This window comes from Laedolimicola intestinihominis (assembly GCF_040096155.1).
GTDB lineage: Bacteria > Bacillota > Clostridia > Lachnospirales > Lachnospiraceae > Laedolimicola > Laedolimicola intestinihominis.
Genome location: NZ_JBBMFE010000001.1, coordinates 173,015 through 403,700, shown reverse-complemented (window position 1 = coordinate 403,700; position 230,686 = coordinate 173,015). Strand labels below are relative to the sequence as shown.

General features: G+C 49.1%; 196 protein-coding genes, 7 tRNA genes, 6 pseudogenes, 4 riboswitches and 1 other annotated feature (2 of these 214 cut by a window edge). Of the genes and pseudogenes, 28 read left to right on the top strand and 181 right to left on the bottom strand.

The genetic code is table 11. The annotated features are described in order from the left end of the window. The 26 genes and pseudogenes from tet(O) to WMO29_RS01615 all read right to left on the bottom strand — a co-directional run. Positions 1-1,377, bottom strand: the 5' portion of a protein-coding gene (gene tet(O), locus WMO29_RS01740; RefSeq protein WP_002596250.1) for a tetracycline resistance ribosomal protection protein Tet(O). 543 nt of this gene lie to the left of the window's left edge; the window shows 1,377 of its 1,920 coding nt (coding positions 1-1,377); the start codon lies at positions 1,375-1,377; its stop codon lies off the left edge, out of view. A 366-nt stretch (positions 1,378-1,743) separates the two neighbouring features. Beyond that, positions 1,744-2,118, bottom strand: coding sequence for a TnpV protein (locus WMO29_RS01735; protein ID WP_001129922.1), 375 nt, complete (start codon positions 2,116-2,118; stop codon positions 1,744-1,746). Continuing rightward, a pseudogene (locus WMO29_RS01730) lies at positions 2,099-6,190 on the bottom strand (helicase-like domain-containing protein); the annotation flags it as partial. The gene WMO29_RS01735 and the pseudogene WMO29_RS01730, both read right to left, overlap by 20 nt. Beyond that, on the bottom strand, positions 6,151-6,507 hold the full coding sequence (locus WMO29_RS01725; RefSeq protein WP_349163486.1) for a TnpV protein: 357 nt from the start codon (positions 6,505-6,507) through the stop codon (positions 6,151-6,153). The pseudogene WMO29_RS01730 and the gene WMO29_RS01725, both read right to left, overlap by 40 nt. Before the next feature lie 743 nt (positions 6,508-7,250). Then, a complete protein-coding gene (locus WMO29_RS01720; protein WP_349163485.1) occupies positions 7,251-7,616 on the bottom strand; it encodes a hypothetical protein in 366 nt (121 codons plus the stop codon). A gap of 18 nt (positions 7,617-7,634) precedes the next feature. Continuing rightward, on the bottom strand, positions 7,635-9,374 hold the full coding sequence (locus WMO29_RS01715; RefSeq protein WP_349163484.1) for a C40 family peptidase: 1,740 nt from the start codon (positions 9,372-9,374) through the stop codon (positions 7,635-7,637). Continuing rightward, complete coding sequence (locus tag WMO29_RS01710) at positions 9,337-11,751, bottom strand: VirB4-like conjugal transfer ATPase, CD1110 family (protein ID WP_349163483.1); 2,415 nt, start codon at positions 11,749-11,751, stop codon at positions 9,337-9,339. Before WMO29_RS01710 ends, WMO29_RS01715 begins: the two co-directional genes overlap by 38 nt. Beyond that, positions 11,748-12,107 carry a PrgI family protein gene (locus tag WMO29_RS01705; RefSeq protein WP_349163482.1) on the bottom strand — a complete coding sequence of 120 codons (360 nt, stop codon included), beginning with the start codon at positions 12,105-12,107 and terminating at the stop codon, positions 11,748-11,750. The genes WMO29_RS01710 and WMO29_RS01705 overlap by 4 nt, the downstream gene beginning before the upstream one ends. A 24-nt stretch (positions 12,108-12,131) precedes the next feature. After that, entirely contained in the window at positions 12,132-12,974 is an 843-nt protein-coding gene (locus WMO29_RS01700; RefSeq protein WP_349163481.1) for a hypothetical protein, read from the bottom strand. 49 nt (positions 12,975-13,023) lie between these two features. Then, positions 13,024-13,326 (bottom strand): hypothetical protein, encoded by a 303-nt coding sequence (locus tag WMO29_RS01695; protein WP_178038024.1) that lies wholly within the window; start codon positions 13,324-13,326, stop codon positions 13,024-13,026. 20 nt (positions 13,327-13,346) lie between these two features. After that, on the bottom strand, positions 13,347-15,440 hold the full coding sequence (locus WMO29_RS01690) for a VirD4-like conjugal transfer protein, CD1115 family (protein ID WP_349163480.1): 2,094 nt from the start codon (positions 15,438-15,440) through the stop codon (positions 13,347-13,349). Between the two features lie 9 nt (positions 15,441-15,449). After that, positions 15,450-16,403, bottom strand: a complete 954-nt coding sequence (locus tag WMO29_RS01685) for a PcfB family protein (RefSeq protein ID WP_349163479.1) — start codon at positions 16,401-16,403, stop codon at positions 15,450-15,452. A gap of 2 nt (positions 16,404-16,405) precedes the next feature. Continuing rightward, positions 16,406-17,374: a hypothetical protein gene (locus tag WMO29_RS01680; protein WP_349163478.1), complete on the bottom strand. Its 969-nt coding sequence runs from the start codon at positions 17,372-17,374 to the stop codon at positions 16,406-16,408. Then, a complete protein-coding gene (locus tag WMO29_RS01675) occupies positions 17,289-18,755 on the bottom strand; it encodes a relaxase/mobilization nuclease domain-containing protein (protein ID WP_349163584.1) in 1,467 nt (488 codons plus the stop codon). The genes WMO29_RS01680 and WMO29_RS01675 overlap by 86 nt, the downstream gene beginning before the upstream one ends. 10 nt (positions 18,756-18,765) lie before the next feature. Beyond that, positions 18,766-19,092, bottom strand: coding sequence for a plasmid mobilization protein (locus WMO29_RS01670; RefSeq protein ID WP_349163477.1), 327 nt, complete (start codon positions 19,090-19,092; stop codon positions 18,766-18,768). Further along, positions 19,082-19,498 carry a hypothetical protein gene (locus tag WMO29_RS01665; RefSeq protein ID WP_349163476.1) on the bottom strand — a complete coding sequence of 139 codons (417 nt, stop codon included), beginning with the start codon at positions 19,496-19,498 and terminating at the stop codon, positions 19,082-19,084. The genes WMO29_RS01670 and WMO29_RS01665 overlap by 11 nt, the downstream gene beginning before the upstream one ends. Positions 19,499-19,872: 374 nt before the next feature. Beyond that, positions 19,873-20,844 (bottom strand): toprim domain-containing protein, encoded by a 972-nt coding sequence (locus tag WMO29_RS01660; protein WP_349163475.1) that lies wholly within the window; start codon positions 20,842-20,844, stop codon positions 19,873-19,875. Next, positions 20,841-21,350, bottom strand: coding sequence for a JAB domain-containing protein (locus WMO29_RS01655; protein WP_349163474.1), 510 nt, complete (start codon positions 21,348-21,350; stop codon positions 20,841-20,843). The genes WMO29_RS01660 and WMO29_RS01655 overlap by 4 nt, the downstream gene beginning before the upstream one ends. 8 nt (positions 21,351-21,358) lie before the next feature. Continuing rightward, the gene (locus tag WMO29_RS01650; RefSeq protein WP_349163473.1) at positions 21,359-22,300 is read right to left on the bottom strand and encodes a DUF5688 family protein; all 942 of its coding nucleotides are present in this window, start codon (positions 22,298-22,300) and stop codon (positions 21,359-21,361) included. An 8-nt stretch (positions 22,301-22,308) separates the two neighbouring features. Then, on the bottom strand, positions 22,309-23,250 hold the full coding sequence (locus tag WMO29_RS01645) for a DUF5688 family protein (protein WP_349163472.1): 942 nt from the start codon (positions 23,248-23,250) through the stop codon (positions 22,309-22,311). Positions 23,251-23,546: 296 nt separating this feature from the next. Then, positions 23,547-23,720 (bottom strand): hypothetical protein, encoded by a 174-nt coding sequence (locus tag WMO29_RS01640; RefSeq protein ID WP_349163471.1) that lies wholly within the window; start codon positions 23,718-23,720, stop codon positions 23,547-23,549. After that, entirely contained in the window at positions 23,721-24,164 is a 444-nt protein-coding gene (locus WMO29_RS01635) for a hypothetical protein (protein WP_349163470.1), read from the bottom strand. It lies immediately after the preceding gene. A gap of 9 nt (positions 24,165-24,173) precedes the next feature. After that, complete coding sequence (locus tag WMO29_RS01630; protein WP_349163469.1) at positions 24,174-25,088, bottom strand: ParM/StbA family protein; 915 nt, start codon at positions 25,086-25,088, stop codon at positions 24,174-24,176. Between the two features lie 497 nt (positions 25,089-25,585). Next, positions 25,586-26,581 carry a TOPRIM nucleotidyl transferase/hydrolase domain-containing protein gene (locus WMO29_RS01625; RefSeq protein ID WP_349163468.1) on the bottom strand — a complete coding sequence of 332 codons (996 nt, stop codon included), beginning with the start codon at positions 26,579-26,581 and terminating at the stop codon, positions 25,586-25,588. Continuing rightward, positions 26,571-27,380 carry an endonuclease/exonuclease/phosphatase family protein gene (locus WMO29_RS01620; RefSeq protein ID WP_349163467.1) on the bottom strand — a complete coding sequence of 270 codons (810 nt, stop codon included), beginning with the start codon at positions 27,378-27,380 and terminating at the stop codon, positions 26,571-26,573. The genes WMO29_RS01625 and WMO29_RS01620 overlap by 11 nt, the downstream gene beginning before the upstream one ends. Before the next feature lie 370 nt (positions 27,381-27,750). After that, a complete protein-coding gene (locus tag WMO29_RS01615) occupies positions 27,751-28,596 on the bottom strand; it encodes an aldo/keto reductase (protein WP_349163466.1) in 846 nt (281 codons plus the stop codon). 262 nt (positions 28,597-28,858) lie between these two features. Between WMO29_RS01615 and WMO29_RS01610 the strand changes: the two genes are divergently transcribed. Then, positions 28,859-30,499 carry an ATP-binding cassette domain-containing protein gene (locus WMO29_RS01610; protein WP_178037964.1) on the top strand — a complete coding sequence of 547 codons (1,641 nt, stop codon included), beginning with the start codon at positions 28,859-28,861 and terminating at the stop codon, positions 30,497-30,499. A gap of 212 nt (positions 30,500-30,711) precedes the next feature. Here the strand turns inward: WMO29_RS01610 and WMO29_RS01605 are convergent, their stop codons facing one another. After that, positions 30,712-31,008, bottom strand: coding sequence for a GNAT family acetyltransferase (locus WMO29_RS01605; RefSeq protein ID WP_158364979.1), 297 nt, complete (start codon positions 31,006-31,008; stop codon positions 30,712-30,714). Positions 31,009-31,244: 236 nt separating this feature from the next. Here WMO29_RS01605 and WMO29_RS01600 point away from each other — a divergent pair, with 236 nt between their 5' ends. Together WMO29_RS01600 and WMO29_RS01595 are read left to right on the top strand one after the other, a co-directional pair. Further along, positions 31,245-32,405, top strand: a complete 1,161-nt coding sequence (locus WMO29_RS01600) for an alanyl-tRNA editing protein (RefSeq protein ID WP_349163465.1) — start codon at positions 31,245-31,247, stop codon at positions 32,403-32,405. 85 nt (positions 32,406-32,490) lie between these two features. Continuing rightward, positions 32,491-33,135, top strand: coding sequence for a hypothetical protein (locus tag WMO29_RS01595; protein WP_349163464.1), 645 nt, complete (start codon positions 32,491-32,493; stop codon positions 33,133-33,135). A gap of 204 nt (positions 33,136-33,339) precedes the next feature. Here the strand turns inward: WMO29_RS01595 and WMO29_RS01590 are convergent, their stop codons facing one another. From WMO29_RS01590 to WMO29_RS01580, 3 genes are read right to left on the bottom strand one after another with little or no spacing between them, the layout of a single operon-like run. Beyond that, the gene (locus WMO29_RS01590; RefSeq protein ID WP_349163463.1) at positions 33,340-34,863 is read right to left on the bottom strand and encodes an ATP-binding protein; all 1,524 of its coding nucleotides are present in this window, start codon (positions 34,861-34,863) and stop codon (positions 33,340-33,342) included. 15 nt (positions 34,864-34,878) lie between these two features. After that, a complete protein-coding gene (locus WMO29_RS01585) occupies positions 34,879-36,204 on the bottom strand; it encodes a vWA domain-containing protein (RefSeq protein ID WP_349163462.1) in 1,326 nt (441 codons plus the stop codon). 9 nt (positions 36,205-36,213) lie between these two features. Continuing rightward, positions 36,214-37,209, bottom strand: a complete 996-nt coding sequence (locus WMO29_RS01580) for a leucine-rich repeat protein (protein ID WP_349163461.1) — start codon at positions 37,207-37,209, stop codon at positions 36,214-36,216. A gap of 243 nt (positions 37,210-37,452) precedes the next feature. Between WMO29_RS01580 and nrdD the strand changes: the two genes are divergently transcribed. Together nrdD and nrdG are read left to right on the top strand one after the other, a co-directional pair. Continuing rightward, positions 37,453-39,630 carry an anaerobic ribonucleoside-triphosphate reductase gene (gene nrdD / locus WMO29_RS01575; protein ID WP_349163460.1) on the top strand — a complete coding sequence of 726 codons (2,178 nt, stop codon included), beginning with the start codon at positions 37,453-37,455 and terminating at the stop codon, positions 39,628-39,630. 152 nt (positions 39,631-39,782) lie between these two features. After that, the gene (gene nrdG, locus WMO29_RS01570) at positions 39,783-40,346 is read left to right on the top strand and encodes an anaerobic ribonucleoside-triphosphate reductase activating protein (RefSeq protein ID WP_349163459.1); all 564 of its coding nucleotides are present in this window, start codon (positions 39,783-39,785) and stop codon (positions 40,344-40,346) included. 224 nt (positions 40,347-40,570) lie between these two features. On the opposite strand, the pseudogene WMO29_RS16740 reads toward nrdG, so the two are convergent. Further along, positions 40,571-40,639: pseudogene (locus WMO29_RS16740) on the bottom strand (family 1 glycosylhydrolase); the annotation flags it as partial. A 153-nt stretch (positions 40,640-40,792) separates the two neighbouring features. After that, positions 40,793-41,419 carry a DUF3786 domain-containing protein gene (locus WMO29_RS01565; protein WP_349163458.1) on the bottom strand — a complete coding sequence of 209 codons (627 nt, stop codon included), beginning with the start codon at positions 41,417-41,419 and terminating at the stop codon, positions 40,793-40,795. A gap of 226 nt (positions 41,420-41,645) precedes the next feature. On the opposite strand from WMO29_RS01565, the gene WMO29_RS01560 reads away from it, so the two are divergent. After that, positions 41,646-42,077, top strand: coding sequence for an Rrf2 family transcriptional regulator (locus WMO29_RS01560; protein ID WP_349163457.1), 432 nt, complete (start codon positions 41,646-41,648; stop codon positions 42,075-42,077). A 472-nt stretch (positions 42,078-42,549) separates the two neighbouring features. Here WMO29_RS01560 and WMO29_RS01555 read toward each other — a convergent pair whose 3' ends face one another. The 28 genes and pseudogenes from WMO29_RS01555 to WMO29_RS01415 form a co-directional block, all read right to left on the bottom strand. Next, positions 42,550-45,756, bottom strand: a complete 3,207-nt coding sequence (locus tag WMO29_RS01555) for a response regulator (protein WP_349163456.1) — start codon at positions 45,754-45,756, stop codon at positions 42,550-42,552. A gap of 233 nt (positions 45,757-45,989) precedes the next feature. Then, a riboswitch (cyclic di-GMP riboswitch) is annotated at positions 45,990-46,080 on the bottom strand. A 254-nt stretch (positions 46,081-46,334) separates the two neighbouring features. Further along, entirely contained in the window at positions 46,335-46,700 is a 366-nt protein-coding gene (locus WMO29_RS01550) for a helix-turn-helix domain-containing protein (protein ID WP_117658848.1), read from the bottom strand. Positions 46,701-46,773: 73 nt separating this feature from the next. After that, positions 46,774-47,010 (bottom strand): hypothetical protein, encoded by a 237-nt coding sequence (locus tag WMO29_RS01545; protein ID WP_349163455.1) that lies wholly within the window; start codon positions 47,008-47,010, stop codon positions 46,774-46,776. A gap of 144 nt (positions 47,011-47,154) precedes the next feature. Next, positions 47,155-47,697: a DUF2318 domain-containing protein gene (locus WMO29_RS01540; RefSeq protein WP_349163454.1), complete on the bottom strand. Its 543-nt coding sequence runs from the start codon at positions 47,695-47,697 to the stop codon at positions 47,155-47,157. 97 nt (positions 47,698-47,794) lie between these two features. Beyond that, positions 47,795-47,914: an LDCC motif putative metal-binding protein gene (locus WMO29_RS01535; RefSeq protein WP_349163453.1), complete on the bottom strand. Its 120-nt coding sequence runs from the start codon at positions 47,912-47,914 to the stop codon at positions 47,795-47,797. Positions 47,915-47,933: 19 nt separating this feature from the next. After that, positions 47,934-48,065 (bottom strand): hypothetical protein, encoded by a 132-nt coding sequence (locus tag WMO29_RS01530; protein WP_349163452.1) that lies wholly within the window; start codon positions 48,063-48,065, stop codon positions 47,934-47,936. 264 nt (positions 48,066-48,329) lie between these two features. Continuing rightward, complete coding sequence (locus tag WMO29_RS16795; protein WP_494337551.1) at positions 48,330-48,413, bottom strand: DUF6061 family protein; 84 nt, start codon at positions 48,411-48,413, stop codon at positions 48,330-48,332. Positions 48,414-48,423: 10 nt separating this feature from the next. After that, positions 48,424-48,636: pseudogene (locus WMO29_RS01520) on the bottom strand (23S rRNA (uracil-5-)-methyltransferase RumA); the annotation flags it as partial. Between the two features lie 201 nt (positions 48,637-48,837). After that, complete coding sequence (locus WMO29_RS01515) at positions 48,838-49,701, bottom strand: DUF6602 domain-containing protein (protein WP_055232099.1); 864 nt, start codon at positions 49,699-49,701, stop codon at positions 48,838-48,840. Positions 49,702-50,735: 1,034 nt separating this feature from the next. Beyond that, positions 50,736-50,807 (bottom strand): annotated as a pseudogene (locus WMO29_RS16730) (SEC-C metal-binding domain-containing protein); the annotation flags it as partial. A 317-nt stretch (positions 50,808-51,124) separates the two neighbouring features. Then, positions 51,125-53,062, bottom strand: coding sequence for an SEC-C metal-binding domain-containing protein (locus WMO29_RS01505; RefSeq protein ID WP_435391101.1), 1,938 nt, complete (start codon positions 53,060-53,062; stop codon positions 51,125-51,127). Between the two features lie 62 nt (positions 53,063-53,124). Next, entirely contained in the window at positions 53,125-55,341 is a 2,217-nt protein-coding gene (locus WMO29_RS01495; protein ID WP_349163449.1) for a DEAD/DEAH box helicase, read from the bottom strand. An 8-nt stretch (positions 55,342-55,349) separates the two neighbouring features. Next, entirely contained in the window at positions 55,350-56,288 is a 939-nt protein-coding gene (locus tag WMO29_RS01490) for a HamA C-terminal domain-containing protein (protein ID WP_349163448.1), read from the bottom strand. 171 nt (positions 56,289-56,459) lie between these two features. Beyond that, positions 56,460-57,794 (bottom strand): recombinase family protein, encoded by a 1,335-nt coding sequence (locus WMO29_RS01485; protein WP_349163581.1) that lies wholly within the window; start codon positions 57,792-57,794, stop codon positions 56,460-56,462. Then, positions 57,739-59,007 (bottom strand): recombinase family protein, encoded by a 1,269-nt coding sequence (locus WMO29_RS01480; protein WP_349163447.1) that lies wholly within the window; start codon positions 59,005-59,007, stop codon positions 57,739-57,741. Before WMO29_RS01480 ends, WMO29_RS01485 begins: the two co-directional genes overlap by 56 nt. 2 nt (positions 59,008-59,009) lie before the next feature. Beyond that, positions 59,010-59,426: a recombinase family protein gene (locus WMO29_RS01475; protein ID WP_349163446.1), complete on the bottom strand. Its 417-nt coding sequence runs from the start codon at positions 59,424-59,426 to the stop codon at positions 59,010-59,012. Between the two features lie 167 nt (positions 59,427-59,593). Beyond that, positions 59,594-61,081, bottom strand: a complete 1,488-nt coding sequence (locus WMO29_RS01470) for an N-acetylmuramoyl-L-alanine amidase (RefSeq protein WP_349163445.1) — start codon at positions 61,079-61,081, stop codon at positions 59,594-59,596. A 139-nt stretch (positions 61,082-61,220) separates the two neighbouring features. After that, the gene (locus WMO29_RS01465) at positions 61,221-61,400 is read right to left on the bottom strand and encodes a hypothetical protein (RefSeq protein ID WP_297775931.1); all 180 of its coding nucleotides are present in this window, start codon (positions 61,398-61,400) and stop codon (positions 61,221-61,223) included. Between the two features lie 315 nt (positions 61,401-61,715). Next, positions 61,716-63,446 (bottom strand): hypothetical protein, encoded by a 1,731-nt coding sequence (locus tag WMO29_RS01460; RefSeq protein WP_349163444.1) that lies wholly within the window; start codon positions 63,444-63,446, stop codon positions 61,716-61,718. Between the two features lie 71 nt (positions 63,447-63,517). Next, positions 63,518-64,609 carry a dsDNA nuclease domain-containing protein gene (locus tag WMO29_RS01455; protein WP_117465790.1) on the bottom strand — a complete coding sequence of 364 codons (1,092 nt, stop codon included), beginning with the start codon at positions 64,607-64,609 and terminating at the stop codon, positions 63,518-63,520. Beyond that, positions 64,606-65,523 carry a nucleotidyl transferase AbiEii/AbiGii toxin family protein gene (locus tag WMO29_RS01450; RefSeq protein WP_349163443.1) on the bottom strand — a complete coding sequence of 306 codons (918 nt, stop codon included), beginning with the start codon at positions 65,521-65,523 and terminating at the stop codon, positions 64,606-64,608. The genes WMO29_RS01455 and WMO29_RS01450 overlap by 4 nt, the downstream gene beginning before the upstream one ends. Continuing rightward, on the bottom strand, positions 65,523-66,131 hold the full coding sequence (locus tag WMO29_RS01445) for a type IV toxin-antitoxin system AbiEi family antitoxin domain-containing protein (protein ID WP_028087997.1): 609 nt from the start codon (positions 66,129-66,131) through the stop codon (positions 65,523-65,525). The genes WMO29_RS01450 and WMO29_RS01445 overlap by 1 nt, the downstream gene beginning before the upstream one ends. Before the next feature lie 240 nt (positions 66,132-66,371). Continuing rightward, the gene (locus WMO29_RS01440) at positions 66,372-68,357 is read right to left on the bottom strand and encodes a recombinase family protein (protein WP_435391105.1); all 1,986 of its coding nucleotides are present in this window, start codon (positions 68,355-68,357) and stop codon (positions 66,372-66,374) included. Beyond that, a complete protein-coding gene (locus WMO29_RS01435) occupies positions 68,338-68,568 on the bottom strand; it encodes a helix-turn-helix domain-containing protein (protein WP_015540908.1) in 231 nt (76 codons plus the stop codon). The genes WMO29_RS01440 and WMO29_RS01435 overlap by 20 nt, the downstream gene beginning before the upstream one ends. An 89-nt stretch (positions 68,569-68,657) precedes the next feature. After that, the gene (locus tag WMO29_RS01430; protein ID WP_117526568.1) at positions 68,658-68,843 is read right to left on the bottom strand and encodes a hypothetical protein; all 186 of its coding nucleotides are present in this window, start codon (positions 68,841-68,843) and stop codon (positions 68,658-68,660) included. Positions 68,844-68,858: 15 nt separating this feature from the next. Then, positions 68,859-70,148: a plasmid recombination protein gene (locus WMO29_RS01425; protein WP_349163441.1), complete on the bottom strand. Its 1,290-nt coding sequence runs from the start codon at positions 70,146-70,148 to the stop codon at positions 68,859-68,861. Between the two features lie 372 nt (positions 70,149-70,520). Then, entirely contained in the window at positions 70,521-71,912 is a 1,392-nt protein-coding gene (locus WMO29_RS01420; RefSeq protein ID WP_349163440.1) for a DNA primase family protein, read from the bottom strand. Continuing rightward, positions 71,887-72,507, bottom strand: a complete 621-nt coding sequence (locus WMO29_RS01415; RefSeq protein ID WP_349163439.1) for a CHC2 zinc finger domain-containing protein — start codon at positions 72,505-72,507, stop codon at positions 71,887-71,889. Before WMO29_RS01415 ends, WMO29_RS01420 begins: the two co-directional genes overlap by 26 nt. Positions 72,508-72,729: 222 nt before the next feature. On the opposite strand from WMO29_RS01415, the gene WMO29_RS01410 reads away from it, so the two are divergent. The 7 genes from WMO29_RS01410 to WMO29_RS01380 all read left to right on the top strand — a co-directional run bounded on the left by WMO29_RS01410 (position 72,730) and on the right by WMO29_RS01380 (position 80,733). Continuing rightward, complete coding sequence (locus tag WMO29_RS01410) at positions 72,730-73,833, top strand: DUF6076 domain-containing protein (protein ID WP_117489485.1); 1,104 nt, start codon at positions 72,730-72,732, stop codon at positions 73,831-73,833. Between the two features lie 12 nt (positions 73,834-73,845). After that, positions 73,846-74,472, top strand: coding sequence for an alpha/beta fold hydrolase (locus WMO29_RS01405; RefSeq protein ID WP_349163438.1), 627 nt, complete (start codon positions 73,846-73,848; stop codon positions 74,470-74,472). Positions 74,473-74,506: 34 nt separating this feature from the next. Continuing rightward, complete coding sequence (locus WMO29_RS01400; protein ID WP_349163437.1) at positions 74,507-75,679, top strand: sigma-70 family RNA polymerase sigma factor; 1,173 nt, start codon at positions 74,507-74,509, stop codon at positions 75,677-75,679. A 16-nt stretch (positions 75,680-75,695) separates the two neighbouring features. After that, positions 75,696-76,373, top strand: a complete 678-nt coding sequence (locus tag WMO29_RS01395; protein ID WP_349163436.1) for a response regulator transcription factor — start codon at positions 75,696-75,698, stop codon at positions 76,371-76,373. Positions 76,374-76,488: 115 nt separating this feature from the next. Next, positions 76,489-77,265 carry a sensor histidine kinase gene (locus WMO29_RS01390; RefSeq protein ID WP_349163435.1) on the top strand — a complete coding sequence of 259 codons (777 nt, stop codon included), beginning with the start codon at positions 76,489-76,491 and terminating at the stop codon, positions 77,263-77,265. A gap of 135 nt (positions 77,266-77,400) precedes the next feature. Further along, a complete protein-coding gene (locus WMO29_RS01385) occupies positions 77,401-78,072 on the top strand; it encodes an ABC transporter ATP-binding protein (protein ID WP_006858253.1) in 672 nt (223 codons plus the stop codon). 15 nt (positions 78,073-78,087) lie between these two features. Then, positions 78,088-80,733 (top strand): ABC transporter permease, encoded by a 2,646-nt coding sequence (locus tag WMO29_RS01380; RefSeq protein WP_349163434.1) that lies wholly within the window; start codon positions 78,088-78,090, stop codon positions 80,731-80,733. A 51-nt stretch (positions 80,734-80,784) separates the two neighbouring features. Here the strand turns inward: WMO29_RS01380 and WMO29_RS01375 are convergent, their stop codons facing one another. The 7 genes from WMO29_RS01375 to WMO29_RS01345 form a co-directional block, all read right to left on the bottom strand. Beyond that, positions 80,785-81,030: a DUF6061 family protein gene (locus WMO29_RS01375; protein WP_021683568.1), complete on the bottom strand. Its 246-nt coding sequence runs from the start codon at positions 81,028-81,030 to the stop codon at positions 80,785-80,787. 24 nt (positions 81,031-81,054) lie between these two features. After that, positions 81,055-82,719, bottom strand: coding sequence for a 23S rRNA (uracil(1939)-C(5))-methyltransferase RlmD (gene rlmD, locus WMO29_RS01370; protein ID WP_349163433.1), 1,665 nt, complete (start codon positions 82,717-82,719; stop codon positions 81,055-81,057). 107 nt (positions 82,720-82,826) lie between these two features. Then, positions 82,827-83,075: a DUF4366 domain-containing protein gene (locus WMO29_RS01365; RefSeq protein WP_349163432.1), complete on the bottom strand. Its 249-nt coding sequence runs from the start codon at positions 83,073-83,075 to the stop codon at positions 82,827-82,829. Between the two features lie 99 nt (positions 83,076-83,174). Continuing rightward, positions 83,175-85,406, bottom strand: coding sequence for a DNA helicase PcrA (gene pcrA / locus WMO29_RS01360; RefSeq protein ID WP_349163431.1), 2,232 nt, complete (start codon positions 85,404-85,406; stop codon positions 83,175-83,177). A gap of 39 nt (positions 85,407-85,445) precedes the next feature. After that, entirely contained in the window at positions 85,446-86,426 is a 981-nt protein-coding gene (locus WMO29_RS01355; protein WP_178040016.1) for an SPFH domain-containing protein, read from the bottom strand. After that, complete coding sequence (locus WMO29_RS01350) at positions 86,393-87,598, bottom strand: TFIIB-type zinc ribbon-containing protein (RefSeq protein WP_349163430.1); 1,206 nt, start codon at positions 87,596-87,598, stop codon at positions 86,393-86,395. Before WMO29_RS01350 ends, WMO29_RS01355 begins: the two co-directional genes overlap by 34 nt. Before the next feature lie 13 nt (positions 87,599-87,611). Then, complete coding sequence (locus WMO29_RS01345; RefSeq protein ID WP_349163429.1) at positions 87,612-88,286, bottom strand: PspA/IM30 family protein; 675 nt, start codon at positions 88,284-88,286, stop codon at positions 87,612-87,614. Positions 88,287-88,455: 169 nt separating this feature from the next. On the opposite strand from WMO29_RS01345, the gene WMO29_RS01340 reads away from it, so the two are divergent. After that, positions 88,456-89,082: a DUF1836 domain-containing protein gene (locus WMO29_RS01340; RefSeq protein WP_349163428.1), complete on the top strand. Its 627-nt coding sequence runs from the start codon at positions 88,456-88,458 to the stop codon at positions 89,080-89,082. A 148-nt stretch (positions 89,083-89,230) separates the two neighbouring features. Here the strand turns inward: WMO29_RS01340 and WMO29_RS01335 are convergent. Then, positions 89,231-89,303, bottom strand: a tRNA-Thr gene (locus tag WMO29_RS01335). A 200-nt stretch (positions 89,304-89,503) separates the two neighbouring features. On the opposite strand from WMO29_RS01335, the gene WMO29_RS01330 reads away from it, so the two are divergent. Then, complete coding sequence (locus tag WMO29_RS01330; RefSeq protein ID WP_349163427.1) at positions 89,504-90,595, top strand: PucR family transcriptional regulator; 1,092 nt, start codon at positions 89,504-89,506, stop codon at positions 90,593-90,595. Positions 90,596-90,708: 113 nt separating this feature from the next. On the opposite strand, the gene WMO29_RS01325 is transcribed toward WMO29_RS01330, so the two are convergent. The 16 genes from WMO29_RS01325 to WMO29_RS01250 all read right to left on the bottom strand — a co-directional run bounded on the left by WMO29_RS01325 (position 90,709) and on the right by WMO29_RS01250 (position 105,446). Continuing rightward, positions 90,709-91,902: a S1C family serine protease gene (locus WMO29_RS01325; protein ID WP_349163426.1), complete on the bottom strand. Its 1,194-nt coding sequence runs from the start codon at positions 91,900-91,902 to the stop codon at positions 90,709-90,711. Positions 91,903-92,204: 302 nt separating this feature from the next. Further along, positions 92,205-93,809 carry a VanZ family protein gene (locus WMO29_RS01320; RefSeq protein ID WP_349163425.1) on the bottom strand — a complete coding sequence of 535 codons (1,605 nt, stop codon included), beginning with the start codon at positions 93,807-93,809 and terminating at the stop codon, positions 92,205-92,207. A gap of 67 nt (positions 93,810-93,876) precedes the next feature. After that, the gene (locus WMO29_RS01315; RefSeq protein ID WP_349163424.1) at positions 93,877-94,458 is read right to left on the bottom strand and encodes a sigma-70 family RNA polymerase sigma factor; all 582 of its coding nucleotides are present in this window, start codon (positions 94,456-94,458) and stop codon (positions 93,877-93,879) included. 3 nt (positions 94,459-94,461) lie between these two features. Next, positions 94,462-95,205 carry a 23S rRNA (guanosine(2251)-2'-O)-methyltransferase RlmB gene (gene rlmB, locus WMO29_RS01310; protein WP_349163423.1) on the bottom strand — a complete coding sequence of 248 codons (744 nt, stop codon included), beginning with the start codon at positions 95,203-95,205 and terminating at the stop codon, positions 94,462-94,464. Positions 95,206-95,209: 4 nt separating this feature from the next. Continuing rightward, on the bottom strand, positions 95,210-95,641 hold the full coding sequence (locus tag WMO29_RS01305; protein ID WP_349163422.1) for a Mini-ribonuclease 3: 432 nt from the start codon (positions 95,639-95,641) through the stop codon (positions 95,210-95,212). Beyond that, positions 95,626-97,032 (bottom strand): cysteine--tRNA ligase, encoded by a 1,407-nt coding sequence (gene cysS / locus WMO29_RS01300; protein ID WP_349163421.1) that lies wholly within the window; start codon positions 97,030-97,032, stop codon positions 95,626-95,628. The genes WMO29_RS01305 and cysS overlap by 16 nt, the downstream gene beginning before the upstream one ends. Next, positions 97,019-97,741: a serine O-acetyltransferase EpsC gene (gene epsC / locus WMO29_RS01295; RefSeq protein ID WP_349163420.1), complete on the bottom strand. Its 723-nt coding sequence runs from the start codon at positions 97,739-97,741 to the stop codon at positions 97,019-97,021. Before epsC ends, cysS begins: the two co-directional genes overlap by 14 nt. 60 nt (positions 97,742-97,801) lie before the next feature. Then, positions 97,802-98,043: a binding site (T-box leader), on the bottom strand. A gap of 105 nt (positions 98,044-98,148) precedes the next feature. Then, positions 98,149-99,009 (bottom strand): GNAT family N-acetyltransferase, encoded by an 861-nt coding sequence (locus WMO29_RS01290; protein WP_349163419.1) that lies wholly within the window; start codon positions 99,007-99,009, stop codon positions 98,149-98,151. Between the two features lie 74 nt (positions 99,010-99,083). Beyond that, positions 99,084-99,632: a 2-C-methyl-D-erythritol 2,4-cyclodiphosphate synthase gene (gene ispF, locus WMO29_RS01285; RefSeq protein ID WP_178040029.1), complete on the bottom strand. Its 549-nt coding sequence runs from the start codon at positions 99,630-99,632 to the stop codon at positions 99,084-99,086. Positions 99,633-99,840: 208 nt separating this feature from the next. Then, on the bottom strand, positions 99,841-100,335 hold the full coding sequence (locus WMO29_RS01280) for a DNA-deoxyinosine glycosylase (protein ID WP_349163418.1): 495 nt from the start codon (positions 100,333-100,335) through the stop codon (positions 99,841-99,843). A 201-nt stretch (positions 100,336-100,536) separates the two neighbouring features. Then, positions 100,537-100,610: transfer RNA gene (locus WMO29_RS01275), tRNA-Met, on the bottom strand. 5 nt (positions 100,611-100,615) lie between these two features. Next, positions 100,616-100,688: transfer RNA gene (locus tag WMO29_RS01270), tRNA-Val, on the bottom strand. A 173-nt stretch (positions 100,689-100,861) separates the two neighbouring features. Beyond that, positions 100,862-101,704, bottom strand: a complete 843-nt coding sequence (gene nudC / locus WMO29_RS01265; protein ID WP_349163417.1) for an NAD(+) diphosphatase — start codon at positions 101,702-101,704, stop codon at positions 100,862-100,864. Between the two features lie 75 nt (positions 101,705-101,779). After that, positions 101,780-103,693: a threonine--tRNA ligase gene (gene thrS, locus WMO29_RS01260; protein WP_349163580.1), complete on the bottom strand. Its 1,914-nt coding sequence runs from the start codon at positions 103,691-103,693 to the stop codon at positions 101,780-101,782. Between the two features lie 479 nt (positions 103,694-104,172). Then, positions 104,173-104,931 (bottom strand): YdcF family protein, encoded by a 759-nt coding sequence (locus WMO29_RS01255; protein WP_349163416.1) that lies wholly within the window; start codon positions 104,929-104,931, stop codon positions 104,173-104,175. A gap of 8 nt (positions 104,932-104,939) precedes the next feature. Further along, positions 104,940-105,446: an SEC-C metal-binding domain-containing protein gene (locus WMO29_RS01250; protein ID WP_349163415.1), complete on the bottom strand. Its 507-nt coding sequence runs from the start codon at positions 105,444-105,446 to the stop codon at positions 104,940-104,942. A gap of 358 nt (positions 105,447-105,804) precedes the next feature. On the opposite strand from WMO29_RS01250, the gene WMO29_RS01245 reads away from it, so the two are divergent. Next, positions 105,805-106,005 (top strand): hypothetical protein, encoded by a 201-nt coding sequence (locus tag WMO29_RS01245; RefSeq protein WP_349163414.1) that lies wholly within the window; start codon positions 105,805-105,807, stop codon positions 106,003-106,005. Between the two features lie 46 nt (positions 106,006-106,051). Here WMO29_RS01245 and WMO29_RS01240 read toward each other — a convergent pair whose 3' ends face one another. The 16 genes from WMO29_RS01240 to WMO29_RS01165 all read right to left on the bottom strand — a co-directional run bounded on the left by WMO29_RS01240 (position 106,052) and on the right by WMO29_RS01165 (position 125,953). Continuing rightward, positions 106,052-106,651 carry an HAD family hydrolase gene (locus WMO29_RS01240; RefSeq protein WP_349163413.1) on the bottom strand — a complete coding sequence of 200 codons (600 nt, stop codon included), beginning with the start codon at positions 106,649-106,651 and terminating at the stop codon, positions 106,052-106,054. Between the two features lie 8 nt (positions 106,652-106,659). Next, positions 106,660-107,943 (bottom strand): adenylosuccinate synthase, encoded by a 1,284-nt coding sequence (locus tag WMO29_RS01235; protein WP_349163412.1) that lies wholly within the window; start codon positions 107,941-107,943, stop codon positions 106,660-106,662. A 168-nt stretch (positions 107,944-108,111) separates the two neighbouring features. Then, on the bottom strand, positions 108,112-108,819 hold the full coding sequence (locus WMO29_RS01230) for an ATP-binding cassette domain-containing protein (protein ID WP_178040049.1): 708 nt from the start codon (positions 108,817-108,819) through the stop codon (positions 108,112-108,114). A gap of 1 nt (position 108,820) precedes the next feature. Further along, a complete protein-coding gene (locus tag WMO29_RS01225; protein ID WP_178040036.1) occupies positions 108,821-109,672 on the bottom strand; it encodes an ATP-binding cassette domain-containing protein in 852 nt (283 codons plus the stop codon). Further along, positions 109,669-110,754, bottom strand: a complete 1,086-nt coding sequence (locus WMO29_RS01220) for a branched-chain amino acid ABC transporter permease (protein ID WP_349163411.1) — start codon at positions 110,752-110,754, stop codon at positions 109,669-109,671. The genes WMO29_RS01225 and WMO29_RS01220 overlap by 4 nt, the downstream gene beginning before the upstream one ends. 14 nt (positions 110,755-110,768) lie before the next feature. After that, positions 110,769-111,653, bottom strand: a complete 885-nt coding sequence (locus WMO29_RS01215; protein WP_178040038.1) for a branched-chain amino acid ABC transporter permease — start codon at positions 111,651-111,653, stop codon at positions 110,769-110,771. Between the two features lie 96 nt (positions 111,654-111,749). After that, positions 111,750-112,961, bottom strand: a complete 1,212-nt coding sequence (locus tag WMO29_RS01210) for an ABC transporter substrate-binding protein (protein WP_349163410.1) — start codon at positions 112,959-112,961, stop codon at positions 111,750-111,752. 264 nt (positions 112,962-113,225) lie between these two features. Next, complete coding sequence (locus WMO29_RS01205) at positions 113,226-113,696, bottom strand: DUF6465 family protein (RefSeq protein WP_349163409.1); 471 nt, start codon at positions 113,694-113,696, stop codon at positions 113,226-113,228. A gap of 117 nt (positions 113,697-113,813) precedes the next feature. Then, positions 113,814-115,049 carry a DUF1015 domain-containing protein gene (locus tag WMO29_RS01200; RefSeq protein ID WP_349163408.1) on the bottom strand — a complete coding sequence of 412 codons (1,236 nt, stop codon included), beginning with the start codon at positions 115,047-115,049 and terminating at the stop codon, positions 113,814-113,816. Next, positions 115,049-116,212, bottom strand: a complete 1,164-nt coding sequence (locus WMO29_RS01195) for a phosphoglycerate dehydrogenase (protein ID WP_349163407.1) — start codon at positions 116,210-116,212, stop codon at positions 115,049-115,051. Before WMO29_RS01195 ends, WMO29_RS01200 begins: the two co-directional genes overlap by 1 nt. A 3-nt stretch (positions 116,213-116,215) precedes the next feature. Beyond that, positions 116,216-117,295, bottom strand: a complete 1,080-nt coding sequence (serC, locus tag WMO29_RS01190; protein ID WP_349163406.1) for a 3-phosphoserine/phosphohydroxythreonine transaminase — start codon at positions 117,293-117,295, stop codon at positions 116,216-116,218. A 130-nt stretch (positions 117,296-117,425) separates the two neighbouring features. Beyond that, a complete protein-coding gene (locus WMO29_RS01185) occupies positions 117,426-118,706 on the bottom strand; it encodes a L,D-transpeptidase family protein (protein ID WP_349163405.1) in 1,281 nt (426 codons plus the stop codon). 123 nt (positions 118,707-118,829) lie between these two features. Then, positions 118,830-120,509, bottom strand: a complete 1,680-nt coding sequence (ilvB, locus tag WMO29_RS01180; protein ID WP_349163404.1) for a biosynthetic-type acetolactate synthase large subunit — start codon at positions 120,507-120,509, stop codon at positions 118,830-118,832. 62 nt (positions 120,510-120,571) lie between these two features. Then, entirely contained in the window at positions 120,572-122,233 is a 1,662-nt protein-coding gene (ilvD, locus tag WMO29_RS01175; RefSeq protein WP_349163403.1) for a dihydroxy-acid dehydratase, read from the bottom strand. A gap of 32 nt (positions 122,234-122,265) precedes the next feature. Further along, a complete protein-coding gene (gene leuB, locus WMO29_RS01170) occupies positions 122,266-123,348 on the bottom strand; it encodes a 3-isopropylmalate dehydrogenase (protein WP_349163402.1) in 1,083 nt (360 codons plus the stop codon). Positions 123,349-123,778: 430 nt separating this feature from the next. After that, entirely contained in the window at positions 123,779-125,953 is a 2,175-nt protein-coding gene (locus WMO29_RS01165) for a PTS sugar transporter subunit IIABC (RefSeq protein WP_349163401.1), read from the bottom strand. Between the two features lie 394 nt (positions 125,954-126,347). Here WMO29_RS01165 and WMO29_RS01160 point away from each other — a divergent pair, with 394 nt between their 5' ends. Then, positions 126,348-127,187 carry a PRD domain-containing protein gene (locus tag WMO29_RS01160; protein ID WP_349163400.1) on the top strand — a complete coding sequence of 280 codons (840 nt, stop codon included), beginning with the start codon at positions 126,348-126,350 and terminating at the stop codon, positions 127,185-127,187. Here WMO29_RS01160 and WMO29_RS01155 read toward each other — a convergent pair. Further along, positions 127,160-127,453: a hypothetical protein gene (locus WMO29_RS01155; protein WP_349163399.1), complete on the bottom strand. Its 294-nt coding sequence runs from the start codon at positions 127,451-127,453 to the stop codon at positions 127,160-127,162. The two genes, WMO29_RS01160 and WMO29_RS01155, sit on opposite strands and share 28 nt — an antisense overlap. A 255-nt stretch (positions 127,454-127,708) precedes the next feature. Here WMO29_RS01155 and WMO29_RS01150 point away from each other — a divergent pair, with 255 nt between their 5' ends. Next, positions 127,709-128,542 carry a delta-lactam-biosynthetic de-N-acetylase gene (locus WMO29_RS01150; RefSeq protein ID WP_349163398.1) on the top strand — a complete coding sequence of 278 codons (834 nt, stop codon included), beginning with the start codon at positions 127,709-127,711 and terminating at the stop codon, positions 128,540-128,542. Between the two features lie 118 nt (positions 128,543-128,660). Here the strand turns inward: WMO29_RS01150 and WMO29_RS01145 are convergent, their stop codons facing one another. From WMO29_RS01145 to WMO29_RS01125, 5 genes are all read right to left on the bottom strand, one after another. Then, on the bottom strand, positions 128,661-129,038 hold the full coding sequence (locus WMO29_RS01145) for a Rid family detoxifying hydrolase (RefSeq protein ID WP_178037950.1): 378 nt from the start codon (positions 129,036-129,038) through the stop codon (positions 128,661-128,663). A 228-nt stretch (positions 129,039-129,266) separates the two neighbouring features. After that, complete coding sequence (locus WMO29_RS01140) at positions 129,267-130,760, bottom strand: glutamate synthase subunit beta (RefSeq protein WP_349163397.1); 1,494 nt, start codon at positions 130,758-130,760, stop codon at positions 129,267-129,269. Between the two features lie 13 nt (positions 130,761-130,773). Beyond that, entirely contained in the window at positions 130,774-135,306 is a 4,533-nt protein-coding gene (gene gltB / locus WMO29_RS01135; RefSeq protein ID WP_178037948.1) for a glutamate synthase large subunit, read from the bottom strand. Between the two features lie 403 nt (positions 135,307-135,709). Further along, positions 135,710-136,516 carry a CPBP family intramembrane glutamic endopeptidase gene (locus WMO29_RS01130; RefSeq protein WP_349163395.1) on the bottom strand — a complete coding sequence of 269 codons (807 nt, stop codon included), beginning with the start codon at positions 136,514-136,516 and terminating at the stop codon, positions 135,710-135,712. After that, complete coding sequence (locus WMO29_RS01125) at positions 136,500-137,363, bottom strand: sialate O-acetylesterase (RefSeq protein WP_349163394.1); 864 nt, start codon at positions 137,361-137,363, stop codon at positions 136,500-136,502. The genes WMO29_RS01130 and WMO29_RS01125 overlap by 17 nt, the downstream gene beginning before the upstream one ends. 224 nt (positions 137,364-137,587) lie before the next feature. Continuing rightward, a riboswitch (TPP riboswitch) is annotated at positions 137,588-137,688 on the top strand. A 38-nt stretch (positions 137,689-137,726) separates the two neighbouring features. Between WMO29_RS01125 and thiT the strand changes: the two genes are divergently transcribed. Further along, positions 137,727-138,401 (top strand): energy-coupled thiamine transporter ThiT, encoded by a 675-nt coding sequence (gene thiT, locus WMO29_RS01120; RefSeq protein ID WP_178037945.1) that lies wholly within the window; start codon positions 137,727-137,729, stop codon positions 138,399-138,401. A gap of 101 nt (positions 138,402-138,502) precedes the next feature. Here the strand turns inward: thiT and WMO29_RS01115 are convergent, their stop codons facing one another. Further along, positions 138,503-139,507, bottom strand: a complete 1,005-nt coding sequence (locus tag WMO29_RS01115) for a helix-turn-helix domain-containing protein (protein WP_349163393.1) — start codon at positions 139,505-139,507, stop codon at positions 138,503-138,505. 259 nt (positions 139,508-139,766) lie between these two features. After that, complete coding sequence (argS, locus tag WMO29_RS01110; protein ID WP_349163392.1) at positions 139,767-141,533, bottom strand: arginine--tRNA ligase; 1,767 nt, start codon at positions 141,531-141,533, stop codon at positions 139,767-139,769. Between the two features lie 144 nt (positions 141,534-141,677). On the opposite strand from argS, the gene WMO29_RS01105 reads away from it, so the two are divergent. After that, entirely contained in the window at positions 141,678-142,430 is a 753-nt protein-coding gene (locus WMO29_RS01105) for an exodeoxyribonuclease III (RefSeq protein WP_349163391.1), read from the top strand. 155 nt (positions 142,431-142,585) lie between these two features. Here WMO29_RS01105 and WMO29_RS01100 read toward each other — a convergent pair. The 4 genes and pseudogenes from WMO29_RS01100 to sdaAB all read right to left on the bottom strand — a co-directional run. Then, positions 142,586-142,702: pseudogene (locus tag WMO29_RS01100) on the bottom strand (Uma2 family endonuclease); the annotation flags it as partial. A gap of 141 nt (positions 142,703-142,843) precedes the next feature. Continuing rightward, positions 142,844-142,916: transfer RNA gene (locus tag WMO29_RS01095), tRNA-Thr, on the bottom strand. 66 nt (positions 142,917-142,982) lie between these two features. Then, positions 142,983-143,852 carry an L-serine ammonia-lyase, iron-sulfur-dependent, subunit alpha gene (sdaAA, locus tag WMO29_RS01090; protein WP_349163390.1) on the bottom strand — a complete coding sequence of 290 codons (870 nt, stop codon included), beginning with the start codon at positions 143,850-143,852 and terminating at the stop codon, positions 142,983-142,985. Between the two features lie 94 nt (positions 143,853-143,946). Next, the gene (gene sdaAB, locus WMO29_RS01085; protein ID WP_349163389.1) at positions 143,947-144,615 is read right to left on the bottom strand and encodes an L-serine ammonia-lyase, iron-sulfur-dependent subunit beta; all 669 of its coding nucleotides are present in this window, start codon (positions 144,613-144,615) and stop codon (positions 143,947-143,949) included. A 507-nt stretch (positions 144,616-145,122) separates the two neighbouring features. On the opposite strand from sdaAB, the gene WMO29_RS01080 reads away from it, so the two are divergent. After that, positions 145,123-145,293 carry a DUF1540 domain-containing protein gene (locus tag WMO29_RS01080; RefSeq protein ID WP_178039191.1) on the top strand — a complete coding sequence of 57 codons (171 nt, stop codon included), beginning with the start codon at positions 145,123-145,125 and terminating at the stop codon, positions 145,291-145,293. A gap of 167 nt (positions 145,294-145,460) precedes the next feature. On the opposite strand, the gene WMO29_RS01075 is transcribed toward WMO29_RS01080, so the two are convergent. The 22 genes from WMO29_RS01075 to WMO29_RS00970 form a co-directional block, all read right to left on the bottom strand. Then, positions 145,461-146,372 carry a YitT family protein gene (locus WMO29_RS01075; RefSeq protein WP_349163388.1) on the bottom strand — a complete coding sequence of 304 codons (912 nt, stop codon included), beginning with the start codon at positions 146,370-146,372 and terminating at the stop codon, positions 145,461-145,463. Further along, the gene (locus WMO29_RS01070; protein WP_178039189.1) at positions 146,373-146,942 is read right to left on the bottom strand and encodes a xanthine phosphoribosyltransferase; all 570 of its coding nucleotides are present in this window, start codon (positions 146,940-146,942) and stop codon (positions 146,373-146,375) included. A gap of 84 nt (positions 146,943-147,026) precedes the next feature. Continuing rightward, a complete protein-coding gene (locus tag WMO29_RS01065; protein WP_178039188.1) occupies positions 147,027-147,755 on the bottom strand; it encodes a Sir2 family NAD-dependent protein deacetylase in 729 nt (242 codons plus the stop codon). A gap of 168 nt (positions 147,756-147,923) precedes the next feature. Beyond that, a complete protein-coding gene (locus tag WMO29_RS01060; RefSeq protein ID WP_349163387.1) occupies positions 147,924-149,390 on the bottom strand; it encodes an RsmB/NOP family class I SAM-dependent RNA methyltransferase in 1,467 nt (488 codons plus the stop codon). A gap of 2 nt (positions 149,391-149,392) precedes the next feature. Next, the gene (locus WMO29_RS01055; RefSeq protein ID WP_349163386.1) at positions 149,393-150,595 is read right to left on the bottom strand and encodes a class I SAM-dependent rRNA methyltransferase; all 1,203 of its coding nucleotides are present in this window, start codon (positions 150,593-150,595) and stop codon (positions 149,393-149,395) included. Positions 150,596-150,599: 4 nt separating this feature from the next. Continuing rightward, complete coding sequence (locus tag WMO29_RS01050; RefSeq protein ID WP_349163385.1) at positions 150,600-151,241, bottom strand: endonuclease III domain-containing protein; 642 nt, start codon at positions 151,239-151,241, stop codon at positions 150,600-150,602. 71 nt (positions 151,242-151,312) lie between these two features. Further along, the gene (locus WMO29_RS01045) at positions 151,313-152,296 is read right to left on the bottom strand and encodes an aldo/keto reductase (protein WP_349163384.1); all 984 of its coding nucleotides are present in this window, start codon (positions 152,294-152,296) and stop codon (positions 151,313-151,315) included. A gap of 187 nt (positions 152,297-152,483) precedes the next feature. Beyond that, a complete protein-coding gene (locus tag WMO29_RS01040; RefSeq protein ID WP_349163383.1) occupies positions 152,484-152,759 on the bottom strand; it encodes a hypothetical protein in 276 nt (91 codons plus the stop codon). A 23-nt stretch (positions 152,760-152,782) separates the two neighbouring features. Next, complete coding sequence (locus WMO29_RS01035) at positions 152,783-153,388, bottom strand: InlB B-repeat-containing protein (RefSeq protein WP_349163382.1); 606 nt, start codon at positions 153,386-153,388, stop codon at positions 152,783-152,785. A 13-nt stretch (positions 153,389-153,401) separates the two neighbouring features. Next, positions 153,402-153,962, bottom strand: coding sequence for a hypothetical protein (locus tag WMO29_RS01030; protein WP_349163381.1), 561 nt, complete (start codon positions 153,960-153,962; stop codon positions 153,402-153,404). A gap of 115 nt (positions 153,963-154,077) precedes the next feature. Next, positions 154,078-154,785, bottom strand: coding sequence for a hypothetical protein (locus WMO29_RS01025; protein ID WP_349163380.1), 708 nt, complete (start codon positions 154,783-154,785; stop codon positions 154,078-154,080). A 107-nt stretch (positions 154,786-154,892) separates the two neighbouring features. Beyond that, positions 154,893-156,062, bottom strand: a complete 1,170-nt coding sequence (gene cytX, locus WMO29_RS01020; RefSeq protein WP_349163379.1) for a putative hydroxymethylpyrimidine transporter CytX — start codon at positions 156,060-156,062, stop codon at positions 154,893-154,895. A 1-nt stretch (position 156,063) separates the two neighbouring features. Beyond that, entirely contained in the window at positions 156,064-156,870 is an 807-nt protein-coding gene (gene thiD, locus WMO29_RS01015) for a bifunctional hydroxymethylpyrimidine kinase/phosphomethylpyrimidine kinase (RefSeq protein WP_349163378.1), read from the bottom strand. 86 nt (positions 156,871-156,956) lie between these two features. Then, complete coding sequence (thiE, locus tag WMO29_RS01010) at positions 156,957-157,601, bottom strand: thiamine phosphate synthase (RefSeq protein ID WP_349163377.1); 645 nt, start codon at positions 157,599-157,601, stop codon at positions 156,957-156,959. 1 nt (position 157,602) lies between these two features. Beyond that, entirely contained in the window at positions 157,603-158,235 is a 633-nt protein-coding gene (locus tag WMO29_RS01005) for a thiamine phosphate synthase (RefSeq protein ID WP_349163376.1), read from the bottom strand. Then, on the bottom strand, positions 158,228-159,481 hold the full coding sequence (gene thiH, locus WMO29_RS01000) for a 2-iminoacetate synthase ThiH (RefSeq protein WP_158362972.1): 1,254 nt from the start codon (positions 159,479-159,481) through the stop codon (positions 158,228-158,230). Before thiH ends, WMO29_RS01005 begins: the two co-directional genes overlap by 8 nt. 13 nt (positions 159,482-159,494) lie before the next feature. Beyond that, a complete protein-coding gene (locus tag WMO29_RS00995) occupies positions 159,495-160,265 on the bottom strand; it encodes a thiazole synthase (protein WP_158362974.1) in 771 nt (256 codons plus the stop codon). A 43-nt stretch (positions 160,266-160,308) separates the two neighbouring features. After that, a complete protein-coding gene (gene thiF, locus WMO29_RS00990) occupies positions 160,309-160,944 on the bottom strand; it encodes a thiamine biosynthesis protein ThiF (RefSeq protein ID WP_349163375.1) in 636 nt (211 codons plus the stop codon). A 1-nt stretch (position 160,945) separates the two neighbouring features. Next, entirely contained in the window at positions 160,946-161,140 is a 195-nt protein-coding gene (gene thiS / locus WMO29_RS00985) for a sulfur carrier protein ThiS (RefSeq protein ID WP_349163374.1), read from the bottom strand. 75 nt (positions 161,141-161,215) lie between these two features. After that, positions 161,216-161,319, bottom strand: a riboswitch (TPP riboswitch). Positions 161,320-161,403: 84 nt separating this feature from the next. Beyond that, entirely contained in the window at positions 161,404-162,771 is a 1,368-nt protein-coding gene (locus tag WMO29_RS00980; protein WP_349163373.1) for an MATE family efflux transporter, read from the bottom strand. 106 nt (positions 162,772-162,877) lie between these two features. Continuing rightward, a tRNA-Leu gene (locus WMO29_RS00975) sits at positions 162,878-162,960 on the bottom strand. A gap of 4 nt (positions 162,961-162,964) precedes the next feature. Beyond that, positions 162,965-163,049, bottom strand: a tRNA-Leu gene (locus tag WMO29_RS00970). Between the two features lie 183 nt (positions 163,050-163,232). Here WMO29_RS00970 and WMO29_RS00965 point away from each other — a divergent pair. Continuing rightward, positions 163,233-163,315, top strand: a tRNA-Leu gene (locus WMO29_RS00965). A 240-nt stretch (positions 163,316-163,555) separates the two neighbouring features. Here WMO29_RS00965 and WMO29_RS00960 read toward each other — a convergent pair. The 4 genes from WMO29_RS00960 to WMO29_RS00945 form a co-directional block, all read right to left on the bottom strand. Further along, positions 163,556-164,605, bottom strand: coding sequence for an L-threonylcarbamoyladenylate synthase (locus WMO29_RS00960; RefSeq protein ID WP_349163372.1), 1,050 nt, complete (start codon positions 164,603-164,605; stop codon positions 163,556-163,558). Between the two features lie 177 nt (positions 164,606-164,782). After that, positions 164,783-165,961 carry an iron-containing alcohol dehydrogenase gene (locus tag WMO29_RS00955; protein ID WP_349163371.1) on the bottom strand — a complete coding sequence of 393 codons (1,179 nt, stop codon included), beginning with the start codon at positions 165,959-165,961 and terminating at the stop codon, positions 164,783-164,785. A 57-nt stretch (positions 165,962-166,018) separates the two neighbouring features. Beyond that, complete coding sequence (locus WMO29_RS00950) at positions 166,019-167,053, bottom strand: Rpn family recombination-promoting nuclease/putative transposase (RefSeq protein WP_349163370.1); 1,035 nt, start codon at positions 167,051-167,053, stop codon at positions 166,019-166,021. 519 nt (positions 167,054-167,572) lie between these two features. Next, positions 167,573-171,559 carry a BspA family leucine-rich repeat surface protein gene (locus tag WMO29_RS00945; protein WP_349163369.1) on the bottom strand — a complete coding sequence of 1,329 codons (3,987 nt, stop codon included), beginning with the start codon at positions 171,557-171,559 and terminating at the stop codon, positions 167,573-167,575. Positions 171,560-171,698: 139 nt separating this feature from the next. Between WMO29_RS00945 and WMO29_RS00940 the strand changes: the two genes are divergently transcribed. Continuing rightward, positions 171,699-172,034 (top strand): helix-turn-helix domain-containing protein, encoded by a 336-nt coding sequence (locus WMO29_RS00940; protein WP_349163368.1) that lies wholly within the window; start codon positions 171,699-171,701, stop codon positions 172,032-172,034. Between the two features lie 108 nt (positions 172,035-172,142). Here the strand turns inward: WMO29_RS00940 and WMO29_RS00935 are convergent, their stop codons facing one another. From WMO29_RS00935 to WMO29_RS00920, 4 genes are all read right to left on the bottom strand, one after another. Then, positions 172,143-173,429, bottom strand: a complete 1,287-nt coding sequence (locus WMO29_RS00935; RefSeq protein WP_349163367.1) for an ABC transporter permease — start codon at positions 173,427-173,429, stop codon at positions 172,143-172,145. After that, positions 173,423-173,575 carry a hypothetical protein gene (locus WMO29_RS00930; protein ID WP_349163366.1) on the bottom strand — a complete coding sequence of 51 codons (153 nt, stop codon included), beginning with the start codon at positions 173,573-173,575 and terminating at the stop codon, positions 173,423-173,425. The genes WMO29_RS00935 and WMO29_RS00930 overlap by 7 nt, the downstream gene beginning before the upstream one ends. Continuing rightward, entirely contained in the window at positions 173,524-173,862 is a 339-nt protein-coding gene (locus WMO29_RS00925) for a hypothetical protein (protein WP_349163365.1), read from the bottom strand. Before WMO29_RS00925 ends, WMO29_RS00930 begins: the two co-directional genes overlap by 52 nt. A 201-nt stretch (positions 173,863-174,063) precedes the next feature. Further along, positions 174,064-174,897, bottom strand: coding sequence for an N-acetylmuramoyl-L-alanine amidase (locus tag WMO29_RS00920; protein WP_349163364.1), 834 nt, complete (start codon positions 174,895-174,897; stop codon positions 174,064-174,066). 126 nt (positions 174,898-175,023) lie between these two features. Here WMO29_RS00920 and WMO29_RS00915 point away from each other — a divergent pair, with 126 nt between their 5' ends. Then, positions 175,024-175,395, top strand: coding sequence for a CidA/LrgA family protein (locus WMO29_RS00915; RefSeq protein WP_178038227.1), 372 nt, complete (start codon positions 175,024-175,026; stop codon positions 175,393-175,395). Continuing rightward, entirely contained in the window at positions 175,388-176,068 is a 681-nt protein-coding gene (locus WMO29_RS00910; RefSeq protein ID WP_178038226.1) for an LrgB family protein, read from the top strand. The genes WMO29_RS00915 and WMO29_RS00910 overlap by 8 nt, the downstream gene beginning before the upstream one ends. A 149-nt stretch (positions 176,069-176,217) precedes the next feature. On the opposite strand, the gene rseP is transcribed toward WMO29_RS00910, so the two are convergent. The 7 genes from rseP to WMO29_RS00875 all read right to left on the bottom strand — a co-directional run bounded on the left by rseP (position 176,218) and on the right by WMO29_RS00875 (position 182,871). Continuing rightward, entirely contained in the window at positions 176,218-177,249 is a 1,032-nt protein-coding gene (rseP, locus tag WMO29_RS00905) for an RIP metalloprotease RseP (protein WP_349163363.1), read from the bottom strand. A gap of 1 nt (position 177,250) precedes the next feature. Beyond that, the gene (locus WMO29_RS00900) at positions 177,251-178,393 is read right to left on the bottom strand and encodes a 1-deoxy-D-xylulose-5-phosphate reductoisomerase (protein ID WP_349163362.1); all 1,143 of its coding nucleotides are present in this window, start codon (positions 178,391-178,393) and stop codon (positions 177,251-177,253) included. Between the two features lie 27 nt (positions 178,394-178,420). Continuing rightward, on the bottom strand, positions 178,421-179,230 hold the full coding sequence (locus WMO29_RS00895; RefSeq protein WP_178038223.1) for a phosphatidate cytidylyltransferase: 810 nt from the start codon (positions 179,228-179,230) through the stop codon (positions 178,421-178,423). Between the two features lies 1 nt (position 179,231). After that, on the bottom strand, positions 179,232-179,939 hold the full coding sequence (gene uppS / locus WMO29_RS00890) for an undecaprenyl pyrophosphate synthase (RefSeq protein ID WP_435391104.1): 708 nt from the start codon (positions 179,937-179,939) through the stop codon (positions 179,232-179,234). A gap of 130 nt (positions 179,940-180,069) precedes the next feature. Next, on the bottom strand, positions 180,070-180,624 hold the full coding sequence (gene frr / locus WMO29_RS00885) for a ribosome recycling factor (protein WP_178038221.1): 555 nt from the start codon (positions 180,622-180,624) through the stop codon (positions 180,070-180,072). A gap of 21 nt (positions 180,625-180,645) precedes the next feature. Next, positions 180,646-181,341, bottom strand: coding sequence for a UMP kinase (pyrH, locus tag WMO29_RS00880; RefSeq protein WP_178038220.1), 696 nt, complete (start codon positions 181,339-181,341; stop codon positions 180,646-180,648). A 177-nt stretch (positions 181,342-181,518) separates the two neighbouring features. Continuing rightward, complete coding sequence (locus WMO29_RS00875; protein WP_349163360.1) at positions 181,519-182,871, bottom strand: alanine/glycine:cation symporter family protein; 1,353 nt, start codon at positions 182,869-182,871, stop codon at positions 181,519-181,521. Between the two features lie 118 nt (positions 182,872-182,989). Continuing rightward, positions 182,990-183,102, bottom strand: a riboswitch (glycine riboswitch). A gap of 196 nt (positions 183,103-183,298) precedes the next feature. On the opposite strand from WMO29_RS00875, the gene WMO29_RS00870 reads away from it, so the two are divergent. After that, positions 183,299-184,960: a diphosphate--fructose-6-phosphate 1-phosphotransferase gene (locus WMO29_RS00870; protein ID WP_178038218.1), complete on the top strand. Its 1,662-nt coding sequence runs from the start codon at positions 183,299-183,301 to the stop codon at positions 184,958-184,960. Between the two features lie 50 nt (positions 184,961-185,010). On the opposite strand, the gene WMO29_RS00865 is transcribed toward WMO29_RS00870, so the two are convergent. From WMO29_RS00865 to WMO29_RS00755, 23 genes and pseudogenes are all read right to left on the bottom strand, one after another. Continuing rightward, positions 185,011-185,721 carry an ABC transporter ATP-binding protein gene (locus tag WMO29_RS00865; RefSeq protein WP_349163359.1) on the bottom strand — a complete coding sequence of 237 codons (711 nt, stop codon included), beginning with the start codon at positions 185,719-185,721 and terminating at the stop codon, positions 185,011-185,013. A 13-nt stretch (positions 185,722-185,734) separates the two neighbouring features. Beyond that, on the bottom strand, positions 185,735-186,493 hold the full coding sequence (locus WMO29_RS00860) for an ATP-binding cassette domain-containing protein (RefSeq protein ID WP_178038217.1): 759 nt from the start codon (positions 186,491-186,493) through the stop codon (positions 185,735-185,737). 1 nt (position 186,494) lies between these two features. Beyond that, positions 186,495-187,559, bottom strand: coding sequence for a branched-chain amino acid ABC transporter permease (locus WMO29_RS00855; protein ID WP_349163579.1), 1,065 nt, complete (start codon positions 187,557-187,559; stop codon positions 186,495-186,497). A 9-nt stretch (positions 187,560-187,568) separates the two neighbouring features. Continuing rightward, positions 187,569-188,450: a branched-chain amino acid ABC transporter permease gene (locus WMO29_RS00850; protein WP_178038234.1), complete on the bottom strand. Its 882-nt coding sequence runs from the start codon at positions 188,448-188,450 to the stop codon at positions 187,569-187,571. A gap of 264 nt (positions 188,451-188,714) precedes the next feature. Continuing rightward, positions 188,715-189,908 (bottom strand): ABC transporter substrate-binding protein, encoded by a 1,194-nt coding sequence (locus tag WMO29_RS00845; RefSeq protein ID WP_349163578.1) that lies wholly within the window; start codon positions 189,906-189,908, stop codon positions 188,715-188,717. 129 nt (positions 189,909-190,037) lie between these two features. Further along, positions 190,038-191,015 carry an NYN domain-containing protein gene (locus tag WMO29_RS00840; RefSeq protein ID WP_349163358.1) on the bottom strand — a complete coding sequence of 326 codons (978 nt, stop codon included), beginning with the start codon at positions 191,013-191,015 and terminating at the stop codon, positions 190,038-190,040. 11 nt (positions 191,016-191,026) lie between these two features. Further along, the gene (locus WMO29_RS00835; protein WP_349163357.1) at positions 191,027-191,962 is read right to left on the bottom strand and encodes a ComEC/Rec2 family competence protein; all 936 of its coding nucleotides are present in this window, start codon (positions 191,960-191,962) and stop codon (positions 191,027-191,029) included. Positions 191,963-192,098: 136 nt separating this feature from the next. Further along, positions 192,099-193,943, bottom strand: coding sequence for an ATP-dependent zinc metalloprotease FtsH (gene ftsH / locus WMO29_RS00830; protein ID WP_349163356.1), 1,845 nt, complete (start codon positions 193,941-193,943; stop codon positions 192,099-192,101). A gap of 204 nt (positions 193,944-194,147) precedes the next feature. Further along, positions 194,148-196,808 (bottom strand): ABC transporter permease, encoded by a 2,661-nt coding sequence (locus tag WMO29_RS00825; RefSeq protein WP_349163355.1) that lies wholly within the window; start codon positions 196,806-196,808, stop codon positions 194,148-194,150. Beyond that, the gene (locus WMO29_RS00820) at positions 196,805-197,488 is read right to left on the bottom strand and encodes an ATP-binding cassette domain-containing protein (RefSeq protein ID WP_178038212.1); all 684 of its coding nucleotides are present in this window, start codon (positions 197,486-197,488) and stop codon (positions 196,805-196,807) included. The genes WMO29_RS00825 and WMO29_RS00820 overlap by 4 nt, the downstream gene beginning before the upstream one ends. A gap of 144 nt (positions 197,489-197,632) precedes the next feature. Further along, complete coding sequence (locus tag WMO29_RS00815) at positions 197,633-198,652, bottom strand: sensor histidine kinase (RefSeq protein WP_349163354.1); 1,020 nt, start codon at positions 198,650-198,652, stop codon at positions 197,633-197,635. A gap of 65 nt (positions 198,653-198,717) precedes the next feature. Next, on the bottom strand, positions 198,718-199,386 hold the full coding sequence (locus WMO29_RS00810) for a response regulator (RefSeq protein ID WP_178038210.1): 669 nt from the start codon (positions 199,384-199,386) through the stop codon (positions 198,718-198,720). 75 nt (positions 199,387-199,461) lie between these two features. Further along, entirely contained in the window at positions 199,462-200,031 is a 570-nt protein-coding gene (locus tag WMO29_RS00805; protein ID WP_349163353.1) for a peptidylprolyl isomerase, read from the bottom strand. A 12-nt stretch (positions 200,032-200,043) separates the two neighbouring features. Next, complete coding sequence (locus tag WMO29_RS00800) at positions 200,044-201,123, bottom strand: M24 family metallopeptidase (RefSeq protein WP_349163352.1); 1,080 nt, start codon at positions 201,121-201,123, stop codon at positions 200,044-200,046. 24 nt (positions 201,124-201,147) lie between these two features. After that, the gene (locus tag WMO29_RS00795; RefSeq protein WP_349163351.1) at positions 201,148-201,984 is read right to left on the bottom strand and encodes an ABC transporter permease; all 837 of its coding nucleotides are present in this window, start codon (positions 201,982-201,984) and stop codon (positions 201,148-201,150) included. Continuing rightward, positions 201,981-203,003: pseudogene (locus tag WMO29_RS00790) on the bottom strand (ABC transporter permease). Before WMO29_RS00790 ends, WMO29_RS00795 begins: the two are co-directional and overlap by 4 nt. A gap of 223 nt (positions 203,004-203,226) precedes the next feature. After that, positions 203,227-204,846, bottom strand: coding sequence for an ABC transporter substrate-binding protein (locus WMO29_RS00785; protein ID WP_349163350.1), 1,620 nt, complete (start codon positions 204,844-204,846; stop codon positions 203,227-203,229). Positions 204,847-204,899: 53 nt separating this feature from the next. Then, on the bottom strand, positions 204,900-205,877 hold the full coding sequence (locus WMO29_RS00780; protein WP_158363116.1) for an ABC transporter ATP-binding protein: 978 nt from the start codon (positions 205,875-205,877) through the stop codon (positions 204,900-204,902). A gap of 6 nt (positions 205,878-205,883) precedes the next feature. After that, entirely contained in the window at positions 205,884-206,876 is a 993-nt protein-coding gene (locus WMO29_RS00775; RefSeq protein ID WP_349163349.1) for an ABC transporter ATP-binding protein, read from the bottom strand. Positions 206,877-207,126: 250 nt separating this feature from the next. Further along, positions 207,127-214,263, bottom strand: a complete 7,137-nt coding sequence (locus WMO29_RS00770; protein WP_349163348.1) for a discoidin domain-containing protein — start codon at positions 214,261-214,263, stop codon at positions 207,127-207,129. 23 nt (positions 214,264-214,286) lie between these two features. Continuing rightward, a complete protein-coding gene (locus WMO29_RS00765) occupies positions 214,287-214,844 on the bottom strand; it encodes a thioredoxin domain-containing protein (RefSeq protein WP_349163347.1) in 558 nt (185 codons plus the stop codon). Positions 214,845-215,162: 318 nt separating this feature from the next. Then, the gene (locus tag WMO29_RS00760; protein ID WP_349163346.1) at positions 215,163-216,071 is read right to left on the bottom strand and encodes a radical SAM protein; all 909 of its coding nucleotides are present in this window, start codon (positions 216,069-216,071) and stop codon (positions 215,163-215,165) included. Between the two features lie 56 nt (positions 216,072-216,127). Then, positions 216,128-217,381 (bottom strand): hemolysin family protein, encoded by a 1,254-nt coding sequence (locus WMO29_RS00755; protein WP_349163345.1) that lies wholly within the window; start codon positions 217,379-217,381, stop codon positions 216,128-216,130. A gap of 249 nt (positions 217,382-217,630) precedes the next feature. On the opposite strand from WMO29_RS00755, the gene WMO29_RS00750 reads away from it, so the two are divergent. After that, positions 217,631-217,906, top strand: a complete 276-nt coding sequence (locus WMO29_RS00750) for a DUF1294 domain-containing protein (RefSeq protein ID WP_349163344.1) — start codon at positions 217,631-217,633, stop codon at positions 217,904-217,906. Between the two features lie 59 nt (positions 217,907-217,965). Here the strand turns inward: WMO29_RS00750 and WMO29_RS00745 are convergent, their stop codons facing one another. The 5 genes from WMO29_RS00745 to WMO29_RS00725 all read right to left on the bottom strand — a co-directional run bounded on the left by WMO29_RS00745 (position 217,966) and on the right by WMO29_RS00725 (position 222,707). Next, on the bottom strand, positions 217,966-219,114 hold the full coding sequence (locus tag WMO29_RS00745; protein WP_349163343.1) for a M20 family metallopeptidase: 1,149 nt from the start codon (positions 219,112-219,114) through the stop codon (positions 217,966-217,968). A 90-nt stretch (positions 219,115-219,204) separates the two neighbouring features. After that, positions 219,205-219,684 (bottom strand): hypothetical protein, encoded by a 480-nt coding sequence (locus WMO29_RS00740; RefSeq protein ID WP_349163342.1) that lies wholly within the window; start codon positions 219,682-219,684, stop codon positions 219,205-219,207. A gap of 1 nt (position 219,685) precedes the next feature. Further along, a complete protein-coding gene (locus tag WMO29_RS00735; RefSeq protein WP_262670702.1) occupies positions 219,686-220,534 on the bottom strand; it encodes a DUF3100 domain-containing protein in 849 nt (282 codons plus the stop codon). 229 nt (positions 220,535-220,763) lie between these two features. Further along, positions 220,764-221,987 (bottom strand): PucR family transcriptional regulator, encoded by a 1,224-nt coding sequence (locus WMO29_RS00730; RefSeq protein WP_349163341.1) that lies wholly within the window; start codon positions 221,985-221,987, stop codon positions 220,764-220,766. Between the two features lie 81 nt (positions 221,988-222,068). Beyond that, complete coding sequence (locus WMO29_RS00725; protein WP_349163340.1) at positions 222,069-222,707, bottom strand: Crp/Fnr family transcriptional regulator; 639 nt, start codon at positions 222,705-222,707, stop codon at positions 222,069-222,071. Positions 222,708-222,968: 261 nt separating this feature from the next. Between WMO29_RS00725 and WMO29_RS00720 the strand changes: the two genes are divergently transcribed. Further along, complete coding sequence (locus tag WMO29_RS00720; protein ID WP_349163339.1) at positions 222,969-224,759, top strand: flavin reductase; 1,791 nt, start codon at positions 222,969-222,971, stop codon at positions 224,757-224,759. Between the two features lie 115 nt (positions 224,760-224,874). Here the strand turns inward: WMO29_RS00720 and metA are convergent, their stop codons facing one another. The 4 genes from metA to WMO29_RS00700 all read right to left on the bottom strand — a co-directional run. After that, the gene (gene metA, locus WMO29_RS00715) at positions 224,875-225,792 is read right to left on the bottom strand and encodes a homoserine O-acetyltransferase MetA (RefSeq protein WP_178039083.1); all 918 of its coding nucleotides are present in this window, start codon (positions 225,790-225,792) and stop codon (positions 224,875-224,877) included. A 178-nt stretch (positions 225,793-225,970) separates the two neighbouring features. Further along, positions 225,971-228,679: a formate dehydrogenase subunit alpha gene (gene fdhF / locus WMO29_RS00710; protein WP_349163338.1), complete on the bottom strand. Its 2,709-nt coding sequence runs from the start codon at positions 228,677-228,679 to the stop codon at positions 225,971-225,973. 43 nt (positions 228,680-228,722) lie between these two features. Then, a complete protein-coding gene (locus tag WMO29_RS00705; protein ID WP_349163337.1) occupies positions 228,723-230,600 on the bottom strand; it encodes an NADH-ubiquinone oxidoreductase-F iron-sulfur binding region domain-containing protein in 1,878 nt (625 codons plus the stop codon). After that, positions 230,587-230,686: the 3' end of an NAD(P)H-dependent oxidoreductase subunit E gene (locus WMO29_RS00700; RefSeq protein ID WP_178039961.1), read on the bottom strand. It continues 392 nt past the right edge of the window; 100 of the gene's 492 nt are visible here — the last part of the coding sequence; its start codon lies beyond the right edge, outside the window; its stop codon occupies positions 230,587-230,589. The genes WMO29_RS00705 and WMO29_RS00700 overlap by 14 nt, the downstream gene beginning before the upstream one ends.

The window sequence follows — 230,686 nt, the reverse complement described above, 5'->3', positions numbered from 1 at the left end:
CTGCACTCCGCTTCCAATAGGGAGCGGCTCTATGGACAACCCGACAGAAGCCCAGAAAGGATTTGGCGGGACTTCTATGTGGATGGTATATTCTGCTTTTCTAAGCGGTCTTTCCATATATATAACAGTAGGCTCTTTTATTTCTGCCTCCACATGATATTTTTCCTCAAGGATGGCACAAATGACTTCCATCTGCACTTTCCCCAAAAAAGAAAGTATAATCTCATGCGTTGTAGTATCCACATAATATTTTAAAAGAGGGTCGCCATCTGAAATTTCTGTAAGTGCCCCAAGCAATATTTCCCGCTGTTCAGATTTCTTTACTGCAATCGTTGTTTGGAGCATAGGGAGAGGATTTTCAATAAATTTTCTCTGCGGCAACAGTATTCCGTTCCCCAAAATACTGTTTAGCTGCAAAACATCATTTGGTAAAATTACAATATCACCAGAGCAGGCTGTATCGGATGAATATAATTCACCGTTTGTCGGAACACACATCTCTGTGATTTTTATTTTCTCTTTTTCAGATATTCTAATAACATCCCTCAAATGCAATGTTCCGCTATATATACGCACATAAACAAAACGCCGCCTTTTCTCTGAATATTCAATCTTAAAAACCTGCCCGCATAGTTCAGATTGACCTTCAGGCGTTGATGAATAAAATTTACTGGCAATCACTTCTATAAGCTGCCGAATCCCCAGATTGTTTTTAGCGCTTCCGTGATAAACGGGAAATAACGTTCCGTTTTGGAATCTCCTGTTTTCTTCCTGTTCCAGTTCTGACATTTTAAACGGTTTCCCTGACATATATTTCTCTAATAGTTCATCGTTTCCCATAATTACCGCATCCCACTGTTCCATATCGTCATTGTCCGTTACATTTATATGGGGATGCTGCCCAACCTTTTGCTTCACTATAATTTCCGAAGAAAGCTTTGCTTTCATTTCTCGATATACCATTGGCAAATCAATCCCCTCTTGGTCAATTTTATTGATGAAAAAAATTGTCGGAATCTTCATTGTCTGTAGTGCATGAAACAGTATACGGGTCTGTGCCTGTATGCCATCCTTTGCAGAAACTAATAATACTGCTCCGTCTAATACGGATAAAGAACGGTATACTTCCGCCAAAAAATCCATATGGCCTGGCGTATCTATAATGTTGACTTTTACATCCTCCCACTGAAAAGATGTCACTGCTGTCTGGATAGTGATTCCCCTTTGACGCTCCAAATTCATTGTATCTGTCCTTGTTGTGCCTTCATCTACGCTCCCTAGTTCTGCAATTGCACCACTGGTATACAATAAACTTTCCGTTAATGTTGTCTTTCCTGCGTCAACGTGAGCCAGAATGCCTAAGTTAATTATTTTCATGTGATTTTCCTCCTATCAACACCCAAAAAAGGGCATAAAAATACCCAGTGATAAATACTCCTATCACTGGGTAAATAACTCCAATAGCCCCAAAACACTTATATGTTTTCGGGCATATAAAATTACATGATAAAAGTATTCTTAAACTGGGTACAAAAAACTAAGCCCCATATTAAAAGTGAAACGAGACTGCTACTTTTTGTTCCCACTATCAAATTGACAGTTTATTTAAGAATACCTTGCCGCATATTTATTAACTCCTTGTATAATACTGAATCTAATTATATTCCTTAACCCTTTATTTGTCAAGCTGACAAACTAAAGCAGAAAAAGCGGCAGGATTTCCCCCTGCCACTAATCATCTGTTTATGCAAAAATAATTTCCTTTTCCACAATCTCCCTCGCACAAGCCCTTATGTTATTGAGGCATCCTGTCCATTCTAAGGCGTTTTCTGCCTTTAGCTGTTCCGTTATGCCCTGTGCCTGTTTCATACCCTCTATGAGCCTTTCAAAGCGTTCCTGTGCCTGTCTGTTGATGTCGGCAAGGTAGGCGTTTAGCCTGCCGCTTGTAAGAAGATTGGTGTATGTAACTTTACGGTACTGTTTTAGATAATCTAAATGCCGTTGCCCCCAGATGCCTATTGCCTGTTCTTCTTCGGCGGGTACAGTTAAGCACGGTATCAAATAATCCCCTTGCCTTTCGTATTTGCCGCCCAGTTCCTCAAATAATGATTTTGCCATTGTCTGTTACCTCCACATTCTTTTTTATTTTGAATGTCCGCAAAATCCGTCCTACATCGTCCGGCCTCCACGGACAATCCACATGGTGGATGGCTACGATATGGCGCTGTACATTGACGCCGACACCGCATTTTTCCGTAGAGCCAATCAGGATACGCCGCTTGCCGCTGCGCATCTCCCGAAACAACGCCGCGCGCTGCTTATCTGTCTTGGCGTCATGGATAAACGCAATCTCTTCCTCCGGGATTCCTTGTTCCATCAGCTCGTCCTTGATATAATGGTAGACGTCGAACTCCTTGCCTCCCGGCGTACCGATATCCGAAAAAATAAGCTGGCAGCCTATCCGGCCATCAGCTTCTGCTTTCTTATATTCATAGAATACATTTTCTACCACCTTATTCAGTTTTCCATCCGGATTGTTGGGCGCATCCGCACGCAGCAGACGCGCGTCCGTTCCCAGAAGTCTTGCCTCATGGGTGATTTTCAGGAAATTGTCCTCGTTCGGTGACACTGCCCCGTTTCGGATGCGATCTGCCCGTTCCACTATTTCCTGCATGAGATCTTTTACATAGAAATCCGGCTCCGTTTCCACGATAATGGCTTTTCCGCCCCGCAGCTTCGGGATATTTAAGTTTAGCATCTCCGCTGTCTGCACGTCCGCCACCTCCCGGAACATACTCATAAGCTCCGGGAGATTCACAAAACGGTTAAACCGGCTTTTAAACCGGAAGCCGCTTCCTTCCACGGTCAGTTCCAGCGCCGTGGTCACCTCTCCGAAATTGGCGGCCCATGCGTCAAAATGGCTTAGTCCCATCTGCTCCAGCGTCTCTTTTTGCAAGTAAGTCTGCATCACATACATCTCACACATGGTGTTACTGATGGGCGTTCCGGTGGCAAACACGATTCCCCGGGAGCCGTTCAGCTCTGTCAGGTACTGACACTTCATCTCCATGTCCGTACATTTTTTTGCTCCATTTGCTGTGATACCGGACACCCTGCTCATTTTGGAAAAGATGGCCATATTTTTATAAAAATGTGCTTCATCGACCATAATACTATCAATGCCAAGTTCTTCAAAGTAGACCAGATCATCCTTCCGCCGCTCGTCCGCAAGCATGGACAACTGTGTTTCCAGCCGCTTCTTCTGCGCTTCCATCTGCTTAATCGTCCAGCGTTCCCCATTTTTCATTTTTTCCTCTCCAATAGCCTCTTGGAGCTCTTCCACCTTGTCACTGAGCAGCTGTTCCCTGCGCTCCGGCGAAATCTGGATTTTCTCGAACTGCGAATGGGACATGATAATACAGTCGTAGTCCCCGGTCGCGATTCTGCTGATGAACTGCTGGCGTCTACTTTTCTCAAAATCCCGTTCCGTGGCAATCAGGATATTTGCGGACGGATAAAGGCGCAGGAACTCACTGGCCGTTTGCATAATGACGCTTTTGGGTACTACCATAGCGGTTTTATAGGCAATTCCAAGCCGTTTCTGCTCCTTACAGGCCGCTACCATTTCAAAGGTCTTCCCAGCCCCCACGCAATGGGCAAGTAGGGTATTTCCCCCGAAAAGAATACGTGCTACCGCGTTTTTCTGGTGTGGGAGCAGCTCGATCTCCGGGTTCATGCCCGGAAATTGCAGGTATGAACCATCGTATTCCCTCAGACGGATACAGTTAAAGGTTTCATTATAATACCGTTCGTATTTCTGCCGACGCTCCGGGTCCCGAAAAATCCATTCCCGAAAGGCCTCCTGAATCTGGTTCTGTTTTTCCCGGGCAAGCATGGTTTCCACCTTGTTCACCACATACCGGTACTTTCCTCCGCCCAGCTCTTCCCGATCATTGACCACGACTGTCCGCAGATTTAACGTCGCTTCTACGATAGAATAGGCATCCATCCGCTCGGTACCGTAGTTCTTTTTCACTAGCACGCCGGAACTGTGCATGGACTTATTCAGGATGTGATATTCCATATTGTAGCGGTTCAGTTGGATCCGTATTTCATATCTTCCGTCCCAGTTTCCTCTCTGGTACCGATACGGGGTATCCAGAAGCTCATACAGGAAGGCCTCATAGTCTTCTATATCGATCCACGTCGTACCGAGCCGCACATTGATATCCGCTGCTGAAATATATTCCGGCTGCACCAGCTCAAGGGCTTCTACATTGGCCCGGAACTGCTCCGGATTCTTCTTTGCTGCCTCCTGGGCGATTTTCAGCTTATTCCGGACATTGCCTGACAGATATTCCCCGGCCATCTCCCAGCCGTTCCACGGACTCTGCGCGTGATAGCGTTCCGGGTTCAGATAAATAATGCCTTTTAGCTCCTCTGCAATGGCACTAAGGGACAGTTCTTTCTTCTCCGCCTCCGTAAATGCAATTTCTTCCGGCTGCTGGCCGGTGACCTCTGCCACCTCTTTCTGGTATTTCAGTAAATCCGGCTGATAAAGTCCATACATAAATTCCAGATCCACGCAGCCTCGCTCATTCATGGAGATATACAAGGCTTCGGTGGCCGTATCCACGTGCTCCACCCGCACATCCGGTTTGATGGTCTGCTTATAAAAAATATCTGCCTTTTTGACAGCCCCGTTTTCTTCCACACATTCCAGCGAACACAAGAGCGGATAATCCGCGTCATCTCGGAAGACACGGCCATTCTCTGTGCCCGTCAGATACCCATATTCTTCCACATACGCATCGTAGATCTGATTTAGCTTTTCCAGCTCCGGCTTCAGCTCTGCCGCTGTGCATCCTCCAAGCTCCAGACGGATCAGGCTGCGTACCTGATTCCGGATCACGTCAAGCCCCTGGATTCGCTCTTTTTCCCGCCCGGACACCTCACGCAGATACATCTGAGAATTTTCCCGGTAATACAGCTTTCCATTTAGAAACGTAAAAGTATAATTTTTTACCTCCGGGTCTGCGGGAATGATTTCCTCTGTCGTCTCCTCTCTTTCCACGACATGTTCAAAGGCTGCCAACTCCGCATGAATATTGCCGATGGCCTTACGCAGAGCCGCATACAGATTGAAATCCGGATCACGGTTTACACAGGCGGTATAATGGCTGTCTGCTCCAAAGGGACCGTTGTCATACTCCATCCTGCCCAGCATCATTTCCGGATGCTCTGCGAAATAGGAATTTACCGCAATGCCGTCCTCCGTATATCCCAGATGTACCCAGTCCGGTTCCACCTCCATTTTTCGCTCCCGTTTCTGCAAAAACAGGATATCTGCCGTCACCTCGGCTCCGGCCTGCGCCTTGAACGCTGTACTGGGAAGCCGAATCGCTCCTTTCAACTCGGCTCGCTCCGCTAGATACTTTCTCACGGTCGGATTGCTCTTATCCATGGTTCCTTTGGTGGTAATTGCTGCCACCATGCCTCCGGGCCTTACCAGATCCAGGGCTTTCGCGATAAAATAATCGTGAATCCGGAAATGATACTTATCGTAGGCCGGGTCATGGACCTTATAATCGCCAAAGGGCACATTTCCAATAACCACATCAAAAAAATCGGCCTGAAAAGCAGTCTTTTCAAAGCCGGTAATCTGAATCTTGGCCGTCTGGTACAACTGCCTTGCTATCCTTCCGGATATTCGATCAAGTTCCACACCATAGCGTTTGCTGTTCTGCAAAGAAATCGGCATACTTCCGAAGAAGCTGCCGATTCCCATAGACGGTTCCAATATATTTCCGGAGCGAAATCCGAATTGTTCCAACGCCTGCCCCATGCAGGCCGCCACCTCCGGCGGTGTGTAAAACGCGGTATTGACTGAGGCACGCGCTGCCGCATATTCCTCCGGGTTCAGAAGCCCTTTAAGTTCCGCGTATTCTTTGGCCCAGCCTGGATTTTGTTCATCGAATGCCTGGGACAGACCGCCCCAGCCCACATATTTCGATAGAGTCTGCTGTTCCTCCGCTGTCGCCCTCCGGCCCTCTGACTCAATCCGCTTTAAGGTCTGAATAGCCTCCCGGTTCCACTGGTATCTGGTCTTGGGGCCTCCTTCCGGAAGCTCCCAGAGATCATAGTGAAAATCTAATGATACTGCCAGACAATCTCGCGCAATACGATCTCCTCCGCCTGCATCTGCGCCTGTTCCCGCAGCTTCCACTGTTCCAGAAAGGATCTCCGGTTCTGCAGGGGCCTGGATTTCAGGTAACTGTCCATCAGCTCTGCCAGCATCTCGTTCGCTTCCCGGTCTACTTCCCGCATCTTCTCCTCCAGTTTCCCACAGCGGTAAAGAAAGCTGTACCGGCTCTCCTCGTTCTCTTTCAGATAGCGCATGGCCAGATGGCCGTACTTTCCGACGCGACTCAGATCCTGACCGGGTACTTCCATCTCCGGATACAGCAGGCCGTCTTTTCGTTGATAATGCAGATTCATCCCTTCCATCGTATATCCTTCTCCTTTCGCGTTCCATGTATCGGATATTTCGCGCGAACTCCCTTAAGATCTCACAGGATATATCATTGACCAGTGTCCCCAGCCGATACAGGATCTCTTCGTCTGCGTAATCCCGGATATCTGAAAAATCCGGCTCTACGGTATCCAGACTGCACCTGCTTCCTACCGTATATAGGACGCTGCGATAGATCATATCTTTGGCCTTTTCTTCTGTCATCCCTTTCGCTGTCCTGACCAGATCTGAAATTCGTTCGCTGTAATCTGCTTTTATCATAGACCAAACATTTGTTCCTGTAAATATATTTAACAGATTTTTTTGCGCCTTTTCATCGCCCTTTTCGTCGTAGGCTTCCATCTGCCCGCTTTCTACCAGATAGTCCAGATATTCCTTTAGATGTGGCCCTTCCAGATCCCAGGTAAGTTTCCGGTTTCTTCCCCCGGTGTCCTTGAAATCAAATACATAGCGCAAATGCGATTTTAAAGCCCTGGAAGGAAAGATACCGATCCCCCTGCTTCCCCGGCGTACATAGCGGTCTACCTTTTTCCAACTGTCATAATCAGCCGCCAGCACTGCATTCGGACGCTGTATCCAGATTAACAGTATATTTTCCCACTCGTACCGGTACAGCCGCCCATTCAGCCGCAGCACCTCTTTCCAGGTCTCGGAAGACGCGGCTGCCCTCTGCACTGCGGTGTCATATAGCTGATTCATCTGATACATGATATTCTATCTACTCCTCCTTTTTTCCATTCCGCATTAACGCAGACAATGCCTGTTCCTCTTCCTCGTCCAGCAAAAGCCCCAGATCACCGCTGTCGTTATCCTTGCTTTTCTGCGCCTGTTCCGCCTTCATCTTTTTCGCCAGCCGAAGCAGGATATAGTTCATCCGCAGAAGCTGGACGCTTTTCTGAAAGGTCAGCTCCTCCCGTTCCAGTAAAAGCTGCTGCTTCTCTACCTGCCTTGCCAGCGCTCCCTGTACCTCGCTCACCTCCGCGCTCTGCAGTGTACAGGAAATCCGGGAGGGGCCGGATCTGGCCCACTCCCTGTGTAACTCCTGCATCAGGTACTCCATATTATCCATGACTTCATTTTTCATATTGTCTTCATCTCCCTTCTAGGGCCTGCATACCGTTACAATGCTTCTCTGGCTGTGAAGCTTACGGTATACGACGCCTGTGCTTTCATTTGCCGCCTCGATTATCATACCGTTTCCGGCATAGATGGCGACATGGCTGATATTCTTATAACGTTCATTGTGAACAAAGCTAAAATAAATCAAATCTCCGGGCTGCAATTCTTCCAACGGGACGCTCTTTCCGGCCTGTTCCAGTCCCTGGGCCTGGGCCGCCGCCGAGTAGGAGCTGCCGTAGCTGATATCCACTCCGGCTGCCTTCCACGCATAATAGACCAGAGAGCTGCAATCATAATAGTCTCCACTGTCCCGCAGCTCCTGACTGTATGGATAGCCCACCTTACTAAGCGCATAGGACAGAGCTGTTCCCACATCACCGGAAGCATCGCCAAGAGCAGTCCGGATCTCTTCTTCCGTAAGCTTTTCAAAGCTGTCCGCGCCATTGCCGCCAAGCAGAGCCAGATTTTCCGGACGCATAAGCTCTTCCAGCATGGCTACTTCATCTTCGCCGAAGCCGTACTCTGCCACCATATCTGAATAGGTTTTCAGATGAACCTTCACATACAGGACAGAGACGGTCTCAGTAATGGCCTGACCATTCTTATCCTTTTCTCCGGTGTCCCGTTCCTCGGTTCCGGTCTCCAGTATATAGCTGCACATATCCTCCATAACCGTCCGCATCCAGCTTTTTGTTGTGTCGTTCACAATAGAGGCCGTGTCCCCGACACCATACCGGACCATATAGACGGCAATCATGTCATAGAGATTGGAGGGCTCTGCCCCGCCTCCCTCATAGTCCACATAGATCAGTTCTCCCTCGTCGTACCCACTATGCTCCTGCGCAAGCTGCTCTGCTTCCTTCCGGAAATCAGACAGATAAGAAGAAAATACGTCCGTGACCTGTTCCCCTTCTTCCAGTATCGGCAAAAATATGGCAAACGGCGAATTGTAAAGGATAGTCACCACTGCCACCACCGGGATAAAGGCCACTGCGATAAAAAGGGCTGCGCCCACCAGAAAGCCGCCAATGGCTGCTACCGCCTTTTTCACGAGAACCTCCAAATACTTGACGGCAACATCCCGGGTGAGCTTGGCAATACTGTCTTTTTGCTCTTCTTCAGCTCTGGTCTTATCCAAGAAATAGGCAACCTTTCTCTGCCTTAGCTGCCGTTTTGTGGCTTCCTTTTTTGTGTCTGCCTGCTTCTGCTTTTTCCCGGCTTTTCCCCTTTTTGAATAGTCCTCCACCTGTCTTTCGTCATGTCGTCGTTCCCAATGGCTTTTTCTTTTCTCTTTGTACTGCTCCCTGCCTGAGCGCTCTGGTAGTCTATGACTGCCCTCCGTTTTATACCAGTCTTCCCCTGTGATTCCCGGCCGGGACTTCTCTTTGCCTTTTAACTCTTTTCCTTTCCGATAGCCTTCTTTTTGGATGGCCTGTACCTGTCTCTTCTTATTATAGTAAGGATCCGCCTGATACCGTCCTGTCGTGTAATACCGCTTTCCCTGTCGGTAGGCGTCACTGCCTTTTCGGTTGTAGCGGCGTGAAGTGCCTGCCCTCGTGCTGACCCTTTTCACCTTCGGCCCCCGCTGTACGGTATAAATCCGGGCTCCTTTGACTGCAACTCTCTGACCGGATGTCCGCACCCGGATACCGCTGCCTTTCTTCACATGCAACCTGACAGGCTTATCAATCTTCTGCCGGATAACCAGTGCTGCCACCTCCATCCGCTGACTCAGCCTGTTCCGCCAGTTCATAGGGATTTGTATTATACATTTGATAGAGCTTCGAATCTTTCGATACCGTCTCATCAAAAGGAATCACTACAGACCCAAATCGGAGCAGGCCGGTTCCTGCCGGGGCATTGTTGACATAATCCAGTTGCGCCTCTGAGATATTCAGGGCGTCCGCCACTGTATCCAAATCGGTACTGGACTGCCGGAGCAGAGCTACAAATTCGGAATTGGCCAGCATGGTACCGATGGTATCCCGGCTGTCGCTCCGCAGGATATCTGCCAGATTCTGGGTAATACCGGTGCAGATACCCCGGCGCTTTCGCACCTTTTTCCAGAGCGCCCAAAGATAATTCGCAGAATAGGGAGACTGGAGCAGTACATGGAACTCGTCGATCCATAACCATGTGGCAATCCCCTTTTTCCAGTTTTCCATAATTCGCTGCTGGATACACTCCAGCATGACCAGCATGGCAATGGGGAACAACTCCTCGCCCAGATCCTGAATACCAAATACCAGAAACCGGTTGTCCACATCCACGTTGCTCTGATGATTAAAAATATTCAAGGAACCTTCCGTGAATAACTCCATGGATAAGGCCAGCCCCTTGGCCTCTTCCTCCTTCTGCTCCAATAGTGTCCGATAAAAGTCTGTCATCACCGGGATCTGCTTCTTCCGGGCTGCCTCCTGATATACTTTTCTAACACAACGGTCAATCAACGTTTTCTGCCGGGAATTCAAGGACTCTCCGGTGGACTGCTCGCACAGGCCCAGCATGAACTCAGACTTCTGCCGGATCACCGCCCGGCGTTTAAGGACAGACAGATCTGCCAGATCCACTTCCAGCGGGTTCATGTAGTTATCCGTGTAAGAGCTCAGGTTTACAACTGTTCCGCCATATAATTTTGCGATATCAAAATACTCATTCATGGGATCCACCACAATGATATCGTCTGTATGGCAGTCCGGGCCATTGCTCAGATAGACGGCTCCCATTGCCATCTTGGAAAAGAAAGACTTGCCGCTTCCGGGAACCCCGAAGATGAAGCCATTTCCATTCATGAGTTTTTTCCGGTTACCCACGTTAATATTTTTACTGACCTGATTGATCCCGTAGTAAACGCCGGTTTCGTCCTGCAGCTCCTGTACGTTGAAGGGCAGAAGGGAAGCCAGCGATTGGGTCAGCATGGTTCGCATAGTCTCCACCTGACGGACACCGATGGGAAGCGCCGTATTCACTGCCTCTCTCTGCATCAGGTAATGCTTGTCTATTGTCACAGAGTTGCGCTTGCCAATCGTCATGACTGTATCGGTGATACTGTCCAGCTCCTCCCTGGTCTTCGCCAGAAATACCATGGTCACCGCCACATAAAAGAGGCACTGGTCGTTATCCCGCACATCGTCCATGATGTTCTCGATCTCCTTCTTTTCATTTCTTTTAGTGTAAGAAATTTCCGAAGAGAAGTCGTTGTTCCGGTTCCGGACACGCTGTTGCCGGATAATATCGGATTCAATTCCCAGATACTTTTTTTGCAAAACCTTAGTAGTCAACTCTTTGGGAATCGGAACTACATCAATGCTAATCACGGAATGGACCGGCAGACTGGCGATTTCATTTAAGAAACCATCCGACAGGCCGGACGGATATTTTTTAATAAACAGCGCCCGACCCACCTTATTTTCATCCTGGAAGTAATCGGAATAATATTTCAGCATCCCATTACACAAGTCGTTACGAAAATCGGTGCCTGTTTGCTTCGCCTCCCGGATATCAAAATCAAAGGATTCCTCGTCGCCCAGATGGTAATAATCATAAAGTACCTGCATCCGCTCATTGCCGCTTAAGGGCACAATCGGGCTTCCCAGCTCCCGAAACGCCTTCTGCAGCGACGCTTCGATTGTCGCGAACTGGGCTTTGGCTTCCTCAAAATTGCCACGCTCAATCGTAATCGTCAGATATCGCTCCTGGGCGATTCCCTGTTTTCCTTCCTGAATCTTTTCCTCCACGATGTGGTTATACATACCCCGATACTCATCATAGCCGTCCTGACGCTCCTTCAGGAACACATTCTTCCGCAGCTTCTGCATGTCCTTATTCTTATTGTTCAATGTGATTTTGAACTCCACGTCCAAGCTGTTCAGCAGCTTGCAGTACCGTTCTATAATACTGAGCTGCTCGCCCTCTGTGGTGGTTGTATAGTTAATATCCTGAAAGCGGTAGCTTTTGGAATAATGGCCTTTCCGCACTTCAAAAATGCCATTCTCCGCCACCTTCAGAATCTCAATGGTCTCCTGTATGGACTTGGGCGTCCGATACAGGGGCACACTGGCTTTCTTCAGTTGCTGAAAACTATCTGTAAATAATCTCATGTTTCACCCCTTCTCTTTTTCTTCTGCCGTTTCTTCTTTTTCCGATTCTCCGTCTCATTACGTTCCGGTGACCGGTACAGTAATGTCCGATTGAAAAATAGCTGACGGATTCTCCGCCTGGTCACCTCATAAAAACTCATGCCGTGATAGCTGTAAAAGCCGCCCAAGGCAATCGGCGCGGCCACCGGAATCGCCAGATAAGCCGCCGTGGTAAGACCCACCGTCTGGTAGGTCAGAAGTACAATACCGCCTCCGGCCAGCAGGCTGAGGGCTGAAAAAAGGAGCTGCTTCACTGTCAGCCCCCATACTACCGATTCCTGATATTTTTCAATGTCTTTATTCATCTCAATCACCATTGTTCTTTTTTCTCCTTTCCTCTCTCACAGGCCCAGCGCTTTGCTGGTCAGCACCTGCGCGCCTTTTACACTGCCCACGGTCAGTGCCACCGTAAAGGTCATATCGCACAGATAAATCAGGGTCTTAGCCCAGTCCGCATAGTCTCCCGTAAAGGCCGGGAGGCCAGCGTTGATAAATGCGTTGCATACAATAATCGCAAGGGCCATGGTCACCGCTTCCAATAACACAGATAAAAAGTATTTACTGTAAGATACCGCCGTGCTGCTCACCATCCGGTTACCGCCCGTAGTCGAAAAGGCCAGCGCCCCGAAAGGCACCAGAACCAATATTTTCAGGAAACGGAAATACACCGTATACACCATGAAAAAACCACAGATAATCACGATGATGGACAAAAGCGCCGCCAAAATCAACATAATCAGGCTCTCACCAAAGCCCAGTCCCTTGATAATCTCCGCCTGTTCTGCGTTAATTGTCAATGTGGTGCTCTCGCCCGCTGACAAGAGCCCCACCAGCCTGCCCACCGACGTGAAGAAGGCCCGCATTATTGTTACATTTTTCGTCACAAGCCATTCCGCTATTCCCAGCCGCATGAGCATCCGAAGGATCGCCTCAAATCGAAGCTCCTCTTTGACATCCACACTCTCCGAGCAGAAGCCAATCACGAAAAATAAGACCACTAAGGACGACCCAACTGCTACAAAAGTAGGTTCAATATCCATAATGACCTTCCACGGGCCTCCACCCTTGAAGGTGGTCGGGGACTGGCCCAGCAGTGCGAAAATCATGCCAGTCTGATTGTTCCAGAAACCGAATACCATTTCCAGCAAATCCAGAATCTTATCCCCCAGCTTAAATACATCCATATCCTGTTCTCACCTCTCTTTCCCTTTTCTCCTCTATTGGAATCCAATTTCAGAATCCAAGGAAGGAAAGTACCGGCGAAATCATCGCCATAATCGTTCCCGCCACGATTCCCTTCAACGCCGAGTTCATGGACGAGGAATCCTGATTCTGATATGCCTGGGCAAACTCCATGATGTTCTTTGCCAGAATAATCAGGCCCACCGCTCCAATCACGGCGATCACCAGTGTCTTCAGATTGTCTAACGGCTGGGTTACTACTTCCGTTCCTGCCGCGTGGCTGGTAATCACCCACAGGGCCGCCACATAGATGCCAGACACAATGGCCGTTACCGTCAGCACCTTTTTTCTCATATTTCTCTCTTTTCTTTTATTCAATCGTTCTTCACTCCTTTTTTGTAAGCCATCCGAAAGGTTCGCATTTCTTCCACGCGTACATCCGGATAGAATATTTCCAGTAGTTTCTCCTGGGGAATCCCTGCCTGGATTGCTTTTTTCAACTCTTCGATCTGCTCAGCAGAATAGTCCCACCTCGTGATCCGGACTACGATAGTATCCGCCTGATTTTCCCTGGCTTTCTGTCGGTTTTGTCCCTTCTGACCCTTATGCCCGTCTGCGCTTTGGTTTTCCCTTTGCCCATCATCACCCAGTTGCATAAACGCCTCATAGGTCACCGTATTGATATAGACCGGCGCTCCGGCTTTCTTCTGCTTTTCGTAATAACGTATCGCCTTTTCATTCAACAGTTCATAAGGCTTCTGATTTTCCTTGGGCTTATGCTCATAAGCAGCCCCACCACCGTCTGCTGTCTGGTGAAACATGGGATGGGAAAATGGAATAAATTTATCATCCAGAACCGGATTCAGGCCACGGATAAAGAGAATACATTTCTTGTTATCCAGCTTCCGTACCTCATCCGGCGTCAGAAGCTCCCGCCCAAGAACATCGTAGTTTCGGCTGGAGCTGCCCTGCCGCCCTTTTGTTTCTCCCGTGGACTTCTTGTCAATGGTACTTTTACCCAGAAGATCCGACACATATTTGTGGGTACTCTGCTCATTGCCGCCCAGATAAATAAACGTATCGCAGTTTCCGGGTATCGTCTCCCAGGTATCCTTGAACAGCGCTTTAAGCTGCGCGAAATTCTGGATGATGATAATGCTGCTGATCTCCCTGCTTCGCATGGTGGAAAGCAGGGAACAAAAATCATCCGGCAGTGCCACATTCGCAAACTCGTCCAGCATAAAGGTCACATGAATCGGCAGCCGCCCGCCGTACTCAAAGTCGGCCTGATAGTATAGTTCCTGAAAGATCTGGGTGTAAAGCATACCGATAATGAAGTTATAGGACTTATCAGAATCCGGGATGACACAGAAAAGTGCTGTCCGAGTCTTTTCGTCCCGGTTGACGCCGGTCCCAAGCTCCGCCAGATTCATATCATCCCTGGACAACAGCCGCAGTACCTTCTGATTTTCCAGATAGGCCAAGCGAGAATTGGCGCTGATGATAATGCTCCGCACCGTATCCCCGGCTCCCCGCATACACTTGTTATACTGGACAATGGCCGGGTGCTGGTTCCCCAGCTTAGAGCGCTCTGCCAGCTTCTGCATCCGCAGATCCAGCTTAGACGGCTTGTTCCGCTCCGTTACCTCCGCTTCTCCCAAAAGCTTCATCACGGTTCCCATGTTCTTTGTAGCGTCCGGTTCCTCCAGCCAGACATAATAAAAGAGAGCCTGCAGCAGCATACTCTCTGCTTTCTCCCAGAACGGATCGGAAGAATTGGCTCCCTTTGGTGTGGTATTGGCAATCAGGTTCGTAATCAGCTTCACCACATCGGTCTCTTCACGGATATAACGGAATGGGTTATAGCAATCTGATTTTTCCATCTCCAACAGGTTGATGACCTTCACCTGATAGCCGTTGTCCTTTAGCATCTGTCCGCAGCTTCGCAGGATCTCTCCCTTCGGATCGGTACAGATAAAAGAGCAGTTCCTGGGGAGCTGCATCAGGTTGGGCTTTACAAAGTAAAAGGTCTTTCCGGCTCCTGAGCCTCCGCAGATCAGGATATTCCCGTTGAGTTTTAGTTTCCGGAAATCCATAGACATACGGACATTTTTACTCAAGATCCGGTTTCTTTCCGGGTCTTTATCCTCCAGAAGCCGGGCGGCCTGCGCTGGAGGCTCCAGACGGGCTGTACCATGCTCCTTACCGGGCATAAGGTTCCGTCCACTGGTGTAGTACATGAGCATTGCCATCGCATATATCAGCTCCGCAAAAGCAATCAGTTTCAGCGAATAGGCGCTCCAATAATTGGCTAGGGGTCTTTCACAGACTGCGCTCAAGCGCTCCATGAACTCCACATAGGTTATTCCCTCCTTCCAGATTCCGCCAAGCATGTAGCCCAGATATCCGGCCAACACTGCACCAGCAAGCAGCCACGGAAGGGCGGGCTTCTTCTTTCCCGTCTGCATACGTTCTCATCACCTGCCTTTTTTCCTGCCAGTTTTTCTACTGTTTTTCGCGCCGGTCTCTCCGGATTTCTTCCGATTCTTCGTTCTTTCATTCTTCGCTCTTTCATTTTTCGTTTGCTGTTTCTCAGTCGTCTCCGCCTTCTTTCGTAATTCCTTTTCTACCGGATCATAATGCTTCTCATACAGTTCGGCTCCCCGGATCTGCTCCCTCAGCTTTTCCTCTTTTCCAAAGATGGTATAGTCTTTTTCCGGATCAAGAAATGTCAGCATTGTCTTCCCGCCGTGGATTTTCACCATATCTGCCTTATCAATCCACAGATACCGGATATGCTCGCCCCAGGTGCCGGGAATTCTGGTTTTTATCCGATCCGCCGTCTCCTCTGCAATGAGCGACTGATCCAGTGTGATCGCGACGCAGGGGGTATCCTTTCGGATTGCGTTCGCCTGTATCCGGGCCGCCAGCTCCTGCAGTTCCTCCAACTCTTCTTCCCTGTAATTACCGCCGGGCAGCCGTTCCTTTAAAAAACCAGGCAGCTTCTCCATTTCTTCCTCTACCCCGTTGTTCAGATAATCCTCTATTGTCGCTATCTTTCCGGCTTTCAGCTTTTCAATCAACAAATTGACCCGTGGGACTGCTTCCGAATGGAACAGAATCTCTGCATATCCATCCTTTGCATTGATATCCGGCAGTCTCGTATACAGAATCCCGTATTTCTTCGCAGCCTTTTCTATCCGTTTCAAATCCTGTTCCGGAAACTTTAAAACCTGCAGATCACCGCCCCGCATCAGAAGCTTTTTCATACTGGTTTTTCCGCTCAGCTTTTCCTGGTCAAGCAGATATTTGAAGAGCTGCACGATCTGCTGCAGCGCTTTCAGGCCGCTGGAACCTGCTTTCATGCAGATCTCCACGCCGTCATAGGCTACCCGGATAATCTGGATCGCCTCCTGAATTTCTTCCGCCAATCTCACGCCTCCTCTCTTCTCATGCTGTTCTCCAGCACGGCAATTTCCACAATTATCTGCATCTTTTCCGGGGTAGCCCCGCAGTGTACCAGCTCTGTAAGCTGCTCCTGGGTAAGCCCCTGCTCCATTCCCGCAAGAATCGCCGCAAGCTGTCCCTCCGACAAATCGGCCTGGGACACCAGCTTTACCATGTCGGTCCTGGCTTTCCTTTTTTCAAACAACATCTTGAATCTACCGACATCATTACTTCTCTTACGTTCCACCTCTACCGGTTCTACCGGTATCTGTACAGGCGGCTTTCCCTGCTCCATCTGCATCTGCACTTCGTAGGACACCTGCGGACGAACCGGGCGCTTTTCCGGGCGCTTTTCCAACTGCTCCTCCAGCTCCCGAATCCGGGCTGCCTGCTCCTCGATGGTGCCTCGCTGGCTGGCCACTTTCGCAAGCCCTTCCTGAATCTCTTTTTCCTTCGCCGCTATCTGCTGTTCCAGATATTCTTTCTGCTGTAGCGCCTCATCCAGTTGCTCCTGCAGGCTATCCGAAAGCTCCGTTACCGGGACAGCCGCGTCTTCCTCCTGACGGTTTAAGATATCCTGCATCATGTCACTCATTTCTTTTGCACTGCGTTCTTCGCTGAGGACTTCCCTGAGTGCGTCTTCTGAGATTCCCTTCCGGACATACCCGCAGGCCACCTGCATCTGCTGAACCTTCAGGCCACGGGCAAACGCAATTTCCAATACTTCCTTCGAAAAGTTATCCCGGAGCGCCTCGGAATATAGTTTTTTCTGTCGAGACGAAAAATCGGCCCGGTTCAGATAACTCTCCACTTGGGCCGGGCTCAGGCCATACTCCAGATCATCCTTCACCAGCTCCATCACATCGCCACTATAATGTGATTTTTTCATTTTCTGCAGATACGCCTCGATCTCCCTGGCGCTGAGCTTCCTGCTCTTCTCTTCGTTCTGTTCCATCTATTTCCCCCTTTGTCTGTCTCTGTGTTTTATCCTCTGTTTCCATTTCTTTTAACAGTCCCTTTCCGGTTTTCAGTTCCCGGTAGAGCTGCCGTTCCCGGGAAGTCGCTTCCGCATACTCCCGGGTAATCCGCTCCCTGACCGCGCAGATTTCCTCATAGGTATATCCCTTTTCCGCCAAGGCCTTCTGGCACGCCTCATATTCCTGATGCTCTTCCGTAAAAAAGGAATCGCCACGCTCATAGGAATGAAACGCTGCTTCCAGCTCCTCCATCTTTGCCGCCAATTCAAACAACTCCTGAAATCGGTGCTTCTGTTTTCCCAGACGGCTTTTCTCCCTGGCCGCTTCCTTTTGCCTGGCAGTCAGAGCCTGTACGGCATTCTGAAGCTCCGGAACCGTCGTGATGTCCTCTCTGGCCAGAAACAGATATTGATTCTGGAGCTTTTTCATTTTCCGGATATCTTCCCAGTATCTCCACACCTGACTGTAAGGTCGCTTTTTCAGCTTGCCGATCCTGTACAGGCGGGCAAAGTACCGCTTCTGCAGACCCGTCAGTTTCGGCCTCCGGTGTCTGCGGACACTGCCGCCCACGATCCGCGGGGCATGGCCCTGGCCTGCCCTGGCGACTGACCGCAAAGTTTCGGTCTCAATTCTCTCCTGTATTCGTTCTATCGTATAATCCTCTCCCAGTCGCTGCGTCCTGCGGAACCGCTTCATGCCCGGCGGACGGATAGCCAGATACTTGCCTTCTTTACACTCATAGCCCCGTTCTGTAAGCTCCCGCTGAAACTCCTCATACGTGGCTGACAGAATGATACAAGCATCCAGATCCCGCCGAATAGCCGAATTCCAGACATGCTGAATTGCCTGCTCTTTCCGGGTTTCCCGGTATTCCACATCCTGATTCAGCTTATCGTCCTCAATTTCGATTGTGGACAGACCATACTCCTGACAGAGTCGGTTGGTGATAGGCTGTATCTCCCTGGCCCAGTCACCTTTTTCATAGCGGTACTTTTTCCCGGTTAGGAAGCTCACGCTGTTGAATACGATATGGGCGTGAATATGCCGGGTGTTGTCGTGGACGGCGTAGACAGCCTCGTATTCGCTGCCGAGATATTCCTTTACGAAGCGGGAAGTTAATTCCATGGCGGTGTCCGGGGTAACCTCATTTTCTTTGAAGGATAAGACCAAATGATATCCCTGCCGCTTGTCTAACTTCCCGTATTTCCGTTTTGTATCCTTCATCTGCTCAAAAGCAAATTCCGGTACGCAATTTATACCTGCCACCAGCCTCCCTTGCTGTGTCTTTTCCGGAACTGTGATATATGCAAGAGCTGCCCTCAAATGTTTTCCGTGATAACTCTTTCCGCAATCTTTCATACAGGTAATTTTACTGATTGCCAATTTTCTCTATCACCTCACGCATGGACAGATTCAGCCGCCTCATATAAGCCGAAAGCTGTTCTTTGTCTGCTTCTGTATAAAAATCCATGTGATTTCCGTGAACAATCTGGTTGATATTGTTCCCTATCCGGTTTATCTCATTGAGCAGCTCTTTTAACAATTTTTGCACCGCCGGATAATCTGACGGTCTTTGCCGTATCTGGAAACGAATGTACTGATTTTCCGGTAATCCGCTCTCTGCAGCTCTTTCTGCCAAAAGCCTCGCTTCCATCTCCGTTAATCGTACGGTTTTCCGCACCCATTTAGCGGCCATACTTCTTTTCCTCTTCCGCAAAACTGCAGATTTTCTCTGCTATATCCTGAATTTCCTGCTTGTACTTGCCCTTCAGGATATTGTCAAACAGTTTTTCTGCCAACCGCTCCGCTAAGACATCTACTGCCTTCCCGTAACAAGTCTTCTCGTACAGTTTTCCGACACGCCGCTCATCCTCCTTCAGCCGCTGATACTCGCTCTCATGAACCGCCCGTTCAATGTCATTGCGACAATCATCCCGAAGCGCGTTCAGTTCCAGTATTTTCCCAAAAATCCAGATATCTACATCATCAATCAAATCCTCATACCGGTATGACTCTACTTTCTCTTTTCCAATCTTCCGCCGTACAAGCTCCCCGTCCCGACTGCCAATCTCGTACTGCATCTGCTCTACATAGAACAGCACAGCCGCCGCATCCTTTTTGAAAACTGCCGAATAGCTTTGGTGGACCGTCATCCAGTCCAGAAAATCATCCGCATTTTTTATCCACTCTATTTTTGTTTCTTCCGTACTTTATTCCTCCCTTCTTTTCAAGAGCCCTGTCGGTCTCTTGCCAGATACGCATTTGTGACGTCACCGTCCAAATGCCTCTGGTTAGGGGAAAATCCCCTAAAACCCCTGATATCATAGAATGACGGCACTTTTTGCCGTCATTTTCTTACTTTGCCGTCATCTTTTGCCGTCATTTTTTCATTTTGACGGCATTTTTTGCCGTCACTTTTCCTCTGTGCCGGCACTTTTTGCCGTCACTTTTCCAGCTTTGCCGTCATCTTTTGCCGTCATTTTTTCATTTTGCCAGCACTTTTTGCCGTCAAATCACGTTCCTGCAACATCTGTCTCTTCAGGTCTGCCAGACACTCGTTGTAATCCTTATAGGCTGACGGCGGCGGTGCGTCCTCTACTTCATACCCCCTCTCGTAATACTTTCGCATCAGCCGCTCCGTCGCCTCTCTTCCCGGCTGGTCATTGTCCAAGCAAAAGGCTATGCTTCGGATCTGCGGATGTTCCCCCAGAAAAGTTTCCAAAGGTGCATCTGACAGCATTCCAAGCGCCAGCTTGTTCGTCTCATAGTTCTGTGTCAACTCCGTGAAACTCAACAAATCTATTGCGCCCTCAAATACCTCCAATTCTGTACTGTCATCATTCCAGCAGTTAAAGCCGTAATGCTTATCATTTCCGGCCACATCCCGCTTGATATCCGGCCCACGCAGGCTGGCAAAATGGGTAACCCCATTCCGGTCATTTCCCTTGAACACCACATCCCTGTATCTTTTGGAAGCATATATCAAGTCCTGACGGATAAAGAAATCAATCACCTCTCTACCAATGCTGCGCTCTTCACCAAGATACCGGTAAACTGCATCATACCCTGCCGCAGGCTCTGGCAGACAAAATAGTTTCTTCTTTGCTTCTTCCTTCACCTGATATTTGAGTGGCTGTAACCCTTCCTCGTCCAATCGCCGATATCCTGCAAAATCCAGAAGCCAGAACACTGCATCCTTGACCTTCATGCCACCAAATACCCGCAGGAAATCAATCTGGGTTCCTCCGTTACTGCCCTTTTCAGCAACCCTTGACCACCGGAACCAGCTCCGGCGATTATAGATACGGATGGAATCCATTTCTTTTAAGGTGTACATAGATCCGACCCGTACCACCGTATAGCCCAATCGCCGGGCCACTGCCGTCAAATCTACGCTCTTCGCAATCTGCAATTCTTCCTCTGTATACCATCTGCCTGCTCCGCTCATCTTCCTCCTCTCCCGCTCCTTTCCTCAGCCGCTCTATCGCTCTGCTGATTTTGCTCTACCAGCATCGAAGCATCCCGAAAGCTGAAATAATCTTCCCGGCCAAACCCGATAATGATACTGTCCATCAGTGGGATCCCGACCAGATCACACACCTTTTCCATTCTTTCCGTCATTTGCATATCACTTCCAGAAGGTGTTATGCTTCCTGCCGGATGATTGTGCAGAATCATCATAGAGTTTGCGTTGGACAGGATAGCTGCCTTTAGAATTTCCCGGGGCTCACACAGCGCCTGATCCAAGGTTCCTATACTGACGATCTGAAAATTGATTGGCTGCAACCTTGCATTGAAATTCACTACACAGACTGCTTCCCGATCCATATCCCGGATATATTTACCCAACACTTCTACCGCCCGTTCCGGACTTCGAATCGGATCGGTATCCCACACGGCTGCTTCCGGAACCAGACGTATAGCTACCTGCTCCAGCTTAAATCCATCCTCCATAACTGCTCCTATCTGGCACTGACTACAAAGGTGGGCCGAAATACCGGTTCATACACTTCCTGACTATTGGTTCGTATTGGATGTACGTCCGCCGGTTTGAGTTCATGTGCATGGGCATCGTACATATACAGGGTGTTCGACAGAAGATCTCCCGGATACAGCGTCTGATTCATTTCACGAAGTAAATCCTGTACTTCGATTGCCTCTGTGATGCCTGCCGGAATTAAAAGTGTCTCGTGAATGGAAGACGGAATAACATATACATCTCCACCCAGCTTTTCTGCCGCCTTCTCCAACATATCGTCATACAACATCATAGCTGCCCCTGCCGTATTTTTCTGGTTGGTAAGGACATACATTTGAGCTGGGGCAGCATTCGTCATATCGTCTAAGCCTCCCAACAGTTTCAGCATATTCCCCATACTTTCCAGTCTTGGGGGATTCACCTGCCTGGTATTCTCATAAGCCATCCGATACAATTTTTCTTCTGTCCAGCCCATACTCTTTGCCACTTGATTTGTAATTTTTCCAATCATCTCATCTGCCACCTGCCAACAATAGACTACTGACATATCCCCCATATCCCGGTGCGGCATGTGGTTCAGTATTTCTCCAGTTCTTTCCGTATTTACCAACTGAAAATGCAGACTTTCTTCGATTGATTTCTTGTCCAGTCTCACCTCTCCAACCTTCTCATGAAACTCTTCCATTGCAGTCCGCAGATTTTCTTTAATATCCGCATATGCCCTGGTAAAATCTCCTGTAGCAGCATACCAGTCATAACACCCTTTCGGTTCCAGTCCGGTACTCACACTGCGGCCATTTTTTCTTTCCGTTACACGAATTTTTTTATCCTCATAACTGGCAACGCTCTCCCCCAGCGCTTTTTCCTGGTTTATTTCCTGCACTACACGGTTACAAAACTCTTCAAAATTCATTCTTCCTGCCATTTTTCCTCCTATCTTACCTTATCGGCAATATCTAAATTTATAGGCTGCTTTTCCGTTTTTTTACTTTTTCGTTTCCTACCACCGAAATCTACTGGTTTCAAAGTATGAGCCTTCGCATCATATTTGTATGCCGTATACGATAACGTGTCTTTCGGTTTTACTTCTTTCCGATTTACTTCACGTAAGCGCAACTGCGCCATGACACCATTCGTCAGTGATACCGGCATCAAAATTACTTCATGCACAGACGATGGAAGTACATATATATCCTCTCCTGCACGTTTTGCCGCGCTTTGCAGTAAATCATCATATAGCATCATGACCGCTCCATAATCCTTACTCTGATTCGTAAGAACCAGCATTCTTTTTGCTCTGATTTCTTTCTCATAGCTTGTATCCCATGTTGGGCCAATCGCTTCATAGATGCTTTCCAGTACAGGCGGATTCATTTCTCTTGTATTCTTATAAGCCATCTCATACAGCATCTCCTCTGTCCACCCCAGCTTTTCCATCACGTTATTTGTAAGTTTTCCAAACAATTTGTCCGAGATTTTCCAGCAATATACCACTGACATATCGCCGATTTCTCTATGCGGAGCATCCTGCAAATAGTCACTGTTATAACGTGTATTGACCAGCTTAAAAATCAAGTTTTCCTTTATCAGTTTCTCTTTCTGATTGCTCTCCAGGCACTTATCCAAATTTGCTCCGATTTCTGTCAGATATTTTTCAAGACTCTCATATACACTTGCATAGTCACCTGATTTACAATACCGTTCATAGGAATCATCCAGCTTCATTTCCACACTGCTTGTCTGTCCGTTTCTTATCCTTGCAATTAGAATCGCGCCATTCTCTATAGTAAACTGATATTTTTTAAGCTCTTTTTTCTGTTCCAGCCCCTCTTGTATGCTTCTACAAAAAGCTGAAAATTCTAGGTTCGCCTCCATCTTTCATCCCCTTTCCTTTTTGGTTTTCTCTTCCAATATCCCGGAACCCTGTCCGGCTTTTCCTTTCTCTGGTCTGATTTCTGTACTTTTACGTTACACACCCTCTCTCTTTAAATATCATTTACAATAAAAAAGCAGCCAGCCTATTGCCAACCGCTCCATCCAGCCTTTCCCCGGCTTGTCACGTATATACCTCATTTTTCCTCCTTTACCCCACAGAACCTGACACCTGCAGCCCCTTACGGGACTTTATAATACAAAAAGCGCCTCCGAAGAAGCGCTTTCCTTACCTTTCCCTATGGTTCCACAGCACTGATAAGAATCAGCACCATTCTGGCAAGTGTTAAGAACAATACAAAAAATATCTTTGCCGCCGTTATTGCGATTGCCCATACAAAAATCGCAATCCACAGAGATACCTTTCCGATTCCACAAAAACCTTTTCCGATTGTCTCAAGTACCGATTTCATTTAAATCTCTCCCATCCATCTGCATGCCAGATTGCCTACTACAGAGTTTTCCCCCTCTGTGTCATTTTCCAGTTCCATTTCGTCCGTCTGACCCGTCAATGCCTTTATCTGACCGGTCATCGGATTCTGTGCGCCTGCCGCATACCGTCCCAGCAGTTTCAGAAGTTCATTCCTCGTCTCTTCCAGCAGTTCCCCACGCAACTCCTTTTTTATCTGCTCCAGTTCCTCTGCCGTGATGTATCGCTGCTGTTCGGCCTGCTCCTGCTGGGTCAACATATCTTTTCCGCTATGTTCAATGTAGAACTCCAGCGCGTCTACCAGAAACTGATTCTGGGATTTATAAATATATTTATCCAGATTGGTCAGTATCTGGTAAATCTCGGCCTGCTTCGGTTCTTCCATATTGAGTCTGAGCGTCATTTTTCGAATCGTTGATAAACTCATGTCTGCTCCTTATCTGCGCATCTGCCGGAGCGCCGTATAGGTGAGATATTCATATCCCCTTGCATTGGCCTTGATATCCAGATTGTAAGTCACATTTCCCTGCTGTATCGGGCCATAATTTTTCATCACGACTGCCCCGCCTCCTACGAAAATCAACGGCGTGGTCTGAAGATTGTAGCCATGCTCCCGGATGGAATGATAAATCTGCCCCATGAAAGTCCGAACCTCATTTTCAATGATTCTGGTATAATCTCCATTCAACCCGCTACGCTCCATCCGCATCACTGCCTGAATATCGCTTTCATCTACCTCTCCATTCAACTGCCGGACACACTGTTCATTGATGGAGCGCATACAGGTAATCAACCCTCTCTGTAGCGTAGAGCATCTGGGCTCGTCCGGTTCTTCATCGACTACCGGCATCATATCAATCGTCCAGCTTCCAATGTCTACCACCAGTACCTTTCGCTTATAGGTGCTAAGCTTATCAGCAACCGCCGCATAACACTGGGGAAACACGAACGCATTCAAAACCTCTATCCGGTACTCTTCTTTTTCAAACTGGTACTTCACACACCTTCTGGCTGTCAGATATCGAATGAAATCTGCACGCTCCTGCCCGAAACGTGTAAGTGGAAGCCCCACTGCCAGATAAATCTTTGCTTCCCTTTTTCCCCTGCTTTTCAGCTCCTTAGCAATGGCCGCCAGCGTCAGCAGGAAAAAGTTATCATTCTTCGTTTTTACATCCTGTACTTCAAGACGGGTACCGCCTATCTTATAGAATTTTCCACCAAATTCCAGCAGATTCTTCGTAAAGGCCGGTTCCGTCGCTATCTCTTCCACGCCTGTCACAAACACATGAGAAATTGTCTTCATATACGACCAGCCATGATCTATCCCGATAACCTCGATTCCCTTGTACATCCTTCCTTATCCCTCCATTTCATATTTTCCATGTAAGTACACGCTTGTTCCTCTTCGCCCCGTGTACGTGGGAGTTACTGGCAACCCTGCCGCATGACATCCTCTGATGTTCACAAGACCGGTATTCTATATACCGCTCGTCCCCTCTGCTGCTTATTTCGAGGGCCAGGAAACCACTTCAGCTCCCTTCGTGAGTTATTATCCTTCCGCCGTAATCAATCCAATCTGTACCTGCTCCATCTTCACCTCTCGGTCCATCAACTCTCCTCGCAGGCCCCGCTGATATTCTGCCGAATATACGCCGGAATTTTCCATGCTGTAACTGCTATTCAGTTGTCTGTGAACAGGTTTTTGCTGTTCCTGATATAATCATAAATGATGTTTGGGGATTTGTCTTCGGCCTGAGAGGCCGAATTTGAAGGAATTTTAGAAAAAGGGAAGCCATTTAACGCTTCCCTAGACTTTTATATTTTATGCACTTTTAGAAATTTCATGAATTATCTTTGCAAAAATTCAACTACTTTAGCAAAGGATTTATGAGCTTTTCCTAATTCTTCAAAATCAGCTTCTTCCACCATAGAATTCACTAAATACATAAATTTCAGTTTGCTAAATTTTTCTGTCTCAGGCATAAACCAATCTTCTATACAACTATTAACTATTGCCAATTCATAACCTCCAACGCCCAATTTTTCAACAATTATATTTCGAGTTTGCTCTTCATCTCCGTCAGAATCAACAACCACCAAAATTTCCGGTTTGCTAGATTTCATTCTCACACCCTCTAAAACAGCCGGTACATTGTATTTCCCATTAGCTACTACAATCGTAACCTCTTTATTTAACTTTTTGGCAATCGCTTGAAGTACTATTTCATCCGTCTGTCCTTCACATATAATTACCTTCCCAGGCAAATTCTCTTTATTCGCATTTCTTTCTTGCACACGTTTTTGCAGCTCACCAACGATATAACGCACTTTTTTATCTTGCAAAATAGCTTGTAGTACATTACAAAAAGCTTCTTCATCACCGATTCTAAAATAATTAACTTTTTCCATTGGAATGGCTACCCTGTCTAAAGTATTTCTTATATTTTTGCATATTCCTTCATCAATATTGATTTCTACAGGATATATTGGGGTCATTCTTAACTCAAATACCCTAAATCTATATTCTTCAGTACATATTTCAAATCCATAACGTTTATCAAAATACATATTATTCGCATCTATTAAATTTTTTGTAGATGATTCAGCAATAGTTTCTTGTAATTCCATCTTTCCTGACAGAATCCTAAATGCGTTTGCCATAGTTTTTGCTGTCGCAATTATTGAACCCTCCGTTTTTATTTCATCAAAAACCGCAAAAACACACCCATTTGTATAATCAAACAAATATCGGCATTGTTGCTCCATTATTTTACAAATATTTTCAGTGTATTTTAAATCCTCATGGCCCTCATCATCAACTATCCAATAATTTTCATACTCCATTTCCTACCTCCTGTAATTTTACTAATAATGGTAAGTGATCACTTATTTCCTGATCTGGTATTCCGTTCTTTAACAACTCTTTCTTATCTATCCTCTTCAAATATTCCATATGACAAATACTATTTATTAACTCTTTTCTTACTAATAGTTGATCTAGACAATACCAATAGGGAGTCACTGAACCATTTTCATAATAAAAACTTCCATACATTTCCGTTTCTTCGGATATGTAATGTAAAATAGGATTATAAAATCGTTTCTTTTTTAATGTGCTAGGATTTCTTAATTCGTTTTTATTTATAATTGTTTTAAATAAAACAGAATTAAACGCATACCGACTTATTAATTCTTCATCATACGGATTGGCATTAAAATCTCCAATAACTATTGTGTTATTGCATTTCCACAATGCTTCTGTTTGTTCAATATTTTCCATTATATCCCGTATCGTTTCAAGTCTGTCTCTTGTTTCATAATTTCGTCTGTCTTCCAAGTGAATTGCTGCTAAAATGTATTTTTTCAATCCTGTCTCAATATTATAAATGTTATACCGCTTTTCTTGTTCTATGCTCTTAATATCAAAAGTAGTCTTTGCTATAAGCGTTACCTTTCTATCCCTATCTTTTTGTACCCCCAAAATTCGCTTATACATTTTTCCCAAGCTTTCTTCTATCTTATTAAAATCTATATTGTCAAACTCTGCAAAAATTGCAATGTCAATGTTATTCTCAGCGATGCACGTTATAATCATATCCTCAATAGCATTTCTTTTAAGATTCCAAAACATAATATTTAGCAACTTATATCACCTTCTTTTTATCTTTATTTTTATGATACCATAAAATTGAAAATAATGTATATATTATTCACCTGCATATTTTCAAATTTTTCAAATCTTTTCCTTTTTGAATATTTTTCGCATTTTCCTATACATATTTTTTACATATTTTCATTTGCTTATGACAAATCCAGACACACCCTGTCACAAAAAGAAAATGCCAAAAATCCTTATAAAATCAAGGTTTCTGGCATTTTCTTTTTCTCTACAAAACAGGATAAATCCCATATATTTATAATCAAGTAGGGGTGCTAATATTTTAGAAATTGTTTATAATCGTCATTTTTGCATAATAGTCATAATAATTCAGACATATTTATCTGACACTTTATTATAACTTCACCCGCTCCCGGTCCGGGTGCTCTCCGGACCAGCCAAGCTGGGGCAGCGTCATCAGCTGATGCATATCGTCATCCTCGATGTTAAAGCCAAAGACGTCCAGGTTCTGACACATCCGCTCGCCGGAAGAAGACTTGGGCAACGGCAGTACGCCGCACTGAAGGGCGAAACGGATGCAGATCTGCGCTACAGATACCTGATACTTTTCCGCCAGTTCCATGAGAAGCGGCTCCTGAAGCACTCTGGCCCGTCCGATGGGGCTCCAGGCCTCCACCTGAATGCCCAGGCGCTGGCTGAAATCCACCGCGGCCTTCTGCATATATCCCGGATGGAACTCCAGCTGATTCACCATAGGAATGATACTGGTCCGCTCCAGCAGGTTGTTCAGATGGTGAGGCAGGAAATTGCTGACGCCGATGGCCCGCACCTTTTTCGACTTATAGAGATCCTCCAGGGCTTTCCAGGTTTCCACGTCCAGATCCTTCCACTCGGCTGTCAGGTCGTCGGGTCTCGGCCAGTGAATCAGATACAGATCCAGATAGTCGGTACCCAGTTTTTTACAGGACTCTTCAAACTCCCGCAGGGTTGAATCGTAGCCGAGTCGGTCTCTCCAGACCTTCGAGGTCAGGAAAAATTCTTCCCGGGGAACGCCGCTTTCTCGGACTGCTTTTCCCACTGCTTCCTCATTAAAATAAAAGGCAGCCGTATCCAGATGCCGGTAGCCCTGCCGGATAGCCTCGCTGATAATGGCCTCATCGTTGTCGGCGGCGGCCTTGTAGGTACCGAAGCCCACCGCCGGAATCTCTACACCATTGGCCAATGTAAATGTATGTCTCATATGCTGCTCCCTTCTTCCGTGCTTTCACACCTGTGATTTCCTACATTATACCTTCTTTTCCCCGGCCGCTCAAGTCCGTCCGCCGGAAAATCCCGTTTTCCCTCCGAAATCCTGAAAACTCAGAAATTTCAGGAATTTAACCGTGGAAAGGGCTTGCAAATTCTATATTTTCCTGTAAAATAGATGTGTATGCCCGCAGATAAAAGCTGCAGGACAAAAAACGTATCATACACCATATTTACCAAGTCATAAGGAGCAAAACATGATCAGTGCAAATAACGTAACGCTTAGAATAGGAAAAAAAGCCTTATTCGAAGATGTCAATATCAAATTTACCGAGGGCAACTGCTACGGCCTTATCGGAGCCAACGGCGCAGGAAAGTCTACCTTCCTGAAGATTCTCTCCGGCGAGCTGGATTCCACCAATGGCGAAATCGTCATTACCCCGGGACAGCGTCTCTCCTTCCTGAAGCAGGATCATTTCCAGTATGACGAGTATCCGGTTCTGGACACCGTTATTATGGGAAATGCCCGTCTCTACGAGATTATGAAGGAGAAAGAGGCCATTTACGCAAAAGAGGATTTTACCGATGAGGACGGTATCCGCGCCAGCGAGCTGGAGGCTGAATTCGCGGACATGGACGGCTGGGAGGCTGAGTCTGACGCCGCTACTCTCTTAAACGGACTGGGTATCGATACCGATCTTCACTACACCCTGATGAAGGATCTCCTGGGTGCCCAGAAGGTCAAGGTGCTGCTGGCCCAGGCATTGTTCGGCAACCCGGATATCCTGCTTCTGGACGAGCCGACCAACCACCTGGATCTGGACGCTATCGCATGGCTGGAGGAGTTCCTGATTAACTTCCCGAACACCGTCATCGTAGTATCCCATGACCGTTATTTCCTGAATAAGGTCTGCACCCATATCGCCGACATCGATTACGGCAAGATTCAGCTCTATGCCGGTAACTACGACTTCTGGTACGAATCCAGCCAGCTGCTGATTCGCCAGATGAAGGAGGCCAACAAGAAGAAGGAAGAGAAGATCAAGGAGCTGCAGGAATTTATCTCCCGTTTCTCTGCTAACGCTTCCAAGTCCAAGCAGGCAACCTCCAGAAAGAAGGCTCTGGAAAAAATCGAGCTGGACGAGATCCGTCCCTCCAGCCGGAAGTATCCTTACATTGATTTCCGTCCGAACCGCGAGATCGGAAATGAAGTGCTGACCGTAGAGGGTCTGTCCAAGACCATCGACGGCGTGAAGGTTCTGGATAATATTTCCTTTATTCTGGGCCACGACGACAAGGTAGCCTTCGTAGGCGGCAACGAGTTTGCCAAGACGACCCTCTTTAAGATTCTGTCCGGAGAAATGGAGCCGGACGAGGGTACTTATAAATGGGGTATCACCACCAGCCAGTCCTATTTCCCCAAGGACAACAGTAAGGAATTTGACAACGACGATACCATCGTCGACTGGCTGACCCAGTATTCCGAAATCAAGGACGCAACCTATGTGCGCGGCTTCCTGGGCCGTATGCTCTTCGCCGGAGAAGACGGTGTGAAGAAGGTCAAGGTGCTGTCCGGAGGTGAGAAGGTCCGCTGTATGCTGTCCAAGCTGATGATTTCCGGCGCTAACGTGCTGATTCTGGACGAGCCCACCGACCACCTGGATATGGAGTCCATCACAGCCCTGAACAACGGTCTCATCAAGTTCCCGGGCGTGCTGCTGTTCTCCTCCCGTGACCACCAGATTGTGCAGACTACTGCCAACCGTATCATCGAGCTGCTGCCAAACGGCGCTATGATCGATAAGATCACCACCTACGACGAGTACCTGGAGAGCGATGAGATGGCAAGAAAGCGTACCGTCTATACTAAGAGCGCGGACGAGGAAGAGGATAACTAAGATTTCTGTTCTGCAGGAATTTTCACGAATATTTGTGGAAATGAATGGATTTAGAACCTGAATTTTTCTGAATTCGTCAAAAATCAATTTTGTTACTTAAAAAGGCATTCTGCAGTTTTTATTTCATAATCTGAAGCTGCAGAATGCTTTTTTTCATTTTATGCACTTTTTCTCTTTTGGTGACCCCATCTTTTCCATTGACATGGCTTAGTTTACACCCAGCTGGCGTTCTTCGCCTCTGTCCATCGCTCCTGCTGGGCCTCGTACTGCTCGTTCAGCCAGGCGATGGCCTGTGTAAAGCCCTCGTCTGTGAAGGGAAACTCCCTGGCCTCCTTCTGATCCTCCGCTGTCTTTTCAAAGCAGAAGGGCTCCGGATAAATCACTGCCTCCAGTGTCTTTTTGTCCTCTTCCTCTTTCTTCCGCAGCCGGTAGCGCATGCCCTCATAGCTTCCGGTATAGACGCCCCGGTTGATATAGGGGAGGCCGGCCTGGCCGTGTAAATCAATCATAGTTGAAGTCCTTTCTGGTATGGTATTTATCTTTGTATCTGTTTTCCCATATCTTTTCAGGTGATTTATGAGAAATTATAGCACAGTTTCCTCTTCTCCTCAATGCGCATTTTCTCAGCCGTCACCCACAGATAACTGAAAACTGCCAACATCCGCTTAAAATATACCTGTCCAAAACTGTGATAAAATGTTATACTTGGTGGTAGATTCATTTCGACAACAGGAGGTTTTACACCATGACAGACCGTTTATATTACGAAGACAGCCATCTGACCGCATTTCCGGCGGTGGTGACTGCCTGTGAGCAGGAAAAGGATTACTGGAAGGTGGCGCTCGACCAGACCGCATTTTTCCCGGAAGGCGGCGGACAGGCCGGGGATACCGGGTATCTGGGTGAAATCGAAGTGTTCGATACCCATGAGAAAAATGGAGAAATCTGGCATTACACCAGACACCCCCTGGAGATCGGCGCGGAGGTAAAAGGCGTTCTTGACTGGAAGAAGCGCTTCTCCCGGATGCAGCAGCATTCCGGCGAGCATATCGTCTCCGGTCTTGTCCATACCCGCTTCGGCTATGACAACGTAGGCTTCCATCTGGGCGAGGAGGAAGTCACCATGGACTTCAACGGCCCGATTACCAAAGAGGAGCTTTTAGAAATTGAGACTGCTGCCAATCAGGTGGTCTTCGGTAATGTGCCGATTCAGATCTCCTATCCAAGCCGTGAGGAACTGGAGATTCTGGACTATCGCAGCAAAATTGAAATCGAGGGCCAGGTTCGTATCGTTACGATTCCAGATGTAGACGTCTGCGCCTGCTGCGCACCCCATGTGAATAACACCGGAGAAATCGGTCTAATCAAGCTCACGAACGTGCAGTCCCACCGTGGCGGCGTCCGGGTCAATCTCCTGGCCGGAGATCGGGCGCTATGCGACTACCGGGAAAAAGAGACCAGCGTGAAGGCCATTTCCGTGCTGCTCTCCGCCAAAGAGTCGGTTGTGGCTGACGCAGTAGAACGGCTCAAGCAGGAGAATTTCCGCCTCACCGGACAGTTGATGGCGCTGAATAAGACGTTGATTCAGAATAAGGCTGCTTCCGTAGCCGAAGGAACCGCTAATCCCGTCTTCTTCGAGGATAACCTGGATGCGGATACCAGCCGGGAATTCGTAAACCTCTTATCCGCCCGCTGCAGCGGCATCGCCTGTCTCTTCATCGGAAATGATGAGAGCGGCTACCGCTACATCTTCGGCAGTAAAACCGAGGATACCCGCCCTCTCTGCAAGGCGCTGAACGGCCAGTTCGGCGGAAAAGGCGGCGGAAAACCGGAAATGGTGCAGGGATCGCTCTCCGGCAACCAGGAAGAGCTGATGGGCGCAGTAGAAACTTTTCTGCGCAGCTAAGTAATGACTGCTATTTGCGCCTCTATGCGCGCCTCGGACGACGGCTCGTATCCTTTGCCGTCAAATACCATATAAGGAGAATTTTATGATGTCCCTATACAAGGATGTACAGAAAGCGACGGCCCGCAAGCAGGGCGTCGATGTGAAAGAACCCGCGGAAGTGACCATGTCCAATATTCTGGACGGCCCCATCAAGAGACCGGACGAGTCCAAGCTTTTCAAGACCGTAGAAGAACGCTGCGCCGACGCCAGGAGCACGGCCATGACACTGCTGCTGGTGGGCGTACTGGGCCTGGCGGCCATGATACTCGCCATCACCGGCTCCCTTCAGCTTCCTTTACCGAAAATCGCGCCTTACAGTATGAGTGTGCTGTTTTTGGCTTTTATCGGGGTGGCTGTGGCACAGATGCAAAAGTCGAAGAAGATTCTGGCCGAAGGACCTGCGGAGCATGCGCGGATCAAGAATATTAAGAAGTGGTTTGAGACGGAGGGCATCGCTGCTCCGGAGATCGCAGAACTGCCGGTGACGGTACCGGTCAATGAACTGGAGTCGCTTTATCGGAAAAAGTATGAAGCTATCAAAGAAGTGCTTCATAAGCAGTTTTCTGAAGAAGATGTAAAGCTGTTAGATAAGCTGGCAGCGGACTTTTCCGAAGACGCGCGGATTGACGCCATGCTGGAGGAGCAGGTGCGAATTGAAGCGGCAGTGCGAGATAAAAGGACTTCGTAAGAGGGGGCTTCTACAACGGACGGTCGGAAAATCAATTTTCCACGTTCGAGGCGACCTAGCCTCTCCTTAGGAAAGTTGATTTTCCAACCTGGGGTTGACCGGGAGAACTCCCGGAAGATTATCTCAAGGGGGGTTACGCTCGTGCGCAGCCCTTTTTGTTTTCAATTGCGAACGCACGGGAAATGGAATTTCCCGAACTGACTTCTACTTCAATCTTGCGATCTCGTCTCGTATCTCACGATCACTCTCATTAAAAAGCAATCTCTTATTATAGCGTTCATAACGCTCACAGTCCGTGGTCTGCAGGAAAGCCACCGCAGCCTCCGACATGTTAAGGCCGGTCAGGAAGATGACCATCTCCTGGCTGTCGCCAAAGGCTGCCTCCAGAAAATCAAAAGCATGCTCAAGGCAGCCGCTTCCGGCCTCCTGCTCGCCGGCATAGCGGGCCCGCTGCTCGCCGAAAAGGCGGCGTAGAATCTCGAAGGCTGCAGATCCATCTTCGGGATGTTCGGCTTTCAATGTGTTCTCATAGGACAACAGAGTTTCTTCCAGACGCAGGAGACGTTTCTCCTCATCCTTGGTCAGGAGCTCTGCCTCTTTTTTCTGCTGCCGTTTTTCTTCCACTGTATCCCGCAGATTTTCAAGAACCTTCGGAATCCCTTCGCCGTCTGCCGCAAAGTTTTCTGCGTTCAGCACGGAGCCCGCTGTTTTCATCTGGGCGAATAGAGCTTCGGTGAAGCGTTCTTGTTCCCGAACTTTTCGCAGGCGTTCGATGCAGCCGGACAGCAGCAGATTCACTACGCTCAGCCGCTCGTCAAAGGAGGCGTGGGACAGCTTTTTCAGGGTTGCCTCCCGGATGGTACCGCCCAGGATTTCCTCTATCTGATAATCACTCTCATATTTCCGGTAGAGCTCCAGATAGTTGGCGAATTCTCCGGCGATTTTGTCATGCTGGATGTACTGGCGCACCACCTCTTTATCCGCCTTCTTTCCCAGCTTTTCATAGACTTCTAAAAGGCGGGACAAATCCTCCCAGCCACGGGGCGTGGCAAAACGGCGGCCGTCCACCGTGCTTTCCATCTGATAAAAATGGGCAGGGCGGGCGTCCAGATAGGAAATCACCGCCGGATGGATCCGGGACTGTACCGCGTATTCCCGCCATACGCCATAATCCGGCTCCACTTCAATCTTCTTCACACGGTCCAGGGTAACCACGTCAAACTCCCGGACGGATTTGTTGTACTCGGGCGGGTTGCCTGCGGCTACAATGATCCACCCCTCGGGAATTGGGTGATTGCCGAAGGTCTTACACTGGAGGAACTGGAGCATGGCCGGGGCCAGGGTCTCGGAGACACAGTTGATCTCGTCGATGAAGAGAATGCCTTCTTTCAACCCCGTTTTCTTCATTTTTTCATAGATGGAGGCCACGATTTCACTCATGGTGTATTCGGTGACGGCTTTTTTCTGGCCGCCAAACTCCATTTCCGAGATAAAGGGCAGTCCGATGGCGCTCTGGCGCGTGTGGTGGGTGATGGTATAAGCTACCAGACCCACGCCGCACTCTCTGGCTACCTGCTCCATGATCTGAGTCTTGCCGATACCTGGCGCGCCCAGCAACAGAACCGGGCGCTGGCGCACGGTGGGGATAACGTAGTCGCCGTATTCATCTTTTAAAAGGTACGCCTCGATGGCGTCCTTGATCTCCTGTTTTGCTCTCTTGATGTTCATTTTTTTCTCCTTCTTTTATCTGTTTTCCAGATCGCTCTCCTGCAGTATCAGCTTAATCGCCCACGCCGGCACATCCACGTCCCGGTAATGGTTCTGCACAAAGATAAACGCGGTTTCATAGGGTGGCATTTTCACCGGAAACACCCCATAGCCATCCGTAAAGTACAGAAGCCCCCGCAGCCGCCAGAATTTCTTCTTCGCCAGTTGCTCTTCCACATAAGTAAAGGCCGGGCGGAAATCCGTACCGCCTCCGCCCAGGATCGTGAAATGCTCCATGTACTCTTTCAGTGCCTCCTGGCTCTCGATGAGCACGTCGGACTGGACCCGCTCGTCGCACTGGAGGATGTGGATCCGCATGCGCCTGAAGAAATTTTCTGTCTGGGAGAGCACGTCGTAGGTTTCTTCCAGAAACCGCTTTACCAGCCCCTCCTTGCAGGACATGGATGTGTCAATGACGATGACAAATTCCTCGATTTTTCGCACCTCGCTGGTCTCCAGTGGCTCAATCAGCGGCATATTTCCATACATTTCCATTCCATAGTGGTAGAAAATGTAATCAAAGCTGTCCGGATCAATCTGCATTTCCTCGTGCAGCACCGTAAATTTCCGCAAAAATTCCTTATAATCATAACGGGAGCGATTGCTGACCCGCAGCTGCTCCTTCAGATCACCTTCCCCCTCCGAGGCCTCGTTGGAGAAAAGCATCACCTCAGTCTCCATCCGTTCCCGGATATCGTCCCATTTCTTTCGGTTGGGATTCGGATTCTTCGGGCCGTTCTTCGAATCCTGCTCCCAGAGACTGTGGTCGTCCAGCCGGAACTCCATCTGCCAGCGGCTGATTTCCGCCTCCACAAGCGTTTCCTCTATAAATTTATAAATTCCTTCCGCAGTCAGCACCGGCAGCTTTTCCCGGAGTCTTGCGTACACGCTTTTTCGAAAGGCACCCGAAGAAATGTGGACGCAGCGCAGATACAGGCTGTCAATCAGCGCTTCCGTAGCCACGTCGCAGGCCAGATTCCAAAGTCTCTCATTCCGCCCTTTCCGATCAAAAGGATGACAGAACAGGCAATGAAGAATTCCATGCAGATAGAGCCTGGTGCAGGCCGCCCGCCCCCGCTGCTCATAGAGTGACAGCAGCCCATCCGGGAAATAGTACAGCGCTCCGCCATCGGTTCCGGCTGGCGACACCGTGCCCGGGGCCAGGGCCAGATTGCCCAGAGCCAGATCCAGATAGCGCAGCTTCAGGTACAGCTCGTTCCTAGACTGATTCAGGATCCGGGCCGCCAACTCCTCCTTTTTCAACTGCGCCTTTTGTTCTTCCAATATCGCGCTTTTTATCATGATGCCCTCCTACAGCTCAAACCGATCCAGGAACGACTGTTTTTTTGTATGCCCTAAAGCGCTCAATCGATCCTGCAGATACGCCACGCCCTCCGGGAATCCGTCCGACGCCGCGATGGCCGTCTGTGATAGCAGGCCATCATCCGGTTTTCCGTGTTCGGTCAGCCACATGAGCATGTCCAGATCCCGATGCTCCACTGCCTTTTCAAAGGCCTGCACAAGATGTCCGTTAAGCCAGCTCTCATAATCCTCCCGGCGATCCTCCGACAGACCCACCGGGTACTGAAGCCGGTTCAGGGTTATTTCCAATACCGTATCAAAATCTTCTTCCGCCTTCGCCATATAGTAGCAGGCATCGTAGGCCCGGAAATCCAGCTTTTTCATGTAGAAGCTGTTGCGGAAATTCATACCGCTGCCGTGCATGTGGGTCATGAGAATCCGGGCCGGGGTGTTCTCCACGCTCTCCTCAAAGAATTCCGGAAACAAAAGCTTCGCCCGGAGCTGTCCTTCTACTGTGACGGCCATTTTTTCCGGCACCTCAATGAGAATTTCCTTCAGGCAGGATGTTTCCGTCTCATCCAACGTCACATTCAGCCGCCGCAGATGGTGACAGCCGGTAAACAGGCCCGCCCCCAAATCTTTCAGACTGCTGTGGAAATGTAGCTCCGATAGTGCGTTACAATTATAGAAGGCATACGCTCCGATTTTACGAAGGCCCTCCGGCAGGCGGACTGTTTCCACCTGCATCCCCTGAAGCTCCGGGACCGTCTCCGCATCCGGTTCGGATACTTCCTGTTCTCCCGTTTCGGGATTCCATATTTTTACAGTTCTATTTCCAAGCTCATGCCAAAACTGTTCCCGATCCATATGGGCGGAAAAAGCATAGGCTCCCAGTTCCGTCACCGGATGGCCGTCAATTTCGGACGGAATTTCCGCCTCATTTCCAAAATCATAACAGCGGCGCACCACCGCGCACCCGTTTTTTATCTCGTAGGCAAACCTCATTTTCTGCCTTTGTCTCCTTTTGTCAGTCTTCTTTTTTCGCAAAGCCCTTATGCTCTTGCATCATACCATAAACTTTCTGTTATTTCCAGAAAGAATGTGTAAATAGCAAAGAATTCCTGTATATTTTCACGCATGTATACAACAATATATAGTAAATCATCATTGACACCACTACTATATCTTGTTACAATAAACTTGTCGCTAATTTTGATTACAATTTTTATCATAGAGGGAGTGTAGCACATGAAAATCATTAAACGAAGCGGAGCAGAGGTTGAATTTGATCCTCACAAGATCGTCGTTGCGGTCTCCAAGGCCAATGACAGCGTCGTTCCCAGCGCCCGGATGACCCCGGTTCAGATTAAGCGAATCGCCGAAGACGTGGAGAGCGCGGCGCTGAATATCAAGCGTTCCTTAAGCGTGGAGGAAATTCAGGATATGGTCGAGGATCAGATCATGAATCAGCGCGCCTTTGACGTGGCGAGACAGTACATCACCTACCGCTATACCCGCGCCCTGGTGCGGAAGTCCAACACCACGGACGAGCAGATCTTAAGCCTGATTGAATGTAATAATGAGGAAGTCAAGCAGGAGAATTCCAATAAGAACCCCACTGTCAACAGCGTACAGCGCGACTATATGGCAGGCGAGGTCAGCAAGGATATCACCCGCCGTATTCTGCTTCCGCCGGATATCGTGGAGGCCCATCAGGAGGGCATCATCCATTTTCACGACGCGGATTATTTTGCCCAGCATATGCACAACTGTGATCTGGTCAATCTGGAGGATATGCTGCAGAATGGTACCGTTATCAGCGGTACTCTTATCGAGAAGCCCCACAGCTTCTCCACTGCCTGCAACATCGCCACACAGATCATTGCCCAGGTAGCTTCCTGTCAGTACGGCGGCCAGAGTATTTCCCTGACCCATCTGGCTCCCTTCGTGGATATCAGCCGGAAGAAGATCCGCCGTCAGGTGGCCGATGAGCTACACTCCATCCGCGAGGCTGTGACCCAGGAGGAGATCGATTTCATTACCGAGAAGCGTCTGCGGGAAGAGGTTAAAAACGGCGTACAGATGATTCAGTATCAGGTTGTCACGCTGATGACCACCAACGGACAGGCTCCTTTCGTCACCGTCTTCATGTATCTGAACGAAGCAAAGAACGAACAGGAAAAGAAGGATCTGGCTCTTATTATAGAAGAGACTCTGCGCCAGCGTTATCAGGGCGTGAAAAATGAAAAGGGCGTCTGGATCACCCCGGCCTTCCCGAAGCTGATCTACGTGCTGGAGGATGACAATATCCACGACGAGGACCCCTACTACTATCTGACGAAGCTGGCTGCCAAATGTACCGCCAAGCGCATGGTTCCGGATTATATTTCCGAGAAAATCATGTTCCAGAACAAAGTGGACAAGAACGGCGAGGGCCACTGCTACACCTGCATGGGCTGCCGCAGTTTTCTGACCCCCTATGTGGATGAGAACGGCAAGCCGAAGTACTACGGCCGCTTTAATCAGGGCGTGGTTACGGTAAATCTGGTAGATATCGGACTTTCCGCCGAAGGCGATCTGAATAAGTTCTGGGAGATCTTCGACGACCGTATGGAGCTTTGTCACCGGGCTCTCCAGTGCCGCCATGAGCGCTTAAGCGGCACCGTTTCCGACGCGGCTCCGATTCTGTGGCAACACGGCGCGCTGCTCCGTCTGGAAAAAGGCGAGACCATTGATAAATATCTCCACGGCGGTTACTCCACCCTGTCTTTGGGCTACGCAGGCCTCTGGGAGTGCGTATACAGCCTGAACGGCAAGAAGCTCACAGAGCCGGAAGGCGAGGAGCTGGGCCTGGAGATTATGAAGAAGCTCAACGAGTACACAGCCAAATGGAAAGCAGCTGAAAATATCGACTACTCCCTGTACGGTACTCCGCTGGAAAGCACCACCTACAAGTTTGCCAAATGTCTGCAGAAGCGTTTCGGTATCGTAAAGGGTGTAACGGATCGCAACTACATTACGAACAGCTATCACGTACATGTGACCGAGAAGATCGACGCCTTTGACAAGCTGGCGCTGGAATCCAAGTTCCAGGCACTGTCGCCGGGCGGAGCTATCTCCTATGTGGAGGTTCCGAACATGCAGAATAACCTGGAGGCTGTTCTGTCCGTCATGAAGTTTATCTACAACAACATCATGTACGCAGAGCTGAATACCAAGAGTGATTACTGCCAGGTATGCGGCTATGACGGAGAGATTGAGATCAAGGAAGACGAGCACGGCAAGCTCATCTGGACCTGCCCCAACTGCGGCAACACCGACCAGAATAAGCTGAACGTGGCACGCCGTACCTGCGGCTACATCGGCACTCAGTTCTGGAATCAGGGAAGAACCCAGGAGATCAAAGAGCGTGTGCTGCATCTGTAACATAAAATTCAACTAAAATACAACGGCTTCCGGCATAAGCCGGAAGCCGTTTTGTTACAAATATCCGTAAGGAGCTGCCGTGGCAGACCCTGAAGATGAACCTTCACGAATTATAAGTTGTCATTTTTCCTGTCAGAAGGGAGATTTATCACATGAATTACGCAGTCATCAAGAAAAATGATATCGCCAATGGTCCCGGCATCCGCGTATCCCTCTTTGTCAGCGGCTGCCGTCACCACTGCAAAAACTGCTTCAACTATGAAGCCTGGGATTTTTCCTTTGGCCAGCCCTTCACCGAGGCCGTCATGGATGAGATTCTGGAGGCTCTGGCCCCTGCTTACGTGGCCGGATTATCCTTTCTGGGCGGCGAACCCTTTGAGCCTGAGAATCAGGAAGGTCTGCTTGTACTGGCCCGCCGCTTTAAGGAACGCTTTCCTGAAAAGAATCTCTGGTGCTACACCGGCTTTTCCTTTGAACGCGACCTGCTGACCGGTTCCGTCGGCGATCCGGCTGTCGCCCGGGATCTGCTCTCTCTCATCGACGTGCTGGTGGACGGGAAATACGTGGAAGAGGAGCACGACGCTTCTCTCCTGTTCCGTGGCTCCGCCAATCAGAATATCATCGACGTCCCCGCCTCTCTGAAAGCCGGACACATGGTACTTCTGCCGGGCGTCTGGCAGCGGAAAATGGGTAGCGGAAACATCCATGAGGATTAGTTTTTAATTTTTTTAATATACCGTACCGTCTCAGCCAGTTCCTTTCTGGAATTGTGCTTCGGCTCATAATCCTTGCAGGAATAGCGGTTTTTGATTACTTCTGTGAATTCCATCGTGGTTACCTCCTCATGATATACTATCGGATTCGTTCTTATTATAGCACACCACTTGCTTGGAAATTTTATCAATCATTTCGCTCAGGGAGTTCAATGCAAATTGAACTCCCTCTTCGCATATTCTCCGGTAGACGCAGAAACAAGGTCAATACAGCCCCAGGGTGTATATCCCATCAGATACCATATAGAGCAGCGTCTGCTTCCGGCTCTGAAAACAGCGCTTATAATATATTACCCAGAGGGGAATGCTAAAAACGGCCGCCGCCATAATTTCAATCAGGGTATTGACAAATTTATCAAAGCCGGACTGGAAAGTTTTCTGATCCATGATCAGAGAGAAGAAAATGCTTCCGATAATTTTTGCAGCAAAATTTCTCCAACTGTTACCGCATCTTCTACACCCAGATAATGATCAGCATGATCCTGAAGAAATATTTTGCCAGATACAGGAAATTCTTCATCTGCGAACCATATCTTTAAAGTTACCGGATATCTTGGCAGAACTGGAAAAACAGCACACAGATCTGCCGTTGTCTCTATGAATTCCGCACCCAGACTTGTACATGCTTTCTGAATTTTCTCAGGATCTTTGTCCTGCAAAAGCTTTTCCAGTTTCTGCTCTGCAGTCCGGTCAAACTTGGTCCCCCGAATCAATCCTTCTTTCAGGTTGCCAAAAGTAATGAGCTTCTGTGAGCCTTCTGTTCCATCTGCCATATCCAGATAATGCAGCAATGTCAGGTAATGCCATTCATCTATATCTGAGTTAATATAAAACTCAGGAAGTTGAATTGCAAACACTTCATGAAAGCTCGGTACCTCAAGCATATTTCGACTGCTATGAAAAACAGCTCCGCTTTTTGCAGCAATCTCCTCTCCGGAACGATTTTGCAGCCGTTTTACAGCTGCCTGCAGCATTTCCTGAAATGCACGATTTTCTGTTTGATTTTTGTATTCCATAAGTTCTCCTTTGTGAATATTTTATCGCATCATATAATAATCAATGTTTATGCAAGAATTTTGGTGGTTTCATAAATCTGGCTTTGTCCGGATTCTCTTTTATCCATTCCTGTGTTGACTTTTCCTTTAAGCTTTATTATAGTTGTAACTATATTATTTACAATCGTCAAAATTAAAAATATGTGAAAACAAAATCATTATATCATACTACAAGGAGTTTCTTATCATGAAATACTCAACGAAATTAAGCGATACTGTTCATGTAATGGTTCTGATTGCTATCAACCAGGAAAAATCTCTCTCCAGTGCCTCAATTGCAGAAAGTGTCCATACAAATCCCGGCTTTGTACGCCAGCTTATGTTAAAACTAAAAAAAGCCGGACTTATAACCAGTGTAGCCGGACATGCCCGTCCTTCTCTTTCAAAACCAGCCGAACAGATCACATTGCTGGATATTTATAAAGCAGTTGAAGGTGAGAAGCCGCTGCTTCATTTAGATACTCATACCAACCCTGATTGCGGCGTTGGCATTAATATTCAGTTGTCTTTGCAGGGATTCTATCATGAAATCCAAAAAACTGCTGAAGAAAAAATGAATATGATTACTTTACAGGATATCATAAATACCTATTATCAGCGAATATCCATGCAAAATTAATAATAGATGATGAGCGGCAGCCCCTTTTATAAATTATCATAAAGAAATTAATTTCAATTTTTCTAAAAATTTTTCAGACGCTTTAGAAAATACTTGATATTTTTCCAGATGATATGCATGCTTGCTTCTGTTTGCGGCGAAAGAGGTCAAAAACATAATTTATGTTTTCCGTCGGTATGGATGATTTTATCTAATCTTGACAATATCATTGATATCTTCTGCTTGCCCGCACTTCAAAAAATTTATGATGTTCCGGATTCGGTTTGCTTCTATAATGGTATGTAATGCGTTCACTCCGAGAAATCATCATACTGCTTCAGATTCATTTTTTTACGTTGGTCCCAGCACTCAAATGGAGAATTTCAAAGGAACCGGTATTTAATTCAACATAATAAACAGAAGTAAAATCTGCAGACATCTTATCCAGAAGTTGTGTTTCCTAGCTGCTTTTCCCATGCATTCAGGAAGGCAATTACAGCCAGTTTTCCAGAACATCATTCAGCTTATTCATATCCAGCGGTTTCGCAATATGTCCATTCATGCCTGTATTTTTTGCCAACTGTACATCTTCTGCAAAAGCATTGGCAGTCATGGCAACAATAGGCAGTTTTCCCTTTTCACCATGAAGGCTCCTGATTGCTGCAGTTGCCTCATAACCATTCATGACAGGCATTTGGATATCCATAAAAATAAGATCATACGAACCTTTCGGAGAAGCTTCCACTTTTTCAACTGCGATTTTTCCATTTTCTGCTGTTTCCACTTCTGCCCCTGTCATCCGCAAAATTTCAACACCAATTTCTCTGTTCAACTCATTATCATCAACCAGCAGAATCCTTTTTCCTGTGTAGTCTGATTCTGACAGCTTTTCCAAATAATTTCTTGCTGTTTTTTCTTTTCTTCCTGAAGTAAACTGCCGCAGTGTAGCCGTCAGCCGGGAACGGAACAGCGGTTTTGCAATAAAAGCATCTACACCTGCCGCCTTTGCCTCTTCTTCAATTTCACTGAATTCATAGGATGTCAGTACAATGATGGTAATCTCTTTCCCAATCCGTTTCCGAATCTGTCTGGCAGTTTCTATACCATCCATCTCCGGCATCTTCCAGTCCAGGATAACAGCAAAATAATCATTTTTTAGCTCATGACGTGCATAACAACGTTCAACGGCTTCCTTGCCAGAAAGAACCCATTCACCTGTAATACCGATTTCTTTCAGTGTGGCAATTGTACTTTCACAGCATGTCTTATCATCATCCACAACCAGAACCGGCAGATTCATCAGATCTCTGCCCTGTTCTTTTCCTTTTTCCTGAATCTTCAGATAAATTGTTACTGTGATTTTAGTTCCCTTGTGCAAGGTACTGTCCACTTTAATAGTGCCATTCATCAGGTTCACAATATTTCTGCTGATTGCCATTCCAAGACCGGTTCCCTGAACTCTGGTTGTCCGGTGGTCATCTGCACGGCTGAAAGGATCAAACATGATTTTCTGGAATTCCGGTGACATACCGATTCCATTATCCTCAATCGTAAATTCATAGCATCCAAGTTCTGAAAATCCATTGGGTTTTTCCTCTATGGAAAAAGTAATATCCCCACCATCCGGTGTATACTTGATCGCATTACTCATCAGATTCACAAATACCTGCTGAATCCTCAAGCTGTCACCACAGACAGCCTCATGTTCAATATGATTGATGTGTATATCAAAATTATGTTTATGTTCATCAAGCACCGGTTTCGTAAGTGTAATAAGATTATCTACCAGCTCTGACAGATTGAAATCTTCCTGTGCCAGTGTCATTTTTCCACTTTCAATACGTGCCATATCCAATACTTCATTGATCAGCCCCAGCAGATGGCGGCTTGATTCTGTGATCTTGCCGAGGCATTCAATGACTCTGTCCGGGCTCTCAACATTTGCTCCTGCGATTGCCGTCAGACCCACAATCGCATTCATTGGTGTCCGGATATCATGGGACATATTGGAAAGGAATTCTGTTTTCGCACGATTTGCATTTTCTGCGGACCGGTAAGCCTCTTTCAGTGCCTGACGGGATTCAATTTCTGCTTTCTTCTCCTGTGTCACATCCATGGATGCCAGCAATACCTTTTCCAGCTTTCCATTCTTCCATTCCAAGGGAATATAAGAAGCGATTTTATAAGTCTTTTCATCCAGGCTGCAATACTCAAACTTATAAATATCATTTTCATTTTTCAATTTCTTCCGAATATTATCCGGGGCTATCAGGATATCTATAGCTTCCAATGGTTCCAGTGTCTTATATTTTTCAAGAACCTGCATCTGAAAATCATGATAAAATCCCAGAGGTTTATATATCATCTGTCCATTCAGATTGTAGAATTCATATCTGTCATTTTCCAGATCACAGACAACAAAGCGGTCAACCAGACGCACAATACTCTGAATCAGCTGCTCCATGGAAGCATTATCCGCTGCCATCTGCAGATGCCGTGCGCTCTCTACCTTTGCCTCTGTGATATCACGCAGAAAGATCATGGCATATTCCGAATCCTCTATCTCGCCGCGTATGATTACATTACGAACCCATCGTTCTTCTCCATTCAGAGTGATACGACACTCTAAAGCCAATTCGGTTTCCAGGCCTTTCAGCTTTTCCGCAATATAACCACGGTCATAAAAAGAGGCTACCGCCTTCTTATCGGTTTCCACAACATAGGAATCCACAAAATGCCGAACCAGTTCATCCCACGTATGGCTCTGTTCAAAGACTGTCATCAGGGACGGTTCAACCTTAAAGGTATCAAAAGTATTCGCTTCCAGATTCACATAATACTCGCACAAATCTGCTTTCGTAAAAGCCCGGTGGAAAGCAGCAGATTTTTGTGCCTGCATGGTTTCTTTTTTCTCCCCATCAATGTTAATAAAAATCCCGGCAATCCTGCTGGCAGAACCATCCAGACGACGTATCACTTCTGCCGATGCCCGAAACCACTGGTATTGATTATCCTTCATTCTCATACGATACTCTACCTGGTATTTTATCTGGTTCGTCTTATCCTTAATTGCCGCCTGGAGCTGCACCATTACTCTTTCTTTATCCTGTGGATGCAGAAGATCTGACCAGGATTCCAGTTTATTCGGAAAGTCCAGAGTGTCATGATAGCCGAGCATTTTTCGGAATTCATGACTCCAGTTCGCATTCACAATCTCACTGTTTTCATCACAGTCAAAATACCAGAAGCCGGAATAGATAGCCTCATTGAGCAGTGCCAGATTTACATGATCCCAATTGACCTGTACGGACATAACCCAGATCTGTCTGCCCGCCTCATCTGTCGCATCCTCTTTACAAAGCCGTACATTATTCACTGTACCGTCTGCTGTAAGGATCTGTGCTTCCCCTGTTCCGTGAAGCTGCAAAAAACGGTCTCGCTCCAGTATATCTTCCTCGTCATAAAAGAAGTTTCTCAATGAGCCTTTTGTCTGTTCCATGAAAGTATCGAATGTATATCCTGTACTATGCAACAGCAGATTATCCACAGATAAAATAGACAGGTTTTGGTCATAAGATCCTGTCATTATACCTACCCCGCCATTATTTTCCAGTGTTTTCTGTACGGCCTGTGACATGGCCTGTGTCTGCCCCGTTACAGTCTCACCTAATGAATATATTTTGTCTTCATAATTTTTCATTTTATAAAAGTCCTCTCTCCGTCTTATGCCTTCTTCATCCTGCTTTTATCTGTATACAGAAAACCTGTCCCTGCTAGTTTTGTTACCCATTTTTGCATACAAAAAGGACACTTGCCAAAATCTGCCAGTGTCCCTACTATATTTCTCTAAAATCACACATCTATATAGTATAACAGGTATCGGAATCTCTTCTGTTCAAACATCTTTTCCATATATTATGATGATATGGAAACAGTGGCAACCGGCTGACATAGTCAAGTTTTCTGACTTTAGTCCCTTCTGGCTTTGCGACCCTGCCTTTCAACAGGTTTGCCTTTAAAATAATCTCTTTCTTTAAAAAACCATACCATGCGGTTTTCCGCACGTCAATAATTTTTTTTGAAAAATCTACACATTTTTTACTTCTATTTTTGAACTTCTCTTTATAAAAAATCTAAATCAATGAATCCTAAAAAGCTAACATTTTTTTCATATGAAGCTCATTCATCATTTATATTCATTTTCAAAATCTTTCGTGTAAATCCCAATATCAATTCCTTTTGCGTGAATAATTTCCCTAACTATTTTATTTGCCATCTCTATTCCTCCACCATGTTCTCCATCTGTTCCAACTTCTGCAAGGCTTTCATATACGCCATCAATCTTTTATACTGCGCATCTCCAAGGCTGTGAATCTGCTTTAAAATCTTAATATCCGACCTGGTAACTTCATAATCCATATCTGCATCTTTATATTCCGGATCAATTCCTTTTCCAGTCAAAAGCTGTTCGGGAGTAATCTCCAATGCATCACATATAGACAACAGACAGTCCGCTTTGGGATTCGTCTTTTTCTTCTTCCAGTCACTGATGTTACTTGTTGCAATCCCGGTCCTTCTTGAGAGTTCCAACTGCGTTATGTTCTTCTGCTCCATCACACAAAAAATTCTTTCACTGATAATCATGATTTTTCCTCCATCAACATTCCGTGCATATCCGTATTTACAAATTCATCCATCCGTCTATGCGGTTATAGTATCATGCTGCAACTTTTCTTTCAATAGAGATTTTTGTATTTCTGAACTTTGTTATATTCTTCTCTTTATATAGCTCCATGTACAACTGTCTTATTCTTTCCCTACGAAGATAAAAATCCGGATCAGGCAAATTATCCAAGTCCATTGCTTCCGCATACTTTGCTACCATTTCTCCAATAAAATTTGCTAAATTGCTCCATACATCTCTTTCTTTTAAAACCACTTTATTCTTGACCATAATTAAAATCCTTTCTGACATTGTCATTAAAATCCATCGTATCCCATCCATAGTGATGTTTCTTCACTTCCTGATAGGATAAGATAGATATTATTAAAATTAGTATTGTTATTATTAGTCTTATTAGATTTTGATTTTTACTGTTCAAAACCTGTCTCTTCCGTTCAAGTGCTCCCACCTTTTCCAAGTCTCATCGGCAGTCACAGTCTTGTTTTCAGCGAAAATAGGCCACGGGTTACAACCACCGGATTCAATCTCAACCTGATCCATCGAAAAGCGGTTGCCGCAGTTCTGGCAGACCAGATAATCTCCAGATTGTACATAGTATCCCCGACCGGAATCATAGCAGACTTGACAGGTATTAAACGCCGTGCGGATATTTCCTTCACTGTCCTTAACCGCAATTACCTCCATTCGTGTGCCATTGACCTCAACGGGAAAAAAAGAAGCATCTGTTGTAATATCTGCAGTGTGAATCACGAGCGATTCTCTGGAAGAGATGGTTACTGCTCCGTTGGCCTCTCGACCAATAGCACCGTTCCCGTTTGCGTTACCGTTTCGATTTACCAAGAATACGACAACAATACAGATTACAACTGCCGCAACCGCGAAAATCGGAAGGAAATTTGTTTTCTCCTGTGGTGCTTTCGCCGTCTGCTCCTTATCTGGTTTTCGATTATTTGACATTTTTACCTCCAAATGCACTTTGCTTTTGATATCCCTACTATATCTGACAAATATGTGTTTTTTATGTGGACTAACAATTTCGTGTTGTCAAAACGTTTTATCGGCGATTTAACTTGCAGCAGTCAGGCCGCCCATCGCCAAAAAGCTCTTTGTTTGATTTTGCCATCCGCTCCAGATAGCGATTGGCATCGGCTTTGATTCGTTTCCAGATCGACATATCTCTGCTCCTTTATCAGTTATGATTCATGGGTATCTTTGTTTTCTCCGTTTTGATTCTTATCGCTATCCTTGCTGCGTAGAAAAAACATTGCCAGCAGCATTACAACAGCAGGAATGATACAGTGCCAATGGTTAATCAGTATATCCATTCATTTATCCTCCTTGTTTGATCTTGTTTTTATTTTATCCGGAAGATTTGTGGGTTTTATGTGGGATAGAAATTTTCTTATCAAAAGTTCCGCAGAATAACAAATAAAGCCACGGCTGCTATTCCTTTTTCGGAACAACAGCCGTGGCTAATCATTTAATTCAGGTAATGGTAGTCAGTCACATTTTTAAGTGAATTTCAGAATCACATTCAAAATCAGGTCAGTATATTCAAGTGGCGTATTGTAAATCAGATAGGCCAACTCTTACCGCTGGTACATATTGTCGGCAAATTTCAGTTCAACACAAGTAGTATCCATATTGAACTCACAGAAAATCAACCGCTCCATATTCGCCACCTCAAATCATACCGAAATGTTTCAATGCCTCTTTGATTGCTTTCTCTTTTTCTGGCGGACACTGGGGCTGTCTGGAATCCTCGGACTTTGGTGGATTATAGTTTTTGCCAACTTCAATCCCACATTTTCGCTTAATTTGTGAGATATAAAGATTGGATACCTTTAACCCGCTATGCTCCAGCACATAGTCCTTGATTTGGGTGTAGGTTGCCCCATCCTGAAATTCGGACATATCCATATCTTCCAAAGAGAACTCAACCCGAATCTTTTTCGAGTCGACCTCACCCTTGGAAAGCAAGACTACCGTCTCAACATTCCCCTGAACTTTGATTTTATACTGCATAGCGAAAGTATTCAATAGGTTTCAAAGTGGGGTAATATATTTAGCCCGTTTGAAATACTCCCCACCAAATAATCATCTAATCGCCCTAACTTCTATATCACCCAATTTTTTGTCACATGCCCTATGTGAAGGAAACGCTGTAAATCCTGGTCTTGAGATATAGTTACGAGTCTTGTCATAATAAACACTCAGAATTCCTGTTAACAAAAACTGAAATCCCATGTGTACTTCTTCCTCACTGTGATTAAAAAAAATATATTCTCCAACTTCTCCATCCTGAGGACGTCTTTTAAAAATGCTCCATTTATTAAACGAACCAATATATCCTATTAAATCATCAAAATAATCATCTTCCTTAGAATAAACTCCTTCTAATTTTTCAAAAATCCATTGTTCCGTAGTTTTCTCTTTTTTCTCAAATGCATCCATTGACACCAAAGCCAAAAATGGACCTCTTAAATGTTGACCATTATCATCGACACAACGACATAATTTTGATGCGGCCTTCAATGCTTGAGCTTCATGTACTATGTCATTTTCATGTAAATTCTTTTTCACAGAAATAATACCTACAACGCCCTCTGGTGGAACTATAACATTTTCTCCAAATCTCTGAAAAATAGGATATTTAGCACTATCATAAATTAATATATCTAACTGTGTGGAATGGCTGTCCACTTCATTTTTCCTGCTTCTATTTTTCAATCCTGTTTTTACTGCTGGTCTCAAAATAAATCCCGTTAAAACTTCCAAATCTTTTGGTAAATATCTCTTCAGATATTCTCGTATTAATGTTTCTACATATCTTCCATCTTCTCCGTTATGGGCAGCTCCATTTCTATTTTCTGCTGGAATTAATATTTGAAATTGTTTATAAGTATCCAACATGGCTTGCATCTCATTTGACCAATAATTCTGGATTCTTTTACCATCCATATTATTACACCTCCAACTCCTCTTAACACCATTTATGATTATAACTCGAACATATCATAGGAAGGCGCTTCTGTTCTATCAACTTTAATCCCCATTTCTTGAGCTATTGTTTCCATCCCCCAAACATATGAGCCAAACTCGTTCTTCTGTGACTGACTGAGTTTTTCCCATGCCTCCGGATTAACAACCAAGTTTTCACTTATCATTGGTAAGAGATTATTAATAAAATTTCTTTTCTTTACTTCGTCCAAGCCATTTAATTGTTCATAATATGACAAAAACATTCCATCATTTTTCTTAAACCACGAAATAATACAATATGTTTTCTCGTTTTCAGGAAAAACGCAGACATATACATGTTGTGCTGGCTTACTGAAATCCAGCAAATCCTGCACTCTCCTATTATTCAAATCATACTGCAATGCTTCAAACCCTGTACAGGCAAATTTTACCGCTTTGTCAAATTCCCAAATAATACTTGTTAAAACAGAATAATCTTTTTCCAAAATAGCTTTATCAAAGATTTTTTTGTCCTCAATAAAATCCTCAATCGCCATTTTATTCCCTTTAAAAGGGTCCTCTGCATCCGGCATATTAACCAGAGATGGCCTCTTTGCAAAAATAATCTGTTCCATTTTTTTAACTTCCTGCTTTTTATGATATTCTAAAGCAAAACATCTATATGTATACAAGAAAACTTGTTCTTCAGTTTTCTCAAAATCTCTATCCTCAATTGGTTGAAATAAAGTTTTATCATGATGACCACAAAATCCAGTGAATACTGTCGCTTCTTTTCTTCCATAACTCGTCATTGGTGCAAAGGGATTATCAGGTTTCGGACATGGCATAAAAACCATTCCGTTACTAGATATCCTTTTTAGTATTTTATTATTTTGGATTGAATGGGCTCCTATAATCTTCTCTGAACACTCTTCATTATTTGGATGTAAACATTGTTTTATTCTGGACTCTTTTCGAATCAGTTTGTAATTGTCTAATAAATTTAGCGGGTTTACAAAATCTGCATCATCTTGTTTTCCTTTACAACAAAGCTTATATTTTTTTCCACTCCCACAAGGACATGGATCATTAGGATATACTTTTTTACTCGTAAATATTCCCCCTTTTTGCGAAAAAGTATCCTTTCGCCAAAATGTATATTTCCCGTTCTCCAAAGCCTATCCCCTGGGGTGAATCTCCGATTATATCATCACTCTACGGAAACAGAAACACACATCTATTTTATTCCCAAAATGGCGAAATCCTTTGATTTATTGGGCTTTTTTCGACAGAAGGCAGACTGTCTCACAATGCGGTGAAAGTTACTTCTTATACTAAATAGCGAAACCGTCACCTTTTGCGAAAAGGTTCATCCCCCACTTAGGGAGATAGGATAGCTTGCGCCCCGATTATGGCATATAAATCAAACAAGATTATTAAGTAAATTATTTACATAAAGAATATTTCTTATCATGTCTGCATCATTTCTTACTAATAACCCTGTATGTGCACTATTTCTACGCAATTGATTTACAGCTCGTAAATCTGACAAATATAAGGTATAAGGATGTATATTATTTGTCGAAATCACACCGATTATCTGTCCTAACATGTGCATACTGCTAGGTATTTGACTTCCCAACAGTACCCTTAATTGCTTTTCAACAACCTTACAATATTCCACTATTATAGGTGCAAAATCGATAATGCTCATTTTATGTATTTCATAAAGAGTTTCTGCTGTAATTAAAAATTCCTTTGCATCTGCATCAAGATGTGTATATGTTGAATTAACCCAATTCCGGCTATTTTGATATATGATACTATCTTTATTTACCGCCTGGACCATTTGATTGAGAACCTCGTCCATTTTTTCTAAATATTTATCCCAATCATCGTTTTCATCCAGATTTAATTGTCCAGAATTATTCTGAAGCTGTATCAATTGAAGCGCCCACTGGCGAACAGAACGTTTCTGCTCTACAGCTTTTTTACTGTTTTGACTAAGTTGTTCCTTAATTTCTATATAACGCTGATTTGCACTTTCTATCTCTGGTAAGGTTTGTTCCCATATTTCCCACTCACTTTTTTGAGGCATTCTTTCTTTCGCAATTAATAAATATGCTTTTGCTTGCTCATACTCTCTCAAAAAACTATATGCTGAAATAATTCCTTTTAAAGCTTCAAACATTATCACGCCAAGACTATTGTTAGATGCTATTGAATACAATTGCTTTCCATTTATATCTTGAAACTGATAAACATTCTCATCCACACTAATATGTTCAAGGCATTTTTGATACATAAAAACTGCATTCTCGTATTGCTTCATTTTCTTATAAATATCAGCAACAACTAATAACGTTGTATCATCCTCTACAATAAAAAGCGCTTTTTTTCCCCATTCCAATGCATCTTCTAATTTCCCTTGCCGTTTCAACAGTTCTGCATAATTTGAAAAATTTTGATTACATGGATATTCCTCAATCAAATCACACATAACTTTTTCAGCCTCTTTAAATTGTTCGTTCTCCAGCAAAGCAATAAAATAATTTCCAGTAATATCTTTTTTCAATTCTTCATCTTCTGCTAATTCTATTGCTTTCTCAAAAAATCCAACTGCAATATCCTTCCTATTAATTTCTGGTGTTAAACATACCCAGCCTAAACTATTATAAGTTACCGAATTTGGATATTCCTCAACACTTCTTTTGCCAAGTTCATACGCTTTAAGTGCATCATTGCCAACCCCTAAATAATATGAAATAGCAACTGCACATAAACCTGCATTCATACCAAATTTTTCAAATAATGTATTGGTTATTTCATCTAATCCTTTTTTATTATCTTCTCTGTACTCTTCTCTGTTAGCCCATTCTATTGCATTTTGATATTCTTCTACAATCTGTACACTCATAGGACTAAATATATTAGTATCTTCATATTGCGCTAATACTTTGTTCGCATCTCCGTATTGTTTTAAATCTAAACAAATACCATACAGCATTCTCAATGCCACTTGATTATTATGTTTCAACTCAAGAGCACGTGAACAAAAATCTTTTGCTTCCTCTAAATCTAACTGATTATGATTTAATAAATATAATACCCTTTTAGCGAGTGCCATATTTACATATGTTTCTGTGGCACATATACTATTTTGTTGATGTTCGATTATCCTTTTTCCTATATCTAATATTTTGTGACACTTATTCGCCTCATTCAGTCCTTTGGTCAATTCAAATTGCTCTAAATACAATGCTTGTATTTCTTCCTCCGACATCTTATTGATGCAACACAATTTATATTTTTTTCCACTCCCACATGGACATGGATCATTTCTTCCAATTTTCTTCCCCATACATTCTCTTCTTTCATCTAAAACATTATTTTAAGGAACAATAAGCATTCTTCTACTTATTTCTATATACACTGTTCTAACCGCTCACTTTCATATAGCAACAAGTATTTTTTTATATTGCTGCGATTTTTCTTAATAAAGTCAATGACTTCATCCTCTGACAGATTAGACGGAATTACATTCTCCAATCTTCTTACAGCGTTACTTGGTATCCCAAATTCGACCAGAATCGATAAATTCTCACGTATAAAATCATTTTCCAATTGTTGTACGAAAAAGCTATAAGACCCTGGTTTAATGTTTCTCGTTTCACATATCAGACGTTGGATACTATCTACAACTCTAAACGCCTTCGGCACAGTAAATTGAAACCAATGTCTGTAGATATGAAATGCTGTTTCTACAGCTTCATCATAATATCTTGCTTTTCTCTCATCTGTCAAAGTCTTTACAGTCGCAATTTTACTATTATAAATATCATTAACAATATCAATAATATTCTTTTTCGTTCTGTACATATTCAAATATCTTGCAAGCTGCTTTACTGAAAACACGCCCCTCTTGCTATCAAAGTTAAATAGATTATTTTCTGCTAGTTCTAAAACATAGTACATTTGATCCCATGTAGGTAATTGGCTCCACTGAATATTTTGTAATACACTTTTTGATTTCAAGTCACTAATTAATTTGTTATAAATCCTGATTTGTCCATTTACAGAAACGCCATTTTGTTTAATAATACTTAATAAATCAGCGGGAAGCGCATTAATCTGATCATAACGATTTCTGACCTCTTGCTTTACATCATTCTTTTTTATGTTAATAAGTATTTCATTTGTCAATATTTCTGGATCTTGTTCATAAAATGGGATATCTATTACAATAGACTTCTGCACCGGAACGTGACAAAAATTAAATATTCTTCCCACATAATGTTCCATCATCCTTCCAGAACGACCCTTAATATTACTGTAGTCAAAAAAATCTATTTCATTTCCTCCCTTTTTTTCATCGAACAAAATTACATTTTTAGCACTAGTATTGACACCTTCAATTATCGTAGAGGTACAAAAAATACAGTTTAACCGTCCCTCATTAAAATACTTAATAATTGAAGCTCCTATATGCTTTTGTAAAGAGCCATCATGAATTGCCACACCGTATTGTAATTCCTTAGCTAAACTCCATTCCGGCGAGACATTTTTATTAATCCATTCTATTAATGGAAGTTGATTATTCTTTTCTCGTTCTATTCTTTGCAAATATTCTAAATATACTTTGGCCATACGCCTTGCTCGTGCAGGAGTTGAACAATAAATAAGCGTTTGTTCATTTCGCAACTCATCTAACAGTTCACACAAAATTGTGATTTTTTCCTTATCAATCTGTTTATCGCTGTTACTCCAGTTAATTAAATTACTCTTATCTATTACATTACAATCTACTAAAGAAAAATCTGACTTATAAAATATTGCATCATATTTTTCTGCAAATCCATCTGTTATTCCATCAATATTGGGGCCTAAGAAGTAAAATCTGGGATGAAATTTATTTACCACCTTCAAAAACGCATTGTTTAAGGTATCTGCCCGGTCATCCTTTCTTCTGAGGCTCAATTTGTAGAATTCATCTATAATAAGAAAATCTATTTGAGGTAGAGGCTCATACTCCATTACCCTTTCCGCTGTTAACAGAAAAAGATTTCTCTTGTCTTCAGAATATGGTTGCGAAGTTCTCACTATAATTTTGTAATCATCGGCATATTTCTTCAATTTTAATCGAGTTTCATCTAACAATGCTAATGTTGGCTGTATGATAACTATGTTTTTATATTTTTTTGAAGCTACGATTTCTTCTATAAGCAAACTTTTTCCAAAGCTTGTTGGCGCACTAGCAATTATATTTTTCCCTGACAAAAGATAATTAGAAATTTTCTTTTGCTCTTTATGTAGATATGTATTCTTTAAAAAATCTGACTTAAAATAACTCATTCGCACATCGTCTGCAAAAGACATAATTTTCAAATCAGAACTATTTTTTTGAATATACGGATAAAATCCTAACGTTTCAATCAAATCCGCCCACACTACATATAAATTTTTATCAATTTTTCCCCAATTATTCAGAACATGTATTACTATCTTTCTCGCGGATAATTCTGCTTCCGCTGAATGTTGTGACAACAATTGTGTGCAATATGAAACAATTTTAAAACTCTGTTCAAAAGAGATTCTTTCTGCATTTTCAATTTCTAATATGATTTCGGTTGTCTTGTCCATATTTCACCTCAAATATTCTGCATATGCCAAAGACGTTTATGCAAATTAATGACTAATTCATTTTTGTCATTTACAGGAAATAGCATAAGTATAATATTAACTCTGTCTTTTAGTGGCATTTTGTTCTGTTTATCAAAATACTCTTTTAACTCTCTGACATTTAATTCGTGGTAGGCTATTGCATTAGGATCATTCATATCAGAAAACTTTTTGTAAATGTCATGTGTATAAGTACAAAGCATTGGTATGTTTATAATATTAAGTTTGTCGCTTAGCTTTGTACAATTCGTTATTGTATCAATCCATTCCTTTCTGCCAGGTATAGAATTATTATCCAGATTCTTTTTAATTATCACAAACTGGTCATTTAAATAGTCTGTATTAATATGTTCATTCAAATCTTTCACTAATGCTTTTATCCCCTCTTTACTATCATCATAAAGCTTACTTTCACCAAGCCATAAAATTTTTTCATTCGTGGAAACATGTACCGCATCAAATCCATGTGCAGGCACACTCGCACTATCTTTGAAATAAACTTTAGAAATTAGTGGTATTGTATGCTTAAATTCCCTTAATATCAAATGCAACAACAACTCACCAAATTCTCCTCTTTTTGCTGTACTAGACCTTTTTAATTCGTTATATGCATTAATATCTTTATCTACACACCACTGTTTCATTAATTGAAAATCTTTGATTTTATAAATACAATGAGCCGCTTCTCTTAACTTTTCAACAATGTCATTTTGAGGAATATTGGGATCTTCATATTGTGCAAAAACATATTCTGGAATTGTATTACATATGGCTTTGGTAAAATCATCCAAGCAATATTTGGGATTTCCTTCATCATCAATATCCATATCAACTAAAAAGGTATTCAAATCATCTTCGTTAACTTTCAGTAATATTACATTCTTTTTATCGAAAATTCTGTTAACCATATTAAGCAGTACCTCCACAAAACCAAATAAAGCACATAATAACACGTTCTTTTCATCGATATCTCTACTCGCTATTATAATATTTTACCATAAAACTCCACCTTTTACCATCCGCAAAAGAGCAAGAAAAAAGGCCGACCAGGAATCGCAACTCCCAATCGGCATCTTTTCTTATTCCTCTTCATTTTTACATTCAATCTCCGTTCCGTCCAGGAAGACCACCAACAATGTTCCATCTTCAAAAACCTTGATGTGGTCCAATGTTTTCAGCATGAAGTCCGTATCCATCTCCGTCAAAGGCTTTGCTCCATCGGTATATTCTATAAACTTCTCCGCCCGATAACTTTCCAAGAGGTTCTCGCTCTGCAGCTGTTCTGTCCACTGCTCCATGAAATCCTCTCGATTCTCCACCAATGCGTTCCAAGCCATCAGATAAGCCTTTATCAGCGTTTCTTTCTCTACGTGGCGGTTGGCACATCCCATAACTCCTTTGACCTTGTATCGTTCACTACATTGCCATACCTTACGGTCAACGCCCGTGCTGCTCCGCCAGCCTTTCCGTGCAAACACCTTATTACAGTCTCCGCAAATTATCTTGGATGCAAATGGATTGCTTTCCGGTCGGTGGGAATAGGAGTTTGTCCCATGCTCCTCCAGATACTTTTTCCTGCGTTTTATTTCAAGCTGTACACATTCCCAAATCCGCTTTGAAATGATGGCATCGTGGTCATCTTCCACATAAAACATCTGGATTTCCCCTTTGTTCTGCGTCCGCTTCTTGGTAAGGAAATCCACCGTATAGCTTTTCTGCAGCAATGTATCACCTTTGTATTTTTCATTCTCCAACATACTCATTAAGGTTGTGGCCTGCCATTTCGTACCGCCATCCCAGTTCCGAACTCCCTCTTTTTCAAAAATCCTCTTGATGTAATCCGTTGTTTTTCCATCCAAAAATTCCTGATACAACCGTACCACAATCGGCTTCTGCATTCTGTTGATTACCAGCTTGCCATCCTCGTCCGTGTCGTAGCCAAGAAAACGCTTTGTACTCATTTTGTGTTTTCCTGTTTCAAACCGTCTTCGAATTCCCCATGTGCAGTTCTCTGAAATGGACCGGCTCTCATCCTGTGCCAGTGAGGAAAGAATAGTAAGCAGCACTTCGCCCTTTGCATCGAGGGTATTGATATTTTCCTTTTCAAAAATAATCCCTATCCCCAAATCTTTCAACTCTCGCACATAGTTCAAGCAATCCAGCGTATTTCTTGCGAATCGGGAGATGGACTTGGTAATAATCATATCAATTTTCCCCGCCCTGCAATCAGCAATCATACGGTTGAATTCATCCCTCTTTTTTGTATTGGTTCCCGAAATACCTTCATCCGCATAAGTTCCTGCATATTCATAGAGAGGATTTTCACTGATATAATTTGTGTAATAATTGACCTGATTCTCATAACTTAATAACTGTTCTTCTTGGTCGGTTGACACTCTGCAGTATGCTGCCATCCTCAACTTCTGCACTGCCTGTGCTGTTCCTGATTCCGCAGTCGAAATCTGCTTTGCTGGTATAACTGTAATACTTCTTGCCATTTCGAATCACCTCCTCAACTACTGTCTGTTCCGCAATATTCAATCCCTGCAATTCTGCATCATCAATTCGTATCCCTTTACACGCCTTGACTCCCTTTTCAATGTAGGTGCTACAGAGCCATTGGATTTTCTTCTTGTAAACCTGTCTGCGCCGAAGCGTTTTTCCGCAGTAAGGGCAAATCAGCATTCCGCTCAAGGGATAGCGGTTTTGGAACTTCATTGTGCTGTCCTGTCCGATATTCCTGTCACGTTTTCTCTGTTCCCTGACTTCCTGCACCTTTTCCCATACCTCTGGCGATACAATTGGTTCGTGATTTTCCGAAATGTAATAACTCTGTACTTCCCCGTTGTTTTTCCTTGTATGGTTTCTTTTGTTTTCAGGGGTGTAATACTTCTGCAGATGAAAATCCCCTTTGTACTTTTCATTGCAAAGCATCCCATTGATGGTCCCGCTTTCCCATGTTGTTCCCGTCACCGTTTTCACGCCCAGGTAATCAAGCAGCTCCCCAATCCTTGACGAGCCGACATTCATCAGATAAAGGTCAAAAGTCAGACTGACAATTTCCGCTTCCTTTCGGTTCACAATCAAATCTCCATATTCGTTTTTGTCATAACCGAGGAAACGGGATGTGGTAATCATCACTTCCCCTCTCTCAAACTTCTTCCGAATGGACCATTTATTGTTTTCACTCATGCTTCTGCTTTCTTCCTGTGCAAAAGAAGCGAGGACGGCAAGCATCATCTCACCGTCCCCTGATAGAGTGTTAATGTTCTGTTCTTCAAAAAAAATACCGACACCCAGTTCTTTCAGTTCCCTTGCGAACTTTAGAACGGTGACGGTATTTCTTGCAAACCTCGATATGGATTTTGTAATAATTAAATCAATTTCTCCTGCCCTTACCTTCTCCATCATTCTCTGGAACTGTGGGCGGTTTTCACAATAGCCAGATATACCCTGATCAGCAAATACTCCGATAAATTCATATTCCGGATTTCCAGTAATCAGTCTCTCATAGGTTTCCATCTGATTTTCAAGAGAGTCTTCCTGTCTTCTGCTGTCTGTGGAAACTCTGGCATAAGCACAAACCCTTTTCTTTTGTAAGACCGAAGCTGGTCGTTTGTTAATCACTTTTACTCGCACGTTACATCACTTTCTTCAAAAAACCTTTTCTTAAACTCTTGAATTCTTCGGAAAATGGCCTGTGCATCTTCTACCTTGTCAATGCACACCACATCCACATTTTTCTTACTGCAGATCAGCATGAACTCCATAAACTGTCCCCAGTTACGGGCAATCGTGGCAGCCCTCATGGTAACCACCACATCTATCTTCTTTGCTGCGATTTCCGCTTTCAGACGATTAAATTCTTTTCTGTTCGGGTCGGCTCCTGAAGCTTCCTCAAAGAATATCTGCAAATCCCATTTCTGTTTTCCATATTCTTCTTCCAACCGCCTCATTACATCGTCCAGATATTTTTCATAGTCTCTGTCACGATGGTTGACTCTGCAGTAAAAAGCCACCCTATTTATCGTTCCTGCAATCACCATATAAATAAGTACTCCTTTCGTTTTTGGTAGTATATAAATCACTCTAAACCCCTGTAAAGTCAAGCAATTCTACGGTTTCCACCCACTCTTTTTTCACTCTGTCCAAACTTGTCAGGGGCCGAAAAAAGCAGCCGGACAGAACCTTGTTGTCTCTGTCCGGCTTATCTTTAAACCCTCTCGGTATAATCCAGTGAAATCCATCCGTCACGATTTTTCTGATAAGATTTCAGAAGTCCCCAAAGGCTCGCACCTTTGCCTTCTGCTTCTTCCACAATAGTGAAAGCACCTTTTCCGGTGTACTTACCTGTTTTATCATAGTCTGTTCCCGGACCCTTGCGGATGTTCAAATCTTCGATGGATACTCTCACAAGATACGGTGTGAATGTATCATTGGAATAAATCACTTTACCGGATTCATCAAATACGGAATATCCCTTATTTTCATCCGCACACCTCTTGGCATTTTCCAAACTATGGAATGCACCCTTCTGTGTGGCAGCATCCGCCCATGTCTTACGCACACGATACCAGACTTCCTCCGGTTCTGCTGTCTCGTTCTTAATTCCAATCATGGCATTTAAGATTGTGATAATCTTTGCACCATATCCAGCTCCTGCTGCCCATCCCCTTCCGTCTGGATTTTCTTTCTGCCCAAGCCACTCCACATATTCCGCACAGCCTCTTGTGACATACTTAAAGCGTGGATCAACGCATTCATTCTTCAAATCCACTGTGGAAGCATAGGCTTTCAAATGCTGAACCTGCGTCCTGATACCAAGCTGTGGTGTAGCAAAGGAATTTCCTTTCATTCCATTTGAAGTCACTCCCATGCCGCAGAAATTGTTCTGGTCGAGCGTAACTGCAGAACCGGAGAATCCAAAATTACCTGTTTCCAGACAGGACTGTGCAAAGGCAATATCACCACGGACACCCTCTGCCTTTCCTTCCGAAAGATAAAGCGGAATCATATCAACAACCGACTGTGCAACATCTGAATTCTTTGCTTTAATATAAGCTGTCATCTGCTCCACCGTTGCCACTGCGTTACCCATAATCTTTGTAAGAGCAGTTTCTTCCTTTTGCGTTACTCCATAATAGGAAGCCATACATTCTGCTTCCGCTTTGGCAAGTTTCTGCAGATTACTGTCACTGGAAAGCCATTTTGTTGCTCTGGTGTTTGTATGGAATGAATGCTCCAGAATAATACCCGGTGTCCCTACTGCATTCGCACCACGAAGCACACCATAGTATTCTCCGTTTGTCCCCTGACGTGTTGCGATTCTTCCACTCTGGGCAGTTCCCATCACTGATTCCACAACCTTTGCCAGCTTCAAGCCAATATCCGTGCTGCTTCCATTTAAAAGGACATATGCAACCGGATAGTCCACACTCTCGTTTACACCGTTCCCTACAGCGTTGGAATGGACAGAAATAAAGAGGTTACAGCCTTTGGAAGCCGCACCTCTTTCATACAATGCTCTGTCCGTATTCTGATTTGTCCTTGTGGTTACCACACCGATACCAAATGCCTCCAACTCCTTCTTAAGGTAATTATGGAGTTCCCAAGTCATGTCCGATTCATAATAAGACGAAACCGCAGGGCTGCGGTTGTATTTACCGTAATGCCCTGCGTCCAGACATACCTTTATTGCCATATTACATTTGACATAGATGCGTCCTCCTTTCGCATAGATTTAGCCACTTTGTCAAGGTGGCTATGTAAACAGTACCAGAGAACGCAAAAAAGCCGCCTACTCTTAAAATCAATAAGAATAAGCGGCTTTGTAATTTGCCTTAGACATATTCAATTTTTATTCTCTTGGTCGGTGCATTTATGACCTTAAAAACAAGCTCGTCAACACAATCCGTATATCTGCCTTGCTGAATGAGCTGATTTTTTAACTCTACAAGGCTATGTATCAAAAGTTTTCTTTCGGGGCTATCCAAATATATATGGTAGGTTTTATCTCTCATAATATCGACCTCCTCACAGCTATATTATAGAATAGAACAGTTGCAATTTCCAATGTGTAAAAGGCTTGTCCTCCTATGTAACATTTGAAACGGCGGCATAGATGTTGATTGTGCGTACATCTCCACATTGTATCACCGTTGGATGCTCAAAAAAGTCAACTTGATTGTTTCCTCCATACCTCACCACCTTGTCCATGGTTTTTATGGTATGTAACAAAAAGCCGTCAAAATGGGGATTTTCTGCCGATTTATCTATGTGGAACATTTCCGATGCTTCTCTGGAGCGATAGTTATCGGAAATTTTCCACTCCACCGCTACTTTTCATTTTTTGCTTTGTGGTTGAATGCAACCCAACTAATTGCAGTTTTTTGCAATTCTTCTAATAGTTCAAGATGTTTGCTGTAATTAATAGTGTTAAGACATCTACGTTTTTCTGTGAGCTTTATTACATTGCTCGCTTTTCCTTCCAGCCCAGTTTCTCGTTCAGTTCCAACAATGACCTGCCCCGCGTCAGACAAAAATAATTCTAATGATTTGAATATGCTCCCTAAGTTTTCGGCATCTTGACCTTGCTGATTAGGAGTGTCAACCACATAAAAATTGAAAGGGCTATTTGTTCTATATAAATTATATAGATACAGAGCCGACTGATACATATAAACTAATCGAGGAGTTTCGCTTCCAGTACGGTCTATTATTTGCACAAAATCCCTTAGTTTGATGAATGTTTTAGGAAGATTTATCGCATCTGCTAAGGTTCGGCAATATCCTTCTATATCTTCTCTTATATCTTTGGAACGCTCTTTGGATTTCTTTTCGTTTATTTTCTCGTCAATTATTGCTATTTTAGAAACATATGAATCTATTTCTCCTTGTAAAACTTCCAATTGCCTCTTGCAGGATTCATATATCTCATACTGTCCCTTGTTTTTATAAAAAGAAGAATAAGATAGAAGTTGTTGAGAGTTCCGAACTTTTTGCTCAATAGACTGGATTTCTAAAGAGACACCGTTATATTTCTCCTTAAGTTCTTCTAATTCTTCTGTAGCAATAGATATGCTATTTCTCAGTTCTGTAATAAGCTTTTCACAATGAGCATAATCTGAAGTTATATTTAATTGTTCCTCTAATCCGTTTGAATAAATAGTGCCACAAATTGGGCAGACCAACTCATCTTCTTGAGTCATTGCAAATTCGATGTCCTTTTTTGTTTCTATGAGATTGTGTTCCACAACGTGCAATTTGTGTTGATTCACATATATATCATTTTCCAAAACTGTCATCTCTGCATTATAAGAAAATTGCATTTTCCTTAATTCTTCCGCCTTAGCAAGCAAAGATTCAATATCTGTTGTAACCTCTTCAACGGATTCAATATGCTCAATTTGCGTTAGTGTAGATGTGATACGGGAGACAAAGCTTTGATTATAATTCAATTCTTTTTTCTTATCATCTTTTTCAAGTATATATTCTGCTTTTTGTGCTTGAAGTTCATAATACCTATCATCAAGGTAACCGCATACATATTTATTTGTATTTGGTTTCCAATCTTTAATATACGCAACATTACTGAAAGAATCAGCTATTCTGCTCCATCCTTCATCTTGGTCAATATATTGAAATCTAAAGAGTAATGGCGGTGTTACATTGAATTGCTTACCATCTTTTGAAATGCAGGGCATTTTGATTTCTAAAATATCCATTAAACAGTTACTATATTCGTGAAAAGTTTCCGTTTCGATAATGCAAGAATAGGAATCCTCATTATTCTCAAAAATCTGAAATTTTTTGCCTTGGCGAACAACACAAAACTGCTTTTCCCCATATTTAAGAAACAACAAATAAGCAGAAATTAGTTTCTTCCAATCAGTTTCAATTCTTTTGCATTCACATCCCAAAGTAGTAAATATACTTTTGATAATTGAAGATTTACCTGTTTTATTTCCTCCCAAAATAATATTTAGCCCATTTTCAAAAGGAACCTCTAACGACCGAGACTCACTTTGACTAATTACTATCAGTTTTTTTATTGCTAGCCTTTTCATTATCTTTTTCCTCCTGCTGTTTTCGTAAATTTCTAATTAAAATTTTGTACTTTTGCTCTTGTTTAACTTTTTCAACTGAATTTTTGCTCATAATACAACACCTCAACTAACGATTTATCAAGAGAATCAGATAGGAGATTATGCTTTTGTAATTCTTGAATGCATAATCTTTTCAGGTCATTATTAAACCCATTTGTCTCACATGATTCACAATATGTAGAAATTGTTTTTCGCAACACAACAACAATTTCTTGATATTTAACATCATTAACATCAAGCCACCTTGTATCGTGGAGCGTTTTTGCTGATTCTATACGATTAATATCCTTGTCCGACAATGATTGGGTAATCAAGTAATCGTGAAATGCATCATAATTTCCGCTGTTCTTTATGTTGCCATCAATTTTCTTGCCTATTTGAGCAATATCCACACCTTTTTTCTCAACTAAACTTTTCATACTAATAGGTACTTTGATTTTTTCTTTACTCTTTTTTCTTACATCATTTAGCAATTGCTGAAAAATAAGATTGGCAGTATTGGACGGAATATTTTTGTCTGCCAAGTGGTTGAAAAATTTACCCATAGTTTGAGATTCATAAGTTGTTAGTTGTAGTTCCGATTTATGGACAAAAGTATTCTGAATAAACTCCTCAAAGACAGAATCAAAATTGCTCGGCATATCATCTAAAAATTCATTTTTAATCCTGTCTTTGATTTTTTCATATAACGCAATATTTTCTGTCTGAAGTCTTTTCCCGTCTTCAATATATGACTGCCATAACAAAACCTCTTTATCAAAATCATTATTTGATACAAAATGGCAATGCGAACATTCAGCACCAAATGTCAAATAGTTGTAGAAAATAAAACCTAAAAAAGATTTTTTGTAGCTACCACTTTTTTTCTTTTCCCTTTTAGACATTTCCGCAATAGTCCAGTCAGAAGAATCTTCTTTTGTCTTTATTTGAAAAAACTGATACTGCTGATTATTGGGAGAAAATTCAGCCATATCATCATGAAATTCACAAAAAACAATACACTCTGCATCTTCTTGAAGTTTACCTATTATATGGCATACAATCCAATGAACTTGATATTCAAATCTATTATAGGAGTCAGAACCTGCTTGTTCACGCTGTTCAACAGTAAGTACACTACTCATAATTTAGGACTCCTTTCATTTTTATTCCATTTCATAATAAAGTTCCACTGTTCTTGCCATTCGTTCTCATTCACAATTGCGTCAAACACAGGCTCAAGGAAAGTCTGGATTTCTTCAATGACGAATGGAAACTCAAGTGTATTATCTTTTATGGTTTTCAAAAAGAATTTCCAACGCTTCTGCATATCTTCATCATCGGCAAGTTCAACAACACGCTTAAAACTGTCTCTGTCATAGGGAGTACCGCGCCTCTGTAAAGTTTCAAATATAGCTGCCTGCAATTTTGCACCATCAAAATCGAATGTCCTTGAAAGATAATAGATGTCATAAAAATCTTTCATTCTGCCTGTCAGCTCAAAGCGTTGCAGTATGGCATCAAACTTCTCGGCAATAGTGCTTTCTAGGGAATATGTTTTGATTACAGGAGCTTCAAAATCAGGAAGCTGAGTGTTGATTGTACGTTCTTCAGCACGAGGAACTATAATATCACCCACACCTATATCAACATTAAACGGCACACGCACATTTTTTATTTGAGCAATAATCTGCGTACTGATACCGTGATATTTTCTTTGCGGAGAAATTTCCTCAAAGCCTTTTGCTCGCATTTCTATATAATCGTTACCTGTCGGTGTGTCGATGATTTTACAAATCAACTCTTTTACATCATCTATTGAATTAGAGTATCCACGGAGCAGGAAATCGACATCGATTGTTGCTCTACTTTCAAAATTAGTTAAAGTATAAATGAACAATCCACCTTTGAGTATTAGCGTATCCTCACACCCGGATTTTGATAGTTTTCTCAAAAATTCTTCCTGCACAAAAAGCTGCAAGCATTGCTGGTAGCTGATACCAGAAGCTTTTGCTTTATTTCTCAGCTTTGCCAGAACGGAAGCTGCAACATCTGCCATTACAACCACACTCCAATCAATTCTTTTACACGCGTTTGAACACGCAAAACTTTTGCATATTCTATAAGATTCGGTATATTCTTTTTCGGGTCTTTAACATAGCCCTGTACTGCTTTATTAAAAACCTCCTTATCCATCTTGTTCATATTTCGCAGCACATCGCAAATAGTACGGTCACGGTCATAAATGCGGACTTTGTGGAAATCAATTTCACCTTCGGTTTCGCCTAGCGTAACCAACTCTGACTCTACACGATATGCCTTTATAAACGGATAATCGATTTTTGTACGCCGCTTAGAGACATTTTTATCTATTGCAAAGTTCCATTCAGCAGGATTTCTGTCACTGTATCTATAATAGAATAGAGCAGTCTCCATACAAAGCACTGCATCGGGAAACAATCGATTGATAATGACAACTTCGCTTTCTCCATAATCTTGAGTCCAGTGATAGTAACCTCGCCTGACTCTTTCAATCAATCCTTCGTCTAAAAGTTGTTTTATATCTGCATAGTATAACTTTGAAGCTGTAAGTTCAGCAGTAGTCATAACATAATTATGACTGCTAAACAACATTCTCAGTGTCTCAATATCTTTATTCTGAAGCATATCTTCACCTCTATTTAATCGCCCTTAATCAGACTAACGATTGGGCACTTTACTATATTATATTTGATTTTTCTCTTTCAGTCAACAATAGCAAAGTGAACGCTTTTAATTATATCAATCAGGCAATTTAGTATAAAATCTGCCCTCCGCTTTTTTAACCAGATAAAATATTGGTCAGCGAAAAGACAAATAGGTAAAAAAATAAGCGTACCACTATTTTTAATGATACGCTCATCATTATTAAATCACTTCAAAATACTTCAATGCATCCTTTATCGCTTCCACTTTCTCCGCTGTCGGATGTTTCCTCGGCTGTTTCAATTCTTCTACCGCATTAGGAGCATCATACATTGGCAAGCCTAAATCTCTCTTTACCTCTGCGATATATGCGGTATGTACTTTGAAGCCGTATTTAGCTTCTATGTACTCCTTTATCATTTTGTAGGTCACTCGCTCTTTGGGCTTGTAGCTTTCCGCTCTTTTAGCAATATTATCAAGCGGAACTTTTCCCTCACCCTCGCCAAACTCAACTTTTACGTTGATATGTCTGTCTGGTTTTTTGTGGGAAAGCAGTACTACCGTCTCAACAGTTGTTTCAGTTTCCAAGGGAAGTTCTTTCACTTCCTCACCATCAACAGGCACAGGAAAATTGAATACGATCTTCTTTATCCAACTACCGTCTTTTCTCTTTTCCGGGAACATCTCAATTCGCTCAATAAAGGCTTTCATAAACTCTTTCTGCTCCGCTTCTGTTGCGGAATGGTAGACTTCATCAAATGCCAGTAAGAGCCGATAAATGTTATCGCCAGAGATTTTCTCCTGCTGGATGCTGCGTATCTGTCCTTGCAGTTCGGCAATCTGAACTTCAATTTCCTCTATGATATCATACTGCTCATCATAGCGGCGCTGCAAGTCCAAAATCTTTCTGTCATAGTGGGCATCATTGAGGTCCAAGGTATCCATCTGACGCTCCAAGCGGCTTTTCGTTCCAAAGGCTTGCTTTAGCCGCCCTTGTAGGACAGCAATCTGCTTTTCCATATCTTCTGTATCAACTGCTGTTCCGATTTTCGCCTGAATCGCTTCTACAAACCGTGGATTATTGACCATAGCGGAGATAACCTTCGCCACAAATTTGTTGATTTCCGTCTGCTCAATATTCAGACGGAAGCTGCACTCATGCCCGGTAGGTGTAACCGTATTTTTGCAGTAGTAATAATACCGGGTTTTCTTATCCTTACTGTGCGCCTTGGCGATATTGCCGTACATACTCTTGCCGCAGCATGGGCATTTCAAGATACCGGACAGGATGTGGGCGTGGTCTGGATTATTGACCTTTTCCCGCTTAAAGGAATTGACCTTGCGCTTTTCCTGTGCCAGATACCAATCTTCTTCGGAAATGATAGCTTCGTGCTGTCCTTCATAAACCGGGAACTCCGACTGCTCAACCACGTGCATCTCGTTTCTTGTACCCTGTTTCTTTTCTGTTCTTCGTCTGCCGTAAGCAATCTTTCCCATATAAACAGGATTGTACAATACATTTTTCACAAAATCTCTTGAAAATCCCGGAATGGTATTATTCTGTCTTAGTTTCTTAGTATAACCATTGCGGTTCAGATATTTTGCAACTCCTGCAACACCCTCGTTTGTATGAATATAACGATCATAGATTACTCGGATAACTTCTGCTTCATCTTCGGCAATAACAAGTTCACCATTATCCAGTTTATATCCATAAGGTGCAAATCCGCCGTTCCATTTGCCCTCACGAGCCTTTTGTTCCCGTCCTGCCATTGTTTGTGTGCGGATATTCTCTCGCTCGATTTCTGCCACCGCAGACAGCACAGAGATCATCAGCTTTCCTGCATCCTTGGAGCTGTCAATGCCATCCTCCACGCAGATCAGATTGACACCGAAATCCTGCATGAGTTGCAAAGAGTTCAGAACGTCCGCTGCATTTCTGCCAAATCGGGACAGCTTAAAGACCAACACATAAGAAACATCATCTTTGCCGTCCTGGATGTCATTCAGCATCCGTTGAAACTCCTGCCGCCCTTGAATGTTCTTTCCAGAAAAGCCCTCGTCAGAATACTCCCCGGCAACGATCATATCCTCGTATGCCGCATACTTCCGCAGCTTGTCACGCTGGGCATCCAAGCTGTATCCGTCAACCTGCATCGAGGTGGACACTCTTGTATAAAGATAGCATTTAAGTTGTTTCTTTTTCAGAATCTCCACCTCCCTCATTCCTTCCTTTTACCATAAGTCCCTCGTTGCGGATATAATACTCCAAAAGCCACAGCACATAATCCGGTGCATGGCGGTTGTCCAATTCCCATTCAGTCATAGTCCGGTAAGGAATATGGACGAGCTTGCAAAAATCTTTCCGATTCAGTCCTGTGCTTTCCCGCAACTTTATAATTCTGTTTTTACAATCCATCCGTCTTTTCTCCACAAAAGCAAAAAATACACGTTGCGTAATCATTATAGCATAGCCATAGTGAATACGCAACGTGTAAATTGCAAATTTTACGCAGCCTTATCCGTCAGAAGCTGCGCTTGATTACTTTCCTCGGAATACTCCACTTCCTGCGGAGCGTCCTGTTCCAATTTATCCAAAACCTGATGTCCATATTTCTGGAGCATCTGGCTCATAACATCCACACAGCGGTCAAATGCCGCATTATATTTCGCTTCCTCATAATATTTCTTCAATAGGCGATTCCTCCATCAAAGTTCCATATCCTGTCCACGCTTCCGTGCAGTGTGTTCGTGCTCCTGCGTTTCTTTTCCTTTGCTGAGGACAACATCAAGAAAAGCCCGAACCCTTTCGGATGCGATTTCCAGTGCATCCAAGAAGGGCTGGGCTTTCTTTTTCAGCTCTTGATATTGTTCATGCAGCGCATCGTACCGCTGCTTCCATGTTTTTGCACTTTTCTCCGCTTGCTCGAATTTCTGCTTGTACTTGATCTTCTCTGCCTTTTCCGCAAAGCTACTGACAGCATAATCTTTGAGTGTGCGGCATTCATCCGGTGTCAGAGTGATATTGTTTCCGAATGTGGCCTTCTTGCCCATCGCTTCAATATCCTGCACCGTCAGTGCAAGAGTCTTTGCCGTCTTGGTTTCCTTTTGCAGCGCTTCCAGTTTCCTTTTCTGTTTCTCCGTGGCAGCTTTGGCATTCTCCAAACTCTGCTCCGCCTGTGCCACCTGTCCGGCCACAGTTTCCAGCCGCTGCTGTTCTGCCTGCACCTTGAACTGGGTCACAGTCAGATGTTCCTCGGTACTGCCACGCTCTCCACGCTCCAGATCGGTATATCCGGCAACTCGCATGAAATGAAAAAAGTCATCCTGCAACACACTGTAGGATGACCTCAAAATCTTTTTTCCTCTTGCGTTCAACATTGGATTACCGTCCTCGTCAAGCACCGGCTTAGACTCCCATTTCTTACTGCGGCTGACCTGTGTGATGACCTCCTTAACGGTTCCCCGGAGGGCTTCATCCTTGCATCGCTTCGACCAAAGGATCTGCTTTTCCACCACCGGGATATAAACCACATGAAGATGATAGTGGTACACATCCTCGCCCAGAGCTTCGGACATTGCCCGGTTGCGCTCATCGGCGTGCATCACAGCGGAGAGGATATACTGCTCACCGCCTACAATCTCCACGGCGGCTTTGTAAGCATCAGCATAAAACTGTTTTGCAAATTCATAGCCGCCATGATTGTAGAAATAAGCAGAGTTCACATCAAATACTAACTCGCCGTATTTGACGGCATCCGGTTTCAGACCTCTGGTGGAAATTACGCCGTCCTGTTCCATCTGCTCAAACGTTTTTACATAATCGTCCGTGGGTGCTTTGAAATGAACGTTCAGAGAAGTGCGTTCCGGCACGATGTCCTGATTGCTGTAGCTGTCCTTTTCACGCTCATTGTGTTCCTGTACCTTAGCCACATCTGCCGGGGTTTCCAAGTCCTGATTTCTGGCTACGGTACGGTCTATTCCATCATTTCTTGCCATAGAATTTTTGTCCTTTCTTTGAGATTTGCAGACAGCGGAGAACTACGGAGAGGCACTTTTTCAAAGTGTAATAACCCACTATGACACTTTCATCCATACTGGCTGCAAAGTGCCGTGGGCTCTCCGAGGGCTCTCCCGAGGGGGAATGCGGTCACTGCGGTGACCTCTGCTGAACTGCCCGAAAACTGTCTGCATCGTTTTCTGTTGTTCAGCCCGGATAGCTGCTGTTTTGCGAAACACCACCCATCCCGGCGGCAGTGAAAATCAAATCTTTCACTGCAATAGAAACAGCCCAAATAAAGGAAATGAGCTGTTTCTATCACAAGCGTTTCACGCTCTTTTGCTGCGTACATACGTACCAGCCAATGGGATTTACTCGACCTGCCGCCATTCCTCCGGAATGTTCTCCGGTACGTACGTACACGGCGAATCTCCGTAAAACCCATTTATATGAGGTCGTGCAATGGCTTCCACTCCCATGAATTCCCAAACCCGCCGTCCGGCAGAGTTGGTGATATTGTTGCAATGTTCCAGATTAAATTTCTTGGCATTGGCAATCATGGCGTCGCTGAAGCTGCGGGCTTTCAGCGGTGCAAGGGAATTTTCTTCGCACCACATCCGGTAGATTTCATAGAAATCCTTGGAACTGATGGACGCATCCGCTTTACGCTGGATGTATCCCTCGGAATCCATGAAATCAAAGATATTGTTGTTGTCACGCTTGACCGCTTCCCGGTTTTCCCGGATACGCTCACTCTCCGTAAACTTAAAGTTGTTGGCAACAAGCCGCTGTAAGCCTTCAAATGCCCACAGGAAGATACCCTCGGCTTCAGCTTTCATCTTCTCCGCAAGGTCGGGATCGTCAGCTCTGTCCACTGGCTTTTCCTTGGTGGTCAGCACAAGCTGTCTGCGATAAAATCCGTCACTGCGGTCATACAAGGCTTGCAGATCACCGTTGCTGAATGCCAGCAATCGGGCGAACATCCAACCCTGATAACTCTGCTTGCCTTTGCGTTCCAAATCCATCTTGCCCTGTGCGGTGACAATGGATTTTACATAGTTGGTCTGGCGCAGAGCTTCCATCCGCATATCATCATCCACGCACAGGAGAATGTGTTCCAAATCGGCACGGGCGAAGCGGTTTTCAGAAATCTTGCCGATGCTGCCGTCTTTCATATTCGTGCCGAAGATGGTAGACAGTACCGCACCGATTTGAGATTTACCCTCGCCGCCGTTGCCTTTAATCACCATCATGCGCTGCCCCTTGTTGGAGGGAATCAGGCAATAGCCGATAAACTCCTGCAAAGTTGGAATGTCCTCGGCGTAAAGCAACCCATCCAGAAAGTTCAGCCAGATCACCGGCGCAGTAGCATCGGGATTGTAAGCAACCGGCAAACGGCTCCGCACGATAGCCGGTCTGCCCTCGGTAAATGTGCCGTTCAATAGCAGCGTACCGTTGGACAAATGAATCCGATCCTGCTCCGGTGGAAAGTCCGGCACTTGCGCTTCCAGTTTCAGCACTTCCAGAATGTTGGTGATCTTCCGGGGGATATTGTTTACGGCACAGAATTTCAGCTTGTCGTAAATCTCCCCACGCAGAGGAAGATCGTCCGTCACTCGACCATCGGGCGTGAAAAAAGCTCCGTTTGCGAAGATGATCCTGCGCTCTTGCAGAAATTCTTCACAAAACAGAGCTTCGTTGATGTTCTGCCCGTCAAACCACATGGGCAAGTTCATATCAGGCGTTTTCCGGTTCTTCGCCATGGTGCGCCACCTCCTTTTTCTTTCGTGCGGTATACTCTTGCAGAAAAGCAATTTTGCCGTCCTGCATCAGCTTGTCCACCAATGCCACCCGTTCTTCCAGATCACCCACCGTCAGCACATCTGCCATATATTCGATATGGCAGTGCATCTGGCAGGCTTCCACAAAACGGTCATCCAGAGCATCTTCCGGTGTCTTGGGAGCATAGCGCACTTTCCAATCTTCCAACAGATGCAAATAATCCGTCAGCACCCGGAAGCACAGCATTTCATCCTCCCGGAACTGACGGATATAGGGACGCTTCGGCTTGATCATAGCTGCGGCAGTGGGCGGTTTCGGGTCAAGCCCGAAGTCCAAAGCCAGCTTTTGTGCTGCTTCATAACTGCTCAGATTGAACAGCCTTGCCACAAGGTCGATCACATCCCCTTTGGCTCCGCAGCCGAAGCAGAAAAAATAGTCCTCATTCAGCTTCAAGCTCGGATGCCTGTCGTTGTGGAACGGGCAGCAAGCCATGCCGTTGTGGCTCACTTTCAGCCCGTAGTGTTCGGCGGCTTGCTTGACGCTGATTGCCGCCTTGATGGTTTCATAGATTGTCATAGAAAACCCTCCGTTCATAATATTCTGGAAAGCACGAAGCACCCGCCGTGATTGGCAGGTGCTTCGCTCCTTCTATTATGGTTATGACGGATTTTTCAAAAAACAGGCTAATGACAGGACAATCCTGTTTCAAAAAACAGGACAACTTATCTGAGGACGTAGATTTCTTCACATTTACATGATATAATTAGAAAAATGAAAAAACAGGACAGGAGGGCAAGCATGAATCAAGAATTGATGACATTGGATTTCTGGCAGGATACGGTCATATATGAGAGCAAAACATTTCCTGTCGGTACGCTTGCCTGTGATGCACTGAATGTTCCTGTGAATACCATTGCAAAAATAAACGAGCAATGCGAGAAAATCAATCTGCTGCTTGGAATATTAAACGCCGGACAGGATGCTTCTGCACTCTGTCCTATTGCAAAGGAAGCTGCTCTGACGATGCTCGATATTCTCAGTCAAACACCGCCGTTCTCCTATATGAATATCTCAAAGCACAGAGAACGGATTGAAAAAGTCTTTACTGTGGACAATGCGCTGAAATATGTGGAGTTTGCCATAAAAGCCGCAACCAATTCTTTGCAATTTGAAGAAATCCAGAACTTTACCGATGCGATGATGCTCCAACGCTATACCGCAGTTTTCGGGCATCTGGCATACTCCCTTGGGGAATACCAAACGGCCATGCTTGATTTTGCAGAAAAAACAGACGGCAACGAAGCAGACCGCACCGCAGAGGGTTTTGCAAAAATGTTCGGCAGCTATTTCCCGCCGGAGTTTTCCATCACGGAAGGCAATGCCTGGATGTCTACCCTGAACAATTCCGTTCAGTATGTATCCGTCATCCGTCCCGGCGAAAAAGTTGCGAAGCTGGTCAAGCGGATGCACTATGTATCCTTTGTAGGGATGTTCCGGTCTGATCTTTTTGAGGGCTTATGTGTTGGTCATGCCCCGAAAAAATGCAAAATCTGCGGCAAGTGGTTCCTCACCACCAACGCAAGGCACACCAAATACTGCGGCGGCTATGCACCGGGGGACAAGCTGCACCGCACTTGCCGGCAGATCGGCAATCTAAAAGGCAGAGAACAGCGAGAGCTTGCAGACGATCATCCGATTATCCAGATATATGAAAAGAGGCTGAACACCATAAATCGCTATGTAAAGCGTGGTACTCTGGACGCTGACCTTGCGGAGGTCATGAAGAAACTGGCAAAAGATAAAGAACTCCGGGCAAAAAGTGATGTTGCTTATGCCAAAGGAGCTTATGAAAAAGAAATGGAACAGGCTGCTTTGCTTGCAGAAGCTAAGATACATATTTAGTGGGGGAACAATATGAAACAAATATATGTGCATGGATTAGGACAAACATCTGACAGTTGGACAAAAACAATAGATATTTTGCAAACTACTGATTACAGCTTGTGTCCGAATCTTCCTGATTTAGTTCATAGCAAAGAAGTGACCTATGATAATCTATATGCTGCATTTTCAGATTACTGCAATCAATATGATGAGCCTATTGATTTGTGCGGTTTATCGCTTGGGGGCGTATTAGCTCTGAACTATGCTATACAATATCCGAAAAAAGTTCGCTCCTTGGTGCTTATCGCCACACAATATAAAATGCCCAAGAAGCTTCTGAAATTTCAAAATCTTCTCTTTAGATTTATGCCTAAATCCATGTTTCAACAAATGGGATTTAGAAAAGCTGATTTCTTACTTCTATGCGAAACCATGATGGAGTTGGACTTTAACAACTCTCTGCACAAAATATCATGCCCTACACTATTGTTATATGGCGAGAAAGATACTGCGAATAAAAATGCTTCTATTGAATTGGCAGAATTGCTTAAGAACGTGGAATTAAAAACGGTTATTGGTGCCGGACATGAAGTTAATATTGAATCACCGCAGGAATTGGCAGAAATACTTCATGCTTTTTATGAAAGAATGTCTTAAGGGATTCTTATAGAAATGAGAAGGGAGGTGCGCTATGCTGAGTGATTTTTCATGGGACATGACCGGATACATACCAAAACACGCTGTCAATCCGCACGGTGACGGCATCATTCCTTATGCGGCAGAGCGCATCTTTCAACTGGAACCGGAGCCTCCAGCGGTGGGCAATCTGAACGAATATATCCTGTCTGCCTTGCAGGAAAAGAATTTGATATATTTCTCATTCTTCCTACACCACTACGAGCCGCAGCTTAACAAGCGCATCAAAGACTTTCTCGGTGTGGATGGCGGCGATCTGTATGACACAGACCGATTTATAGATATAAAGCTCTCCTGCCGGGAGCAAATGCTCCAAAAGCTGATGGACTATGACCTTGCCAAGGGTGCAGAGTATGCTACATACATTTTCCCGTTCATCCGGGATGCTATGCTCCGTTTTCGCATGGGCGAAGAAAAATGGTCGGTGTCCTCTCTGACCAATTACAAAATGGTGCGGTCAATGGCTTGGCTGTACCATAACACCAAGGATGCAGTCAGTGAATTTGCAAAGAAATACAACTGCGACCTTGCCCTTGCGGAAGAATATCTGAAAGTTGTCCGTGGAATCCGCAACCAGCAGCCGTTCTATGTCACAAACGAGGATGGCGAGGAAACTGGCGAAGATGTCGCCATTGACGATAGTTGGAACTATACCGATATCCTCTGGAACGGCATACAGGCTGAAAAGGTTCAACGGGCATTTGAGAAGCTGAATTACCGGGAACAGACCTTACTTGAAAAACGGTTAGCAATCTGTATGACCTGCGGGCGAGTTGGCTCATGGAAGAACCGCCCCACTTTTGAAGAATTGGCGGTTATGTTTGAGGGCAGCACTGCCAGCGGTGCAGAGCGAGCCTACCGGAAAGCGGCGGACAAACTGACAGAACTGCTGGTTGCCGAAGGTGCGCTCCATGCTGTCCGGCTGAAACAGAAATCCAAAACCAAGCGCAAAAAGAAAAGCGCCGCCGCAATCTACGAATACCAAGCAGACTGCGACGGCGAATGGGGCGAGATTTCATTTGATTTTGAGAATGGTACGGCAGAGATCATTCGCCTTGCCGATTGGGATACGATAAAAACCAACCGCTTTGCGAACAAGGCCATAGCCTATCTTCTGAACTGTGAGAACGAAAAATTGCCCAAGGAAACGATGTTGGTATTTGAATAACGAGGGAGTGAGATATATGGAGCAATTACTGATTGTTGAAGATGATATCGGTTTGAATCAAGGCTTATGCAAAGCGCTGAAAGCAGATGCTCGGCAGATCATTTCCTGCCAAGACCTAAAAGCGGCGAAGGAACAGCTGCTTTGCGGCGGTGTATCCCTGATCCTGTTGGATATCAATCTGCCGGATGGCAGTGGGCTTGAGCTGCTCCGGGAGGTCAAGGAAAACATGCCCGGAGTTCCTGTTATTCTGCTGACTGCCAACGACACCGATCTGGACATCGTAGACGGACTGGAGAGGGGCGCTGATGATTATATTACCAAGCCCTTTTCTCTTTCGGTTTTGCGGGCAAGGGTGAATACCCAACTGCGAAAGCAAGCGTCAAGCCATAAAAATGCGCCGTTCCATATGGATCTATTTCACTTTGACTTTGAGGCTATGACCTTTTATGTGGGAGATTCAAAAGTGGAATTGAGCAAAACAGAACAAAAATTACTGCGTCTGCTTGTTGAAAACCGAGGCCGAACCATGACCCGTGGAGACCTTGTCGACCGGATCTGGACAGATGGCGCAGAATATGTGGATGAAAATGCTTTGTCTGTTACGATCAAGCGTCTGAGGGATAAGCTTGGCGCACAGAAATACATTAAAACCATCTACGGAATCGGTTATAGCTGGGTGACAAAAGATGAATAAAACCGGCATTGTGATCATACTGCTGTGTTTTCTGGCGGCGGCAGCTGTTGTGTTATGGGAGCGGAGAAAGACCAGAAAAACGATGGAAGAAATCGAAAAGATGCTGGACGCTGCCATGACCGGCTCCTTTTCTGAAACCAATTTTGATGAAAGCCAGCTGTCTGCATTGGAAACGAAGTTTGCGCACTATCTTTCCGCAGCAGAAGCATCTTCTCAAAATATAGCGCAGGAAAAAGACAAAATCAAAACCTTGATTGCGGACATCTCCCACCAGACGAAAACGCCGATTGCAAATCTGCTGTTATACAGCGAGCTTTTGATGGAGGAAACTCTGCCTGCATCGGCGAAGGCAAATGTGGAGGCGCTGTACAAACAATCGGAAAAGCTGCGATTTCTGATCGATTCTCTCGTAAAGCTTTCCAGACTGGAAAACGGGATCATTTCACTCTCCCCTCAGCAAGCAGCGCTGCAGCCGCTGCTTGAAAGCGTAGTAGAACAATATGCCGCCAAGGCTTCTGAAAAAGGATTGTCTTTGCGACTGCAAGATACCGATGCTTTTGCCGTATTCGACTTCAAATGGACAGCGGAAGCGCTGGCGAATATCGTAGACAATGCCATCAAATATACGGAGCATGGCACCATTACTATTTCTGCCGTAAGCTATGAAATGTTTGCAAGGGTCGATATATCGGATACCGGTTCAGGCATACCGGAAACTGAGCAAGCGAAGATATTTGCTCGCTTTTACCGCTCAAAGGCGGTTCAGGAGCAGGAAGGGGTCGGCATCGGCTTATACCTTGCCCGACAGATCATATCCGGCGAGGGAGGTTATATCAAGATTGCTTCCGTTCCGGGAAAAGGAAGTACATTTTCCATATTTCTGCCGAAATAACAACAATTCTATCAAAACTGTTAGATTTCATTTTCCGCCGGAAAGAATGTGGAAAGATTCCTATGCGATAATCTGTATGTATCAAAGGATCATTTCCTTTCATACATACAGATTTTTTCATGGAGGTACTCATTTATGGAAGTTTTACAGGCAAAAAACCTGAAAAAGATTTATGGCTCCGGCAATAACGCAGTTCATGCGTTGGATGGAGTTGATTTAAGTGTAAAGAAGGGCGAATTTGTTGCAATTGTCGGCACATCCGGCTCCGGCAAATCCACGCTGCTGCACATGCTGGGCGGGCTGGATCGCCCTACAAGTGGCACGGTCATGGTGGACGGACAGGATATTTTCTCCCTGAAGGAGGAAGCGCTGACCATCTTCCGCCGCAGGAAAATCGGCTTTGTGTTCCAAGCATATAATCTTGTTCCGGTGCTGAATGTGTATGAAAATATCGTTCTACCCATTGAGCTGGACGGTGGCAAGGTCAATAAGGATTTCGTACAGCAGATTGTACAGACACTTGGGCTGGATGATCGTCTGGATGCGCTGCCCAATCAGCTCTCCGGCGGTCAGCAGCAGCGTGTGGCAATCGCCCGTGCGCTGGCGGCAGCACCCGCTATCATTCTGGCAGATGAACCCACCGGCAATCTGGATTCCAAAACCAGCCAGGATGTATTGAGCCTTTTGAAAGTCACCAGTCAAAAGTTCGCCCAGACAATCGTAATGATCACTCACAACGAAGAAATTGCGCAGATGGCAGACCGCATTATCCGTATCGAAGATGGTCGGATCGTCTCCCAGAACTAACGGGAGGTGGCTACGATGAATGTCAAAAACAGAAAATGTATTCGAAAGCTCAGCTTAAAATCTCTTTATGCGAACCGTCGCCGCAATCTGATCGCTATTTTTGCCATTGCGCTGACAACGCTGCTATTTACGTCCATGTTCACCATTGCCTTGTCGTTGAACGCCAGCTATGAAACCTACCAGTTTCGGCAGGTAGGCGGCTATGCGCATGGCACCTTTAAGGATGTTTCCCCCGAGCAGGCGGAACGCATCGCTGCCCACCCAAAGGTGAAGGCTGCGGGGGTACGGAAGGTAATCGGTATCACTGCGGAGGGGGTCTTTGCCAAAATACCGGCAGAGATCAGCTACATGGATGCCAACTGCACTAAATGGAGCTATGCCACCCCTACTACCGGACGGATGCCCGAAAGCGGCAAAGAGGTAGCCATGGATACGGCAGCGTTGCAGCTGCTTGGCGTAACGCCGGAGCTGGGCGCCGAGGTCACGGTTTCCTATTCCATTACGGACAAGGATCAAACCGCCTTTACTGTAACAGATACCTTTACGCTGGTGGGCTATTGGGACTATGATGAACTAATGCCTGTTCATTACATCAACATCAGCCGTGATTACGCAGATGACATCGAAGCGCAGGCAGTGAAAACAGGTTTACAGCCTTTCCGCACCGATTTGAATGTCATGCTGGCCTCCGGCACAAACATTCAAGGGCAGATGGAGCAGGTGGATACCGATCTTGGCTACACATGGGACAGCTATACCGATCCCAACAGCGTCCGGATCGGCGTCAACTGGGGATATACCTCATCCCAGCTGGAGTCGAAGCTTGATCCGGAACTTGTGATCGCCATAGCAGCTTTTTTGCTGCTGGTGATTTTCACGGGGTATCTTATCATCTATAACATTTTTCAGATCTCTGTTGTAGGGGATATCCGGTTTTACGGACTTCTGAAAACCATTGGCACAACGCCCCGGCAGCTCAAACGTATCATTCGCCAGCAGGCACTTCTGCTTTGTCTGATCGGCATTCCGGCAGGGCTGCTGCTGGGCTACGGCATCGGCGCTGTTCTGGTGCCTGTTGTCTTGCGCTCCACCCAGTTGGATGCAGGCATCACCACCATCAGCACATCGCCTGTGATCTTCCTTGGTTCTATGCTGTTCGCCTTGTTGACGGTGCTTTTGTCCTGTTCCAAGCCCGGAAAAATGGCAGCTAAGGTCTCTCCGGTGGAGGCTACCAAATATACGGATGCAATGCAGACCAAGAAAAAACAGCGCAGCACCCGGGGAGCGAAGCTCCATCAGATGGCCTTTGCCAATTTGGGACGAAACAAGAAAAAGACGGTACTGGTGGTGGTGTCTCTGGCACTGTCGGTGACACTGTTCAATGCACTGTGTACCTTTGTGGGCGGCTTCAGCATGGAGAAGTATGTATCCGCCAAGACCTGCGCCGATTTTATCGTCAGCACGCCCGACTATTTCCGTTACAACTCAGCAGATGAATTCATCACGCCAGAACAGATCGGAGAGATCGCAGCAAACACAAAGGCCAGTCTTTCCGGCACGGGATATGCTGTGCGAAAACCCGCATATCTGTGGATGACGGAGGATGCTCTGCGGCAGGACTATGCATGGTTCGAAAGCGCCGAGCAGTTGGACAGCCATATGAGCCGTCTGGAGCACCGGGGCAATATGGTGATGGGAAAGACCAGAATCGAGGCTCTGGATAACAGTCTGTTTGACAAGCTGCAAGTGTTCGACGGAGATATTTCTCCCATGCTGGAGCCGGACAATAACGCCATTGCCATTGCGGTTTCCTTAGATGACTACGGTAATCTGCCCAATCTTGAATACTACCCCAAGGTGGGAGACACGATCACCGCTACCTATGCGGACGATGTGAAATATATCGACAGCCGCACCGGGGAACTCTGCACCGAAGATACACCGGAGGAGTACCTTCAGGAAAAACTGTATGGAGCCAGAGATGTAGCGTACACGGTCTGCGCCTTGGTAGAGCTTCCGTATTCCATGAGTTATCGTTATGGTGGTATTGGATATGAGACAGTTTTGTCTGTGGATACCGCACAGCGGGACAGCGGTGGTGCGGCCATTCCGCTGCTCTACCTGTTCGACACAGCGGACGAAGTTGACGAGGCCGAAGCAGAGCAATATCTATCGAAGCTCACTGCCGGTGAGTTTTCGCCCTTGATGTATGAAAGCAAGGCCACGGCTCGCTCTGAATTTGCTCAGTTCCGGCAGATGTTCCTTCTGATAGGTGGTATCCTCTGTGCTATCATTGGGCTGGTGGGACTCTTAAATTTCTTCAACGCCATGATGACCGGTATTCTTTCCCGCCGCCGTGAATTTGCTGTGCTTCAGGCTGTAGGAATGACAAACCGGCAGCTCAAAACCATGCTGATCTACGAGGGGTTGTTTTACGCAATGTCTTCTGTAGCGGCGGCCTTTATTCTGTCGCTGGCGGTGGGACCTCTTGCGGGAAAAATGCTGGGCAGTATGTTCTGGTTCTTTGAGTATCGATTCACCATTCTGCCTGTCCTGCTGACAATTCCGGTATTTCTTCTGCTGGGGTGGCTGATTCCTTGCATGATGTATGACAACGCAGCGAAATGCAGTGTTGTAGAGCAATTAAGGGATGCTCAATAACTGTTAAGCAAAAAACGGCCCTCTGCCAAGGAAAAGGCAGAGGGCTGAGTTTTAATCTAAGGGTTTACATTCAGTTACAGTTTTTAGATAAATTTCGGGATCACCGTTCAAGATCAAGTCTGCATATCCAACCGGATCATTGTAGATTAGATAATCCAGTTCTGACCGTTGATACATATTGTCAGCAACCTCATTCTCCACGGCGATGGTATCAATGGCAATCATGCTGCCATCTAAAAATTTCAGTTCCACACAAGCGGTATCCATGTTAAACTCACAAGAAATCAATCTATCCATAAGAAACCTCCATTTTGCGGGATGTTAGATCATCCCAAAATATTTGAATGCTTCTCGGATTGCTTTCTCTTTTTCCGGCGGACACTGGGGCTGTCTGGAATCCTCGGACTTCGGCAGATTATAGTTCTTACCAACCCCAATCCCACATTTTCGTTTAATCTGTGAGATATAGAGGTTGGACACCTTTAACCCGGTATGCTCCAACACATACTCCTTGATCTGCGGATAGGTTGCCCCATCCTGAAATTCGGACATATCCATATCTTCCAAAGAGAACTCAACCCGAATCTTTTTCGAGTCGACTTCGCCCTTGGAAAGCAAGACAACCGTCTCAACATTCCCCGTAAACGGGAACATATCCACTCCCACGCATTTCTCCACCTGATAGCCTCTCCCCTGCAGCATCTCCAAATCCCTCACCAAACTGGTCGGTTTACAGCTGATATAGACAATCCGGTTTACGCCGAAATCAATGATCTTCTGCAGCGCCTTGGGGTGAATTCCGTCCCGGGGCGGATCCAGCACAATGAGATCCGGCTTATCTGTCAGCTCATCGATAACCTTCAGCACATCGCCGGCGATAAAGGAACAGTTGGACAGGCCGTTCAGCCGGGCATTCACTTTGGCGGCTTCCACAGCCTCCTCCACGATTTCCACGCCCACTACCTTTTTGGCCACCGGAGCCAGCATCTGGGCGATGGTGCCGGTGCCGCTGTACAGGTCGAAGATCACACGATCGTCCGTCTCTCCGATATAGCTCCGGGCGGTCTCGTAGAGCAGCTCCGCACCCAGGGAGTTGGTCTGGAAAAAGGAGAAGGGCGAGATCTTGAAGCGCAGTCCCAGAAGCTCCTCGTAGAAATAATCCCGTCCATACAGAAGCTCGGTCCGGTCGTTCTGCACCACATCTGCCAGACTGTCGTTGTGGGTATGCAGAATGCCCACAATCTCCCCCTCCAGCGGAAGCGCCCGCAGCTCCTCCGCCCAGGACTGATCCGCCGTCAACGCGCTATAGTCGCTGCCATCCTCACGAAGATGCTGCGTTGTGGTAATCAGATCCACCAGAATCTCCCCGGTATTCGCCGCTTTTCGCACCAGCAGATGGCGCAGATACCCGGTGTGGCGCAGTCTGTGATAGAAGGGTAACTTTTTCTTTTCAAAATGCTCCAGCACACAGCAGAGAATCTTCCGGAAATCCGCATCCACAATCTGACACTTGTCTGCCGTTACGATGTCGTAGAAGCTGCCTCTTTTGTGCATACCGAGAGCCAGCGGGCCGTCCTTTTCCTCATCGCCGAAGGAGAACTCCATCTTATTGCGGTACTCCAGCTGTCTCGGGCTGCTCTTCACGCCTTCAAATACATAGGGGGCTGTAATCGCGCCGTCCAGAAGTTCCTTAAGCTGCCCTTCTTTTAAGAGCCTCTGATCTTCGTAGGACAAATTCTGCCAGGTACATCCGCCGCAGTTTGCAAAATGGGGACAGACAGGCGTAATCTCATTGGCCGCAGGCTCCAGAATCTGAAGAAGCTGTCCCTCGCCTACACCTTTTCGCACCTTTTTAAGCCGAAATCTGATTTTCTGCCCCGGTAATGTATTTTTCACCGCCACGCGGCGATCTTCCACTGTCACAATTCCTTTATTCGGAAACTCCGTCTTTTCGACGATTCCCTCGTAAATTTCACCTTTTTTCATAAACTTCCTCTTTCTGTCACAAAATCCAAAACAGAGAACCGAAAAAGAGTGTCTCAAAACATCTGTTCCGTCCTGAGACACTCTTCGCTCACTTCTGTTTCTTTTTCTTATTCTTCCTCGTCATCGAAGAAATCATCGTCAAACTCATCGTCATCGAAGTCATCTTCGAACTCATCCAGATAGGACGGTGCAAAGAAACGATATACTGCATAGGCGATTCCTGCCACTGCCGCTACCGCTCCGATCACTGCCAGAATCCAGAGAACCGTGTTCTTGTTCTTCTCCTCGATCTCTTTCTTGTGAATCAGTTCATTTAATTTGGTTGCTGTCAGAAAATCTTCCATCTTATTATTCATCGTTCCTACATCCTTTCCGCAGACTGCCGCTTGTTTTAGATATTATATCATATTCCCTTTTAAAATACTATGGGTTCCGTCAAAAAAATGCGATTCAGGTCAATACACCTTCTGAAGCTTGGCAAAGGAGGCGAACAGCTTCTTCACACCCGCCACATCGAAGTTCACGCGCACCTCATAGTCCTTGGCGCCTTCGATAATCTCAAGCACCGTACCCTCGCCAAAACGGATATGCTTCACCCGGTCTCCCACGCTGTAGTCCAGATGGGACGCCTTGGTAGCCGCTACCATTTTGGACTGAATGGGCTTGGTCCGAAGACTTTTTCTGGCCTCCAGCATAGCCTGTCTGCGCTGGTTGATGCGCTGCTCCTTAGCCTCTTTTGCCCTCTGTCCCGGGCTTTCGGTCTTATTTTCCAGATACTCGTCCGGAATCTCCTTGACGAAGCGGGAAATCATATTGTACTGGACCTCCCCCCGCAGCATACGCTGTCTGGCCGCCGTCATGGTCAGCTCCTTCTTGGCGCGGGTGATACCCACATAGCAGAGACGACGCTCCTCTTCTATCTCCTCCTGGGGATTATCGGCCACAATGGACATGTAACTGGGGAACAGTCCCTCCTCCATGCCGACCATATAGACATAGGGAAACTCCAGACCCTTGGCGCTGTGAAGCGTCATCAGCACCACATGATTGCTCTCCTCCTCCAGGTTATCGATATCAGCCACCAGAGCCACTTCCTCCAGGAAGCCGCTGAGGGACGGATTCTCCGCATTTTCATCATAATCCTTGACCTTGCTCATGAGCTCGTCGATATTCTCCAGACGGGCCTCCGACTCATCGGTGCCCTCCAGGATCAGCTCTCTGCGGTAACCGGTCTCCTCCAGAATAGTCTCCAGAAGCTCACTGACCTTCGCATGCTCCTGCTTGGCCCTGAGGGTCTGAATCAGCACTGTAAAAGGCAGCACCTTGGACGCGCCACGGCCAATGCCCGGAATCTGCTCCGCGTTCAGAAGGGCCTCATAAAAGCCCATATCGTTGGCCACGGCATATTCACCCACACGGCTTAAAGTTGTCGCGCCGATGCCCCGTTTGGGCACGTTGATGATGCGGCGCACGGCCACCTCGTCACGGCCATTGTCCACGGTCTTTAAGTAAGCCAGCAGATCCTTGATCTCCTTGCGGGCATAGAAATTGACGCCGCCGATGATCTTATAGGGGATATTTGCGTAAATCAGCTTTTCCTCAAAGAGGCGGGACTGGGCGTTGGTGCGGTAGAGGATCGCATGATCTTTATACTCTGCCTCCTCCTTCTGGATATGGCTGGTAATATTGCCAATGACATGCTCCGCCTCCTCAAAGGCATTCTGGAACTGCCGGAAGCGCACCGGCACACCTGCGTCATTATCCGTCCACAGCCGCTTGTCCTTCCGACCCTGGTTATGGTGAATGACCTCGTTGGCCGCGTTCAGAATATTGCTGGTGGAACGGTAGTTCTGCTCCAGCTTGATGACCTTCGCGTCCGGAAATACCTGCTCAAAGTTCAGGATATTCATGATATTCGCGCCACGAAACCGGTAAATAGACTGATCGTCGTCACCCACCACACAGAGATTCTGATACTTTGCCGCCAACAGGCTTACCAGCTTAAACTGGGCTGTATTGGTATCCTGATACTCGTCCACCATGATATAGCGGAACCGCTCCTGATAAAAATCCAGCACATCCGGACAGTTCTGGAACAACTCCACAGTCTTCATAATCAGATCGTCGAAATCCAGCGCGTTATTCTTATGAAGCTGAGCCTGGTATTCCGCATAGACCCCGGCGATCTTCTGCTGATTCCAGTCGCTGCCCGCATCCAGCTGCATCTGCACCGGATTCATCAGCTCATCCTTTGCATGGGAAATAGCGCCGAGAAGCATCCTTTCTTTATAGATCTTCGTGTCGATCTGCAGCTTTTTGCAGACCTCCTTCATCACCGACTTCTGGTCATCTGTATCGTAGATGGAAAATGAGGTGTCATAGCCTAGCCGATCGATATAGCGCCGCAAAATCCGCACACAGGTGGAATGGAAGGTACTGACCCAGATACTGTCGCTGCCAAGGCCCACCAGCTTGTCTACGCGTTCCCGCATCTCCCCTGCCGCCTTATTGGTAAAGGTAATAGCCAGAATATTCCAGGGCGCAACACCCTGCTCTATCAGATATGCCACCCTGTGCGTCAGCACACGGGTCTTGCCGGAACCGGCTCCCGCCAAAATCAGAAGCGGTCCTTCGGTATGAAGCACCGCTTCTTTTTGTTCCGGGTTCAAAAGATCATAACTACTCATAACTCTCTTTATCTCCCTGTCTCGTTACATTCCGCCCTTTTATACCAGCTTCTGTCCGCAATTGGGGCAGAAATTCGCTCCATTGGTCTTCGTACCGCAGTTGGGACAGAAATTCGGAGCTGTACCGCCTGCTGCCGCGCCCTGATTCGGAACCGCGGTCTGCTGTGCGCCGCCGTTCATGGCCTGTGCCATCTGAGACGCCATCTGCTGGCCCATGGCCATTCCCATGGCCATACCGGCCATATCGGAAGCGGTTCCGCCGCCCTGACCCTTAGCCATCGCCTCGCCCATGGCTACCTGCTGGAAGCGTCCCACATCACCAATCATGCTCTGGGCCGCCGCCTTCTCAGCCATCTTCTGGACTTCCTCCGGATAGTTGAAGCTGGAAATCGCGAAGCTGGCAATGCTGATACCAATCTTACTCATCTCCATGTCCAAATCCTCCCGGATACCACGGCCAATGGCGTCCGCGTTGGCCTGAAGATTGAACATATCTTTGCCTTCCTTTGAAATCCATTTCATCAGAAGCTGATCCAGCATACCGATGATGCGCTCCCGCACATCCTCCACAGAATACTGCTGCTTGATGCCCGCTACCTTTTCAATCAGAGCGTCGTAATCGGATACCTTGCACGCGAAGGTACCGAAAGCCCGGATGGGCATACCGCCCGGAAGTCCCGGTGTCGGAATCAGTACCGGACTCTTGGTTCCCCATTTTACCAGCACCTCTTTGGTATTGATAAACAGCACTTCCGCCCGCAGGCCGCTGTTAAAACCGAACTTGAATCCCTTTAAGGTAGACAGGAACGGAATGATCGCCGATTCAATGTCGTAGCTTCCCTCGTCCCGGAAGATACCCTCTACCTTGCCGTTGTAGAGGAAAATCGCGTCCTGGCCCGGACGGATAATCAGCCGGCTTCCTTTCTTAATCTCCTTGTTGCTCCATTTCCAGAAGAGCATATCATCCCGGAATTCCTGCCATTCTACTACATTGGCAAACTGTCCGCTAAATAATCCCATGTCACTGCCTCCTCATTTTCTTCCTGCAGGGTTATCGGCCCCTCTGCCTGGCTGTCCGCCGTCAGAAGCACGCTCTCAGTCGGAACTGCGCGCATGCCGTAATAGCTGTCGTCACTACCGGTGCTGAACAGGTAAATCAGGAATATCACCGCCAGAATACCCAGAATAATCGCTATGATTTTCGCCGGGCTCTTCGGATAATCGCCCTCTACCCTGCCGCTCTGACCGTTGATCAGAACGTGATATTTCTTACCCTTATAGGTATATGCCGTAGCGTAAACCGGAAGCATCACATGCTTGTAGGTCTCGTCGCTGTAGCTGGCGCGCACGCTCACGCCCCGCACTTCATCGTAGCGGCGCAGCACATCCTGCCGGGCCATTTCTTCCAGATTAAACTCCATGTACTGTCTGGCGTCGCTGTGGGCGTCATCCAGATCCACGGTATAGACCTCCGCGTTGTAACCCGAGAAATACTCCGGGGAATACGAGGCCACCTGCGTCAGACCGAAGCTTCCGACCCGGTCCAACAGATTTCTTTTCAGGCTCTTTGACGCCGGAATCAGTACGTCGTCAAAAAAGTGCCGGATACTGCCGGAAGTGGGATACCAATCCACTACCGTCTCCTGCACGGTCTTGCCATCCGGCCCCTTCCGTGTCACGGTACGTCTGCGCCCGCCCTGAGCCGTATAGCGGGCGTCTGCCTTCGCATCAAAGGTCCAGTAGGGCAGATAGATGCCCTGAAGCTTCTCCTGCTGATACAGGTGCTTCAGCTCGCCCGGAGCCATCCAGCGGCCCTTCAGCCATTTTCGGAACAGCTCGCCCACCCGGTTTCGGTCTATCTGGAAGGGCAGTACGCCGTCGGGAATGATGGCGTCCTCCTGCTTGTCGGCCAACACATACTTGGAACCGCAATAGGGACAGCTGGTAGCCGTACTGTTGGCCGCCACCTCAATTTTCGCGCCGCAGCCCTTACAGATCATGGTCTGGCTCTTTTTCTCCGACGCTGTGATAGTCTGCATGGCGTGACGGGTCAGACTGTGCTCTACAATCTTTTTCTTATCATTTTTTATCTTTGTCTCTGTGCCGCAGTTGGGGCATTTGAGACTCTGAGAGGCGGCGTCAAATTCCATAACGCCGCCACAGTTTTCACAGTAGTAAATTTTGTTATCCATCGATGTTCCCAGCTTATAATCCCATCTTTGCCTTCAGCGCTGCCAGCTCGTCATCCACATCGGATGCTGTGCTGTCATATTTCTTGGTCAGATCGTCGATGCTTCCCTCTTTCTTATTGAGTTCAGACATGGCGTTGGCCTCATCCAGCATCTTGTCCGCCTTGGCTTCCATCTTCTCAAATGCTGCGATGGCGTCGCCTGCGCCCGCTACGCTGGAACCGATCCTGTTCAGCTTCTCCTGGGTCTTCGCTACTGCCACCTTGGTCTTAATCGCATCGCGCTTGGACTCCAGGGTCTCCATATCCTTCACCAGCTTATCATGCATCTCCTTCATCTGAACCGCGTTGGCTGCCGCTGCCTCATAGGACTTCTGAAGGCTCTCCTGCTTCTTCGTCAGATCCGCTTTTTTCTCCAGGAACTGGCGCGCGTCGCCCTCATTGCCTGCCAGAAGGGCTTTCTCCGCGTACTTCTGCATCTTCTCCACTTCTGCGCCGCACTCGTCCAGTTCTCTCTTGGCCTTGGTCTCAGCCGCCATCACAGCCGCTGTCTCAGCCTTCACTTTTCCCAGATCACTTTCAACCTCACGCAGATACTGATCGATCATTTTCTCCGGATCCTCTGCCTTGTCCAGCAGCGCATTGATGTTCGCTGACATGATATCCCCAAATCTTTTTAAAATGTTAGCCATTTTATCCTCCTTCTGCAGAAACTAAAAGTTTGTCTGCCCCTTAGTGGTTTCTATTATATTACAATTTTCGTCTCCTGTCATTCCTTTTCTGCATCTTAAAAAAACTTTAAATATTTACCTCTTGTCATATAGTTTTGAATACTATATAATAGGTTCCGAGGTGATACCTATGACAATAGACAGTCAAAATCTCCTGGAGAGCATTCTGGAAAGTCTGGATCGGATCGACTATATCCATCCGGAAGACATCCCGGGCATCGATCTTTACATGGATCAGGTGACGACCTTTATGGACAGCCAGTTAAAGAGCTCCAAACGGTATGAAGATGACAAGATTCTGACGAAGACCATGATTAACAACTACGCCAAGAACCGTCTGCTTCCCCCGCCCGAGAAGAAGAAATATTCCAAAGAGCACATGCTGCTCCTGATTTTTATCTATTATTTTAAAAATATTCTCTCTATCAGTGATATTCAGAATCTGCTGACGCCGCTGACGGACAAGTACTTCCATACAGACCATGCGTTTCAGCTGGACCGCATCTATGACGAGGTCTTCTGCCTGGAAAAAGAACAGCTTGAGGATCTCAAAAAGGATCTGGTTCAGAAATATCAGGTTTCCGAGCAGACCTTTCCCGACGCGTCCGACGAGGATAAGCAGTTCCTGCAGCTCTTCTCCTTCATCTGTCTGCTGAGCTTCGACGTCTATATGAAAAAGGCCGTGATCGAACGGCTGGTAGATCAGCTGCCGAAGCCGGATCCGAAGCATGACAAAAAGAAAAAAGAAACGACCTGATAAAAGCAGAAAACAAAAGAGAACTTCCAATCGCATTGGTGATTCCGGAGTTCTCTTTTTTCGTCCGTCGCGTACCAAACCGTACCGCTTTTCAAAAACAAAAAAACGGAAAACCTTCATCTTAAAGGTTTTCCGTAATTTTTCGACAAGCTGCTGACGGGAATCGGACCCGTGACCTCCGCACTACCAATGCGACGCTCTACCGACTGAGCCACAGCAGCGTTTTTAATGTCTTGCGCAACGCGCTAGATTATAGTACCATCACTTTCAGGTAATGTCAAGCGTTAAAATGAAATTTTTTCAAAAAATTTTATTTAGCTATTTTCCGGGCAGTTTTTGGTCATTTTGACGAAAAAGATCTTTCCAGATATCAAAGAGGCATGTTATAATCGAACCAATGAAACCATGGAGGTGTATTAATATGATTTCCCATCAGGTGATACAGTCAAGTCTGGAAGAGCTGCGCGGTATAACAAGAATTGATCTCTGCGTACTGGAGACAGACGGAAGCCAGGTTGCATCCACCTTCGACGCATCAGGCATAACCCTGGAAATGACCCGGAGCTTCGCTCAGTCTCCGGCAGAAGGGCAGAATCTTCAGGGATGTCATTTCTTTAAAGTATATGATGAAGGCATTCTCGCGTACATCCTGCTTGCAAAAGGCAGCGGCGACGACGCATACATGATAGGCAAAGTGGCAGTCAGTGAGCTTCAGAACCTGATTGTAGCCTATAAGGAACGCTACGATCGCAATAACTTTATCCAGAACCTGCTGCTGGACAACCTATTGCTGGTAGATATCTACAGCCAGGCCAAAAAGCTCCACATCCAGACCGAAGCCATGCGTGTAGTTTATCTGATCGAGACCCGCGACGAAAAGGACGTCATGGCACTGGAAGCTGTGCGAAGCGTCTTCGCACCCAAGTCCCAGGATATTATAACTGCCGTAGATCAGAAAAATATCGTTGTTGTAAAATCCGTCGGCGAAGAGGACACTTATGACACACTGGATGAAATAGCCGTAATGCTGGCCGGTATGCTGAATACCGACGAAGACAGTTCCCGCATCCGCGTCGCCTACGGAACCATGGTCAGTCAGATCCGCGACCTGTCCAAATCCTACAAAGAAGCGAAAATGGCTCTGGAGGTGGGTAAAATTTTCTACCCGGAAGCCACGGTAAACGCCTACCACACCCTGGGCATCGGCCGCCTGATCTATCAGCTTCCCCAGCCCCTGTGCGAAATGTTCATGCAGGAAGTATTCCATGAGAATACACCGGACACCTTCGATGAAGAAACCCTGTCCACCATCGAAAAATTCTTTGAAAACAACCTGAACGTCTCCGAGACCGCCCGCCAGCTTTTCGTCCATCGCAACACCCTGGTATACCGTCTCGAAAAACTCCAGAAAACCACCGGCCTGGATATCCGCGTCTTCGAAGACGCCCTGACCTTCAAGATTGCGCTCATGGTAGCGAGCTACATGAAGTATCTGGAAAAAGAACAGTTATAGCATCGTAAACTATCGAATTCTCAATACACCTACAGGACCTGCCACCGGCAGCTCCTTACGGATACTTCGTAACAGAAAAACGGCGTCTGAGGCGCCGTTTTTCGTCCGTCCGCTTATTTACTCTGTCCCAGCGTCACTGTCGCAGTTTTCTCAGCATACTGCCCATTCTCCCGGGTGCTATAGGTAATTTCCACCTGCTCCCCAGTCTTATAGTAAGCAAGCTGCTCTTTCAGATCAGCCAGAGCAGATACGCTGGTTCCGTCGAATTTGGTGATGATATCGCCCTTCTGCAGACCGACCTGCTCTGCAGCACTGCCTGTCTCCACCGATGTGATATAGACGCCCTTCGGCATATCATAAGCCTGTGACACCTCGCTGGTCACATCCTGGCCGCTGATGCCAAGGAAGCCCCTCTCTCCTTCAGCCGCCTTCTCGGTTCTCACCTGACGGTTCATCAGGTTCTCAATGATATCCACCACGTCGTCCACCGGAATGGCGTAACCCATACCCTCTACCGATGTATCAGAATACTTTGCAGAGTTAATTCCAACTAACTGGCCGGACATATTCAGAAGTGCGCCGCCGCTGTTGCCCGGGTTGATGGCTGCATCCGTCTGAATCAGGGTGTTGGCGGTATTATCAATGGTAACCTCTCGGTTCAGGGCACTGACGATGCCCGTCGTTACCGACTGTCCATAGCCCAGCGCATTGCCGATGGCTACCACCTGCTCGCCCACCTCCAGGTTGGAGGAACTGCCGATTTCAATAACCTTGATAGCGGAAAGGGTATCCTCGGATAAATCACTTAACTTCACTGCAATCACCGCAATATCATGATCCGCGTCCGTTCCCCTCACAGCAGCCTCCGCCACACTCTCATCCACAAAGCCCACACTCAAATCCTGCGCGCCGCTGACTACATGGTTATTGGTGACCATCAGAAGCTCCGTATCGGTCTTACCGATGATGATGCCGGAGCCGCTGCTCTCGCTTTCATAAGCCTGTGTCTGGCCGAACATGCTCTGCATTTCCTGGACGCTCTTATTCGTAATGGCTACCAGGGACGGCATAGCCGCCTCCGCGATAGTGGATACGCTTGCGCTACTGTCCGTATCGGTACCTGCAGCATCTGTGGAGCTGCTGCTGACCGCGCTTGCGATATTCAGCTCCGCTTTATCGGTGGCTGTCACTGTTCCACCATTTGCTTTGTTATACAGATAATTGCTGCCCTGGAAGGCTGTGCTTGCCAGCACGCCGAATGCCAGAGCCATTGCTGCAAATTTACTTCCCTTTTTTATGTTTCCCATATTTAATACCTCCTCAAATCAGGTTTGTCTGCTTTGTTTCATTTGATGAGGTCATTATAAAAAACATCTGTGATGCAATTGTGGTGTTTTTATGTAGAAAATGTGGTATTCCTGTGTCTTTTCTGTGTTTTATTCTCCATTATTTGACCGGCAGTAAGAGAGAATCCTGCTTTGCAGGATTCTCCGCCGCAGTGCGATAATGTTTTTTATGTAATAGGGGATTCTATCGGAATTTCCTATTACATAAAAATATAACCCGGGGACATTCTCACGCCTCCGGGCTATCCGCTCTTTTTATGCTGCTATTCTTCCGCAGGCGTGTCTTCTCCGGTATCCCCGGAATCACCCGCCACATAGTCAAATAAGATCTTTGCGTCCTTATACCGGCCCGGATCCCCGTCCTGCATCAGTACCGCGATATAAGTCTTACCGGCAATCTCAGCCGCTGCTACCAGGCATTTTACATCATTGAAGCTGCCGGTCTTCATCCCGATAGCTCCCTCGTAATAATACTCGCCGGATGGCTGAATCAGCTCGTTGGTATTCTTATAAGTCAAATCCAGGTTGTCAAACAGGCCGCGGTAGGATTTCGCGCCGCAGAGCTTCTTAATGGTATCATTTTTCAGACATTCCCGCGCAATCCGAACCATATCCCGGGCGCAGCTGTACTGACCGTCCGCCTGGTCGCCGTCCGGCGTCAGAAAATTGGAATTCTCCAGATTGAGCTCTGTTCCCAGATCCTTTTCCGCATCCAGAAAGGCCTGCAATGCCTCGTCCACCGACGCGCTGTCATTGCCCAGAATCTTCCGTCCGGTGTAGGTCGCCAGCGCGTAAGCCGCATCATTGCCGGAAGGAATCAGCATAGCACCCAGAAAAGTCTCCACAGTTCCGGTGGTGCCCTCTTTCAGGCTCGCGTTGGACGCCTGGCCGCTGATACGGGTAATTTCCTCCCCTGCCGTCAGCTTCTCCGTCGGATCGCAGTAATTCAAGACTGTCAGGGCCGTCATCAGCTTCGTGGTGCTGGCCGGAATCTCCTGATCGGCTCCTGCCTTTTCATATAGAATCAGATCATCGTCCACGGAAAACAGCACAGCTGCTCCCGCTTCCAGGGAAAGCCCCGGCATGCTGTCCGCCTCCTTGAGCTTTTTCGCCTCTGCCTCGGCCAGACGCTTGGCCTCTGCCTCTTCCGCTGCTTTCTTCGCCTCCGCAGCTGCTTTCGCCTGCTGCTCCTCCTGAGCGCGTACCTCCTGCACCCGGGCTATTTCCAGACGTGTGCCCTGCACCATCACCGGCAGCAGCATCAGAAGAAAGACCAGCTCCAGCTCCAGACGCACCGGAGCCGGTACCTGACGCCCACGGGAACGCTTCACGGTTGCCATCCGCTCAACGCCTGTGATATTCATGCATAAAAGACCGAACAGAAAATAGCCCACAAAGCCTCCAAAGAGCGCCCATAAAATATCATCCAGCCGCACAATCATGGACGGCATGAAAAGCTGAAATACCTCAATAAAAAGCGCCGCGCTTCCGCACAGAGACAACACCTTGCCCGGATTACGGCTTCTGCGGAACAGAAACGGCACCAGGAAACCGATGGGGATATATTTCAAAAAGGCCCCAAACAGGGCTCCTACGCCGCTCTCCCTGACCATCCGTACCGTGCCATAGACGGGAATCAGATTCGTTCCCGGAAATGCAGGCTTCAGAGAGAAACCAAGCGCCGGGCTCACCGACGCGGAAAATAAGGTCAGCAGCCACCAGGCAAGCAGCGCCATACCCACTTCATGGGCCACCGGCACCCGCATCCGTCCATTCCGGTATAATAGCCGGAGCAGCACCCGGTAAATGATATATACGATAATTCCTATCAGAAAATAGGGTTTGATACTTCCGAAATATCCTGCCATAAAATCCCCTCCTTTTTCTTTTGTAACCTGAGATAAGTATAACATGTTCTGTCTCAAAAGCGGACTTTTATTTCAGAATAAATTTCTTAATTTTTCTTCGGATCCGCTGCAGCGCGTTATCGATGGACTTCGGGCTCCTCTCCAGGCCTTCCGCGATCTGTACATAGTTCTCTCCGTTCAGATAGCGCTGCAAAATTCCGTACTCCATGGGACTTAAAAGCGCCTCAATCCGATCCTGCAGGCTCTCCGCCGATTCCTGGTCGATGAGCAGCTCCTCCGGGCTTTTTCCCCGGGAACTGTCTGACACATCGTCCAGGCCTTCTGTCAGCTCCACATAGGTATTTAAAGGGCTGTGCTTCTGCCGGGACGCAGCCTGGATGGCAGTATAAAGCTGTCTTGAGATACACAGCTTCACAAAAGAGCCGAAGGAAGCCTCTTTTTCCGGCCTGTAATCCCGAATGGCCTTAAAAAGTCCCAGCATGCCCTCCTGAATCAAATCGTCGCTGTCACCGCCAATCAGGTACAGGGTACGGGCTTCTTTGCGCACCTGCCCCTTGTAGCGTTCAATCAGTACATCCATGCATTCCTGCTCGCCGCCGCGGATCCCTTCCATCAGTTCTTCGTCTGAACGTTCTTCAAGCTTTGTCATGAATTATTTTTTCATCCTCTGCCGTACAATTTCGTAGGCCAGCACGCCTGTCGCCACGGAAGCGTTCAGGGAATCAATATTTCCTTTCATGGGAACGGAAGCGATAAAGTCGCAGGACTCCCGCACCAGGCGGCTGACGCCCTCACCCTCGTTTCCAATGACCAGGCCGATGGGACCTGTCAGATTCAGGTCGTACATAGTCTCGCCGCCCATATCTGCGCAGACGAACCAAAGCCCCTGCTCCTTCAGTTCCTTAATGGTGTTGGTCAGGTTGGTGACTTTCGCCACAGGTGTGTAATTGATAGCTCCGGCTGAAGCCCGGGCCACCACCGCGGTCAGGCCTGCCGCCCGACGCTTCGGAATGATGACGCCGTGGGCACCTGCCAGGTTTGCTGTACGGATAATGGCTCCCAGATTATGGGGATCCTCAATATCGTCCAGCAGAATCAGGAAGGGATCCTCGCCCTTCTCTCTGGCATTTGCCAGCATCTCCTCGACTGTGCCGTAATCATAGGCCGCCGCCTGGGCAATGACGCCCTGATGATGTCCTGTGGCAGACATCTGATCCAGGCGCTCTTTTGCTACAAAATTGATGATGGTATCGTGTTTTCTTGCTTCTCTCTTAATGGTGTTGATGCTTCCGTCCTGACAGCCGTCCTGAACAAACAGCTTATCGATGGTCTTACCGGAGCGAAAGGCCTCCAGCACCGCATTTCTTCCCTCTATGGTCAGTTCTTCGTAATTCATACGTTCAATCCTCTTCTAATCCCTTTTTTGCCAGCTCCAGAATACGCTCCGTGCGGCCTGTCAGATACAGATAGCCCATCAGCGCCTCAAAGCCTGTAGCCCGTCGGTAATCGGACATGGTGGCATGCTTGGCCATGGTGGCGGAATTGGCGTTGCGGCCCCGCTTAAAGACCTGCATTTCCTCTTCCGTCAGTTCCTCCCTGATGCGCTCAAGAGAGGCCGACTGGGCCCCTGCGTTCACCAGGGTACTGGCCTCCTTATGAAGCCGGTTAGCCTGGGCGTTGCCCCGCCCCACCAGAATGGAACGAACCACTACCTCATAGACCGCGTCACCAATATAGGCCAGCACCAGCGGAGAATAGGTCCGCACGTCCACATCCGGAAGCTCCCAGGTTTCTTTGACGCCTGCCATCAGATCCATTATGCTCTTTTCCATTTTACGCCCTCGCGGGTATCCTCCAGAACGATACCCTTCTCCAGAAGCTCGGCACGGATTTCGTCTGCCCGCGCAAAGTTTTTCTCTTTTCTCGCCTGCTGACGCTCCGCAATCAGAGTCTCGATGTCCGCGTCCAGAAGCTCTTCCTTCTTATCTACCACCAGCCCCAGAATATCGCACAATGTCTTCAGACGATCCAGGCACTTCTGCAGATAAGATTTGCTGTTCTCTGCGCTTGTGTGGGTATTCAGATATTTTACCAGCTCAAAGATGGCCGCAATGGCATCCGCCGTATTGAAGTCGTCGTCCATGGCTTCGTCAAATTTCTTCACATACTCCTCGGTAGCGTCGTAGTGAGCAGTCTCGCTCTCGGTCATGCTGTCATCCTTTGCGTTGGCAATCAGATGCTTCAGATTGTCAGCCGCCGTCAGGATACGCTCCAGGCTGGTTTTAGAGGACTGCATCAGATCGGCGCTGAAGTTCAACGGGCTTCTATAGTGAGCGCTCAGCATGAAGAAACGGAGCACCTGCGGATCGTATTTCTCAGTAATCTCTCTTACGGTAAAGAAGTTGCCCAGGGACTTGGACATCTTGCGGTTGTCAATGTTCAGGAAGGCATTGTGCAGCCAGTAATGGGCGAATTCCTTGCCGTTGCAGGCCTCGCTCTGGGCAATCTCATTTTCATGGTGCGGGAAAATCAGATCCTCGCCGCCTGCGTGGATATCGATCTGTTCACCCAGATACTTCTTGGACATGACAGAGCACTCGATATGCCATCCCGGACGGCCCTCGCCCCAGGGTGACTCCCAGGCAGGCTCGCCCTCCTTCTTCGGCTTCCAGAGTACGAAATCCAGCGGATCCTCTTTTTCATTTTCACCGGACACCAGAAGGGAACGGTTACCGCTTCTTAAGTCGTCCAGGTTCTTGTGGGACAGCTTGCCGTAGGAAGCAAACTTTCTGGTGCGGAAATATACGGTTCCGTTCACTGCGTAGGCATAGCCCTTGTCAATCAGATCCTGAATCATCTCAATCATGCCCGGAATCTCCTGGGTCGCCAGAGGATGTGTGGTGGCCGGCTTTACGTTCATGTCAGCCATATCCTTTTTGCATTCCGCGATATAACGCTCGGAAATCTCGTTTGCGGGCACGCCCTCTTCGATGGCTTTCTTGATAATCTTGTCGTCCACGTCTGTGAAGTTGGATACGTAGTTTACCTCATAGCCCTTGTACTCCAGATAGCGGCGCACGGTGTCGAATACGATCATGGGACGGGCGTTACCAATGTGGATGAAATTGTATACGGTGGGGCCGCATACGTACATTTTTACCTTGCCCTCCTCCAGGGGGACAAATTCTTCTTTACTTTTTGTCAGCGTATTATACAGCTTCATGTCTTTTCTCCTTTTTCTCTGCTTTATCTTTTTTCTTTTCAGCCTTTCTTGCTGCTTTCTGTCGCTCTTTTTCCTCCAGCACCTCAAGCTGCCGGTTCAGATCGGCGTTTTCCATTCGGAGCGCCAACAGCTCCTCCATAACCGGGTCGGGCAGATTTACCTGATCCATATCGCTTCGCGGTACTTTTACATTATCCTGCTTGACGATGCGTCCCGGTACGCCTACCACGGTACAATTGGGCGGCACCTCTTTCAGGACCACGGAGCCTGCGCCGATCTTGGAATTCTCCCCTATGGTAAAGGAACCCAGAATCTTTGCTCCGGCACTGACCATGACGTTGTCCTCCAGGGTGGGATGACGCTTGCCCTGCTCCTTACCGGTTCCGCCTAAGGTCACGCCCTGGTAGAGGGTCACATTGTCGCCGATGATGGTGGTCTCGCCGATGATAACACCGGAACCATGGTCGATAAACAGGCCCTTGCCAATGGTGGCTCCGGGATGAATCTCGATGCCCGTCTTCCTTCTGGATCTCTGGGAAATCCATCTGGCCCAGAAATAATGTCCGCTTTTGTACAGCTTATGCGCCATCCGGTAATTCAGGATGGCCCAGAAGCAGGGATAAAGAAGCACCTCGGCCGAGGTCTTGATAGCCGGATCCCGCTCCCGGATAACCTGAATTTCTTCGTTGATATACTTGATAATTCCCATGCTGCTCCCCTTTTTATGCCTCGGGATAAAAATGGAATAAAAAAGGATCCTTTCTTCTCCATAAGAGACGAAAGAATCCGCGGTTCCACTCTTTTTAAAAGGCTCTCGCCTTTTCCCTTTTTCCGCGTAACGTGCGTTCTTACGTACCCGGCTGCAGGCTTTTCATTTCTCCCGTCTGCCTGTTCACCGGATCAGCTCCCGGATGCACTTCGTCCGTCCCTCCCGCGAAAGCTGCTTACAGCCGATGACAGCTTCTCTCTGACGCTTTGGATGCGGATTACTTTTCCGTTCTTCGCCTTTTCACTTATTTTCTTATTTACTCTTTATAGAATATGCAAAAATGCCGTTTTTGTCAAGCCTTTGCGGCTAATTTCAGGAAATATTCCTGTTTTTATTTGTGCACATGCTTACACCAGCTCATTAATGTAGACGCCGTCTACCACGCGCACCTGCTCCAGCTTCTGAAATGCCGTCTTAGTAATGCCCGGAAGTTCCTCCGCGCCCAGCATGCCGAAGAGAAAGCTGCCCAGATCCGCGATGGAAATGGTGAACTCCGGCTCCGCACCACTTCGGGTAAGCCTGCTGCTATCTTCCGTGAAGCTCCAGCAGAAGACGCCGTCATTTTCCGGCAGAATCGGGTCTGTAACGCGGACTATCAGACTCTGGGGCTCCTCCGCGCCAATTTTTCCCACAAATTTTGCGGCATCCACCAGACGCAGCATCATGGGCGTGGTCTCCCATTCCGGCCAGTCGATATGGCGCTTCTGATATGCTTCATCCTTTTCCACGAACAGTTCGTAGTCCTCCTCCAGTTCTTCGCTGCCCTGGGCCGCCAGGCCCTCCTCGTCATCATTTCCCATGAGACGGAAATCAAAGGGCGTGTAAATGGCTTCATCCGCCGGCATCAGAAAGGTGAAGGGGCGACCGTCGGCGTACATATCCTGCAGGGCCTTTGTGAGCAATGCACGCATCAGTCCCTGATGGCGGCAGGTCACTTTGGTAGCCACCGCTACGATATAATCCGCCGGAACGGACGCGCCGCGGAACCGGAAGGTATAGGGATTCCGGTGCAGCATGGAGACAATGGCGCCGTCGTTTTCCGCCACAAGGATCCGGTTGTCCCGGGCCTTGATTTTGTAATAGAGCTCTGAAAACCCGTCCGCATCCTCCACAAAGACTTCCTCGTAGAGTTCCCGGGAACGTATCCGCTCGTCATCTTTCAGATATCTCACTTCCAGTTTTTGGGTTTTTAGTTCCTGCTTCTCCATAGCTTACACCTCGTCTGTATATCTGTTTTTCCAATCTGCCATGTCCGCCGCCCAAATCACCGGCATAGGCTGCTCTATTCTGCCTTCTGGCAGCCGCCGCAGCCCGGGCAGCCGTTCGGAAGCTGCATCACATCTTCATAGGCGTAATTCGCCACCGGAATCAGAGCGCAGATGGCCTGAGAAGAAATGCCCTCGCCGGTGCCGGTAAAACCGAGGCCCTCTTCTGTAGTAGCCTTGATGTTAATCTGGCTTTCTTCAATCTGTAAAGCCTTCGCCACATTTGCCCGCATCTGAGGAATATGGGGCGCCATTTTCGGGCGCTGGGCGATGATGGTGGCGTCGATATTGCCCACCACGTAATTCTGCTCCTCCAGAAGCTTTCCCACATGCTCCAGAAGCCTGATACTGGAGATGCCTTTATATGCCGGATCCGTGTCCGGGAAATGCTTTCCGATGTCGCCGAGGGCCGCTGCGCCCAGAAGAGCGTCCATAATCGCGTGAAGCAGCACATCTGCGTCGGAGTGTCCTAGAAGTCCTTTCTCATAGGGAATTTCCACGCCGCCCAGGATCAGCTTTCGGTCCTCCACCAGTCTGTGTACGTCATATCCCATTCCTACCCGCATTCTATACCTCTTTCTCCGGGAAATTCCGCCCGGTTTTCGTTCTTATTTTTTGGAAAATGCTGTCGCGCCTCCATGCCTGTCCAATAGTCTCCGGCAAAACAGCCTGTCTGCCGTTATTATATCTCAAATGTTTGCATAAGTATAGCCAATCCATGACAACTTGATACGATTTTTGCAATAACCGCTTTCCACTGTGCCCGCAGGCTCGCTACTGGTTTAAGCTCTCCCCTATGACCTTCCACTGCCCGATTAGATTGTCCAATGAACACGCCGCGTTGGCCGGACTGGTGGATGGCAGCCGCACCGCTGCCCGTCCCGTCTCCGGGAAAATGTATTTTTTATACAGCTTCTCCGCCGTACCGCCGTTTACATAGATCTGACGGATATCCGCTGTCTTCAATATGGGGCGGATATCATTGGGCACCACGTTCCGGATACTGCTGTCACTGGAGCCCTCGATCTCGCAGCTTGCGATCACATCCCACAGGGCAATGCCGCTCCTAAGCAGGAACTCCTTCTTCTCAAGAATCGTCCCCGGCGTCTCCTGCCCCGTCACGGCCGCCAGAACGCGCCAGAATCGATTCTGCGGGTGATTGTAGAAGAAATGCCCTTCCCGCGATTTCACCGACGGAAAGCTGCCCAGAATCAAAATTTTTGAATGTCCGTCGTAGAGCGGCGGTATCTCATGCTGCACCTGTTCCATGTCATCCTCCTGTATACGAGATAAAATACGCTTCGCGAATTTTACTCGTTATCGCGGCATCTACGTTCCACTTCGGTCGGTGCTGAACAAGCGCCACTGGCGCTTAGCACCGTCAAGGTCTCGTACAAGCACGGACTTTGACTCGTTGCTCGCGTAAACAAAAGACCCAAGAACGATTTCGTTCTTGGGTCTGAATCTTAGTAGCGAGGAAGGGATTTGAACCCCCGACACTGCGGGTATGAACCGCATGCTCTAGCCAACTGAGCTACCTCGCCATAAATGGGACCTATAGGGCTCGAACCTATGACCCTCTGCTTGTAAGGCAGATGCTCTCCCAGCTGAGCTAAGATCCCATTTCGTTCTCGGTTTTGACTTGCCGTCCCAACCGACTTGCTTATTATAACCTTATAACCAAAGAAAAGTCAAGCACTTTTTTCAACTTTTTTTCATTTTCTTTTCAGAATCTCCAAAAGCCGCATAAATACTGGATTTTTTGACCTTATTTTTTTACGGGAAAGGTGTTTTTTTACACCTTTCCATTCTTGAACTGCCAGATCATCTCACTGGTCAGACTGATATTCAGGGGCTGGGGCGGAGCGTCCTCCCGCGTGAACCATTCTGCAGTGGCCAGCTCCTCGGTGTCCAGGGTGACGGTCTCGTCATCACCGTCCAGATCCACGAAGAAGCCCATCAGGACTGTCTCGGAGAAGGACCAGGGCTGGCTCTTGTAGTAGCGGATATTTTTGACCTTCAGACCCACTTCCTCCATGACCTCCCGGCGGATGGTCTCCTCGATGCTCTCGCCGATCTCGGTAAATCCCGCAATCAGCGCGTAGTAGGTGATATTATCCCGGCCCGCATACTTGGACATCAGAATCTTATCTTTATGTAGAATACCCACGATGACTGCCGGAGAAATCTTCGGGTATTCCATCTGGCCGCAGTCCGGGCAGCGCATCATGCGCTCCTTTGCGTCATGCACCATGGGGCTGCCGCAGTGGCCGCAGTACTTGCGGACGTCGTACCAGTGCCAGAGCTGATAGCCAGTGATGCCGGCGAAGGATAACCACTGAGGCTGTGCGTCCCGAAATCTCCGGTTACTTTCCAGCCGAAAGCCCTTGCGTTCCGGCAGGGCCAGTTCCTTTACCAGATAGAATCTCTTATCATCCACTGTGAACAGATAGATGATGTTCTCCGAAAGCTCCGTCTTCACCTCCGGAAAATCCCGGAATCTGGGAAATGCAATCTCCACCCCATCCCAGCGGGCCAGCGCGTTATGTTTCTCAAAATACATCAGATAGCTGTCTGCGTCCGGCTTCTCCGGGCAGTATTCATTGTGATAGATATGCGGCGCAATATCCTGTATCATATCGATTCTCCTTTATGAAAATCCCCCGCCGGAAGGCTTACGCCTCCGGGCGGGGGAATCTGCGTTCAAACAATTTTATGCTTCTCTGCCTTTGGTTTCAATCTCTTTTTTCACGTCAGCAATGAAAGCGTCCAGAGCCTTTACTCCCTGATCTCCGGCCTCGCGGCTTCTGACAGAGACAGCGCCCTCTTCCTCTTCCTTCTGACCTACCACCAGCATATACGGAATCTTCGCGGTCTGTGCCTCACGGATCTTGTAGCCAATCTTCTCCGCGCGCTTGTCAAGCTCGGTACGGATACCGGCCTCATCCAGAGACTTCTTTACCTGCTCTGCGTAATCCATATACTTGTCGGAAATCGGCAGTACACGTACCTGAACCGGAGCCAGCCAGGTGGGGAACGCGCCTGCAAAATGCTCAATCAGGATACCGATGAAACGCTCGATGGAACCGAATACCACGCGGTGGATCATGATCGGGCGGTGCTTCTCGCCGTCTGCTCCCACGTACTCCAGTTCAAAACGCTGGGGCAGCTGGAAGTCCAGCTGAATGGTTCCGCACTGCCAGGTACGGCCAATGCAGTCTACCAGATGGAAATCAATCTTCGGGCCATAGAACGCGCCGTCGCCCTCATTTACTACATAAGGCATACCCAGCTCGTCCAGAGCGTCTCTAAGGCCTGCTGTAGCCATCTCCCAGTCCTCATCACTTCCCATGGAATCCTCGGGACGGGTGGACAGCTCTACATGGTACTTAAATCCAAACATGGAATAGGTATCGTTGATCAGAGCTACTACGCCCTTGATCTCGTCCTTGATCTGCTCCGGCGTCATGAAGATATGCGCGTCGTCCTGTGTAAAGCAGCGCACACGCATGAGACCATGAAGCTGGCCAGATTTCTCATGACGGTGTACCAGACCCAGCTCGCCCACACGCAGGGGCAGGTCACGGTAGGAACGGGGCTCTGCCGCGTAAACCAGAACGCCGCCCGGGCAGTTCATCGGTTTGATCGCGTAATCCTCGCCGTCGATGACGGTGGTGTACATGTTATTCTTATAGTGATCCCAGTGTCCGGAGGTCTCCCACAGGCTTCTGTTCAGGATAATCGGGGTAGATACCTCCACGTAGCCTGCCTTCTTGTGGATCTCTCTCCAGTAGTCAATCAGGGTATTCTTAAGCGTCATTCCCTTCGGCAGGAAGAACGGGAAGCCCGGTCCTGCTTCGTGCATCATAAAGAGGCCCAGCTCCTTGCCAAGCTTTCTGTGGTCACGCTTCTTTGCTTCCTCCATCATGGTGATGTATGCTTCCAGCTCTTCCTTCTTCGGGAATGCGGTAGCGTAAAGACGGGTCAACATCTTGTTGTGCTCGTCGCCTCTCCAGTACGCGCCTGCCAGGCTCATGATCTTGAAAGCCTTACCTACGTCTTTGGTACTCTTAAGGTGTGGTCCTGCGCACAGGTCCACGAACTCACCCTGCTGATAGAAGCTGATTTCCGCATCCTCCGGAAGGTCCTCGATCAGCTCTACCTTGTAGGGCTCTCCCTTTTCCTTCATAAATGCGATAGCTTCCTCGCGGGGCTTGGTAAAGCGTACGATCTCCAGATTGTCCTTGATGATCTTCTTCATCTCAGCTTCGATCTTATCAAAATCATCGGAAGTCAGCGGGGTCTCAAAGTCCATGTCGTAGTAGAAGCCGTCTGCCACGGAGGGTCCGATAGCCAGCTTTACCGTCGGGTACAGGCGCTTTACTGCCTGGGCCATCACATGGCTTGCGGTGTGACGCAGAACCGGCAGGGCCTTTTCGTCCTTCAGGGTCAGAATGTTCAGCTCACAGTCCTTGTCAATTACTGTTCTTAAGTCTACAACCTCGCCGTTCAGCTCGCCTGCCACGGTCATGCGCGCCAGTCCCTCGCTTAAGTCCCGGGCAATCTCATATACGGATTTGCTTTCTGCGTACTCCTTTACGGAGCCGTCCTTCAGTGTAATCTTCATCATTACTCTCCTTTTTCAATGCCTTTTGCATGGAAACAGGCAGTGCGCATCCTCGCGGAGCGTTTTTTACTTTACAGGAAACAATTTCCTATAGAGTAAAAAAGCCCCTGTCCGTCATCGATGACAGACAGGGGCGATTGGATCTGGTATGATCGCTCTCTTCGCGGTTCCACCCTGTTTTTTTCTCCGTTCGGACGCGACTTTCCTGCATCCTGCGGACAAAATCTCATTGGACGATAACGGAGTCACCGGGCCGGATTAGGGCCGCTCAGAGCTGGTCTTCGATTCTGCTTCCTATGGGAAATGGTCTCAGCCTGTGTCGGGAACCTCCCTACACAGCCATTCCTCTCTGCACATATTTCACAGACTACTGGTCTCTTCCATGCGTTTTCTATCTTCAGTTCCGGCAAGGGTCTGATTCGACCTCTGCACCATAGGCTCATTATAGCATCCCGATACTTTTTGTCAACCCGATTTTCTCAAAAAACCGCATTTCCCTTCAGCAGATCCTTCACCACCGCGAAGGCCTCCCGTGTCATGTAATTGAGCCGCATAAACCATTCTGTGGGAGCCGGAATTCCCTCCGCCGCAAGCCCCTGGGCCTTGGCGATATGAACGGCCCGGAAGATATGAAAATCATTGGACACGATTCCCACTTTCCCCGGCTCCTCTTCCATCAGCGCCATACTGTAGCGGATATTCTGCTCCGTATTCTCCGACCTGTTCTCCTGCAGGATCCTGTCCGCGTGAATCCCTGCTTCCAGAAGATAAGTCTCCATGGCCTGAGCTTCAGTAATATCTTCGCCGCCTCCCTGACCACCGGATACAATCAGGATCGTCTCCGGGTTCTCCCGGGCATAAGCCGCCGCCTGATCCAGCCGCTGCTTCAGGGCCCTGCTCACCTTGGTGCCCCGCACCTGGGCTCCCAGTACAATCACGTATTGTAACTTCGATTCCGGCTGTCCACTCATTCCGCTGATGACGCATCCCTCCGCCGCCGCAAACAGGAGGATTCCGCACAGCACCAGGAGCAGTCCTCCCCTTCGCAGCCCCGCCGGAATACGAAAGAAAGCCGCCTGCAGAGACGAAACTCTGCAGACGGCCGTAATCGTCAGACTGCACAGACCCGCTCCCATCCAGAACCAGACGAAAGCGGCGTGGATGCCGGCATAACATAGGATACCCAGCCCGTAGGCGATACAGAACATCCCCAGAATCAGAAAAATCTGACCTGCCATCTTTCCTTTTACGCGTTCTTTCCGCAGCACTTTTTGTACTTCTTTCCGCTTCCGCAGGGACAGGGATCGTTACGGCCGATCTTCGGTCCCTTTACGATGGTGCCGGACTTCTTCTGCTCCAGATACAGCTCATGCAGCTTCTCCTCAGAGAAAATCTCTTTCCACTGGGGCAGCTCATAGAGCCAGTCTGCCTTGGCGTCTACCATGTTCTTGTACAGCTTCTCTTTGTCAAACTTCAGGGATACGACGGTGTCCTCCTCCATCTCCTCGATGGGGTTCGGCTCTACCAGGCTATCGTTGATACCATCCAGGAAGCCTGTCATGGTCATGACGCTCTGTCCGTACTTCTCTGCCAGCTCCTTGACGGTACCCTTTACCTCGGTATCCGGATCGGTCAGAAGCTGCTCGTAGATGCCCTTCTCAATATTGAAATAGTTCGCCCAGAATCTCTGGATGTCACCCTTATTCGCTTTCTCATCGTAGGCCATATCGCGCCACTGTTTCAGTAATGCCATAATTTAATCTCCATCCTTTGCTTAAAACATTTCTATCTTCTAAATATAGCAGGACAGATATTAAAAATCAAGCTGTATTTTGTATTCCGGGCCATGTTCCGGCCCAAATCTGTCCTTTCCTTTTCCAGTACGCAGACGAAATCACCCCGAAGCGTTCCTGGCGCTTCGGGGTGATCTGCTAAAGGGGAGGATATAAGTAATTCGTTTCTCTTTTGTCTGATGTTAGTATATCCCTACCTCATTCTTTTATACAAAGTATTTGCGCTTTTTTCTTTTTTGTGATAAATAAAAGAGAGGGAAACTGAAAACCAGCATCCCGGAACTAAGACAGAAAGGATTCTTCTATAGAAAAACTGCTATGAAAGACAATAAATGTAAACGGATTCTGGCCCTCATCGGCGTAGTCCTGCTGACGGGCATGTATCTGATGACCCTGGTATTCGCGTTCGTGGACCCCACCGCCGGGAAGCTCTGGCTGAAGGCCTCGATTGTATGCACGATTTTTGTACCTATTTTCATCTACGCCTGCATCATGCTGGCCCGGTATCTGAAAAAGTAAAAAGCCGAAAGAAGGCCCGCACGTTGTTCCGTGCGGACCTTCACTTTTACAGAAATGTATTCAGTTCTTCTTTCGCCTGCTCATAAGACACGAAGCGGATAGCGTGAAGCCCCAGCTTTCTCGCTGCTTCGATATTGGCCGCGTTGTCGTCGATGAACACGGTCTGCTCCGGAATGATGCCGTAAGCCTCAAAAAGGCCTGTAAACGCCTCCGGATCCGGCTTATTCTTATGGGTTCGATAGGAAAGATGATATCCATCCATCTGTCCTAAAAATCCCATCATGGTCTCCTCATTCTGTTCAAAGATACGCTTCTGCCAGTTCGACAGGGCATATACCTTCAGACCCCGGGCCTTCAGCTCCCCAATCCATGCGTTCGCATAGGAAAAGCTCCAGGTACACTGTCCCAGATTCTCATAGACAGCACGAATCTCCGGCTCATAATCCGGCGCGTTGGATATAAAATCCCACAGTTCCTCTTCCTCTGTCATCAGACCCTTGTCATGCTCTTCCCAACAGGGGTTCAGAAACACTGCTTCCTCCAGCGTTCTGTATGGGATCTCATCCGGCACGATTCCATGCAGATACTGATCCCAGCTGTAATCCATCAGAACTTTACCAATATCAAAAATAACTGTATCAATCATAACGTACCTTATTTATTGCGAAAAATGATATCGTCGCGGCCCGGTCCGTTGGATACCATGGTGATCGGGCACTCGATGTGCTTCTCGATAAACTCGATGTACTTGCGGCAGTTTTCCGGCAGATCCTCGTACTTCTTGATGCCGCGGATGTCGCATTTCCAGCCCGGCAGCACCTCGTATACAGGCTTTGCCTTCTCAAGCAGGTGAGTAGTCGGGAAGTCGGTGGTAACCTTTCCGTCGATCTCGTAGCCTGTGCAGACCGGAATTTCATCCAAATAGCCCAGTACGTCCAGTACGGTGAAGGCTACGCCGGTAGCGCCCTGGATCCGGCAGCCGTACTTGGATGCCACACAGTCATACCAGCCCATTCTTCTGGGTCGGCCTGTGGTTGCGCCGAACTCTCCGCCGTCGCCGCCTCTGCGTCTCAGCTCGTCCGCCTCGTCGCCGAAAATCTCGCTGACGAACGCGCCTGCGCCTACGGCACTGGAGTATGCCTTGCTGACTACGATGATTTCCTTGATCTCATAGGGCGGAATACCTGCGCCGATGGCGCCGTAAGCTGCCAGGGTAGAGGAAGAGGTAACCATCGGGTAAATACCGTGATCCGGATCCTTCATGGAACCAAGCTGACCCTCCAGCAGGATATTCTTGCCCTCGTGGATCGCGTCCCACAGATACTTGGATACGTCACATACGTAGGGCTCTACCATCTTCTTATACTCCATCAGTTCCTCATAGATCTTGTCCTCATCGAGAGCCGGCTTATGATACAGGTTCTCCAGAACCACATTCTTCTTCACGCATACATTGGCAATCTTCTCACGCAGATAGGCCTCGTCCGCGAACAGCTCGCTGACCTGGAAACCAATCTTCGCGTATTTATCAGAATAGAAGGGCGCGATACCGGACTTGGTGGAACCGAAGGCTTTTCCTCCCAGACGTTCCTCCTCGCACTGGTCAAACAGGATATGATAAGACATCACAATCTGCGCACGGTCGGATACAAGAATCTTCGGGGTCGGAACTCCCTTCTCCACAATGCTTTGAATCTCGTTGAACAGAACCGGAATATTCAGTGCGACTCCATTTCCAATGATGCTGGTGGTATGATTGTAAAATACACCAGACGGCAGGCTGTGCAGCGCGAACTTTCCGTAATTGTTTACGATTGTGTGGCCTGCGTTTGCACCGCCCTGAAAACGGACGATGATGTCAGACTCCTGAGCAAGCATGTCTGTGATCTTGCCCTTTCCCTCGTCACCCCAGTTGGCGCCTACGATTGCTTTTACCATAGCTTGTATCCCTCCATTAGGTTTAAATACTAAAAATTAAATAACGTCAGTGCAGACGCTCTGCACCGACGTTTAGTATACCTTGTTTTTCTCAAAAAGTAAATGGATTTCTTTCTATAAATTATGATTATTTATAATTTACGCTTATGATCCCTTTTAACGTCCTTTTTACTTCTTTGCTTTTCCCAGATACGCCGCCTTCACTGCTTCATTTTCCAGAAGCTCGGCTCCGGTTCCGCTCAGGGTAATGCGGCCGGTCTCCATGACATAGCCCAGGTTTGCGGCCTTCAGGGCCATGTTCGCATTCTGCTCTACCAGGAGGATGGTCACGCCCTGCTTATTGATCTCCCGGATAATATCAAATACGCCTTTTACAATGATGGGGGCCAGTCCCAGGGACGGCTCATCCATCATGATAATCTCCGGTCTCGACATCAGCGCGCGACCGATGGCCAGCATCTGCTGCTCGCCGCCGGACAGGGTTCCGGCCAGCTGCCAGGAACGTTCCTTCAAGCGGGGAAACAGATCATAGACCCAGTTCATATCCTCGTCCAGAGAATCCTTTCGCATATAAGCGCCGATTTTCAGGTTCTCGGCTACGGTCATATCCGGGAACACCCGGCGTCCCTCAGGTACCAGGGTAATTCCCTTGGTTACAATCTGCTCCGTGGGCATGCCAGCCAGCTCCTCTCCCTTCAGGAGAATACTGCCGCTCTCCGGCTTCACCAGGCCCACGATAGAACGAAGGGTAGAGCTTTTGCCCGCACCATTGGCTCCAATCAGGGTCACGACCTCGCCCTTTGGCACGGCGAAGCTGATATCCTTCACGGCCTTGATGCCGCCGTAGGATACGTTCAAATCTTTGACTTCCAGAATATTACTCATCGTCCGCACCTCCCAGATAAGCTTCGATAACCTTCGGATTGTTCCGGATCTCCTCCGGGGTACCCTCCGCGATGGGCTTTCCAAAATCCAGCACGTAGATGCGGTCGGAAATCTCCATAACCAGATCCATATGATGCTCAATCATAAAGACCGTCAGGTCAAACTGCCTGCGGATCTTATCAATGAACTCCGTCAGCTCCAGGGTCTCCTGTGGGTTCATACCAGCCGCCGGTTCGTCCAGAAGCAGAAGCTCCGGCTTGGTGGCCAGGGCACGGGCGATCTCCAGATGACGCTGCTTGCCATAGGGCAGAGAGGTCGCCAGCTCATTTCTCACATCAGTCAGGCCCACGATCTCCAGAAGACGCTCCGTCTCCTCCCGCATCTTCGCCTCTTCCTTTCCATTCAGGTGGAAGGTGGCCGTAAAAATATTGCTGGTGCGCAGCATATGCTTGGCAATCAGGATGTTGTCGAATACGGTCTGGCTCTTGAACAGACGGATATTCTGAAAGGTTCTGGCGATACCAAGTCTTGTAATTTTATCCGGCGTGGGAGCCAGTACATGCTGACCTGTATACATGGCCGGATTCTCGCCCCGGTACAGCTTCTTCATCTTACCCTGGGGGTGGTTCTGGACGATTTTATTGCCCTTATAGTAAATGGCGCCGTTGCTGGGCGCGTACACGCCTGTGATCACATTGAAGGCCGTGGTCTTACCGGCTCCGTTGGGGCCGATGAGGGACACGATTTCCCCCTTGTTGATCTCCAGATTCATATTGTCCACGGCAATGACACCGCCAAACTGCATGGTGATATTCTCTACCTTCAGTACATTTTCCGTACTCATTTGGAAGCGCCTCCTTCCGTTATCTTCTTTTTCTTAAATCGATTGCGGAAGAAATTCGCAATTCCTTCGATCGAAAATTCTTTGTCGCCCATGATTCCCTTACGGTAAAACAGTACGATGCACATGATGATGACCGCAAACACAACCTTACGGAAACCGGCGCGTAAGAAAGGCACATGGAAGCTTCCGATATACAAGTTGTCATTGTCCAGGAAACGCAGCCACCACTCGGAGCAGGCGATGAACAGGAAGGAGCTGATGCAGCTTCCGGTCACAGATCCGATACCGCCGATGACGACGATCAGCAGGATCTCATAGGTCATGGCAGACTTGAACATGGATGCCTGAATGGTGGTCTGATACATGGCCAGCAGACCTCCGGAGATACCCGCGAAGAAGGAGCTGATGACGAAAGCCAGTCTCTTATGATGGGCCAGATTGATACCCATGGCCTCCGCCGCGATCTCATCGTCACGGATGGCCTTGAAGGCACGTCCATATGTGGAATTGATCAGCATCACGATGATGGCAATGCAGATACCAGATACGATAAACGGATATAATACCGACTTAAAAGCCGGGAAATTACGCAGCAGATTTGATCCGTTGGTCAGCGGGCCCAGCTTATCCCACTGGAACACCGCACGGATAATCTCCGCGAAGCCCAGGGTCGCGATAGCCAGATAATCGCTCTTCAGACGCAGTACCGGCAGACCGATGAGGTAAGCGAAGATCGCAGCCACGATACCGCCCGCAATCAGGGCCAGGGGTACCGGAATGGCAAACTGTACGATACCGCCGTTAAAATACTGATAGACACTGGCTCTGGATTCCACCGGAATCGTCAAGATACCGTATGTATAAGCGCCCAACAGCATAAAGCCCGCCTGACCTAAGGAAAACAGGCCGGTGAAGCCGTTCAGCAGGTTCATGGACACTGCCACCAGCGCGTAAATCGCGCCCTTTTTCAATACTGTAAACAACATGGAACCGGACGGCAGAAGCTGCTCCAGCACAAAAAGCAGAAGGAGAAGTCCTCCAATCAGACCGACGTTCCACATGACCTTTGTCTGTTTTTTCATGATTGAACGCCTCCTTATACCTTATCAATAACCTTCTCACCGAACAGGCCCGTGGGCTTGGCAATGAGAATGACAATCAAAAGGGCAAAGGTAAACGCGTCCGAGAAGGTGGTCCAGCCCAGGCCCTTGATGATATTTTCACAGATACCGATAATAAATGCGCCGATGACCGCGCCCGGAATGGAGCCGATGCCGCCGAATACGGCTGCGACAAAGGCCTTCAGGCCCGGCATAGCGCCTGCGGTCGGAGTGACGCCGGTGTAGTTGGTGAAGAACAGCATACTTCCGATGGCCGCCAGAAAGCTTCCGATGATAAAGGTCATGCTGATAACGGAATTAATCTTAATTCCCATCAGCTGGGAAGTTTCAAAATCACGGGAAGCCGCGCGCATGGCCATACCGATCTTGGTGTATTTGATCAGGGCTACCAGAGCCAGCACCAGCACAATAGTCAGAACCGGAGTGATGACTGTCACGCGCTTGGTTGTTGCGCCGAAGACGCTGATGGTATCACTGAGCCAAGGAATGGCCGGATACTGCTGGGACAGACCTCCGGTCACATAAAGCGCCAGATTCTGCAGCAGATAGGACACACCGATGGCGGAAATCATGATGGACATTCTCGGAGCGCTTCGAAGCGGCTTATAAGCCACACGCTCCACGGTAAAGCCCAGAAGCACCGTCAGGACAATCATCAGCGGAATCGCCACGTAAATGGGCATCACCGTCATGGCGTATACCATGATCAGGCCCGCCACCATAAAAATATCGCCGTGGGCGAAGTTAATCAGTCGTAAAATTCCGTAAACCATGGTATAGCCGATAGCAATCAGCGCGTACTGTCCGCCTACGGAAATGCCTGCCATCAGGTAGGGCAGGTTCTGGTTAATCCATTCCATACAATAACCTCCAAAAAACCAGGCTGAAAACATGGGTATGGCGGGGGCGCGCATCAGCGCTCCCGCCACCAAAGCTTTTCAGCCTTTTCTTTTAAATTACTTGCTTACACTCTGTTCTGCTACGAACTCCCATGCGCCTGTCTCGGTGTTCGCCTGCTTGATGTAAGCGGTATCACGGTTCGCGTCACCAGTCTCATTGAAGGTGATGTGTCCGGTTACGCCGGTATAATCCACATTCCAGAGCGCCTCGTTTACGGCTGCCGGGTCTGTGCTTCCCGCTGCCTTCAGAGCCTCCAGCGCGGTGTAGTACGCGTCATAGCCCATAACGGTCAGACCGGATACGGTATCGTCGCCGCCGTTATTTGCCTTCGCTGTGTTGTCGCTGTTGATCCATTCCTTGATGCCTGCGTCAAACTCCGGATTTGCGCCCTCCTGATAGAAGGTGGTTACGTAAATCTCCAGATCCTTGCCCTTTGCGGCATTCAGGATCACGTTGGAATCCCAGGTATCTGTGGAAAGAATCGGCATTCCCAGTCCCTGTGCGGCTGCCTGCTCGATAATCAGGGCTGCTGCCTCGGTAGAGCTGGGAGCAAAGAATACGTCGGCTCCTGCCTTCTTTGCAGATGTAATGTAAGAGGTAAAGTCGCTGTTTCCTTCCTGGAAGGTCTCTGCCACAACTTCTCCGCCCAGTGCCTCAAAGGCCTGTGTGAAGTAGTAACCAAGTCCTGTGGAATAATCGTCGCCAAGCTTGGTCAAGACATAAGCTTTCTTTGCGTTAAATTTGTCTTTGGCGAAGTTCGCGTGAACCGTTCCCTGGAAGGGATCCAGGAAGCAGATACGGAAGTAATGAGTGTTGCCCTCTGTAACCTGCGGGTTGGTACAGGTAACGCCGATGGCCGGGATTCCTGCCTCCTTGAATACATCGGAAGCTGCAATGGAAACACCGGATCCATAGGAACCAAGCACAACAGATACCTTATCGCTGACCAAGGTAGCTGCCGCGGAGGGTCCCTTGTCATTGGAGGACTCGTTATCTACGATATCCAGCTGTACCGTATACTCTGTTCCCCCGATCTCTACCGTGGGAGTAACCTTGTTCGCATACTGGATACCCAGTGTCTCCTGCTTTCCGCCTGCTCCGTTGTCTCCGGACGCCGGCTCATATACACCAATCTTTACCACATTTCCGTCTGTGGCAGATGCGTCGGCGCTTGCGGAACTGCTGTCAGAGCTTCCGCCGGAGCATCCTGCCAGCATGGTGCTGACCATAGCCGCCGCAAGTAATACTGATAATGCACGCTTCTTCATAACTTTTTTCCTCCTCTGTCCACGCTTCGGCTGTCACCGACAATTCATGCCCTTTTGTTCGTCCTGCAAAGACATTTGTGCGTGGTTTTTAATATGGGCTTTAGTATAGCACGTTTAAAATCGAATAGCAAGAGGATTTTATAAAAAAGTTGTATCCAGGACGGACATATGCTTTTACAGGGCGAACGTGCGATGGTAAAAAAAGAGCCCGTCCATGCTGGACTGACTCTTTCCTCGTATCGCATATATTTTATCCGGTGTAAATTACAGTTCGATCTTTCCGCTCTCTTTGCCGTTGATGACATAGTATGCTGCGTTGTCTTCCGGCTTTACATACAGGTTCAGCTCCTTGATGGAGGATGCACGGTGTCCCAGTGCTACCCACTTCTCGGTTACCTGTGCTGCCAGATCTGCAGTCAGGATCTCCTTACCTGCAAACTGCACATATACATTCTGTACGGCTTCCTTCTTCTCAGCCTTCGGCTTCGGTCCGCGCTTCTTCGGCTCTGCCTTTACTTCTGCCTTCTTCTCAGCCTTCGGTGCCTCAGCCTTTACAGCCTCTGTTTTTACCTCTGCCTTCGGTGCTTCTTTTACGGTCTCTTTTACTCCTGCCTTAACTGCCGGAGCTGCTGTCTCTGTCTTTACTGTCTTTACTGTCTCTGCTGTCTTTACCGGAGCGTTTATCTTTACGTCTTCTGCCTTTTTCGTTGTCTGTGTTGTTTTCTTAGCAGCCATCATAATCCTCCTCTGACTTTTACTTCCAAAATTCTAACAGCGCCTATTATAGAGCATTTTTCCATATATTGCAAGTGCTTATTGTAAATTCAGAAATTCAGAAGCTCTCTGAGCCTTTTATTTTAATGCATGGATAAATAATCCGCTGCGGAGCTTTGGCTCAAACCAGGTAGATTTAGGCGGCATCAGCAGTCCGGCGTCCGCCACTGCAAATAATTCTCCTATGGAAGTCGGATACATGGCAAAGGCCACCTTCATATCTGTATGTACCCGGCGCTCCAGCTCGGAAAGTCCGCGAATTCCGCCGACAAAGTCAATGCGCTTGTCTGTCTTCGGATCCTGAATGCCCAGAACCGGCTCCAGAATTTGCTTCTGCAGAATGGATACATCCAGACCCTCCACCGGATCACAGTTCTCATATTCCGGCTTCAGGGTCAGCAGATACCATTTGTCCTCCAGGAACAGAGTCACCTGTCCTTTCCTCTTCGGATGCTCTGCCTTGTCCAGCTTCTCCACATCAAAGACCTTTTTGATCCCGCTTAAAAATTCCTCCGGCGTCAGGCCGTTCAGTTCGCGGACCACACGGTTGTAATCCATAATCATCAACTCGTCGTCCGGGAAAATCACGGACAGAAAGTAGTTAAACTCCTCCTCGCCGGTATAGCCCGGATGCTCCTCCCGACGCTTTACGCCCACACGCACAGCGGAAGCCGCCCGGTGATGGCCGTCAGCGATATAGAGGGCGTTCATCTGATGAAAGGCCTCATAGATGGCGCTGATTTTCTCTGTGTCCGCTATTTTCCAGCCTCGATGACGGATCCCGTCCTCCGAGGTGAAGTCAAACAGAGCCGCGCCCGTCTTTACGTCCACCACAATTTTTTTCAGGCTCTCCTGATTCCGGTAAGCCAGGAAAATCGGGCCGGTCTGGGCGTCGCAGATGTCCACGTGACGCACACGATCTTCTTCCTTCTCCCGACGGGTATTCTCATGCTTCTTGATCATACCGTTCAGATAATCGTCAATGGAAGCGCAGGCCACGATACCGGTCTGACTGCGGCCGTTCATGGTCAGCTCATAAAGATAATAACAGGGCTTGTCGTCCTGCACGAAATCACCGTTCTCTACCATGCCCCAGAGCAGCTCTTTTGCTTTCTGATAAACCTCCGGTGCATAGATATCTGTCTCTTCGGAAAGCTGCGTCTCCGCGCGGTCGATACGAAGGAAGGTCAGGGGCTTTCCCTCTACGGCCTTTCTTGCCTCTTCCCGATTGTATACATCATAGGGAAGCGCCGCGATATCTGCCTCTTTTCCGGCTGCGGGCCGGATGCCGCGAAAAGCTCTGATCTCTGCCATTAGCAGATCACCCGCACTTTCAGAACGCCGTCTACGGCTTCAAGCTTCTCGATAAGCTCCGGGCTTGCCGGACTTTCCAGATCGAACATGGAGTACGCGTAGTCACCGCGGCTCTTATTGGTCATATTGCCGATATTGTAGTTGGCGTCGCCGAGAATGGTAGTGAACTGGCTCAGCATATTTTTGACATTCTTATGGCAGATAGCCACACGCGCCGGATAACTGGGGATACCCATGTCGCAGTCCGGATAGTTGACGGAGTGCTGAATGTTGCCGTGCTCCAGATAGCAGCGAACTTCCTTCACCGCCATACGCGCACAGTTCTCCTCTGCTTCCTCCGTGGAAGCGCCCAGATGTGGGGTTACGATCACACCCTTCGCGCCTGCGGTGGTGGTGTTCGGGAAATCAGTCATATAGCGGGCTACTTTTCCCTTCTTCAGCGCGTCCACCATAGCCTTCTCGTCTACCAGAAGATCCCGGGCATAGTTCAGAACTACTACGCCGTCCTTCATCTTCTCGATGGCCTCTGCATTGATCATACCCTTTGTGCTGTCCAGAAGCGGCACATGAATGGTGATGTAATCACACTCTTTATAGATATCGTCCACATTGGTAATGTGACGGATATTGCGGGACAGATTCCAGGCTGCCTCTACGGAGATATACGGGTCATAGCCCAGTACTTCCATGCCAAGATGTGTGGCTGCGTTTGCCACCTGCACGCCGATGGCGCCAAGACCGATGATGCCCAGCTTCTTGCCCTGAATCTCATGGCCTGCAAACTGCTTCTTCTGCTTTTCCGCAAGCTTACTGATATCCTCGTTCATACGCTCGGACTGCACCCAGTTGACGCCGCCCACGATATCTCTGGCTGCCAGCAGCATACCTGCCAGTACCAGCTCCTTAACGCCGTTGGCATTGGCTCCCGGTGTATTGAATACAACGATACCCTGATCCGCACATTTGGTAAGCGGAATGTTATTTACACCGGCTCCTGCACGGGCAATAGCCTTCAGATTTTCCGGGAATTCTACCTCATGAAGCGCCGCGCTTCTGACCAGCAGTGCGTCCGCCTCCTCCATATTCTCGGTCTGCTTATAATCCTCTGTGAAATGATTCAGACCGAACTGTGCGATCTGATTCATGCATTTGTACTGATACATGGCTTAGTTTTCCTCCTCAAACTTCTTCATAAACTCTACCAGAGCCTTGACGCCCTCGATCGGCATAGCATTGTAAATGCTTGCGCGCATGCCGCCGACGGTTCTGTGACCCTTCAGGTTCACAAAGCCTGCCTCGGTGGCCTCTTTGATAAATTTGGCGTCCAGATCCTTGTCACCGGTTACAAACGGTACATTCATAATAGAACGGTCTTCTTTGCGGACCGTGCCCTTGAACAGCTTACTGGAATCCAGGAAGTCATAGAGAACCTTTGCCTTTTCTTCATTTCTCGCCTTCATCACTTCCAGACCGCCCTGCTTCTTCAGCCATTTGAAAACCTTGCCGCACATGTAGATGCAGTAGCAGTTCGGAGTGTTGTAAAGAGAATTGGCATCCGCATGGATCTTGTACTTCATATAAGTCGGCGTGTACGGAAGCACATCCTCGGTAATCAAATCCTCCCGGATGATGACGATGGCCATGCCTGCGGGACCCACATTTTTCTGTACGCCGCCGTAGATCAGACCATATTTGCTTACGTCTACCGGCTCGGATAAGAAACAGGAGGAAATATCAGATACCAGAGTCTTGCCCTTGGTATCCGGCAGGGTATGGAACTTGGTTCCGTAGATGGTGTTGTTCTCGCAGATATATACATAATCTGCGTCCGGGCTGATCGGCAGATCGGAGCAATCCGGAATATAAGAGAAGGTTTTATCCTCGGATGACGCGATAGCGTTTGCCTGTCCGTAGATCTGCGCCTCTTTCAATGCTTTCTTTGCCCACTGTCCGGTGATGATGTAATCCGCCACCCTATTTTTCATCAGGTTCATGGGAATCGCCGCGAACTGCAAATGCGCGCCGCCCTGCATGAACAGCACCTTGTAATTGTCCGGGATCTGCATCAAATCGCGCAGATCCTGTTCTGCCTCATTGATGATATTCTCGAAAGCCTTAGAGCGGTGTGACATCTCCATCACAGACATTCCTGTTCCCTTGTAGTCCAGCATCTCATCTGCTGCCTCGCGTAAAACCTCTTCCGGCATTACGGCCGGTCCTGCTGAAAAATTGTACACACGACTCATGTTTTCATTCCTCCCGTTTTCACTCATGGCCCGGCAGATAATTCAGAACTTCCTGACTATCGCCGGGCCTTTACGTATGTATTATAATTTCCTTTATTCTATTACTCTGTTAAACTGTTGTCAATGTTTTTTAGTAATACAGTACTACCGGCGTTCCTGTTTCCATATTGGCATATACCTGCGCCATAGCTGCCGGCGGTGTATTGACACAGCCATGGGAGCCATTGGTCAGATAGACCTCTCCGCCAAACTCGGCACGCCAGTACGCGTCATGGATTCCGTAATTGCCGTAGAAGGGCATCCAGTAATTTACCGGCGTACGGTAGTTATCGCCCTTCAGCACTGCGTTACGGGTCTTATACTGAATCTGGGACACGATAGCCGGCGTATTGTAACCACGGCTGATATTGCCGGTTACCACATCGGTGTCAACCACCAGGCTACCATTTTTATAGCACCACATATGCTGCGCTCCCATATCTACCTCGATATAGGTGCTTCCGATGTCGCCGTTGGGTCCATCCCAGGTATTTCCCTTATGGCTGTACGCCGGCTCCTTTGTAACAGTCTCGCCCTTTTCAATAGAAGCGAGAAGTGCTGCGCTCTCGGTCGCTTTATCAATCTGCCAGCCGTAGTTGCCACCCTTTACCGTAATGGTACCGCGCAACGTACTGTTGAAGCTGCGGGCCTGCTTGTAGGTGTCGCGCTCCTTTGCAAGCTCCGTCACCCAATCGGTCACAGCCTGCTCCGAAAGCGCTGCCTTGTAATCATCATCAATGGTAATAAAACCGCTGATAACGGATTTGTCCGCCACATCACTCTGTTTTCCAAAGGTATAAGTGACAGACGCTCCCAGCCATTCATCAAGCTGCGCTGTCAGCGATGTAATTTCTTCTGATTCTGTAGTAATCTGGGGCTCCACATAGCAGCCTGCCTCATCCAGATCAAGGGTCTCTATCAGGCTTTCGGAAGCAATGCGGATCTGGCCGCTTAAGGCTTCCCAATCAAGCTCGGCACCCTGCTCCTCTTTATGTATCTTGTAGCCATCCTCCGTCATTTCCACCCAGGCATTTTCCGGAGAAGCGCCCTTTTTCATGCAGGAATTCACTGCAGCATCAAAGGCATCCTCATCGTAGCTGATCTCCGGTCCAATCTGGTACAGATCCTTCTGCCAGAACATTCTGGGCCATAGAAAACCGTTCTGCTTCCGCTTCAGCGTCCGGACGGTATCGCCCTCAGAGAAGCTCATGCCAAGCTTTTCCGGGGTCAGGGTGACGGTGTCGCCGCCCCGCTCCGTAATGGTTAATGTGTAAGCGTTTGCCTGAGAAAGCAGCAGCTCGTTCACCTGTTTCACTGTATACAGATCCGCGTTCACTCCGTTGACCTCGGTACCCGTAAAGAAATGTTCCATAAAATAAATGGAAACTCCCACGTATGCCACAACAAGAACAATTAACACCCAGAGATACCAGCGTATCCGTTTTATTACCGCTATCATTTTTTCACTTTTTACTCCACTCGTTTTTTTGATGTCTTACTTCTGATTTAAATCGTCCGCATCAAAGGTATCCTCCAGCGGGGCTCCCGGAGACATCATCGGGAACACCTTGTCATCACTGTCGATGACACACTCCAGCACCACCGGACGGCCCATGGCAATGGCCTTCTCCAGCGCCGGAGCGACTTCTTCCTTCTTTGTCACACGCATACCGACTGCGCCCATGGCCTCTGCCAGCTTTACGAAATCCACCTGATCGTTTAAGACGGTGGCGGAATAGCGCTGTCCATAGTACAGGGTCTGCCACTGACGTACCATACCCAGCACATGGTTATTCAGTACTAACTCGATGATCGGTACCTGATAGCGGGCTGCCGTCGCAATTTCATTCATATTCATGCGGAAGCAGCCGTCGCCTGCCACATTGACTACCGTTTTTTCCGGGCAGCCAATCTTGGCTCCGATGCCGGCTCCCAGGCCATAGCCCATGGTTCCCAGTCCTCCCGAGGTCAGGAAGGTTCTCGGCCCCTTGTACTTATAATACTGTGCCGCCCACATCTGGTTCTGACCAACCTCGGTGGTGATAATGGCGTCGCCCTTTGTTACGCGGTACAATTCTTCTACCACATAGGGGCCTGTCAGACGGTCGTCGTCAAATTTCAGCGGATATTTATTCTTCAGGGCTTCTACCTCTTCTACCCATGCGTCATGCTTCATATCCGGAAGCTTCGCGTTCAGGATTTCCAGCACGGATTTCACATCGCCGATGACGCTGCCGCTTACCAGGACATTTTTATTGATCTCTGCCGGGTCGATGTCGATCTGGAGAATCTTCGCCTTTTTGGCAAATCGGCTGGTGTCGCCGGTGACACGGTCGCTGAAACGCGCGCCCAGAGTAATCAGCAGATCGCAGTGGGCTACGCCGAAATTGGACGCCTTGGTTCCGTGCATACCCAGCATGCCAGTGTACAGCGGGTCGGTGCCGTTGAACGCGCCCTTTCCCATCAGGGAATCACAGACCGGAGCGTTGACCTTATGGGCAAAGATATTTACCATTTCGGATGCGCCGGAGATAACAGAACCTCCGCCCACAAAGATGAACGGACGCTCTGCCTCCCGAATCATTTCCAGGGCTTTTTCGATATCCTCATCTTTGATAGTATCCGTTACGCGCTTGGGCTCTTCCGGCTTCTTATATTCATAGTCGCTCTTATCCGCGGTGGCATTCTTGGTGATGTCCACCAGGACCGGACCGGGACGTCCGCTTCTGGCGATATCGAAGGCCTTGCGAAGAGCCGGGGCCAGTGCTTCTGCATCCTTAATAATAAAGTTATGCTTGGTAATCGGCATGGTAATACCGGAAATATCTACCTCCTGGAAGGAATCTCTTCCCAACAGTCCTTTTCCCACGTTGCAGGTAATGGCTACCATGGGTACAGAATCCATGTACGCGGTAGCGATACCGGTAACCAGATTGGTGGCACCCGGGCCGGATGTGGCCAGACATACGCCTACCTTGCCGGTGGCTCTGGCATAGCCGTCCGCCGCATGGGACGCGCCCTGCTCGTGAGAGGTCAGAATATGACGAATCTCATCGCTGTGCTTATATAATTCATCGTATACATTCAGAATGGCTCCGCCCGGGTAACCGAAAACCGTGTCTACGCCCTGCTCTTTGAGACATTCTACTAAGATCTGTGAACCTGTCAGTTCCATATTTGCTCTCCCCTTTATTCATATTAACTCGTACGTTTAGCCCATACAAACGCATGACTAAACTATTTCTCCAGTATTGCTCCTCTGTTTCCGGAGGTTACCATTTTCGCGTAGCGCGCCAGATAGCCTGTAGTGACCCTCGGCTCACGCGGCTGCCATTTCGCTTTTCTGGCTGCCAGTTCCTCGTCAGATACCAGAACCTCCAGCTTGTTGTTCGGAATATCAATGAGGATACGATCGCCCTCTTCTACCAGGGCAATCGGTCCGCCTACGGCTGCTTCCGGAGATACGTGTCCGATAGACGCGCCTCTGGACGCGCCGCTGAAACGGCCATCGGTAATCAGTGCCACCGTGGAGCCCAGACCCATACCTGCGATGGCGGAAGTCGGGTTCAGCATCTCTCTCATGCCCGGGCCACCCTTGGGTCCCTCGTAGCGGATAACAACCACGTCGCCTGCCACGATCTTGCCGCCCTTGATAGCTGCGATAGCGTCCTCCTCACAGTCGAAGACGCGGGCCGGTCCCTCATGGACCATCATTTCCGGCACCACTGCGGAACGCTTTACCACGCCGGTATCCGGCGCCAGGTTGCCCTTCAGAACGGCGATACCGCCGATCTCGCTGTAGGGATTGTCAATGGGTCGGATGACCTCCGGGTTACGGTTTATACAGCCTGCAATGTTTTCGCCGACGGTCTTGCCGGTTACGGTAATCAGATCTGTGTTCAGCAGGTTCTTCTTATTTAATTCGTTCATAACTGCGTATACGCCGCCTGCCTCGTTCAGGTCTTCCATGTAAGTGGGGCCTGCCGGCGCCAGGTGGCACAGGTTCGGAGTTTTGGCGCTCATCTCGTTGGCAATCTCCATATTCAGATCCACATCTGCCTCATGGGCGATGGCCGGAAGATGCAGCATACTGTTGGTGGAGCAGCCCAGAGCCATATCCACAGTCAGGGCATTCAGGAACGCTTCCTTTGTCATAATGTCACGGGGACGGATATTCTTTTTCCACAGCTCCATGACCTGCATGCCTGCGTGCTTCGCAAGCTTGATTCGCTCGGAGTAGACAGCCGGAATGGTTCCATTTCCCGGAAGGCCCATGCCCAGCGCCTCAGTCAGACAGTTCATGCTGTTGGCGGTATACATACCGGAGCAGGAACCGCAGGTGGGACAAACCTTTGCCTCGAACTCTTTTACGTCCTCCTCAGTCATGGTGCCTGCCGCGTAGGAGCCCACTGCCTCGAACATGCTGGAAAGACTGCGCTTCTGGCCGTGTACATGACCTGCCAGCATGGGGCCGCCGCTGACGAAAACGGTCGGCACATTGATACGGGCTGCTGCCATCAGAAGTCCCGGCACATTCTTGTCACAGTTCGGCACCATAACCAGGGCGTCGAACTGATGAGCCATAGCCATGCACTCGGTGGAATCGGCAATCAGGTCACGGGTTACCAGGGAGTATTTCATGCCCACATGCCCCATGGCGATGCCGTCGCAGACTGCGATAGCCGGAAATACAATCGGAGTACCGCCGCCCATGGCAACGCCAAGCTTTACGGCTTCTACGATTTTATCCAGGTTCATATGTCCCGGTACGATCTCATTATAGGAACTCACGATGCCGACCAACGGCTTCTTCATCTCTTCTTCTGTCAGGCCCAGCGCGTTAAACAGACTGCGGTGGGGCGCCTGCTGCATACCCTCTTTTACTGCGTCACTTCTCATCTTTTCGTTCTCCTTCTATAATAAATACTGTATTATACTCTCTCTGCAATCAGATCGCCCATCTCTGTGGTTCCTACCTTCTTGCAGCCTTCGGACATAATATCTCCGGTGCGGTACCCCTCTGTCAGTACCTGTTGGACGGCCTGCTCAATGGCGTCTGCCTCTTTATCCAGGTCGAAGCTGTAACGCAGCATCATAGCTGCGGACAGGATGGTTGCGATGGGGTTCGCAATATTCTGTCCCGCGATGTCCGGGGCGGATCCGCCACTGGGCTCGTAAAGACCGAATTTGGTGTCGTTCAGGCTGGCACTGGCCAGCATTCCGATGGAACCGGTTACCATGCTCGCTTCATCGGAGAGGATATCACCAAACATATTCTCGGTCAGGATGACGTCAAACTGGGCTGGGTCTTTGACGAGCTGCATGGCGCAGTTGTCTACCAGCATATGAGTCAGCTCGATATCCGGGTATTCCTTTGCCACTTCTTCCACGACTTTTCTCCAGAGTCTGGAAGAATCCAGCACGTTGGCTTTATCTACACTGCATACTTTCCTTCTGCGCTTGCCCGCGATGTCGAAGGCGCGCTTTGCGATACGGCGGATTTCATGCTCGTTATAGGTCAGGGTGTCGATGGCAGTCATGACGCCGTCTACCTCTTTTGTCTCTCTGGCTCCAAAGTAGAGACCTCCGGTCAGCTCGCGCATGATCATCAGATCGAAGCCCTTGTCGCTGATGTCCTTGCGGAGCGGGCAGGCGTCCTGGAGCTCTTTATACAGGATAGCCGGGCGCAGATTTGCGAACAGGCCTAAGGATTTACGAAGCTTTAAAAGCCCTGCCTCGGGGCGACGGTCTGCCGGCAACTTATACCAGGGCGAGGTGGCTGCGTTGCCGCCGATGGATCCCATGAGAACTGCGTCGCTCTTTTTGGCGCTTTCGATGGTTTCGTCGGTGAGCGGTACGCCGTGAACGTCGATGGATGCTCCGCCCATCAGTAAATCTGTGTAATGAATCTCATGTCCATATTTTTCTGCGATGCGGTCAAGGACTTTTCTTGCCTCCCGCACGACCTCCGGCCCAATGCCATCGCCGGATATGACTGCTAAGTTTAAGTTCATTTTTTCATCTCCCCTTTGATGCGTTACTTTAGTGTAGAAAATTCCGTATTATTATTACTATAGAACATAAATCGTGTTTTTTCAACTGGGAGATGCATTTTTTTTCATGTTGTGTACTGCCGGGACAGAAAAATATTCCTCTGTGGGAACACGCCTAGGTTACGTACTGCCGGGACAAAAAGCTTCCCCTGTGAGAACACGCACATTTTCCTACTCCTCGCAGGCGGCTTATACGCACCTGACCGCCTAACTCGGCCTTCGGCCTCAAACAGAGGCTCCTTCAGGTGCTGCCAGCCTGCTCGTCCCTACGGAAAATGAGCTAACGTTCTCACAGGGGAAGCTTTTTGTCCCGGCAGGGATATACGTCATTGATGAGATTAGACGTATTGTTCTGCGGGGTGGATCGTTTTTCTATATTATTGAAAATGGGTTACGCCAGGGTCTCCACTGCGAACAGAGGCTCGCCTGCTTTGATCTCGCCGTCGCCGATCTGGCGGATGCGCTGGTTCGGGGCAAGCTCGGTGCAGAGTACCGGGGAGCAGAGGGAAGGCGCGTGGCTCTTCAGGAAGTCGATGTCGATCTTCATGAGCGGTTCGCCTTTCTTGACCTTCTGGCCGTTTTCTACGAAGACTTCAAAGCCTTCTCCGTTCAAATTTACAGTGTCGATGCCGATGTGGAGAAGCAGGGCTACTCCGCTGTCCGTCTGGAAGCCGATGGCATGCTTTGTGTCGAACACGAAGACTACCTCGCCGTCTTCCGGTGCGCAGATGATGGCATCTTCGGGGGTTACGGCTGCGCCGTCGCCCATCATTTTGCCTGCGAAGCCTTCATCCGGCACGTTCTCCAGAGCGGTAGCCAATCCGGTGATGGGGCTGGAAATGATGGTGGTGGAAACGATACTTTCTTCTGCGGGCGCTGCTGCTTCCTCTGTAGCTTCTGTGGTGAATACTGTGTCTGTGCTCTCCGCCGCGGTTTCCTCTTCGAAGGTATCCGGCGCAGTCTCCAGATAAGTCTCCAGCTTTGCCTTGATAACCGTTACCTGGGGTCCGTAGATGATCTGGACGCCCTGGCCTTTGATGATGATGCCGCGGGATCCGGTGGTTTTAATCAGGGCCTCATTTACTTTAGATGAATCTGCTACGGTAAGGCGCAGTCTGGTGGCGCAGCAGTCTACGCCGGTGATGTTGGCTTTGCCGCCCAGGCCTCTGGTGATGGTCTCGCTGACCGGGTCGGCGGAAGTTGTATTATTTGCCGCGTTTTTCGCGTTTACATCTGCTTTTGTATACAGTTTGGTTTCCTCATCGTCGTCCTCACGGCCCGGGGTCTTGAAGTCGAATTTCTTGATCAGGAAGGTGAAGATCACATAGTACAGGATGAAGTAAATAATGCCCACCGGGATGATGCGAAGCCAGCTTGTCTTCTCATTTCCCTGCAGGATTCCAAACAGAAACAGATCCAGGAAGCCGCCGGAGAAGGTCAGACCTACGGCAACGTTCAGCATATGGGCAATCATGTAGGCGGAACCGGCCAGGATTACCTGTACAGCGAACAGGGCCGGCGCTACGAACAGGAAGGAAAACTCCAGGGGCTCTGTGATTCCGGTGAACATGCAGGCCAGAGCTGCGGACAGCAGAAGGCCGCCTGCCTGTTTTTTCTTTTCCGGCTTCGCGCACTGATACATGGCCAGGGCTGCGCCCGGCAGACCGAAGATCATGAAAATAAACTCGCCGGAGAAGTAACGGGTTGCGTCTGCACTGAAGTGCGCCACGTTGGCGGAATCAGCAAGCTGGGCGAAGAAGATGTTCTGGCCGCCCTGTACCAGCTGGCCTGCCACTTCCATGGTGCCGCCTACGGCAGTCTGCCAGAAGGGCATGTAGAATACGTGATGCAGTCCGAAGGGAATCAGCGCACGCTTGATAATACCGAAAATCAGGGTTCCGATGTAGCCGCTGCCGGTTACCAGGCCGCCCAGGGCGTAGATGCCGTTCTGTACCACCGGCCATACGAAGTACATGGCGATGCCGACGAACATATATACTACCGTAGAAATAATCGGGACGAAACGGGAGCCGCCGAAGAAGGATAAGGCGTTCGGAAGCTCAATCATATGGAAGCGGTTGTGCAGAGCCGCTACACCAAGGCCCACGATGATACCGCCGAAGACGCCCATCTGCAGAGACTGGATGCCGCACACAGAAGTGATGGTTCCTTCCAGCACGTCCGCGGAAATGGTGCCGTCGGCCAGGAGCTTACCGTTGACCTGCAGCATGGCGTTGATGGCAGTATTCATAACGAAGAAGGCAATCAGCGCGGAAAGGGCGGATACTTCTTTCTCCTTGTGGGCCATACCGATGGCTACACCCACGGCGAAGATCAGCGGCAGGTTATTGAACACGGCGCTGCCCACCTGATTCATGATAATTAACAGGGAATTTAATATGGTACCTTTGCCCAGGATGGCGGTCAGACCATAGGTGGCAATGGTGGTCTCATTGGTAAAAGAACTACCGATACCCAGCAGCAGACCCGCTACCGGAAGAATGGCGATGGGAAGCATGAAGGAGCGTCCCACCCGCTGCAATACGCCAAAAATCTTGTCTTTCATTGTTTTCTCTCTCCTTGAAATGCAATCTTATTTTTGACGTTTATGCAAGAGCTTATTCATCTGTACGGCAAAATCCCACTTCTCCGGATAATCGGATTTTGGGCACAAAAAAGACAATAACCCTACATAAACATACAAAAATATTTGTGATATCTATGCCAAGTTAATGCCTGCCGAACAGTTACACACTTAATGCAAAATGAGTATACAACATGATTTATGGGAAAGTCAAGCGGATTTTTCAAATTGCTCGTGATTTTATAACAAATTTTATTCGGTTGCAGCCGAGTCAGTTGCAGCCGAACAAAAAATATTTCCTTTCCGTTCTCCTCTTTACATTTTTCCTTCTATTTGTTACCATAATTTTAACATCGTTTACGGGGGAGATTCCATTATGTATCGGGTGAGCAGAGTTCTGAATAATAACGGCGTCATCGCCATTGATATGGATGATAATCAGGAATATGTATTGCTGGGAAAGGGGCTTGGCTTCGGGAAGAAGGTCTCGGAGCGGTTTGAGAAGCCGGAAGGGGCGTCCATGTACCGGTTGGCAGATGATACGGAACGGGGTTCCGCGAAATCTCTGGCCCGGAATGTGCCTCCGGAATTTATCGAGATGGCCGACGCGGTTATGCGGGAAGCCGAAAGCCGCTTCGGCACCGTGGATCGCCGGGTCATGCTGCCACTGGCCGATCATCTGTCCTTCGCAGCCTCCCGGGTCCGGAACGGCGAACAGATCAGCAATCCTCTGACCGACGACATCCGCACCCTGTTCCACAGTGAATTTAAAACGGCTCTTCTTATCAAGGATCTGTTCCGCGATCGTCTGGGTCTCTCCCTCGACGACCACGAGGTGGGCTACGTGGCTCTCCACGTCCACTCTGCCATCGAGGATGAGAAGATCTCCATGGCCATGCAGACCGCACAGGCCGTCCGGGAGTGCGTCGACATGCTGGAGCAGGAAACAGGAGAGCACATCGACGTACTCTCCCTTGCCTACAATCGTCTCATGAATCATATCAAATACATGGTCGCCCGGGGTGTCACCGGCGAAGATCTGAAGGTGAATATGAACGACTATATGTCTGTTAGATTTCCCAAATCCTACGCCCTGGCCACCTCTGTCTGCGATCGCCTGGCCGCTTCCACCGGTCTTACCTTCGACGAGATGGAGATCGGCTATCTGGCCATGCATATCGAACGGGTTTACAGCACCTGCTCGCCATCCACATAAAGGTGATAACCGTTTGCGATCACGTTATCCGTACTGCCGGTGAAGCTGTAGGTCTCGCCATCTGCGGTAGTATCCGAATCTATCGTCGTGGCCGCCATTCCGTTGGAAGCGTCGCTGCCCTCTTTGATGTCATCCGCCGTCACCGTATTGCCGTCTACCGCTGTCACCTGCGCAATTACGCTCTCGCTCTCTTCTGCCTCCGACGTCTGTGTGCTATCTGCCGTTGTCTTTGTACAACCGGTCATTCCCACTGTCGCCAATGCCACAGCACAACCCATCACCAACAATTTCGCATACTACATACTTTTATACCTCCATTTATGCCCCCGGAAGCTTCCCGCTCTCCGGTGCCAATGCTTTGTTTTCTGTTGATGCTGTTATCATACCGGAACTTTGTGTTCAGATTATGGGAGAATTATGGAAAAACTGTGAAATGCGGTTTCCTGTGAACGCAATCCTGCGTTCATATACCTTCTGATTTTCACATATACTGTAAAACTACAAGTCGAAGGAGTCTGCCCATGAAACCTGTCGCTTCCATGTCTGCTCACCTGTTCCTGCGCCTGTGCGGGATTGCCCTGCTTCTGACCCTGTCCTATTTCGGCGGTCAGGGCGTCGCGCGCATTTCGGACGAAAGTGCTGCACTACTCCCTGTATCCGGAGCAGCTTCCACCAGCTGGGGATTGGGCTTTGGCGAACCCGGCACTCCGCCCGCCGGTACAGTTTCTGCCAATACGCTAAAAAAATATAACGCTTATTACATAGAAGAAACGGCGGAAAAGAAACTTTATCTGACCTTCGACTGCGGCTTTGAAAATGGCAATACGCCTGCGATTCTGGACGCCCTGAAGAAGCACGACGCGCCCGCCACCTTCTTCGTGGTGGGCAATTATCTGGATACCAGCCCGGATCTGGTAAAACGGATGCTGGCAGAGGGACATACGGTGGGCAATCATACTTACCACCACCCGAATATGTCCAAAATCAGTACCGAAGCGGACTTCGCGAAGGAGCTGGAATCCCTGGAAGCTCTTTACCAGGAAGTGACCGGCGAGCCCATCTCGAAATACTATCGGCCACCCCAGGGCATTTACAGCGAAAAGAATCTGCAGATGGCCAAAGATCTGGGCTACCACACCTTCTTCTGGAGCCTGGCCTACGTGGACTGGAAACAGGATGATCAGCCCACCCACGAACAGGCCTTCGACAAGCTTCTGACCCGCATCCATCCGGGCGCCGTGGTACTGCTCCACAACACCTCGAAAACTAATGGGGAGATTCTCGACGAGCTATTGACGAAGTGGGAGGAGATGGGGTATACCTTTCATCCTTTGAGCGAGCTGTGCGGGGCGTAACGAAAACCGGGAATGAATCTACAGTAATTCATTCCCGGAGTCTGATTTTATCTTTTCTGCATCTGCTTTGTTTCCAAAAAGGAAGCGCCTCCCAGCGCTCCCTCTTTCATCTCATTTTTTATCTTCCCGCGATAACCTCTACCTCGCACAGCACGCCCTTGGGCAGGTCCTTCACTGCCACGCAGGATCTGGCCGGAGCCTCTTCCTTAAAATAGCGGCTGTATACCTCGTTGAACTTGGCAAAATCCGCGATGTCTGCCAGGAAACAGGTGGTCTTGATCACGTTGCTGTAGTCGAGACCTGCCTCTTTTAAGATAGCTCCCACATTCTTCAGGGACTGATCTGCCTGACCCTCGATGTTGTCAGACTCTACCTCGCCGGTAGCCGGGTTTACCGGAATCTGGCCGGATGCGTATACCATTCCATTATACTCGATGGCCTGGGAATAAGGGCCGATGGCTGCGGGTGCGTTGGTTGTTGCGATAACTTTTTTCATTGTTTTACCTCCATTGATTCTTTGGAATAAAATTTGTAACTGTTCAGTACCTGAACAGTTACTAAAATCTATCCTATTCCTTACTATATAGCGTTAAATTTTCCTTGTCAATTCAGGATTCTGATTATCCATTAATCATAATTTCCAATCCGCAGATTTTTCTCATTTAAAATCAGAACGTAAAAAGAAAGAGAAGTTTTTGACGCTTCTCTTTCTCCCGATGTTTATTTACTGCACCTGCAGACTCGTATATCCCATCAGATCCAGGTCCACCGCGCAGGCGGCCTCCCGGCCCTCGCGGATGGCCCAAACTACCAGGGACTGACCCCGGTGCATGTCTCCTGCGGTGAAGACCCGGTCCACGTTGGTCTTGTACTGGCCCGGAGCGGTGTTGACATTGGTTCTGGCATTGACCTCCACGCCAAAGGCCTTGGTTACATAGTCCTGGCTTCCCAGGAAGCCTGCGGCGATCAGCACCACGTCCACATCCAGGGTGAACTCGCTGCCCTCGATGGGTACCATCATCATACGGCCGGTCTTCTCGTCCTTCTTACTCTCCAGCTTGCAGCAGACGGCTTTCTTCAGATTACCAGCCTTGTCGCCGATGAACTCCTTGACGGTGGTGGTATAGATACGCGGGTCGGAGCCAAACATAGCGATAGCTTCCTCCTGGCCGTAATCAGTCTTGCAGATCTTCGGCCATTCGGGCCAGGGGTTGTTCGGGGTCCGGGTATCCGGCGCCTTCGGCATCATTTCCAGCTGGATGACGGATTTTGCGCCAAGTCTGATAGAGGTTCCCACACAGTCATTTCCGGTGTCGCCTCCGCCGATGACCATCACGTTCTTCCCTTTGGTGGAAATGAATTTCTTGTCAGCGAAATTGGAATCCAGCAGACTCTTGGTGGTGGCCCGGAGAAAATCTACCGCGAAATAAATTCCCTTCAGCTCTCTGCCCGGCACCTTGATGTCCCGGGGATTGGAAGCGCCGCAGGTCAGAATCACACGATCGTAATCCTTCAGAATCTCTGCCGCCTTCTTATCCTTACCCACATCCGTATTGACTACAAATTCCACGCCCTCAGCCTTCATCATGTCGATTTTCCGATCAATGATGTGCTTCTCCAGCTTCATATTCGGAATGCCATAGCGGAGAAGTCCGCCTACCCGGTCAAAGCGCTCGAACACCGTCACAGAATGGCCTCTGTGATTCAGCTGATCCGCTGCTGCCAGTCCCGAAGGACCGCTTCCGATAATCGCGATCTTCTTGCCGGTACGGTTCGTGGGCGGCGTCGGTACGGCATAGCCCTCTTTGTAGGCATTTTCAATGATGGCTAATTCGTTACTCTTGGTGGATACCGGATCGCCGTTCAGGTTGCAGGTACAGGCCTTCTCGCAGAGAGCCGGACACACCCGTCCCGTGAACTCCGGGAAGCTGCTGGTGCGCTTCAGACGCTTGTAGGCCTGCTCCCAGTTGCCCATATACAGTAAATCGTTCCACTCCGGGATCAGGTTGTGCAGCGGACAGCCGGAAGCCATGCCACCAATCATCATACCTGCCTGGCAGAAGGGGACGCCGCATGACATGCAACGCGCTCCCTGTTTTTCCTGCTCCTCTTTGGAAAGAGGGGTATGGAATTCATTAAAATGCTTGATACGTTCCTTCGGAGACTGTGCTTTCGGATTTACCCGGTCATACTCCATAAATCCTGTCGGTTTTCCCATGATGCTCCCCTCCTTATTTCTGCTGGTTTGCGTAAAATGCTTCAATCTGTGCCTGCTCGCTGCTTAAGCCCTTCTCCTCCATCTGGACGATGGTCATCAGCATCCGCTGGTAATCCCGCGGAATAATCTTCTTGAACTTGGGCAGATACTCTCCAAAGTTCGCCAGGATTTCCTTGCCCTTCTCGGAGTTGGTGTAAGCCACATGATCCTCGATCATGCCCTTCAGCTCCAGCACGTCGTATTTATCGGTCACTTCCTGAATCAGAACCATACTCTTATTGAGCTTTGTATACAGGTCGCGGTCCTCATCCAGCACATAAGCCACGCCGCCGCTCATACCTGCGGCGAAATTCTTGCCCGTCTTGCCGATAACGGCCACCCGGCCACCGGTCATGTACTCGCAGCCGTGGTCGCCCACGCCCTCGACGACTGCTACCGCGCCGGAATTACGGACGCAGAAACGCTCGCCGGCCACGCCGTTGATGTAAGCCTTGCCGCTGGTGGCGCCGTAGAGAGCCACATTTCCGATGATAATATTTTCATCCTGCTTGAAGTGTACACCTCTGGGCGGATAAACCACCAGCTTGCCGCCGGACAGACCCTTGCCGAAATAGTCGTTGCTGTCGCCCTCCAGTTCCAGAGTCAGACCCTTCGGGATAAAGGCTCCGAAGCTCTGTCCGCCCGCGCCCTTACATTTTACCGTAAAAGTATCCTCTTCCAGGCCTTCCGGATACCGCTTGGTGATCTCAGAACCAAACATGGTGCCGAAAGCACGATCCGTATTGCCCACATCCAGCTCGATGCTGCGCTTGGTGCCATTTTCCAGGGCCGGGAGCAGCTGCTTGAACAGAACCTTCTGATCCAGGGTCTTCTCCAGTTCGAAGTTGTAGACCAGCTTCGGATCAAAGATAACCTTCTGGCCCTTACCTGCGAACGGGTTGTTCAGGATGTTGCTTAAGTCAATCTCCGCCTGACGGCCGGTCAGTCCCTCGCGGACCTTCAGAAGGTCGGAGCGTCCCACCAGCTCGTCCACGGTGCGCACGCCCAGACGGGCCATGTACTCCCGGAGATCCTGCGCGATAAAGCGCATGAAGTTGATGACATATTCAGGTTTGCCGCGGAACCGTTTTCTCAGCTCCGGGTTCTGGGTAGCCACGCCCACCGGGCAGGTATCCAGGTTGCAGACACGCATCATGACACAGCCCATGGTTACCAGCGGCGCTGTGGCGAAGCCGAACTCCTCGGCTCCCAGCATGGCCGCAATGGCCACATCCTCTCCGGTCATCAGCTTGCCGTCGGTCTCAATGCGGACACGGCTTCGCAGACCATTCATGATCAAAGTCTGGTGAGTCTCTGCCAGTCCCAGCTCCCAGGGAAGTCCCGCGTTGTGGATGGAGCTTCTGGGCGCCGCACCGGTACCTCCGTCGTATCCGGAAATCAGGATAACCTGGGCTCCGGCCTTGGCTACACCGGCTGCGACAGTTCCCACGCCGGCCTCGGAAACCAGCTTCACAGAAATCCGTGCGTCCCGGTTGGAATTCTTCAAATCATAAATCAGCTGCGCCAAATCCTCAATGGAATAGATATCGTGATGAGGCGGCGGGGAAATCAGGCTCACGCCCGGCGTGGAGTGACGGGTCTTGGCAATCCACGGATACACCTTTCCGCCCGGCAGGTGGCCGCCCTCACCGGGCTTCGCGCCCTGGGCCATCTTGATCTGCAGCTCTTTGGCGCTGACCAGATACCTGGAGGTTACGCCGAAACGTCCCGAAGCCACCTGCTTGATGGCAGAACAGCGGTTCAGGCCGTCCGGTCCGATTTCCAGACGCTCCAGGCTCTCACCGCCCTCACCGGAGTTGGACTTGCCATGCAGAGTGTTCATGGCGATGGCCAGACATTCATGGGCCTCCTGGGAAATGGATCCGTAGGACATGGCTCCGGTCTTAAACCGGGTCACGATGGAGTCCACGCTCTCTACCTCCTCAATGGGTACGCCCTTCTTCGGATAGTTGAAGTCCATCAGCCTGCGGAGATAACCCCGGTTATTTTCCCCGTTGATAAGCTCCGTATATTCCTTGAACATCTTGTAGTCGCCCCGCTTTGTGGACTCCTGCAGCAGATGGATGGTCTGCGGATTGTACAGATGCTTCTCGCCGCCGCTTCTGCTCTTATGGCGTCCCACGCTCTCCAGCGTCAGGTCCACATTCAGTCCCAGGGGATCGAAGGCTGCGGAATGAAGCTCGTCCGCCTGTTTCTCAATGTCTGCCAGAGTGATGCCGCCCACACGGCTGACGGTATTGGTGAAGTACTCGTCCACCACATCCTTGTCGATACCGATGGCCTCGAAGATCTTGGAGCCCTGATAGGACTGGATGGTTGAAATACCCATCTTGGAAGCGATTTTTACGATGCCATGAAGTACCGCGCTGTTATAATCGTCTACGGCTGCGTAATAATCTTTATTCAGCAGCTTGCATGATACCAGTTCCCGGATGGTCTCCTGTGCCAGATAGGGGTTGATAGCACAGGCGCCGTAGCCTAAAAGTGCTGCGAAATGATGTACCTCTCTGGGCTCGCCGCTCTCCAGAATCAACGCCACGCCGGTACGCTTCTTGGTGGTAACCAGATGCTGGTTCAGTCCGGATACCGCAAGCAAGGACGGAATCGCCACATGGTTCTCATCCACGCCCCGGTCGGAGATAATCAGGATATTCGCGCCGTCCCGATAAGCACGGTCCGCCTCCACATACAAACGATCCATGGCCTTCTTCAGGCTGGTATTTTTATAATAGGTAATCGGAATCACTTCTACCTTGAAGCCGGGAACCTTCATGCTCTTAATCTTCAGGATATCCGTGTTCGTCAGAATCGGATGGTTGATGCGAAGCAGTCTGCAGTTTTCCGGGGTCTCCTCCAGCACATTTCCTTCCTTGCCCACATACACGGTGGTAGAGGTGACGATTTCCTCACGGATGGCGTCGATAGGCGGATTGGTAACCTGGGCGAACCGCTGCTTGAAATAGTTAAAAAGCGGCGGATGCTCCTCGGACAATGCCGCCAGCGGGGTGTCGATACCCATGGCTCCGATACCCTCGGCTCCGTTCTGGGCCATCTGCAGGATGGAGGTACGGTATTCCTCGTAGTTGTATCCAAAGGACTTCTGCAGTTTTCTGCGCTCATCTGCGGAAAACTCCGGTACTCTTTCATTGGGGATCTTCAGATCCTTTAACTGTACCAGGTTGCTGTCCAGCCACTCGCCGTAGGGCTGCGCAGAAGCGTATTTTTCTTTCAGATGCTCGTCGTCGATGACCTCACCTTTGACTGTATCCACCAGAAGCATTTTTCCAGGATGGAGACGCTCTTTGATGACAATCTTCGTCGGATCGATGTCCAGGACGCCCACCTCAGAGGAAAGAATCAGGGTGTCGTCGGTGGTGATGTAGTAACGGGAAGGCCTAAGGCCGTTGCGGTCCAGAACGGCTCCCATCACATCGCCGTCGCTGAACAGAATGGATGCCGGGCCGTCCCAGGGCTCCATCATGGTAGCGTAATACTGGTAAAAATCACGCTTTTTCTGAGACATGGCCTTGTTGTTATCCCAGGGCTCCGGAATGGTAATCATGACGGCCAGCGGAAGATCCATACCGCTCATAACCAGGAACTCCAGGGTATTATCCAGCATGGCGGAGTCGGAACCGGATGCATTAACCACCGGAAGCACCTTGTTCAGATCTTTTTTCAGATGGCTGGACTCCATGGTTTCCTCCCGGGCCAGCATCTTGTCCGCGTTGCCCTGGATGGTGTTGATCTCGCCGTTGTGTACGATAAAACGGTTGGGATGAGCTCTCTCCCAGCTGGGGTTTGTATTGGTACTGAAACGGGAATGTACGATGGCGATGGCCGATTCGTAATTCTCATCCTGCAGATCCTGGAAGAAGGAACGCAGCTGATGTACCAGGAACATGCCCTTGTATACAATGGTTCTGCTGGAAAGGGATACCACGTAGGTATCGTCGTTGGACTGCTCAAAGGTCCGGCGGGCCACATAGAGCTTTCGATCGAAATCCAGTCCCTTTTCCACATTCGCCGGACGCTTCACGAAGCCCTGCATGATGCACGGCATCTTCTCCAGCGCCTTGGTTCCGAGAACGGACGGTACGGTGGGAACCTCTCTCCAGCCCAGGAACTCCATGCCCTCTTTTTCCACAATGATCTCGAACATCTTCCGGGCCTGGTTGCGCTTCAGCTCATCCTGGGGGAAGAAGAACATTCCGATACCGTAATCTCTTTCTTCACCTAAAAAGACGCCGAGAGGTTTGACTGCCTGGGAGAAGAACTTATGTGATATCTGTAATAAGATTCCTACTCCGTCTCCAGTCTTACCTTCGGCGTCTTTGCCGGCCCTGTGTTCCAGGTTCTCTACAATTTTCAATGCGTTCGCCACGGTCTCGTGACTTTTCAATCCTTTGATGTTGACCACTGCACCGATACCACAGTTATCGTGCTCAAATCGCGGGTCATACAATCCCATGCTCTGTTGGCTCATACCCATCCCTCCAGCTCCTTGAACTCGCTTGTTTGGAATTTTCAATTACTATTATTCTTCAGTGCAGCGTCCTGCCCTGACTTTATTGGTACTATACAACGATTTTTTTCAGATGTAAAGAGTGAATTTTTGTTATGTTGTCAGATTATTTGTGAATTTTTATTTTTTCATTGAATTGTGTCTTTGTTTTCTCTTTTTTCTTTGGAAATAAGGACTATAGGAACAATTCAAATATCATTTTTCTCAATAATTTTTCTGGTTATTCATGGACCTTCTTAATCTTGAACGCCCTTCGCTCCTATTGGCTCAAATTTAACACATACTTTTTCATGAAGCACGGTCTTTCACTCACTGCCTGCACAACAAAAGCAGCTCCATGGTTGGGCTGCCTTTGCTTGCGTTCTTAAATTGTAAATTTCTTCCATGCACAAAACCCAGCCAGCAGACACACCGCCGTCACCGCCAGATACAACGGCAAGCTTCCATAAAGCACATTCTGCCACTCCGGCATCCTCTCCAGAAAAATGGTAGAGGCGTTCACCGCCGCATGGGCCAGAATCGCCGGAGGAAGCGAACCTTCCGCCTCGTAAACCCAATTCAGGTACAAACCGATCAGGAACGCGAACAGCCCCTGCACCAGATTACCGTGAAGAATACCAAAGAGCAGGGACGCGCAAACAATAGCTGCATAAGGGTTCTGCAACACCTTTTTCAGATTCCGGTAGAGAATTCCCCGCACCAGAAGTTCTTCCAGGATCGGGGCCGTCACCACACTGGCCGCCACCAGAGACAGAAGACTTCCCGTATACAGGCTGTCGCTGGCCGTCTCATAGCCCGGAAACAGGGTGGGTAATGGCGTTAGGCCAATCAACAGGTTGAAGCCGCGGCCCAGGAACAGACCACCCAGGATCGCCAGAATCAGCCGGTTTATCCGGGGCTGCTTTTTCCAGGCGGCAGTTTTTCCGCTGCTGCGCGTTTTCTGCCCATCCGCCTGCCCACGAATGCGATCTTCACGATACATCCTGTAAAAAATTGGAATTTCAATGGCATTAACAGCAGCCAGCTCCCAGACTGCATGCTCCGGAGCTGTAAAAAATTCGAAAAAGCACAATTCCAGTGCCGCCTGGATTGCCATATTCAGATTCACATACAGCAGGAACGGCATGGCCAGCTCCCACAGGGTTTTACCAAGACTATTTTTCTGATCCATGCTCTTTCACATACGCCCCCGCATTTTTTCCGGCGTCCGCGCCGATGAGATTCAGAGCCTCCTGGTTGTAATGGATGCCCAGTTCATCCCGCAGATCCGCGTCAGTCAGCTCCGCCGGAAGGGTAGACACCAGGATCAGATTCTCATTTTCCTCACAGGCCGCAAGCTGCGCGTCCATCACAGCCTGGTGCTTCGCCGGGTCAGTCAGATCCGGACCAAGCTGAATCAGAAAACATTTTTCCACGCCCTGCTCCTTCATGTAGGAGACCAGTTCGGCAAGCTGCGCCTTGTATTCATCGACCGTAGTCTCCAGATTTGCATCGGCCTCGCCCTGGAACCAGACCATGTAGGTGTGATACACATGAATTTTTTCTTTCTTCATGCAGTCCTTCGCCGCGTTCAGGCGATCGGCTGTCTCCTCCTTCAGGCCTTTGGTCAGCCAGCCGTTCAGGGAAGAGCTGCCCCGGGACGCGGATACAGCCACCACCGGCACGTTCGTCTGCTCATAGTAGGCGTTTACAAAGGAGGTCACCAGACTGCCCTTGCGCTCCAGAAGCTCCGTGTCGTCCAGGGCTCCGCGATTTTCCTTCTCCCCAAATGGCTCCTCCAGCACATGCAGGGTATCCGGGTCGGTCACGGCGCGATACTCGTAACCGGCTCCTTCGGTAAGCTTTGGCGCGGCACTTGCGTCGCCGCCTGCGCCGCTCATGTTGCTCTGGCCCATAAAAATAATCAGGTCCATGCTCCGCCAGGTTTTCTGCTGATAAATATTCACGCACACCAGAAGAAGGCAGCAGAGGGCGCTTAAGAGAAAGATGACTTTTTTATTGTTCGGTACTCGGTTCATAGAATTCTCCGTTTCTTATACTTTGACCCTGTTTCACCTTTGGCTACCAGGGTTCTATTCCATATGGATTCATATTCTACAAGTATAAGCCCCTTCTTTGCCCCTGTCAAATCTTCCTGCTATTCACGAAAATACAAAATGTTTCTCTCTACTTTTTCACGAAAACACAAAATGTTTTCTCTTGACTTTCTTTCCCAGTTACCCTATAGTGGAATTAATCACATAGCGACAGCTAGGGGAGCCAAAGGCTGAGAATACACTTCTGTGTTGACCCTCATTACTTGAACCGGTTAGTACCGGCGTAAGGAAGCATCTTTTGTATCCCCTCCTGTGAAATTTTTCATACCTAAGGAGGATTTTTTTATGTCACTTTTTGCTACGAAGCTGGTGGACGAGTACGGCGGTACCACCTATAACCTGACGGGCCTGGGCTATGGCGCCCTGGTGGCTCTGATGCTGCTTCTTCTCATTCTGGCCTGCTACGTCACCGGAGGCAAGACCAGATTCAAAACCAAGCATCTGGTTTTCGCGGCGGCAGCCATGGCGCTGGCCATGATTACTTCGTTCCTGAAGCTTTTTGAGGCTCCCATGGGCGGCTCCGTCACCCTGTTTTCCATGCTGTTTATCTGCTGCATCGGTTACTGGTACGGCCTGCGCACCGGCATCATGACCGGCGTGGCCTACGGCCTCTTACAGCTTATCTCTGACCCCTACATCATCAGCCTGCCCCAGATGATCACCGACTACCTGCTGGCCTTCGGAGCGCTCGGACTGTCCGGTATCTTCTGCAATAAAAAGAACGGACTCATCAAAGGCTACATTGTGGGCGTCCTGGGCCGCTACTTCTTTGCCTTCCTGTCCGGCCTGATTTTCTTCGGTATGTACGCAGAAGGAACCGGCATGAGCGCCCCGGTTTATTCCCTGGCCTACAACGGCTCTTATCTGGGCTGCGAGGCGGCCATTACACTGATTGTACTGGCGATTCCGGCGGTAAATAAGGCATTTGCGCAGGTGAAGCAGATGGCGGTGGCAGATTAAACAATCATTCTTTTACACCAACAAAAAATGCCGTGGATTCTTTTGTAGAATCTACGGCATTTTTTCCTCTTTTCGAAAACTTTTTACGACCCTGTTTCCTTCTATTTTTCCGAGGTTTTGTCACTATCTTTCTGCTGCTGCCGTTTCTTTTTGATGGTAAACCGCAGCTCCGCCTGCTTTGTGCCGATGATCATTTCCCATTGGATGCCGTCGCATTCGGTACGGTTGGAAAGGATGTCGTCTTTTTCGTAGCTTTCGGTGTCGTATTCCACCAGGATCATGCCCTTCTGACGCTCACCTCCGATGATCATGCGGTGGTCGGTGAAGGCGATGATGGGGTGCCACATCATGGGGAGGGCGTTTCGGGTGTATTCGCCGTACTGGGTGACCAGTTCGACGGCTTCGCCAGGCTTCAATTCTGCCTCAATGGCTTTCAGAATCTTCTCGCACTTACTCTCGTCCGGCTCCGGCTGCTGGCGGCTTTTCAGAAAGTACAGCATCTCTTGAGCCGTGTTCATTTTCGGGCACTGATTTTCCATCAGGCTTTCCAACTGCTCCGTAGTGAACTCGTATTCATCTTTATTCATGCGCTGGCACTGGAGGATGCAGATAAAACCTATCAGCAACAAAGAAGACACACCTGCATTCAGACCGACTCCGGCTTTTCTCATATACGCAAACCACAATTCGAAAACTATATACAAAACCATTGCCATACCTACACAGAGCAGACTGAATTTCAGGCTGGAATCGATCTGTTTCTTCCAGGCTGCCCGCTCCTGATTCAGATACTGCACCACCGTATGTAGTCCCTCATAGGTTACGACTCCGGCGTTTCCGCCTTCTGCTTTCATATCCACAGCTGAACCGCTGTCATCCGGCTGCATCTTCATTTCCCGCCTGCTTCCCTCCAGCAGCTCCTGCACCGTCACCCCCAGCACATCCGCCAGTTCCAGTAACAGTGAGATATCCGGCATCCCATGACCATTTTCCCAGCGGGAGACACTGCGGGAATTAACGCCAAGCCTCGCTCCAAGCTGTTCCTGGGTCATGCCCTTTCCCTTTCTCAGTTCCGCGATAAACTTTCCGGTTTTGATCTGCTCCATGGTGAAGTCCTCCTGCTGTGTTTTCTGATTTTATCTTAGCATAAATGCGTGCATAGGGACATGACATAGAATGAGAGTCCCCTGAAAATTAATAAAATATTGCTCTTCACACTTTTCATGATAACACGCTTGTGCAACGCACGAATTTTTGTATTGTATTTGGAATGTTTTTACAGCTCCATGTATTAAAAATCCGGAATTGAAATTGTGAACCTGTTCACATGTTTCAATCCCGGATCTCTCACATTACCTATTTATCTTACATTCTCTCCGGTGCTTCGAAGCCCAGCACATCGATGCAGGTCTCCAGCACCCGCTTGGTCAACTGCAGTACAGCCACCAGCCCTGCACGCTTCTCTTCATCCTCTTCGCCAAGAATCTTCGTCTCATGATAGAACTTGTTGAAGGCGTTCGCCAGCTCATAGATATAAGCGCAGACCTTATGGGGCGCCAGCTCGTCAAAGGCATTCTCCAGTGCGCCATTGAAGCGGGCCAGTACCAGCTCCAGCGCTTTCTGGCTGTCATTTTCCGCTGCCGGAATCCGTCCCTTTGTCAGATCGCCGCCCTGAGCCTGATACTTGTTCAGAATGGACTTAATCCGCACAATGGTGTACAGGATATAGGGTCCGGTATTGCCCTCAAAGGAGGTAAAGCGGTCGATATCAAAGACATAGTCCTTGGACGCCTGATTGGACAGGTCGCCGTACTTGATGGCGGAAAGACCGATTTTTCTGGCAGTCTCCCTTGCTTCCTCCTCAGAGATCTCGGGATTCTCCGCGATTTTCTGATACATCTTCTCATTGATATCGGAAATCAGGTACTCCAAACGCATAACGCCGCCCTCACGGGTCTTAAAGGGCTTGCCGTCCTTGCCGTTCATGGTACCAAAGCCTAAGAATTCCAGATCCGTCTCCGGCTTCACCAGGCCTGTCTTCTTGGCACAACGGAATACCTGAATAAAATGCATCTCCTGACGCTTATCCACCACATAGATAACCTCGTCCGGGTCAAAGAGCTTCCGGCGCTCTACCAGGGTTGCCAGGTCGGTGGTGGTATACAGGGACGCTCCGTCGGACTTCAGAATCATGCAGGGCGGAACCTCCTTGGTATCGGTGTCTTCCTTGACGTCTACCACCAGCGCGCCCTCGCTCTCGTAAGCGAAGCCCTCTTTCTTCAGCTTCTCCACCATATCCGGGATGTAGGGCTGGGCATCGGACTCGCCCTTCCACAGGTCAAATTCTACATTCAGGTTCGCGTAATTGCGCTTCAGGTCGGTCACAGACACATTTAAGATGTGCTGCAGGATAGCCTGATAGCCTCTGTGGCCATGCTGCACCAGATAGGTGGCGTGCATCGCCTGCTCCTTGTAGGCCTCGTCCTCCTTGGACCGGGCACTGGCTGCCGGATAGATCTCCTCCAGCTCGGAAATGGTAAAGGGTGCCTCGGTCGGGTACTCACCTGTGTAATTTTCATCAAAATATACCAGATCCGGCTTGCGCTCCTTCAGCTCTGTAATAATCAGTCCCATCTGCAGACCCCAGTCACCCAGATGGATATCGCCGGTCACGTTGTGGCCCACGAAGCGTCCCAGACGCTTCACGCTCTCACCGATGATGGCAGAGCGGAGATGTCCCACATGCAGCGGCTTCGCCACGTTGGGTCCACCATAGTCAATGATAATGGTCTTCGGATTCTCTGTTCTGTCACAGCCCAGGCGCTCATCATCTGCCATAGCCTGCAGATACTCCTGCACATACGCAGGCGCCAGCTTCAGATTCAGGAAGCCCGGATTGACCGCATTGACCTCGGAAAACAGCTCCTGCTCCTTCAAGCTCTCTGCCACCTTATTGGCAATCTGAATGGGTGCGCAGTGATACTTTTTTGCGCCTGCCATAGCTCCGTTGCACTGATACTCGCACAGATCCGGGCGATTGGAAATGGTGACCTTTCCGTACTCAGCCTCATAGCCGCAGTTTACAAAGGCTTCGGATACCGCAGCGGTAATCCGATCCAGTAACTTCTCCATACACATATTCTCCTCTTGTAAAAATCTTTTCTTTATAATGCTTTCGGCTGCGCTTCTTTACTTTTTTTCGCAGAACCACTATAATAATATCTATTATATGTAAAATGCAAGAAAAGATCAAATCTTTTCTGTAAGGAGGAACCTATGAAACTGATTTCCTGGAATGTAAACGGTCTGCGGGCCTGTGTCGGGAAAAATTTTATGGAAGATTTCAAAAAGCTGGACGCTGATATTTTCTGTCTGCAGGAAACCAAGCTTCAGGAGGGACAGATTGCGCTCAATCTGCCCGGCTATCATCAGTACTGGAATTACGCGGAGAAAAAGGGCTATAGCGGAACGGCTGTATTTACCAGAAAAGAGCCCTTAAGCGTCGCCTACGGAATCGGCGTTGAAGAACATGACCACGAAGGACGGGTCATTACCCTGGAATTTGAGGACTATTATCTGGTGACTGTCTATACCCCCAACTCCCAGGACGGCCTGAAGCGCCTGGATTACCGGATGCAGTGGGAAGATGATTTTCTCGCCTATATCAAGAGCCTAGATGAAAAAAAGCCTGTCATCTACTGCGGCGATCTAAATGTGGCCCATCAGGAAATCGACCTGAAAAACCCGAAAACCAACCGGAAAAATGCCGGATTTACAGACGAGGAACGCTCCAAAATGACAACGGTTCTCACTTCCGGCTTCGTGGATACCTTCCGGTACTTCTATCCGGACGCCGAGGGCGTCTATTCCTGGTGGTCCTACCGCTTCCGCGCCCGCGAGAAGAACGCCGGGTGGCGCATTGATTATTTTATCGTATCCGAACGCTTGAAGGACCGGCTGGAAGACGCTTCGATTCATACAGAGATCTTCGGTTCGGATCACTGCCCGGTGGAGCTGGATCTGAAGTAATTGCCTGACCTACAAGAGTTGCCACCGGCAGCTCCTTACGGATACTTCCTAGCAAAAAAGTCCTGAGCCATTGCGGTTCAGGGCTTTTCTTAAATTGAATAATTCTATTAAAATTCAACAGACATTTTATTCTATATATTGTATATCCATTACTATTGCTGATGTGTAGTACTGGGTGGTGCCATCATATACATTTTTCCATCTATCAGCTCCGCACGCTCGCCCTCCGGCAGTGCATAAATATCAGCTATGGTATAGTTTTCTTCTTTCAGTAAAGATACCTCCTTCGCTCCTTTTTTTGATTATACTGGATTATTCCCATAAAGTAAAGGCTCTGGCGGCCTGCTGCCTTATCGATTATAACTATAATAAGAAATCCCTGAAAATCAACGTTTTCAGGGATTTCATCTGAAAGCTGGAAATGAGACTCGAACTCACGACCCCTTCATTACGAGTGAAGTGCTCTACCGACTGAGCTATTCCAGCTTGCTGTGTCAGCAACTGATATTATACTTGAAAATGAAATATTTGTAAAGGGGTAATTTTAAAACATCAACACTTTCCGCAGGCTTCACAGGCCGACGGCGCGGCAGCGCAACCGCCGAGGGCCGTCTCACGCAGCTCTGCCGGGATGCGTCTGCCTACGTTATACATGACTGCAATCATTTCGTCCAGCGGAATCAGCTGCGGGACGCCGGCCAGCGCCATCTCGGCTGAGGTCAGGGCAACAGCGACTCCTGCCGCATTCCGATTCTGGCATGGGTATTCCACAAGACCGCCCACCGGATCGCAGACCAGACCCAACAAGTTCATGAGTACTGTGGAAGCCGCGTCCAGACAGGCCTTTGGGGAGCTGCCCAGCAGCTCCACGGCAGCCGACGCCGCCATTGCAGAGGCTACGCCCACCTCGGCCTGACAGCCGCCCACAGCGCCTGCCACGGTGGCGTTCCGCATGGCCAGATAGCCCACTGCCCCGGCGTTGTAGAGAGCCTGTATCATCTCTGCTTCTGTAAAATGAAACTGCTCCTCCAGCGCCAGCAGGACGCCCGGCACAATACCGGAGGAGCCCGCCGTAGGCGCCGCCACGATCAGTCCCATAGAAGCGTTGGTCTCCAGAACAGCCATGGCATAGGCAATGGCTTTTCCGAGAACCGGACCACAGAGACTTCTTCCGCCGCCCTGCTGCCAGTCGGAAAGCATCTTCGCCTCGCCGCCCAGCAGACCGCCCATGGAGCGTCCGGGCTTTTTTATGGGGCCGCGGGCTGATTCCCGCATGATTTCGTAGGCCTTCTTCATCCGGGCGTCACAGATCTCGCCGGTGATTTCACCTTCTTCTATCTCACGCCTGCGCATTACGTCCGAGATGCAAAGCTTCCTTTCTTCACATAATGCCAGCAATTCCTTCGCGTTCTTAAAATCCATGTTTCTAACTCCTCATAGTATCACGATTCACACCATTTTTCAGATTGGCTTCCGCAAATCGGGCTCTGACGCTGCCACATAAGCCAGCATTTTGCTAGGGCTGCACAATCATCACTTCATGCACGTTCTCATTTTCCCGCAGCTCCCCGGCGACTGCCCCCGGAAGCCGCCCGTCGGACTCCACGATGGTGTAGGCGATATCGCCCTTTCCCTCCCGGAACAACCGCATAAAGGCGATATTCACGCCGTGACGGCTGAGTACACTGGTAACGTGAGCCGCAACGCCCAGCCGGTCCTGATGAATTACAATGGCTGCGCTGTACTCGCCGGTGAAATCCACCTCCACCTGATTGATCCGGCAGATGCGCGCCTTGCCGCCACCCAGGGATTCGCCGCGGACTGTGAGCTCCTGGCCGGACCCATTTACCATATGGATGTCCACCGTATTCGGGTGCACCTCCGTTTCCTCCCCGTTCGGGGTAAAGGAGAAATCAATGCCCCGCTCCTGCGCGACGGAAAAGGAATCACGTATCCGCTCGTCGTCGGTATCAAAGCCCATGATGCCGCCCAGCAGCGCCCGATCTGTACCATGCCCCCGATAGGTGCGGGCAAAGGAACCGTAAAGGATAAATTCCACCCGGACCAGAGGCCCGGCAATCATTTTCTGAGCCAGATAGGCGATTCTGGCCGCTCCCGCCGTGTGAGAGCTGGACGGGCCGATCATATTCGGACCCAGCACGTCAAAGACACTGATAAACGACATAGCGTTACTCCTTTTCGCTTCGTAATATTCTCAGTATAGCATATCCATTTCCCCAAAACAATTTTCCATTTTATATATTTTTTAGAAAATCCCAATTTTTTGTTAAGAGTGCGGACACAACTTGGACACAACCTTTGTGTATGATAATACTATCAAATGAAGCAAAGCAGAAACATGCGAATGCTATTCATAGAAACAAATACAAAATGGGGCTGCCGGCGCTGCTTCGGTGCCGACCGGTCCCGACTAAAAACAATGGGTAATTCCCTTTATCATATATCTCTAAGTAGCAATCACTTTCAATTGTTACTCTCCTTCTTCAATAGTATAAAGCAACAGAAATCTCCTGACGGCCCGCAACTCCGGCAGGAGGTTTTTGTGTGCTTTCATTTACAGACGCTGGAGTTATTTTCCATTTTTTCTCACGCATAAAATCCGCCTGCCGATACACACTACTTCTGTAACGCAAGCAAATGCGGTTCGCCGCGCCATAAAGGAGGAATTTTTATGATGACCAACAAGAACGAAGCCATCGGATGTACTGTCAACAACTGCACTCATCACGCCCAGGGCGAAAATTACTGCACACTGAATAAGATTCAAATCGGTACCCATGAATCCAATCCGACCAAAATCGAGTGTACCGACTGCGAATCCTTCGTAAATAAGGCGCAGTAGATCCCCGCGCAAAAAGCCTGCACCCCCAATCCGGGTACAGGCTTTTTCCTTATAAAAAAATATTCCGGAATACGCTCCTTCTATAGCTTACGCCATTTCCCGGATTCTGTGCAGGCTCCGCGTAAAAAGGCCCCGAAGCGCATGCCTCGGGGCCAAATCATCTTATTTTACAGATGTTTCGCGAATCTTCCATCAATTCCCACATTATCCTTGCTGACCACGAAAGCCTTCGGGTCGATATATTTCATTTCCTGCTTCAGCATGGACAGCTCATGCTTGGACATGACCGTAAAAAGGATATGGGACCTTTCGTCCGTATAACCTGCGATTGCATCCCAGTGAGTGACGCCCCTGGCCAGCTCGTCCATGATATAATGCTTGATTTTATCCGGATCTTCCTTGGTAATGATAATCACCGCCGTCCGGATATTCTGGGTGTGAGTCTTATCCACCATCAGCGTGTTGACCGCCGCGTAGATAATACAGTAAATTACGACCTTAATATCAAACAGCAGGGCACAGGATGCGTAAATCAGCAGATTGATAACCAAATTCAGCTTTCCCACGCTAAAACCATTGTACTTCTTTGTAAAATACATGCCCAGGATATCAATTCCGCCGCTGCAGCCACCGCTCTGAAGGGAAACACCGATTCCGGCTCCCACGATAATACCGCCAATCAGGGTCGCCGTAATCGTATCCTCCACAATGGGACTGGCAGGAATCGGAATCAGTGTCAGGAACAGAGACTGGCTCACGACGCAGATAACCGTTTTCCAGAAAAAATGCCGTCCCACCGACATATAAGCCAGCACAAAAAGCGGCAGATTCAAAATCAAACTGATGATACCCGCAATATCTGTTCCGCCGAAACTCAAGTGCGCGTACTGCACCAGAATGGTACGGATAATCTGGCTGATACCCATGACGCCGCCGCTGTACAGGCCTGCCGGGACGATAAAATTATTGATACCGATGGCGTAAATCAGCATTCCGCCGATGGTAATCAGAACCTGGGAAATATCGCTCTTTTCAAAGGCGCGGACTGCTGCGTCCGCGCCTGTTCTCTCCTTTTTCATCTAAAATACCACTTTCCCGTTCTCGAAAGCCTTGATGCTTGCCTGGGCGTATACATGGATACCCTGACTCTCCAGCTTCTCACGTCCCGGCTGAAATGCCTTCTCGATAAGCACGCCAAGACCGGCCACGGTGGCATGGGCCTTGCGGATCAGACGGATGGCTCCGGTGGCTGCCTCGCCATTGGCCAGAAAATCATCAACGATCAGCACATGATCCTCATCGGAAATATAGTTCTTCGCCAATGTCAGACGGTAAGAGGTATCCTTCGTATAAGATACTACCTCAGTCTGCCACACCTCGGTCTTCAGGCTGTCCGCGGTCTGCTGCTTCTTCAGAATCACCAGCGGAACCCCAAGCTCCTTCGCTGTAAATAAGGCCGGCGCAATCCCCGAGGATTCAATGGTGAACACCTTGGTGATGCCCTGTCCCTTAAAATGCTCCGCCATGTCTTTTCCAATTTCTTCCATCAGCAGTGCGTCCACCTGATGGTTTACAAAGCCGTCTACCTTCAGGATGTCCCCGTCAACGACTTCGCCTTCCTGCAATATCTTTTCTTCCAGTGCTTTCATATGTTTGTCCTCCAGTCAGTCACCTAAGCTTAAGCCCGCTCCGTCCTCTTTCAGGACCGCCACTGTCAGCTCCCTGCCGATGTTTCACAGCACAATCTTCGGCAGTGCCGTCTTTACCTCTTCCCGCAGCACAATATCCGCCTTCGCGTCGGTAAAATGCTCCGCCGCGTTGATGATAATCAGGGTCTCGCCTTCAAAATACTTCACATACCGCTCGCAAAGCCCCGAGCCAATCGAGGTACCAAGAAGCAGCAGTACATCCGCCTTCGCGATCTCCTCCGCAGCCGCGGTCATCATCCGGTTGTCCACCTGTTCCCCAAAGAGCAGTACCTTCGGGCGAATCACCGCCATGCAGTCCTCGCACAGAGGAACCCGCTTCGCGTCACGTATATACTCCATCGAATACTTTCTGCCACATCTGGGACACTCATTATCGTAAATGGTTCCATGCAGATTCAGTACCTTCTGACAGCCCGCCCGGCCCGGCAGGTTATGCACATTATTGGCGATGCTGCACTGAAGCTTTCCCCGCCGCTCCAGCTCCGCCAGTGCGTAAAAACCGGCGCTCGGTTCCAGATGGGGCTTCAGCATCCATTCCCGATAGTATTTAAAAAAGGTCTCCGGGCGGTTCACGTAAAATATCGAAGAAAAAATCTCCTCCGGCGAATAACCAAACTCCTGCTCCACCTGATAGGCAATCTCAGGAGCTCTTAAGCTTGGCATGCCGGATTCCTTCATCATATCCGTGCCGCACATGGCTACCGTATACCTGCTTTTGTCCAGAATATTTCGGATCAGTTCATAATCATTCATAAGAAAAGCCTCCCCACGAAAGTTTTGATAATCCGGCAGTTCCGCTTCTGAGCTGCGTTTTATGTCTGGGCTCTGCCTTGTTTTTATTGTGCCACTTTTTGTCACTTTTGTCAATGTAAATGGTGGTTTTATTTTGTATTTGTGTTATATTTGCACAAAAAATATTTGTTATTGTTTCCGAAGCCCCTTGGGGTAATGATTTTTCAGAATGCCGCCTGCCTGCTTGCCCCAGCCAAGGGAGAAGCCGTCGGTCTGTACCAGCGTCCATCCCCTGCCGTCAGATCCCTCCAGGCTCTCGCCGGACAGCCAGGCCCTGATTTCCCGGGAATCTGACCCGTAGGAGACGCTGCGCTTTACGTCCTCCGCTTTCAATGCCAGAGCCAGGGCGTGGGCCGGTTCAAAACGGTTCTTTTTAACCGTCCCCAGATGAAGACCGGGGCGCAGGACCCTAAGGCCCTCCAGGTTCAGCTCACAGGGCAGCAGGTACAGCTGTTCTCCATAGAGCATGGGGATACCCTCGTGACCGTGAACCAGCGTATCTGCGGCAAATTCCCTGTAGAGCTTCCAGGCTTCTGCTTCCGCGGACACGACGCCGGATTTGCCGGAGCTCTTTCCGTTTTTTCGATTTTTCCGCTCCGTTTTTTCGATTCGAAGGGTGCTTAACTCTTCTCCCTGGTTTCCGTCTGCCTTTTCAAGCACCGCCGCGTAATGCCCTTCCCCGTTCAGCTTATGGGGCCACAGCCGGAAGGTATCCTTCACAGACGCCAGAACTGCTTCCAACCGCTCCACACTGACACTTTCCTTCTCCTCATCCGTCAGCTTCACCCACTCCGGTCTGCCCGGGGCAAAGCCTTCATAAGCCTCGGTCTTTTTCACCGAGAACTCCGGATGCTTCAGAAGAAAGCGCACTATACTCTCCTCGTCCTCCTCCGGTGCGAAGGTGCAGGTAGAATAGACTAACACCCCGCCGGGCCGCAGCATCTTCGCGGCCTCTTCGAGAATGTCCTGCTGCCGTTTTGCGCAGAGATCCACATTATCCTGACTCCACTGGCTGACAGCCTGCTCCTCTTTTCGGAACATACCCTCGCCGGAGCAGGGCGCATCCACCACAATCCGGTCAAAGAACGCCGGAAAATGAGGTGCAAGACGCTCCGGTGCTTCATTTGTCACCACTGCGTTCAAAATTCCCATCCGTTCGATATTGGAAGAGAGAATTTTCGCCCGGGCCGGATGAATCTCATTGGATACCAAAAGCCCCTTTCCCTCCATGGCTGCCGCCAGCTGGGTGCTTTTTCCGCCGGGAGCCGCGCAGAGATCCAGCACCCGATCTCCGGGCTGTACGCCTGCCAGCTCCGCCACAGACATGGCGCTGGGCTCCTGGATATAGTAGACGCCTGCCTCATGCCAGGGATGCCTGCCGGGCCGATCCTCCGTTCCATAATAAAAGCCATTTTTCGCCCAGGGCACAGGTTCCAGCGTAAAGGGGCTGATCCGCAGAAATTCCTCCGCGGAGATCTTCGCCGGATTCACCCGGAGAGCCTGATGCCGCTCTTTTTCATAGCCTGCCAGGAAATCCTCATATTCCGTCCCCAGAAGCTTTTTCATTTTTTCTTCAAATAATTCCGGTAGCTGCATCCCTATTTTTCCTCACAAACCTGGAAGATATAAAATTTCAGGTAATAAGACTCGTCCGCTGCCCAGAGAATCGGATGATCCGGAGCCTGGGTCCGGTATTCTACCTGGCGAATCCGTTTGTGGACGCTCTTTGCCGCCTGGGCGATGGTCTGGGTAAACAACTCGTAGCTCATGAAATGGGAGCAGGAGCAGGTGGCCAGAAAGCCGCCGTCCTTCACCAGCTTCAGGCCGCGCATATTGATTTCCCGATATCCCTTGGTGGCGTTCTTGATGGAATTGCGGGATTTGGTAAAGGCCGGCGGATCGAGAATTACCACGTCGAACTTCTCGCCCTTCTTCTCCAGATCCGGCAGCAGGTCAAACACATCCGCGCATGTAAAGCGCACCGTATTCTCCAGGGCGTTCAGCTTCGCGTTCAGCTCTGCCTGATGTACGCCAAGCTCCGACGCATCCACGCCGATGACCTCTTTGGCTCCGGCCAGTCCCGCGTTCAGGGCAAAGGAACCCGTATGGGTAAAGCAGTCCAGCACCCGGGCATCCTTACAGAGCTTCTGAATGGCCAGACGGTTATACTTCTGATCCAGGAAAAAGCCTGTCTTCTGACCGTCCTTCACATCCACCAGATAGCGGACACCGTTTTCCACGATTTCCACATTGGTATCAAAGGGTTCGCCGATGAAGCCTTTGACACGCTCCATGCCCTCTTTTTCCCGTTCCCTGGCGTCGCTTCGCTCATAGACGCCGCGAATCTCCACGCCGTCCCCGGCCAGTACCCCCTTTAATTCCTCAATAATCGTTTCCTTCATCCGATCGATACCCAGCGCCAGCGCCTGTACCACCAGCACATCCGAGAACTTATCTACGACCATACCCGGAATCCAGTCCGCCTCGCCGAAAATCACACGGCAGCTGGAAGTGTCCACCGTCTTCTTCCGATACTCCCATGCCGCTTTTACACGGTTGTGTAAAAATTCCCGGTCAATCTCCTGCTCCGGATTTCTCGTCATCATACGGATCCGAATCTTGGAATGACGGTTAATAAAGCCCTTTCCCAGCCCGTAGCCGTCGAAATCCCGGACAAGAACCAGATCCCCATCCTCAAAATGACCCATAACAGACTCGATTTCATTATCATAAATCCAGGCTCCGCCCGCCTTCAGCGCGCGTCCTTCGCCCTTCTTCAGTGTAGCAACTGCGTATTCCATAATTTTACTCCTCTACTCCATTTTTCGCACAGATGTCCTTTAAGCAGCAGCGGTCACAATAGGGCTTTGTCCGCGCTGTGCAGACCTCCCGTCCGTGGTTGACCAGGCGGTGGCAGAAATCACTGCCCTCCTCCGGCGGAATCAGCTTCCACAGAGCCATTTCCACCCTTTTCGGATCCTTTATGCCGTCCACCAGTCCCATCCGGTTCACCAGACGGATGCAGTGGGTATCGGTGACGATGGCGGGCTTGCCAAAGACGTCGCCCATGATCAGATTGGCGCTTTTGCGTCCTACCCCGGGCAGAGCCAGAAGCTCGTCGAAGGTGGTCGGCACATTTCCGCCGTATTTTTCCTCCAGCACCTTCATACAGGCGCTGATGTCCCGGGCCTTGCTATGTCCCAGGCCGCAGGGCTTCACGATGGCCTCGATATCCTCCACCGGAGCCGCCGCAAGAGACTTCACATCCGGATATTTTTCATAAAGCTTTTCCACTACCACATTAACCCGGGCGTCAGTACACTGGGCCGCCAGGCGCACGCTGACCAGCAGCTTCCAGGCCTGATCGTAATCCAGGGTACAGTCCGCGTCCGGATATTCCTTTTTTAATCTGTCAATTACTTCCAAAGCAAGTTCCTGCTTCGTCATACTTATCTGTCGTCTCCTTTATCACTTGTACTCCACCGTCCTTTTCGGACTGCGGGGTATTCGCCTTTTTGTTAAATATGGTCTATGATTCTTAATTCTTCCTCTGTAAAATGCGTATTTTCCAGTGCCTTAATATTATCCAGAATCTGCGCCGGCCTGGACGCGCCGATCAACACGCTGGTCACAATACCGTCCTTCAGAACCCATGCCAGTGCCATTTCCGCCAGGGTCTGTCCCCTTTCAGCCGCCAGCCCATTCAGCTTCCGGATCTGTCCCAGCCGCTCCTGTGTCAGCGCATTTTCCTTCAGGAAGCGGCCATCCGTGCGGATTCGGCTGTCCTCGGGAATTCCGTGAAGATATCGATCTGTCAGCATGCCCTGAGCCAGGGGACTGAAGGCTATAATGCCCTTGTGAAGCTTCGCCGCCGTCTCCTTCAGACCGTTCTGCTCGACGGTTCGATCAAAGATGGAATAGCGGTTCTGATTGATGATAAACAGGCAATGCAGTTCCTTTAAAATGGCCTCTGCCTGGGTCAGCTTCTCTCCGTTATAATTGGACAGACCCACATAAAGGGCTTTACCGCTCCGTACAATCTGGGCCAGGGCCTCCATGGTTTCCTCCAACGGCGTCTCCGGATCCATTCGATGATGGTAGAAGATATCCACGTAGTCGAGTCCAAGGCGCTTCAGGCTCTGGTCGAGACTCGCAATCAAATATTTCCGGCTTCCCCAGTTGCCGTAGGGTCCCGGCCACATATCGTAGCCTGCCTTGGTACTGATGATCAGCTCATCCCGATAAGCCGAAAGCTCGTCCCGGAGAATCAGCCCCAGATTTTTTTCAGCGCTGCCCGGCTCCGGGCCGTAGTTATTGGCCAGGTCAAAATGGGTAATGCCGTGGTCAAAGGCGGTAAAGCAGAGCTTTTTCATGTTGTCATAGGAAGCGGTGTCACCAAAATTGTGCCAGAAGCCCAAGGACACGGCCGGAAGCAGAAGGCCGCTGTCCCCGCAGCGGTGATAGGGAAGCGTTTCATATCGTTTTTCATTTGCCTGATACATAAAAAGCCCTCCTCTTTTACTCCGTAATTCAGTATACTTGATACGCCGGGAAATTTCCAGTCCCAAAGTAAGTAAGAATCCGCCGCAGTGCGATAATGCTTTTATGTAATAGGGGATTCCATCGGAATTTCCTATTACATAAAAAAGCTGACTACGATGAACACCGCAGTCAGCTTTTATTTACATATTATTCCAGTCTATTTTCGTCAGATTTGTCTTCCGGATTCTCAGACGCTTCTTCCGGCTCCGGTGCCGCCATCCGGTCTCTGGCTGTCTTCCAGCCGCTGTACAGCCCCCAGCCTGCCAGTCCTGCGCCGATGATGGTGAAGAAAATCATAAACCCGATCATCAGCGGTTTTTCAGAACCTGCCGTGGAAAGTTCCCCATACATTTGCCATGCCAGGTACAACAGATAGAAACCTCCCATTGCGTACACCGCTACTCTTGCTTTATCACGATTCATGCTGTCTCCTCTTTTCCGTCTTATTATGCCGGGATCCAGCGAGCCGTCAGCACATGTTCTCCCGTCATCGTCACCATAGTATCCGCCTGAATCACAACGCCGCTGTAAATCCAGCCGTCGAAGCGAAAGCCCTCTTTTTCCGGTACCGGAAGCTCCCCGTAGGCTTCGCCATAGGTCACTGTCTTATCCGGTATATATGTTTCTCCATCCAGATTTCCGCCATCCAGATCAAACTTTACCCTTACCTCGGCAGGCATCCATACTGCATAGAGAGTCAGGTCGTTTTCCACCTTATCCGTGGCAAAGTTCCATTCCTTTGCCAGGCTCTCATCCTCTGAGGTCACCCAACCGCAGAAGGTATAACCGGGCTTCAATGGCGTCTCCGGCTCCTCTGCCAGCTCCCCATGCTTCAACCGCTGCACGGTGAGCTCTGATCCGCCTTTTGTATCGAAGGTCACATTGTACCCCCCATGGGTGGCAAACCAGAACACCAGAATTACCACGAAACAAATTAGAGCTTCTCCGAGCCCTGTCTGGTCTTTTGCTGTCTGCCATAGACCTGCTTTGCCGACACGCCGTGTTCTCTCCAGTCTCTGCCTCCGTTGCTGTTGTTTTAAGCGCTCGTCCATAAGTTTTTCTTCTTTATTTCCATAAATAGCGATATTTATCCATCTGCAGATATAAGATCGATGCTACACGGTTACGAATCTCTTCTTCATACCCTACTGCTTTTTTCAGCAATTCCGCTCCCTGTTTTTTTGTAAAATGGAATCTGAGATTTCGACCGTAAAGCCTTTCCGATACATCCAGCTGTTCATCAAAATCTGTACTGATTGTTTTTGCTTTTACTTCCCTCATCAACACTACCGGATCTTCTGACATCGGATAGTCCATTGACATATCAGACAACAACGCGCCGCCATTGTCAAAAACCGAGCAAAGGGAAAACCGGCCCTCTCCGTCCATTAAAACTGCCATATTGTGCGTGTGCCGATCTTCATTTAAAAATAACGCATCTATGGTAAACAGCTGATTCATATAGATTCCGAAATTCCGAAGCCCTGTGACGCGTTCCACTGTCTTTTTGGAGCAACCCAGCAAACCCACAAATCCTTTCTGTGTGAGATCCAGTTTCTTTCTTATTCTTTTCATTTCTTCGGTTGAAATTGTAGCCTCTACGGCAAATCGTTTTTCTTCCATCATTCTTCTCCATGTCCTGCCTCTTTTTATGTACTTTATCACATTTTTTTTACATGTAAAGAAAAGTCGTCAAAATGACGACTTTTCTTTGTGTATCATCGACATTTTGACGACTTTTCTATTTTTCATTCACTTTTTCAATCCGGTATGCCAGTCCGATCTGGGCCGGGTCGGTCTCCTGGATGTAACCGCTAAACCAGATCTCCACGGTGTCGCCGGTCTGTACCTCGTCCATCAGATTGTCTGTGGAAACCACATAGTCGCCTGCGGACATTTCCTGAAAGCCGTCGGCCACAGCGATGTAGGTCACCAGAAGATTCCCCTCGTTTACTTCCTTTACCTCGGCTGTGAAATGCAGTACCTCCGCCGGGATCGACGTATCCGCAGAATCCACATTCCGGAAAATATGGGGTTCGTCGTTCCAGTACACAAGCAGGGTGTCGTCCGCGCCGAACTGGTAGCCATACCCTTTTCCGAAATTAGCTTCGTCGTCTTTGGCAGGCAGCTGGGTGCTTTCCACTGAAGTGGTAATCTTTCCATCCATATTACCGCAACCGACCATGCTGCTTAAGAACCCGGTATCCTGGTAAATGACGCCGTTCACCCGGACACAGGGCGCATAAGCCACCGGGCGGGATTCCGTGAGATCGGGCAGTGTGGCTGCGTCACCGGAACCATCTGTGCTCTCCTCCTCAGACACTGCATCGCCGGTCTGTACCTGGGGCTCGGATCCGACGGTGTCCTGAGTCTGCGCGCTTCTGGCGCAGGCTGTCAGAAATGTGGCTGCTGCGGCCGCGAGCAATAACATACGGTGTAATTTTTTCATAGGATAATCCTCCTTTTCTTTTCTTTCCTTTACTTATATAAACGCTTCTTTTTCAGGTTTACTACAGAAAAGCAGAATTTTTTGCCACAAGTTATTTTATGCAACGCCTACTTCTTCTCTCCCGCCAGCTTCTCTGCAACTACGTAGAGCACAATGGTAACCACCATATCCGGCAGAGTATTGCCTACGACCATGTCCACATTCATCAGCCACCGGTAAATGACAAAGCCCAGAAGCCACACTACCAGCGTCTTCCACTCGAAGGTTCTTTTGCTCTCTGCCTTTTTCAGGATAAAGAAATCCGCAATCTGAATGGCAATCATCGGCGCAAAAACAGATCCGATGAAATACAGGAAGTCCGTGATATCGTCCATGGGGAACAGAATGGCTCCTGCGATACCAATCACAGTCACCACAACCGCTACCCATTTTCCATGGATCTTCTCGCCCAGAGACTCGCTGGAAATACCTGCGGAGTACGCGTCCAGGAAGGTGGTGGTCACGGTGGAGAATACAATGATCAGAAGGCCTGCGATCCCCAGCCCGGCCTTTACCATAATCTGCGCGATATCCGACTCTCCGGTAAAAATCGCGGCTCCCATACCAATCACATACATCCAGCAGCTTACCAGGCCGTAAACGACTGCGCTGACCGCCGTGGCCTGCACCGGTTTTTCCGCCTCTCTGGTATAATCGCTGATCAGGGGCAGCCAGGACAGCGGCATGGCTACGGAAAGCTCTACGGCCGCGCCAAAAGTCATGTCTTCTCCTCCTGCAACGGACGCGCCGCCGTGTCCAAAGATCACAAAGCTTAAAAGAATGGTCAGGATAAAGAGCGCCGCCATGGCCACCGTATTTACCTTACCCAGGTTTTCGATACCGATGAGAATCCACACGATAATCAGGCCGCCAATCAGCAGACACCAGACCCAGTTGCCCACACCCAGAATGCCGTCCGCCGCCAGGGCTCCGTCATAAATCATAATAGCCGTCCAGCCTACCAGCTGAATCACATTCAGTGCGGAAAAAAGCAGTCCGCCCTTGCTTCCAAAGCTCATCTTTGCCGTTTCCATGGCGCTTCTTCGCACCTTTCCGCCGATGAGGCCAGATAAGAACAGCATGGTACAGCCGATGATGTGACCTACAATAATAGCCAGCAGACCTTTTCCGAAGCCCAGATCCGCAAGATAAGTTCCTGTCAGAATCTCTGCAATCGAGACTCCGGCTCCGAACCAGATAAGACCGTTTTCAAATACAGAAGTACGCTTTTCTGTCATCTTACCGCACCTCCTTCGCAAATTCGCCCGTCAGATCAAAGGCATGCTTCATGGGGCCGGATCCCTTACCCAGATCCAGCATGGCTCCCAGCGCGCCGGAGATATAATCCTTCGCCCGCTTTACCGCTTTCGGAAGTTCATAGCCCTTGGCCAGATTGGAAGCAATGGCGCTGGAAAGAGTACAGCCGGTTCCATGGGTATTGGGATTCTCAATGCGCTTACCCTCGAACCAGTGACCTTCCCCATTTGCATAGAAATAGTCGTTGGCGTCATTGATACTGTGCCCGCCCTTTAATAAGACAGCGCAGCCATAGGTTTTGCTGATTTTCTCTGCCGCAGCCAGCATATCCTCTTTGGTTTTAATAGCCATGCCGGACAGAATCTCCGCCTCCGGGATATTGGGTGTTACCACCTCCGCCAGAGGCAACAGCTCCTTTTCCAGTGTCTCCACCGCATCTGTCTTCAGAAGCACCGAGCCGCTGGTAGCTACCATGACCGGATCCACCACGATATGCTTCGCCTCGTAATCACGCAGCTTCTTTGCAATGACACGAATCAGTTCGCTTGCGGATACCATTCCGATTTTGACCGCGTCCGGGAAAATATCCTCGAATACCGCGTCAATCTGCTGTCCCAAAAATTCCGGAGTTGCCTCCTGGATTGCTCTTACGCCGGTGGTGTTCTGCGCTGTCAATGCGGTAACCGCTGTCATCGCGTACACTCCATTCATGGTCATAGTCTTCAGATCTGCCTGAATGCCGGCGCCTCCGCAGGAATCGCTGCCTGCGATTGATAATGCTGTTCTCATTTGCGTTTTCCTCTTTTCCTTTGTTTTCGCATTATTTTTCTATCGCGACAGAGAGTGGTGCCCCCGGTCTGCCGCTTTCACGGACTTTATGCGCCCGTTACTATCTCTTTTACCTTTTTCTTCAGCTCTCCCGCTGCTTTTGGGATATCCGCCGCTCCGAAGATAGCGGAAACCACAGCCGCTCCGGCCATGCCACCGCCCCGGATCTCTGTGATGTTCTCTGCAGTGATACCGCCGATGGCCACCGCCGGAATCTGTACGGAAGTACAGATTTCATAGAGCTGCTTCCTGGTAATCCGAATGGCCGTTGTCTTGGTAGGCGATGGAAATACGGCTCCTACGCCCATATAGTCCGCGCCGGCCTGCTCTGCCTTCTTCGCCTGCTCTACCGTCTTACAGGTGGCCCCGATGATAAAGTCCGCCGGAACCCGGGCGCGAATCTCGCTGACCGGAGCGTCCTCGATACCTACGTGGACGCCGTCCGCGCCGCTTTTCAGGGCTACCTCCACGTTATCGTTGATAATCAGCGGGACGCCGTGGCGATGGCAGATTTCCTTTACCCGGATAGCTTCCTGCAGAAATTCCTCTTCCGGAAGATTCTTTTCCCGCAGCTGCAGGATCGTCACGCCTCCCGCCAGAGCCTCCTCTATCTGCTCTTCCAGCGTCTGCCTACCGGTCCAGTGCCGGTCCGTCACCGCGTAGAGCAACAGCATCTCTTTCTTAAATTTCATTCTATCTTATCCCCTTCTGTGTGTTCGCCGTCTGTTCTTTCTTTTCTGAAAAGGCTGACAGATAGCGTCCCGGCGCTTCACATACCATAGCGCCGCTCATGACGCACACGCCTGCCGTCCCTATAGCCATCACCTCTTTGTAATTCTCCGGATCGATTCCGCCAATGGCATACACTGGGATCCTCACGCTTTCACACACCTGTTTCAAAAACTCCAGCCCCCGCCCGGGCAGTCCTTTTTTGCAGTCTGTATCAAATACATGCCCCGCAGTTATATAGGTACATCCCAAAGCTTCCGCCTCCCGGGCGTCCTCCGCGGAATGACAGGACGCGCCCAGCACGGTAAAATACGCCCGCTCATCCGGGGATAATTTCCGCAGGAGGGGCAGCGGCAGATGGAGCCGCTTCACGCCCAGCTCCAGAGCTATCCCCGGAAAGCTGTGCAGAACACAGGGCGTCTGATATCTGTCACAGATTTCTGCCGTCTGGCGCGCTAGCTCCAGATATTCTGTCTCCGGCAAATCCTTTTCCCGCAGAATAATACCCCTGGGGCCCGCCGCAGCCAGCGCTTCTATACGCCCCAAAAAATCCTCTTTGCAAAGCTTACGGTTTGTAATCACTAACACATCAGACATACACATAATCATTCAGCACCGGCTGAAGTCCTTCCTCCGTAATATCTTCATACATGGTCTCAAAGCTCCGCCCGTCGTTGATCTCAAACTGCTCGTCTCCGGTCTCTGTTCCGTCGTCCTTGCCGCTGTATTTACTCTCATGATCCCCGATACCGGTGGATACGCCTGCAGACACCTTCGTCGCCGCAATCTTCACGATCCCGTTCCGGAAGGACGCGCTCTCCCGGGAGGACACAGTGATCCCCACGTAGGGCAGAAAGATCCGGTACGCGCAGATAATCTGACACAGCTGCTTTTCATGGACATCCAGCGGATTGATCTTATCGTTGTTGATAATCGGACGCAGTCTCGGACAGGACAGGGACATTTCCGCATGGGGATATTTCCGCTGCAGATAATAGACATGCAGCGCGCTTGCCAGCGCGTCCTTATGAAAATCCGACAGTCCCAGAAGCGCCGAAAATCCCACGCCGCGCATGCCGCCCATCAGCGCCCGCTCCTGGGCGTTGAACCGATAAGGCCATACACGCTTGTGGCCCATCAGATGCAGCGTTTCATACTTATCCGTATCATAGGTCTCCTGAAATACCGTCACGTAGTCCGCGCCGCATTCATGAAGATACCGGTATTCATCGGAATTGACCGGATAAATCTCCAGCCCCACCATCCGGAAATACTTCTTTGCCAGCTTACAGGCCTCGCCGATATAATCGACGCCGCTCTTTCCACGGCTCTCACCGGTCAGAATCAGAATCTCCTCCATACCGCTGTCGGCGATAACCTTCATTTCTTTCTCGATCTGCTCCATATTGAGCTTCATGCGGTTAATGTGGTTATAGCAGTTAAAGCCACAGTATACACAGTAATTTTCGCAGTAATTGGCGATATAAAGGGGCGTAAACAGATACACCGTATTGCCAAAATGCTTACTGGTCTCCCATCTGGCCCGCTCCGCCATCTGCTCCAGGAAGGGTTCCGCCGCCGGAGATAATAAAGCTTTAAAATCCTCCACGGAGCAGGTACGGTGCTCCAGGGCTGCTTTCACATCCTTCTCTGTATACGTTTGATAATCATAGGACGCCACCTGGGACATGACCTTTTCGCAGATGTCCGAGTCGATCTGCTCCATACCGGGCATATATTCCATATGGTTGGTTCTGGAAGAGGGATCCGTCTCCAGCTTATGCTTCTTCGCCAACGCTTTTTCGGAAAGGTATTCCGAGTCTACAAAGAACTGATTTTCCATGTGCTCACACCTCTCAATCCCGCAGAAATCCGGTCAGCGGATCGGAGGCTGCCGCGCCCCTGGTCAGCACTCTTCCAAGCCCTGCCAGATAAGCGTTTCGTCCGGCCTCTATGGCGTCCTTAAAAGCGGAAGCCATAAGCGGCAGGTTGCCTGCTGTGGCCAGCGCCGTATTGGCCATAATCGCCGCGGCCCCCATCTCCATGGCCTCGCAGGCCTGAGAGGGCTTTCCGATACCGGCGTCCACGATAATCGGCAAATCGATTTCATCAATCAGGATCTGGATAAATTCTTTTGTGGCCAGACCCTTATTGGAGCCAATGGGAGACGCCAACGGCATAACGGAAGCCGCTCCTGCGTTCACCAGATCTCTTGCCACATTCAGATCCGGATACATATAGGGCATGACCACGAAGCCCTCCTTTGCCAGAATCTCGGTGGCCTTAATGGTCTCCTGATTGTCCGGCAGGAGATACTTGGAATCCCGCATAATCTCCACCTTTACGAAATCTCCACAGCCAAGCTCTCTGGCCAGCCGTGCGATACGGACTGCTTCTTCCGCAGTTCTGGCTCCGCTGGTGTTGGGAAGCAGTGTCACATGGTCCGGAATATAATCCAGGATATTCTCATGCTCTCTGGTGTTCGCCCTGCGTACCGCCAGTGTGATGATCTCTGCGCCCGCGTCCTTTACCGCAGCCTCGATTAAGTTCAGGGAATATTTCCCGGATCCAAGAATGAAACGGGAATGGAATTCATGTCCCCCCAGTGTCCATGTATCGTTGTTCATATGTATACCTTCTTTCTCTTAAATTTCACGTTTAATCCCCTTCTTACGGCTCCGGCTCTCCCGCCAGAATCCGTATCACCATATGGGCCTCGTGGGCCGCGCAGGTCATGACCCGGCTGGAAACCAGCGTGCCGCACTCCTTCACATCGCTGACGCCGTCCCCACAGAGATAAAACCGCTTCGTAACCCGCCGGGTCTGTATCCGGTTCACGCTGTCCATACCGGCCATACCGGAGCCGGACAACAGATATTTCTCCGGAAATTTCTCCAGCACGGTATTGACCAGCATTGCCTTACACTCCGGATTATCAAAAGCCTCGCAGATCAGATCCGCGTCCTTAAGAAGCTCTCCGATATTGTCCTCTGTAATGCGGATCGTATGGAGTTCCAACTCGATATAGGGCGCGATTTCTTTCAGATTCGCCGCCAGCGCCTCCGTCTTCGGAAGACCCAGCTGATTTGCCTTGTACTGCTGCCGGTGAAGATTTGAGATATCCACCCGGTCAAAATCAATCAGTATCAACTTCCCCACACCGGCTCTTGCCAGGCAGATACTGATATTGGAGCCTAAGCCTCCCAGGCCGCAGATGGCCACGGTCGCATGCTCTGCCCTTTTCTGGAAGACTTCCCCATGCCGGTCTGCCAGAGCCCGGTGCCATTCTTCCTTTGTCGGTATCATCTCAGCCGCCTCCCACAAAGCTGACTACTTCCACGCTGTCGCCGTCTGCCAGCACCGCTGTCTCGTACTGTGCCTTTGGCACAATATCGCCATTTCGCTCCACTGCGATCCGCTTCGGATCGTAATTGGTTTCAGCCAGATATTCCGCCACGGTTTTTCCGGCGATATTAAGCTCTGTTCCGTTTACTTTTACCATGCCTTCTTCTCCTGTTCCATAATTTTTCGCAGTAAAACAAAAAGGAAAGCCACCGATTTGGCAGCTTTCCGCTCTTCCTTTTTTGCTCAGGTATCCCTACGTTGGCATTATCCAAATCAGGTTCTCGGTCGAAGGTCACACCTTCCTCTCAGCCTGTATACAAGCTCCCGTCTGTTTTATTGTCTTTTTGCATTATAGATCGATTTTCATAAAAGAACAAGGTCTTTTCAAAATTTTCCTGTACAGTTTCTACTACATATCACCTATACAAGTTCAGCCTGGCGCTTTTCCATTTTTCGCATATAGAGTAACCAGACCACAAAGATCGCGCCGCCCGTACATACCCAGGAAGCTACGTAGACATTCATCAGCATATCATAGGTGGGGAACCATTTAAATACCGTCAGAAGCCAGATCATACGGAATACAACCGTTCCCAGAATTGTGATAATAGAGGGTTCCAGGGATTTTCCCATACCCCGGAGCGCCGCGCTCTCCACCTCATAAGTGGCTGTCAGTCCCTCCAGCGAGCAGACATGATGCATCCGCACCAGGCCATAGACCGCCACACTGCTGCTGATAGTATAGATTCCTACGAAAAATTCGTCCCAGATCATAAAAATAATGCTCAAAATCTCGGTAAAGCCCATTCCAAACAGCATACAAAGCCAGAAGATCCGCTTGCAGCGCTTCAGATTCCCCGCGCCAAAATTCTGGCTGGTAAAGGTTACTGCCGCCTGGGCAAAGGCGTTGGCAATATCATACGTAAAATATTCAAAATTCAGCGCCAGGGAGGATCCCGCAATGGCGTCCTCTCCAAAGGAATTGATCCCGCTCTGGATAAATACATTGGACACGGAAAAAATCGCGCCCTGGATGCCCGCCGGAATTCCAATCAGCAGTACCTTTTTTAAATCAGCGCCGTCGATACACAGCCTGTGGAAGCAGAATTGAAATTCATCTGTTCTTGCATGGAGATGAACCATTACCAGCACTGTACTCAGCACATTGGATATAACCGTGGCAATGGCGACACCTGCCACGCCGAGACCAAATACGATGACCAGCAGAAGGTTCAGAACCACATTTAAAATGCCGGACAGGATCAGGTAATACATGGGGCGTCTCGTGTCGCCATAGCTTCGAAGAATGGCAGATCCAAAATTATAAAGCACCATGAAGGGCAGTCCGATAAAATAAATGCGGATATATAATAATGCCTCATTGATGACTGTTTCCGGAGTTCCGGATGCCTCCAGCACCAGCCGTGCCGTCAGCATACCGACAGCCAGCAAAATCATTCCCAGCATTGCCCCGAAGGTCATAATCGTATGCACCATCCGGCTTATGCTGTCCCGCCTTCCCTGGCCGATCAGATTGGCCAGGGCCGCATTGGGACCCACCGCCAGTCCCACAATCAGATTGACAAAAATTCCCACCAATGCCACGCAGCTTCCCACTGCCGCCAGAGCCTGGGATCCCGCAAACCGACCTACCACCGCCACATCCGCCGAGTTAAACAGCTGCTGCAGAATACTGCTGAAAGCCAGCGGAACCGCAAACAGAATCAGCTTCCCCGCCAGGCCGCCGTTCAGCATATCCATTTCTTTTGTTTTCTTTCGTTCTTCCATCTCTATTTCTCTCCGCCGAGTGCGATAATATTTTTATGTAATAGGGGATTCCATCGGAATTTCCTATTACATAAGAAAAGGTCTCAGAATTCATCTGAGACCTTTATGCAGGAGATGGGACTTGAACCCACACAGCCTTGCGACTACAGGCACCTGAAGCCTGCGCGTCTGCCATTCCGCCACTCCTGCTCACTGCGGAAGATGGGACTTGAACCCACACGATTGCAATAATCACAAGATCCTTAGTCTTGCTCGTCTGCCAGTTCCGACACTTCCGCATTTAGTTGTTTGCCCGCTTCGTCAACGCGCTTGATTATAATAACACCGCTTTTAACAAATGTCAACTGTTTTCCCGAACTTTTTTCAAAATTTTTTATCCGGTTTTTAAATTTACAAATTTGAAAATAATTTCAAAAAAGTGTTGACAATAAGAACACTTTCTGATAAGATACTATTTGTTCGCAGGAGTGGCGGAATGGCAGACGCGCAGGCTTCAGGTGCCTGTAGTCGCAAGGCTGTGTGGGTTCAAGTCCCATCTCCTGCATCATGAAAGCTTTTCAGAGGATTCTGGAAAGCTTTTTTGTTTTGTAAGAACGGACGGACGAAACCAGGAGCGGCGGAGGATTTTCTTCTGAAGTGTTCGGACGTTTCTCGGACAGGCGTCTGTCTGGATCGGACTCAAGGTCCGCTCCAGTCAGACACCAGTGCGCGAAAAGCCGGACACTATCTTAGAAGAAATTCCTCCGCCGCTCCTGGTTTCTGGTTTTCTAAGCAAACTGGATGGCTATACCCGTACTACTTTGTGGCCCGCTGCCTTCAGCAGCCGGTTCATAATGGCGGCACCGATGGCGGCGTCTTCGAAGGATTCGGAGAAGATACAATCCACATCCGTGTCGTCGAATTTACGAAGTACCTCAAAGAGATGCTGCGCAATCTCTTCTTCGTTACTGCGGGCTCCCAGGCTCATGACCAGGCCATGAGGATAGCGTGGCGCGGTTTCATCTGTAGCGATGATTCCCACTTTTTTTCCTTCCGATTCGGCCTCTGCAGCCATCCGGTTCATGGTCTCGACTACTTTGTCACTGGGGCCTTCCACGATGGTTAAATCGGCTCTGGGCGCGTAATGGCGGTATTTCATGCCGGGAGCCTTGGGCTTAACGCCTGAGTTCGGAGCGATGATCGCCTTATCAATCTCTACCGGACCAATGACTGCTTCCATCATATCTTTTGTGATGGCGCCCGGGCGCAGAATGACCGGAGACTCTACACTCATATCCACAATGGTAGATTCCAGGCCAATCACTGCCTGGCCGCCGTCCAGAATCATCTCGATCCGTCCGGACAAATCTTCTATCACATGGGCTGCCGTAGTCGTGCTGGGACGACCCGATACATTGGCGCTGGGAGCTGCAATAAAACCGCCTGCAGCCCGGATAAAGGCCGCCGCAATCCCGTCGCTCGGCATCCGCACTGCTACCGTATCCAGGCCGCCTGTGGTCTCGGAAGGTACCCGATCCGTCTTGGGGAAAATCAGAGTCAGTGGTCCTGGCCAGAAGGCGTCCATCATTTTTTCTGCCTTTTCCGGAACCTTCGCCGCAATTTTATACAGATCCGCCCGTTCTTCTATGTGTACAATCAGGGGATTGTCCGAGGGACGTCCCTTAGCTGCGTAAATCTTCATGGACGACCGGGGATTCAGGGCGTCTCCGCCCAGGCCATAGACAGTCTCGGTGGGAAAGGCCACCAATCCGCCTGCGCGGATGATGTCGCCGGCCTCTTTCATGATCTCCGGATCGATGTTGTCATAATCTAGTTTTCTTACCTGTGTATCCAATTTTTCACCTGCTTATACTTAAATTCTGATGCTACTGTATCATTTTCCAGGTGATTTTTCAAGCCTCCGCTTTATTCACAGCACATAATATTTCTCTCTGCTTCAAATCTCCGATTGCATACTGTCCATGCAAAAAAATACCCTGACATTTCTGCCAGGGTACCACTCATACAAGATTTACTTCGCCATCCGGTAGATTTCCGCCATATCTGATCTGGTCAGCTTCTGAATGCCGCCGATGGTCCGCTTATCCATATGGCTGCACTTGTAGGCCAGCTCCAGAATCTGCGCTTCCGTCAGTTCTACACCAAGCTCTCTGACGCTGGTGGGCATATGGATGGAACGGAAGAAATCTTCCAGCGCCTCAATACCTTCCAGAACAGTTTTCTCCGGATCTGCGTAATTATACGGAACATCCATGACATTTACTGCGAATTTAGCAAAACGCGGAATGTCATTCATATATACGTAGCGTGCCCAGCTTCCCCAGACTGCCGCCAGTCCCGCACCGTGGGTCACATTGAACATGCCGCCCAGCTCATGCTCCAGCTGATGGCAGGCCCAGTCACCCACTCTGCCGCAGCCGGTCAGCCCGTTGTGGGACAGACTTCCCGCCCAGAAAATCTCAGAACGGGCGTCATAATCCTGCGGATTTTTCAGCAGAATCTTTGCCTGATGCATCACTGTCTTTAAAAGACCCTCCGCCAGACTGTCCGTCAGCTCCGTATTCATCTCATGGGAGAAATACCGCTCCATGGTGTGCATCATAATATCCACACAGCCGCTCATGGTCTGATATTCCGGCAGGGTATAGGTCAGCTCCGGATTCATAATCGCGAATTTTGGCCTGCCCAGATCGCTGCTGTAGCCCCGCTTCAGCCAGCCCTCCTCATTAGTAATGACAGAGGAATTGCTCATTTCACTTCCGGTGGCTGCCAGAGTCAGCACCACGCCTACCGGGACGGAGTCCTTCGCCACCGCGATTTTTTCATAGAAATCCCAGACCTCGCCGTCGTATTTGACGCCATACCCGATGGCCTTGGCAGAGTCAATGGCGCTTCCGCCTCCTACTGCCAGAATGAAGTTTACCCCTTCTTTTTTACAAAGCTCAATCCCCTCATGAACCAGGGACAGATGTGGATTCGGCACTGCGCCGCCCAGCTCTACCCAGGGAATTCCTGCCTCGTCCAGAGACTGAAACACCCGATCCAGAAGACCGCTCCGTTTCACGCTCCCCTTTCCGTAATGCACCAGCACCTTCGTTCCGCCAAACTCCCGTACCAGCGCTCCGGCCTGATGTTCTGTATCCTTTCCGAATACTACCTTTGTGGGTGTGTAATACTGAAATCCGTTCATGTGACCTCCTCCTTTGTCTCACTTTCTCTTTTGTATGTTCTCTTTCGATATGGCATCCTACTTTTCCAGCAGTTCCAATAATTCTTCCGCCGTCCTGTCCGGATATTTCACTGCCAGTTCGTACAAAGGCCGGAGCTTTTCCTTTTCTTCTTCCAGCTCCTCTGCCATCTGATCCAGAGACTTTCCTTTGGCGCATTTCTTCTGAATCTGAGCCAGTCTACTCAGATTCACGCCTCTTTCTATCCCTTCCGCCAGGCCTAACTCCCGGCCTTCTGCTCGGCCCTCTGCCCGACCTTCTGCTCGGCCTTCTGCTCTCTGATATTCCCGTTCTTCCTGTTCGTCATACTCTGTCAGTATCATCCTGCACACCTCCGTTCCATGTTTTGTCAGGATATCTTCCAGTATTCCCTTGTCAATGCACTGCTTGATGCTAATCTCCGTTGCCTCTTCCAGGGACCAGCCTTCATCCATCTTCCAGCGAATCTGCGCGATGAACTCCGCATAATCTGATAATCTACGGCATTTCCGCATCATGTCATTATTCCGGCCCGCATTGATATTCAATACGGTCGCTTTACACTCCAGACAAGGTTCTCCTTCTTCCCGATCCGGTTTTAAAAAACAGTCAGAAAGCTTCATTTCCACCCGATCCGGCATATTTGCTGTTCCGTTATAAAACACCACATACTTGGGGAATGGAACCATCACTGGCTTTTTCTCGTCTGTAAGCTTAATGTTTTGCCTTTTCAAGTACCGCTGATATAACTCCGAGAAGTAGAAAAATCCCCGCAGCGGCATGTTTTCATTCCAGGTGCTCTGATGCTCGTACAGATTCATCGTAACTCCAAACATGAAGGACAAATCATTTTTCATACTGAGATAAATCACATTCTCAATCGTGGTAATCTCCAGATCTTTTGTGTTCTCATAATCTGTCCCATTCACGGCATTGTACAAATCCAACAGATCCTCTTTGTCCTGAAAAATAAGTCGAAACAGCCTATCCTTGTGCTCCCTCTGTACCGGTTTTCTGGTTCCGTGGTAACCTCCGCATTTACGGCGCTTTGATTTAGAACTTGTTCGGTTACTCATTCCTATTCTCTCCTTTTCATTATACGTTTTCCTTCTCCTTCCTGCAAGGGCATAGAATAGCTTTTTTCTGTTACATTTTTGCATACTTCGCCCTTCGGGCGTACTTTGGGTGTGTTGATTTCGAACTGAAATCCAGACCTTTATCTTTCGTGAACAGCCGCGGAAGACACCGCGCTACATATCGTGTAAAAAATAACAGCATCGACCGGATATGCGCCTTTTTCACACGACATACCCTTTATCGACACTGTTATTTTACCAATTTATAGTAATTTTGACAAGCTTTTTATTTGCACCCAGATATTGAATAATCCGGTTTGAAATCCAGATATGCAAAATCAGAAATTTAAACATACGATAGAATTTCCTACTGCACGAGAATTTTAGATTTCAAGTCAACGTTATTACGAATTATTTTTCCGTGTTGTCGAAATAGGGCTCTTTTTATAGATTATATATACATTGAATAGCAAATCTATAAAACAAGAGCTCTATTTCGAGCATTTCAGAACAGCGATGCTACTGGTCTTTTTTCTTCTTATAAATCAAAGCTATTACGATAGCCCCAATAGATATTATCCCCAATATCGTCCAACCCATTATCGGAGAATTGTCCTCTGTGTTTGCATTCACTTTTTGCAAAGACTTCTCTCCCGAATTTATTTTTTTGTCCGAATTGTTCTTTACACTATTTTTGTCCGAATTATCTACTTTTATTAACATTTCCATCGCTTTTTTTAATTCTGTACTCGCAATTGTAACCTCTTCTTTTGTCGCATTTTCATTTTTCAGGACTTTCTCAGCCTCTTCTTTAGCTTTTATGAATTTTTCCCAACTCTCCTTTGTATACTCTATTTCTTTCATTTTTTCTGCTTCATTAAGCATATTTCTTAATTCTGTTTTATCAACAACATTTTCCGTTCCAAGAATCGTTTCATATGTTCCGTCCTTATCTTTATCTATTTTCGCTACAAGTTTTTGATTTTCATCCTCTGTCAACAATACTGCTTTTCTATCTGTGGATAAATTCAATTTAACTTTTTCCTGTCCTTTAATTCCATAGACATTGAGATCATTTAAATCATCTCCTTCAACTAAAATACCGTTTTCGACATTTTTAATTGCAATCTCTGTTCCATTTTCACCATTGATATCAATTGTCTCCCACGAAATTGGACTATTATTCATCGTCATGCTTAAATCATATATTCCTTCTGTTCCCTTTAACGAAATAGCCCCCTCTTTATTCAAATATGCTTTTTCATATTTAATTGAAGAAACCTCCAAATAATTATTTTCAAACAATGCGTTTAACTCCAATGCCGTGTCTTCTCCATTCGGAATAACCGCAAAATCTTTTAATGTTTTAAAAATAATATTTAAAGTTGATTCTGTGTCATCTGTAAATGTTGCATCCGCATCGTAGTACACAGAAATGTTCTCATCGGCCACACCTATATATTCCTTTGGTTTATATTCCATTCCATTTGAAGTCTGAACTGCGATATCACCTTGCTCAACCCTTATCCAATTATCAGGAAGCTCAACCTTACTGATTGTTTTAGCAATTTTCATCAATTCATCATAATTACACTGATTTAATATTGATAAATCATCACAAACTCTGTCTAAATGTCCACCTTTTTTGCTTGACGCACCTGCGTAGTAATACATTTCATGTGGGATTTCCCAATCTGACGTTCCATAATTGAAGTACAAATAACATTTTTCATCATCAAATCCCGGATTTGAATCATATATTCTCACACGTGTATCATAGGTTCCATCATGCCAAGTCCATGAGCCTGACTCTACATAATACCCCACAACTGCATGCGAACCGGCTTTACGTTTTACACCCGAAGGAGTTTTTCCGCCTTTATAACCATATATTAATATAAATGGTTTTTTCATATTATATATTTTTTCAAGTTGCCCTTTTACCCCAAGACGTTTAAACTGACTTGAATCAATTACACTTGTTTTCAAGTTTTGCAACATCGAACTCCATTCAATCACAGACTGTGCCTTCGTATTCTTCTCCACATCAAACAGGACTTCTGCATTGCTGTCCATATTTTCAGCTGAGAGTAAACCGGCATTTGCGAGAATTGAAGTTAAAGAAAATCCATAACAATTTCCTCTTCTTTTTGCATTTTTTCTAAATCCAGCAAAAGCCTTTTTTGATGCTGGCGGGAAATGGAGCGTCAATTTTTCAAAGTCTTCATCAGTTATTTGATTTCCAACATAATTTTCAAAATTCCATGTACTGTCCGGAATGCTCAATACAAAACCTGTTCTAAATGTCCACTCTCCCTTATTAATCGTCTTGTTTGTAGTTCCATCCGCAAATTGTATAAATCCTTTGTCAACTGTAATATAATATTCTATTCCCGGTTTGCGGAATAAATTTCCTGCATTTAACGGATCTAGTCTAATACTTTTTTCATCTTTGATAACCATATCTGAACTTACCGTTCCTTCGATATGATACAATTCATTCATCCAATCATCCTGTGTAACTTCGTAGATAACCTTTTCATCTGATGAACGAATAATTTTCATTGTTCCTGCTGTAAAATCCAGATTTGCATAGTTTCTATTCGTATCCGTTTTTTCGCCCAATATGGTTCTGTCAAATGTTATCCGAAAATAAGGTGTATACCTTTCTCCTTTGCTATATCCTACGTTTAAGTCCCCATTTTCAGGAACCATAGAAACTATTTCCCTATTTTTAGTTATAGTAACACTATTTGAATTGTTTCGAGGAAATTCTGTAATCGTTAATTCATCTTCTGTTCTCCAAACCTCATTTTCTTCCACTGGAAGACTAATTTTTTGTTTCACATTTTTGGGACACTTAATAACCTTAAGTTTTGTACAACCACCTACTAAATATTCCGGATAACTATATTTTTCTCTTTGATCATCCCAATAATACTCATCGCCATATGATGAACCCCACTGTATATTACTCAAATCAAAACTGCTTAAATCTAAGGATGTCAATTCACTACAGCCATAAAACATCCCACCTATCCAAGATACATTTTGCGTGTTAAAACTTTTGAAATTGAGTTTATCCATTTTTTTGCAGTTATAAAACATTAACTCCATCCCTTTAGTCTGTTCTGTATTAAAATTGCTCAAGTCAAGACTTCCAAGTTGTTCACACCCCAAGAACATTTCAGACATATCAGTAACTTTGCTCGTATTAAAAGCACTTAAGTCTATAGAACTTAAGCTTCTACAATTTGCAAACATGTCTGTCATTCCTTCAACATTGCTCGTATTAAAATTTTTCAGATTTAAATTTTTTAAATTTTCACAACCAGAAAACATAAATACCATATTTTTTACATTGGCTGTATTAAAATTACTCATTTTAATTTCTACTAATTTTTTACATCCATCAAACATACCTTCCATATTATTAACGGATTTCGTATTAAAACTGTCCAAATCCAACATTTCTAATTCTTTACACACTTGAAACATGTAAGACATATCTTCTGTCTGTTCTGTATTAAAATTAGAAATCTCTAAATTTCTTAATGATTCGCACCCCTGGAACATACCAGCCATATTTGTAACATTACAAGTTCTGAAATTTCTTAAATCTAATTCTTTCAGATTCCTACAATCTCTAAACATTGCCAACATAGTTGTTACATTCTCTGTATTAAAGCCTTTCATATTTATGCTTTTCAGTTCTGAACAACCATCAAACATAAATGACATATCTGTGACTTTATCCGTGTTAAAGCCAGATAAATCTAGTTCTTTTAAATTCCTACATCCGCCAAACATACGATACATATTTGTTACATTTTTTGTATTAAAATTATTTAAATCCAGTTTCACTAAACCAGAATTTTCAAACATGCATCCCATGCTTGTTACTTTATCTGTGTTAAAATTAGACAAATCCACTTCAGCTAAATTGTAGCAATCATAAAACATTCCAAACATATCCGTTACTTCACTGGTATCCAACAAACTCATATCAACTGTTTTTAAATTTTCACAGCCATTAAAAAAATTTGATAAATCCGTCATTCCAGTTGTCGATATTTGTGCTGAAGTGATCTGTTCTCTATATTCATACCACGGAAAATTCCAATTATCTTTCTTCTCCACATCCCCATTTCCAGTAACTGTTAATTTTCCAGAATCATCTATTGTCCATGAAATTTGACCATAACTCTCTTGTATTGCTTTTGATGAATTTTCCTCATTATATGTATCTACAATTTTTTCTTCTGTTTTCTCAATACTTGATGATTCTTCACCTGTATTCTCTGCCGCTTCTATATTGTTATCGTCTACACTACCATTCCCAGTACTTTTTTCTATATCATCTTCTACACTATCCGTGTTTTCGTTTATTTTTTCCGAAAATGCTACATTTGTACTCCCTGCCGTATATTCCGCAGCATTTACAACGGCTGATGACTGAAAAACTAATACCATTGCCAAAAGAATTGATATTTTTCTGTACCTCATTTTCTTCCTCCCTTATCTTTGACTTGTTATAATTCTTGAACTATATAGGCATATTTTAGTCTATACAGTTTATTCCATCCTACCATTATTGCCCATACAATTCAAGTAAAATATGTATACAGATAAATGGAGTATTTTTATGGACTATTATGAAATTGGACAACGAATTCGTAAATTTAGAAAAGCGCATGACTTATCGCAAGAACAACTGGCTGAAAAAGTTGGGATCTCTACTACCCATATGAGTCATATTGAAACAGGGAATACTAAACTAAGTCTTCAAGTTCTCGTTGATATTGCAAGCACTCTATCTGTCCAAACAGATGAACTGCTTTATGACTATCAACCCATCACCAATTCTTTACTAACCAAAGAATTGGTATCTCTCTTTAATTCCTGCTCTACTCAAGACATGTTGATTTTAATAGATATAATAAAAGCGACTAAAATTTCATTGGACAAGTATCACAGCTAAATATATTATTTTTACCTAAAAGGACTATTATGGAATAGATAATGATTCATCTATTCCACAACAGTCCTTTCCATCATTTACAATCCTACATTCTTCAGTTTCTGCCATTTATTCATACCGCAAGGCCTCGATCGGGTTCATTTTCGCCGCCTTGTTGGCCGGATAATAGCCAAAGAATACGCCAATCAGAATCGAGAAGGTCACGGAAAATACGATACCACCCACGGAGGGCTTCGCCGCGTAGCCCAGGGCATTGGTGGCTACCGCCGCCAAAATAAGTCCCAGCACAATGCCGATGAAGCCGCCCAACAGGCAGATAACGATGGATTCTGTGATAAACTGAAGCCGGATGGAGCCGTTTGTGGCTCCCAGAGCCTTTCGGGTGCCGATTTCCCGGGTTCGTTCCGTGATGGACACCAGCATAATATTCATAACACCGATACCTCCTACCAGCAGGGAAATTCCTGCGATGACGGAGATGGCAATGGACACCGTAGACAGCATACTGGTCATGGAGGAAACCATACCTTCCATGCTGCTGGCGCTGATTTCGAAGCTGTCGTTGTTCCGGTAATAGCTGTTATTAAACCAGTTTTCCAGCTCCGTGCAGAGGCTGGTGGAATCCACGCCGGAGGCCGTCACAATGGTTAGCTGTGAATAACCGGCTGTAGAATGATTCTGATTCCGTGCTGCCTCCAGAGGCATATATAAGGAAGTGTAAATATCGTCGTCGGATTCTGTGGTGAAGCCACTGTCCTCGTATTCGTAGACGCCCACGATGGCGTAGCTGTAATACCGGTTGCTCACATAGACCTGTACTTCGCTGCCCACTGCCGCGTCGTAATCGCCGTCAAATAAACTGTCCGCCAGCTTGTCGGATACCAGCACCACCCTCTTAGTTTTGGTCTGGTCGGTCTCTGTCAGGGTACGGCCTGCCAGCAGCGTTAAATCCTCATTTTCCAGATATGCTGTGTTTACGCCGGTCAGTGTCACATTTGCCGTCAGGTTCCCATCCTCGGCGGCGCCGCTTCCTGCGGACTCGCTTAAGAGAATCTCACGGATGGAATCGGCAAATTCCTCCTTCATGGCGTCCAGCATCTCGTCGGTGATGTAATCCTCGTCATCCATGGTGCTGCCCCGGGAAAAGCCCATGAAGACCCGGCCATCCGCCGTGCTGGTCTCGCTGGTACTCTTCTGGGACACGCCCAGGGTAATGTTGTTGACGCCCATGTCCTCCATAGAGCTGGTCACAGAACTGCTGATGGAATTGCCCACACTCATGATAGCGATGACTGAGCCAATGCCGATGATGATACCAAGCATGGTCAGAAGGGCGCGCATTTTATTTGCCAAGAGACCGTTCAGGGCCAGCATGATATTTTCTCCGATTAACATGGCGCTCCACTCCCCTTTCTCTCTCCGATGATGCAGCCATCCTTCAGGGTGATGATGCGCTCCGTCTCAGAGGCCAGCTCATTGGAATGGGTAATCAGCACGATAGTCTTGCCCTGCTCCTCATGGAGCTTATGGAAAATATCCATGATTTTCCGTCCGGTAACAGAATCGAGAGCGCCGGTGGGCTCGTCTGCCAGGATGATGGACGGGTCGTTGGCATACGCATTTTTATAGGCATCCCGGGTATCCTTGGCGTCCTGCAGACTATCCTCCGCATCCGAAACGGTATCCTGATACCCAAAACCTTAGGTTCCTTTCCCGGCTCCTCTGTCTCAAATTCTTCCGCGTCCCCTATTTCTTCATTTTTTTCGAACTCTTCTGACTGTTCAAAATCTTTACCAAATTCCTTCACCTTTTTCTTCCACAGCTTCACGCTTCATCCTCCTTTATAAACGCCTGCTTCCTGCGCCTCTTAAATCCCGGCGCTGACTGATATTCATTGTAAAGGGGGAATGTGTTTGTTTTTTGTAAAAGGTGTGAGGAATGGGTGTAGACAGTGTGATTTTTCTGTGTTCCCGGAACTCAAAATAAGCCGGAGCGTTCCATACCGCCCCGGCTGCTATCCTCTGGAACATCAATAGGTCGTAATATAGGTATTATACCCCTTCTCCCGCACCTCCCGCTCCATGGCGATGGCGTTGCTTAGGCGCGCGTACGCGCCGATCTGCACTTTATAAAGCCCGTCATGGCAAATGATATAGGCCGGGAAGCCGTCATTTTCCAGAAGGCTTAAGAGGTTTTCGGCGTTCTCTCGCTCCCGATAGGCTCCGGCCTGAACCCGGTAGAGTTCTTCTGCCGGGACGGATGTCTCCTCCGGCTGGCCGGTCATAGACATATCGTCGGCGGACGGCGGATCAGGCACTGCTGCCACTGGCGGCTCCTCCAGGGTCTCCATGATGCCGTCGGCGATGGCCTGGGCCATGGCCTGGAAGCGGCTGTCGAACAGCTGATTATCCTTGTCGCTGTCGATGAAGCCCGCCTCCACCAGAAGGGCCGGCATCCGGGTGCTGTTTAAGACCACCAGGTTCGGGCGGATATCCACGCCCGCGTTCCGGAAGCCCAATGCCTCCAGGTTGGCGTTGATATTCTCGGCCATCTCCTTTTTAAATCCGGAATCATCATAAATCAGGGTCTGCACGCCGTTGTACTGGCCTGGATAATCCGAAGCGTTCCGGTGAATGGAGATAAACAGGTCGGCCCCCTCCTCATTGGCAATGGCTGCCTTCTGCCCCACCGACTGAGTGGCGTCCGTTGTTCTCGTATAGATCACATCATATCCATTTTCTTCCAGAATATTTCCCACTGCCACGGCCAGGCGGAGGGCGTCGTCGCTCTCCCGGCGGCCCTGGTACGCAGCGCCTGGGTTCCTTCCGCCGTGCCCTGCGTCGAGTACAATCTTTTCCACCATAAATTCTCCTGTATACTGTCTCTTTTTTCCTATCTTATGCACAGAAAAATCATCTTGTGCAATTCGCCTGTTTGGTGTATGATAGGAAACGGTTTTGACCAAAACTGACATATGAGGAGACATGTTATGAAAATCATCAAACAAGTGGGGATTATTTTCTCCATCTGCGCTTTAAGCGTGCTGATTGAGCATTTTCTGCCCTTTGCCTTTCCGGCCAGCGTCATCGGTATGATTCTGCTCTTTCTTTTTCTGTTGACCGGACTTCTGAAGATTGACCATATCCGGGAGAAATCGGACTTTCTGCTGGCCAACATGGCTTTCTTCTTTATCCCGGCAGGCGTGAATGTCATCAATTATCTGGATATTCTGAAGGCCAACTGGCTGCCCCTGCTGCTGATTTGTGTACTGACTACGATTATTACCTTTGCGGCCACAGCTTGCAGCGTGCGCTTTACCATGTATCTGCTTTCCCGCAGGAAAGGAGGCCGTCATGAGTGAACTTTGGGCTTCCCCCTATTTCGGAATTGCGCTCAGCATTCTGGCCTTCTGGGCCGGAGAAAAGCTTCAGAAGAAGCTGAAATCGCCTTTCTGCAACCCGCTGCTGATTGCAATCCTCATAATCGTGATTATTCTGCTGGTGTTCGACATTCCTTATGACAGCTACAACGAAGGCGGCGCCGTCATCAATATGTTCCTGGCTCCGGCCACAGCCTGCCTGGCGGTATCCATCTACACGAAGCTTCAGCTTTTGAAGGAAAATGCCATCCCGATTCTGGTGGGCTGCACCGCGGGCTCTCTGTCCTCCATGGGCAGCGTCTATGTGCTCTGCAAGCTGTTCGGCCTGGACGAGGCCATGACTGCCTCCCTGCTTCCGAAATCCATCACCACTCCCATCGCGGTGGAGGTCTGCCAGACCCACGGCGGCATCGTGCCGGTGACCGTCATCGCGGTGATCTTCACCGGCATCCTGGGCAGCATCCTGGCCCCGTATCTGATCAAGCTTTTCCGGGTAAAGAACCCGATTACCGCCGGTCTGGCCATTGGAGCCTGCAGCCATGCAGTGGGCACCTCGAAAGCCATTGAGCTTGGCGAGACCGAGGGCGCCATGAGCGGCCTGGCCATCGGCGTGTGCGGAATCCTGACCGTGATCATTTCCATGGTACTTTTATAAAATATTGCATTGACAAACAAAAGCGGGAAGGCTCTCAAAAGTCCTTCCCGTTTTCTTATGCTTCGGTACATCTGCTCACAGTCCGTATTTTCCGTTTTCCGTTCATCTCGGCATTTTTTTCCCTTTTGAAACATCCTTTTTCAATGCTTCTACAAAATATTCCGGAAATCATTGAACATTACCACCAGCATCAACGCCATCAGAAGCATCAGCCCCACAAAATGCACCATGCCTTCCTTCTCCGGGTCGATTCGTTTACCGCGTCGCAGGACTTCCAGAAAGAGAAACACCAGCCGTCCGCCGTCCAGGGCCGGGATAGGCAGCAGATTCATCACGCCCAGGTTGGCTGACAGGAGAATCGAAATATTCAGCATATTCAGCCATACGTAGAAACCGCCGTCCGACTTGCTGGCCTCATAGGTCTCTCCAATGGTATTCACAATTCCCACCGGACCGGAGATATCGTCGGCGCTCACCTGGCCGTGGAACATCATAGCCAGACTCTTCAGCGTGGTGCTGATCCAGTATTTCACCTCATAAGCGCTGTAATATGCCTTCTGGAAAATATTTCCTTTTGTCCGCATGCCGGAGCCCTGAAAGCCCAGCAGATACGTGCCATACTCGCTCATTTTCGGCTCCAGTGTTACCGCGTGACGCTGGCCATTCCGCTCATAGGTCACGGTCACAGTCTCCCCCTGATGCATCTGCACGTAGAGACTGACCTCCCGGTACACGTGGATATGTGTCTTATTCATCTGCACAATCCGGTCTCCCGGCTGCATGCCCGCCTCCGCCGCCGGATAGCCGTCCATGACCGCCACGATGTCCGGCGCGTCATAGCCGATGCTGCCGACGATAAAAAGCGACAGGAAGAAGGCCAGTATAAAATTGAAAATGGGACCTGCCGCCACCACGGAAATCCGGGTCCAGACGGATTTGCTGCCGAAGGAATTCTCCTCGTTGCTCTCCCCGTCCTCTCCCACCATCATGCAGGAACCGCCGAAAGGCAGAAGCTTCACCGAATACCGAGTTTCGCCGATCTGTTTGCTGAAAAGCCTGGGACCCATGCCTAATGAAAATTCTGTCACGCCGATACCGCCCCGCTTCGCCAGCAGAAAATGACCAAACTCATGAAACAGCACGATCAGACTGAATATCAGAAGCGCAAGTATAATCTTCAACTTACCACCTGCTTTCGATAAATTCGTATACCGCCTGCTCTGTATCCAGAATCTCTTCCACAGACGGATTCTCTTTTACTGTATGATGTCCCATACAGGTCTCGATAATCTCCGGAATCTGCAGATACGCAATCTTCCGATCCAGAAATTTGGCTACCGCCTGCTCATTAGCCGCATTGTAGACCGTGGGCATGGAACCGCCCGCTGCCGCTGCGTCAAAGGCAAGCTTCAGCCCCCGGAACGTTTCCATATCCGGCTTTTCAAAGGTAATCTCCTGCAATTTCCAGAAATCCAGACGCTCGCCCGGCAGGAAGCGCCGCTCCGGGTAATACAGGGCATACTGAATCGGCAGCTTCATATCCGGTGTGCCAAGCTGGGCAATCACCGCGCCGTCCACAAATTCCACCATGGAATGGATGATACTTTTGGGCTGTACCACGATCTGGATATCCTTTGGTTCCACGCCAAAAAGCCATTTGGCCTCCATCATTTCCAGACCCTTATTCACCAGAGTAGAAGAATCGATGGTAATCTTCCGGCCCATGGCCCAGTTGGGATGCTTCAGGGCGTCCTCCACCTGGATATTCTTCAGATCCTCCTGCTTCTTTCCACGGAAGGGTCCGCCGGAGGCTGTCAACAGAATTTTCTTAAGCTGGCTGCGGTTTTCTCCGTTCAGGCACTGGAAAATGGCGCTGTGCTCGCTGTCCACCGGCAGAATCTTCACGCCGGTCTCCTTCGCCAGTGGTATAATGATATGCCCTGCGGTTACCAATGTTTCCTTATTGGCCAGTGCAATGTCCTTTCCCGCTTTCATGGCCGCAATAGTAGGAACAATTCCTATCATTCCCACGATGGCCGTCACGACAATTTCCGCCTCCGGCAGAGTGCAGACCCGGATGAGACCGTCCATACCGGATACCACCTTCACATCCAGATCCTTCACTGCGTCGCGCAGCTCTTTCGCCTTTTCCTCGGTCCAGACTGCCACCAGACGGGGATGGAATTCCCGGATCTGCTCCTCCAGCTTCTTGATATTGCTTCCGGCTGCCAGAGACACAATCTCCAGATCACCGTTATTTCTCGCCACTTCCAGGGTCTGGGTCCCGATGGAGCCCGTAGAGCCCAAGATTGCTATTTTTTTCATCGTATTCTCCTCATTGTTTTTTGGAACTTATCGACTGAACACCAGCAGGGTCAGCGCATAAATAATCGGTGCGGTAAAAATAACGCTGTCGAACCGATCCAGAATACCGCCATGACCCGGAATCAGATGTCCATAGTCCTTAATGTTATGATTTCGCTTGATTGCGGAAGCCGCCAGATCGCCAATCTGGGATACTGCTCCGCCTGCCGCGCACAGAATCACGCAGCCCCGGATGTCCAGGTCAAAAATCATACCGTAGATGGCGCCTAAAAGCGCCGCGCCCACGATACCGCCGATGCCGCCCTCAATGGATTTCTTCGGACTTAAAATCGGAGCCATTTTGTGCTTCCCGATGAGCATACCCACCGCATAGGCACAGGTATCGCAGCCCCAGGAACAGATAAAAATCAGGAAATACACGATAGGCGTATTCTTTCCCTCAATGGGAACCATACGGGTCTGGTACAGAAATGAAAGCATCAGCGCCACATATACCAGTCCGAAAAAGGGCGCGGTGATTTCATCGGTCTTATACTTCGGAAAGGTCACCACATAGACGCCCATCAGCACCATCAAGAAAGCTACCAGAAGCAGCGGACCCGCCAGATTCAGAGCCTCGCCCATGTATACAGTTCCGTAATAAAGCACCACGAAAATCATGCCCCAGATACCCGGCGCTTTTTTCTCCAGGCCAAATACCTGCAGGAACTCCCAGTATCCAATCAGGGAAATCAGCAGTGTGAATCCGAACAGCACCGGGCCGCCCACGATACCGGTGGAAATAATAATCGCCAGCAGTACAATACCGCTTATCAGCCTTGTAAAAAACGACTTCATCTTATTCCTCCCTTACGCCGCCGTAACGCCGGTCACGCTTATTATATGCCAGAACGGCCTTTTCCAGCTCCTCTTTGGAAAAATCCGGCCAGTGTACATCGGTAAAATAAAACTCGGAATAAGCCAGCTGCCATAAGAGATAGTTGGACAGCCGCTGCTCCCCGCTGGTGCGGATCAGCAGATCCGGATCCGGGATGCCTGCGGTATCCAGGTACTCTGCAAAGGTCTCCTCGCTGATATCCGCTGCGCTTAATTTTCCCGCATCCCGATCTGCCGCCATTTTCTTCATGGCTCGTACCATCTCGTCCCGGCTGCCGTAGTTAATGGCAATCTGGAAATTCAGGCCGTCGTTATCCTTCGACGCCTCCTCCAGCTCCGCCACACTCTTCCGAATATCCTCCGCCAGTCCGGTCTTGTCGCCGATCACGCGAACCCGCATGTGATTCTTCTCCGCGGTCTTCAGACAGTTCTTCATATAGTTCCGCAGAAGCTTCATCAGCGCGTCCACCTCGTCCTGGGGACGCTTCCAGTTCTCTGTGGAAAAGGCGTAAACTGTCAGGTATTTGATGCCCATGTTCCAGGCTTCCCGGCAGATGGTTTCCACCGTTTTGGCTCCCTGGACATGGCCGTAATTGCGGGGCATGCCTTTGGATTTGGCCCAGCGGCCATTACCGTCCAGAATGATGGCCACATGCTGCGGAATCTTGATATCTTTTTCCATATTTTTACTTCCTCCGTGTGTCTGTTGCGGCATTGTATACAATGTCCTTGAATCGCACAATGGGACGGGCAGCACAAATACACCACCCGTCCCCTCTTATTTTTTGGCGTAAAGACCCTTATACGGTCATGATCTCCTTGGACTTCTCATCCACTGCCTTATCAATATCAGCAATGTATTTGTCCGTCATCTTCTGGGTCTTGGTCTCCAGATCCTTCATATCATCCTCGGAAATCTCATTGGCCTTGTTCTGCTTTTTGAATACTTCGTTGGCGTCGCGGCGGATATTACGGATAGCTACCTTGGCAGCCTCTCCCTTCTTCTTGATATCCTTTACCAGATCTTTTCTGCGCTCCTCGGTAAGCTCCGGGAATACCAGACGGATCACAGTACCGTCGTTGGACGGCGTGATACCTAAATCAGAAGTCATAATCGCCTTCTCGATGGCCTTAATCAGGCTCTTCTCCCAGGGCTGGATCTGCAGCATTCTGGGCTCCGGCACGGAGATATTACCAACCTGCTGAATCGGGGTCGGGGTTCCGTAGTAATCTACCTTCAGCTTGTCCAGTACATGCGGATTGGCACGGCCTGCGCGGATAGCTGTGAACTCACGAATCATAGCGTCGTAAGACTTTGTCATTTTTTCTTCATATACTTTTAATCTCTCATCCATGTTGAAATCCTCCGATTTATTTTATACAGTAATCCTGGTTCCGTTGAATTTACCTCTTACAGTGTCTACGATGCTGTTCTCTCCCTCAAGACCGAATACCAGCATCGGCATCTTATTCTCCATACACATGATGGAAGCGGTCAGATCCATCACAGCCAGACGCTTGTCAACCACCTCAGCGATGGAAATCTCGTCATACTTTTTGGCATTCGGATTCACCTTCGGGTCGCTGTCGTATACGCCGTCGATGGCCTTTGCCAGCAGAATTACGTCGGCCTCGATCTCAATGGCACGAAGGGTCGTGCCGGTATCTGTGGAGAAATAGGGGTGTCCGGTGCCGCCCGCAAAGAACGCTACGCCGCCCTCCTCCAGGAACGCTACTGCATCATCCTTGGTAAACAGTTTTGCAAAACCGCCGCATACAAAGGGGGTATATACCTGCGTCTTCATTCCCACGGAACGGAAAATCTCAGAGGTATAGATACAGTTCATAACCGTAGCCAGCATGCCAATCTGGTCCGCCTTGGTACGCTCCATATTCTCGCTGGTACGGCCTCTCCAGAAATTGCCGCCGCCAATGACAATGCCCACCTGAATGCCATCGTCCACCAGGGTCTTGACCTGCTTCGCCACGCCCAGAACCGTAGCCTCATCAAAGCCCGTGTGCTTCTCACCTGCGAGAGCCTCACCGCTTAATTTCAGTAATACTCGTTTCATGTTCGGATCTCCTTTTAGTCCGCAGCGCACGCACTGCTCAATACTAGATTTAGTATATCACACATTCCCACCCTATTTCAATGAGGGATTGCGTAAGATTTCTCTTTTCCGCCCTGAAAGCATAAAAATACCGCCGGCATCGTAATATATTCGCTGCCGACGGTGGACTTTTTCATTTTATTTTTTTCCGTATTTTTTACTGATTCCCGCAGCCACGCCGCTCAAGGCCAGAAGCGCCATGGCGTTCGGGATAACCATCAAACCGTTGAAGAAATCAGCCAGCTCCCATACCAGGTCTACCTTCAGGGTGGAGCCTACGATGATAAAGGCTACAACGATGATGGAGTAAACCTTGACTGCTTTCTTACCGAACAGATACTGCACGTTAATCTGTCCGAAGAAATGCCAGCTCAGCACGGTAGAGAAGGCGAAGAACAGAAGACAAATCGCTACGAAAATGTCGCCGAAGCTTCCGAAGCCTCTCATAAATGCTTCCTGGGTCAGGGCGATACCGCCTTTGCCGGAATCCATGGCTCCGGTGGTCAGCACAGAGAATACGGTCAGGTTCAGTACGATAAATGTATCAATGAACACGCTGATCATAGCTGTCAGTCCCTGCTCATGGGGATTCTTCGCCGCTGCCCGCGCGTGGGCGTGGGGCGTGGAACCCATACCGGCCTCATTGGAGAAAAGTCCACGGGCCACGCCGTAACGGATGGCTTCCCGCACGGTGATACCTGCCGCACCGCCGACTACCGCGGTCGGATTGAACGCGCCCACGAAAATCATTTTGAACGCGCCCGGAAGTGCGGTGATGTTCATGCCAATCAGAATCAGGCTGCCTACAATATAGATGCCCGCCATAAACGGCACGATTTTCTCCACCACTGCCGCCAATCTGGTGGTGCCGCCCACGAAGATAAACGCCGCAATCACAGCCAGAATGATACCAATGGCTACCGGCGGGATATTGATATTCCGGGATTCAAAGACGCCGGAAAATGCTGCGCCGATAGAGTTGGACTGTACCATATTGCCCATGAAGCCCAGGGCCAGAATAATAAAAATGGCGAAAATCACGGCCAGCACCCGTCCAAAGGTTCCTTTAAATGCCTGATGGATGTAGTAAACCGGTCCTCCGGTCACTTCTCCGTCTTTCTTGGTCTTATATTCCTGGGCAAGCGTCGCCTCGCCGTAAATCGTAGCCATTCCGAAGAACGCGCTGACCCACATCCAGAAGATGGCTCCCGGGCCTCCGGCGATCAGCGCCGTAGCCGCGCCGGTCAGATTACCGGTACCTACCTGAGCCGCTATGGCTGTGGCCAGAGACTGGAACGGAGTCATCTCGCCCTCCTTCCGCTCCCCGCCGGATGACTTAAAGTGACCAAATACAAGGCGGCAGCCCTCTCCGAACTTCCGTACCTGGATAAACTTCAGGCGGATCGTAAAGAAGATTCCCGTACCGCACAGGATGATGAGTAAAATCAAGCCCCACATCCATTCATTTACTGCTTTCACAAATTCCAACATCGTTTTTTCCCTCTCTTTTGTATATATTTTGCTGCGCACCGATAGTTTCCCCGATTTTTGCGCAAAAATAAGAGCTGATTTCTCAATCAGCCCTCCAAAGAGTTAGAACATTTACGCTTATGTAAGCCCTGTCCTTTTGCCTGAGAGATAGACAGCTGCAGCTCCTTTCCGAACCTGCGTCTGTGTTACACCTTCGGCGCTCATTACCTGAGACTCTCCAGAGTTCATCGATTTGTGTTTTTCGACAGTACTGACTATAGCATACTTTTGTCCGTCTGGCAAGGACTATTCATAAAATTTTTCCCATATTTCTATTTCTCTCGAAAATCCTGCACTTTTTCCCCGGTACTTGTTTACTTTTCTCCGAAAATATATTAAAATCGAACCGAACTATGTTTTACAATATTTTATAAAGGAGATTTTTGTTATGGAAATTTCAGCTTTACAGAAAGCCAGATATGAGTACGCTCCGAAGCTTCCGGGCATGCTCAGAAACGGCATCGCAGATATTTGCGTAAAAGAAGGCGAAGCAACACAGAGCGTAGCGGATCAGGACAAGATCAAAGCGCTGTTCCCGAACACCTACGGTGAGAAGGAAATCACCTTCGAGAAGGGCCAGAACACTTCTGCTCCCAAGAAGCAGGTAGTAGGCGTTATCCTTTCCGGCGGACAGGCTCCGGGCGGACACAACGTTATCTGCGGTCTCTACGACGCATTGAAGGCTACCAACAAGGAGAACGTACTGTACGGTTTCAAGGGCGGCCCCAGCGGACTGATCAACGATGATTATGTAGAGTTCGACGATGAGTTCATTAACGCATACAGAAATACCGGCGGATTCGATATCATCGGTTCCGGCCGTACCAAGCTGGAGACTGAGGAGCAGTTCGCTATCGTTTCCGAAGTTTGCAAGAAGCATGGCGTAACCGCAGTTGTTATCATCGGCGGCGACGATTCCAATACCAATGCAGCAGTTCTGGCTGAGTACTTTGCAGCACACAACACCGGCGTACAGGTTATCGGCTGCCCGAAGACCATCGACGGCGACCTGAAGAATGAGGATATCGAGTGCTCCTTCGGTTTCGATACTGCTACCAAGACCTACAGCGAGATCATCGGTAACATCGAGCGTGACGCAAACTCCGCTAAGAAGTACTGGCATTTTGTAAAGGTTATGGGAAGAAGCGCTTCTCACGTAGCTCTGGAGTGCGCACTGCAGACCCAGCCGAACATCTGCCTGATTTCTGAGGAAGTCGCTGAGAAGAAGATGTCTCTGTCCCAGATCGCTGACTACATTGCAGACTCTGTAGAGAAGAGAGCAGCAAAGGGCATGAACTTCGGTGTAGCTATCATCCCGGAGGGTGTGGTTGAGTTTGTTCCGGAGTTCTCCGTTCTGATTCAGGAGATCAACGAGCTTCTGGCCGGCAGCAAAGCTGACGAGTTCAACGCTCTGGCTACCTGGGCTGAGAAGTACGCATTTATTGAGAAGGGTCTGACCAAGGAGTCCATGGCTGTATTCGCTATCCTGCCGCAGGCAATTCAGCAGCAGCTGTTCATGGAGCGCGACCCGCATGGTAACGTTCAGGTTTCCCTGATCGAGTCTGAGAAGCTGTTCTCCTCCATGGTTGCGGCAAAGCTGGCTGAGAGAAAGGCTGCAGGCACCTACAATGGTAAGTTCAGCGCCCTGCATCATTTCCTGGGATATGAAGGAAGATGCGCATTCCCGTCCAACTTCGATTCCGATTACTGCTACTCTCTGGGTTACAACGCATTCATGCTGATTCAGTATGGCTACAACGGATACCTTTCCAAGGTTTCCAATCTGTCCAAGCCGGCTAATGAGTGGGTTGCAGGCGGTATGCCAATTACCAAGATGATGAACATCGAGAGAAGACACGGCGAAGATAAGCCGGTTATTAAGAAGGCTCTGGTTGAGCTTGACGGCGCTCCGTTCAAGTTCTTCGAGGCTCATCGTGAGCAGTGGGCTCTTGAAACCTGCTTTGTTTATCCGGGTGCTATCCAGTACTACGGACCGACTGAGGTTTGCGACGCTACGACTAAGACTCTGGCGCTGGAGCAGGCGAAATAAATTTGTAATCAAAAATCCCGTGTGGCAAATGCCACACGGGATTTTTTTAGTTATTCTCCCAAATATGCCTTCTTCACCTGGTCGTTGTCCAGGAGCATCTTGGCGTCGCCTTCCAGGACGATATTGCCGGTTTCGAGGACATAGCCACGGTCGGCGATGGAGAGGGCTTTTTTGGCGTTCTGCTCTACCAGCAGAACGGTGGTGCCACTTTCGCTTACTTCGCGGATGATGTCGAAGATTTCGTTTACGAAGATGGGGGAGAGACCCATGGAGGGCTCATCCATCAGGATGATCTTCGGGTGGGACATGAGGGCGCGGCCCATGGCAAGCATCTGCTGCTCGCCTCCGGATAATGTACCGGCCATCTGGTTTTTACGCTCTTCCAGTCTCGGAAAACGCTTGTATACACGAAGCAGGGTTTCCTCGATTTCTTCTTTGTCTTTTCTGGTAAATGCGCCCAGCTTCAGGTTGTCTAAAACGCTTAACTGCGCGAAGACGCGGCGGCCTTCGGGGACGTGGGCCATTCCCATGGATACGATTTCGTGGGCAGGGACTTTGGTAATATTCTGTCCCTCAAAGAGGATCTCGCCGTGTTTCGGGGCGATCAGGCCGGTGATGGTCTGCAGGGTGGTGGTTTTTCCTGCGCCGTTGGCTCCGATCAGTGCGATGACTTCACCCTCGTTTACCTCGAAGGAGATTCCCTTGATGGCCTGTATCATGCCATAATATACCTGTATATCTTTTACTTCCAGCATTGCCATAATTCGATTCCTCCTATTCTCCAAGGTAAGCTGTGATTACCTTCGGATCTTTCAGCACTTCTGCTGTCGGTCCCTCTGTCAGTACCTGACCGAAGTTCAGGACGGTCAGCTTCTCACAGATACCGGATACTAGCTTCATGTCGTGCTCAATCAGAAGAATCGTCATATGGAATTTATCCCGCACGAAGCGGATGGTCTTCATCAGTTCCAATGTCTCGTTGGGGTTCATACCGGCTGCCGGTTCATCCAGAAGCAGCAGCTTCGGGTCTGTGGCCAGTGCTCTTGCGATTTCCAGCTTTCTCTGCTTGCCGTAGGGCAGGTTGGACGCCTTGTAATCTGCCTCTTTATCCAGATCAAAGACCTTCAGAAGCTCCATGGCCCGCTCATTCATCTCCTTCTCCACTTTATAGTACTTCGGCAGACGAAGGATACCGGTCAGGGTAGAATATTGGTGATGATTGTGCAGTCCGACCTTTACATTGTCCAGAACCGTCAGTTCGTTGAACAGACGGATGTTCTGGAAGGTACGGGCAATGCCGTGCTTGTTGATTTCAATGGTTTTCTTGCCGGTAATATTTTCACCGTCCAGCATGATGTAGCCGTCGGTGGGCTGATAGACACCGGTCAGCAGATTGAATACGGTGGTTTTTCCTGCGCCGTTGGGGCCGATGAGACCGTACAGCTGTCCCTGTTCTATCTCCATATGGAAATCATCCACAGCGCGAAGTCCGCCAAAGGAGATTCCAAGATTCTTTACTTCCAGTAATGCCATCTTATTTTCCCTCCTCTGCTTTTTTGCCGCGTTTGAAAAACGCCTTAATGCGCTCCTGAATCTCCTGGCCTCCCTGGCTGGAGGTGAAGATCATAGTCGCGATCAGGACGACTGCGTAAATCAGCATACGGTAGTCGTTCAGGGAACGGAGGAGCTCCGGAAGCAGTGTCAGTACCACAGCCGCGATGATAGAGCCGCGGATATTGCCGATGCCGCCCAGTACTACGAATACCAGAATCATGATGGACATGTTGTAGCCGAAGTTCTTCGGCAGCGCAATCAGCGTAGACAGGTTGTGGGCGTAGAGCACGCCTGCGGTTCCTGCCAGTGCCGCAGATACACTGAAGGCCAGAAGCTTGTATTTCGTAATGTCGATTCCCACGGACTCGGCTGCGATGCGGTTATCACGGATGGCCATGATGGCGCGGCCGGTACGGGAATTGATAAGGTTGATGACGATAAATAAGGTCACCAGGATCAGGATGATTCCGATGAGGAAGGTGGAATCGTTGGGGGTTCCGGTGATTCCCTGGGGCCCCTTGATGAGCACCTGTCCGCCCGGCTCCAGGCCTAAGGACATGCTGTCCTTGGTGGATACATGGAAGCCTGCGCTGTCGCGGCCCAGGAATACGACGTTGACCACATTTTTAATAATCTCGCCGAAGGCCAGGGTTACGATGGCCAGGTAGTCGCCCTTCAGACGAAGTACCGGAATACCGATCAGGAAGCCGAACAGCGCGGCTACTGCAGTTCCCACCAGAAGTGCCAGGAAGAACCGAAGCCCCGCCGGGTGAATCATGTCAGCCGTGATCTTGGAAAACAGCGCTCCGGAAAAGGCTCCGGCGCACATGAAGCCCGCGTGTCCCAGACTCAGCTCTCCCAGGATACCTACGGTCAGGTTCAGGGAGATGGCCAGAATCACGTATACGCACAGGGGAACCAGAAGTCCCTGTAAAAGACTGGAAATCATTCCCGCCTGCATACAAAGGGTAACGATAATATATGCTGCAACGACGATTCCATATGTAATCAGATTGCTGCGGAGCTGTTTGTTTATTTTCTTCATCTTCTTCACCTACACTTTCTCCTGAATCTGCTTACCCAGAAGTCCGGTAGGCTTCACAAGCAGTACGATAATCAATACCGCGAACACAATGGCGTCTGCCAGCTGGGAAGAAATATAAGCCTTGCTTAAGATCTCGATGACGCCCAACAGAATGCCTCCGATGAAGGCTCCCGGAATGGATCCGATACCGCCGAATACCGCTGCCACGAAGGCCTTGATACCAGGCATGGAGCCGGTGTACGGGGTCAGGGCCGGATAGGAGGAGCACATCAGTACGCCCGCGATGGCCGCCAGGGCGGAACCGATGGCGAAGGTCAGGGCAATGGTCGCGTTGACATTGACGCCCATGAGCTGGGCTGCGCCGCTGTCCTCGGATACGGCCAGCATGGCGCGGCCGGATTTGGAATATTTCATAAAGGTCATCAGTCCGGCCATGATGATCAGGCAGGCCACTACAGTCACAATGGTTTCGCCGGAGATCACCAGCTTGCCGTCCATCAGCTTCAGGGCCGGGATGGTCACGACCGAAGTGAAGGACTTGGTATTTGCTCCGTAAATCAGAAGTGCTACGTTCTGCAGGAAGTAGCTGACACCGATGGCGGTAATCAGCACGGCCAGCTTGGAAGCCTTTCTCAGTGGCTTATAGGCAATCCGCTCAATCAGAACGCCCAGGACTGTACATGCCACAACGGAAAGCAGGACGCCCACTACCGGCGGCATTCCCATACCGCTGACTGCGGTAAACGCCACGTAAGCGCCGATCATAATTACATCTCCATGCGCGAAGTTCAGCATCTTCGCAATTCCATATACCATAGTGTAGCCCAGCGCGATCAGCGCGTATACGCTTCCCAGACTGATTCCATTCACCAGGTAGGATATGAATCCTATCATACATAACACCTCTTCTTTTTGTCTGTTGACGAGTTTTGCGTTCTATTATAGCATAGAAGATCTGCTCATACAACACTTTATTGTGCTAACACGGCGTATTTCCAAAAACTTTTGCGTGTCGGCTGCCTTTTCTAACCTCAGACAGAAAAAGCGAAAACGAGAGGATCCCTGTGAAGAATCCCCTCGTTGGGTTGTTTTCCTGTTCACTGCGTTCACAGTAAAACGCCTTGCGGAACAGCGTCTGTGAATCTTTGCCTGAGCTTACAGTTCTGTGTACTCTCCGTCTACAACCTTAACTACCAGCGGAGCCTTGTTCGGCTCGCCATCCTCGCCCCAGGTGATATCCTTGCCGGTGATACCGCTGTAGGATACGGAAGCCATAGCCTCTTTCATCGCGTCGCACAGATCGGATACGCTCATATCCGGTGTAGCGCCTGCTGCCTCGATAGCAGCCTTTACTACGTATACGCAGTCATAAGCGTCTGCCGCGAACTGGTTCGGAGTCTCGCTGTAAGCTGCCTCGTACTTGGATACGAAGCTCTGTACCTGCTCATCCTCAGACTTTGCTACGAACGGAGCCAGGAAAGTCAGACCCTCTGCCAGAGCGGTGTCGAAGTTCTCCACGCCCAGGATTCCGTCCATACCGTCACAGCCGAAGAAGGTCGGCTCATAGCCCTGCTTGTTGCACTCTGCCAGTACCAGAGAAGCCTCTGTGTAGTAGAACGGCATGAACAGCAGGTCTGCACCTGCGTCCTTGGACTTCTGAACCTGTACGGAGAAGTCTGTCTTCGCGTCAGCTGTAAAAGCCTCTACAGATACAATATCGAACGGCTGGTTCTCTGCCTCTGCAGCGAACGCCTCATAGATACCTGTGGAATATACGTCAGAGCTGTCGTAGATAACAGCTACCTTCTGTGCCATTCCGTTCTCGCCGATGTACTTTGCAGACTCGGTACCCTGTGTCGGGTCAGAGAAGCACATACGATATGCGTTGTCATACTGTACGCACTCTACTGCTGTTCCGGACGGTGTAATCTGGAACATGTTGTCTGCATGAGTCTTCTCAACAACTGCGATACACGGAGCACTGGTGGTGGTTCCGATGAGAACCTGCATGCCCCAGTCTTTCAGGTTGTTGTAAGCGTTGACAGCCTTCTCTGCGTCATGCTCGTCATCCTGGAAGTTATAGTCGATCTGATATCCGTTGATTCCGCCTGCCTCGTTGATCTCGTCAACTGCGATCTGAATACCGTTCTTTACAGCATTTCCGTAGATAGCAGCGCCGCCGGTAATCGGGCCGGTAGCGCCGATCTTAAATGTGTCGCTTCCTGACGCCTCAGCAGAAGAAGCTGCGGAGCTGTCTGTTGTGCTTGCGGTATCCTTGGATCCGCCGCATGCTGCGAGGGAAAGGACCATGGAACCAGCCAGAACTAAGCTTAATACCTTTTTCATAATAGTTTCCTCCTTTTGATATCCTCCGTAATCCTACGGTCACCCGCTAATTACTTGCCATCTATCTTACCCCCGCAAAATTCATTTTGTCAAGCGCTTTTTCCAACTGTTTTATTTTCCGGATATTTGCCGCTATTTTTTCTCCCGGATACTGACGCTGTTGCCGCTGACCGAAAGAGAACGGATGCTGCGCAGGAAGCTGGACAGGCGGCTGTAACCATAATCCTTGATATCAAAGGAACTGTGCTTCTTGTGAATCTCCTCGTAAATCAGGGACAGATTGTCCACCTGCCCGCCGTTTTTCTGAATGAATACCCGAATCTCCTGTTCCAGCTTTTCCCGGTCTAACTGATCGTTCAAGCCCACCGCCCAGGCCGAATCCAGCTGATAGAGAAACAGCCTCGGGCAGGTATCTTTCAGGAATACCATCAGTTTCGTGTAACCGTAATTACGTACGTCAAAATCCGTAAACCGATCGTTCAGACGGCTGCCCAGCTCGCCCAGATACGTAATTTTGCCCTTGTTCTCATTGTCGTTGATGATGGAGATCATAGCGTCCTCAATCTGTGAAAGAGGCGTCACCGCACTGGTATGCTCCTCCTCTGCCGCCTTGCTTCCCTTCTTTTGTCCGCTTATGGCGGACATTGTCTCCACGTCGCCCACTTGCTTATTGATGAGATTCAGGTGAATAAATTTATTGCAGGCCTTGGTCAGGGCCATGGGCGTCTTGGATTCCCCCATACCGATGACGTACATATTTTCCTCTCGAAGGCGCATGGCCAGACGGGTAAAATCACTGTCGCTGGTCACCAGGCAGAAGCCGTCCACCTTGCCCGAATACAGGATATCCATGGCGTCGATGACCATGGCCATGTCGGTGGAGTTTTTGCCTGTGGTATAGGAAAACTGCTGGACCGGCGTGATGGAATTCTCCAGAAGCACCTGCTCCTTCCACCCATTGGACTTACCGGACCAGTTGCCGTAAATCCGCCGGAAGGACGCGTATCCGTAGTTCTCAATCTCATTAAAAATGCTTGCCGCGTACTTTGCGCTGATATTATCTGAATCAATCAGCACCGCGAATTGTTTCTTATCTTCTATCTGTTCCATTGCCTCTTCCTCTACTTTCCTTTCGGTTCTCCCGGCGTCCAGTTATCCGACGGGGATGCGTTGAACGCGATCGTTTGTCCGTCTGACACGGCCACTATAGTACCCTGATCATCCGTCCGAAAAATCTGAATTCCCATTTCCCGGAGACGGTTTAAAACCTCCGCATGGGGGTGTCCGTAGGTGTTCCCCTCACCGCAGCTGAAGACCACATACTGCGGATCGACGGCTTTTAAAAAGTCCTCCGTATTGGCGGTACGGCTGCCATGATGGGCTGCTTTGTAAACGTCCGCATTCAGATTCTCCCCGCTGGCTGTCATGTCTTCCTCGGAATGCTCCTCGGCGTCCCCTGTAAATAAAAAGCTGTTCTCACCGAACTGCACCCGCACACCGATGGAATAATCATTGGCGTTACTGCCGTAGCTGTCTTTTACCGGACATACCACTGTCACCCGGGCCTCGCCCAACGCATATTCGTCTCCCGCTTTCGGGTGGGTAATCTGGTAATCTTTGGCCTTCACTGCCTGAATCACATCGTCGTAGGTCCGGGTATCCTTGCTGTAATCGGGCATCCACACCTCATCGCAGTCGAACTTGTAAATAATCACATCCAGGCCGCCGATATGATCCGCGTCCGGATGGGTGCCGATGACGTAATCCAGATGGTCGATGCCCTGATTTTCCAGATAGGCCTGTACCGTCGTACCCTTGCTGTTGTTGCCTGCGTCGATAAGCATAGCGTGATCGCCCTGCCGTATCAGGGTGCAGTCGCCCTGCCCGATATCCAGATAATGGACCTCCAGGGTAGATCCGTCGGATACGGCTGTGCCGCCCGTCTCTTTTGTAAGCTGTTCCTGCACCGGATAGACTGCCGCCAATACCAGGGCGATCACCGCCAGCAGGAACCTCTTCGCCTGATTTTTTCCTTTTCCTCTTCTGCCTCGTGCCATAATGTCCTGTTATGCTCCCTGTTTTTCTAGTCTTTTCTTATTATAACACAAAACAGGCGTTCGAACACCACTTATTTTTCTGTTCGAACGTCTGCTTTGTGTTTCTTGTTCCTATTTCTTTCTATTATATAGTTTTTTATTCAGCTACTGCCGGTTCTTTCTCTTTGCGGTTCAGGATTTCCATGAATTCTTCGCCGGTGATGGTCTCCTTCTCGTACAGGAATTTGGCGATCTCATGGAGCTTCGGCATATTCTCACTCAGGAGCTTTCTGGCCTTCTCATGCTCGGCCTTCACGACTTCTACCACCTTTTTATCTATCAATGTCGCAGTCTCCGGTGAGCATGCCAGGGAAGTGTCGCCGCCCAGATACTGGTTGCTGACAGTCTCCATGGCCACCATATCGAACTCGTCATTCATACCAAAACGGGTAATCATGGCTCTCGCCAGCTTCGTAGCCTGCTCGATATCGTTGGACGCGCCGGTGGTGATGGAATGGAATACCAGCTCCTCGGCCACCCGGCCGCCGGTAAAGGTGGCAATCTTGTTCTCGATTTCCTCTTTCGTCATCAGGTTATGCTCGCCGGATTCCACCTGCATGGTGTAACCGAGCGCGCCCGAGGTACGGGGGATAATGGTAATCTTGTGAACCGGGGCGGAATGGGTCTGAAGTGCCGCCACCAGGGCATGTCCCACCTCATGATAGGAAACAATCAGCTTCTCCTTATCGGAGAGTACCTTGTTCTTCTTCTGGTAGCCTGCGATGACCACCTCCACACTCTCCTCCAGATCACTCTGGGTCACAAATTTCCGGTTCTGGCGTACCGCACGCAGAGCCGCCTCGTTGATGATATTGGCCAGCTCCGCGCCGGAAGCGCCTGCTGCCGCCCGGGCAATGGCATTGAAATCCACGCTTTCGCTCATATGAACCTTTTTGGCGTGAACCTTCAGGATATCCTCGCGGCCCTTTAAGTCAGGCAGTTCCACCGGAACCCGTCGGTCGAACCGGCCCGGACGAAGCAGAGCCGGATCCAGGGAATCCGGACGGTTCGTCGCCGCCAGAATCATAACGCCTTTCCGGCCATCAAAGCCGTCCATCTCGGTCAGCAGCTGGTTCAGGGTCTGCTCCCGCTCGTCGTTGCCGCCCATACCGCCGCCGTCACGCTTCTTACCGATGGTATCGATCTCGTCGATGAAAACGATACAGGGAGCCTTCTCATTGGCCTGCTGAAACAGATCCCGGACCTTGGCCGCGCCCATACCCACGAACATCTCGACGAATTCTGAACCGGAAATAGAGAAGAAGGGAACGTTAGCCTCGCCTGCTACCGCCTTTGCAAGCAACGTTTTACCGGTTCCCGGAGGGCCTACAAGCAGTGCGCCCTTCGGCATAGTGGCGCCGATCTCCGTATACTTGGCCGGATTGTGCAGAAAGTCTACGATCTCGGTCAGAATCTCCTTGGCCTCATCCTCGCCCGCCACATCGGAGAATTTGATGCCGGTGGTGGACTCCACATAAATCTTGGCGTTGCTCTTGCCGAAGGTCATGGCGTTGCCACCCATCATGCCGCCCATTTTCTTGTTCAGGTTCTTCATCAGCATCTGGCCGATGACAATCATGATGATAAAAGGCACCATGGAGACCAGAAGGGACATCCAGGGGGAGGCCTCCTCCACGATCTCCGTACCGAATTCTACGCCCGCGTCCTGGAGACGGTTCACCAGATCCGGGTCGTTGAAGACGCCGGTCTTATAGTAGTTTACCGGATCCGCATTGTCGGAAAAGATGATCTGATTATCCTCCACCTGAACCTGCTGGATTTCTTTCTTATCCAACATGGTCAGGAAGGTGTCGTAGCCTACTTCTTTTACCGTAGGGCTCAAAACCTTCGGGAAGACAAACATATTTAACAAAATCATGATGACAATCACGATGGTGTAATAAAAAATAAATGGTTTCTTGTTGTTCTTGACTTCTTTCATCGCTATCTCCTGTCATAATAAAATGCGGCGGAAGCATGTCCTTCTTCAGGACCTGCCACCGGCAGCTCCTTACGCATGCTTCGCAGCCGCAGAGCCAAACTCTCTCATTCGGCGTTTTCATGTTAAGAAGAATAGCATTTTACGCCGGAAGAATCAATGAAGATTCCATAAACTTTTCTAAAAAACTTATGATCTGACATTTCCTTACAGGCTTTCCTGCCGGATACTGTCGATGATATTGGCTTTCCGGAGCTTGCTTTTCGCATACAGCATGGTGGAAAATACCACCAGAAATACGCTGGCTATCACAACCACGATGCTTGCCGCCGGTACATAGAATTCCGTATCCATACCGGATCCCACCACCCGGTAGATGACCCAGGTCACCAGAAGGGACACCGGCAGGCCGTAAAGCAGCGCTTTCAGTCCGTAAAGGACACATTCGTAGCTGAGCATCCGGTTCATTTCCTTTGGCGTCATGCCTACGGAGGACAGCACCGCGAACTCCCTCCGGCGCAGCAGAAAGCCCGTGGAAATGGTGTTGAACACATTGGCCGCCGCAATCAGGGAGATGAGGGCGATGAAGCCATAGGCAAAGATATCGACAGTCATCAGCATGCTCTTCATGCCGCGAAGCTCCTGGGCCGCGTCATTTACATAGAGATACTCCTCCGTATCTACCGTTTCTATCAGTTTATTCAGCTCCTCCGCCACCTTCTGATGGTTCGCAGCCTTCAGATACACACAGCCTCGGGGCAGACAGCTTTCCAGTTTTTCTCCGAGTATCGATGCAAGCTGGCTTTTTGACACTACCATGCCCAGTCCCATATCACCGGCAAAGAGATTCATGGGGCCGCTTTCTACCAGTTTTGCCGCATAGCCTGTGACAGAAATCTGATAAGGCTCCTGATCCACCTGCCCTCCGTCCGCTTCTTCCTGGGCCTCCTGCCATGCGGTATAATCGGTAAGCATAATCGTCACCGGTTCCCCGGCAGATTTCAGGGTTTTCACAGTCTGATAACGGCCTGTGGCAGAATGATAGGCCCGGACCTCATTTCCAATGATCAGCGGTATCTGTCCGTCCTTTTCCTCCGGCACCGCGAGCCCTGCGGAAAGCAGCCATTTCTCATAGTCTTCATCGGAAAGCACAAGCAGTTCTCCGTCCAGGCGAAAATAGCCGTTCTCATCTTTCTCCATTTCCCAGAGCTCTTTCCTGGCGCTTTCATCCATCTGCTCCGGCTTCAAGAGAATATCCGGATAACATTCCTGCACATACAGGGCCTGCTCCACGCCGTCCACAGACGCGATTTCCTGCCGAAGCTTTGGAGCATGCACACCGTAGACCGACACGTCATATTCCGGCACCGCCTTCGCATCGAACAGACTCTTTTTCAGATAGGTGGAATAGGAGCTGGCCGACACAAAGAGCACGATGCTGATAAACAGGGACAGCACCGTCGCCCGGTACTGCTTCCTCGCCCTGGAAAAATACCGGTTTGCCAGCCCTGCGGGCAGCCCGAACAGCTTCTGACTGAAGCGGCCTGTTTTGCGGGTTCTTTTTTGTTCCCGTCCGGAAATCCGGATATCCCGGGAAAGCCGGATGGCTTCCATGGGCGGAATCTTCGCTGCCCGTCTGGCCGGAATCCAGGCGGAAATCAATACGGTCACAAGGGCCGTCAACGCCGCTGTCAGAAGAGCCGGCCAGGACGCGTAAACCCGCATGGGAATCTCTCCCTCATAAATATATCGAAAGGATCCGGAGGTAAGGGAAAGGGCCACGCCAATTCCCGCAATGCCGGACAGGATGCCGAAAGGAATTCCGATGCTGCTTAAAATCAGCGCTTCCCGGTATACCATGCTCCGCAGCTGCCGGGGCGTCGCGCCGATGGACGCCAACAGACCAAACTGCTTTGTCCGGTCGCTGACCGAGATGGCGAAGGAATTGTACACCAGGGAGACACCTCCCGTCATAATCAGAAGAATCAGGATCACGGACATGCCGTAAAGCAGACGCATAAACGCGCGGTTCGCAGAGATTCCCTGTGTCCGAAGAAGCTCGCTGTTATAGGTAACGCTGTAATCGTTCAGATACGCATCGGTAAACTCATAGATATCCCCTCCCTTTTTCAGCTTAAAAAAGCTGGTATAGAGGCAATCCGACACCGGAGACGTATCTTTCCGGGTAAAGCACAGGAAACCGGCGCTGTTCCATCCGTAATACGGCTCCTCCATGTAGCCCACCACGGTGTACTCTCTGGGTTCCCGGATCTGAAGTTCTTCTTTTCTCGCGTCCATATCCGGATTTTCCTCATCTCTGTATACAACCGGATTCTCAGCTCCCAGCCGTTCGCCGTTTAACAGGCGCTCTCCCAGATCCAGAGACAGGATATCACCTACCGCCACCGGTGTTCCATTCTGTTCCAGCGCCCATCTTGCCTGATCTGACAGAATCAGCTCCCGGTCATTTTCCGGCAGTCGTCCTTCCGTCACCCGGATAGGCATCTGTTTCTCAAAATCCGCGTCGATTCCGACCACATAGTAATAGGGCAGCCCCGAACTATTATGATAAGACGGCTTCACCCCGTCCAGGGCGTAGCCCAGTTCCTGCCAGGTGACCTGCATGGTGACTTCTTCCATTCCGGCCAGCTCTTCCACCTTTTTCTCCGGAATCTGCATGGCTTCCCCGTGCCAGTCTCCGTTTTCCGCAATCACATTTTCCAGCATATAGTGCTGCAGGCTGGAAATAAAGGTAGTGACAGCCGTCAACATGGCGGTAGCCAGCAGGATTCCGATGATCGTAACCATGGTCCGGGTCCGGTTAGCCTTCAGGGTTTTCGCCGTCAGTCTGGTAAATACGTTCTTCATCGACGGATCACCTCGTCTCTGGCAATACGGCCATCCTCGATGGCGATGATGCGATCTGCCTGGAGGGCCAGATTTTCGTCGTGGGTGATCATAACCAGGGTCTGGCTGTATTTTTTGTTGGAGAGCTTTAAGAGCTCCATGATTTCCTGACTGTTCCTGGAATCCAGGTTGCCTGTGGGCTCGTCGGCCAGCACGATGGCCGGGGCGTTCATCAGGGCTCTTCCGATGGATACCCGCTGCTGCTGGCCGCCGGAGAGCTGGTTGGGCAGATGATTCTTCCGATCTTCCAGGTTTAAGAGTTTCAGGAGTTCCTGCAGGCGCTCCTCTCCCACCTTTCGGCCATCCATCTGCACTGGCAGGGTCATATTTTCCACCACGTTCAGGACCGGAATCAGGTTATAGAACTGGTAAATCAGGCCTACCTCCCGCCGCCGGAAAATGGCCAGCTGCTCCTCGTTCTGACCGTAGACGTCAATGCCGTCCAGGTAGACTCTGCCCGAGGTGGGCCGGTCCACGCCGCCCAGGATGTGGAGCAGGGTGGATTTACCGGATCCGGAAGGGCCGATGATGGCCACGAATTCGCCACGCTGGATATAGAAGGATACGTCGTCCAGGGCCCGCACTTCGTTTTCGCCGGAGCCGTATACTTTGGTGAGATGTTCTGCTTTTAAGACTTCCATGTCTGCCTCCTCTTGAGAAGTGGGCGCGGCGGGGTTTTCTGTGGTTCGTGAAGCACTCCCGGACGGCCGGTTTCCCGTTTTATGGGTTCAGTATACAGGGCACAGATGACGGGGGCGTGACTTTCCGGTGACAGATTTGTCACTTTATACAATACCTTTATAGAAGCGAATCGTAAACCGGGCCCCGCCCTCCGCCCGGTTCTCGCCCCTGATGGAGCCGTTCTGCTGTTTGATGATCATGCGCGACAGGGCCAGTCCAATGCCGATACCGGAGCCGAAGGAACACTTTCCTTTATAAAACCGCTCAAAGAGATGCGGCAAATCCTCCGGAGCGATGCCCGGACCGTTATCCTCGATGACCAGCTCGGTGTAGAGGCTATTTTCCTGAGCACGCAGCGTCAGGACGCCGCCCTCGCCCGCATGCTCCATACAGTTTTTTACAATATTGCTGACCGCCTCACAGCTCCAGGAGAAGTCCCCGGTAAATGCGGTCTCTGCCGGAATGTCCAGCTTCACCTGCTGCTCCCGCAGCTCTATGGGGATGGCGAAGGGCTCCAGCACGCTATCCATGAGTTTCTGTACCTCTACCTGTTCCTGTACAAAGACCGCGGTACCCGCGTCAATACGGGAGATTTTAAGCAAAGCCTCCACCAGCCAGCTGATGCGGCCCTGGAGCTGTCCGGCCTCGTAGAGGAGCTTGCGACGCTCCTGCGGGTCGGTCTCCTGGCCCAGGCGGGCCAGCACCAGGTTCAGGGAGGTCAGGGGCGTCCGCAGCTGATGGGAGATGTCCGCCAGGGAATCGCTTAAGTATCCCTTTTCCGCCTGTAAATGATCGGCCTGCTCGCTCAGACGATTCAGCAGCTTCGACAGCTCATTGGCCAGAATCTCAAGCTCTCCCTCCTGATATCGGGTAAAATTCAGATCCCGCTCTCCGTGAAGCATCCGATCCGTGTCCGCGGCCAGCTTTTCCAGACGGCGGTAGCGGCACAGCGTGAAGGCGAGCCACAGGGCAATGACCAGTACACAGCCAAGAACCGCCAGCAGGAATCCGGCCATAGCCGCCTGCTGTCGTATAAGAAAAAAGCCTGCCGCTGCCGTGATGGCAGCGACGCAGGCCGATATAAGTACGCTCATTCTGAATTCTTTGTCTCGTAGATATCGCATGGATTCCTCCCATACTTTATGCTTTCCATCTCTTTTACTCTAAAATCAACAGCCAAATTCGTTTTTTATTCCAGCTTATACCCGAGTCCCCGCACCGTACGGATAATCGTCGGATTTTGCGGATCTGTCTCTATCTTCTCTCTCAATCTTTTGATGTATACGGTCAACGTATTGTCATTGACGAACTCCCCGGCGGCGTCCCAGATTTCCTCCAGAAGCTGTCCCCTGGTCAGTACCATTCCCTTATGGTTCAAAAAGAATAACAGCAGCCGGTACTCCAGCGCCGACAGGCAGCAGTCCGCGCCGTCCTTCGTCACGGACGCCCGCACCGTATCCACCCGCAGGTCCCCAATTTCCACAATCGACTGGGTTTTCCCACACCGGCGCAGCACGCTCCGAATCCGTGAAATCAATTCTCTTGGCCGGAAGGGCTTACTGATATAATCCTCTGCTCCCAGGTCAAGCCCGGTCACCACGCTGAACTCGTCCCCTGAAGCCGTCAGAAAGATCACCGGCGTATCCGACTCGGCCTTCACCGCCGAGCACACCGCGAACCCATTTCCATTCTGCAGGGACACGTCCAGCAGCAGCAAATCAAATTTTTCCTCCTGAAGCGCCGCCAGAGCCTCCCTCTGCCCCGCTTCCGCCCGCACCTGAAAGCCCTCCGCCTTCAGCACCGCGCTCAAGTTCTCGATAATCGCCCGGTCGTCCTCGACCAGAAGTATGTTTGTCAAGTCTTCGCCTCCCCGATAGATGTCTGTTTCAGCAAATCATATTTATTCTAACATAGTTTTCTTCTGTATTCCTTTTTATTTCCAGCAGGGCGGCAGCTTCTGCTCCTTCATGCGGATCGGCTCGGGATAGGTCTGGCCGTGGAGCTCCAGCTCTACACGGTCGATGATTTCCGGTTCTACGGGCTCGTTCACTTCCACGCCGGGAATGGGAAAATCTACGGGGACGGTTTTTACCTTTTCCAGGCGGTAGATTTCGTCCATGCCTTCCAGGACGCGGCCAAAGACCGGATAGACGCCCTTATGGTCGGGGCAGTCCCGCAGGGGGAAGAAGAACTCGCAGGAGGCCAGGCCGTCCGCGCCATAGCCGCCCATGCAGACTGCGCCCGGATGGGAATCCAGGGGTGTGATCTCCGGGTGAAGCTCAAATTCGTTGGGAATCAGATACTGGGCTTCCTTTTTGCCGAAGGCAGTATAGCTCACATCGATCCAGCTGCCCGGGACGATGCGCTGGATGGCGTGGTGATCCATGAGACCGCGGGAGGCCACGTAAATAAAGCTGTTCACTGTGTTGGGCGCTGCCTCGGGCAGCAGCTCTATCACAATCTTTTTTCCGTTTTTCATATATAAAACAGCAATCGGATTCATTTTAATTTCTCCTTAACCGATGATCTCCAGTTCCTTCGGATAATGGTTCAGCACCTCGCAGCCCTCCTCAGTCACCAGCACCAGATCCTCCACCCGGACGCCGGTGTCACCGGTCAGGTAGATACCCGGCTCGATGGAGAAAATCATGCCCGGAACGGCCTTGTCCGTATTCACGGACGATACATCGCCAAACTCATGCTCCCCAAGGCCGATGAAATGACCCAGACGATGGGTGAAATAGGGTCCGTAGCCCGCTTCGGTGATCAGATCCCGGGCTGTTTTGTCCAGCTCGCAGAGCGGAATACCCGGCTTGATTTTCGCGATAGCGGCCTCGTTGGCCCGGCGCACCGTATTGTATACAAGCTGATGCTGCTCGCTGGCCTCCTTGTAGTAGAAGGTACGGGTCATGTCAGAGCAATAGCCATCCTTGATGCAGCCTACATCGAAGAGCACGCAGTCGCCCGGCTTCACCACAGTGTCGTCCGGCGCGTGATGGGGATCCGCCGCATTTGCTCCAAAAGCCACCAGGGGCTCGAAGGAAAAGCCGTCGGCTCCCAGATCCTGATAGATTTTCAGTGTCTGCTCAGCCACCTCTTTCTCGGTGACGCCCTCATGAATCAGGGTCTTAAACTTCGCAATGGCTTTATCATTGATATCAGAAGAGACGCGCATCAGTTCCTGCTCCCCGGCATCCTTGACGCCGCGGGTCTTGTCCACCGCCAGAGACGCATTGACAAAACCTGTGGCCGCTTTCCTTTTCATCAAAGGAAGCAGAAAACGAGCAGTCAGATCCTTATCCACGCCCAGTGCCTGATCGTGATCCAGATACTTCGCCACAATCTCGGCTGCCGGATCCGTATCGTCATACCAGACCTTCTCCACACCCACCTCTTCCGGTACGGTGAACAGCTTGTTCAGGAAATACACATGCTTTCCGTCCGCCCGCAGGTACAGGGCGTAGAAACGCTCGAAGGGCGCGATGTATACGCCGGTCAGATAGTAGATGGACATGGGATCCACGATCAGCATCTGACTTAAGCCCATTTCCTTTAACGCATCCAGCACACGTTTTACTCTGTTCTCTTTTAACATAACTTCCGTCTCCTCTCTTGCCATTTAAAACTGCTTTCTCAGCTTCGGATCCAGCAGATCCCGCAGACCGTCGCCGATGAAGTTCGCGCCCACGGCCATGGTAAAGATCGCCAGTCCCGGGAAGCCTGCCACCCAGAATTTATTGAAGTAGCCCACACCGTCGGACACCATCATGCCCCACTCGGGCGTAGGCGGCGCGGAGCCAAGGCCTAAGAAGCTTAAGGTCGAGAACATCAGGATCTGATTTCCGATATCGGTGGTCGCCATAATCAATACGGAGCTGATACTGTTCGGGATAACTTCTTTCAACAGAATCCGGAGCCGGGACGCGCCCAGCGCCTCGGAAGCGGTCACATATTCATTTTCCTTGACGCTTAAGACAACGCTCCGCATGAGTCTGGCGTAGGTGGGCCAGGCCACGATGACCAGAGCGAACATGGTGTTGAACAGGTTGGAACCCATCACAGCGTTGATGATCATGGCCAGAATCAGGGACGGGAAAGACAGAATCATCTCCGAGAGACGCATCATTACATTGTCCACCCAGCCGCCCACGTAGCCTGCGATGGCTCCGTAAAAGGTACCGATGACGCCCGCGATCACCACCGTCAGGCAGCCTGCCAGCAGGGAATACCGGCCGCCGTAAATCACGCGGCTGAAGATATCCCGGCCAAAGTTGTCCGTACCGAAGAGATGCTCCGCCGACGGCGCCTGCAGACGCAGGGTCAGATCCTGGGCAATGGGGTCATAGGGCGCAATAACCGGCGCCAGAATCGCCAGCAGGATCCAGGCCAGACAGATGATAACGCCCAGAGTAAATAAATAGTTGGATTTGAACATTTTTTTGATTGAACGAATCATCCGTTGCACCTCACTCTCGGGTCAATGACGCCATAGAGAATATCCACGACCGTATTGATCACCATGTAATTCAAAGCTATCAGAAGTGCCACTCCGATGATGGACGGATAATCCACGGAAAGCACCGACTCATAGGCAAACTGTCCCACGCCGGGCCAGTTAAAGATGGTCTCCACCAGTACCATGCCGCCTAAGAGATTTCCCAGACCCAGGCCGATAACGGTCAGCACCGGAATCAGCGCATTGCCCAGGGCATGGCGTACAATCAGTCCCACACGGCTTAAGCCCTTGGCTCTGGCCGTACGGATATAATCAGTGGACATGACATCCAGCAGGTTCGACCGGGTCGTTCTGGTAATCAGGCCCATGGTAAAGGCCGCCAGCACCAGTCCCGGCAGAATCAGATGCTGCAGGGCGTCCAGCGCCTTGGCCGGATTTCCCTCGATGAGGCTGTCGATGACATACATACCCGTCACTGTGGCCGGAGCGGAAAAGCTGTTGCTTAAACGGCCCGGTCACGGGAAAATATGTAATTTATAATAGAAGAAATACAGCACTAACAGGGCGAACCAGAAGCTGGGGATGCTGACGCCGGTCACGGACAGGGCGCGCACCATCTGGTCAAGGATGCTGTTTCGCTTAATAGCGGAAATGACGCCGAACAAGATACCCAAAAGCGCCGCCAGAATGATCGCGAAAAGCGCCAGCTCAATGGTAGCCGGATAGCATCTGGCCAACTCATCCAGCACCGGCTTATTGGTACGGATAGACGTACCCAGATCCAGATGCAGCAGATTTTTGATGTACAGGATATACTGTACAAAGACCGGCTGATCCAGTCCGTATTTGGCCCGATAGGCTGCTACAACCTCGGGATCATTTAAGGCTCTCTGGCTTAAGTTCGCCACGGTCGGGTCGCCCGGTATCATTTTCGTCAGAATAAATACCAGGGTGGCCACGCCGAAGAGCATAACGACCAGATAAATCAGTCTCTTTCCTATAAATTTCAGACGTTCCATATTCCACCTCGTTTTTCTTATTTCCGCCGTGCTCCGCTCACGGCCCCGTTTCCATTTCCCACGGAGGACAGGTACTTTCGTCAGCGCTGCCGTTCCACTCTGTCCAGAGTGCGTCAGCCGTTCACGACAATATCTGCCTTCGGAATCGCCGCTTCCGAAAAACGGCTTTCGGACGGAAGAGAAATCCCCTCCGTCCGCAAGAGCTGTTCTGTATTTCTGAAGCTTACTGAATGTTAATCAGTGTCAGATCAAGCGCGTAAGGATCGGAGATACCTACGCCGCTCAGTCTGGTGTTGTAAGCGATATGTGCCGGTGCCTGTGCGATCATAACGAACGGACCGTCCTCGTACATGGCGTCCTGAATCTTCTCCAGAACCGCGATACGTGCGTCGTTGTCGGTGGCCTCCATGGTCTCCTGATACATGTCTGCCAACTCCTGATTCATATCAGCCGTCCAGCCTGCACGAAGTCCTACCACTCCGCCCGGCAGGAACTCCAGCTGTACGTTCGGGTCGTTGTAATCGGTTCCCCAATACATTACAGTAAAGCCCAGGGTTCCGTCACGGTAAGCGTCGCCGTAGCCTGCTGCCCAGGGCTGCGCTACGATATTTACATTGATACCGATCTGTGCCAGATCGTCCTTTACCTTCTGGGCCAGGTCAGACAGGAGTACGCCCTCCATATCCAGATCGCATACGGTCATGTCTACATCGAAGCCGTCTGCGTAACCAGCCTCAGCCAGCAGAGCCTTTGCCTCTTCCACGTTGGTGTAATCCGCCGCTCTCTCACCCTTGCTTCCCATGAAGCCCACCTGAATGATGTCATAGGGCGTCAGTGTACCCTCGCCGCAGATGGTCTGGATTCCGGTGTAGTCCAGAGCCTTGCGGACTGCCTGCTGTACCTTCGGATTTGCCATGGGACCGCTGTAGGTCTCATTCATGTTCATCATCACAAAGCCTACGGTCTTGGTAGCGCCATTGATGATCTCGATACCGTCAGCGCTCTGCAGCTCTTCCATGGTATCGTCAGTCATGTTCATGGCCACATCGATATCACCGCTGGACAGAGTCATCATCTGGGTGTTGGAATCCGGTTGGATCTTGATGATGTATTTATCTACGTTGGTTGCCTTGCCCCAGTAGTTCGGGTTCTTCTCCAGAACCACTTCCTCGTCCGGAGTATAGCTGGTCATCACATACATACCGGAGCCTGCGCTGGTGGTATCCAGGTAGGACTGTGCGGTATCGGTGGTAGCCGCGTCCTCAGCGTCAGTTCCACCATTCTCCTTTACAACGGCACTGTCCAGTACAGACAGAGAGCTGTAGGTCAGCTTGGAAAGGATGGCGCTGTCCTGCTGATTCAGATGGAAAACGATGGTCTTCTCATCGGGAGTCTCGATGCTGTCGATGGTATCCGCGATGAAGGCCGGGTTGCCCTGCAGGTTCTTGCAGCGGTTGATGCTGAAGGCCACATCCGCAGAGGTCATGGGGTTGCCGCTTGCGAAGGTAATGCCGTCCTTCAGGGTCACAGTCAGGGTCAGGCCGTCCTCAGAGAACTCGTAGGTGTCAGCCAGACAGGGTTCGGGAGCGCCGTCGTTGCTGTAGAATTTGAACAGGGTCTCGTAGCATGCGTTTACGATCATGGGCGGATATTTCTCATAGACATAGCCCGGATCCAGGGTAGAAAAACCGGAGCCCATGGCTACCACTACGGTACTGGAGCCGGAATCTCCTGACGCCGCGCTGCTTCCGTCAGAAGACGCGTTGTCGCTTCCACCGCCGCAGGCTGCCAGGCCGAGAACCATGGTCAGGCTCAGTGCCAGAGCTAAAAACTTCTTCTTCATAATATTGCCTCCTTTTAAACTCTATTGAGACGCCCGGATGGGCGTTGTCTCCATTATTTTTTCTCCAGACCATCATACAGGTGACAGGCTACATAGTGTCCTGCCTCCACCTCCCGAAGCTCGGGAACCTCTGTCTTACACCGGTCACACGCCTTAGGACACCGGGTATGGAACCGGCAGCCTGTCGGCGGATTGGAGGGGCTTGGAACCTCTCCCTCCAGATGGATGCGCTTAACGCTACCCTCCCCCACCTGGGGAATGGCCGACAGTAGAGCCTCCGTGTAGGGATGATAACGCTTCTCATATAACTGATCGTAATTCGCGATCTCCACCATTTTCCCCAGATACATGACGCCTACCCGGTCGCTGACCTGATAGACCACATTCAGGTTATGGGAAATGAAGAAGTAGGTCAGTCCTAACTTTTCTTTTAATTCCTGTAGCAGATTCAACACCTGAGCCTGTACGGACACATCCAGAGCGGACACCGCCTCGTCGCAGATGATAATATCCGGCTCCAGAGCCAGGGCTCTCGCAATTCCGATTCGCTGTTTCTGGCCTCCGGAAAGCTCATGGGGGTAACGGCTCAGATGATAGGTATCCAGGCCTACCAGATGCATCAGTTCCTCGATGCGGGCATCCACATCCATCTGTCCCTTCAGGCCGTGAATTTCAAAAGGCTCCATGAGTATCTGCTTTACGGTTCTTCGGGGATTCAGGCAGGCCGACGGATCCTGGAAAATGATCTGGGCCTTTTTCCGCATATTTTTAAGCTCTTTTCCCTTTAAGCCCGCGATATCCGTGCCATCCAGGTAAATGTGACCGTCCGTGGGCTTCAAAAGCCGCACCAGGGAACGTCCCAGAGTACTCTTGCCACAGCCACTCTCGCCTACCACGCCGAAGGTCTCGCCCCGCATGATCTGAAAGCTCACATCGTCCACAGCCTTGACCGTACCTGATTTTTTGTCTTTTCCTTTAAAATATACCTTCACATGGTCGGCTTCCATCAATACGTTATTCTGATTTTCCATCCTGATTTAAGCCTCCTCGTTCTCTTTCGCGTACTGCCAGCAGCGCACCAGGCGTCCATCGGATAGCTCCGCCATGGGCGGCCCCGCTTTCCGGCACTGGTCGGTGGCATAGGGACATCTGGGAGAAAAGCTGCAGCCCTCAATACGCTCGGTGGGGTTCGGCACCATGCCCTCGATGGTCTCCAGGGGATCCCGTTCTCTGGTAATCTTCGGGATGGCGTTCAGAAGTCCCTTGGTATACGGATGCTTCGGACTTTCAAAGAGCTCCTTCACCGGCGCCTGCTCTACGATGTGGCCGGTATACATGACAATCACCGTATCGCACAGCTCGCTGACTACGCCCAGGTCATGGGTAATGAAGACGACGGAGGTTCCCATGCTCTCGTTCAGCTCCCGGATCAGGTCGAGAATCTGGGCCTGAATGGTCACATCCAGTGCTGTCGTAGGCTCATCCGCAATCAAAATCTGAGGCTGACAGGCCAGAGCCATGGCAATCATGACACGCTGACGCATACCGCCGGACATCTGATGGGGATATTCATGGGCCCGGACCTCCGGGTTCGCAATGCCCACCGCCCGCATCATCCGCACTGCCTCTTCCATGGCCTCTTTTTTCTTCATGCCACGGTGAAGCCGCAGGGATTCCGCGATCTGCTTTCCGCATTTGATAATCGGATTTAAGGAAGTCATAGGTTCCTGGAAAATCATGGAAATCTCATTTCCACGGATCTTCTGCATTTCTTTCTCCGATGCTTTCACCAGATCCTTTCCATGATAAAGAATCTCTCCTCCGGTAATCCGTCCGGGCGGGTTCGGGATCAGCTGCATCATACCGAGAGAGGATACGCTCTTGCCGCTTCCGCTCTCCCCTACGATGCCCAGTTTTTCGCCTTTATGTAAGGTATAATTCAGATGGTCGACCGCATGTACGGTACCCTCAACAGTCTGGAATTCCACGCATAAATCTTTGATTTCTAATATCGTCTCTGCCTGACTCATGTTTTCCTCGCTTTTTCGCTTTACACTCTTAAAGTATTGACGCGTCAATACTTACGTATGATAACATATGTTTAATAAGATACCACATTTTCCAGAAATTTTCAAGCTGTAATTTCACAAAGACGGCAACACTGTGGCCTGATGGGAACAACCTGGAATAGGGAAGACCGGCCTCCGTGCCAGAGGCACGAAAGCCGGTCTTCCTGAATAAGGTGGAAAAACTTAACTTGTTACTTTAGATTGTTGCTTTTTATTTCATTCTTTTTCTGCGAATCAGCGCCAGTACAGCTGCTGCGGCTGCAATCAGTACCACGTACAGCAGCGGCTGTGCAGTATCACCGGTCTGTGCAGAAGTGGTGCTCGTGGTGTTGGACTTGGAGCTGCCGGAGCTTCCGGAGGAGTTCTGTTTCTTATTGTCCTCATCCTTCTTCTCGGCCACAGTCTTCAGATCTGCTACTGCAGTCTTCAGAGCGTTCAGCGCATCGCTGATTTCCTGAGAAGTAGCGTTCGGGTTCTTCAGAATCTTCTCAGCATTGCTCAGAGCAGTAGAGAATGCCTTCCAGCTGTCTGCTGTGTAGTCCTTCTTCTCTCTGTCCTTATTGCCGTTATATACAGCCTGCAGTTCATCCTTTGCTGCCGGGGACTGACCTGTGGTCAGTGCTGCGGCTGCCTCTTCCAGACCCTTCAGTGCTGCGCTTACCTGATCTGCGGTTGCGTTCGGGTCGTTCAGTACAGCCTGTGCATGTGCAAGAGCTGCGGAGAACTTCGCCCAGCTGTCTGCTGTGTAGTCGCCCTGCTTCTTGTCTGCATTCTTGTCAACTGCTGCCTTCAGTGCATCCTTCACAACCGGCTGATCCGGATTCGGTAATTCTTTCTTCACCAGACCCTTGTATGCGTCGTTCAGTGTCTTTACAGCTGCGTCTACAGTCTCCTGTGTCGCCTTCTCGTCTGCCAGTACATTCTGTGCTGTCTTCAAAGCCTCTGCAAATGTCTTCCAGGTCTCGTCGGTGTAGTTCTCCTGCTTCAGATCCTTGTACTTGTCTACGGTCTCGGTCAGAGCTTTCTTGTCAGCCGGCTCTGCTACCTTCTTACCATAGAAGTTGATCTCGGACAGACGTGCATAAGCTACATCCCTGCCGCCGGTCTTTGCTCCGTGGATGATAACCTTTACGTGCGTGATGTTTGCCTGCTCCATACGGATGCCGGATCTCATCTCATTCTCATCAATGGTCTTTCTTCCTACGGATGTGAAGTTCTCGCCATCGGTGCTTACCAGTACCTCATAATCGGTTACCTTACCGTTGCCGGTATTTTTCACGATTTCTACCTTCTCCAGGTCGTATGCGTCGCCCAGAGCCAGGGTAATCTCCTTCGGCAGTCCAACGTTGTTTCCGTAGTACGGGGACTCCCAGTAGTTGGTCTCATTGCCGTCTACCAGTGCGCTCGGTACGTTCTCCTCGCTGTACGGCGCGTCTGCGGTCATACCGCTCTTGTCGGTGATAGCCTCTGCGGTCAGCTCAGATTCTTCCAGCGCGTCAGCCGCCTTCTTCATGGCCGCGATAGCCTTCTTCACATCGTCCTTGGTGGCCTCTGCGTTATTCTTTACAGTGTTTGCTGCGTCGATGGCGTCAGTCAGTGCCTTGAAGCTCTCCTCGGTGTAGAACTTCGGGTTGGTCTTGCTGTACTCGGTAATCAGCTCAACCAGTTCGGTCTTGTCTGCGCCTGCCAGTACGGTGATTTCGTAGGATGCGGTGATCGGCGCTGCCTGATCCTCGCCCTCTGCCTGTGTAGCGGTATCCTGCATGGACTCACGTGCAGTCAGAGTAATGGTGGCCTTGCCCTCGCCTACTGCGTATGCCTTGTAAATCGGCAGACCGTTCTCGTCAGCCAGGGTGATGATTCTTACAACATCCTCGTCGGAGGAGGTTGCTACGAAGTACGGGTTGGTTGCGTTCTCCGGCTCGATGGTTGCGTTGATATCTGCCATGCTTCCTGCATACAGCTCTTTTACGTTGTCCTCAGCCAGAGTAATCTTGGTTACCGGAACCATAGCAACCTTTGCCTTTACCTCAAGCTCGCTTAAGGTCAGCATGTTGGTTCCGCTTGCCTGGTTTGCAGTTACAGATACCTTGGTTACCTTTGCGTCTTCCTTCGGGTTGGTGAACTCAAACTTGGTTCCCTGATCCTTCAGGTTCACATCGGCGGTTGTGCCATCTTCATAAGTGAAGGTTGCGGTAGCGTCTGTCATGTATCCGTTACCGTAAGACGGTGCGTTGTATACAGAAACTGTGCTTACGGTATCTGCCTTCTTCATATTCATATGAAGCGTTACCGGCATTTCTACATATTTTACTTCTTTGTCTATGTAGTTGCTTGGGATATCATACATGAACTCGAAGTTACGTCCCTGACCGCCGAACAGTCCGGAGAAGCTGCCCTGCTGGATCATCTTCTTCACATTGTTTCCGTCGTCAGATGTGAAAACATCGTTGGTCATGGTCATGGTAAAGTCGCTGCCGTAGCTTAAGCTGCCGTCTGCTGTCGCTACTGTCAGAGTAGACAGGGTCAGCATGTTCTCTACAGACGCGCCCTTTGCGTTTGCTACGGAATTTACAGTTACATCTACCTTGGTTACAGTCTTGTCTGCCTCTGCGTTAAATGTAAACTCAGAGTAGTCTGCTGCGTCTGCCCAGTCCAGAGACTTGCTGTCGCTGCTTGTGTTGCCATCGCTGTAAGTAAACTCAGCGGATGCGCTTGTTACATAACCGTTTGCCTTATTGGCATTCTGCAGGGTTACGGAGATCACCTTCCTGGTGTTGTCAGCCTGAACAGCTACCTCTTCCTCTGCTGTCTGTACTTCTACATCTTCTGCTTCGTCTGCCACATCCTCTGTTGTATCTTCTACAACCTCGTCTGCTGCATCCTGCTTCACATCGATATGGAAGGTAACCGGAACCTTTACATGCTCCGGCAGACCCTTCACTGTGGTAGTCCACTCGTCCGGATACCATTTCAGCTCGAACTCCCGGCCCTGAGTGCCGTTGAACAGTCCGCCATAGGTTTTGCTCTCGATGAACTTCTCTACGTTCTTTCCATCATCCTCTGTCAGGATCTTGTTGGTCATGGTCATGTCGAAGTCCTCACCGTAGGTGTAGGTCTTCTCGCCGCCTGTGATGATATCCGGCAGCTCCGGTGCAGAGGAGCTCTCGCAGTTAATCAGATCAAACTCCGGTCCAATCAGCATTACCTGACTCAGATCCATTGCATTTGCGTCCAGCGTAAAGTCCTTCTTCGCCTTCATGGTGATGGTGGCAATGACGCCGGTTCCGCTGTAGGTTGCCTGGTTTCCTCTGTTGGCGAATGCCAGGTTCACATAAGCTGTTCCGTCCTCATATACCTTGTTTACTGTCAGGTTCTCCATCTGGGAGATGTCGAAGTCTGCAGTGGTGTCCACATACTGAAGCAGTGCCGGATTGTAAGCCAGAACCTCTCCAAATGCGTTCAGATTCTTTACATTGTCTGCGTATACATCTACGGTAAAGGTCTCGTCAGCCTTCACGTCTGTCGCGCTGGGCAGCAGAACGATGTTGCCGGATACCTTGCCGCTCTTCTGGGTACCGCCATCCAGGTTGAACATGGTGAACGCGTAATCCCATACGTCATAGTAGCCGTTGCCGTTGATATCGCCGAATCTCTCCTCGATCTGCTTCACGAAGGTCTCTCCGTCCTTCTTGGAGAAGCCGAGGTAGTTCTTCATGTTGGTGTAGTCGCCGTCTGCGACGGTTCCCAGGTTATTGGTACTTCCTACTGCAAAGCCGTTGGTGCCGTCCTTCTTATAGATGGCCAGCTCGTCGCCGGAGAAGAAGTTGCCCTTGGACTTTGTGATAACAATCTTTACATAACGAGCCGCGCCTGTCAGCGGGATCTCTTTCATGTTATTTGCAATGCTTGCCTTTGCATTATAGGTCCAATCCGGGTGTTCAGAACCGATCCACTGGGTGGTCCAGTTCACACCATCCAAGCTGGTCTCTACGTTCATCTGCTGTACTGCGCCGTTGCCGTAGTTGTCATGTCTTGCATAATACTCCAGCTTATCCAGCGCGTAGGCCTGACCGTAATCGAAGATCATCGGGATGGCGTCTGTTACAACGTCGCCGGTGGAGTGGAACATGCCTGCTGCATCGCTGATATCATGGTCGGTCAGGTTAGCCAGCTTGCCCCAGGCATCTCCGCCTGTCCAGGTGATTTTTTCCGGCGTCGGTACGTTTCTCCAGGGATCCAGAGAAGTGGTGGCGGTTACTTCCTCAGACCATTCAGAGTAGCCGTCCTTATTTCTTGCGCGTACCTTATAAGTATGTGTAGAGTTGTACTTCAGATCGGTGTGCGCGAACTCGGTTGCGTCGCCTGCGGTATTGATGATGCCGTCTACCAGAAGCTCATAGCTGGTTGCGTCCTTTACAGCATCCCAGGTCAGGGTGTTGCTGGTCGGGGTCTTTCTGGTCACGTCATCAATCAGGTTAGCCGGAGCAGCCAGATTCGGGTTCAGCTGATTCTTGCTCATGTCGCCGTTGTTCTCAAAGCCATCCAGAACCAGGGTCTGTGCATTTGCCTGAGAATCGGTGTTGGCGAACTTCACATACAGCTTCGGTGTGGACTTCTGATCCTTCATCATGTCAGCGAACTCATCCTCTGCCTCTACGCCGTAGTACTCGATAGCCGGGGACTCGTCATAGTAATAAGCGAAGGTGCCTGCTGCCACATCCGCGTTCAGAACATCATCCTTGCTGTTCATCGCTACCTTAGTCAGCTCTGTGGAACCGTTCTGTGCTGTGATAGCAGTCGGCTCTTTGGAAACATTGACTACGAAGGTAGTGTTCTTATTTTTATCATACCCTGCATAGCTTCCGCTTGCCTTCTCAGCAGTCAGGGTTGCCACGTCGCCTTCTACCTTGGAAGTAAACTTCTGAGATACATGTTCGCCATAGGATACGTCAGCTACAGTTCCGTAACCATCCACCTCGGTGGTCTTGTTCTCTGCGGTGATTCCGTCATCCTCATACATGGTGTACTCGGTGGATCCTGCCGGCCAGAACTCTACGCTGCGGTTTGCCTTGTTGATCTTGGACGGGCTGTTGTTCTCCTCCCACATGGGGATGATGGAACCATTCTTTACAAAGATCGGAAGCTTCCAGATGGGAGCGTCGAAGTTGTTCAGGGTCTGTCCGCCGTAGTACTGCTCGCCGGTGAAGTAGTCGATCCAGATCTGATCTGCGTCCGGAAGGTAGATGCCGTTTCTCACATCATTTCCCTGTGTGTCGCTGGATGTGTTCTGGTAAATCGGAGCTACCAACACGTTGGAACCGAACATGTACTGATACTGCATATCCTTGGTGCTTGCGTAAGCGTCACCCGGATACTCCAGGAACATAGCACGGATCATCGGAAGTCCGGTGTCGCCGTTGCCTGTCTCCAGATTTGCCGCAGCTGCCGCGCTGGTGTAGATGTACGGCATCAGCTGCGCTTTCAGCTTCAGGTACATTCTGTTGATACCGGTGTACGGATCGCCGAAGGTCTGAGGAGTCTTCGCGTAGCTTCCCCAGCCGTCCATGTTCAGCATCAGCGGCGTGAATACCTTCCACTGGGTATCACGGGTGGATACAATCTTGTCTCCGCCGAAGATACCGTCCATATCACTACCGATATTCGGGTTACCGCTTAAGGACTGTCCGATGTAGGTCGGTACGTGGAAGCGGATGTACTCCCAGTTTCCGCCGTACTGGTCGCCGGTCCAGATAGCGCCGAAACGCTGTGTGGAAGCCCAGCCGTCCAGGGTGATAATGTTCGGACGCTTGCTTACGCCTGTGGTTACGATATCGTAAGCAGTCTTGGTACCGTTCAGAGCGAAGTTGTAGCCGTAGCCTACCCATGCAACATCAGTCTTCAGGGTAGTGATTCCGCCAACTTTTACCTCTTTCTCGAAATCACGAAGCAGGTGCCAGGAGGTGTCGTTCTTGGAATCCGGAGTCAGATTACTCTGTGTCCAGAGGCCGGTCTGCAGACCCTTGCTCTGTGCATACTCGGTGAACTCTTTCAGATTGTTTACATTGGCGTCTACTGCTGCAGTACGCTCTGCACTGCTGCTGCCGTCCGCGTTTACGCCGCCGGTCTGATAGTAGCCGTTCTGACCATAGCCGCAGCCATATCCGTCGTTGGGAAGGAAGTAGCCGATGGGCATGTCATATTTGTCGTACTGATCGATGACAGCTCTTGCGGAATACTTGGAATCGGTATTCACGGACGGATACTTGTCCAGCGCAGTAGTCGGCTTGGTTCCGTTCAGCGTCTCGGAGCTCATACCGTCCTTCAGCACATAGCCTGTGCTCATACCGGACTCATAATAGGAAGATGCAATCGGCACCTCGTCTGCAGTGGTTGCGGACGCGCTTCCCTTGATCTCCCATTTCTTGCTTCCGCTATTGTCGGACCAGGAGTCACGGTTGTAGCAGTTTAAATGTCCCTCATAGAACGCGTACTCCGGAAGGAGAACCGGAGCACCGGTTACATGGTAGTACTCGCCCAGAAGATCCTGTACTCTCTCAGCTGCGTTTGCGCCGTCGGACAGGAAGATGTATGCGTCGTACTCATTCTCGTTGTGAGCGGTTGCTACGGTATCTGCAGAGTTATTTCCGAAGTCGTAGGAACCAGCCAGAAAGGTATTACGCAGTACGCCGTAACCGTTACTGGAGTAGTAGAACGGGTTCGGAGAAGCGACGCCGCCGTCTACCCAGTTACTCTCATTTGCGATATGGATGGTCTCGCCTGTATGTACGAAACGGCCGTTCTGTGTACCGCCGCCGTAGAAGTTCTCGCCGCTGTTCTTAACCAGGCTCTGTGTGGTCTTGGTTCCGAGAGAAAGCGGTGCGCTCTCCTGCATTACAACATTGTCGTTGTAAGCTACGGTCATTTTTGCGGTATCTTTATCAAATGTAATCTTTGTCTTACCAGCTGCGATTACAATATTTCCATTCTCATCGGATACTTTCGCCTTCGGGTGGCTGTACTTATCGGAAGAATCCGGATACTGTGGAATCTTCGCTGTGTCTGCTGCGTTGTTTACGGTCGCATATTCTGAGAACTTTCCGCTCGGATCTACATTGTAACGGAAGATCCCGTCCTCGAGAAACGTGATTTTTCCCTTTACATCACCATTGTTGAAGCTTACTTCTACCACATTGTCGTTTGCTCTCGCTGACTTTACAGAAGACAACGGGCCGTTAAAGGCTGCTTCTACAGTCGATGCGGGAAACTGGGGCGCGATGCCTGCCACCATTGCTGCTGCAAGTACGATAGATAAGAACTTGCTGCTCATTTTTTTCTTCTTAATCATAATTTCCCTCATAAATTTTTTGTTTACTTTGCTTCGATTTCATTTTCCTGAACCCAATCGTCAAAAGCCGTCTCGCCGACGCCCAGATGATAGGTGTCCAGGTAGCTTCCGTCCTCGCCGTCTACCACATAGAAGACTCCGGGAACCGTATTGAATTCCGGGAACAGCTCCGCAATCCGCGCTCTGTTCTCTTCCTCAGACGTTTCCTCGTAGTCCAGGATAACCTGATACATGGTTACCGCATGGGTTTCGACGTAGTCCACAAGCATGCTGTGGAATTCCTGACAGTATGGGCACTCGATTGTCACAAAGGATACCAGAAAGGTCTCCCCTGCGTTCAGCTTCTCTTCCATTTCTGCCATAGAAATGCTGATAATCTGTCCTGATTGCGTGCTTTCCTCTGTCCCGATCTCTTCCATTTCGGTACCGTTCTCACTATCCTCCCCTGTTTCCGTCTCAGAAACTGCTGTTTCGGCAGCCGTTTCTTCGCCGGTCTCCTGCTTTGCAGAACCGCAGGATGTCACGCCGCACATGGCCAGTATGACGCTTCCCAGTATCAGCACTTTTTTCATTCCACTCACTCTTTTTTCGCCCTCCCTTCTCGGTTTTATCGTTGTTACCAATGCCGGAAAATCCTTTATCAATAACAATATACACATTCTATAAAAGAAAAAAAAAAAAAACAATTCCTCCGTCGAATTGTACAAAAGATTGAGCGTATAAGCCAACTCGAATCGTCGATTCAAAACATAAAAAGGGGAACGGCCAGCAAAATTTGCAAACCGCTCCCTTTTTGTTACATTTATGTGCCCAAATTAACACTTTTTAGTGAATCTTTGTCACTTTTCGTTTATTTCTTTTGTTAAAAATCACATTCTGCCGGATTCTTTTGTTACATTTTATACGGGCTTCTCCGGCAGGACGCCCTCGCAATCGAAAGCTGGAATGAAGCTTTCCTTCGCAGTTTCCCCCTCCTGGATGAAGGCATTTTCCACGCCCAGGGACAGGGTGTAATCGAGCAGCCGCCCGTATTCCCGCTTCGTCACGCGGCGGTTGATTTCCGGCCATCGCTCCAGACCGGGCAAGGGAGTATACTGGTTCATCAGGCTTAAGTACACTGTATCCCCATAGGCCTCGTAGACATATTGTACTACCCCTTTCGCGTTTTTCAAATGATTCGGCAAAAGAAGGTGACGAACGATGACTCCCTTTTTCATCATGCCAGCTTCGTCGAATACCGGTTCTCCGATCTGGCGCACCATTTCCTGAAGAGCCGCCTTCGCCACCTCCGGGTAATCGGGCGCATGGGAGTAGCGCTCCGCCGCCTCCACATCCATATATTTGAAATCCGTCAGATAGATATCTACCACGCCCTCCAACAGCTTCAGGGTATCAACCTTCTCATAACCGCTGCAATTGTATACAAGTGGGATCGTCAGGCCGCTCTTTCGTGCCATTTCCACCGCGCGGATGATCTGCGGCGTGTAATGGGTGGGCGTCACCAGATTGATATTGGCCGCGCCCTTGCCCGCAAGCTCCAGGAAAATCTCGGCCAGCCGCTCTTCGGTGATGTCGATTCCCCGCTCTGCCCCGGCGATATCCCGGTTCTGGCAGTAGACACAGCGCAAAGGGCAGCCGCTGAAGAAGACCGCGCCAGATCCGGCGTCGCCGGAGATGCAGGGCTCCTCCCACATATGCAGCGCCGCCCGGGCGCATTTGATGGTTTTTCCGGTCACGCCGCAAAAACCGCGCCGACCGTTTTCACGATCGGCGCGGCAGTCGCGGGGACATATTGTGCAGTTAGACATATTTACTCACTTTGTTCGCAGCGTGGCTGTGAACATTTTCCTTCCCCGTACTTATTTTATTTCTCCTCGGAAGTCTCTTCGTCTTCCACTACTGTCTGTTTCACTCGAATCTCGTCCACATGATGATTATCCACCTTGGTTACCTCGATTTCCAGCCCCTTGTAAGTCAGCTGGTCACCCTGCTCCGGTACCCGGCCAAACTGCTCCATAACCCAGCCGCTGACAGATACCATCTCAGACTCGTCATTCAGCTTAAAATACTCCGCGAATTCCTCAAAATCCATGGAAGCGTCGACCAGATAGGTATCCGGCGCAATCCGGCGCAGCAGCACCTCCGCCTCCTCATGCTCGTCCCAGATCTCGCCTACCAGCTCCTCCAGGATATCCTCCATGGTGACAATGCCACAGGTTCCGCCGTATTCGTCCACGACCACCGCCACATGGGTCTTGGCCTTCTGCTGCTTCTTCAGAATCATCCGGATAGGCTCGCTCTCCAGAACATAGATAGCCGGGGAAATGATATCCTTCACTTCCTTTTCCGTAATTCCACGCCCCACATAGAAATCCTTCCGGTGGATGGTTCCCAGAATATCGTCGATGGTATCCCGGTAAATCAGCAGACGGGAGAACTTGGTCTCGGTGAACATCTCCGCAATTTCGTCCTTGGTGGCTGTGATCGGCAGAGCCGCCAGATCCGTCCGGTGAATCAGAATATCCCGGGCCTCCTGATCGGAAAACTCAATGGCATTTCTCAGAAGTCCGCCCTCGTCCTCATCGATGGTTCCGTCCTCCTGTACCTCATTTACCAGGGTCAGCAGCTCCTCCTGGGACATCTTGGCGCTGGGCTCCAGATGAAAAATCTTCGTCAGCAGCTTCTGCCAGCCCACAAACAGAATGTTCAGCGGCAGGAAAATCCAAATCAGGAACTGCACGACAGGTGCCGATAACATGGCCAGCTGCTCCGGACAGTTATTGGCGATACTCTTCGGGGATATCTCGCCGAAAATCAGTACTACAATGGTCACCACAATGGTAGAAAGCGTCGCGCCCATATCGCCGAACTTCAGGGTGAACAGCACGGTTCCCACAGAGGCCATGGCAATATTTACAATGTTATTGCCTATCAGAATTGTGGAAATCAATCTGCTATACTGCTCGTCCAGCTTGCAGACCAGCGCCGCGTTCTTATTGCCCTTCTCTGCCAGCGTCTTCAGCTTCGTGGTGTTCATGGCCGAGAAGGCCGTCTCCGTAGCGGAAAAAAAGCTCGACAGTATCAGACAGACTACCATAATGGTAAGGTATGTACCCATAATAAAATATAATTCTCCTTTTTTGTATACACTTCTAAAATATGCACGAGTGCTTAATGATAATATTATATGAAACCCTTTTGTTCTTGTCAACCGGAACCAGCGGAAATGGAGGATTCTTTACAGATTCTTTATAATTGTATCTACTTTCTCTTCCTTCAGGCTGTGTTGTCTTCCGTCCATGACTTGACGAAACTCTGGAAATCCCGTATTCTAAATTCATCAAAATGTACTTTTCAGGAGGCTCTTATGCAATTATCCACACCTGTTATCCTTTACCTGCTCCTTATCAACCTCTTTGCCTTCGCCCTGATGGGCATCGACAAGGAAAAAGCCCGCCGTCACAAATGGCGGATTCCTGAGAAAACCCTGTTTCTCTCTGCTCTTTTGGGCGGCAGCGTCGGCGCCATCGCCGGTATGCAGCTCTTCCGTCACAAAACGAAGCACTGGTATTTTGTAATCGGAATGCCGGCTATCCTGGTTTTGCAGGCGGCAGGATATTTTTTCCTGAGCCATCGGTTTTAAGATTTCAAAAAAGCAGCGCACCCATTTCACAGGACGCGCTGCTTTTTTATTGGATTGGATTATTCGTTATACTCGTTAAATACGTCTAACGCACTCATTGCCAACAGCTTTACAGCCTGATGTAAGGTACGCTTTCCTTCTTCTCCGCCTGCTGCCTCAGCAAATTCCTTGGTATGCGTTCCCACATTCTCTTTCAGTCTTACATAGAACTGAATGGTCGGAATCTCATGAGATACGTTTCCTACGTCTGTAGAACCGATACCCTGGGTCAGATCACGCTCGATGTAATCCTCGCCGATGAACTCCATGTTCTTACGTACATAGTCAACCATTCTCTTATCGTTGCGGATATCCTTGATAACCTCATCTAACTGCTGTACTTCAACCTCTGTTCTGGTAGCGATTGCCGCACCCTTTGCGCAGTCCTTAATGATGTCAACCAGCTCCATCATGTACTCATACTCCAGAGCACGGATGTTAAATACAGCCTTTGCCTCTGCAGTTACGGTATTGTGCGCGGTACCACCCTCGGTGATGATTCCATGTACACGGCTGTAATCCTTGAAATGCAGTCTCATCATATCAACTGCGTGGAACATCAGCTGTACGCCGCTCAGAGCATTTGCTGCCTTCCACGGGAATGCTGCTGCATGTGCAGGTCTTCCCTTGAAGGTGAACTCCAGAGTAACTGCTGCGAAGGAAATATCATCCGGCATGGACGCCTCGGTCGGATGCATCAGAAGCGCTGTGTCGATTCCCTTAAATACGCCGTGACGAACCATGATAGCTTTTCCGCTTCCCTTTTCCTCAGCCGGTGTACCTAATACCTTTAACACGCCGCCAATACCATGTTTTTCCATAACCTCTTTTAATACGATGCCGGCTCCTGCCGCAGAGGTTCCGATGATGTTATGGCCACAGCCATGTCCGATTTCCGGAAGACAGTCATACTCTCCCATCAGGGCTACGGTCTTGCCCGGCTTTCCGGTATCATATACTGCCTCGAAAGAGGTGGGCAGTTCAGAAATTCCACGTTTTACTTCAAATCCATTGCTTTCCAGAAGCTTACAGAGTGCCTCCTGAGCCTTGTATTCCTTGAACGCCAGCTCCGGGTTCTCAAAAATATAGCTGCTTACCTTCTCAAACTCTCCCTGTCTTGCATCTGCAAGTGTACTGATTTCCTGTTTTAATGTCTCTAATGTTTCCATATGCTTCTCTCCATTTCATTTAAATTTTATGATAACAGGAAATCCCCACAGGATTTCCTGTTACTGTTCAAAATTTCATAAAATGTTATATTAAATCAGTCCCTTTGCAGCCAGAATAATATTGGAAATTGCTGCGGAACCAAAATAGGTAGACGCCATAACTACGAAGGAAATAATTACAATCTTCCAGCTCAGCTTCTTGAATACTTCCAGCTGCTCTCCTACCGCGATTCCTGCGAAGCTCAGCAGCGGAATTCCCACCAGACCGAAGCTGTATGCGCTCATCAGCTCAACGATCGTATCGGAAAGCGGGGAGATCGGCAGTGTTAAAAAAAATGCTACCAGGGTAGCCCACGCAAATCCCGGAAGATTCGGTTTCTTTACCACGTTCTTCAGAACGATTGCGATTGCAACCATGATAAAGCTTACTACAGTTGACTTCAGCAGACCCGGAAGCGGACTTCCCATAGAAACCATATGAATCACAATGACGATTCCATAAATAACAACAATAATTTTAATCTGCTCTAAAATAGTTTCAAGCAGTGATTTTTCCTTTGCAGCTTCCATTTTATACCTCTCCCTCCGGTGCTTTCTTAAATACTCTCTGTCTAAAGCGCTCGATACCCGGATTTATGCGCTTATAATACCAGTTAGCCAGCGGTAATGCCACGAACATCTCAACATACACACCTGTTACAGCAGTCAGAAGTCCACTGGTTGCTGAATATGCGAGAATCTGCTCAGAGTACATAGCCGGGGCAGCACTGGTAAGAGCTGCGGTAGCTGCGTTCATCATGGACGCACTTCCCATTCCGGACGCCATAGCCAGTGCGAAGGGGTGAAATCCCAGAAGCAGGCCGACGGGTGCCAGGAAAGAGTAGAATAAGGTTCCGAATACACTTCCGCTGATGTAGGTTCCCAGAGTTCCCATACCTTCTCTGGACTCCAGACCGTACTTATCTCCGATAATTCCCAGCGCGGTATCACGACACAGGGAGAAGGTTCCACCAACCGCACTTCTTCCCAGTCCAATCAGCAGACCTAAGGGCAGCGCAATCAGCATAGTTGCCAGGTTACCCAACTCCTGCAGCAGCAGAGCCGGACCTGCCTGAAGCACGATTCCGACCTTCGGTCCTGCACTGATACCGAACATGATACCCAGGGGGTATAAGGTCAGGGACAGTAAGTAGGGTGCACGGCTAATCTCAGCGTGGCCGATAACTTTCTTGAGCGGCGGGATTACTTTTCCCAGAAGTGAGGGGGATAATAAAATTCCCATAATGATAACCCAAATCATGGTCAGGATCTTTACATCGACTCCCATCACCTTGAATTGCAACGGTCCAATCAGCTCCGCAATAATGCAAAGGATAAGCGTTACAATCATACAATTTACAGTACCCGTTCTCTGTTTCACATCTTTTTCCTCCGTTTCAGTAAAATAATCTTCCGAAACCTCCAGTACTGTGGGATCCAGGTTTCCGAAAGATCATTCAGCTCTTGCTATTTTTAGTATAGCACTGCCTCCTTTTCATGTCGACGCTCCCTGCGCACCATAAAACCCCTGTTTTTTATGCACCATGCACAACGATTCTCACTTGCAAATGATAATCTATACATTTCGACGGAGTTTTTTCATCTGCCCTTTATTTCATAAATTTCATAATCCGGAGCGCAAACGCAAGCTCCAGGATGCTGTTTGGATCAGACAAGTCATAGCCTGTCTGATTTTCAATCTTCTTAATCCGGTATATCAGCGTATTCCGATGTAAATGCAGCGCGTTTGCCGTCACATTCCTGGCTCCCAGATTGTTGACCAGAGCCTCCAGCGTCTCCAGAAGCTCTCTCTCATTCTCCTGATCGTATTCAATAAACGCATTCAGCTTTTCTTCCACAAATTCCCGACACATATCCTGCTTGCTGATTTTTTTCAAAATTTTCCAGAAACCGGCGTCTTCGATACAGAGCACCCTGGACTCCAGGTTCTGACATACGGCGATTTCCACCGCGTCCCTTGCGTCCTGATAGGCCTGTCCGAATCTTTTATAAGTATCCTCCGTCCTCGACACGCCTATGGTCGCCATATATCCTGTTTTTTCACAAATCTCCCTCTGTATGGCTTCAAAATAATCAGCCCCGATCTCCTTATCCCCGGTCCGCTTCAGGATACATTGAAAGGTGCCGTTGTTTGACAGGACAACCACCTGCTCTCCGGTAAAGGCCTCCCTTATCAGATTTTCTATCCTTTCAATCCGCTCCTGGGCTTCCTCCTCCCGAAGCTCATGCAGCTTCTGCTTGATCCGATCAACTTCGATATAAATAATCTGATAAGGCGGCACGGGCCACCTCTGTTCCTTGATCCTGTAATTTTCTTCTTCGTCGTGGGCAATATTGCCGGTCAGAAGATCCACAAATAACCGCTGATCCATTTCCCGCTGATTATATCGTTTAATCCTGGACTGCATGGAATCCATCAGACTATTCTGGGACTTGATAAGCGCCTCCATTACAAGATAATTCATCTCTATAAAAGGTAAATCCTCCGGCCACAGAATCAGCGGAAACTGCAATTCATCCGCCACCTTAATGGCTGCTTCCAGGGAACAGCCGATGTATTTATATTTTGTCGCCAGGGCTGCCGCCTTGGCGTCGTACAAATCTCGGATTAACTGGATAATTTCTTCCTCTGAATTGCTATAGGTATATCCGGTCGTAATATAGAAGACATTCGGTCGCATCCACGCTTTCATATCCGGTATTTCCATACAGTCAACAAAACGGACTACACGGTCAAGCCCGCCCTTTCCGGCTGCCAGTGAGCATCCCTTCATCTCAGCCAGCTCCAATATTTCCCTTACTTTTAAGGACACTTTCTACCTTCCCCCTCCAGACGTCATTTAATACTATATTATAACACAAATTTTACATTTTGGGTATGGTTTCCATTCTTTTTACCATTTCAGACAGACCGTCCGCCCATCTTTTTCCAGTATTCCCTCATTCTCCAGGCTCTTCATTTCTCTCGTCATGGCGCTTCGGTCCACGCTGAGATACTGGGCCAGCTCCGTATAGGACATGGGAATCCGGATCTTCCGGCTGTGCAGCTCCTCAGAAAGACTTTCCAGATAGGCCAGAAGCTTCTTCCGAGTAGTGGTTCTGGAGAGGACGTAGATCCGCTGCACCTGCTGCCTGGACTGCAGGGCAATCATCTGGAGCAGGTTGCTGACCAGCTGGCTGTGGTGCCAGCAGGCGTTTTCACAGCGCTTGATCACATGGGCGTAGTCGATGAACATGACCCGCGTCTCTTCCTCAGCCTGCACGTAATAATTCCGGGAATCTACAGGAAGCAGAAAGGGCTCGCCGAACACTGCGTCCTTTTTCAGTTCATCAATCATATACTGATTTCCCTCTTCATCGCAGTAATACAGGACAGCCCGGCCGGAAAGAATCAAGCCAATTTTATTCATGGTGTTGGAATATGCAAATATGATTTCGTGGTTATGGAAGCTTACCTCCCTGGCCTGGAAACAGACGCGCATTCTTTCCTGCTCTTCGGGTAAAATATCTGTAAATAATGTAACTTGTGACATACTGTCCTCTCCTTCTATCTATGCCCTTTGGATACACTTGTTTCACTTTGTATGACATCTGGGAGTGTCTCGTAGCCTTCAGGATTGCCTTGGTCGTTCATCACTCCTACAGATATATTTCTTTCCACACATTATATCATATTTTTTCTTACCAAATTCACTTTATGTGACTTTTGCAACAGATTTATTTTCCAGGTTCTGTTATTATTTTAACAAGCAAAGAACAGAAACACATCTACCGGAAAACAGGAGGAACGAACTATGAAAGTGACCGATACCATCAAATATGTAGGCGTAAACGACCACCAGGTGGATCTTTTCGAAGGCCAGTACAAGGTGCCAAACGGCATGTCCTATAATTCTTACGTGATTCTGGACGAGAAAATCGCGGTGATGGACACCGTGGACGCTAATTTCACCCATCAGTGGCTCGACAATATCCAGCAGGTACTGGAGAACCGGAAGCCGGATTATCTGATCGTCCAGCACATGGAGCCGGACCACGCAGCCAATATTGCCAATTTTCTGAAGGCCTATCCCGACACCACCGTGGTGGCTACCGCGAAAGCATTTAACATGATCGACAACTTCTTCGAGCTGAAGCTAGAGGGACAGAAAATCGAGATGGGCAATGGCGGCACCCTGTCCCTGGGCTATCATCAGCTGACCTTCGTGTTCGCGCCCATGGTACACTGGCCGGAGGTTATGGTGACCTATGACAGCACCGAAAAAGTTCTCTTCTCCGCCGACGGCTTCGGCAAATTCGGCGCTCTGGACGTGGATGAGCCCTGGGACGATGAGGCCAGAAGATACTTCATCGGCATCGTCGGCAAATACGGTGTACAGGTGCAGAACCTTCTGAAGGTGGCAGCCACTCTGGATATCCAGACCATCTGTCCCTTACATGGCCCGGTTCTGAATGAAAATCTGGGACATTACATCGGCCTCTACGACACCTGGTCCTCCTACACCCCGGAGGAAGACGGCATCGTCATCGCTTACACTTCCATATACGGCCATACGAAAGCAGCCGTTTCTCTGCTCGCTGATGAGCTTCGCAGCAAGGGCTGCCCGAAGGTCGTGGTCTACGATCTGGCCAGAGACGACATGTCCCGGGCCCTCAGCGACGCTTTCCGCTACTCCAAGCTGATCCTGGCCACCACCACCTATAACGCCAGCATCTATCCGTTCATGCACGATTATATTACACGCCTGGTGGAGCACAATTTCCAGAACCGTACCGTAGGTCTCATCGAAAATGGTACCTGGGCGCCGCTGGCTGCCAAAATCATGAAGGAAATGCTGGGCAAATGCAAGAAAATCAACTGGCTCAAGAACTCCGTCCATATCTGGTCCGCGGTCAAGTCTGAAAACCGCAAACAGATCGAGGCCATGACCGACGAGCTCTGCAAGGAATACATTGCCAAGGATAACTCCCTGGCCAATAAGAACGATATGTCCGCCCTCTTCCGCATCGGCTACGGCCTCTATGTGGTCACCTCCAACGACGGCAAGAAGGATAACGGCCTCATCGTCAATACCGTGACCCAGTTGACTGACAACCCCTTCCGCGTGGCTGTGAATATCAATAAGGCCAACTATTCCCACCATGTCATTCAGCAGACCGGCGTCCTGAACGTAAACTGCCTGTCCGTGGACGCGCCCTTCTCCGTATTCCAGCAGTTTGGCTTCCAGTCCGGAAGAACCGTGGACAAATTTGCAGGCGTGAAAATCAACCGTTCCGGAAATGGACTCGTATTTCTGGATCAGTATATCAACGCATTTATGTCTCTGAAGGTAGAGCAGTATGTGGACCTGGGCACCCACGGCATGTTCATCTGCAGCGTGACCGAAGCCCGCGTCATCAGCGACCGGGAGACCATGTCCTACAACTACTATCAGCAGAACGTCAAGCCGAAGCCCCAGACCGAAGGCAAGAAAGGCTTTGTCTGCAAGATTTGCGGCTACATCTACGAGGGCGACGAGCTCCCCGAGGATATCATCTGCCCGCTGTGCAAGCACGGAGCTGTAGACTTTGAGCCGATACAGTAAATGATTTTCCTATAACTGATTTCCAGTAAATAAAAGGGCAGCCGCGCAATCATCTGGCAGTGATGATTGCGCGGCTGTCGCTTTTCATAGTCTCTTATTTTATTTTCCGTGCCTTCTACTCCTCATCATCCCACACGTAAGGCGTATTCTGATATACATAGTAATTGATCCAGTTTGTATACAGTGTATTCGCATGGGCTCTCCACATGAGCAGCGGACGGTTGTCGCTATTGTCGTCAGGGAAATAGTTCTTCGGCACCTGGATGTCCAGACCTTTATTCTTATCTCTGACATATTCCTTCTCCAGGGTTAGACGGTCGTACTCGGGATGACCGAATACAAAAATCTTGCGGCCTTCCTCCGCCATGGCGATGAAAACGCCGGCCTCATCAGATTCGGCCAGAATAGTCAGATCACTGCAGGCACGGATTTCTTCCGCGTCCACGGTGGTATGACGGGAATGGGGGGCGTAAAACTCATCGTCAAAGCCTCTGATCAACGGCTCTTTACGGTTCTCCACCTTGTGGCGGTAGAGTCCGAACAGCTTCTGGGGCAACAGACGCTTCTTCAGGCCATAGAAATGATACATGGCTGCCTGTGCTCCCCAGCAGATAAAGAAGGTGGATGTAACATGGGCGTCGGCCCAGTCCATAATCTCGACCAGCTCATTCCAGTAATCTACTTCTTCAAATTCCATCTGCTCCACCGGCGCGCCGGTGATAATCAAGCCGTCGAAACGGCGCTTTTTCACCTCGCAGAATGGCTCATAGAACTTGTTAATGTGGCTCTGGGCTGTATTCTTGGATTCATGGCTGCTGACTGTGATAAAGGTAATATCCAGCTGCAGCGGTGTATTGGACAGAGAACGCAGGATCTGAAGCTCTGTGTCCTCTTTAAGCGGCATCAGATTCAGGATGCCTATCTTCAGCGGACGGATATTCTGATTGAGCGCCCGCGTCTCATCCATAACGAAAATATTTTCCTGCTCCAAAATTGCCCTAACCGGCAAATCACTCTGTACTTTAATCGGCATAACTTTTTCTCTCCTCTGCCTGCGCAAATTATCGCGCACTGCGGCGCTGTATATAACTATAGCATAAATGCGGCGTATTTGAAAGCAGGAAATCTATTTCTTCCGCAATTTTCCTGACCAAAAACGGGCCGGGCAGCTTCCGCCACCCGGCCCGTCTCTGATGCATTTCTATAACACTTTATGCTTTCTCAATCTTAATTGCGCAGACCTTGTACTCGGGGATTCTCGCGTACTTATCGAGAGCCGCGTTGGTCAGCCAGTTTGCGTTGCCATCCGGGAAGTGGAAGGGCATCCAGCTCTCGCCCGGAGAGGTCTTGGTTCCCACACGGGCGGTGGATTCGATGCTGCCTCGTCTGGAGGATACGCGCACCTTGTCGCCGTTCCTGATCCCCAGTTTTTCCGCGTCCACGATATTCATTTCAATGAAGGAATGTCCTTCAATCTCCATGAGCTCCGGAGTCTTGCCGGTCATGGCACGGGTGGTGTAATGATACAGGATACGTCCGGTCATCAGGATAATCGGATATTCCTCATCCGGAAGCTCTGCGGAAGGCACATATTCAGCCGGGTAGAACCAGCCAAGGCCTCTCGAAAACTTGCCCACATGCATAATCGGGGTGCCCGGGTGCTCCTTGGTCGGGCAGGGCCACTGTAAGCCTTTGCCGCCCACCTCTTCGCTGTCCAGGCGGGCATGGCTGATGCCGCCGAAGCTGGGTGTCACGGAAGCGATTTCGTCCATAATCTCTGCGGAGGTCAGGTGAGGCTGCGGATAACCCATACGGTTCATCAGGTCGATGATAATATCTGTATCCAGACGCATCTCGCCCGGTACTGTGATGGCCTTACGGACTCTCTGTACACGGCGCTCCGTATTGGTGAAGGTTCCTTCCTTCTCCAGGTAGCTGACGCCCGGCAGAATGACGTCTGCATACTGGGCGGTCTCTGTCATAAAGAGCTCCTGCAATACGAAGAAATCCAGACTCTTCAGGGCTTTGATGATATGGGAGGTATCCGGGTCGGTCACCACAGGATCCTCGCCGTAAATATACAGGCCGCGGATCTCCTTGGTGATCGCCTTGGGGAATACGTCGGTTGCGTGGGTTCCCACATTGTGGTTCAGCGGAACGCCCCAGGCCTTCTCAAACTTCTCTACCACGCCGGTCGCGGCAACCTTCTGGTAGCCCGGGAAATCTGTAGGGGAAGCACCCATGTCACAGGCTCCCTGTACGTTGTTCTGTCCACGGAGCGGGTTCACGCCGCAGCCCGGACGACCCAGCTTGCCGACTAACATAGCCATGTTGGACATGGACATAACGCCCTCGGTACCGGTGGAATGCTCGGTAACGCCCAGACAATAGATAATCGGCGCGCGGTCAGCCTTCGCGTACATGATGGCTGCTTTTCTCAAATCATCCGGATCGATGTGACAGATTTCTGCCACCTTCTCCGGTGTATATTCCTTTACGATCTCTTTGATCTTCTCATAGCCCTCGGTACGCTCTGCGATAAATTTGTCATCCTGCAGGCCTTCCTCAATGATCACATGCATGATGCCGTTCGCAAAGGCTACGTTGGTACCCGGCTTTAACTTCAGATGGATGTCTGCTTTCTTCGCCAGTCCGATATCTCTGGGATCTACGACGATAAGCTTACAGCCTCTCTTCACTGCCTGACGGATCTGCATGCCGACTACCGGATGGGCTTCCTCCGGGTTGGAGCCTACCAGCATGATGACGTCCGCATTCTTGGTGATATCCTCGATGGGGTTTGTCATGGCACCGGATCCCAGGGTCATATACAGACCTGCTACGGACGCTGAGTGGCAGACGCGGGCACAGTTATCGGTATTGTTGGTACCGAAGCAGGTACGAACCATCTTCTGTACCATATAAATGTCCTCGTTGGGGGATCTGGAGCAGGCAAAACCAGCCAGGGAATCCGGGCCGTACTGCTTCTTGATCTCCATGAACTTGGAAGCTACCAGGTCCAGAGCCTCATCCCAGGTGGCGCGCTCGAACTCGCCGGTCTCATGGTTCTTGATCAACGGGTACTTGATACGCTCGGGAGACTGGGCGAAGTCAAAGCTGCCGCTGCGTCCCTTGACGCAGAGCAGTCCCTTATTGGAAGGACCATTGTAGCCTTCGGTATCTACGACCTTGCCATCCTTCACCAGTACGTAATACTGGCAGCCGGTCGCGCAGTGGGGACAGGTTGTCAGAACCTTCTTCTCCACCTGATACGGACGGTATTTCTTTCTCCGCTTCATGGTCAGAGCGCCTGTCGGACATGCCTGTACGCAGTTACCGCAGGACTCGCAGATGCCCTCATTCCAGGTATTCTTATAGTGAGCGCCGATAACAGACTGGAAACCACGGTTCATAGTGTCGATGGCTCCGCGTCCCACGATCTCCTTACAGGTATTTACACATCTGTGGCATAAGATACACAGGCTCGGATCGTAGGTAAAGAACTTATTCGTGTCATCAATGGGTGCGTTGTTCATCTCGCCCGGGAAGCTGGTCTTCTCTACGCCGTACTCGAAGCAGTAATCCTGCAGCTTGCAGTCGCCGTTGGCTTCGCAGGAAAAGCAGTGTACCCGATGATCGGACAGTAAGAGATCCAGGGTCTCTTTTCTGTATTTTACAACCTTCTCAGACATGGTCTGTACTTCATCGCCCTCGGAGCAGCGTAAGGTACAGGCGGTATCAAACTTTGTTCTGCCATTGTTGGTTACTTCCACGACGCAGAGTCGGCAGGAACCGTCGGGCAGTACATTTTCCAGATAACAAAGGGTCGGAATCTTTACGCCTATCTGCTTGGCGGCCTGCAGAATCGTGGTACCCTTTTCCACTTCTACAGGGATTCCATCTATCGTCAAATGAATCATATCCATCCTCCTTTTATTACTGTTCACTACGTTCACAGTAATACTATTTCAAAATGACCGCATCAAAGGCACAGTTCTCCAGACAGGTTCCGCACTTGATACACTTGGAATTATCAATGACATGAGGCGCTTTCCGCTCGCCGGTAATGGCGTTCACCGGACAGTTGCGGGCACACTTGGTACAACCCTTACACTTGTCAGGATCAATCTCGTATACACGCATGGATTTACATACGTGGGCCGCGCACTTCTTGTCTACGATGTGCTCGATATACTCGTCCCGGAAGTTCTGAATGGTACTTAAGACCGGAAGCGGCGCACTCTTTCCCAGACCGCACAGAGACCGGTCTTTTACGAAGTGTCCCAGGTCTTCCAGCTTCTCCAGATCTTCCATCTCGCCCTTACCATCTACAATCTTTTCCAGCAGCTCCAGCATACGCTTGGTTCCGATACGGCAGGGACCGCATTTTCCGCAGGACTCTCTCTGGGTGAAGCCCATAAAGAACCGGGCAACCTCTACCATACAGGTATTCTCATCCATAACAACCAGTCCGCCGGATCCCACGATAGCGCCGTATTTCTTCACCGAATCGAAATCCAGAGGCACATCCAGATGCTTCTCGGTCAGACAGCCGCCGGAAGGCCCGCCGATCTGAACTGCCTTGAAGGCTGCGCCGGATTTCAGTCCGCCGCCGATATCAAAGATAATCTCACGAAGGGTTGTTCCCATCGGCACCTCGATAAGACCGGTATTCTCGATGCTGCCGGTCAGGGAGAAGGTCTTGGTTCCCGGGCTTCCTTCTGTACCGATGCTGCGATACCACTCATGGCCCTTCAGCACAATCTCCGGAACGTTCGCATAGGTCTCTACGTTATTCAGAACGGTAGGCTTCGCCCACAGGCCCTGTTCTACGGTACGGGGCGGTTTTACACGGGGCATGCCGCGGCTTCCCTCGATGGAAGCTGTCAGGGCTGAACCCTCGCCGCATACGAAAGCGCCCGCTCCCTTATTAATGTGCATATGGAAATTGAAGCCGGTGCCGAGAATATTCTCGCCTAAGAGTCCATTTTCCTCCAGTACGGCAATGGCATGCTTCAGTCTCGCTACGGAGTTCGGATACTCGGCACGCACGTAGATGTAACCGTTCTCAGCACGCACCGCGTAAGCTGCCAGCATCATACCCTCGATCAGACGGTAGGGATCACCCTCCATAACGGATCCGTCCATGAATGCTCCCGGGTCGCCCTCGTCGCCGTTACATACCACATAGTGAACCGGGTCGGCCTGACGGGCCACCTGAATCCACTTCTTACCTGCCGGGAAGCCGCCGCCACCACGGCCACGCAGTCCGGACTGATCCACTTCCTCAATGACCTGATCCGGCGTCATCTCGAACATGGCCTTCTGAAGTGCCGCAAAACCGCCGCTGGCTATGTATTCTCTTAAGGATTCTGCATCGAACTTACCGCAGTTCTTCAGTACGATACGGGTCTGCTTCGCGATGAACGGAATGTCGTCCGGCCCTTTGCAGACCTTGCCGCCCTTCTGGTACAGCAGACGTTCCACCACTTCATTGCCCAGAACGCTCTTTTCAAAAATCTCGGCACAGTCATCCAGCTGTACCTTCACATACTGAACCACATCCTGCCCCTTCTGGATCCGGACCAGGGGGCCCAGCTCGCAGACGCCCTGACAGCCGGTCTTCTTCACGCCCAGATGTTCCTTCTCATCGTGGGGAGCGAACTCCAGGGTCACGCCCGGCGCATCCCTGGTAATCTCCAGGAATTTCTCATAAATTTTATTGGAACCGGTGGCGATACAGCCTGTACCGGAACAGACAAGAATCCGGCAGTCGTAGGAATTAAGCTCTTTCACCGCTTCCTCGTGAAGCTGCTGTAACTGTTCTTTATTCTGGATCAATTCCGGCACCTCCTCTTAACTGGTCAATCACTGCTGCCGCCTTTTCCGGCGTCATACAGGGATACACTTCTTCATTTACCATCATG

Excerpts from the sequence above, each read along its gene's own strand:
- WMO29_RS01735 (WP_001129922.1), bottom strand. The coding sequence starts at position 2,118 with ATGGCAAAATCATTATTTGAGGAACTGGGCGGCAAATACGAAAGGCAA.
- WMO29_RS01725 (WP_349163486.1), bottom strand. The coding sequence starts at position 6,507 with ATGGAAGGGATGAATCTGCATTATCAACGAAAAGACGGCCTGCTGTAT.
- WMO29_RS01720 (WP_349163485.1), bottom strand. The coding sequence starts at position 7,616 with ATGAAAAATGAAGTCATGGATAATATGGAGTACCTGATGCAGGAGTTA.
- WMO29_RS01715 (WP_349163484.1), bottom strand. The coding sequence starts at position 9,374 with ATGGAGGTGGCAGCACTGGTTATCCGGCAGAAGATTGATAAGCCTGTC.
- WMO29_RS01710 (WP_349163483.1), bottom strand. The coding sequence starts at position 11,751 with ATGAGATTATTTACAGATAGTTTTCAGCAACTGAAGAAAGCCAGTGTG.
- WMO29_RS01705 (WP_349163482.1), bottom strand. The coding sequence starts at position 12,107 with ATGGTGATTGAGATGAATAAAGACATTGAAAAATATCAGGAATCGGTA.
- WMO29_RS01700 (WP_349163481.1), bottom strand. The coding sequence starts at position 12,974 with ATGGATGTATTTAAGCTGGGGGATAAGATTCTGGATTTGCTGGAAATG.
- WMO29_RS01695 (WP_178038024.1), bottom strand. The coding sequence starts at position 13,326 with ATGAGAAAAAAGGTGCTGACGGTAACGGCCATTGTGTCTGGCATCTAT.
- WMO29_RS01690 (WP_349163480.1), bottom strand. The coding sequence starts at position 15,440 with ATGCAGACGGGAAAGAAGAAGCCCGCCCTTCCGTGGCTGCTTGCTGGT.
- WMO29_RS01680 (WP_349163478.1), bottom strand. The coding sequence starts at position 17,374 with ATGGAACAGAACGAAGAGAAGAGCAGGAAGCTCAGCGCCAGGGAGATC.
- WMO29_RS01675 (WP_349163584.1), bottom strand. The coding sequence starts at position 18,755 with ATGAAAGATTGCGGAAAGAGTTATCACGGAAAACATTTGAGGGCAGCT.
- WMO29_RS01670 (WP_349163477.1), bottom strand. The coding sequence starts at position 19,092 with ATGGCCGCTAAATGGGTGCGGAAAACCGTACGATTAACGGAGATGGAA.
- WMO29_RS01660 (WP_349163475.1), bottom strand. The coding sequence starts at position 20,844 with ATGAGCGGAGCAGGCAGATGGTATACAGAGGAAGAATTGCAGATTGCG.
- WMO29_RS01655 (WP_349163474.1), bottom strand. The coding sequence starts at position 21,350 with ATGGAGGATGGATTTAAGCTGGAGCAGGTAGCTATACGTCTGGTTCCG.
- WMO29_RS01650 (WP_349163473.1), bottom strand. The coding sequence starts at position 22,300 with ATGGCAGGAAGAATGAATTTTGAAGAGTTTTGTAACCGTGTAGTGCAG.
- WMO29_RS01645 (WP_349163472.1), bottom strand. The coding sequence starts at position 23,250 with ATGGAGGCGAACCTAGAATTTTCAGCTTTTTGTAGAAGCATACAAGAG.
- WMO29_RS01640 (WP_349163471.1), bottom strand. The coding sequence starts at position 23,720 with ATGAAATCGGTACTTGAGACAATCGGAAAAGGTTTTTGTGGAATCGGA.
- WMO29_RS01635 (WP_349163470.1), bottom strand. The coding sequence starts at position 24,164 with ATGAGTTTATCAACGATTCGAAAAATGACGCTCAGACTCAATATGGAA.
- WMO29_RS01630 (WP_349163469.1), bottom strand. The coding sequence starts at position 25,088 with ATGTACAAGGGAATCGAGGTTATCGGGATAGATCATGGCTGGTCGTAT.
- WMO29_RS01625 (WP_349163468.1), bottom strand. The coding sequence starts at position 26,581 with ATGGAGTATGAAAATTATTGGATAGTTGATGATGAGGGCCATGAGGAT.
- WMO29_RS01615 (WP_349163466.1), bottom strand. The coding sequence starts at position 28,596 with ATGAGACATACATTTACATTGGCCAATGGTGTAGAGATTCCGGCGGTG.
- WMO29_RS01610 (WP_178037964.1), top strand. The coding sequence starts at position 28,859 with ATGATCAGTGCAAATAACGTAACGCTTAGAATAGGAAAAAAAGCCTTA.
- WMO29_RS01605 (WP_158364979.1), bottom strand. The coding sequence starts at position 31,008 with ATGATTGATTTACACGGCCAGGCCGGCCTCCCCTATATCAACCGGGGC.
- WMO29_RS01600 (WP_349163465.1), top strand. The coding sequence starts at position 31,245 with ATGACAGACCGTTTATATTACGAAGACAGCCATCTGACCGCATTTCCG.
- WMO29_RS01595 (WP_349163464.1), top strand. The coding sequence starts at position 32,491 with ATGATGTCCCTATACAAGGATGTACAGAAAGCGACGGCCCGCAAGCAG.
- WMO29_RS01590 (WP_349163463.1), bottom strand. The coding sequence starts at position 34,863 with ATGAACATCAAGAGAGCAAAACAGGAGATCAAGGACGCCATCGAGGCG.
- WMO29_RS01585 (WP_349163462.1), bottom strand. The coding sequence starts at position 36,204 with ATGATAAAAAGCGCGATATTGGAAGAACAAAAGGCGCAGTTGAAAAAG.
- WMO29_RS01580 (WP_349163461.1), bottom strand. The coding sequence starts at position 37,209 with ATGAGGTTTGCCTACGAGATAAAAAACGGGTGCGCGGTGGTGCGCCGC.
- nrdD (WP_349163460.1), top strand. The coding sequence starts at position 37,453 with ATGAAAATCATTAAACGAAGCGGAGCAGAGGTTGAATTTGATCCTCAC.
- nrdG (WP_349163459.1), top strand. The coding sequence starts at position 39,783 with ATGAATTACGCAGTCATCAAGAAAAATGATATCGCCAATGGTCCCGGC.
- WMO29_RS01565 (WP_349163458.1), bottom strand. The coding sequence starts at position 41,419 with ATGGAATACAAAAATCAAACAGAAAATCGTGCATTTCAGGAAATGCTG.
- WMO29_RS01560 (WP_349163457.1), top strand. The coding sequence starts at position 41,646 with ATGAAATACTCAACGAAATTAAGCGATACTGTTCATGTAATGGTTCTG.
- WMO29_RS01555 (WP_349163456.1), bottom strand. The coding sequence starts at position 45,756 with ATGAAAAATTATGAAGACAAAATATATTCATTAGGTGAGACTGTAACG.
- WMO29_RS01550 (WP_117658848.1), bottom strand. The coding sequence starts at position 46,700 with ATGATTATCAGTGAAAGAATTTTTTGTGTGATGGAGCAGAAGAACATA.
- WMO29_RS01545 (WP_349163455.1), bottom strand. The coding sequence starts at position 47,010 with ATGGTCAAGAATAAAGTGGTTTTAAAAGAAAGAGATGTATGGAGCAAT.
- WMO29_RS01540 (WP_349163454.1), bottom strand. The coding sequence starts at position 47,697 with ATGTCAAATAATCGAAAACCAGATAAGGAGCAGACGGCGAAAGCACCA.
- WMO29_RS01535 (WP_349163453.1), bottom strand. The coding sequence starts at position 47,914 with ATGTCGATCTGGAAACGAATCAAAGCCGATGCCAATCGCTATCTGGAG.
- WMO29_RS01530 (WP_349163452.1), bottom strand. The coding sequence starts at position 48,065 with ATGGATATACTGATTAACCATTGGCACTGTATCATTCCTGCTGTTGTA.
- WMO29_RS16795 (WP_494337551.1), bottom strand. The coding sequence starts at position 48,413 with ATGGAGCGGTTGATTTTCTGTGAGTTCAATATGGATACTACTTGTGTT.
- WMO29_RS01515 (WP_055232099.1), bottom strand. The coding sequence starts at position 49,701 with ATGGATGGTAAAAGAATCCAGAATTATTGGTCAAATGAGATGCAAGCC.
- WMO29_RS01505 (WP_435391101.1), bottom strand. The coding sequence starts at position 53,062 with ATGGGGAAGAAAATTGGAAGAAATGATCCATGTCCATGTGGGAGTGGA.
- WMO29_RS01495 (WP_349163449.1), bottom strand. The coding sequence starts at position 55,341 with ATGGACAAGACAACCGAAATCATATTAGAAATTGAAAATGCAGAAAGA.
- WMO29_RS01490 (WP_349163448.1), bottom strand. The coding sequence starts at position 56,288 with ATGGTTAACAGAATTTTCGATAAAAAGAATGTAATATTACTGAAAGTT.
- WMO29_RS01485 (WP_349163581.1), bottom strand. The coding sequence starts at position 57,794 with ATGGCAGCATACTGCAGAGTGTCAACCGACCAAGAAGAACAGTTATTA.
- WMO29_RS01475 (WP_349163446.1), bottom strand. The coding sequence starts at position 59,426 with ATGGTGATTGCAGGAACGATAAATAGGGTGGCTTTTTACTGCAGAGTC.
- WMO29_RS01470 (WP_349163445.1), bottom strand. The coding sequence starts at position 61,081 with ATGGCAATAAAGGTATGTCTGGACGCAGGGCATTACGGTAAATACAAC.
- WMO29_RS01465 (WP_297775931.1), bottom strand. The coding sequence starts at position 61,400 with ATGAGAGATAAAACCTACCATATATATTTGGATAGCCCCGAAAGAAAA.
- WMO29_RS01460 (WP_349163444.1), bottom strand. The coding sequence starts at position 63,446 with ATGAAAAGGCTAGCAATAAAAAAACTGATAGTAATTAGTCAAAGTGAG.
- WMO29_RS01455 (WP_117465790.1), bottom strand. The coding sequence starts at position 64,609 with ATGAGTAGTGTACTTACTGTTGAACAGCGTGAACAAGCAGGTTCTGAC.
- WMO29_RS01450 (WP_349163443.1), bottom strand. The coding sequence starts at position 65,523 with ATGGCAGATGTTGCAGCTTCCGTTCTGGCAAAGCTGAGAAATAAAGCA.
- WMO29_RS01445 (WP_028087997.1), bottom strand. The coding sequence starts at position 66,131 with ATGCTTCAGAATAAAGATATTGAGACACTGAGAATGTTGTTTAGCAGT.
- WMO29_RS01435 (WP_015540908.1), bottom strand. The coding sequence starts at position 68,568 with ATGGATTGTAAAAACAGAATTATAAAGTTGCGGGAAAGCACAGGACTG.
- WMO29_RS01425 (WP_349163441.1), bottom strand. The coding sequence starts at position 70,148 with ATGGCAAGAAATGATGGAATAGACCGTACCGTAGCCAGAAATCAGGAC.
- WMO29_RS01420 (WP_349163440.1), bottom strand. The coding sequence starts at position 71,912 with ATGGCGAAGAACCGGAAAACGCCTGATATGAACTTGCCCATGTGGTTT.
- WMO29_RS01415 (WP_349163439.1), bottom strand. The coding sequence starts at position 72,507 with ATGACAATCTATGAAACCATCAAGGCGGCAATCAGCGTCAAGCAAGCC.
- WMO29_RS01410 (WP_117489485.1), top strand. The coding sequence starts at position 72,730 with ATGAATCAAGAATTGATGACATTGGATTTCTGGCAGGATACGGTCATA.
- WMO29_RS01405 (WP_349163438.1), top strand. The coding sequence starts at position 73,846 with ATGAAACAAATATATGTGCATGGATTAGGACAAACATCTGACAGTTGG.
- WMO29_RS01400 (WP_349163437.1), top strand. The coding sequence starts at position 74,507 with ATGCTGAGTGATTTTTCATGGGACATGACCGGATACATACCAAAACAC.
- WMO29_RS01395 (WP_349163436.1), top strand. The coding sequence starts at position 75,696 with ATGGAGCAATTACTGATTGTTGAAGATGATATCGGTTTGAATCAAGGC.
- WMO29_RS01390 (WP_349163435.1), top strand. The coding sequence starts at position 76,489 with ATGACCGGCTCCTTTTCTGAAACCAATTTTGATGAAAGCCAGCTGTCT.
- WMO29_RS01385 (WP_006858253.1), top strand. The coding sequence starts at position 77,401 with ATGGAAGTTTTACAGGCAAAAAACCTGAAAAAGATTTATGGCTCCGGC.
- WMO29_RS01380 (WP_349163434.1), top strand. The coding sequence starts at position 78,088 with ATGAATGTCAAAAACAGAAAATGTATTCGAAAGCTCAGCTTAAAATCT.
- WMO29_RS01375 (WP_021683568.1), bottom strand. The coding sequence starts at position 81,030 with ATGGATAGATTGATTTCTTGTGAGTTTAACATGGATACCGCTTGTGTG.
- rlmD (WP_349163433.1), bottom strand. The coding sequence starts at position 82,719 with ATGAAAAAAGGTGAAATTTACGAGGGAATCGTCGAAAAGACGGAGTTT.
- WMO29_RS01365 (WP_349163432.1), bottom strand. The coding sequence starts at position 83,075 with ATGAATAATAAGATGGAAGATTTTCTGACAGCAACCAAATTAAATGAA.
- pcrA (WP_349163431.1), bottom strand. The coding sequence starts at position 85,406 with ATGAGTAGTTATGATCTTTTGAACCCGGAACAAAAAGAAGCGGTGCTT.
- WMO29_RS01355 (WP_178040016.1), bottom strand. The coding sequence starts at position 86,426 with ATGGGATTATTTAGCGGACAGTTTGCCAATGTAGTAGAATGGCAGGAA.
- WMO29_RS01350 (WP_349163430.1), bottom strand. The coding sequence starts at position 87,598 with ATGGATAACAAAATTTACTACTGTGAAAACTGTGGCGGCGTTATGGAA.
- WMO29_RS01345 (WP_349163429.1), bottom strand. The coding sequence starts at position 88,286 with ATGGCTAACATTTTAAAAAGATTTGGGGATATCATGTCAGCGAACATC.
- WMO29_RS01340 (WP_349163428.1), top strand. The coding sequence starts at position 88,456 with ATGACAATAGACAGTCAAAATCTCCTGGAGAGCATTCTGGAAAGTCTG.
- WMO29_RS01330 (WP_349163427.1), top strand. The coding sequence starts at position 89,504 with ATGATTTCCCATCAGGTGATACAGTCAAGTCTGGAAGAGCTGCGCGGT.
- WMO29_RS01325 (WP_349163426.1), bottom strand. The coding sequence starts at position 91,902 with ATGGGAAACATAAAAAAGGGAAGTAAATTTGCAGCAATGGCTCTGGCA.
- WMO29_RS01320 (WP_349163425.1), bottom strand. The coding sequence starts at position 93,809 with ATGGCAGGATATTTCGGAAGTATCAAACCCTATTTTCTGATAGGAATT.
- WMO29_RS01315 (WP_349163424.1), bottom strand. The coding sequence starts at position 94,458 with ATGACAAAGCTTGAAGAACGTTCAGACGAAGAACTGATGGAAGGGATC.
- rlmB (WP_349163423.1), bottom strand. The coding sequence starts at position 95,205 with ATGAATTACGAAGAACTGACCATAGAGGGAAGAAATGCGGTGCTGGAG.
- WMO29_RS01305 (WP_349163422.1), bottom strand. The coding sequence starts at position 95,641 with ATGGAAAAGAGCATAATGGATCTGATGGCAGGCGTCAAAGAAACCTGG.
- cysS (WP_349163421.1), bottom strand. The coding sequence starts at position 97,032 with ATGAAGCTGTATAATACGCTGACAAAAAGTAAAGAAGAATTTGTCCCC.
- epsC (WP_349163420.1), bottom strand. The coding sequence starts at position 97,741 with ATGGGAATTATCAAGTATATCAACGAAGAAATTCAGGTTATCCGGGAG.
- WMO29_RS01290 (WP_349163419.1), bottom strand. The coding sequence starts at position 99,009 with ATGGAGAAGCAGGAACTAAAAACCCAAAAACTGGAAGTGAGATATCTG.
- ispF (WP_178040029.1), bottom strand. The coding sequence starts at position 99,632 with ATGCGGGTAGGAATGGGATATGACGTACACAGACTGGTGGAGGACCGA.
- WMO29_RS01280 (WP_349163418.1), bottom strand. The coding sequence starts at position 100,335 with ATGGAACAGGTGCAGCATGAGATACCGCCGCTCTACGACGGACATTCA.
- nudC (WP_349163417.1), bottom strand. The coding sequence starts at position 101,704 with ATGATACAGGATATTGCGCCGCATATCTATCACAATGAATACTGCCCG.
- thrS (WP_349163580.1), bottom strand. The coding sequence starts at position 103,693 with ATGAAGATTACACTGAAGGACGGCTCCGTAAAGGAGTACGCAGAAAGC.
- WMO29_RS01255 (WP_349163416.1), bottom strand. The coding sequence starts at position 104,931 with ATGGCAGGTCAGATTTTTCTGATTCTGGGGATGTTCTGTATCGCCTAC.
- WMO29_RS01250 (WP_349163415.1), bottom strand. The coding sequence starts at position 105,446 with ATGGCATTACTGAAACAGTGGCGCGATATGGCCTACGATGAGAAAGCG.
- WMO29_RS01245 (WP_349163414.1), top strand. The coding sequence starts at position 105,805 with ATGAAAGACAATAAATGTAAACGGATTCTGGCCCTCATCGGCGTAGTC.
- WMO29_RS01240 (WP_349163413.1), bottom strand. The coding sequence starts at position 106,651 with ATGATTGATACAGTTATTTTTGATATTGGTAAAGTTCTGATGGATTAC.
- WMO29_RS01235 (WP_349163412.1), bottom strand. The coding sequence starts at position 107,943 with ATGGTAAAAGCAATCGTAGGCGCCAACTGGGGTGACGAGGGAAAGGGC.
- WMO29_RS01225 (WP_178040036.1), bottom strand. The coding sequence starts at position 109,672 with ATGAGTACGGAAAATGTACTGAAGGTAGAGAATATCACCATGCAGTTT.
- WMO29_RS01220 (WP_349163411.1), bottom strand. The coding sequence starts at position 110,754 with ATGAAAAAACAGACAAAGGTCATGTGGAACGTCGGTCTGATTGGAGGA.
- WMO29_RS01215 (WP_178040038.1), bottom strand. The coding sequence starts at position 111,653 with ATGGAATGGATTAACCAGAACCTGCCCTACCTGATGGCAGGCATTTCC.
- WMO29_RS01210 (WP_349163410.1), bottom strand. The coding sequence starts at position 112,961 with ATGAAGAAGCGTGCATTATCAGTATTACTTGCGGCGGCTATGGTCAGC.
- WMO29_RS01205 (WP_349163409.1), bottom strand. The coding sequence starts at position 113,696 with ATGGCTGCTAAGAAAACAACACAGACAACGAAAAAGGCAGAAGACGTA.
- WMO29_RS01200 (WP_349163408.1), bottom strand. The coding sequence starts at position 115,049 with ATGGCAGAGATCAGAGCTTTTCGCGGCATCCGGCCCGCAGCCGGAAAA.
- WMO29_RS01195 (WP_349163407.1), bottom strand. The coding sequence starts at position 116,212 with ATGTATCAGTACAAATGCATGAATCAGATCGCACAGTTCGGTCTGAAT.
- serC (WP_349163406.1), bottom strand. The coding sequence starts at position 117,295 with ATGAGTCGTGTGTACAATTTTTCAGCAGGACCGGCCGTAATGCCGGAA.
- WMO29_RS01185 (WP_349163405.1), bottom strand. The coding sequence starts at position 118,706 with ATGGAACATTTCTTTACGGGTACCGAGGTCAACGGAGTGAACGCGGAT.
- ilvB (WP_349163404.1), bottom strand. The coding sequence starts at position 120,509 with ATGGAACTGACAGGTTCACAGATCTTAGTAGAATGTCTCAAAGAGCAG.
- ilvD (WP_349163403.1), bottom strand. The coding sequence starts at position 122,233 with ATGAGAAGTGACGCAGTAAAAGAGGGTATGCAGCAGGCGCCCCACCGC.
- leuB (WP_349163402.1), bottom strand. The coding sequence starts at position 123,348 with ATGAACTTAAACTTAGCAGTCATATCCGGCGATGGCATTGGGCCGGAG.
- WMO29_RS01165 (WP_349163401.1), bottom strand. The coding sequence starts at position 125,953 with ATGAAAGACAAGATTTTTGGCGTATTGCAGCGGGTGGGACGCTCCTTC.
- WMO29_RS01160 (WP_349163400.1), top strand. The coding sequence starts at position 126,348 with ATGTATCGGGTGAGCAGAGTTCTGAATAATAACGGCGTCATCGCCATT.
- WMO29_RS01150 (WP_349163398.1), top strand. The coding sequence starts at position 127,709 with ATGAAACCTGTCGCTTCCATGTCTGCTCACCTGTTCCTGCGCCTGTGC.
- WMO29_RS01145 (WP_178037950.1), bottom strand. The coding sequence starts at position 129,038 with ATGAAAAAAGTTATCGCAACAACCAACGCACCCGCAGCCATCGGCCCT.
- WMO29_RS01140 (WP_349163397.1), bottom strand. The coding sequence starts at position 130,760 with ATGGGAAAACCGACAGGATTTATGGAGTATGACCGGGTAAATCCGAAA.
- gltB (WP_178037948.1), bottom strand. The coding sequence starts at position 135,306 with ATGAGCCAACAGAGCATGGGATTGTATGACCCGCGATTTGAGCACGAT.
- WMO29_RS01130 (WP_349163395.1), bottom strand. The coding sequence starts at position 136,516 with ATGGATCAGAAAAATAGTCTTGGTAAAACCCTGTGGGAGCTGGCCATG.
- WMO29_RS01125 (WP_349163394.1), bottom strand. The coding sequence starts at position 137,363 with ATGAACCGAGTACCGAACAATAAAAAAGTCATCTTTCTCTTAAGCGCC.
- thiT (WP_178037945.1), top strand. The coding sequence starts at position 137,727 with ATGTCACTTTTTGCTACGAAGCTGGTGGACGAGTACGGCGGTACCACC.
- WMO29_RS01115 (WP_349163393.1), bottom strand. The coding sequence starts at position 139,507 with ATGGAGCAGATCAAAACCGGAAAGTTTATCGCGGAACTGAGAAAGGGA.
- argS (WP_349163392.1), bottom strand. The coding sequence starts at position 141,533 with ATGGAGAAGTTACTGGATCGGATTACCGCTGCGGTATCCGAAGCCTTT.
- WMO29_RS01105 (WP_349163391.1), top strand. The coding sequence starts at position 141,678 with ATGAAACTGATTTCCTGGAATGTAAACGGTCTGCGGGCCTGTGTCGGG.
- sdaAA (WP_349163390.1), bottom strand. The coding sequence starts at position 143,852 with ATGGATTTTAAGAACGCGAAGGAATTGCTGGCATTATGTGAAGAAAGG.
- sdaAB (WP_349163389.1), bottom strand. The coding sequence starts at position 144,615 with ATGTCGTTTATCAGTGTCTTTGACGTGCTGGGTCCGAATATGATCGGC.
- WMO29_RS01080 (WP_178039191.1), top strand. The coding sequence starts at position 145,123 with ATGATGACCAACAAGAACGAAGCCATCGGATGTACTGTCAACAACTGC.
- WMO29_RS01075 (WP_349163388.1), bottom strand. The coding sequence starts at position 146,372 with ATGAAAAAGGAGAGAACAGGCGCGGACGCAGCAGTCCGCGCCTTTGAA.
- WMO29_RS01070 (WP_178039189.1), bottom strand. The coding sequence starts at position 146,942 with ATGAAAGCACTGGAAGAAAAGATATTGCAGGAAGGCGAAGTCGTTGAC.
- WMO29_RS01065 (WP_178039188.1), bottom strand. The coding sequence starts at position 147,755 with ATGAATGATTATGAACTGATCCGAAATATTCTGGACAAAAGCAGGTAT.
- WMO29_RS01060 (WP_349163387.1), bottom strand. The coding sequence starts at position 149,390 with ATGCAGCTACCGGAATTATTTGAAGAAAAAATGAAAAAGCTTCTGGGG.
- WMO29_RS01055 (WP_349163386.1), bottom strand. The coding sequence starts at position 150,595 with ATGGAATACGCAGTTGCTACACTGAAGAAGGGCGAAGGACGCGCGCTG.
- WMO29_RS01050 (WP_349163385.1), bottom strand. The coding sequence starts at position 151,241 with ATGACGAAGCAGGAACTTGCTTTGGAAGTAATTGACAGATTAAAAAAG.
- WMO29_RS01045 (WP_349163384.1), bottom strand. The coding sequence starts at position 152,296 with ATGTATCAGGCAAATGAAAAACGATATGAAACGCTTCCCTATCACCGC.
- WMO29_RS01040 (WP_349163383.1), bottom strand. The coding sequence starts at position 152,759 with ATGAATCGTGATAAAGCAAGAGTAGCGGTGTACGCAATGGGAGGTTTC.
- WMO29_RS01035 (WP_349163382.1), bottom strand. The coding sequence starts at position 153,388 with ATGGACGAGCGCTTAAAACAACAGCAACGGAGGCAGAGACTGGAGAGA.
- WMO29_RS01030 (WP_349163381.1), bottom strand. The coding sequence starts at position 153,962 with ATGATGGAAGAAAAACGATTTGCCGTAGAGGCTACAATTTCAACCGAA.
- WMO29_RS01025 (WP_349163380.1), bottom strand. The coding sequence starts at position 154,785 with ATGAAAAAATTACACCGTATGTTATTGCTCGCGGCCGCAGCAGCCACA.
- cytX (WP_349163379.1), bottom strand. The coding sequence starts at position 156,062 with ATGACAGAAAAGCGTACTTCTGTATTTGAAAACGGTCTTATCTGGTTC.
- thiD (WP_349163378.1), bottom strand. The coding sequence starts at position 156,870 with ATGAGAACAGCATTATCAATCGCAGGCAGCGATTCCTGCGGAGGCGCC.
- thiE (WP_349163377.1), bottom strand. The coding sequence starts at position 157,601 with ATGAAATTTAAGAAAGAGATGCTGTTGCTCTACGCGGTGACGGACCGG.
- WMO29_RS01005 (WP_349163376.1), bottom strand. The coding sequence starts at position 158,235 with ATGTCTGATGTGTTAGTGATTACAAACCGTAAGCTTTGCAAAGAGGAT.
- thiH (WP_158362972.1), bottom strand. The coding sequence starts at position 159,481 with ATGGAAAATCAGTTCTTTGTAGACTCGGAATACCTTTCCGAAAAAGCG.
- WMO29_RS00995 (WP_158362974.1), bottom strand. The coding sequence starts at position 160,265 with ATGAACAACGATACATGGACACTGGGGGGACATGAATTCCATTCCCGT.
- thiF (WP_349163375.1), bottom strand. The coding sequence starts at position 160,944 with ATGATACCGACAAAGGAAGAATGGCACCGGGCTCTGGCAGACCGGCAT.
- thiS (WP_349163374.1), bottom strand. The coding sequence starts at position 161,140 with ATGGTAAAAGTAAACGGAACAGAGCTTAATATCGCCGGAAAAACCGTG.
- WMO29_RS00980 (WP_349163373.1), bottom strand. The coding sequence starts at position 162,771 with ATGGAAGAACGAAAGAAAACAAAAGAAATGGATATGCTGAACGGCGGC.
- WMO29_RS00955 (WP_349163371.1), bottom strand. The coding sequence starts at position 165,961 with ATGAACGGATTTCAGTATTACACACCCACAAAGGTAGTATTCGGAAAG.
- WMO29_RS00950 (WP_349163370.1), bottom strand. The coding sequence starts at position 167,053 with ATGAGTAACCGAACAAGTTCTAAATCAAAGCGCCGTAAATGCGGAGGT.
- WMO29_RS00945 (WP_349163369.1), bottom strand. The coding sequence starts at position 171,559 with ATGAGGTACAGAAAAATATCAATTCTTTTGGCAATGGTATTAGTTTTT.
- WMO29_RS00940 (WP_349163368.1), top strand. The coding sequence starts at position 171,699 with ATGGACTATTATGAAATTGGACAACGAATTCGTAAATTTAGAAAAGCG.
- WMO29_RS00935 (WP_349163367.1), bottom strand. The coding sequence starts at position 173,429 with ATGTTAATCGGAGAAAATATCATGCTGGCCCTGAACGGTCTCTTGGCA.
- WMO29_RS00930 (WP_349163366.1), bottom strand. The coding sequence starts at position 173,575 with ATGGATATTTTCCATAAGCTCCATGAGGAGCAGGGCAAGACTATCGTG.
- WMO29_RS00920 (WP_349163364.1), bottom strand. The coding sequence starts at position 174,897 with ATGGTGGAAAAGATTGTACTCGACGCAGGGCACGGCGGAAGGAACCCA.
- WMO29_RS00915 (WP_178038227.1), top strand. The coding sequence starts at position 175,024 with ATGAAAATCATCAAACAAGTGGGGATTATTTTCTCCATCTGCGCTTTA.
- WMO29_RS00910 (WP_178038226.1), top strand. The coding sequence starts at position 175,388 with ATGAGTGAACTTTGGGCTTCCCCCTATTTCGGAATTGCGCTCAGCATT.
- WMO29_RS00900 (WP_349163362.1), bottom strand. The coding sequence starts at position 178,393 with ATGAAAAAAATAGCAATCTTGGGCTCTACGGGCTCCATCGGGACCCAG.
- WMO29_RS00895 (WP_178038223.1), bottom strand. The coding sequence starts at position 179,230 with ATGAAGTCGTTTTTTACAAGGCTGATAAGCGGTATTGTACTGCTGGCG.
- frr (WP_178038221.1), bottom strand. The coding sequence starts at position 180,624 with ATGGATGAGAGATTAAAAGTATATGAAGAAAAAATGACAAAGTCTTAC.
- pyrH (WP_178038220.1), bottom strand. The coding sequence starts at position 181,341 with ATGAAACGAGTATTACTGAAATTAAGCGGTGAGGCTCTCGCAGGTGAG.
- WMO29_RS00875 (WP_349163360.1), bottom strand. The coding sequence starts at position 182,871 with ATGTTGGAATTTGTGAAAGCAGTAAATGAATGGATGTGGGGCTTGATT.
- WMO29_RS00870 (WP_178038218.1), top strand. The coding sequence starts at position 183,299 with ATGGAAATTTCAGCTTTACAGAAAGCCAGATATGAGTACGCTCCGAAG.
- WMO29_RS00865 (WP_349163359.1), bottom strand. The coding sequence starts at position 185,721 with ATGGCAATGCTGGAAGTAAAAGATATACAGGTATATTATGGCATGATA.
- WMO29_RS00860 (WP_178038217.1), bottom strand. The coding sequence starts at position 186,493 with ATGGCATTACTGGAAGTAAAGAATCTTGGAATCTCCTTTGGCGGACTT.
- WMO29_RS00855 (WP_349163579.1), bottom strand. The coding sequence starts at position 187,559 with ATGAAGAAAATAAACAAACAGCTCCGCAGCAATCTGATTACATATGGA.
- WMO29_RS00840 (WP_349163358.1), bottom strand. The coding sequence starts at position 191,015 with ATGGAACAGATAGAAGATAAGAAACAATTCGCGGTGCTGATTGATTCA.
- WMO29_RS00835 (WP_349163357.1), bottom strand. The coding sequence starts at position 191,962 with ATGGCACGAGGCAGAAGAGGAAAAGGAAAAAATCAGGCGAAGAGGTTC.
- ftsH (WP_349163356.1), bottom strand. The coding sequence starts at position 193,943 with ATGAAAGAAGTCAAGAACAACAAGAAACCATTTATTTTTTATTACACC.
- WMO29_RS00825 (WP_349163355.1), bottom strand. The coding sequence starts at position 196,808 with ATGAAGAACGTATTTACCAGACTGACGGCGAAAACCCTGAAGGCTAAC.
- WMO29_RS00820 (WP_178038212.1), bottom strand. The coding sequence starts at position 197,488 with ATGGAAGTCTTAAAAGCAGAACATCTCACCAAAGTATACGGCTCCGGC.
- WMO29_RS00815 (WP_349163354.1), bottom strand. The coding sequence starts at position 198,652 with ATGCGATATCTACGAGACAAAGAATTCAGAATGAGCGTACTTATATCG.
- WMO29_RS00805 (WP_349163353.1), bottom strand. The coding sequence starts at position 200,031 with ATGAATCCGATTGCTGTTTTATATATGAAAAACGGAAAAAAGATTGTG.
- WMO29_RS00800 (WP_349163352.1), bottom strand. The coding sequence starts at position 201,123 with ATGTTAAAAGAGAACAGAGTAAAACGTGTGCTGGATGCGTTAAAGGAA.
- WMO29_RS00795 (WP_349163351.1), bottom strand. The coding sequence starts at position 201,984 with ATGATTCGTTCAATCAAAAAAATGTTCAAATCCAACTATTTATTTACT.
- WMO29_RS00785 (WP_349163350.1), bottom strand. The coding sequence starts at position 204,846 with ATGAAGAAGAAGTTTTTAGCTCTGGCACTGAGCCTGACCATGGTTCTC.
- WMO29_RS00780 (WP_158363116.1), bottom strand. The coding sequence starts at position 205,877 with ATGGAAAATCAGAATAACGTATTGATGGAAGCCGACCATGTGAAGGTA.
- WMO29_RS00775 (WP_349163349.1), bottom strand. The coding sequence starts at position 206,876 with ATGAGTCAGGCAGAGACGATATTAGAAATCAAAGATTTATGCGTGGAA.
- WMO29_RS00770 (WP_349163348.1), bottom strand. The coding sequence starts at position 214,263 with ATGATTAAGAAGAAAAAAATGAGCAGCAAGTTCTTATCTATCGTACTT.
- WMO29_RS00760 (WP_349163346.1), bottom strand. The coding sequence starts at position 216,071 with ATGTCTAACTGCACAATATGTCCCCGCGACTGCCGCGCCGATCGTGAA.
- WMO29_RS00755 (WP_349163345.1), bottom strand. The coding sequence starts at position 217,381 with ATGGGTACATACCTTACCATTATGGTAGTCTGTCTGATACTGTCGAGC.
- WMO29_RS00750 (WP_349163344.1), top strand. The coding sequence starts at position 217,631 with ATGCAATTATCCACACCTGTTATCCTTTACCTGCTCCTTATCAACCTC.
- WMO29_RS00745 (WP_349163343.1), bottom strand. The coding sequence starts at position 219,114 with ATGGAAACATTAGAGACATTAAAACAGGAAATCAGTACACTTGCAGAT.
- WMO29_RS00740 (WP_349163342.1), bottom strand. The coding sequence starts at position 219,684 with ATGGAAGCTGCAAAGGAAAAATCACTGCTTGAAACTATTTTAGAGCAG.
- WMO29_RS00725 (WP_349163340.1), bottom strand. The coding sequence starts at position 222,707 with ATGTCACAAGTTACATTATTTACAGATATTTTACCCGAAGAGCAGGAA.
- WMO29_RS00720 (WP_349163339.1), top strand. The coding sequence starts at position 222,969 with ATGAAAGTGACCGATACCATCAAATATGTAGGCGTAAACGACCACCAG.
- metA (WP_178039083.1), bottom strand. The coding sequence starts at position 225,792 with ATGCCGATTAAAGTACAGAGTGATTTGCCGGTTAGGGCAATTTTGGAG.
- fdhF (WP_349163338.1), bottom strand. The coding sequence starts at position 228,679 with ATGATTCATTTGACGATAGATGGAATCCCTGTAGAAGTGGAAAAGGGT.